We start from the raw sequence: 229669 nt of genomic DNA on the forward strand, positions 1-229669 counted from the left end.
GGCAGCCCCGACTACGTGATGAGCCGAGAAACGGGAATGCGCGACATCTTTGTGAAGACGATCGCAGAGGATCAAAGCGCGGACCTACCCCGCATCCCTACCGAAACGACGCTGATCTATGGCAGCGCGGACACCGAAACCCCGCCGGAAATCGGGCGCAAGATCGCAGCGCTCGTTCCGAACAGCACATATATCGAGTGCCCGCATTACGATCACATCTCGATCCTCGATCGCGGGCGGCACCAGATCGCCCTGGCGATCAAGGAGGCGGTAGCGGCATGATCCATCTTGGCCCACTGCAGATCGCGATCCTTTTTGCTTCTTTGATGCTGACCGCGGCCGTGGCGCGGCTGGCATGGGTGCGGCTCAACACGTTGCTCTCTTATTTCCAGCAGGAGGAATACGACGGCGGGCGCTTTCTTGGCGCGGTACGGCGCGTCCGGCTTTACGATGTTAAGGCCAGCCTCGTCCTCTTGGCGCTGATGATCGCTACTGCGGTCAGTGTGCTTGCCGGCATGACCCTCTGGTGGATCGCCACCGGCATGGTGCTGGCTGCAGCGGTCATTGTCTGGCTTGCCCAGCGCGAAGCGAGCTATCGATACAAAAAGCCGCTGGTTCTGACCGAACGGGCGCGTCGCATCCGCAAGATTGCGGCATTGATCGCGGCTTTCCCGATCCTTTGCACCATCGTCGGCTCGCTGCCGGCGCTGATCGCCATTCAGATCCTGCCGCTTACGCTCGTGATCGCCAACGCGCTGCTCAAGCCCGGTCAGGAAAGGATCAATCGGGACTATATCGAAGAAGCGGGGGCCAAGCTGGAGCGGATGAATCCGGTTCGCATCGGCATTACCGGCAGTTTCGGGAAGACCACGACGAAGCACATCTTCGCCGAAGTGCTCGCCGTTTCAGGGCCGGTTTTTTATTCGCGCGGATCGATCAACACCGTGCTTGGCCTCACCCGCCACATCCGTGAACGGTTGCAGTGGAGCCACCGCTATTTCATCGCCGAAATGGGCGCGTACGGCATCGGGTCGGTTCGTCGCCTGTGCGATTTCGTACATCCCGATTACGGCATCGTCACCGCCATCGGCGAAGCGCATACCGAACGGTTCGGATCGGTCGACAACATCGCGAAGGCGAAATCCGAACTGGTCGAGGATGTCTGCGAAAATGGCGGCACCGCGATCGTTTCGACGCAAGTGCTCGACTATGCCCCGTTCCGCGATCTGCGCGCGCGTTACGATGGTCAGGTCGTCAGCGTCGGCCCTGAAGAAGACGCCGACATCCGCATCGTGTCCGCCGCCCTGGATCAGGCCGACTGGAAGATCGTGCTGATCGACCGCCGCGATGGCGCGGGCGGCGCGACTCTTGAATACGAACTGCCGCTCCTGGGCGAACACAACGTCACGAATTCCGCCTTGGCCGTGGCTGCGGCGTGGATCATCGACCCCAGCATCGCCAACCGCATTCCACTGGTCACTCCCGATGTCGAACAAGTGCCGCACAGGCTGCAAAAGCGCGAAAGTCCAGGCGAAGCGCTGGTGCTGGACGATGCTTACAACGCGAACGAGGCAGGCTTTCGCAACGCCGTTGCCGTCGCTGCGGACCTTGCGCGGCAACGCGGCGGGCGGGCCATCGTGGTCACGCCGGGCATCGCCGAACTTGGCCTCGAACATGACCGGGTACACGCAGCGCTTGGCGAATATACCGCCGGGCTCGCCGATATGGTCTACGCGGTGAATCCCTCCCGGATCGGCAGCTTCACCAAGGCGCTCGTCACCAATGGCAAGCCCCCGATCGAAGTCGCCAGCTTTGCCGATGCACGCGATGCGCTGCGCGCAGAGGCACGGCCCGAGGATGTGATCCTGTACGAAAACGATCTTCCCGACTTGCTTGAGGAACGACGCCTGCTCTGATCCTGCTGTTTCATATCCGCGCCAGCACCGCCGACATTGCAAGTCATTCGTTGCGGGCCCATCGTGGCATCAGGCTGTCGAGTCTCCCAGGGTTGACGGAGTAGCGGCCTAGGGGCGCGCATTTGGGCAAAAAGCCCGATGCAAGGGGACAGAGGACATGATTTCCAAGACTGTACGGGCGACCTCTATGGCCGCCGCGATTGCCATTGCCTTCGCCATGGGACAACCCGCCATTGCGCAGGATTCGCTGGACGACCTGCCCGTGTTGACCGAATACCATTTCGCGCCGGGGAAATACGCCGCAGCCATGGCCATGATGGCCGATGGCGACCGCATCCGGGCAGAAGCGGGGCTGGAGCCGATCACCTATTATTGGCACGTGCAAGGCGATTCCTGGCAAGTCATAACCGTCAGCCCACCAACGGTCGAAAACGAAGGTGCGCGTTACAAAGCTGCACGTGAAAAGCTGAAGATTGCGCGTCCCGACCCCGGCGCGGGCATGACTTTGATGACAAGCCACATCGACACGTTGGTCAGGAAAAAATCGGCCGCTGAAATGCAGGTCGAGATGCAGGCTGCCGCTTCGGATTGATCGAACGATGCAACCGGCGGGCAGCCCCAGGGGTTGCCGGCCGGTTGTCTAGATTCCGGCCCACCACTGATAGCCGGCGCGATCTTCCCAGAAACCGCCTTTCCCGCCGCCAAACCGCGCCAGGTCGTCCGTCAGGACGATCCCCTTCACGTATTTCGCATGCTTGTAGCCAAGCTGGCGCTCGACCCTCAGCCGCAATGGCGCGCCGTGCCGTTCGGGCAGCGCCGCGCCGTTCATCCGCCACGCCATGATGGTTTGCGGGTGATACGCCTCGATCAGGTCGATGCTTTCGTAATAGGGCGTCTCGCCAAAGTTGTCGGCGCATTCGAACAGGACATACCGCGCCTGTGGCAGAACACCCGCCCGATCCAGAATCAGCTTTAGCGGCGTACCCGTCCATTCGCCAATCGCGCTCCACCCTTCGACGCAATCGTGGCGGGTGATCTGCGTGTGCGCGGGCATCTGGCGCAGGGCTTCGAGCGGCAGGCTCTGCCCCTGCCGGACCAGCCCCGTCACGGTCAGCCGCCAGGTGGCGAACCCTTCGGCAAGGTGCTGGCGATATTCCGCCGTGTCGGCCGTGCGCGATCCGTTGGCGCGAAAATCCGGGCTGCGTTCGGCGCGGGTATATTCCCGCGCCAGTGCGGTGCGCGGGGTCACCAACCGCTGTGCCCCCATCGTGAACCTGTCGAGCGAGGTCGCCAGCAGATCGGCCGGGCCCGTTTCCAGTATCTTTTGGCAGCCGCCCAGCGTCAGGCCCGCACCCAATCCGGTGATCAACCCGCGGCGTGAAATCGTCATGACGCTTTCTCCGGCGGAATGCGGAAACGCCCGGTGATCATCGACCGTATCTCGTTCACCGGTCCTGCCAGTACCACCATCGCGAGATGGACGAGGATGAACAGCACGATGAGCATCGCGGCGATGAAATGCACGGAGCGCGCTGATTGCCGCCCGCCGAAGAGGTCGAGTATCCATCCCCAACTGGCGTTCATCGTTGGGCTCATCCCCAGTCCCGACAGCACCATTGCAGGCAGAAGAACGAACAGCACGGCCAGATAAGCCAGCTTCTGCAATATATTGTAGCGCACAGCCGCCTCACCGCGCGGGAAACGCAGGCGGGCATGGTTCTTTACGTCCTGCCACAAATGCCGAGGCGCAAGTTCCCCGCGCTCTGGCAGGAGATCGCGTCCGACGTGACGGTTCACCAGCGACCAAAGCAGATAAAGCACACCGCAGATTGCCAGCAGCCACGCTCCCAGAAAATGGTACTTGCGCCCTTCGGCAAGATTGTAGTGCGCCGGAAGAGTCATCCAGTGCGGAAACGCGCGCACGACCTGCCGCCCATCCTTTTGCCACGAACCGAGAACGCCGGTCGTGTCGATCCTGATGGTCCCGATGCGCAGATATCCGTCGCCCGACTGAGTGGCACCGATCCGCAGCCACGGATCGTCGGGGTTGGCCCCGTATTGCCCCCAATATAACCTGGGATGCGCGTTGAAGATGGTCAGCCCGCTCATCAACAGGGTGAAAACCGCAACAACATTGAGCCAATGCCAGGCGCGTGTGGACAGGCGATGCCTGCGCACTACTTTCGCATCGGTGACGGTATCACCCGGCAATGATTTCAAGCTTGTAATCCGCCTTCTCCCCGCGCCGCGCGGCGCTGCGCATCATGTAGACGCGAATGCGATAATCGCCCGCCGACGTAGTTAGGCCTTTATACTGGTTGCCCGCAACAGATCCGACGTGGAAGGCGACTTCGTCTTCCCCTGGCGCGAGAATGTTGAAGTACGCCGCTGTGTTTTGCGTGGCCATCGAAACGTTCAACGGCTGGCCTGCCGCGAATTTGGCGACGTAATCGATCATCTCGTATCCCGTGATCGAATCCTCAATAGTGATGGCATTTTCGCCAGCGGCAAATTCTACCCGTTCGATCGGAATGTCGTCGACCTGCGCCGCCGGCACGTACGCTTCGGCAGGCTCGGCAGCAGGCGCCGCGAGGTCAGGTTCGGCGGCGGTCGCCGCAGCCTCCGCAGTCAGCATCGGCTCGTCCGTGCTATCGGGCGAGCAGGCACCAGCCGCCAGCAGCACGGAACACGACAGTAATCTGAAAATTCGCATGACAGACCCCCTTCCATCATGGCCGCTCGGGCAATGTGCCTTTTTCGGCAAGAAATGCAGGATGCCTCAGCAGTCAGCATTCGGCAAGGGAGAAGGTCTTGCAGGAATTTGCGCAACGAATTTGAAAATATCTAGTCTTCACAAGGCCATCACGTGCACAAATCATTAATTTCAGCCATGATATCTGGCGTGGATGGCTCATAGATACCAACATCGTTCCCGGGTCAGGATTCCGGCAGGCTATCGCACCGACAAAGGTGACGAGATTGCAACGTCGGTCATCGACATTTCCGAACGGGGCTGCCGGCTTCGCAGCGGCGTCGATCTTCTGAAGCCGGGAGAGGGTCTGTCCATCGCGATCGGCAACCTGGCCCCAGTTTCGGCGCAGGTGCAATGGCAGTACGGTTCGTTCTGCGGGCTTTCCTTTGTCCGACCGCTCGACACGGCCCTGCTCGATCATCTCAGGCACGCTTACGTACGCGGCGCTCTTCCTTTAGAATCGCTGCCGCGACCCTGACGCTAACCCGCGTCAGAACCTCCACCTTCATCTACGTCATTGAACACCGTCGCACGCGTCTGCGGCGCGGGATCGCCCGGTTGGCGTAGGATTGCGAACGCTTTGGCCGCAATCGGGGAAAGCTCCGCCTCGTCGCCGCTGACTGCCGCCTTCATCCGCGGATCCCAGAACTGCACGATGTGATCGGCGGTCGCGGCGGCGGCGGCATCATGGTCGAGCGCGCAAAAATTCCGCGCGATCTGGTTCGCCATGTAGATCAGGCGGGAGTGGGTATCGCTCATTCCGCAGGCTCGTGATTGATGCGGCGCGATCGCTCGGTAAGGTCTGCGTAATCCTCCTGCCAGTCGGTCGGGCCGTTGGATGGCATGACCTGCACCGCCGTCACCTTGTATTCCGGGCAATTGGTAGCCCAGTCGGAATAGTCGGTGGTGACGACGTTCGCCTGCGTTTCGGGGTGGTGGAACGTGGTGTAGACAACGCCCGGCGCGACCCTGTCGGTGACTTTCACCCGCAGCGTCGTTTCGCCCTTGCGGCTCGACAGCTTGGCCCAGCCACCGTCGGCAAGTCCGCGGTTTTCCGCATCGGTCGGATGCATTTCCAGCAGATCTTCGGGATGCCACGTGGAGTTTTCGGTCCGCCTCGTCTGCGCCCCGACGTTGTAATGCGTAAGAATGCGCCCGGTGGTGAGCAGCAGCGGAAACCGGGGGCCGGTCTTTTCATCGGTTGGCACATATTCGGTGACGACGAAGTGCCCCTTCCCTCTGACGAATCCGTCAACATGCATGACCGGGGCGCCATCCGGAAACTGATCGTTGACCGGCCATTGCAATGACCCTGCGTCGCACAAGCGCTGCCAAGTAACGCCCGCAAACGTCGGCGTAAGGCGCGCGATTTCGGCCAGGATTTCGCTGGCATGGCCATAGTTCCAGTCTAGTCCCATCGCATTGGCCAGAAGCTGGGTCACTTCCCAGTCCTCATACCCGTTGGCCGGGTCCATCACGCGGCGAACGGGTTGGATGCGACGTTCGGCATTCGTAAAAGTGCCGTCCTTTTCCAGAAAAGTGCTGCCCGGCAGGAAGACGTGCGCATAGTTCGCGGTTTCGTTGAGGAACAGGTCGTGGACTATGACGCAGTCCATCGCCGCCAACCCTTCGGCGACGTGTTTCGTATCGGGGTCGGATTGCAGGATATCCTCCCCCTGAATGTATATGGCGCGGAATGTCCCGTCGACCGCAGCGTCGAGCATGTTGTTGATGCGCAGGCCCGGTTCGGCATCCAGCGTCACGCCCCAGTCCGTCTCGAACAGGTTGCGCGTTTCGGTGTCCGAGACATGGCGATAGCCGGAAAATTCGTGCGGGAAACTGCCCATGTCGCAGGCACCCTGCACGTTGTTCTGGCCGCGCAGTGGGTTCACGCCGACGCCGGGGCGACCGATGTTGCCGGTTGCCATGGCGAGATTGGCAATGGCCATGACAGTACTGGAACCTTGGCTGTGTTCGGTAACGCCAAGGCCGTAATAGATTGCGCCGTTACCGCCGGTGGCGAACAGGCGGGCCGCAGCGCGCAGTTCGGTTGCGGGCACGCGGGTGACGGCCTCCAGCACTTCGGGCGAATGTTTCTCGTCCGAAACGAAGCGAGCCCAATCCTCGTACGCGTCGATTTCGCAGCGTTCGTGGATGAAGGCTTCGTCGGTCAGCCCTTCCGTCACGATGACATGCGCCATCGCGGTCAGCACCGCGACGTTGGTGCCGGGTTGCAGCGGCAGGTGGTGTGCCGCCTCGATATGGGGCGAGCGGACGAGATCGATGCGGCGCGGGTCAATTACGATGAGCTTTGCGCCCGGTCGACCGTCCTGTCCACGTAGGCGGCGTTTCATCCGGCTGGCAAAGACGGGGTGCGCGTCCGTCGGGTTCGCCCCGATGACGAGGATGACGTCGCTATGTTCGACGCTGTCGAAATCCTGCGTCCCCGCGCTTGTGCCGAATGTCGTTTTCAGCCCGTAACCGGTCGGCGAATGGCAGACTCGGGCGCAGGTATCGACGTTGTTCGACCCGAACCCGCCACGCACCAGTTTCTGGACGAGGAACGTTTCCTCATTGGTGCAGCGGCTCGACGTGATACCGCCCAGCGCGCGCGAGCCATACTGGTCGCGGATATTCTTCAGCCGGTCTGCGGCATGGGCGATAGCTTCGGCCCAGCCGACTTCGCGCCAAGGCTGGTCGATCGAATTGCGGATCATCGGCGACGTGATCCGGTCCTTGTGATTGGCATAGCCCCACGCAAACCGGCCCTTGACGCAGCTATGTCCCCGGTTCGCCTTGCCATCCTTCCACGGCACCATGCGGACCAGCTGTTCGCCCCGCATTTCGGCGCGGAACGTGCAGCCGACGCCGCAATAGGCGCAGGTGGTGACGACCGAACGTTCGGGCTTGCCGTGCTCCTTCACGCTTTTTTCCATCAGCGCCGATGTCGGGCATGCCTGCACGCAGGCGCCGCACGACACGCATTCGCTCGACAGGAAATCGTCGGCCGTCGTGCCCGCGCTGATCTTGCTGGAGAAACCGCGCCCGTCGACCGTCAGCGCCAGCGTGCCCTGCACTTCGTCGCAGGCGCGAACGCAGCGCGAACAGACGATGCACTTGTCCGGCTCGAACGCGAAATAGGGGTTCGACAGGTCCGGCTTCTGGCCCAGATGGTGGGCCCCGTCGTAACCGTAGCGAACGTCGCGCAGACCCACGTCGGCCGCTGCGTCCTGCAATTCGCAATCGTTGTTCGCGCTGCAGGTCAGGCAGTCGAGCGGGTGGTGGGAGATGTAGAGCTCCATCACCCCGCGCCGCAGCTTTTCCAGCCGGGGCGTCTGGGTCCGCACCACCATGCCGTCGGTCACCGGGGTCGTGCACGATGCGGGCGTGCCGCGCATTCCGTCCACTTCGACAAGGCAAAGGCGGCATGAACCGAAGCTTTTGATCATGTCGGTCGCGCACAATTTCGGGATATCGCCACCGATCGTGGCTGCCGCGCGCATGACGCTCGTGCCTTCGGGGACGGAAAGCTCGCGCCCGTCAATGGTCAGCGTGACACTGACGGTCGCGCCGCTGGCGGGCGTGCCGAAATCAGGCTGCTTTTCATAGCCCATCAAGCTTCTTCCTCGATTTGCAGGATACCATGCGGATCGCCAAAGATCAGCGCGCAATCGTCACGGGCCAGCGCCACCAGCGCAAGCCCGGCCGCCTGCGCGCGTTCGACGGCAAGGCTGGTCGGCGCGGAAATGGTGACGAGCAGCGGGCACCCGGCGCGCACGGTCTTTTCGACCAGTTCAAAACTGCATCGCGCTGAAAGGAGGATGAAGCCGGTGCCCGCGTCCAGCCCCGCGCGCGCCATCGCGCCGATCAGCTTGTCGAGTGCGTTGTGCCGCCCGACATCCTCTGCCGCGCAAAGGATCGCGCCGTCGGGGGCGCAAAACGCGGCGGCATGCATCGCGCCGGTTTCGCGGCCCAGCGGTTGATGCGCGGAAAGGCTGGCCAGTGCGCGGGCGATGCCATCGCGCGTCACGGCGATCCGGGCATTGACCGGCGGCATCGGACGCAGCACTTCGGCGATGTTGTCCATGCCGCACAGGCCGCAGCTCGATTCCGAAACGCGGGTTCGCGCGCGGGCGATCACCCGCTCCATCGCCTCGGGCGGCAGCGCGATGCGCACGATCCACCCGCCAGAAGCATCGTCGCCCGCTTCGTGGACGTCGATCCCCTCGATAATATCGGCGCCCGCGACCAGCCCTTCGGAGAGGGTGAAGCCGCGCGCGAAATCTTCGAGATGTTCGGGCGTCGCCATCATCACGGCGTAGCCCAGCCCGTTGTATTCGATGGCGACAGGAGCCTCCACCGGAACGCAGCGGTCGATCGCATCGTCCCCCGCCACCGAAAGGCCAAGGCGGCGGGCGCGGGCAACGATCGTGCCGGTCATGCCGGCACCGGCATCTTTGCGGGAAGCCCAAAATCCTCGGGCCAGTGGCGCAACGCGGACAGGACTGGATATGGCGTGAACCCGCCCAGCGCGCAAAGCGATCCGAACTTCATGGTCTCGCACAGATCCTCCAGCAGCGCGACCTGTTCGGAAAGGCTGCGATCGGGCGCGCGGACATTGTGCATCTGGGGCAGGACCTCAACTGCGTCGGCCTTGCGCCCGCCCGCAAGAATCCGCTCGATGATTTCCATCCCGCGAACCGATCCGATCCGGCACGGCGTGCATTTACCGCAGCTTTCCGCCGCGCAGAACTTCATCGCGAACCGGGCAAGCGCGGCCATGTCGGCGCTGTCGTCGAACACCACGATGCCACCATGCCCGATCAGCGCATCGGCGGCGGCATATGTCTCGTAATCGAAGGCGATGTCGAACTGATCCGGATGGATATAGGCGCCCAGCGGACCGCCCACCTGCACCGCCTTGACCGGTCGGCCCGATGCAGTGCCGCCGCCGATGTCGTAAACCAGTTCACGCAAGGTGACGCCGAACGCCGTTTCGTAAAGCCCGCCATGCTTGACGTTGCCCGCGATCTGGATCGGCATCGTACCCTTCGACCGTCCCATGCCCAAGGTTTCGTAGGCGACGGCACCGCCTTCGGTCATAATATGCGGCACGGCGGCCAGCGTCAGGACATTGTTGACCACCGTCGGGCATCCGAACAGGCCGGACAACGCGGGCAGCGGCGGTTTCGCGCGCACTTCGCCCCGCTTGCCTTCAAGGCTGTTGAGCAGCGAGGTTTCCTCGCCACAGACATAGGCCCCGGCGCCGACGCGCACTTCGATGCGGAACGGTGCGATACGGTCCGCGGCAAGCGCAATGGCAGCGTTGATCTTGGCGATGGCGTCGGGATATTCGCTGCGCAGATAGACATAGCCCTGTCCTGCACCAACCGCATGTCCGGCAATCGCCATACCTTCGATCAACGCGAAGGGATCGCCTTCCATAACCATGCGGTCGGCAAACGTGCCGCTGTCGCCTTCGTCCGCATTGCAAACGATATATTTACGCGGCTCTTCCGCCTTGGCGACGGTCTGCCACTTGATCCCTGCCGGAAATCCCGCGCCGCCGCGCCCGCGAAGGCCCGATTGAACGACTTCGGCCAGGACCTGTTCCGCGCCGATCTCTCGTGCGCGGTTCAGCCCCTGCCAGCCGCCGGTCTCGGCATAATCATCGAGGCTGAGCGGCCGCGTGCGCCCGGCCCGCGCGAAAGTCATCCTTTGCTGACCGGCGATGAAGGGATGCGCCGCGATGGGCCCGATACACAGATCGTCCGCCCCGCCATCAACGATTTCAGCGACGCGATCCGTCGTGACCGGTCCCCATCCGACGCCGTTTACCTCAACCAGCGGTTCGAGCCAGTGCATGCCCCAACTCGACACGCGCTCCACCGTCCAGCCCGCAAGCGCAAAGGCGTTGGCCACCGCGTCCGCCCCGCAGGCGCGGGCGACGGCATCGTCGGAAATGCGAACGGTTTGGGTCATGCTCGCTCCACCAATGCGGTCAGCGCCGCTTCGTCCAGCCGCGCGTGGAGGTCGTCGCCAATCCGCGCATTGGGCCCGACGCTACACAGGCCAAGGCAATAGACGGTATCGATCCGCACGCGGCCGCCAGCCGCCGCCTCCGCCGCGGGAATCAGTGCTTCGACCCCTCGCGCCTGGCATGCCTCTGCCCGGCAGACCTGCACCACGGGGCGCGGATCGCGTTCGGGCCGGAAATCGTGGTAGAAGCTGACGACACCGTGGACTTCGGCCCGGGTGAGGTTCAGCAGGTGCGCGATGCGCGTCTCTGCAGCCGTGTCGACCGCGCCCAGTTCCGCTTGCACGTCGTGCAGGATCGGCAGCAGCGGCCCTTCGCGTCCGGCATGGCGTGCAACGATGTCGTCGATGGTTTTCATGCTGCGCTCTCTCCCGCCCTCACGCTACACCGCTTTGGCCCATTCCGCCCGGTCTAAGCCTTCAGCCGTTGTGCGTGCCAGCCGACATGCTCTACCAGAAAGGTCGAGATGAAGTAGTACGAGTGGTCGTACCCGTCCTGCATCCGGATGGTTGCGGATATCCCGGCATCGGCGACCGCCTGTTCCAGAAGATGCGTTTTCAACTGTTCGCCAAGGAAATTGTCCGCCGTCCCTTGATCGACCAACAAATCGGGCAAGCGTGCACCATCCGCGATCAGGGCGCAGGCATCGTATTGGCGCCAATCGTCCCGGTCCGTCCCGATGTAACCGCCAAGTGCCTTTTCACCCCAGGAGCAGTTCAGCGGGCTGACGATAGGCGAAAACGCGCTGGTCGAACGGAACCGGCCCGGATTGCGCAGTGAAATCGTCAGTGCGCCGTGGCCGCCCATGGAATGGCCGGTGATGCCCTGCCGTGCCATGTCGACAGGAAAGCTAGCCGCAACCAATTCGGGCAGTTCGCTTTCCAGATAAGACCGCATCCGAAAGTTTTTCGCCCACGGCTCCTTCGTCGCATCGACGTAAAAGCCTGCGCCCTTGCCAAAATCATAGCCATCGTCATCGGGTACATCGTCACCGCGCGGGCTGGTGTCCGGCGCGACGAAGATTATGCCATGTTCGGCGCAGGCGGCGCGATATTCGCCCTTTTCAGTGACATTCGCATGGGTGCAGGTCAGCCCCGAAAGATACCACAGCACCGGCAGCTTCGCGCCCGGCGCGTGATCGGGGACGAAGACCGAAAACGCCATTTCTGTCCCCGTTTCGGCGGAGGCATGGGAATAGACCCCCTGCACCCCGCCGTGGGACTTGTTCGTCGACAGCGTTTGCAATTTCATCAGCCCAGTCGATGCAGTGCGCAAAGCTTGTTGCCCGAAGGATCACGCAGGTAGGCGAGATACATTCCCGATCCGGCGCGTTCGCCCGGTGCATCCTCGATGCTGGTGCCCCCTGCAGCGACACCGGCATCGTGCCATGCATTGGCCTGTTCCGGATTGCTCATAGCGATACCGATCGTGCAGCCGTTACCGACCGTGGCCGGTTCGCCGTCGATCGGCTTGGTGACCACGAACACGGAGCCATCATGCTGATAGATGACCCGCCCCTTGGGATCGATAAAGCCTTCCTCGCCCCCGATCGCCTTGAACGTGGCGTCATAGAACTTCTTCGACGCGTCGATGTCGTTGGCCCCGACAGTCATATGGCTGAACATCAATATCTCTCCCGATTGTCGTCAGAATACGACGACCGAACGAATGCTCTCGCCCGAATGCATGAGGTCGAAGCCCTTGTTGATTTCGTCAAGCGAAAGCACGTGGGTTATCATCGGATCGATCTCGATCTTGCCGTTCATGTACCAGTCGACGATCTTAGGCACGTCGGTCCGCCCCTTGGCCCCGCCGAATGCAGTGCCGCGCCAATTACGGCCCGTAACGAGCTGGAACGGACGCGTGCTGATTTCCTTGCCCGCTTCTGCCACGCCGATGATGATGCTCGTGCCCCAACCGCGATGGCACGCCTCCAGCGCGGTGCGCATGACTTCGGTGTTGCCGGTCGCATCAAACGTATAGTCCGCCCCGCCGTCGGTCATTGCGACGACCTTCTGGACGACTTCGTCCCTGCTCATGCCCTTTGAATTGAGGAATTCGGTCATGCCGAACCTGCGCCCCCATTCTTCACGATCGGGGTTGATGTCGACGCCGATGATCTTGCCAGCGCCAGCTAGCCGCGCGCCCTGGATCACGTTGAGGCCGATGCCGCCAAGGCCGAATACCACGACGTTTTCGCCGACCTGCACCTTGGCCGTATTTGTGACCGCGCCCACGCCGGTGGTCACGCCACAGCCGATATAGCAGCTGGTCTTGAACGGTGCGTCGGTGCGGATTTTGGCGACGGCGATTTCGGGCAGGACGGTGAAGTTCGAGAACGTCGAACAGCCCATATAATGAAAGATCGTCTCGCCCTTGTAGCTGAAGCGGCTGGTGCCGTCGGGCATCAGGCCCTGCCCCTGCGTCGCGCGGATCGCCGTGCACAGGTTGGTCTTGCCCGACAGGCACGATTTACACTGGCGGCATTCGGGGGTGTAGAGCGGGATGACATGATCGTCGGGCTTCACGCTGGTGACGCCGGGGCCGACTTCGCGCACGATCCCTGCGCCTTCGTGGCCGAGGATCGAGGGGAAGATGCCCTCTGAATCGAAACCGTCGAGGGTATAGGCGTCGGTATGGCAGATGCCGGTCGCCATGATTTCGACGAGCACTTCGCCTTCTTTCGGCCCGTCCAGGTCGACTTCGATGATTTCGAGGGGCTTTTTCGCTTCGAAGGCGACGGCAGCGCGGGTTTTCATGGGATCGGCTCCATTGAGGAAGGTTTTATCCCGCGCATCCTAGCCATCGCACCATCCGGTGATAAAGAGCGATTTGAGCAAAGCATTATCACCATAGGGTTATAATCGATGGACAGTTCGGAATGATCGGCGGATGGGACGGGATCGAGGAGTTCGTCGCCGTGGCCCGCGCAGGCAGCTTTACCGCCGGGGCCAGCGCGTTCGGCGCGTCGGTCACGCACATGAGCCGAGCGGTTGCCCGACTTGAAGCGCGGCTCGAAACCCAATTGTTCAACCGCACGACTCGTTCGCTCCACTTGACCGACACGGGGCGGATATTCCTCGAACAGTGCCAGCGCCTTGTCGACGAACGGGAAGACGCGTTTGCGGGGATCGCAGCGCAAGGGCAACCGCGCGGCGCCTTGCGGCTCACCTGTTCCTATGCGCTGGGCGAACGGTTCGTCGCGCCGCTGGTGCGGGAATTCGCGCAGGACCATCCCGCGATTTCGGTCACGATCGACCTCGACAACGATGTCGTCGACATCGTGGGCCGGGGATACGACCTTGCCGTCAGGACCGGGCATCTTGAAGATTCGCGCCTCATCGCGACCCGCGTGGCGCAGCGCGAAATGGTTACGGTTGCGTCGCGCCATTATCTGTCGTCCCATGGCGAGCCGCGGGAAATAGCGGATCTGGCTTCACACTCCTGCCTTGTCGGATCGGCGCAGCAATGGCATTTCCGACGGGGACACTCGTTCCGCCCGCGCGGTCGCTGGCAATGCAACAGCGGGACAACCGTCGTCGAGGCGTGCCTTGCCGGGATGGGCGTGTGCCAGTTGCCCGCATTCTACGTGCGCGAACACATCGCCGCGGGACGGTTGCAACAAGTGCTGGAGCATGTGCGACCGGAGGACGAGCCGATCTGGGCGGTCTATCCCACGCGGCGCCACCTGTCGCCCAAGGTCAGCGGACTGGTGGCGCTGTTGCGCGCAAAATTGCAGGCGCGGTTCGATGCGGCGAAGGGGCAATACGCGTAGGGTTATTACCACTCAATCCGCGTCAGGCTGCCTGTCGGGGTGCGCGGCGGCCACGGCGGGGTGACGGATCGCGGCGGTGTAGGCTTTCATTAGTTTGTCATAAGCCGACAGGTCAGCGCCGAACCGCTCCGCCGAATAGACTTGAGGCACGAGGTAACAATCAACCAGCGTCGGCGTGGTGCCAAAGGCGTAAGTCAATCCGTGATCGCCGATCATCCGGTTCAGCGCGCCGAACCCTTCGGCGATCCAGTGCCGCGCCCAATCGTCGATCGCTTCCTGACCGTGACCCATACTCTTAAGACGCTTCACCACGCGAAGGTTGTTCAGCGGATGCACGTCGCTCCCGATGACCGCGCACATCGCCCGAACGAGCGCCCGTTCGTCGACATCCTTCGGCAGCAGCGCCGGATCGGGATAAGTTTCCTCCAACCATTCGAGGATCGCCACGCTTTGCGGAAGGACGAAACCCTCGCGCACTTCCAGCGCCGGGACCAGTCCCTGCGGCTGCAGCGCGGTATAGGCCGGGTCCTTCTGATCGCCTTTGCGCAAATCGTGCGTGACCTGCCCGTAATCCAGCCCTTTCAGGTTCAGCGCGATGCGGGTGCGATAGCTGGTGCCAGACCGCCAATATCCATGGAGCGTCAGCGTCATCGACTGGCGATCCGTCCCCGGCATTCGCCAAACCCGATCGTGCGCGCGCCAGGCGCTTCGGCATGGGCGCGCATGACGATTTCGTCGCCGTCTTCAAGGAACGTGCGGGTCTCGCCCGATGGCAGGGTGAGCGGGCTCTTGCCCCCATTCGACAGTTCGAGCAGCGACCCGAAGCTCGATGCGTCCGGCCCGGACAAGGTGCCTGTACCCAACAGATCGCCCGGACGCAGGTTGCAACCGTTGACCGTATGGTGCGCGATCAGCTGCGCCGCGGTCCAGTACATCGCGGTCATCGGCCCTTTGCTGAGCCGGTGGGGTGCCATGCCTTTGTCGCGCATCTTCGCGGTCTGAAGCAGCACTTCCATCGAAACGCTGTACGCGCCGTGCTGCTGATCGGCATCGTCCCAAAGGTAGTCGAGCGGCTTGGGATCGCCTTCGGGTCGCACCGGTTGCGCTGTGCGGAACGGGTCGAGTGCGGCGCTCGTCACCAGCCATGGCGATACGGTGGACAGGAAATTCTTGGCCAGAAAAGGACCGAGCGGCTGATATTCCCATGCCTGCAAATCGCGCGCGGACCAATCGTTCAGGATAGAGAGGCCGGCGATATGACCGGTCGCCTCGCCGATCGGGATCGGCCGGCCCAGCTGGTTCGCCCCGCTGGTCCAGATCGCCATCTCCATCTCGTAATCCAGCCGCTCGCTCGGCTTGAAATGCGGTGGGCTACCCTCTGACGAACGGGTCTGGCCGGTCGGCCGGATCACCTCAGCCCCGCTGGCACGGATCGACGACGCGCGGCCGTGGTAACCGATGGGCACATACTTGTAATTGGGCAAAAGCGGATTGTCGGGCCGAAACAGCGCGCCGACATTCTTTGCGTGTTCGATGCCGGTATAGAAATCGGTGTAGTCACCCACGACGAAGGGGACCGAAAGGTCGCATTCGGTCGCATCGAACAGCACTTTTTCCGCGTCTGACGCGCGTTTTTCGTCGGTCAGCAACGCGAACAGACCCTGCCGCAGCGCATCTGCCGCCGCGTTGCCGTCAGCGAACAGGGCGTTGAGCGATGCCGCGTCGGCCAGCCGGGCCGCGTCCGCCGCCGCGCCATGCAGAAACGCCGCCGCGCCGCGAAGGCACAGCACCCGATCGCCGATGGCGACGCCGCCTCGCCGATCCTCGCTGCCCGATGGCGCGAAAATGCCCAAAGGCAGGTTCTGCACCGGGAATTCGGCGTGATCGTTGGCGTCGTTCACCCAGCTCTTGGCGTCGGGATCGTGGGTCTGGTTCAGCATTTCGGTCCTGTTCAATCCTGTCATTCGGGCAACCGGGCCTTGGGAAACCCGGACCAGCAATCGTCATAGTCGTCCTGCCGCGCAGCCGTGGTCATGGCAAAGGACGTGGGCCGAATGACCCAGCGGCTCTCGAACATGAAGGCAAGCGTGTCGGTGATCTTCATCGGCGCAAGATCGGCCTCCATTGCGCGACGCGTCGTTTCGGCGTCGGGTCCGTGGCCGTTCATCTGGTTGTGCAGGCTCGCGCCGCCGGGAACGAACCCGCCGCCTTCCTGCTTGGCCTTGGCATCGTATTCGCCATGCACCAGCCCCATGAATTCGCTCATCACATTGCGATGAAACCACGGGGGGCGGAATGTATCCTCGGCCACCATCCAGCGCGGCGGGAAGATCACGAAATCGCAATTCGCGGTCCCGGGAATTTCGCTTGGCGATGTCAGCACCGTAAAAATGGATGGATCGGGATGGTCAAAGCTTATCGATCCAATGGTGTTGAACCGCGCAAGGTCATAACGGCAAGGCGCGACGTTGCCGTGCCAGGCCACGACGTCGAAGGGAGAGTGATCCAACGTGGTGGACCACAAACGCCCCTGGAATTTCTGCACCCATTCGTAAGGCTCGTCCACATCCTCGAACCATGCCACCGGCGCTTCGAAATCGCGCGGATTGGCCAGCCCATTGGCACCGATCGGGCCGAGGTCGGGAAGCCGAAAAGGCGTGCCGTAATTTTCGCAGACATAGCCGCGCGCCGGACCGCCGATCCTTACGGCAAAGCGCATGCCACGCGGGATGAGCGCGATGTATCCGGGCGGAACCTCCATACGCCCCATCTCGGTATCCAGGTGCAGCGTGCCTTCCTGCGGCACGATCAGCAGTTCGCCGTCACTCGACTGAAAAACGCGGCGATCCATCGACGTGTTCGCCGCGTAAAGGTGTATCGCGATCCCCGCCCCCGTGCCGACATCGCCGTTGCCGCCAAAGGTGACCATGCCATCGACGAAATCGGTCGGCTCTTCCGGCACGGCAAGCGGGTTCCAGCGCAGGCGGTTCGGGGTCACCGGCTCGTGCGTGATCGGCGCGCTTTCAAAGCGGGAGAGAGCGGTGAACAATTCGAACGCCCGGTGCGATGTCGTCGGCCGCATGCGATAAAGCCAACTGCGCATGTTTTCCGCGCGCGGCATCGTAAACGCGCTGATCGAAAACTGCTCGGCATAAAGGCCGAAAGCGGGTCGTTGCGGGCTGTTGCGGCCAACAGGCAGAGCGCCTTCTACCGCTTCGCTTTGGAAATGGTTGCCGAACCCCGTCTGATATCTGTGCATTCCGTCGCCCCTGTTCCGATGCATGAGGGCGCCGGAATCTTCGCGTGACACTCTAGCAAGTTCGGTAAAAAGATTTTCACCTCAAATTGGCTATGCCATGGCGAATAGACCCAATTTTATGATTCTTGTTAGTGAACTTCACCACAATCTCGGATTTCCGCGCGTCAGAACCGTCGCGACCAATATTGCATCGGCTTTTGGGTTTCGCCATCGTCCCCGTGGTCCTTCCAGCTGAGGTGGGTGACAAGGCCTGAAATCGGCAAGTACCCACGCTTTCGCCAGAATGCATCCAATGGGCGATAATCGTCCGGCCTGTCGACGTGATCCGGCGGCCTAATCACTGCTGCGAAACAGGTATGGCTCGCGCCGCACCGCACCGCCTGTTCTTCGCGGTAATCGAAAAACGCATTGCCGATGCCTTGCCCTCTATATTCGGGCAGCAGGACGCTCTCGCCGAAATAGAACAGCTTCGCCGTGTCGAAGCCGCACGATTCGAACGGCGCGCGCAACTCGGATTTTTGCGCCGACATCGGCGATGCGGTTGCCGCACCCACGATTCGCTCACCATCGCGCGCGGTCACCATGATGGCATCGGGCGCGGCGGCAAATTCGCGCAAGTATGCAGCTTCGTACGCCGGATCGCCGTCATAAAGGTAAGGCCACTCGGCAAAGACGGCGATGCGCAGGCGAGCAAGATCCTCGATGAGCGGGACGATCTGTTCGCCCGACGTGGCTTCGATGGTGACGCTCACGCAATAACTCCGGCTGGCTTTGGCTAATCTGGCATCGCGACACCGGCCAAGCCAATATTTTATTTTCCTACAATAGCGTCCGACTGCTCGATGCAAGGCCCCTGCCCAATGGAGAGCCGCATGCCCTTGCTCGATTCGCTCATCGTTCCGATTTCCCGCATCATCGACCGCGTCATCCCCGATCGCGATGCGCGCGAAAAAGCCAAGCTCGAACTGCTGAAACTCGAAGGCACGCAAGAGATGCAGCTTGTCGAAGCGCGCCTTTCAGCCATCGTCGCCGAGGCGAACTCCGCCGATCCGTGGACCAGCCGTGCCCGTCCGGGATTTCTTTACGTCATGTATGTCATCATTCTTTTCGCGATTCCGATGGGGCTGGTAGCCGCTTTCGATCCACCAGCCTCGCTGGCTATCGCGGATGGGATGACCCGCTATCTCAATGGTTTGCCGGAACCGCTCTACGCGCTCTTCGGTACCGGCTATCTTGGTTATACGGTGGCGCGCCAGTGGGGCAAGTCGCGGGGGATCGACCGCTAGCCCGTGGGGGAAGAATGGTCTCGCCCCTTGCCCTCCGTGCTGTCTCGGCGTAGCGCGCTACGCCAACAGACAACCTCCGAAAGAGGAATTGATGGGCGAAGCCAAGACCCCCACCAGCCGTCCCGCGGCCGGTATGAACGTTGACAGCGCACTTGTGCGCGAACTGGCCGAAATGCTGGCCGAAACCGGCCTGACCGAAATCGAGGTCGAGGACGGCGATCGCAAGATCAGGGTGTCGCGCGCCGTCACGGCGGCCGCGGCAACCGTCGCCGCCGTCGCTGCGCCGGCTCCGGCAGCAGATCCTGCCCCAGCCATTGGTGCAGTTGGCGTCGATGCCGGCAAAACGGCATTGGCGAACGCGGTAAAGTCGCCGATGGTCGGCACCGCATATCTTTCGGCGGAACCGGGCGCGGCCAATTTCGTCGAAGTGGGTCAGGCGGTAAAGGCCGGGGACACCTTGCTCATCGTCGAGGCGATGAAGGTCATGAACGCCATTCCCGCCACCCGCGCCGGCACCGTGTCGAAGATCCTCGTCGGCAATGCCGAACCGGTGGAATTCGACCAGCCGCTCGTCGTCATCGACTGAGCGGAGCCCTGTCATGACGATTTCGCGCATTCTGATCGCCAATCGCGGCGAAATCGCGCTGCGCGTGCATCGCGCCGCGCATGAAATGGGCATCGAAACGGTCGCGGTACATTCAACCGCCGATTCCGACGCGATGCACGTTCGTCTTGCCGATCAGGCCGTTTGCATCGGGCCGCCTGCGGCTGCGGACAGCTATCTCAACATGGCGGCGATTATTTCGGCGGCCGAAATCACCAATGCCGACGCAATCCATCCCGGCTATGGCTTCCTGTCTGAAAACGCCAAGTTCGCCGAGATCGTCGAAGCGCACGGGCTAAAATGGATCGGCCCCAAGCCGGAACACATCAGAACGATGGGCGACAAGGTCGCGGCCAAGCAGACGGCAGGGGCATTGGGCCTGCCGCTGGTTCCGGGATCGGACGGCGCGGTTTCGGATTTTGACGAAGCCCGGCAAATCGCGGCCGAAATCGGCTATCCCGTCATCATCAAGGCAGCGTCAGGCGGCGGCGGTCGCGGGATGAAGGTCTGCGAAGCCGAAGATCAGCTCGAAACCCTGATGAAGCAGGCGGGTAACGAAGCGAAGTCCGCATTTGGCGACGCCACCGTCTATATCGAAAAGTATCTCGGCAATCCGCGCCACATCGAATTCCAGGTGTTCGGCGACGGCGAAGGCACGGCCATCCATCTCGGCGAACGAGACTGCTCGCTACAACGGCGTCATCAGAAAGTGCTCGAAGAAGCGCCGTCGCCGGTCATCAGCGCCGAAGACCGCAAACGGATGGGCGAAACCTGTGCCAAGGCGATGGCCGACATGGGCTATCGCGGTGCGGGCACGATCGAATTCCTTTGGGAAAACGGCGAATTCTACTTCATCGAGATGAACACCCGGCTTCAGGTCGAGCATCCCGTGACCGAAGCGATCACCGGCGTCGACCTAGTCCGCGAACAGATTCGCATCGCCGACGGCAAGCCGCTTTCGGTGACGCAGGACGATTTGCATTTCGCCGGCCATGCGATCGAATGCCGCATCAATGCGGAACATCCGTTCAACTTCACCCCCTCGCCCGGATTGGTAACCAGCTATCACGCGGCAGGCGGCATGCACGTGCGTGTCGATTCGGGCCTTTACGCTGGATACCGCATCCCGCCTTATTACGATTCAATGATCGCCAAGCTGATCGTTTATGGCCGCACACGCGAAGGCTGCATCATGCGGCTGAAACGTGCTTTGGAAGAAATGGTCGTCGGGGGCGTACAGACGTCGATCCCGTTGCATCAGGAACTGATCCGGCAAGACGATTTCATCAACGGCGACTATACCATCAAGTGGCTGGAGGAATGGCTGGCCGAGCGCGAAATCTGAGCGCAGGCCGAGGCAAGCTCGGCTTGGCGCTTAACTGGGCAAACTTCGCCCGACTCAAAGCTCCAGCGGGACGCCTGGCTCGTTCTTCGACGTTCGAATGACGAGGGATGTCTTTACGCTCGCCACATTGGGCGCGGGCGTCAGATGGCTGGTCAGGAATTCCTGAAAGCTTTGCAGGTCCTTGCTGACGATTTTCAGGACGAAGTCGATTTCGCCATTAAGCATGTGGCACTCGCGAACCGCAGGCAACGTGGCGACATGGTCCTCGAACGCGCGCAAGGCGTCCTCTGCCTGGCTTTTTAGGCTGACCATCGCATAGACGGTTATCGTGAAGCCAAGCGCCGCAGGATCGAGCTCTGCATGATATCCGCGAATTGCGCCGCTTTCTTCTAGCGAGCGGACCCGCCGCAGGCACGGCGGAGCGGTAAGACCGACACGGCTGGCCAATTCGACATTCGTGATGCGCCCTTCAGCTTGCAGCTCGGCCAAGAGGCGCTGATCGATCTCGTCAAAATTCGTCATCGAAAACCCGTCGTTTCATCATTCATGCGGTGCCCTCCGGCTTGTGCAACAATTCCCCACGGGCGCGCAAGTTCCGAATACTATTGGCTGTGGCGTAAGCAATTATCGTGCGAGATTATTGACTGTGCCACTTTGCAACGCAGCGATCGGCCCCCTTCCCCCGTCTTAACCTGACGTTTACCTCGATGACTGGGGCGGAATCATGGATCGGTCGAGATTTTCGAAGCCGGTCTCTGCCTCATACAGGGGAAGAAATGACACTGGACGATCGCTTGCGCACCGTGCTCGACGTCGCTGCCGACAGCGACGATGCAGCGCGTGCACAGTATCGTCAACTCGTCGACCTGTTGGGAAGCGGCAAGGCCGCCGCCGATGGATCGCTCGTCGCCGCGGCTTTTCTCCGGTTGGCCTCCCTTGCCCGGCGTATCCCAGCGCGCGAACGTGCAGCGATCATATCCGACCCCGCCCTGCGATTGCGGTCGCCGCCGCTGGTTGCTCAATTGTGCGAAGGCGAGGCTGAAGTGGCCAACGCGGCGATCGATTCCGCCGAACTCGACGAAGAGGGCTGGACGGTCCTGATCGGCGTGCTCGACGAAGAACAGCAGGGACGGATTCGCAGCGCCCGCATGGCAGGGCGCGCCCGCAGATCGGAAGACTTGCCCGAACTTTTGCTCGAACATACCGTCAGGCGCGGATCGCCTGTCGACGAGCTAACGCCAAGCATCGCCATTCCCGAACGCACGCCAGCGCCATTGGCGGGCGAAGGCGCCGTTCGCAATCGTGCATCCGACGTAGCGGAAATAGTCGCGCGGATCGAACGGTTCCGCCTCCAAAGGCGGGAAGATGCGACGCGTGCGGTGACTGGCGGCGCACCGCGCCAGTCGGCCGATGCCGAAGCGGCACAGCCCGAACCTGCACCTCTCCCCATCGCCGCCGCAAGCGAAGTGGACTGTCTCATTTCGCCCGAAGGCAGGATCGGCTCGACCAGCCAGCTTGGCCCCATGCTCTGCGGCCTCATCCTGTCCGCCAATGCCGATGCCACCGCACGTCTTGACGAAGCAACGGCGACCGCATTGCGACGGCAGCAATCCGTGCGCGGGGGCAAGGTTACGATAGCCGCGTCACCCATCATCACCGGCGAATGGCGTCTGGACGCTGCGCCTAACTTCGATCCGGTGGGCAGGTTTTTGGGCCATCATGCCCGGCTCACCCGGCAGATTGGCAAACGCACCGACCAACGAGGCGATCTCGTCCGGCAGGCGCTGCATGAATTGCGGACGCCTATCAACGCGCTGCAGGGCTTTTCCGAAATTATCCAGCAACAGCTTTTCGGCCCCGTCCCGCACCAGTACCGCGCGCTGGCGGCGAACATCGCGGGCGAAACCGCAGCGCTGCTAGCGGGGCTGGAGGAGGTTGACCGCCTGATCCGCCTCCGGCTGGGCACGCGGAGGCTTTCCGACGGGCAGACCGCCATCGGTCCGCTGCTGTCCTCGGTCGTCGAACAAGTCATGCCGATCGTATCTGCACGTGGAGCCACCCTTCACGCCGATCTTGCCGATCCGATGGTGACCGTCCCGGTTGCAGAGGGGGACGTCGAACGGATCGTGTGGCGTTTGCTGGGGGTTGTCGCCGTCTCTGCGGGGGTCAACGATCGCATCGTCCTGTCGAAACACGTCGAAGCCGATCGCATCGTCATTTCCATTGATTTGCCGCGCAGTCTTTCGACGCTTGACGACGAAGCTCTTTACGGAGCTGCGGCGAATGACGACGCGACCGAGGAACTGGCCGTCGGGCTGCTTGGGCGCGGCTTTGCCCTCCGCTTGTTGAAGGCCGAGGCCCGCGCCGCAGGGGGCGGATTGACGCGTGACGACGGCAGGCTCGTCCTGTCGCTCCCTTGCGAGCATTGCGACGCAATCGGCGAAAGCGAAGCTGTCGCTTGAACTGCCGGCATCACCACGCTTGCCAAGCGCCCCTGCCCCCGCTAGTCGCGCAGCCCAAGGGCCTGTAGCTCAGCGGTTAGAGCTGGCCGCTCATAACGGCTAGGTCGCGGGTTCGAATCCTGCCGGGCCCACCGTTCTTCCTGCCCCCCTACCGGGAGGGGCTGGACGCCAAGGGTCGGGGAGTAGCGCAGCCCGGTAGCGCGCCTGCTTTGGGAGCAGGATGTCGCAGGTTCGAATCCTGTCTCCCCGACCACTTTGGAAAAACAACTCAAAATCAGATACTTACCATCCAAACCACTCCTCCTGTTGGGCAGGTTTGTGGGGCAGCCGTCGAATGCTCGTAGGCGGCTGGGTGCCAGACAGGCGCACATGCCATTCCGCCTTGAGCAGGACTTCCCACGCATCAGCCTCGATCTGGGCAGTGCGCTTGTCGGTGGCCTCCATCGTCTTGTGGAGAATCTCCCGGCCCTCATAAGCTTCCCGCAAGGTCTTCGGGATCCTCACGCGAGCCTCGAACTTGTTAAATCGTGCGCGTATCGACGCCATCATTCACCCCATTACCGCCCCGTGTTGGGCAGGTTTGTGGGGCAGGTCTGTAGGGCGCAAGCCTATGTAATGCAAGGTTTCCTAGGAGTTTTGCGGGGTTAAGGCACCCTCGTCTCCGTCTCCTGTCTCCCCGACCAACTTGGCCTCTTTCGCACGCTTCGCTCTCACGCCTGCCACGACACCGCTTCAGGCGATCGCGGGCAGGCGATCGAGGTATTTGTCCAGGGTCAGCGGGTAATCCCGCACGCGGATGCCGGTGGCGTTATAGATCGCGTTGGCAATGGCCGCACCGGGTCCGCAGATGCCAAGCTCGCCCACGCCCTTGGCCTTCATCGGCGAAACTATTTCATCCAACGTATCGAGAAAGATGACCTCCTGATGCGGGATGTCGGCATGAACCGGGACTTCATAACCGGCAAGGTCGTGATTGACGAAGCAGCCGAAGCGAGTGTCGACCGTCAGTTCTTCGGTCAAGGCGGCTCCGGCTGCCATCACCATGGCGCCGATCACCTGACTGCGGGCCGAAAGCGGGTTCAGGATGCGTCCTGCGTCGCATACGGCTAACATCCGACGGATGTGGGTTTCGCCGGTATATGCATCGACTGCGACTTCGCAGAAATGACCGGCATACGTGGCGACATCGTAGTCCTTCTTGAACTTGCCAAACCGTATCGTATCCTCTGCGCTGAGCGTGCCGGCGTCGGCCAGGCGGAAGGCCTTGTTGGCGGCCACGATCGATCCGTCTTCGAACCGGGCATCGTCCGCATCGAAGCCCAACACTTCGCCAATTTGCCTGCGGAGTGCGACGCACGCGGCATAGACGCCCGCAGTGGAACTGGTCGCCCCCCACTGCCCGCCCGAACCCGCAGAGGCGGGGAAACTGGAATCGCCCAGCGTTACGGTGACATGGTCAAGCGGGACGCCCATCATTTCCGCCGCCGTTTGCGCGATGATCGTGTAAGTGCCGGTGCCGATGTCGGTCATGTCGGTTTCGACCACGATGCGACCGTCGGCCAAATGCACCCGTGCGCCCGATTTGCAGGTCGGCGCGCCGCGATAGCCAGCCGCCACGCCCACGCCGAAAAGCCAGCGCCCTTCGCGCCGCGCGGCAGGCGTCGCACTGCGTTCCGACCACCCGAACCGGTCAGCCCCTTCGCGCAGACAGCGCACAAGGTTGCGGTCGGAAAACCTCTTGCCCGGATTGCCCGGCACCGCATCGGGCTCATTGACGACGCGAAGCTCGATCGGGTCCATTCCCAAAGCTTCGGCCAGTTCGTCCATCGCGACTTCCAGCGCCAGGTGTCCGACCGCCTCACCCGGGGCGCGCATGGCGTTGCCTTCGGGCAGGTCGAGCGTGGCACAATATTCCGCCGTCAGTCGATTGGCGCCGGCATAGACCTTTGCGGTCTGCGCAGTCGCGGTTTCCCCGCTGGCTCCTTCGACGTTGTAAGACCAGTTCTGATGCGAAAGCGCGGTGATGTGACCATCCATCCGCGCACCCAGCCGGATACGTTGGTGCGTGGCCTGACGGTGGGTGGCATTGTTGGCCACCAGCGGGCGCTGCATCATGATCTTTACCGGGCGCTTCGCCGCTTTGGAGGCCAGCGCGGCAAGCACCGCATCGGCGCGAATGAACAGCTTCCCGCCAAAACCGCCCCCGACATACGGGGAATCGACCCGGACATTCGCGCTATCGATGCCCAGAATGTCGCCAAGGCTTTCCTTTGCCCACGTGATCATCTGGTTAGAAGTCCACAACGTCAGCTTGTCACCATCCCACGCCGCGATCGTTGCGAGCGGCTCCATCATCGCGTGGGTCTGGCCGGGCGTAGTGTAGGTCTCGTCGATCTGCACCGCAGCTTCGGCAAATGCTGTCTCAAAGTCGCCAAGCGTCTCGGCCTCGCCGCTGCGTGGTGCGCTGGCCCGGACCGCGTCGAAGTCGAAGGATCCGGTCGACCGGTCATAGTTCGTATCGATCAATGCCGCCGCCGCGCGGGCCTGTTCGAAGGTTTCCGCCACGACGCAGGCAATCGCCTGATGGTAGTGAGTGATCTCGCTGCCGCCGAACAGCGGTGCATGGTTGTCCATGCCCTTGCCGACCGGTTGCGTGTCGGGCGCGGTGACGATCGCGATGACGCCGGGCGCAGCTTTTGCCGCCGTCAGTTCCATCGACGTGATTCGTCCCTTGGCGATGCCGGCCCCCACAATCCAGCCATAGGCCTGATCCGCGACGACATCGTGCCGTTCGTAGGCATAGGGCGCGGTGCCCGTCACCTTGTTGGGACCGTCGATACGCGGAGTGGATTTGCCAACTATCCGGGCGTCGTCGAAAATATTGCTGCCTGCCGGTGCGTCGAATTGCATGGCCTTAGCTCCTCGCTTCGGCGATCACGCTGGCGAGCGTCCGGTCAGCCAGGGTGATCTTGAACTTGTTGTCATCGGTCGGCGCTGCTCCTGCGAACGCCCTCTCGACGACTGCGCCCGCGCCTTGGGGCAACAGCGCCTCGGCCTCTTCGCTCCGCCACGGTTTGTGGGCGACCCCGCCAAAAGCGACCCGCCCGGTGCCATCGTCGTGCAACACCGCCGCCACGGACACGAGCGCGAAGGCATAGGACCGGCGATCCCGCACCTTCCGATAGATATGACGACCGCCAATCGGCTTGGGCAGGGTTACGGAGATTATCAGCTCGCCCTCGGCCAATGTGTTGTCTAACCACGGCTGGTCGCCGGGCAGCCGGTGGAAATCGGCCAGGGCAATGGACCGGCCGGTCCCGTCGGGCATGACAGTTTCGACCGTCGCATCGAGCAGTCGCAGCGCAATCGCCATGTCGCCGGGATAAGTCGCTATGCATTGATCCGACGTGCCGATCACCGCAAGCTGACGCGAAAAACCTTCTGCCGCGGCGCACCCCGAACCCGGCGCACGTTTGTTGCATGGCAGGTTGGTGTCATAGAAATACGGGCACCGCGTCCGTTGCAAAAGGTTGCCCGCCGTCGTCGCCTTATTGCGCAACTGACCCGAAGCACCGGCCACGATCGCCCGCGTCAGCACGCCATATTGGGCCCGCACCCGATCGTCCGATGCCAGCGCTGTATTCGTAACCAGCGCACCGATGCGCAGGCCACCGTCGCGTGTTGCGTCGATCTTATCGAGCCCAAGATCTTGGAGGTCGACGAGGTGCGTCGGCGCCTCGATCTGCAACTTCATGAGATCGAGCAGGTTCGTGCCGCCGGCTATGAATTTTGCGCCATCGCGCCCCGCGACCGCGGCGGCCGCCTGTTCGGGCGAAGTCGCTCGCTCGTAGGTAAAAGCCTTCATGCCTCGGCTCCCGCGACTTCGACCATTGCCTCGGCAATGTTGGAATAGGCTCCGCAACGGCAGAGGTTGCCGCTCATCCGCTCGGATATTTCATCGCGCGTCACGGTTGGGGTCGCAGTAAGATCGGCGGTCGCATGGCTCGGCACGCCGGCCGCGATTTCCTTCAAAACCGAAACGGCGGAACAGATCTGGCCCGGCGTGCAATAACCGCATTGATAGCCGTCGTGCTTCACGAAGGCGGCTTGCATGGGGTGGAGGTCGTCCACGGTGCCCAATCCTTCGATCGTGGTAACCGCGTCGCCGTCATGCATCACGGCAAGCGTAAGACAGGAATTGATGCGCTGCCCATTCACGATGACGGTGCAAGCACCGCACTGACCGTGATCGCAGCCTTTTTTCGTGCCGTTGAGCCTGAGATGCTCGCGCATCGCGTCGAGCAAGGTGGTGCGCGGATCGAGCGAAAGCGCGACTGTCATGCCATTCACTTCCATGCCAACGGGCATAAGCGTCGCCGCCAGCCCTGCCGCGGATGAGCCGGAACCCGTAACGTTGTCGGCCGTGGCGTTGTCGTTGCCCGTTGGTGTCATGTCTTGCTGCATCCTTTCGGGAGCCCGCATGGTGATGTGATTTGACGAATACCCGCATCCGATGGACGTTTGGGCGGTGTCAATCAGGCTAACGCGCCTGCACCGCTATCGTTGCATGGTAGTTGCGGCTTTTCATGCCGTCGACCCGGTTGAATCGACATGAGCAGCCGCATCTCGCCGCCACTTGGCAATACGACGAGACATGCAAGACATTGGGGGCGCAAACAAGTCTTGCCAGCGGACCACATAATCTGAACGATTGCGGCTGTCGTCCACCGGGTCGCAACGGGCCGGGCGTTTATAATTCCGGCGTTCAAAGCATTGAAGGAACCCATTCGTGAAACTCATTTCCGCCAAAGCATCGGTCTTCGCCATGATGGCCCCTTTCGCGCTGAGCGCCTGCGGCGAAGTCGCAGATCATGCTGTCGAAGCCACACCCGCGCCGGAAATGTTCGAAAACCCGGCCGCCCAAAGCGCCATTGCAGAGCTGAAGGATGTTGCCGGAAATGTCGTGGGCATGGTGACTGTGACCGGTAATGATGGCGCGCTTGCGGTCAAGGTCATCGCCAACAACCTGCCCAAAGGTCTGCACGGGGCGCATATTCACGCCACTGGCGATTGTTCTGCTGCCGACTTTACCAGCGCCGGTGGACACTGGAACCCCAACGCCACGAACCACGGGTTGGACAGCGCGCCGCCGCACCCGCATGCGGGCGATACCGGCAATATCGAAATTGGCGAGGACGGCACCGGAACGCTGACCGGTACGTCTGACGGAACCTGGGCGGCCCTGTTCGACGCCGACGGTTCGGCTTTCGTCGTCCATGCCGCCCCTGACGACATGAAGAGCCAGCCTGCGGGCAACGCCGGCGCCCGGATCGCATGCGGTGTATTTGTCGCGGGCTGAGCGCTGAGGGGATCGAAATCAAAGGGGCCCGATATTGCGGCTATCGCGCCCCTCTTCACGCCCCATTTTCATGGTCGTCGACCGATTGGGGCAGTGTCCCGCGACCAAATGGAAACGCGCCGGTTCCCCTTGCTGAAAGCGTGCATAATCCCTATCTGCGCGGCAAATCCTGAAACTCTAGAATACACCCAGAGGACGACGCATGGCCGCCCAATACGCATATGTCATGAAGAACATGACGAAGACTTTCCCCGGCGCCCCCAAGCCGGTGCTGAAAGACATCAACCTGCAGTTCTATCAGGGTTCGAAGATCGGTATCGTCGGCCCCAACGGCGCGGGCAAGTCCACGCTCATCAAGATCATGGGCGGCATCGACACTGATTTTACCGGCGAAGCGTGGCCGGGCGAAAACATCACGGTCGGCTACCTGCCGCAGGAGCCCGAGCTCGACCCCACCAAGTCGGTGCTGGAAAACGTCAAGGACGGCGCCCGCGAAACTGCGGATCTCGTAGATCGCTTCAATGAAGTGTCCGCTCTGATGGCCGAACCCGACGCCGATTTCGATGCGCTGGGCACCGAGATGGCCGAACTCCAGGAAAAGATCGACGCGGTGGACGGCTGGACGCTCGACAACCAGCTCGAAATCGCGATGGAAGCTTTGCGCTGCCCGCCGAGCGACGCCGACGTCGCGAACCTTTCGGGCGGGGAAAAGCGTCGTGTCGCGCTGACGCGTCTGCTGATCCAGAAGCCGTCGATCCTGCTGCTCGACGAACCGACCAACCACCTCGACGCCGAATCGGTGCAGTGGCTGGAAAACCATCTCAAGGAATATGCGGGTGCGGTGTTGATGATCACCCACGATCGCTACTTCCTCGATCACGTCGTGGGCTGGATCCTCGAACTCGACCGCGGCTCGTACTATCCGTACGAAGGCAACTACTCGACCTACCTCGAAAAGAAGGCCAAGCGGCTCGAGCAGGAATCGCGCGAGGAAAGCGGCCGTTCCAAGGCTCTCAAGGAAGAGCTGGAATGGATCAGGCAGACGCCTGCCGCCCGCCAGACCAAGTCGAAAGCACGTATCCGCAAGTTCGAGCAGCTGCAGGACGCGCAGAACGATCGCAAGCCCGGCAAGGCCCAGATCGTCATCCAGGTGCCCGAACGGCTTGGCGGCAAGGTGATCGAGGCGAAGAACCTAACGAAGTCGTACGGCGACAAACTGTTGTTCGAAAACCTTTCGTTCATGCTGCCCCCGGGCGGCATCGTCGGCGTGATCGGGCCGAACGGCGCGGGCAAATCGACCTTGTTCAAGCTCATCACCGGCAAGGAAACGCCCGACAGCGGTGAAATCGAGATCGGCCAAACGGTACATCTCGGCTTCGTCGACCAGAGCCGCGATCATCTCGATCCTAAGAAGAACGTGTGGGAAGAAATTTCCGACGGTCTCGATTACATGACCGTCAACAAGCATGAAACTTCGACGCGTGCCTATGTCGGTGCGTTCAACTTCAAGGGCGCCGATCAGCAGAAGAACGTCGGCAAGCTGTCCGGCGGTGAGCGCAACCGCGTCCACATGGCCAAGATGCTGAAGGAGGGTGGCAACGTCCTCCTGCTCGACGAACCGACCAACGATCTCGATGTGGAAACGCTGGGCGCGCTGGAAGAAGCAATCGAGAACTTCGCCGGTTGCGCCGTGGTCATCTCGCACGATCGCTTCTTCCTCGATCGCCTTGCTACCCACATCCTCGCTTTCGAAGGCAACAGCCACGTCGAATGGTTCGAAGGAAACTTCGAAGCTTACGAGGAAGATAAGCGCCGGCGCCTTGGCGATGCGGCTGATCGACCGACCGCCCTCGCCTACAAGAAACTCACTCGCTAAGTGGCCGTAAATCCGTTCATCTAAAAATATGTTTAGATGAACGGATGTCCACGGTCCGGTTCATGACCGCGACAGACGGATACCTGTAAATACAACTCCAGCGACCAAGTGAGCGCTAGCCAGCGTTCCCAGTTTGGAGAGTATCAATGTTCAGGGTCCAGACCTTCAAGACGGTGACAGCAGCAATCCTTGCCACCACCATGCTGGCCGGCGCACCTGTCGCGCAGGCCGTCCCGATGTCCAGTGAAACACGGATTGCAAACGCATCGGCAAACCTTGCCGGCCGTGAAGATCGCGGGGAAAACCGCGGTTCAAGGGCCGAGCGCAAGGAAAGTCGTTCAGATAGCAGCAGCCGCATTCGCCCCCAACGCGAGGCGCGTAGCGAACCGCGCGAGCAACCGCAGTCGCGTTCCGCAGAGCGTTCCGGCCGCGACTGGAATCAGTCCAGCCGCCGCAGCGAGACGGCCCAAGCGAGATCGGGTCGCGATTGGAACCAGTCCGATCGTCGCAGCGAAACTGCGCAAACGCGTTCGGGTCGCGATTGGAATCGTTCCGATCGTTCGGACGGCAATTCGCGCACGGTCATCACGCCACAGTCAGATCGCAGCACCCGTCAAGCGACGTCCACGCGCACCGATGACAGCCGTATCCGTAACCGGTCGGATACGCGGTACAATACCGGGACGCGATCTGATGGCGACCGTTCCTACAGCGACCGGGATCGCAACCGCACCTATACCGACCGCAACCATAGCGATGGCACGCGTGACAACTGGCGTGACCGCGACGGCAGCCGCACGGCGCACTATCGCGACAACAATTACCGTGACGGCGATCGCCGCAGCCATAATCATAGATGGGACCATAGCTGGCGCGACAATAGCCGCTACGATTGGCACCGTTATCGCAATGCGCACCGGAACCATTATCGCATCGGCGCTTATTACTCGCCCTATCGCGACTACAGCTACCGTCGACTGAGCATCGGCTTCACGTTGGGTTCGATGTTCTACAGCTCACGTTATTGGATCAACGATCCGTGGCAATACCGCCTGCCCGAAGTCTACGGCCCCTATCGCTGGGTCCGTTACTACGACGACGTGATGCTGGTCGACATGTACTCTGGCGAAGTTGTCGACGTGATCCACGACTTCTTCTGGTAAGGTCAGGGTCGCAGACTTAACCGGAAGAGACGGCCCCTCGCCCACACGGCGAGGGGCCGTTTTCCGTTCAGCGGCGACCCAGTCCAGGGATCATCCGTCCCAGCTCGCCATTCTTGTCGAAGAACTGGTGCTTCAACGCGCCCAGTATGTGCAGACCGATCAGGATCATCATGGGCGTCCACAACGTCTTGTGAAGGCCGATCACCCACTTACCGGCATCAGGATCGTTGGCAACGGGCAACGCCGGAACCTGAAACAGGCCGAAGAAATCGACGCCGAATCCATAGGACGAAGTGGCGAGCCAACCAAGCACCGGTATTGCAATCATCAAGATGTAGAATACGGCGTGGACAAACTTGGCCAGCATGCGCTCCCACGTCGCGTAATTCGGGTCCATCGGCGGCGGCGGGTTGACCAGTCGCCAGACGATGCGCAGGACCGTGAGCACCAACACTGTGATGCCCAGTGCCTTGTGCGGATTCATGTAAACGGCAGCCGCAGGTCCCTCGAGATGTTCCGCAGCTTCGGCCAGTCGCCAGTTTACGATGAGAGCGATCGCGATCAGCCAGTGCAGCACTATGGCGACCGCCGAATAGCGGTCACGATGGGTGTTGATTGTTTCCATATTGATGTGCTTACCCTTGAACTAAGTTACGACCACCAATCCTAACCGGGTTGACCGGTTCCTCAACCTTAACTTTTGATAGTCACGCAACCGATACGAACGATGGCCAAAACCGGACGCACAGACGAAACCAACCGCAAGGAAATCGCGACGATGAACGCGGCCGTTCTTGAACGGCTGCGCGGGGACGACGATGTGCAGGTGCTCAGCGACGATAAGCTGAAGCTGTTCGGGGTCGCGGAATTCTTCTCGGTCGAAGAGTGCGAGCGGCTGATGGCGATGATCGACAGGAGCGCCCGTCCCTCGCCCGTATTCGATGTCGATTACGGGAAAAGCGCGCGAACCAGTTATTCAGGCGATCTCGATGCGGCCGATCCCTTCGTCAGGATGCTGCATCGGCGGATGGACGACCTGATCGGGGTAGAGGAAAACTGGGGCGAGACCATGCAGGGCCAGCGCTATTCCGTAGGACAGGAATTCAAGGCCCATCATGACTGGTTCGACACCACGCAGCCTTATTGGAAAGGCGACGTCGCCTTGGGCGGACAGCGCGCATGGACGTTGATGGTCTATCTAAACGACGTGGATGCCGGTGGCGCAACTGAATTTCCCAAGGCCCATGTCGCCGTCCCTCCGCAACAGGGCACGCTCATCGCATGGAGCAATGCCGATGACGACGGTAAGGTGAACATGGACACGCTCCACGCCGGAACGCCCGTCGTGGAAGGACTGAAGTACATTGTGACGCGTTGGTATCGCGCCCGGCCCTGGTTCAAGCACGAGGCCTGATCGCGGACGGGTCAACCGGCTTGGCTATCCTCTCGCCCGCGAGATGACCTGATCGGCCTGCGACATGCCATTGCTGACCGCGATCCGCATGCAGCTATCGTCCGTTACAAGCGGATAGTCCTTGGAAATCTGGTCGCATCCGCTTTTCGCGGCGTCGCGGATGCGGTCCTTCAAGGTCTGTACACCGCTATCCGACCGTAGGTCGAGATCGGCGAAGCTCACCGTGCGCTGGACGGAATAGACCAGGACCTTGCCCATCATGGCACCACGCGCCCGCTCTTTCTCGACGGTAACCTGCGGTGCGATCACCATGATTTCCTGCGTGTCGGCGGGTTGGGCAAACGCGCTTGGGGAACACAGCAATGGGAACGCCGCAACAATGACAACTCCATATTTGAAGAATTTCGCCATTTCCTGATCCTTCCGCAAAAGCGAGGCGGAAATAGCAAGCGCCTCGATGCCAAGGCCTTGCCGCTCGCATGGCCATCATCGGTCGGGATCGGCGGCGTGATAATCGGGAATACTACTGAGCGACGTTGGCCGGCAGTAAATGTCCGCCTGAACGCGGCAATCGGTTACCGGGCCTGATCTTCCAGCGCGTGCATGTCGTCGTCGCTCAAGCCGAAATGATGTCCGATTTCGTGCACGACTACATGGGTGATGAGCGCCTCTAGCGTCACATCGCTTTCGCACCATTCGGCAAGCAGCGGCTGGCGGTACAACGTCACCTGAGGTGGCATGTCGCCCGAGTTCCAGACCGATTGTTCGGTCAGCGGATAGCCGTGGTATAGCCCGGTCAGATCCCACTCGCTCTCGATGCCCATAGCGGCCAACGTTTCGGCGTCGGCGAATTCTTCGACCCGAATGACGATATCACCAAGATGCGCTGCAAATGGTTGAGGCAGCCGCTCCAACGCAGCGGCTGCCATTGTTTCGAACGCGGCGGCATCGGGCGCGCGTCCGGCCATGGTCAGGCCTGCTCCACGCCGCTTTGCATCAGGGCATCAGCGATGAGACGGCGGCTGTTCGCGACCCCGTAAAGCGCGATGAAGCTGCCCATGCGTGGCCCCTGCGACGATCCCAGCAGCGTTTCGTACAACGCCTTGAACCAGTCGCGCAGGTTCTCGAACCCGAATTCTTCACGCTTGCCAATCTCGTAGACCGCCGTCTGCAAATCTTCAGCCGAAGTATCTTCCGAGAACCCGGCAAGCGCATGGTCGAGTGCTTCCAACGCCTTCGCCTCATTCGCTTCGGGTGGGCGCCTCACCAAGGTCGGCGCGACGAAATCGCAGTTGTAGGCCAGCGCGCGATCGACCAGCACGTCGAGTGCCGGATGTGCTGCAGGGTCGGCATCGTGGATGTAATTGCCAAGATAAGACCAGACCTGCGCCCGGTCTGCCCCTGCACCCAGCACGGCGACAAGGTTCAGCAACAAGCCGAACGTTACCGGCAAACTGTCCCCTGCGCCTGCCACGTGGCCAAGATCGTGCCCGCCGTTTGCGCCCAGTAAGTGCCAGACGGCATTGCCAAGTTGTTGTTCGAGCGGCTGGCTGGGCAGCTTTTCACGGAACTGCCAGTATTCGTCGACAGCCTTGGGGATGATCCCGACGTGTAGCTGCTTCGCGCTCTTCGGCTCGCGGAAGAGATAGAAACCGAGCGATTCCTCGCTACCATAAGTCAGCCATTCCTCGATCGTCAGGCCGTTGCCCTTCGACTTCGAAATCTTTTCGCCGTTCGCATCCAGGAACAGCTCGTAGATCATGCCCTCGGGCTTTCGCCCGCCGAGTATCCTGGCAATCTTGCCCGATTGGGTGACGCTGTCAGTCAGGTCCTTGCCGCACATTTCGTAATCGACACCCAGCGCGACCCAGCGCATCGCCCAGTCGACCTTCCATTGCAGCTTGGCATGTCCGCCAAAGATCGTCTGTTCGACCGTTGTGCCATCCTCGTCGGCAAACCGGATCATGCCGGTATCCGCGTCGATCACCTCGATGGGCACCTGCAACACGGTGCCAGTGGTCGGGCTGACGGGCAGGACGGGGGAATACGTCGCCTGCCGCTCGGCCCGCAGGGTCGGAAGCATGACTTCCATTATCGCACCATAGTTGCGCAGCACGCCGCGCAGCGCATCGTCGAATTCGCCCAAATTATAACGGTCGCTCGCCGACACGAATTCGTAGTCGAAACCGAACTGATCGAGGAAATCGCGCAGCCGGGCATTGTTGTGCGCGGCAAAGCTTTCGTGAGTGCCGAAAGGATCGGGAATACGGCTCAACGGCTTACCAAGATTGGCGGTCAGCAATTCAGCGTTCGGCACGTTGTCGGGCACTTTACGCAAGCCGTCCATGTCGTCGCTGAACGCGATCAGCCGTGTCGGATGCCCGCCGGTCAGCACTTCGTATGCACGGCGGACCAGCGTGGTGCGCAGCACTTCCTGAAACGTGCCGATGTGCGGCAGGCCCGACGGGCCGTAGCCGGTTTCGAACACCACCGGCACCAGATTGCCGTCGTCATCGCGCTTGCCGCCTGGAAAGCGTTTGGCGAGCCGCTGGGCTTCCTGAAACGGCCATGCCTTTGACGATGCGGCGGCGGCCTGCAGCTGTTCTTGCGTGATGGTGTCCATAGCTGCGGGCTTTGGCCTTCGCGGGCGCAATATTCAAGTGGATTGGCAGCCGGGATCGTCGCACTTGTCCGGTTTTGCGCGGACATGATCCCGATTGCGGCTTGGATAACTCGACGATGTTGTTGGTTTTCACCCGGTTCGCTGTATCCTCTTGGGCGAAGATGACTTCATGGCGGGAGCAGCAGGTTATGCGTAGGGGTTGGAGGGCAGTGTTGGCTTCGGGACTGGGATCGCTGATCGTATCGGGATGCGTTACCGCACCGGACGCAGAAGCGGTGGCGATGCCGGTTTGCCCCATCGAAACGCGCAGCTGGCAGGCTTGGATCAACGCCATGCCCGGCCCCGACATGCGGCCGACGCTGATCGTGAAGGGCGAAGCGTTGCTGCCCGAAAAGGCTTCGGCCACGCTTACCGCGGGGCCGACGGACCGGATGATGCCGCCTGGTCAGCGCGTGACGCTTTCGGTGGAACCATCGGACCGCGCTGCCGGGTGGCAGGAAATACGGCTGGATATCGCCCCCGCCCTGCCCGATTATGCCAGCGTCATCGTCGGCTGCGGCGGGAACGAGATCGTGCGCATCACGCCCATCGAAGCCATCCAGTAGGCTGCGGCGGTGAAGAACGGCGATTACAACGATGCGCTGGAGCATATCGCCCACGAACTGGTCGGCATGGCGCGCTGGGCCCGGGCCAAGGGGGAGCGCATCGTCGTCGTGTTCGAAGGGCGCGACACCGCCGGCAAGGGCGGCGCGATCAAGGCGATCCACGGCCACCTCGATCCGCGCCAGTGCCGCATCGCCGCGCTGCCAAAACCCAGCGAGGACCAGCGCACGCAATGGTATTTTCAGCGCTATGTCGCCCATCTGCCAAGCGCCGGGGAAATCGTGCTGTTCGACCGCAGCTGGTACAACCGCGCCGGGGTAGAAAGGGTGATGGGCTGGGCGAACGAAGATCAGGTCGCCGATTTTCTGCAGGCCGCGCCGATCTTCGAAAAGATGCTGGCCGACGACGGCATCCGCCTGTTCAAATATTGGCTATCCTGCGATCAGGAACATCAGGAAGAACGCTTTCGCGAGCGGCTGGACGATCCGTTGAAACGCTGGAAACTGTCGCCGACCGATGTCGCGGCGCGGGCGAAATACGCGGACTATACCGCGGCGAGAGAGGCGATCTTTGCCGCGACGCACAGCGCCTGGGCGCCGTGGACGCTCGTCGATTTCAACGACCAGAAACTGGGGCGGCTAACGCTGATCCGCCACTTGCTGGACCGCCTGCCCGACACGAACGTCCCGCCCGAAACGATCGACTGGCCGGAATTGGGCCACGAACCGCTGACCGAGGAATTCGGCGTGCTGCACCCGATCGCGGACTTTTCGGGCAAGGATTGACCGACCCCCGAACGCCAGGCGGGTGACAAAGGCGACACCGTGTCACCCTGTCCAGTCTCGCGCTGACCCGGACAAATCCGCGCTTTTTGCCGCGCGGCGACAGGGTGACACCTGTGCCGCGCTTCGCAACTATGATCCACGATTACGAAAGAGCCGCGCGGATCTTTGCGGGTTTTGTGGGTGTAGGAAAATAACTGCGGCTGTCGCGCCCGAACTCTTGAGACGGGATGAAGCGATCACGACCGAACGGGGCGCAATCCCCGGCCGGTCGCGGATCGTCAGCTAGTCGACGTCAGTCGAAAATCTCTTCCAGCCAGCTCTTGCGCTTCTTGTAGCCCTTTTGGCCGTAATGGGGCTGGCCATAACCCTTGCCGTGGCCTTGGCCATACCCGGCGCCTTGATCGTAACCGGGATTGCCCCACGGACCGGGCTGAGCGGGCGAATATGCCGGCGCGGAGGGGGCGGGCGGCGGGGATGGTGGCGTTGGCGGAGTTGGCGCTGCCGACTGAGGCGCGCTGCGTTCAATGATCTTGTCCAGTTCCCCGCGATCGAGCCAGACGCCGCGACATTGCGGGCAATAGTCGATCTCGATGCCTTGCCGGTCGCTCATCGCCAAGGGCACGCGGCAGACGGGGCAGGACATGGCGGCGACTTGATCTTCGGTGCGCATCGTCGGCTGAACTCCTTGGGTTTTTTCCAGAGTCAGAGATGGGTGCGCCGCTGACGCGATCAAGCATGTCGGCCGGGAAATGACGAACAGGGAGGGCGCTGGTAGCCCCACCCGCTTGCGGGAGGGGGGCGAGCAAGGTGGGAGGCCGAATGGTCAATGCGAGCCATTGAGAAAATCATCTATTTCTATTGCCCAAAAAGCCTCGGCGTTTTGGACGATACCATCGGCCTCAATTAACAAACGAGACGTTCGCTGGAATATTTTCGCCAATATCGGATCGCTTTTGAATTTATGCATGGCGAGCCAAAATACCTCGCCATCCGGAGACAGCCGGTCCGCGTAACTTAGAATATCTTCCATGTCGCAATCACACAAAAGCTCGAACTCTAGCCAAAACTTCGTGATTGCTTGCTCTATGCAGAGCCGTTCGAAAGGATGATAATTTTTATCACACCTTGCCAGAAAGACGAGAGCATTCAGCAAAGCTATGAGGCTTGCGCGCCTATTGATTGAAAGGCCCCAAGATAGCCCGGATGTTGGGACAACGTCGGCTGCAAATTGCGCAAAATACGCATCAACTGGATTAAGGGATTCGCCAGTTATCGGATCAAATATCTCAATGACCCGGTCTTTACGGAAACTCCTGATCGATCTGCGATGGTGGCAATATGCTTTGATATAATGCTTGTCTGCGCGAACTTGCAGGTGCTTGCAGGTTATGATGCGCTGCGACAGTTCGCCTTTTGCATTTTGATATTCGATTACAAGGTTCAGGCCTGCAATCTGCTCCGCTTCCTCTGGAGATAAATCTTCGTCTACTGCGAGATCGTCATGATCATCTTCAACCGAAAGATCAGAATCTAAAAGGTGTTCAAATTTTCCATGCAGCCGAGGTTTTACGATAGTTGCGATCAGATCTCGTAAAGCCATAGCTTCGCCCCCAGTAAAATAGCCGTCAGTCTTAGGACTAACGGCTACCCTATTGCAAAATATTGCGGATACTAATCTTTAATTGGCAGCTTGTTACTCCGCTGCCTGAGTATCCCCAAACAGCCCCGGACCGTCATCCTCGGCATCGTTGGCTTGCACGACCTTGCTCGCCTGGCGGCGGTTGTCGAAGTTGGACCACACGGTGTTCCAGTCGCCCGTCGTCGCGCCCTTTGAATATTCGGTCGCGCGGGTTTCGAAGAAGTTGGCGTGTTCCACCCCGTTCAACAGCGGGGTCAGCCACGGCAGCGGGTGTTCCTCGATCATGTAGACCGCCGGAAGGCCCAGTTGCGACAGGCGCCAGTCGGCGATGTAGCGGATGTAGCGCTTGATCTCGTTCGCGCTCATCCCCGGAACCGGGCCCTGTTCGAACGCGAGGTCGATGAACGCGTCCTCAAGCCGCACGGTTTTCTGGCACGTGTCGATGATGTCTTCCTTCACCGCCTTCGTCAGGCAGCCGCGTTCGGCGCAGAACGCGTGGAACAGGCGCGTGATCCCTTCGCAATGCAGCGATTCGTCGCGGACCGACCACGACACGATCTGGCCCATGCCCTTCATCTTGTTGAAGCGCGGGAAGTTCATCAGCATGGCAAAGCTGGCGAACAGCTGCAGCCCTTCGGTAAAGCCGCCGAACATCGCCAGCGTGCGGGCGATATCTTCGTCATTGTCGACGCCGAACTGCTGAAGGTAGTCGTGCTTGTCCTTCATTTCCGAATATTCGAGGAACATGCCGTATTCACTTTCGGGCATGCCGATCGTGTCGAGCAGGTGCGAATAGGCGGCGATGTGGATCGTTTCCATGTTGGAAAACGCGGCCAGCATCATCTTCACCTCGGTCGGCTTAAACACCCGGCCGTACTTTTCGTGGTAGCAATCCTGCACCTCCACGTCCGCTTGCGTGAAAAAGCGGAAGATTTGCGTCAGCAGGTTGCGTTCGTGGTCCGAAAGCTTCTGCGCCCAATCGCGGCAATCTTCGCCCAGCGGCACTTCTTCGGGCATCCAGTGCACCTGCTGCTGCCGCTTCCAGAACTCGTAAGCCCAGGGGTATTCGAAGGGCTTGTAGGTCTTGCGGGCTTCGAGAAGCGACATGGGCGAGAATCTCCGGATCTTGTACGAGCCACAACATATAGCATGGCGAACGCGCCTGATGGGGTAGGACTTGCGTCTTTTCCCCAGCGCGCATTGCGTTATCCCCCGCGGCACGCATTTGTGCGGGATACGAAGGCAGGGCGTGTGGACAATATGGTGATGGTGGCGGGCCGGTGCCAGACCGGCCATCGGCGTGCGTTGGCGGCGGCGGAAAAAGCACGGCGCGAAAGGCCTTTTTTCAACGCCCTGCCGCATGCGCCCTGCGGATCGTCGCGGCAAAGGCGGATTAAGGCCGAATGCGGCTGAAATCGGGCGTTTTGGACGGAACGACTGGGCAAATCAGACCGTTTACCATACAAGCCGTCCGGGGCTGTTCTTCCCCTTCACCCCCGGACGGTCACCCAATCGAAGGAACCTCGAAATGAGCAGTGACATCAGGAACGACATCCGCGAGCACATGGAAGTCATCGGCGCCGATGGCGTGCATGTCGGCACCGTCGACGCGGTCGATGGCGACCGGATCAAGCTGACCAAGAAGGACAGCAGTGCAGGATACGATCAGGAAACCCACGCCGGGCACCACCACTACCTTTCGGTCGGCCTCGTCGCCGACATCGAAGGCGATCAGGTGCGCCTCTCCGCCAACGGCGCGAACGCGGCGGAGCTTTTCATCGAAGAAGAATGATCTGCGTCCAATCCAGAGCATAACGGCACGACCCCTGCCCCGCAAATCCGCGCGGCAGGGGTTTTGTTTTATTGCCAGAACCAACGCGGGGCTAGCTTTCGGGATTTGCGGTTGTTCCACATCCGGACGTAGAGCCATACGCCCGAAAAGCTGAAGAAGATCATCGCCAGCCCCGAAAGGACCGAGATGGCGGTGCCGATGGGTCCGAAGGTCTCGCCTGAATGGAGGTGATGGAACAAGCCGACCATTGAACGGATGCCGGTGGCGTCCTCGGGTGGCGGCTTGCAGCGCCATCCTTCGGGACAAACGAACCCGGCCGGTGCCTGCGCGACCGGCGGAGCGCTGGCGCTGGGCGGCCAGAGCACGGCTAGCTGGCTCAACACGCCGGTCGTCGCGATCCATAGCAGGAATACCCCGAACACGACCGAGAGCCAGCGATGCCATTTGCGCATTTTGTATTGCCTTTTGCGAAGATATTGAGAACGTCTCGCAACTAGCGCTCGTTGTGCGACGCAACAACCCGTCCAATTGTCGCCGATTGTAACGCCTTGCGTGGTTAACCGACGGGCAGGCATAATTGGCGGGAAAGACGTGAACCACGCCTGTTTCCCGATCGTTTGCATTTCGGCTGGCATCTCCACCTGGCGCGACAACAATCGCGAGACCAAAGGAGTTGAGCTATGCTTGAAGAACTCGGAGTGAAAAGCGGCATGGCCGTCTATGACGTTGCCGGGCAGTCGGTCGGTACCGTCGAGAGCGTATCGGGGAACGATTTCACCGCGGGCGGCCGGGGTTTTACCGTCGCCGATATCAGCATGGTCGAACCGAGCGGCGTTTACCTTTCCACATCCTGATGGCTTGGCGCAGACTCGACCAAGACAAGCTTCAAGATTCGCCGACCTTCGCGGTGTCTAACCCGCGCAGGACGAGGCTGCGGCGAAATTCAGTCGGGCTTTCGCTGCCGTCCAATTCCGCGTCGAGTTGGCGTACGGATGCCTCTACCAGACGCGTGCCAAAGCCCTTGCCGGGCACCACTTCGTGCTTTTCACCCGTGGTTTCGTGCCAGTCGATAATCGCCGCGTCGTCTTCGACCGCGACCTTGATCGACAATTCGCCCGCATCATCGGCCAGCGCGCCGTACTTCGTAGCGTTGGTTGCCCACTCGTGGAAAATGAGCGCCAGAGGGGTCAATTTACTGACCGGGACGAGCAGGTCGCCGCCTTCGATCGTAATTGATTGCGAGCCGTGCGTAGGTTCCAGTACGACGTCGAGCAATTCTCCAATCATCACCGGTTCGTCGACCTTGCGCCTTTGGGTCAGCGCATGGGCGCGGCCCATCGCCGCGATCCGGCGTTTCAGTTCAGTAGCGAATTCAGCCACGCCGTTGGCGTCACGCTCGCAGATGCCGACCATCGCCCCGATCACCGCGAACAAGTTCTTGATGCGGTGGTTCATTTCGCGCAGCAGAAGGTCGCGCTCAGCCAGCGCCTCGCGCTCGCTGGAAATGTCGTAGGTAACGCCGATGAAGCGGTAATGGTCGCCTACAGGCACCCGGCGGGCAAGTCCGTGAAGCCAGCGATCGCGGCCGTCCTTAGTCACGACGCGGAAGGTCTGGTCGTAATCGTGCGTGCCGTCCATCGCCCGGCGCAGGGATCCATTGACCGCGGCGCGGTCTTCGGGATGCACGTGCAGCAGGACCGCTTCCATGTCGTGCGCTTCGTCGTCGTCGATTTCCAGCAAGCGCCGTTCGACTTCGTCGAGTTCGGTGTTGCCCGTTGCCGGATCGTATTCCCAAACGCCGATCCGCGCGACGCGGATGGCGAGTTCCAATCGCTCACGCTGTTCAGCCAGTTCGTGCTGCAGGGCCAGCGATCCCGTGATGTCCGTGAACACCAGCGTCGCGCCGTCCACGCCCCCGTCCGGTTTGCGATAGGGCAGTACGCGCAGGGCGTAGTCGCGCTGTGTCGATGCCACTTTGGCCCGGCTTTCCGCGCCCTCTCCGTTGCGTGCGACGGAAGCTGCCAGATCGAGATATTCGTTGCTGTCGAGCAGCGTGGCGACATCTGCCAGACGCCGCCCGCAGTCGGTCGACTGGAACGGGAATAGCTTGCACGCCGCATCGGTATAGCTTCGGATCTTGAGATCCGCATCGACGACAACGACAGCCAGCTGGGTCGAATCGAAAAAGTTTTCGAGGTCGGACTTGGCGACCAGCACCTGATCGATCTTGCTTTTCAATTCGTCGTTGACCGTGGTCAGCTCTTCGTTCGTGGACTGGAGCTCCTCGTTCATCGACATCATTTCTTCGTTCGAACTTTTCAGCTCCTCGTTCGCCGTCTCCAGCTCCTCCACCGTCGACCGCAGACGGTGGCGCGTCAGGCGCAGTTCGTCTTCGAGCAGGTGAACCTGGTCATCGACCTCGCCAAGCTCGATCATTTCGTCACCGTCGCGCGGTACGAACGGGCCGGTTTCGCGGATAACGAGCAGGAAGGTGCCGTCGCGCACCGGGTCGCAGACGACCTGCACCGGTTGATCGCCGAAATCGGTCTGCACGGTGACGTTGCGCGCGACATGGCGCTGGTTGCCTTCTGCCGCCTGACGCACCAGCACGCCAATGATTTCGCGCAAGCCTCCCTTCGCAAGCGAGGTCGCGTGAATGCGACGCTCACGCTCTGCCGAAAAATCGAAGTAACGGCCGACCGAACCCCAGGTATTCAGGATCATCGCCTCGCGGTCGACCAACAGGCTCGGCGGGGAATACGTGCTGGTCAGCTTGCGCAGAGCCTCGCTTTCGGTCCAGCTCGGTTCGCGGGGCGGCCGGATCGGCGGCGTTCCGATCTGCGAACGCCGGGTGCTCGCCCCCGGAAGTTCCAGCGGATAACTCGTAAAGCTGGAATCGCGACGGAAAATGCGGCTCTTGGCGTCGATCGGATCGAACAGGTTGCCGTGCTTGCCGATGGTTTCCGACGGACCGAGGAGCAGCCAAGCCTCTGGCTTCAGCGAATAGTGGAACAGCGGCAGGACCGCCTGTTGCAGCCGGTCGTCGAAATAGATCAGCAGGTTGCGGCATGAAATCAGATCGACCCGCGAAAACGGCGGATCCTTGACCACGCTGTGCAGGGTGAACCGCACCATTTCGCGAATATAGGCTGCGATGGCAAAGGTTTCGCCATGACCAACCGTATAACGGCCGCGCATCGGTTCGGGAATGTCGGCAAGGCTGGCAATGGGATAATTGCCTTCGCGCGCAATGCGCAGCATCTGTTCGTCGATGTCGCTGGCGATGATCTGGATCGGCAGCATGCGGCCTTGTTCGCGCATTTCGTCGGCAAGGATGATGGCGATGGTATAAGCCTCTTCCCCGCTCGAACATCCGGGTATCCATACCCGCAGTCCGGTCTGATCGTCGGCGGCGCGCACCATCGGCACGATGACCTTTTCCCGCAGCGCGTCGAACGCTTCGATATCGCGGAAAAAGCGCGTCACGTTGATCAACAGGTCGCGGAACAGCGCCTGGCTTTCGACAGCATCGTTGCGAACGCGCGACAGGTAGACGTTGAGGTCTTCCATGCCGAGCACCTGCATCCGCCGTTCGATCCGGCGACCCAGCGTGTTGCGCTTGTAGCCCGAAAAATCGTGGCCGACCTGATCGCGCAATGCGATGCACAGATCATCGATGCTGTCGGCGACGCGCGAAGCGGCGGCGTTTTCGACGACGGAATCGTAACCGCGATCGAAATATTCGCGCAGGCACAGGATGATGCTGCCGGCACCGCGCACGAAATCGACCAATCCCGTGCCCACTGCCGACAGCGGCATGCCGTCGTAACGTGCGCCCTGCGGTTCCTGAGCGACGGTGATGCCACCACTTTCCTTAACAGCCCGCAGACCCCTGCTGCCGTCGGCGCCCGTTCCCGACAGGATGACGCATCCCGCACGGGCGCCAAGATCGTCGGCCAGTGCTTCGAAGAAGTCGTCGATGGGCCTGCGCATGCCACGCGGATCGGTGAATTCGGTCAGGCGCAGCACCCCGTCTTCAACCGTCAGGCCGTGGCCCGGCGGGATGACATAGACGCTGTCGGTCTCGATCTCTTCGCCACCCGCGATCTGGCGGACGGGCATGGTGGTGTATCGTTCGATCAACTGCGCCATCAGCGATTCGTGCGTGGGATCGAGATGCTGGACGATGACGAATGCCATGCCCGGCGATCCGCGATATCCTTCGAGCATTTCGCGCAAGGCTTCGAGCCCGCCGGCCGACGCGCCGACGCCGATCACCGGAAAATTCCGGCTTACCGCCGTGGACGGTGCGGACTGTTTTCCGGTTGATGACTGCTCAAGCATGCGAGACATTGATTCCATATGAAAACCGAAGCGATTTGACCCACAACGCGGTGGTTAACGTTGCGGTTCCAAAACGGTCACATCTTGTCCAGCGCCTTGCCGATGAACAGTTCGCCGTTGCCGTAAAGATAAGAGGTGTCGAACTGGCCAAGCGCCTTGAGCTTTGCCATGTCGGGAATGGTCACCCGGCCGCGCGCGAAATCGAGCAGGCCCGCTTCGCGCATTGCGCGCACGGTGCGGTTCATGTGGATCGCGGTTGTGCCACAGGCGTCGGCAAGCTCGACCTGGGTCAGCGGCATTGCGCAACTTTGCGGTTCGGCCAGCCCCACGAAGTCGAGCCTGTGCCACAATTCGGCGACCAGATGCGCAAGCCGGCCATCGGCGTGGAGCATTTCCAGTTTCAGGATCCATTCGCGATGGTTTGCGGCATCGAGCAACGTCGCAAACCACAGCAGCCGCGCCAGATGCGGTTCGTTCTTCATCACGTCGACAAGCCGGGGATGCGGAACGTATCCCACCAACGTGTGGCCTATGGTCACGATATCATGATCGAGCTTTTTCAGTGCGAAACCGTGCAGATCGACGAAATCGCCGGGGACATGAATGCCGACGATATGCCGCTTGCCGCCGCGCATGATAATGCGCGCGATGTATCCGTCGATCAGCATCGTGCTGCGTTCGACAATTTGTCCGCGCTTGATGATGGCCTGTGACGAGGTGAAAAGCTCCACCTCTTCGACCATGTCCTCCAGCAACTGCATTTCGCGGGCCTGCATCGCATGGCGCAGGCGGCCTTGCATGAAGCGGCCCGTCCGGGGGTATTCAGCGATGCTCATCGGATGGAGCTTTTGTCAGGAACGCTCATCGTGACAGGTTTTCCGTCCTTACAGGTCATGGTTAGAGGATCAATTTTGCTTCGGCGATGATCGCCGCGCTGGTCGCCAGCGACCGATAAGTGCCCAATGTCACGATGCCCATTTCGCCGGTAAGCCGGCCAAGTTCGCGAATATCCTGTCGCAACGTTTCATCGTAACCGTCGGGACCGCGACCGTCGTGGCGGGTGAAATCGAATTGCGAGCCAACGATGTAGAGGTCAGTGCCGGCTTCACGGATCTTGGTCATATAAAGCAGGTTCAGAAACTCTGAGCCGTCCTTGCGCCGGTTGGCGATGAGGAAACGCTCCTCCCGCTGGGCGTGGTCGTGCAGGAAATCGCGAATTCTTTGCCTCACCGGGCCTCCGCCGCCATCTGGCTGAAGGAAACGGCAATTTCGCCCAATCACTTCGGCTTCGTCATATCCGGTCAATCGGCAAAACGCAGGATTGGCGGTGATCAGCGGAAAGTCTTCCGCACGCGCGTCGGCGATCGACAGTGCTACACCGCTGTTATCGAGGAAATCCTTGAAGGCTTCGAACGGCATTTGCGAGATTCCCGACCATTGCCCGATTGATGGATCTCACAGACCGCCATGAACCAGCCACGATGCGTAAACCGGCGTAGCCATCCGAATGCGTCGGCATACACATTTGTTAAACTCAGGTTCTTAAACCTTTCCCGCGTTTATGGTTCCGCAGGATGCGACGAGCCGATGCTATCGGTGCCGGATACGAAAATGCCGGGCGCGCTCAATCGCGTGCCCGGCATTTTCGAGACTAGGACGAAGTGTCGCGCTTACTGGCAGGCGAGACACTCTTCGTAATCCGTCTCGCTTCCGGCGACCAAGTTGAACTGCGCCGGATCCTTCGTGTTGTCCGCTTCGACGCCGCCGGCAAACCCTGCGCGCTGCACCGATTTCGACCGCAGGTAATAAAGCGACTTGATGCCCATTTCCCATGCGCGGAAGTGCAGCATCATCAGGTCCCACTTGTCGACGTCGGCGGGGATATAAAGATTCAGACTCTGCGCCTGATCGATGAAGGGCGTGCGATCGGCCGCGAATTCAAGCAGCCAGCGCTGATCGATTTCGAAGCTGGTCTTGTAAGTCGCCTTTTCCTCTGCCGTCAGGAAATCGAGGTGCTGGACCGAGCCGCCATGTTCAAGGATCGAATTCCAGACATTGTTGGAATCCTTGGACTTTTCGGCAAATATCTTTTGCAGGTACGGGTTCTTCACGACGAAGTTACCCGACAGCGTCTTGTGCGTGTAGATATTGGCCGGGATCGGTTCGATGCAAGCGCTGGTGCCGCCGCAGATAATGCTGATCGACGCGGTCGGCGCGATCGCCATCTTGCAGCTGAAACGCTCCATCACGCCGACATCTTCGGCATCAGGGCACGGTCCGCGTTCGTGGGCCAACATCATCGACGCTTCGTTGGCCTTGGCGTGGATGTGCTTGAACATCTGCATGTTCATTGCCTTGGCCATCGCGCTTTCGAAGGGGATGTTCTTCATCTGCAGGAACGAATGGAAGCCCATCACACCCATGCCGACCGAACGTTCGCGCGATGCGGAATACTTGGCACGCGCCATTTCGTCGGGCGCGCGGTCGATGTAATCCTGCAGCACGTTGTCGAGCATGCGCATTACGTCTTCGATGAAGACCTTGTCGCCCTTCCACTCGTCCCACGTTTCAAGATTGAGCGACGACAGGCAGCACACGGCGGTGCGATCGTTGCCGAGATGGTCGCGACCCGTGGGCAGCGTGATTTCGCTGCACAGGTTCGACGTCGAAACCTTCAGCCCCAGATCGCGGTGATGCTTGGGCATCATGCGGTTCACCGTGTCGTTGAACACGATATAGGGTTCGCCCGTGGCAAGCCGCGTTTCGACCAACTTCTGGAACAGCGCGCGCGCGTCCACGGTCTTGCGAACCGAACCGTCGCGCGGCGACAGCAGGTCGAACTCGGCCCCGTCGCGCACTGCTTCCATGAACTTGTCGGTCAGCAGCACGCCGTGGTGCAGGTTCAGCGCCTTGCGGTTGAAATCGCCGCTGGGTTTGCGGATTTCGAGGAATTCCTCGATCTCGGGGTGGGTGACGTCGATGTAGCACGCCGCCGAACCGCGCCGCAGCGAGCCTTGGGAAATTGCCAGCGTCAGCGAATCCATGACGCGCACGAACGGGATGATGCCGCTGGTCTTGCCGTTCAGTCCGACCGGCTCGCCGATGCCGCGCACCTGACCCCAGTAAGTGCCGATGCCGCCGCCGCGCGAGGCGAGCCACACGTTCTCGTTCCAGGTGTTGACGATGCCTTCAAGGCTGTCTTCGACTGAATTGAGATAGCACGAAATCGGCAAGCCGCGCCCGGTGCCGCCATTCGACAGCACAGGCGTCGCGGGCATGAACCACAGCTTCGAGATGTAATCGTACAGCCGCTGGGCATGATCCTGATCGTCGGCATAGGCGTCGGCTACGCGGGCGAACAGGTCCTGATAAGTCTCGTTCGGGAGCAGGTAGCGGTCCTGCAGCGTGTCCTTGCCGAACTCGGTCAGCTTGGCATCGCGGCTGGCATCGGTGACGATGGTGAAGCGTCGCGCCTGAATGTCCTTGGACGACATCTTGGGTGCCGCCGCGGCCTTCAGCCCTTCGCTTACGGCGCGAGTCATCGCTTCGGCGGCCATCGTTTCGGCCCCCATCGCTTCGACGACACCCTCGGTCATCGGCGCGTCGTCCGCCGCCCCGATCTTGCCGCTTGCCTTGTCCTGCACCTTCATCTTCTCCTCAACCGGCCCGTTCGATCTGGCCGGAGTACCCGTGACCGGGACGGCATTCCCGTCGGTAGCTGAAAACATGTCGACCGTCGCCCCGTCATCGCCAACATCCGTCGTCCCGATCCGACCGTCGTCCGTGTTTCTGAAATCCATCTTTCGCCCGTCCCGTATTCCGCCCGGGACCGTCTGGCCCCGAAAATTCTAATCGCCGATCGCCCCCGCCCCGGTCCTGCCGGGATCGAAATTAACCGGACCCGACGACCGGCGGTACAATGCCCGCCGATCGTCCATGGCCCTCATTACAAGGCCTTGGCCGACGCGTCCGCCCGGTAACCTCCGCTTTCGCGTCAATCGCCCCGACATCGCGCCAATCGCAAGGTCTTGCGGTTCTCCCGTCGAACCGACCGCTAGGGATTGTGCCCCAATGGGCATGCGGTGCAAGCGTAACTTATCCACCGCGACCGCGACCGTGCCATGCCGGACAGCAGCGACGCGTGGACCAAGCTTGACCCGCGCGCAGCGCAAGAGGGCAGAGGCGAGGAAAAAAACTTTTCCCCAAGTTCTTTGGCGCCCCCGAGTTTTTCGGACCCATGATCAGGCCCCTTTATCAGACCCGAGTGTTTGTGACCCGGCAAAAACGACCGAACCCGCCCTATATGGTGCGTTCAATGGGCGATGAAAGGTTGATCCCGCAACAACTTGGTCCGAAATCGGAGCGCCCGGCGCTGGCGCAAGGCGATCGCGGTGCTATGAAGCGAGACATCGTTCAGCCAGCAGGGAATCGGAAAGCAATCCATGCTCAACATTATCGGCGCCATCATCTCGGGTCTTTTCGTCGGGATCCTTGCCCGATTCTTCTATCCTGGCGACGTCGATATCGGCTTTTTCGCCACGATCGCGCTGGGCATCGGCGGATCGCTTTTCGCAGGGCTGGTGATCAGCCGCGGGCGCAGCGAATTTTCGAAGCCCGGCTGCCTTGCCTCCGTACTGGGCGGAATGGTTCTGATCCTGGCCGGAAACCTACTGCTCGGCTAAAGCTCTAATTCGCGCAAAACCACGCCACGCGAAGCGGGCGATCCGGAAATTCAGGCGGCGCGGCGGGTTTCCTTGCGCGCGTAAAGCCGTTCGTCGGCAATGGCCATCGCACTGTCGAGCGTGTCGCCGGCTTGCCGCTCAATCGCCGCAACGCCCCAGGAAAATCCCACCGGCTGTCCTCCCACGGTGGCATCGGGATAGTCGCGGACAGCTTCGTAAATGCGGCGTACGATTGCGTCGGCGGCCGCTTCACCAAGACCGGGAAAGAATATCACGAATTCGTCGCCGCCCCAGCGGCCGGCGACATCGCCGATCCGCATATTGCCGACCATGCGCTGCGCCAGACCGCACAGGACCTTGTCGCCAGTGGCATGCCCGAGTTCGTCGTTGACCTGTTTGAACCTGTCGCCATCCAAAATGGCCAGCGTTCCGCCGCCGCCACCGCGCAGCACGGCGGCAACCGTTTCCTCGAACCCCCGACGGTTGAGCAGGCCGGTCAACATGTCGGTGCCCGCTTCGGAGCGCAGTTCATCCATGCGCGACACGGTTTCGCGCGCCGCCCGGGCAACGGCCATGAGCAGTTGTCCTGCCATGTCAGGGCCACCCACCGGGACGTCGTCGACCATCTGACCGTTTTCCAGCCGCTGAAGATCGCGCGTCGCGACCCTGAGCGGCGACATCAGGCCCCAAAGCCCGAAGATGCCCACCGAGGTGCCGAGTAAGGTCGCAGCGAGCAGGGGGAAGAACATCGTCCATTCCCACTCTCCGCGCGCGGCTTCGACGAGACCGAACCCGATGATGGGGACATGCACCGAAGCGAAGCAGATGGTGAAGACCCGCAAGGCAAAGCTGTGAGGGAATATGAAACGCGTCGCCTGATAAAACCGCATGTATCTAAGACCTTGCCCCGAATGCATTGGCGTGAACTGGCATTCTAGGCAGGGTGTCTGAAGGCTTTGCCGTTACAAAACGGTAAATGCGCTCTGAAACAAGTACTATGCACCAATCCTGGCGTAAGGTGATGCAGACATCCGGCTGCGCCCCACCGCCGCGCGCGACGGTTGCTGGCACCGCCACCGGCTACACGTCAGGGCGCGAGCACGGTATCGCGGGCGACCGGATCGATTTGCGGATAGTCGGCATTGTAATGCAGACCCCGGCTTTCCTTGCGCCGCCGCGCCGACCGCACGATCAGGTCTGCGGTCTTCAAAAGATTGCGCAGTTCGATCAGGTCCTTCGTGACGCGAAAATTGCCGTAATATTCGTCCACTTCCTCAAGCAGGAGGCGGATGCGGTTGGCAGCGCGTTCCATGCGCTTATCAGTTCGTACGATGCCGACGTAATTCCACATGAACCGGCGGATTTCGGTCCAGTTCTGCTTGATGACGACTTCTTCGTCGGGCGCGGTCACGCGGCTTTCGTCCCATGGCCGGATCGGCGGCGGCGCGCGCAGGGTATCGAACCGGGTCAGAATGTCGTGGGCCGAACTGTCGCCGAACACGAAGCATTCGAGCAGCGAGTTCGACGCCAGCCGGTTCGCGCCGTGCAGCCCGCTTTCCGAACATTCGCCTATCGCATAAAGCCCCGGCAGGTCGGTCTGCCCCTTCAGGTCCACACGCACCCCGCCGCATGTATAGTGCTGCGCCGGCACGACGGGGATCGGCTCCTTCGTCATGTCGATGCCAAGGCCGAGCAGGCGTTCGTAGATCGTGGGGAAATGCTCGCGCACGAATTCGGGCGGCTTGTGACTGATATCGAGATGCACGTAATCGAGGCCGAGGCGCTTGATTTCATGGTCGATCGCGCGGGCCACGATGTCGCGCGGCGCAAGTTCCATGCGTTCGTCGAAATCGGGCATGAAGCGCTTGCCCGCTTCCGCTCCCGCATCGGGCGGCAGTTTCAGGATGCCGCCTTCGCCGCGCACGGCTTCGGTGATCAGGAAGTTCTTTACGTCGAGATTGTAGAGGCAGGTCGGGTGGAACTGCATGAATTCCATGTTCGATATGCGGCACCCCGCGCGCCACGCCATCGCAATGCCGTCGCCGGTCGCGCCGCTGGGCGCGGTGCTGAACAGGTACGTGCGGCCAGCCCCGCCGGTGGCGAGGATCGTCGCCTTGGCGGTCAGCGCCTCGACATGGCCGATCCCGGTGTCGAGCGCATATACGCCCCAGATCGACTGCCCGCCTTCGGGATCGACCGCGTTGCGATCACGGATCAGGTCGATGGCCACCATGTTCGACCGCATCGTGATGTTGGGATTATCGCCCGCCGCCTTCAGCAGCGCGGTCTGCACCGCCCAGCCGGTCGCATCGTCGACATGGACGATCCGGCGATGAGAATGCCCGCCTTCGCGCGTGAGATGCAGCGCGCCCTGTTCGGTGTTGAACGGCACGCCGAGGTCGATCAACCGCTTGATCGCGCGCGGCGCCTGTTCGATGACGAATTCGACCGTCTCGCGCCGATTCAGCCCCGCGCCGGCCACCATCGTGTCGCGGATATGATCCTCGAATGTGTCGCCTGAATCCAGCACCGCGGCGATCCCGCCCTGAGCCCACGCAGTCGACCCGGAATCGAGTTGCCCCTTCGACAACACCAGCACCTTCGCCCGTTCGGCCAGCACCAGCGCGGCCGTCAGCCCGGCCGCGCCCGAACCGATGATGATCACGTCATATTGTTGGGTATCAGGTTGTTGCAGGTCAGGCATGGGCCGCACGTATCTCCGAGACCGTTGTCATTCCGGCCGGGTACCGCCCGCCCCTCTCTATAATGCCATTGCCATCACGGCGCGCGCGCCACAAGTAGGAGTTGGCCGGTGCGCCCGACCCAAGAGCCAGCCTGACGTAGCGGAAGGGTGCATTCCATGCGCCATGCGACTTTGGCGGGGGTGGACGGACCGTGCAAAGCCGCCTATTTCGCACGCGCACCCTGGATCGGACGCATGTGCAAAACAAATGTGGCCGCTCTTAAAAGAGGACTGAAAGGACCAAGCATGAACGCAGTCTATCTCGTTTCGGCCGCACGTACCGCCATCGGCACCTTTGGCGGCGCGCTCAAGGATTACACCCCCGGCTCGCTCGGCGCGCTTGCGATCAAGGGTGCGCTTTCGCGCGGCAACGTCGATCCCGAACTGGTCCAGCACACGATCGTCGGCAACGTCGTTCCCTGCGAACCGCGCGACGCCTATGTCAGCCGCATCGCCGCGGTCGAAGCCGGCATCCCGCATGCCGCTCCCGCGCTGACCGTCAACCGCCTGTGCGGTTCGGGCATGCAGGCGATCGTGTCGGCGGCGCAGCACCTGATGCTCGGCGATCACGAAGTCGCGGTCGGTGCGGGCGCCGAGGTGATGACCCGCGCGCCCTATTTCGCGATGGGCGTGCGCTGGGGCCTGAAGATGGGCGACAGCCCGTTGATGGACGGCATGCTTGGTGCGCTGCACGATCCCTTCCACCGCTATCACATGGGCATCACCGCTGAAAACGTGGCGGAAAAGTACCAGATCACGCGCGAACAACAGGACGAATTCGCCGCCGAATCTCAGCGCCGCGCGACCGCCGCGATCCAGGCCGGCTACTTCAAGGACCAGATCGAACCGGTCGAAACGAAGGTGAAGCGCGAAATCGTGATGTTCGACACCGACGAACACGTGAAGGCCGGGACCACCGCCGAAAAGCTGTCGGGCCTGCGTCCTGCATTCAAGAAGGAAGGCGGCACGGTCACCGCCGGTAACGCTTCGGGCATCAACGACGGCGCGGGCGCCGTCATCCTCGCCACCGAAGAGGCGGTGAAGAAGAACGGATGGACCCCGATGGCCCGCCTCGTCTCGTACGGCCATGCGGGCGTCGATCCGGCCTACATGGGCATCGGCCCGGTTCCGGCCAGCGAAATCGCGATCCAGAAGTCGGGCCTGTCGAAGAACGCGCTGGACGTGATCGAATCGAACGAAGCGTTCGCCGCGCAGGCTTGCGCCGTGACGAAGCAGCTCGGTCTCGATCCGGCCAAGGTTAACCCGAACGGTTCGGGCATCTCGCTCGGCCATCCCATCGGCGGGACCGGCGCAATCCTCGTCACCAAGCTGGTTTATGAGTTGCAGCGCACGGGCGGCAAGTACGGTCTTGCCACCATGTGCATCGGCGGTGGTCAGGGCATCGCCACGGTCTGGGAAAACATCGGCTGAGCACGGTTTAAAACCTGACCTCGGACTTGCACCTAAAATAGAAAGGGCGGCCTTGCTTGGCCGCCCTTTTTCGTATGATGCTAAGGCATTGGCGTCGGGATGGTGGCATCAGGCGAAAAGATCGTGGTCCATATCCTTTTGCAGCGCATTGGGCACCGGAAGCTGGTTGTGGTCGCACTTGCGATCGATTTCGGGTTCATCCTCCACGACAGGCGAAGCAAAGCCGGTGAAACGCGCCATCATCGTAATCGGCATCATCCAGAATTCAACCAGCCCCGCCATGAGCGGTAGCGCGATGTCGGTCGGCGGCGTGGTCGCGGTATCGGTATCCTTGGGCATGCTCGGTTCTCCCCAAATACGCGTGGTCCATTTCGCTTAGCCGTTCGCCCGACCTGATCGGGGCATGGCATCGACGATCCGGCGTCATCATCCATCATTTGGACCAGGAAATCCACCTCCACCCGGCAAACCGCTATAAGCATGGAGAAACCCTGTCTGGCGACCCGTTCACGGGCCGAATCGAGGGACAGGATTCACCATATCGGTCAACTCCGCCTTTACCGTTACCGGGAAGGCGACGGCAGTGATTGGTGTCTAGTCTAAGCTGCGAACCGCAAGGCTAACCGCACTGAAAAACGCTTGGGCGCCCATCTGTCGTTGCGACAACGAACACATGCCAGCGGCGGTGCCGACATTGCGATCCCGATTTCGGGAGTGTGCGCCTGACGCGCCGGGGCCCCTGCCCCGCTGTGTCGCATGGCGCGCGCGACCGGCCGGGCGGGGCCATCTGTGCGGAGGGCCCCTCCCGGCAGCCATCTTTTGCATGGCCCCGGAATGCGGGTCCGCCCGCTGCAGGCGGCTTCTTTCAGGCTGGCTGCATGAGGCTGGCGCATGACGCGGATTCGCCGGTCGCAGCCTTGGCCTTGCCTTGCCCTGCGCAGACTTTGGCCAGTTGCGACTTGAGCTCGCCCAGCACTTCGCCGCCGTCGTTCTTGGCGCTCCATGCCATCAGCGCCTCGCTCCAGCGTTCGACCGAACGGCGCGTGCGCTGGTAATAGCTGTCGGGGCTCTTGCCGAGTTCAGCCAGCACCGCATCGGCACTGATGCGCACCGCGTCCTTGTCCGCAGGCGTCAGTTCCATCACCGTGCGCGAATAATCGGCGGCCCACTGCACGCGCGTCGCCGGGCCTTTTGCGGCTTCATAAGCCTTGCGCGCCCAATCCACGGCCGCCATCTTGTCGCCGTCCTCTTGGGCAAAACCCGACAGGACCGACATGTAGTAATAGGACGATTGCGACTTGCCGACTTCGGCCAGCAACAACTTGCGCGCCGCGTCACGGTCGCCGATTTCGTCAAGCGCGACGGCGGCATAGGATATGACCGATTTGCGGACGAGTTCGTCGCCGGCATCCTTGTCCACCTTTGCAACCCACTTTCGGACTTCGGTCTTGAGATCGTCGCCGATCCCGCCTGTCTTTTCCGCCAGCGCCACTTGCCCGCGCAATGCGGTCGTGCGGTCGAGCAGCGATTGTTTCGGATCGGCATGCATCGCCGCCAGCGTCTTGCCCAAATCGGCAACCAGCGCATCGCGGCCCGCACCTTTGGGCAGTGCTGCGACGAGATCGGACCCGATATAGGAAATCAGCGCCTGGTTCGATGCGGCCTCGGCCGGGCTTTTCAGGATAGTGGGCAGGATGTCCTGCACCGTCTTTGCCTGTCCCGCCGTCAGGGTCATGTTGCCATCGTCATCGGTCTTCGCTTCGCGCGCCACCGCCATCAGCGCGAACCGCCGCTTCATCGCCGGATCAGGCGCCGCCTCGGCCAGCTTGGCGATCAGCGCGCCTTCGTCCTTCGCTTCGGCGAAACGCTTGGGATCGTTGCCCCAGTCGAACCCGCTCAGGATCTTCCAGTCTTCGGCCGATAGCGACGAAGGATCGGCTTTGGCATCGGCCATCACAGCATTGATCGTGCGCGAACGGCCCGCGGCAAGCGTCAGCAATTCGGGCAGTTCGGACGCCATGGTTGAGCTCGACAGGCGGGTAATTTCCTCGCCATCGGGGCTGAGCGCGATGACGGTAGGATAACCGCTCGTCCCGAAATGCTCGCCCCATTTCTGCGCGCCTTCGGTATCGCCATCGAGATAGACGGTGATGAAATCCTGCGTCTTGGCGATGAAGTCCGGGTCCTTGAACAGCGTCACTTTCATCTGCGCACATGGCGGGCACCATTCCGCGCCCCAGTACAGCAGGACGGGCTTGCCGGTCTCCTTCGCTTCGGCCAGCGCGTCTTCGACGTCGCCGTGGCGCCATGCGATTTCCTGCGCTTGCGTAGCGGCCGGCGGCTCGGCGGATTGGTTGCACGATGCCGTGGCAAAGGCGATCGAGGCGGCAAGGGCAAATCCGGCAATTCTGCGCATCATGGTTTCCTCAGAAACGAACGTGCCTTGCATCCCCCAGCCGCGCGCCGCTGGCAAGAGAGAAATGTTTGAAGCGAGCACCAAGCAAAAGACCGCCGCCTTTCGGCGACGGTCTTTCGTTTGGCGGAGGGTGGGAACCACGGTTCCCGACCTCCACGTCAAAGCGTCAGGATCAATCGACCAACTGGCCGCGGATCGCGCCATTCGGGTACGCCGCGGTGTGGACGTTGACATAGAAATCCTGCGGGTTGCCCTGCAGGCGATTCTCGGTCCACTCCTTGCCGTCGCGGCAGCCCTGCCACTTGCCTTCGTTCGAAGGGGTCAGCGTCAGGACCGGCGGACCGTCCACGCCAGCCTTGCCGAAATGGATGTGTGCGGCGGTCACGGGACCGATGTTGCGCACGTCCTTGATCTCGTAGCAGACTTGGTTGAAGGCGTCGGAAATCGACACTTCCGCCATGCCGTAACCGTCGGGATCGCCGCCGCCGACTTCGGCTGCGCCGGTCAGGGTTGCGTTATAGGTGTCCGAGGTTGCGTCGATCGCTTCTTCTTCAAGCGTCGCACAAGCGCCAAGGGCCATGGTTCCGGCAACGGCCGCGATGGCCAAAAATCCGCTCTTCATCGTCAATTCTCCAGATGTCCCGCCACGAAAATTCGCGGCCAATCCAGAGCGTAACGGTTGAAACGTCAGGGTCGTTCCATGATGTATCGCGAAACAGGGCCGTTCAGCGACAATCGCAGCCCCGTTTCATTCCCATTCGATCGTGCCTGGCGGCTTCGATGTGTAGTCATAGACCACGCGGTTGATGCCCTTCACCTCGTTCACGATGCGCGTTGCGCAACTGCTGAGGAAATGACTGTCATAGGGGTAGACGTCCGCCGTCATGCCGTCGGTGCTGGTAACGGCGCGCAGGGCGCAGACGTTGTCGTAAGTACGGCTGTCGCCCATCACGCCCACGGTGCGGACCGGCAACAGGACGGCGAACGCCTGCCAGATCGCGTCATATAGCCCGGCGTTTCGGATTTCCTCGAGATAGATTGCGTCCGCCTTGCGCAGGATGTCGCAGCGTTCCTTGGTCACTTCGCCGGGAATGCGAATGGCGAGGCCCGGCCCCGGGAACGGATGGCGACCGACGAAGACATCGGGCAGACCCAGTTCGCGGCCAAGGTCGCGCACTTCGTCCTTGAACAGTTCGCGCAAGGGTTCGACCAGCTTCATGTTCATGCGTTCGGGCAGACCGCCGACGTTGTGGTGGCTCTTGATCGTGACCGAAGGCCCGCCGGTGAACGACACGCTTTCGATGACGTCGGGATAGAGCGTGCCTTGCGCGAGGAAATCGGCGCCGCCGATCTTCTTCGCCTCCGCTTCGAACAGGTCGATGAAGGCGCCACCGATGAACTTGCGCTTCTTTTCAGGGTCGGTCAGCCCGGCAAGGCCGGACAGGAACATGTCCTCTGCATCCACGTGGACGAGCGGGATGTTGTAATGATCGCGGAACAGGGTGACGACCTGCTCCGCCTCGTTCATGCGCATCAGGCCGTGGTCGACGAAGACGCAGGTGAGTTGGTCACCGATGGCTTCGTGGATCAGCACGGCGGCGACCGCGCTGTCGACCCCGCCCGATAGGCCGCAGATCACCTTGCCATCGCCCACCTGTTCGCGGATGTCCGCGATCTTGGCATCGCGGAACTGCGCCATCGTCCAATCGCCCGCGCAGCCGCACACGTGGCGCACGAAATTGGCGATCAGTTTGGCGCCATCGGGCGTGTGGACGACTTCAGGGTGGAACTGCGTGCCGTAATACTTGCGGCTTTCGTCGGCGATGACGGCAAAGGGCGCGCCGTCGCTGGTGGCGACGATTTCGAAGCCGGGGGCGAATTTCGTGACCTTGTCGCCGTGACTCATCCAGACCTGGTGGCGTTCGCCCTCGGCCCAAAGCCCGTCGAACAGGGCGCAGGATTTCGTCACGGTCAGGTACGCGCGCCCGAATTCGCCGCCTTCGCCCGTTTCGTGGCCGGGGCGAACTTCGCCGCCAAGCTGGTGCGACATGACCTGTTGGCCGTAACAGATGCCAAGTATCGGCAAGCCGCTGTCGAACAGCATTTGTGGTGCGCGCGGACTGCCGTCTTCCGGCACGCTGGCGGGCGAGCCCGACAGGATGATGCCGCGCGGGCGCAACCGTTCAAACGCTTCTTGCGCCATAGTGAACGGGGCGATCTCGGAATAGACGCCCGCTTCGCGCACGCGGCGCGCGATCAGCTGGGTCACCTGGCTGCCGAAATCGACGATGAGGATGGTGTCGCCCCTGGAATCGGAATTCAGGGCTTCGTTCTGATGCTGGGCCATGCCGGGGCGATAGAAATACCCTGCGATTCTGTCCAGCGGCGCGAACGATAGGTTCAGCCAGTCACCTCGAACGCAAAGCCAGTTGCAAAATCTGCAAGCAATAAAATTACTTTCGCAATTGCAGCATAGACCGGATCAGCCTAGCGGCGGCGATGCGATCCGGCCGGAAGAGGAGCCGTTCCGGGGCGCAGTCCGAAAAAACAAGATAACAGAGACCGGATGACCTGTTCGTGCACCCACGTAACAGGAGGAATACGATGACCAATACGCTAACCAGCCACATCATCGGCGCAGTTGTTGCGCTGACGTTCAGCGGCCTTGCCTTTACCGCGACGCTGATCGCCTGATCCCACGACCGACGATCCGTACCCGCCCCGACATGGGGCGGGACAGATCGCGCGTCGTTATCCCGTAGCGGCTGCTAACCCCCTCCGACTTCCGACAGGATCAGCGCCAGCAGAACGCCAAGCGCGGTCGCGATGCCGACGGTGTGCGCGTCTTTCTTGTAGGCTTTGGGAAACACCTCGGTGCCAAGACTGGCCACGACCGCCCCTGCCGCGACACAGCGCACGAAGCCAAGCAGGTGTTCGTTGACGTTGGCAAACAGCAAATATCCGGCCAACGCCGCCAGCGACAGGATCGCCGCCGTCGCGGTCCACAACCCGATGACTCGCACTTTCGACCAACCCTGCTCATCGCGCATGGATCGCGCGCCGCTCGCTGCCTCGGGCAGGTTGGACAGCAGGATCGAGGCGCCCAGTGCGGCGACTTCTTTCGGCCCCGCGCCGATCAGCGCGACACCCAATGCGAGGTTTTCGGGGATGCCGTCGGTAGTCACCGCTGCCAGTAGCCCCGCCCCGCCATTGCTTCCCCATTTTTCGTCGATCAGGTAATCGATCACGGTAAAGATGATCGCGCCGGTCGCCACGCCCAGCACCGTGGTCAGCATGTTGCTTTTTTCGAGCGTTGGCTCGATCAATTCGGTGACGAGGCTGAGCAGGAGCGCCCCGCCCGCCAGCGCGACGATAAACCCTTCGGTCCTTGCGCGAAGCTTGCCGTAAACGCCGATGAGCGCGCCGACGATCAGCGCGCCCGAAACGATTGCCACGACGGCGAAGGTCAAGCCCACGTGCCACGCCTCACGATATGCTCGGAGCAAGAACCGCCAGCGCCCGGCCCATGTTCCCGCGCGTCATGCGTGCGCATGATCGGCCCCATCAGTCGACATAAGCGCGGACCAGATCGTAAAGGAACGCGCGGCCGTCCATCAGCGACTTGACGCGGATGCGTTCGTCCAGCCCGTGGATGCCGTTCGGCTCTGGCCCCCACCACAGGCCCGGTGTGCCATAGGCCGGGATGCCCGCCGCCGTCAGGAATGTGCTATCGGTATACCCGTTCGACATCCGGATCCCCACCGCCGCGCCGGGATAGTGCCGCGCGACGAGGGTTTCGATCGGGGCCATGAGCGCCTTTGTAATGGGCGGAGCCTCTGGCGCGGGACGAACAGGCGGCAGGGTCGTGACGACAATGGCATCGTTACCGATCGCGCGTTCAAGCTGGCCACGGACATCCTCGATCGCATGGCCGGGAAATATGCGGCAATTGACGTTCGCCGTCGCCCGTTGCGGCAGGGCGTTGCGCGCATGGCCCGCCTCCACCATCGTCGCCACGCAAGTCGTGCGGGTATTGCCGCGAAGGTGCGGGTTGGTCGAAACGATGGCATCGGCAGTCGCGTCGGTCGGATCGGCCAGCAGCGCATCGATCGCCGCACCCATTTCGGCCCCGCCGGTTTTGGCCTCCTGCGCCAGCGACTGGCGCGTCACATCGGTCAACTCCACCGGAAAGCGCAAGGCTTCGACCGCGAGCAGCGCGCGCGACAAGTCGTAGATCGCGTTGTCAGGCCGCGGCAAGGAACTGTGACCACCGGGGTTGATCGTTTCGAGCGCGTAATTGGCAAAGGTCTTTTCGCCCACCTGCACGGTTTGCGTCAGCACCTTGCCGTCGATGTCCGCCGTGCCGCCGCCGCCTTCGTTCAGTGCGAATTCGGCGTCGATCAATTCGCGCCTGTTCGCCGCCAGCCATTCGGCCCCGTTGAACGCGCCGTTCGTCTCCTCGCCGCAGGTCAGCATGACCTTTACCGTCCGGCGCGGGCGGTGGCCGTCGCGCGCAAACCGGGCCAGCGCGTCGGTCCAGATCGCAGCCAGCGATTTCGCGTCCGATGCACCGCGCGCAAAGAACCAGCCGTCCTCTTCGATCAACTTGAACGGATCGCGCTGCCAATCCTCGCGACGGGCCTCAACCACATCGAGATGCGCCATCAGCAGGATCGCGCCCGCCTTGGGATCGGTGCCCGGATATATCGCGACAAGGCTGCCTTCTTCGGGATGGTCGGTCGCGACGATGACGTGCAAGTTTTCGCGCGCCATGCCCGCCGTCGCCAGATGGTCCGCCGCGATGCGCGCCGCCTTGGTGCAACTGCCGCCCGACAGGGTCGTGTCGGTTTCGACCAGCGCTTGATACAGCCCCTGGAATGAAGCCCAACCGGCGTCGGGGCCGTCGCCGCCCTGTGCCATCGCGGGTTGGCCGATGGCCATCGCGGCGATGCACGAAACGGCGGTTATCAGGCGGCGTGGGATCATGCTGGTCGCTCTCCTTTTGACTATTGATGTTGAAGCAGCATCAGGCTGTGGATGGAAGGGGGTGTAAAGGCTTCCGAAATGGCCCCCTCGTGCCTATATGATCGTCATGGACGAGAACACCGCAAACACCCCCAACACCAATGAGTATGACGCAGAGAGCATCAAGGTCCTGAAGGGCCTCGACGCGGTACGCAAACGGCCGGGCATGTACATCGGCGATACCGATGACGGTTCGGGCCTGCATCACATGGTGTTCGAAGTATCGGACAACGCGATCGACGAGGCGCTGGCAGGCCATTGCGACCGCGTCCTGATCGAACTGCACCCCGACAATTCGGTATCGGTCGACGATAACGGCCGCGGCATTCCCGTGGACATGCACAAGGGCGAAGGCGTTTCGGCGGCAGAGGTCATCATGACCCAGCTCCACGCCGGCGGAAAGTTCGAGAATACGAGCGAGGACAACGCCTACAAGGTGTCGGGCGGCCTGCACGGCGTCGGCGTTTCGGTCGTCAACGCGCTGTCCGAATGGCTGGAACTGACCGTCTGGCGCGACGGCAAGGAATACTGGATCAAGTTCGAGCACGGCAATGCCGTCGCTCCGCTCATCACCCGGGGCGATGCGCCGCTGAACGACGACGGCAAGCCACGCAAGGGCACGCGCGTGCGATTCCTTGCCAGCAACGACACGTTCAAGAACGTCACCGAATACGATTTCGAAAAGCTTGAGCATCGCTATCGCGAGCTCGCGTTCCTGAATTCCGGCGTGCGCATCATCCTGCGCGATCTTCGCCACGAAGAGCCAAAGGAACACGATCTCTATTACGAAGGCGGGATCGGCGCATTCGTCAAATATCTCGACCGGAACAAGGCGCCTCTGGTGCCCGAACCGGTGGCGATCAGCGCCAATCGCGACGGCATCGGCATCGAAGTCGCGCTGGAATGGAACGACAGCTACTACGAAAACGTGCTGTGCTTCACCAACAACATCCCGCAACGTGACGGCGGCACGCACCTTGCCGCGTTCCGCGCAGCTCTGACACGCACGCTCAACAACTATGCCGACCGGTCGGGCATGTTGAAGAAGGAAAAGGTCACGCTTTCGGGCGAAGACATGCGCGAAGGGCTGACCGCGATCGTTTCGGTCAAACTGCCCGATCCCAAGTTCGGATCGCAGACGAAGGACAAGCTCGTCTCGTCCGAAGTGCGCCAGCCGCTCGAAAGCCTGATGGGCGACAAGATGAGCGAATGGCTGGAGGAAAATCCCCAGAACGCCAAGCAGATCATCCACAAGATCATCGACGCCGCCGCCGCGCGCGAAGCGGCGCGCAAGGCGCGCGAACTGACCCGGCGCAAGGGCGCGATGGACATTGCCAGCTTGCCCGGCAAGCTCGCCGATTGCCAGGAACGCGATCCCGCCAAGTGCGAAATCTTCCTCGTCGAAGGTGATTCGGCCGGCGGTTCCGCCAAGCAGGGCCGCGATCGCAAAACCCAGGCGATCCTGCCGCTGAAGGGCAAGATTCTGAACGTGGAACGCGCCCGGTTCGACCGGATCATCAGTTCCAAGGAGGTCGGCACGCTGATTCAGGCGATGGGCACGGGCCTGCGCGACGAATTCAACCTCGAAAAGCTGCGCTACCACAAGATCGTCATCATGACCGACGCCGACGTCGACGGCGCACATATCCGCACTCTGCTGTTGACGTTCTTCCACCGCCAGATGCCCGACATCATCAAGGCCGGGCACCTCTATATCGCGCAACCGCCGTTGTATAAGGTCGCGAAGGGCCGGTCCGAGGTTTACCTGAAGGACAACGACGCGCTCGACCGCTACCTGATCGAAGGCGGGCTTTCGGGGAAGGTGCTGGAAACGACCGGCGGCGCGCGCAGCGGTGACGATCTGGCCGCGCTGGTCGAACAGGCACGCCGGTTCAAGAGCACGCTGGCCTTTGCGCCGGGACGCTACGATCCTTCGATCGTCGAGGCGCTGGCGCTGGCCGGAGCGCTTTCGCCCGATCTCGATGCCACGGCGCGCGACATGGCGCTGGAACGCGCTGCCGCGACGATGCAGGTCGAAGATCCCGAGGGCAAGTGGACTGCGTTTCCGACCGAAGAAGGCTATGCCATCGAACGGATCTGGCGTGGCGTGACCGACCACTTCACGATCGAGGCCAAGTTCCTCGACAGTGCCGAAGCGCGCAAGTTGCACCGCGTCGCGGCCGAACAGGCCGACGCCTATGTCGGCGGCGCGCGGCTCGTGCGCGTGACGGCGGCCGGCGATGACGGCGAAGATGTCGCCCCGGTCGGCAAGGACGGCCAGATCACGCGGCCGACGCAGTTGCTGGACAAAGTGCTGACCGCCGGGCGCAAGGGCCTGTCGATCCAGCGCTACAAGGGCTTGGGCGAGATGAACGCCGACCAGCTTTGGGAAACCACGCTCGATCCGGAAAACCGCGCGTTGCTGCAGGTCAAGGTCGAGGACGCCGACGTGACCGACGAAATCTTCACGCGCCTGATGGGTGACATCGTCGAACCGCGTCGCGAATTCATCCAGGAAAACGCGCTAAACGTCGCCAACCTCGACGTCTGAGTTCGGCGCTCCGGCCCGGCGTCGATGACGCCGGCGTTTATGGCAATGTGAAGTCTGCGCGCCACACCTGCCGCCAAAACGGCGGTCGGGGGTGTGCATCTTGTTTCGGTTCGCAACTACTTTTGCTAACGGCCACGCAGCCAGCCCGCACAGAACGGGCGGCTGACCAGAGAGGGCACCGGAGCATGAGGGAACCCGAATTGATGAAAACGTCCGCACGCCTGGCCGGTATGGCCGTATCTGTCCTCGCCATCGCCACCGCCAACCCGGTTTTCGCACAGGATGCTGGCGAACAAATCGCAAGCGCTAGCGACCTGACCGAGATTTTCGTCACTGCGTCACGCCGCGAGGAACGCGCCATCGACGTGCCCGTGGCCGTCACCGCGATTTCGGGCGAAGCGCTCGACGTCATCAATTCCAGCGGGCTCGATATCCGCTTCCTGTCCGCCCGCACGCCCAGCCTGAACGTCGAAAGCTCGTTCGGCCGCACGTTCCCGCGCTTCTATATCCGCGGTCTTGGCAACACCGACTTCGATCCCAACGCGGCGCAGCCGGTTTCGGTTGTCTATGACGATGTCGCGCTTGAAAACCCGATGCTCAAATCCTTCCCGGTCTTCGACGTCGAAAGCGTACAGGTCCTGCGCGGGCCGCAGGGCACGCTGTTCGGCCGCAACACCCCGGCGGGCGTGGTGAAGATCGATTCGGCCAAGCCAACCGACTATTTCACCGGCAAGTTCTCCGCCTCGTACGGCAATCTCGACACCATCAACCTCGAAGGCGCGATCGGCGGACCGATCACCGATGTCGTGTCGTTCCGCGTGTCGGGCCTGATGCAGCGCCGCGACGACTGGGTAAAGAACCTCAACACCACCGGCCTCGCCGAAGAGGAGTTCGAAGGGTACGAGGATATCGCCACCCGCGCGCAATTGCTTATCGAAGATGACGGCAACAGCCTGCTGCTCAATGCCCACTACCGCCATCTCGACGCTTCGCCGCGCATCTTCCGCGCCGGGGCGATCCTGCCCGGATCGAACGACGCGAACGTGGGCTTCGATCCCAAGGAAGCCAGCCTCGACGGCTATACCGGCCAGACCATGGAGCAGTGGGGCGGCAGCTTCCGCGCCTCGCTCGGCCTAGGCGGAGATAGCACGCTGTCGCTGATCGCGGGTTACGAAGAAGCGAACGTGACGTCGACCGGCGATATCGATGGCGGCGACTGCTATGCCTTCATCCCCGGCTGCAATTTCTATGACATCCACGTCGCGGCGTTCCCGGTGAACACCGGCGGCAATACCAAGCCTTCGGAAATGAGCACGGAAGTGCGTTTCGATACCGGCGATCTTGGCGGTTACCGCATGCAGGTCGGCGCGTATTACTTCGATCAGGAACTGTCCTATCGCGAATTCGCGTTCGACGGCACGACCATCGTGTCCGACGTCTATCACCGCAACGACAACCGCAACTTCGGCGTGTTTGCCGGCGGCGAAGTGTCGGCGACCGATCGCCTGACCCTGCGCGCGGGCGTGCGTTATTCGGACGACAAGAAGACCGACCGCATCACCGGCACGGCGCAGCTTCCCGCCGTCACCCTGCCCGTCACGAACACGGCAAAGGGCGACAACATTTCGTGGGACGTCAGCGCGACATATGAAGTGTCGCCCGACACCAACGTCTATGCCCGCGTGGCGACAGGTTACCAGGGCCCGGCAATTCAGGATCGCGTGAACTTCTTCTCGATCCCCAACGTCGCGAAGGAACAGACTACGATTTCAGGCGAGGCGGGCATCAAGTCGGCGCTGATGGGTCGCACGCTGCGGCTCGATCTTGCCGGTTACTGGTGGCGGACCGATGACCTGCAGCTGACGGCGGTGGGCGGCGAATTCAACAGCGCGCGGCTGATCAATGCCGATCATGCCATCGGTTACGGGCTCGAAGGCGAACTGATCGCCAAGCCGACGCCCTATCTCGACCTGACGCTGGGCGGCAGCTGGAACTTCACCGAAATCCGCGACAACGACCTGTTCATCGCGCCCTGCGGTGGTGGTTGCACCGTCATCGACCCGCTGAACGATGACGGCCTTGCCATCATCGACGGCAACGACCTGCCGCAGGCGCCGCGTTATGTCGCCAATGCCACGCTGCGTTACGGCGTGCCGGTAGGCGCGGGCGAAGTCTATTTCTTCACCGACTGGGCCTATCGTTCGGCCACCAACTTCTTCCTGTACGAAGCGGTGGAATTCCGCGGCAAGGAACTGCTCGAAGGCGGTGTCCGCGCCGGGTACGCCGCCGATGCGGGTTGGGAAGTGGCCGGGTTCGTCCGCAATGTGACGGATGAAATCGTGTTCGTTTCGGGCATCGATTTCAACAACCTTACCGGCATGATCAACGAGCCGCGCACTTACGGCGTGGAGCTTCGCTACTCGTTCTGATGAAGCAATCCCCGCGGGTCCTGTTCGTCTGCCTTGGCAATATATGCCGGTCGCCGCTTGCCGAAGCGGCGTTCCGGGCTGAGGCGGAGGCGGCAGGGCTCGCGGTTCATACCGATTCGGCGGGCACGGCAGCCTATCACGTCGGAAATCCGCCCGATCCGCGCGCCATTCGCGAAGCGGCTCGTAACGGTATCGACATCGCGCATTATCGCGGGCGGCAAGTGACGGCGCGCGACTTCCATGAATTCACGCACGTCTTTGCGCTGGATGCCGACAACCTCGCCAACCTGCGTCGCGTTCGTCCGGTGGACGGCAGCGCCGAACTGGCGCTGCTGATGGACATGGTACCCGGACGGCGGGGCGAAGCCGTGGCCGATCCCTATTACGGGGACGAGGCCGGTTTTGCCGTGACATGGGACGATGTCAGCATGGCCGCCCGCGCCATGGTGGCCAGCCTTAAAGACTGATCGCTCAGCTTTCCGCGACCCAATCCTTGCGCAGAAACTTTCCGGCCAGCCCCATTAAAAGTGCCGCAAGCCCGTAAAGCGCCAATGCGTAGAGCATCGAAAAACGCAGCGCTTCATCGCCATAGGTAGGCTTCAGCGCATCGGACAGCGCGCCCAGCGCAAAAATGCCGCCACCCAGCCCGATGAGGTTGTTGATCAGGAGGAACAGCGATGACGCCGTCGCCCGCGCGCGCGGTTCGACAAGATGCTGGATCGCCGAAAGCACCGGGCCGATCCAGATATAGGCGAACGCCTGCGGGATCAGGAACAGGACAAAGGCGACCGAGACGCTGCCCGACACGATGCCAAAGCCATAGAACGGCAGCGCCGCACAGAAAGCGATCGCCGGGAGCCACGCATACCATGCCCGGTCCCGGCCACCCAGCCGATCACCCAACCAGCCGCCCGTCAGCACGCCGACCGTACCGCCCAACAACAGGATCGCGCCATAGAACTGCGATGCCGCGACAAGGTCGAGCCCGAAACTGCGCTGCAACAGGCTGGGCAGCCAGAACGCGACGCCGTAACCCAGCATGGAACTGGACGCCGCGCCGAACGACAGCAGCCAGAACGAAGGTTTGCGCGCCAGCACGCGGGCGATATCGGCAAATCCGGGCGCTTCGTTGCCGGCCACCGGTGCGGGACGGGGCACGTCCTTCACGATCAGCTTGAACGGAATGGCGACCAGAATGCCGCAGATGCCGACAAAGAAGAACGCCGCCCGCCAATCGACCGTCGCGGCGATATAGCCGCCCGCCATGACCCCCGCCGCCGATCCCAGCGGGATGCCCAGCGAATAGATCGACAGCGCGAACGAGCGTTTGGACGAGGGGAAATAATCGCCGATGATGGCATAGGACGGCGCGACCCCGCCCGCTTCCCCCACCCCGACGCCAAGCCGGGCAAGGAAGATCGACCAGAAATTGTGCGCAAGGCCGCAAAGCGCGGTGAACCCGCTCCACGCGACAAGGCTGATGGTGATCACCCAACTGCGGCTGGTCCGGTCCGCCGTCCATGCCAGCGGAACCGCCAGCGTGGAATACAACAGCGCAAAGGCGATGCCGCCCAGCAAACCCATCTGCGTATCCGACAGGCCGAGATCGGCCTGAATCGGCGCAGCAAGGATCGACAGGATCTGCCGGTCAAGGAAATTGAAGATGTAAACGACGAGCAACATGCCCAGCACCGGTCCGGGCCGGGCGGGCAAGCTGCGCATGGGCGTTTCCGTTGCCGGATCGCTCGCGCTCATCGTGCGTGGGCGCAAAGGAAGGGCGGCAGCGCCGCGAGCACTTCGGGTTCGTCCAGCAAGGGCGCATGCCCCCGGTTCGGCACGACGACAGGCTCGAACGCGGCATCGTGGCGGCGGGCCATTTCATCCATCGTTTCCGCCGACATCAGATCGCTCAACCCGCCGCGAACGACCAAGACCGGGACCTTCGTCACCATGTCCCACACCGGCCACAAGTCAGTCGGCACGACCGCGTCTGTTTCAGGTGTCAGCCCCTTCGCGATTGCCGGATCGTAGGCGGTAACGATGCCGTCCGCGGTTTCGCGGCTGGTGCGGCGGGCAAAGGCGAGCCATTCCGCGTCGCCGAATTCGGGAAACGCTGCGCCATTGACCCGCGCGAAACGCCCCGCCATTTCGGCCCAGTCGGCCGCCGGGCTCGGCGATCCGCCGACATAGGCGCGGATTCGGTCCAGACCCGCCTCGTCGATGACCGGGCCGATGTCGTTCAGCGCCAGCGCCGCGACGCGCTGCGGCGCAATCGCCGCCATGACCATGCCGATCAGCCCGCCCATCGACGTGCCGACGATGCCGAACCGGTCGATGCCAAGGTCCGCCAAAAGGGCGAACATGTCCGCGACATAGACGTCGATGCGATAGTTGGCGGCATCGTCGTCATAGTCCGACAGACCTCGTCCTCGCTGATCGGGCACGATCAAGCGATAGTCCGCAAGATGGGGCGCCAGTGGTTCGAAGTCCGCGGCATTGCGGGTCAGCCCGTGCATCAGCAGGAGAGGGAGCCCCCCCCTCTCCTGCCGCTCGCCCGCATCACCGTCCGTCCCCCTGACGGATGGATAATCGCGAGCGAAAAGCCCAAGCCGCCCGTCTGCCGAGCGATAGCGGTGTTCTTCGTAACTTTTCATGACAGCCGTTCCTTATCAGTCCCCGCGGGGATCAGAAACGGACTTCGGCAGTCACGAACACGCGGCGCGGATCGCCATAGAAACCGGTTAGCGTACCTTCGCGGCCGAGCGTCGGCGTGAACGGAGCGCCACCGACGCCGCCCGCCACGAAGTTGTAACCCGACACGATGTACCGCTTGTTCGTCAGATTCTTGCCGTGGACGCCGATCGAGAAGCGGTCGGAATCGTCGGTGTAGACGAGGCTGGCATCGTAAAGGACATAGCCGTCCTGATCGAGGAACGGGTTGGTCACTTCGAACTGGCTGGTATCGCTGCGCAGTGATGCCGATGCGAGCAGGTCGACCATGCCACTGGCAACCGGCACGCCAAGGTCGAACCCTGCGTTGACCGTCCATTCGGGCGTGTTCTGGATCACCCGCACGTCCGACACGTCGTTCCCGCCAACGATATATTCGTTGAACTTGGCGTCGAGATAGCCAACCGCGAAGTTCGCGCTGAGTCGGCTGCCCGCGCCGGCAAAGTCCTGACCGACCAGTGCATCCGCTTCGACTTCGAAGCCGTTGAGGTCGGCGCTTGCCGCATTGGTCGTGACGCCGACGAACGTGTCGAACACTCCGTCGCCATTAGTGTCGGCACCCTGTGACCCGGGAATCTGAATGTCCTTGTAGTCACCCTTGAACGCCGCGACGCTGAGGTTGAGGCGACGGTTTAGCAGCGCAGCCTTCCATCCCAGTTCATAGCTGTTCACCGTTTCGGGGTCGAAGCTCATGAATTCGAACACTTCGTCGCTGCTGACCGAACCGTCGCCGTTGATATCGGGCGCCTGGGTGGACTGGCCGCGCGGGTCGAAGCCGCCGCCTTTAAAGCCCTTGGAATAGGAGAAGTAGATGTTGTGGTTGCTGTTGGGCTTGAAGCTGATCGACGCGCGGGGCGTGAATTCCTTGAATGTGTCCGATCCGTTGAAATTCGACGTGATTGCGGTCGCGGTCGAGCCGCTGGCGAACAGGTCGGAATAGCCGCCGACGAAGGTCGTGCGCAGGACCTTCGAAGTGCGCTTGTCGCTGGTGTAGCGGCCACCGAGCGAAAGGCTCAACTGATCGCTCAGCTCGTATGTGAAGTCACCGAAGATCGACCATGTCTTGGTGTTCACGTCGCCCAGCGTCTGGGCGGTCAGGCCGGTATAGGCAGTGGTGCCGTAGATCGCGTTCAACAGGTCGCCGGTCGTGAACAGCGCGACGTCGAAGGCGGTAAAGGCGTCCGCGTCGAGGTAATAAGCGCCCAGCACGCCCGACAGGCGGTCGCTTTCGTACAGGAATTGCAGTTCCTGACTGAACTGGTCGTTCTTGTAGATTGCCGGAACGTCGACGTCGGCGGACGGCAGGCTGTCGAAATCGATCGGGCTGGTCGACTTGTCCTTGCGATAACCGGTGATCGACTTCAGCGTCACCGTGTCCGACATTTCGAACGCGGCGGTAAGCGCGCCGCCATAGGCTTCGACTTCCTGGTCGACGACATTCAGGCCGGCAAGCGTGTCGTACACGCTGTCGAGAACCGGTGCGCCGCTGAGCAGGCCGGGGATCAAGCGGTGCCCCTGACGGGCGAAGCTGTCGTCCTTTATGTAATCGCCCGACAGGCGGATGAAGACCGGCCCGTTGTCGAATTCGACCGTGCCGCGTCCTGCCCAAACGTCCTTGTTATAGTTTTCGACGCCCTCCTGGACGAGATTGTCGCCAAATCCGCCACGGCTGAGCCGCGCGCCGCTTGCGCCGATGCGCAGGCTTTCGGTCAAGGGGGTCGAGGCAGTCACGACAACGTCGGCCTGGTCATAGGAACCGTACGTGCCGCGAATTTTTACCGACGGGTCGGCGGGAAGTCGTGCGGTGACGTACTTGATGGCACCGCCGATCGTGTTGCGTCCGTAGAGCGTCCCCTGCGGGCCGCGCAGCACTTCGATCCGCTCCACGTCATAAACGTCGAGCACGGATGCCTGCGGGCGGTTGAGGTAAACGTCATCGACGTAAAGTCCGACGCCCGCTTCGAAGCCTGCGACCGGGTCCTGTTGACCGACGCCACGGATGAAGGCCGACAGCGTCGTGTTCGTACCTCGCGACACTTCGAGCGTGAGGTTCGGGACCTGCTTGCCGATCTCCTCGATCGTCTGCGTGCCCTGCTTGGCAAGGTCTTCTGACCCGATGGCGGTGACGGAAATCGGAACGTCGATCAGGCGTTCTTCACGGCGGCGGGCGGTGACGACGATCTGGTTGCCGTCTTCGCTGGCCGAAACTTCAGTCGTGCCCTGCGCCATCGCGGGTGCGGAAATCGTAAGGGCGGCAATGGCAATCGGGCTCGCGGCGCAAGCGAAAAGCGCAAACTTCATCAGGTCATCCTCCACAGTATGGTCCCTTGGCAGGACCTCTGGAAAGCGACCTATTGAAAGTTGAACCGACTTTCAAGTTTGATTTCGTTGCCTTGCCCGCGATCCGGGTATAGCTGTGGCCTTATGGACACAATCGAGCCTGCCAGCGAAGCGAGACCGGACAAGGAGCCACGCACCGACCGCGGAAGGCGCACGCTGCGCAAGCTGCTCGACGCGGCGGCGGCGGAGTTCGGAGAAAAGGGATTTCACGAAGCTTCGATCAGCGGCATCACCCGTCGGGCTGGCACGGCGCTCGGCAGTTTTTATACCTATTTCGATTCGAAGGACGAAATCTTCCGCGCGCTGGTGTCGGACATGAGCGGCATGGTGCGGACCCATTCGGCGAGGGAAGTCCTGCCCGAGATGACCCCGATTGAAATCGAGGCGGCCGCGCTGAAGGGATTTTTGAAGTTCGCACGCGACCACAAGGAAATCTATCGCATCATCGACGAAGCTGAATTCGTCGACCCAGCCAGCTATCGCGCCCATTACGAAACGACAGCGAAGCGCATTGTCGAACGATTGGAAAAAGGGGCCGCCAGCGGCGATTTCCGCCCCGGCCTGAACGAAGCACACGCATGGGCGATCATGGGGATGAACGTTTTCCTCGGCATGCGTTATGCGATCCTGGCCGAGGACCGGGAGATCGAGGAGGTCGTGGCCGTAGCCAGCGACCTCCTGCGAAATGGTATAGCAAAGGGTGAATGATCGGGCGTTTTAGCCGGATCGAGCCGCCCCGTTCAATTCAGGCAGGACGCCGCGCGAAGACGCCGAACCCTGCGATGATCGCATAACAAACAGCCGGAAGGATCAGCGCGGTCGGCAGGCTGCCGGTTGCGTCGGCCAGCATCCCGAAAAGCACCGGCACCACCGCCCCGCCGACGATGGCGACGTTGATGATGCCCGAACCGTCGGCCGCGCTCGCGCCCAGCTTTTCGCAAGCCAGCGTAAAGATCGTCGGGAACATGATCGAATTGACGAGGCCCACTGCCAGCAGGCTGTAACCTGCGATCGGGCCGCTGCTGGTGGCCGAAAACGCGATCAGCGCAATCGCCAGTGCCGCGTTGAAGGCGAGCACCTTGCCGGGGCTGATGATCCGCAGGACCGCCGATCCGATAAACCGACCGACCATCGCGCCGCCCCAATAAAGCGTGATCATCCAGCCGATGACCGATTCAGGTTCTCCGAACACGCGCGCTTCGGCCAGATAGTTGATGAGGATCGAACCGATCGCCACTTCGGCGCCGACGTAAAGGAAGATCGCCAGCGCCCCGTAACCGAAGCGGGGCCGTTTCAGCAGCGCGAAACCGCCGAACAACGAACTGTCCTGATGCGTTTCGCCCTGCAGCTTGTTGCGGAACATCCACACCACTGCCGCCACGACGCCGATCGCGACCGCAAGACCCATGTAGGTGTTTACGATCATGTTCGATTCGGCCGTGCGATAGGCATCGAGCGCCGGGCCGGTAAGGTCGGCTGCGCTGACTTCGGCCAGTTTACCCAGGATCAACCCTGCGCCCACCGCCGGAAACACCGTGGTGCCCAGCGAATTGAACGCCTGTCCGAACGTCAGTCGGCTATGTGCCGTACGCTGCGGACCCAGCAGGCTGAGCAGCGGATTGGCGACGACCTGAACTGTCACGACCCCTGCCGCAAGGATGAACAGCGCGAACAGGAACAGGCCATAAGTGGCCGTCTGGCTCGCTGGGATGAACAGCAGGCAGCCCGCCATCATGGTGACAAGGCCCACGACCGCACCGCGCATGTAGCCGATCTTCTTCACCAGCCGCGCCGCCGGCAGCCCGACGATGAAATAGGCCGCGAAAAAGCAGAACTGCACCAGCATCGCCTGCGTGTAATTCAGCGTGAACAGTTCCTTCAGCTTCGGGATGATCACGTCGTTGAGCGAAGTGATCCCACCAAAGATGAAGAACAGCGCGAACACGAAAGGCTGAAGCCCCGGCGCGTCGATGTGGTTGCCATCGTCCGTTACCGTGGCGGGATCGGACGAACTAGCGATATCTGGGGCCAGTGCCATCAGGTGTTCTCCTCCGCGCCGGGTCGAAACGCCCGGCCATGTTTATGATTATCAGTTCGCCACGGGCGGGCAGCTACGCGTCCCGTCCATCTCACTAACCTTTGCCGACAACAACGCCAGCGCCAACTTGTCGTTTGCCGCCAGCAACATCGGCGTCGCCAGCTGCGACACGTCCGCCCCGGCATCGGCAAAGCACGACAGCGGAATCGCCAGCGTGCTGACCTCGCCCATCGGCGATGCGGCGAGCAGCGCGCTGATATCCAGTTTGCGATCGCCCAAAGCCAGCGTCACCGGACCCGTACCCGGGTTGTCGATGCGCCATTCGATGGTCAGCGCCTGATCCGCCGCCAGTTGCGCGGCAAGGTTCGCGGCCGGACCTTCGATCACGGCATGGCCTACACCGGTCCATACCAGCGCCTTGGCATCTTCCTGTGCGCGCACGTCGACCGAACGGACCGAAACCGAACCGCCCGCGCTTTGCGTCGGCGTGGAGCCGACTGTGCGTTTGCCGCCAGCATCCTCGACCGAAAGGGTCCACGGCGAAAGCGCGCGGCCCGCACCGAAGAACGTATCGACGTTCAGTGTCGCGGCGATATCCATGCCCGGATCTTCGGACAGCGTCGGCACACGGCCCGGTTTGGCATATGTCAGACCATGGCCCAGCGGGAACAGCGGGTCGGCGACCGGCGCGCGGGCATCCTTGGGCCACGGGAACGACAGCTTGCCAGTGAAATTGCGCGCCGGCTTGCCATTGGCGCGCGCGACCAGCACGTCGGCCACGCCCGCCCCCTGCGAACCTGGCAACCACGCCGCGACAAAGGCGTCGGAGGCGTTGATTTCAGGGTTGGTGAACATCGGGCGGCCCGACAGAAACACCGAAACCACCGGCACGCCGCGCGCCTTCAGAGATTTCAGCAAGGCAAGATCGGTGGCATTCGAAGGCTGATAGTCGAGCGTGGCGACATCGCCCTGATATTCGGCATAAGGCGTTTCGCCGAACACGACGATCGCGACATCGGGTCGTGCATCGAACGATCCATCGGCGGACAGCGTGGCGTTGCCGCCCGCTTCGCCAACGGCCTGAGCAATGCCGTCCCAGATGGTCTGGCCATTGGGGAAGTCGGCCTTGGTAACATCGGTCCCCTGCCAGCTGATGGTCCAGCCCCCAGACTGGATCGACATCGAATCGGCGGCCGCCCCCGCGACGAGAACTTTTGCGCCCGGCTTGATCGGCAGGACCGATCCTTCGTTCTTGAGCAGGACGAGCGATTTGGCCACCGCTTCGCGAGCGACGGCAAGGTGTTCGGGCGCACCGACGGCTGCGGCATTGCCGCGCTGCGGCGGATTTGCGTTCATCAGGCCCAGCTTGAACTTCACGCGCAGGATGCGGCGCACCGCTTCGTTGATGTTGGCCTGCGGGATCTGCCCTGCCCGCGCCTGCGCGAGCGTGGTTTCATACAGCCCCTTCCAGCTGTCGGGTGCCATGTACATGTCTAGCCCGGCCATCAACGCGGCGGGGCAATCGGTGTTGGTGCAGCCGGCGACTTGTCCTTGCGCGTTCCAGTCACCCACGGTGAAACCCTGAAAGCCCAGCGCGCCTTTCAATACGTCGGTCAAAAGCGTGGGGTTGCCGTGGTTCTTGACCCCGTTCCAGCTCGAGAAGCTGGCCATCACGGTCAGCGCCCCGGCGTTGATGGCGGTGAGGTAGCCCGCGCCGTGGATGTCGATCAGTTCGCGTTCGGAAATCCGGGCATCGCCCTGATCGTCGCCGCCGAAGGTACCGCCATCGGCGATGAAGTGCTTGGCGGTCGCGGCGACACGGTCGGCCGGGACGGTCACGCCGGACTCGAGCTTGCCCTGCAAGCCCAGCACCATCTCGCGGCCATAGCTGGCAACGAGTGCGGGATCTGACGAGTATCCCTCGTACGCGCGGCCCCAGCGGCCATCCTGCGGCACGGCAAGCGTGGGCGCGAACGTCCATTCGATGCCGCTGCCCGCGATTTCGGATGCGGTGACTTCGGCGATGCGGCGGATCAACGCGGGATCGTTAGCCGCGCCAAGGCCGACGTTGTGCGGAAATACCGTCGCGCCCGGAATGTTGTTGTGGCCGTGGACGGCATCGACGCCGAATATGATCGGGATCGCCACGCCCTTGGCGACAGGTTCGGACGACACAGCGCGATATTCGTCGACCAGACGCTTCCAGTCGCCAGCAGGCGCGCGTTCGTTGCCATAAGGACCGCTGTTGCCACCCGCCAGGATCGAACCGAGCGGATAAGTCCGCAAGTCTTCGGGCGTCATCGCGGAAATGTCGCCCTGAATAAGCTGACCGACCTTCTGTTCGATGGTCATGCGGGCGAGCAGGACCGAAATGCGGTTTTCGGTCGCGGTATCGGTGATCGCCGCCGGGCTATGCGCGGACGGCCAGTTGGCGGCATCGGCGCGCGCGGCTTCGGGCACGTCTGGCCGGGCCATCGGCTGCGCCGCCAGCGGGGCCGCAATTGCGGTCGCCAGCGCGGCCACGGCCACCGTCAACATGTGCGGAGCGAACTTCCCCCCGATCCCCATCCCATATTCCATTCTTGATTGTGAACGTTATCATTTAATGAAATACACGTTCGTCAGGGGCAGTCAACCCCGGTCCTGCGCCAGCTTCGTCGCCGGCTTCGTCGTCAGTTGCGGCGGATCAGTGCGCGGCCAGTCGATGCCAGCAATCCGCACGCGACCAGCGCCAATGCGGCCAGCAGGGCCATCAGTCCGGAATAACCGAAGACCGGCACGATCGCGATCGTCAGCCACGGCATGACCAGCGACGGGACGGTATTCGTCAGGTTGAAAAAGCCCAGATCCCTGCCCCGGTGCCGCGCGCGTGGCAGGACGCGCAGGGTCTGGCTGGAATGAAGCGACAGGAATACCGTCGCCGCCAAACCGAACACGACATATCCCGCCAGCGCCAACGCAAGCCCTGATGCCACCCCCGACGCCAGCGCCATCGCGCTCAGCCCGATCGCCGCGATGAAGGCACAAATGGCGAGCGGCAGGATGGGTCTTCCCGCTCGATCGGCCCAGCGACCCGACAGCAGCGCCAGCGGCACTGCGGCGGCCAGCACAAAGCCGAAGATGCGGGCAACTTCGGCGTCGGTCACGCCTTCGTCGATGGATCGGAACCAGTAGAGCAGATATGCGAACAGGGCCGCTTCGGCCACCTGCACCGCAAGACGGGCGGCCCACATGCGCTTCACCGGCTTGGCCGCGTCCACCGCCTCTGCCGGGCCGCCCAGATCGTCACGCAGCAATTCCGGAAACTGCGTGGGCGCGCCGAAGATCAGCACTGGCGCAACGCAGGTCAGCACGATGGCCGCGACGATCCACAATCGCTCGTCCGGCCCCGCAAGTCCCGGTATCGTGACGAACGCAGTGGTAATCGCGCCAGCCGCCGGAGCAAACGCCATCAGGCCGCCCAGCAGCCCCTTTTGCCCGTCAGGGACATAATCCCCCGCCCATGCGGCCAGCGGCGCCATCATCATGTTGAGTGCCAGTTGCCAGCCAAGGATGATGGCGAGAAGCTCGACCAGCCCCTGTGCCGCCGGCACCATCAGCAGCAACGCGACATTGCCGACCAGACCGATCGCGATCCATACGCGCCGGTGGCCGGTCCAATCGCTCAACCAACCAAAACCGATATTGGCGATACTGGCCGCTATGGCGCCGCCGAACGTGAGGAAACCGAGCATGCGGACGTCGCCGGTTCCGGCCAGTTCGGTCACGCGAACCGGCAGCAGGACTGTCAGGAACGGCACATAGGCAATCGCGCTCCCGGCCCAGGCAAGCGCATAGAGCAGCAGGAAGCGCCACGATTGCCGTGCATCCCCTTGCGCTGTCGCATCGCTCACGGCGGTGGCGCGGTCGATTCACGCTCGACCAGTCCGGCGGGGACGACCACCGGGCCATCGGGCCATTCGTTGTCGCGCTGTGCGGCGATCAGAAGTTCGACGGCCTTTGCCGTGACGTCGGCAATCGGTTGGTCCACCGCCGTCAGCTGGGGGTGGGTCAGCCGCACGATCGGCGTGTTGTCGAAGCTGATGACAGAGAGGTCGGCCGGAACGGCAAGACCCTTGTCACGCGCGATTTCAAGCGTCGCGAGCGCCATCTGGTCATTGCTGGCGATGATCGCGGTGGCGCGGGGCGTGCGCGACAGCAAGGCTTCGGCGGCGATTTTGCCCGATTCGAAGCTGAAGTCGCCCTCTTCGAACAATCCTTCGGTGGCAAGGCCATGGCGGGCCATCGCCTCGCGCCATCCTTCGGTGCGCCAGCCGCTGACCGAATATTCGTCCGGCCCCGATATGAACCCGATGCGCTTATGGCCCTTCGCCACGAGATGGTCGGTCGCCATGGCCGCCGCGCCCGCGTCGTTCATGTTGAGCGCGATGCCGTCGCCCGGAACACCAGGGCTGATCCGCGCGAACGGGATGTCCTGCCGCGCCAGATACCCGGTGATAAGCGCATTGTCGCTGTGCGGCGGGGTCAGGATAACGCCGTCGGGTTGCAAGGCAGCAACCGCAGCGGTCAGTTCGCGTTCGATATGATCCGAATGCGTGTCGACCAGTTCGAAGATCAGACGATAGCCATGCTCTGCGCATTTCAGCATTCCGCCCAGCAACATCTGGTCGACCCAGTCCGCGCCCTGACGGTTGCGCCAGTCGGATATCGTACGATCACGATCGTTGAGCGCGAGGATCAGGTACGATCGCGAACCGCTCATCCGCTGGGCGGCGATGGACGGGACATAGCCCAGCTTGTCGATCGAAGCCTGGACCTTGGCCTGCATTTCGGGCCGCACGTTCGGCTCGTTGTTTATGACGCGGCTCACCGTCTGGAGCGATACGCCCGCATCGGCTGCCACATGCTTGATCGTTACGGCCTGCCGCCGGCGTGCCATGCGCCAATACCCCCCGGTTAACGTTCGCAGGCCGCCGCGGTAGCGGGGTCGGCCTCACATTGCCAGACGCGAACCCAATCGATCCGCATCCGCTTGGGAAATTCGGTGTCGTCCACGCCGCCCGTACCGCGTCCTTCGGGAAGCCCGCCGCCGATGGCGAGGTTGAGGATCAAGTGGAACGGATGGTCGAACGGGGCGAACGGATCGTCGGGCCGTGCGCCGGTGAACCATTCGTCGGCGGTGCGGGTGGCAAAGACTTTGCCGTCGACGGTCCAGACCATACGGTCCTGCCGCCAGTCGACAGCATATGTGTGAAAGCCCGACAGGACAGGCGGATAGGGCATTTCCTCACCCTTGTGCCTGTTGTCCGGCCGGGCGTTCCCGAAATGAAGCGTGCCCAGGATCGTGCTTTCGATGCCATCGGGGCACGCCGTGCACGCAACGCCCAGATTGACCGCCTCGAGCACGTCGATTTCGCCCGAAAGCGGCCAGGCGCCATAGGTGTTGCGTTCGGGGAGCATCCAGATCGCGGGCCAGGTACCCTGCCCCTGCGGCAATTCGGCGCGCACTTCGATCCGCGCGTATTTCCACGCCGCCTTGCCCCGGCTGACCAGCCGGGCCGAAGTGAACGGCTTCGTTGCAGTGTCGCCTGCGTTGGCGGCTGTGCGCTGATCTTCGGGCAAAGCCGGACCGGTCAGCGTTTCGCGGTGCGCTTCGATGACGAGCTTGCTGTCTTCGACCCGAGCGTTCTTCTGACGGTCTGTATAGCACTGGCGTTCGTTGTTGCCGCCGCCCCAGCAGTCGACATCGAAGCCCCATTTCGCCCCATCGATCCCTTCACCGTCGAATTCGTCGGACCAGACGAGCGACCATGCTGGGTCAGGTTCGGGCACGGTGGCGCAGGCGGAGAGGGCCAGAACGAGGCCCGACAATAGAAATCGCATCAAGCCGCTTCCACCGCCTGCGCGCCGCAATAACGGGTCACGTAATCGCCATGCGATGGCAGCGTCGCCACCGTCTTGGCGATGTTGTCGCGCAACGAACGCAGCAAGTGGTCGAGTTCCGCGTCGGAAAGCTTGCCCGCAATGGGATGATGGCTTTGCGGCATGATGCCCTGACCCATCATCACCTGTATCCACGAATTTTCCGCGAACAGTTCCTCGCTGCTACGGAACACGCGCCCGGTTTCGCGGAACAGCTCGATCTTGTGATCCAGACTGTCGGGAATTTCCATCGCCGCGCAATGGCGCCAAAACGGAGAATCGCGCCGATCGGTGGCCTTGTAATGCAGGATCAGGAAGTCGCGGATCTGGTCCATGTCCAGCAACTGCTGATGGTTGAATTCGTCGACGTCGCGCTGCGACACGCGCCCTGCGGGCAACATCCGCGCAATGCGCAGCACGGCCCGCTGGATAAGATGGATCGAGGTCGATTCCAGCGGCTCCATGAACCCCGACGACAGGCCGACCGCGACGCAGTTGCGATGCCATTGCTTGCGCCGCGCGCCGGTGGTGAACCGCAGGCGGTTGGGCTTTGTCGTCGCCTCGCCCTCGATATTGCCGAGCAGGCGTTCTTCGGCCGCGTCATGATCGAGATAGCGGCTGCAATAAACGATGCCGTTGCCGACCCGGTGCTGCAGCGGAATGCGCCATTGCCAGCCTGCGTCGTGCGCCATCGCGCGGGTATAGGGCACGGGCGGGCGCACGCTGCTGGTCTGCACCGCGATGGCGCTGTCGCATGGCAGGTAATGGGTCCAGTCGTCGTACCCGATGTGCAGCGCCTGCCCCATCAACAGCGCGCGAAATCCGGTGCAATCGACGAACAGGTCCCCTTCGATCCGCGTGCCGTTTTCCAGCGTGATGGCCGCGATGTCGCCGCTTTCGCCGTCAAGGTTCACGTCCGCGATCTTCCCCTCGATCCGCGTCGTGCCTTCCCCTTCGGCAATGCCGCGAAGGAAGCGAGCGAATGCCGTCGCGTCGAGCTGGAATGCATAGTTCATGCGGTTGTCGGGCAGGTGCGCGAACTTCCCTTCGCGCGCGGCGATCAGTTCGATGCAGTAATCGTCATAGGGGGCGTCGTGGCCGCGTTCCTTCCCCTCCATCCAGAAATGCTGGAATCCCGCGGCCCAGTGATCCTGACCCGCAGCGCCGAAGGAATGGAAATAGCTTTCGCCCGGCACGCGCCAGTTGTCGAACTGGATACCCAGCTTGAACGTCGCGTGGGTGGCGCGCATGAAATCGGCCTCTGCGATTTTCAGCAGGCGCAGGTAATTCACCAGCGGCGGGATCGTGCTTTCGCCCACGCCCACGGTGCCGATCATGTCGCTTTCCACCAGCGTTACCGATGCCGTGCGGCCCAATGTGCGCGACAGGGCTGCGGCAGTCATCCATCCGGCGGTGCCGCCCCCTGCGACAACGATGCGCAGCGGCTTGGCGGGGTCGTTCTTCATCGGCTGAGGGTCCTCAACAGGAAGGCGCGCAGGCGTCCGGCGGTTTCCGCGGTCAGCGGAGCGAGCACGGAGCGGGCCTTTTCGGGGATATGGGCGGTGACGCTTTCGTCAGCGTCGAAAACGTAATGGTCGAACAGGTCGCGCCAGATCTTCCGGTCCTTTGCCGGAAGATCGCGGATCGTCATCATCGCGTGGTTCAGCGCATCCTGCGGCTGGCCAAGAAAGCGCGGCGTGTCGCGCCACCAGTAATTCACCAGAACGTTGAACGGAGCCAGCCCCTGCACATGGTGCCACCACATCGACGGGATGAACAGCGCGTCACCCGGTTCCAGTTCGGCCACTTGCGCATGGTCCATCGCGTCGCGAAAACGCGGGTGGGCGGCGAAATCCGGGTTTTCGAAATCGACCATCGAAATGGCGCGGCCCGCCGGCGTATTGTCGACCGGGCCTAAGTAGAGATTGCGAAACTGTTCCGGCGGCAACAGCGTGAACCGGCGGCGGCCCGCGGCGCAACATGCCAGGTTGTCGGGAAAATCGTTGTGCGCGGCGATCCGCGTCTTCGTGCCGATCCAGATTGAGGCGAGCGCGTCGCGGCTGCCAAGATCGATGTGGTTGGCATCGTGAAGCCCGCGAAAGTGTTCGTGCACGTCGATGGAGGCGAGGTAGATCGCCGGGCTCTGCTCCTGTCGTTCGCCTTCGTCGATCTTGGCGAAAATGGTCGGCAATGTGCCCTTCGACGTGCGGAAATTCATCTGCATCGCATCGTCATAGAACATCCGCCCTTCGGTTTCGGGCGCAGCGACGGAGACGACGAAGAGGCGTTCTACGGCATGTTGCAACAGGTACTGCCGCGCCTCTGCCGCAGAGCGCAGCCCGGCCTGCACCAGCGGCCAGTCGCGCGCCAGTCCGCGCAAGACAAAAGGCCGATCCGCCCCGCGCAGCATCGCGTCGAGCGCGGCGGCATCGGCCACCTCGCGCTCTTCGACATACGGCAGGGCGGACAGCACGTCAGCCATGGGCTTCGCGGCGGTTCTTGCGAGCCACCAATTCGGTGATGTGCGACAATGACGCGAGCGCCATGAAGATCGGCATCAGGTATCCGGCCTCGTGCAATTCGCCCAGCGTCGCCGCGTCCAGCGCGCGCAGGCGTTCTTCGTCGATGATGTGAAAGCCGACAAGGCTGCGTTTCGCGCCATCGTCCAGTTCGATCTCGAGCGTCAGCGGTTCGAGCAGCTCATGCTGGCGCAGCGCGGCAAAGAAAGCTTCGGACGCGCGATAGCCCGCATCGAGGAGGCCGAGCCTGCTGGCGATATCCTCAAGATAAGGCGTCGCCTGGCCGCCTTCGTCGAACAGGCGCACGCCGTTCGCATCGCCGGTGCGGGCGTGGTCCATGTCGATATGCACTTGCCCCGGCCCGTCGCCGTCGGCGCTGCGGCCGATCAGGAACGGTTGGATCGACAGCGCCAGCGGACGATAGAGCGCGTCCCACTTGCCGCCTTCAAGAAAAAGGTTCTCCCCATTCTCGAACCCGAACAGCGCGATCGCGTTGAATGCGCCGTTGGCCTGGTTCTTGTGGAACAGGATGGGGAAATGCGCCTGGACCTGCCGGAATTCGGCAGGCACGGTGACGCAGGACATGATCGCATCGCCCAGATCGGCATTGGGCTCGATCCGCACGCGCAGATCGCGGTGGGTGTTGTTGTCGAGAACGGCGTGCTGGCTCATGCAAGGGATCCCGTGACTTGGGCGACACGCGCGCGATCGCCGCGCAAGGTATCGAGATAGGAACGATTGGTCGGCAGCGCGGCCGCAAGCTGGCGGGCGCGGCGGTGAACGTCATCGGCGAAGTCGTTGTGGGCGGGGTCGTTGTGGGCGGGGTCGTTGTTGGCCGGACCCTGACCGGCAAAATCCGGCACCGCCTGACCCATGCCGTACAGCACGTATTGCCAACTCGCGGCGGGGAATATCTCTTCGACCATCGGAAAATCGGCGGGCCCGGGCACGTTCCGCTGCCACAACGCCAACATGTCGGCAAGGTCGGCGGGAACGCTGTCGCGGTGCGCTTGCCAATAGGCGCCGGTGCGGTCCGACAGGACGTAATGCAGCTTGAGGAATTCGACGATCCGGTCCCAGCGATACCGGAACAGGCTGTCGAAGCGGCGTGCGTGGATGGCCATTTCCGCCCGGTCGTGCGGAAACCCGTCCATCAGCGCGCGCAGCGACAATTCGATCAAGACGATGGCCGAAGCCTCCAGAGGTTCGACGAAGCCCGCAGATAAACCGATTGCGAGGCAATTGCCGACCCAGAACCGGTCGCGGTGCCCGCTTTCGAACCGCAGCAGGCGCGGTTCAGGCGGCGGCGCGCCCGGCACGGCGCGCGCGACATAATCGCACAACGTGGCGAGCGCCGCATCGTCGGTGCAAAAGCGCGAGGAATAGACGCAGCCGATTCCCCGCCGTGTCGGCAAGGCGATGTCCCAGATCCATCCCGCGTCGTGAGCGGTGCCGACAGTGACCGACGCGATGGCGCTTTCAGGTGCGGTGGCGACTTGCGATGCCAGCGCACGGTCGTTGAACAGGACATCGGACCGGTCGATCCAGCTCGCGCCCATTTCGCCGGCGATCAGCAGCCCACGCATCCCAGTGCAGTCGATGAACAGGTCGCCGGTCAACCGTTTGCCATTGTCGAGCATCAACGCCGCGATGTCGTCATTGTCCGCCCTTTCGACGCCGTCGATCCGCGCGCTCAGATGCGTGACGCCAAGCTTTCCGACCGCGTGACGGCGCAAGAGGTCGACCAGCTTTCCGGCGTCGAGGTGATAGGCATAGTTCAGCGCTCCGGCATAAGCCGGCATACCCGTTTGGCGCGGGGCGAGATCGCGGGCGCACACAGCGGTCTGAGCCGTGACCGTGTCGGCAAAGCCATGCCCGGTGTTCGCGCCCTTTGCCTGCCATGCGGCAACGGCGGCGCGATGAACGGCGCCGGCAGGGGCGGTAAAGGGGTGAAGGTAGCTGTCCCCGGCGCCGCCGTTGCGCCAGCCGTCAAAACGCGAACCCTGTTTGAAGGATGCGTCGCAAGCCAGGATGAATTCGTCTTCGGCGATGCCGATGGCCGCAAGGGTCGACCGTATTGTGGGCCACGTCCCCTCTCCCACGCCGATGGTGGGGATGTCGGGCGCTTCGACCAGCGTCACGGCGATCGGTCGGGCAACCTCCTTGGCCGAGCGTGCGGCGATCGTGCACGCGGCCAGCCATCCGGCTGTTCCTCCGCCGGCGATCACGACATGATCGACAGTGCCGCCCATTGTCCCTTGTCCCGTCCTCTACCGTTAAGCGACCCGATCATTCGCGCATCGCCCATGAATACGAAGGCCGTCTGCGCTGGAGGGAGGCTAGCGCGGACGACCTTCGTTCATTGCACGGGTCCGGATCAAGCCCGCCGCGCTAAAAAAGCGTTTTGGGCATGTCGCGGATTTTTCCCCGCGCCTCTCTGGCGTGGGCCGCCGCCGTGGGGTCGCTCTCCCGCGGTGGCGGCCTCGCCCGATCAGAAGTTCATGCGCACGCCCGCTGCGTAACGGGCATAGCCCGGTGCCGCGAAGAAGACGGTCTGATCGCTGCGCATGTGACCCTTGCGGTCGGCATTGGTGATGTTGATGCCTTCTGCAAAAAGCGTGAGCCCTTCCTTGAACTCGTAGCTCGCGCTGGCATCGAACTGGCCATAGCTTTCGACGTAGTAGGGATCCGAACCGAAGCCGGCGAGGAACCCTTCGCGCCAGTTATAGGCAACACGCGCCTGAAGCGGGCCCTTGTCGTAGAACAGCACCGCGTTCGCACTGTCGCTGACGCCGGTGATCGCAAACTGCGTTTCGGTATAGCGCAGGGTGTTATCGTACGACGTGTCGCTGTTGACGATCGTGTAGTTCAGGATCGTGCCGAAGCCGGTTTCCCAGAAGTTGTGCTGGATCGCGAATTCCCAACCGTCCAGCGTCGCCGTGCGGTCACCGTTGAAAGGCTGCGAAAGACGGAAGTTGACAGTGGGATCGCTCGCCTGACCAAGGATGCCGCCCGTTACGGGGTCGATAACCTCGGGATAGTTCGCCGTGACGTAATCGAGCTGTTCGTCGAAGGTCGAACCGGCAGGTAGTGCGGCACGAGCTTCTGCGATGAGATCCGCGCCAAGGCCTGCGCTCGGGTCGGTCAGGTTAAACTGCGAGCCTTCCGTAACGCCGGTGACGGGGAAGTTCGATACCTTCTTGCGGAAATAGCCGGCCGAAACGTAGCTGGCCGGGCCGTAGTACCATTCCGCCGACAGATCGATGTTCTTCGACTTGTACGGCAGCAAGCCGGGGTTACCCGCGGCTGCCGTGCTGCCGCCGCCGGGACGGATGGGCGATGCCAGCGTCAGGCCGCCCTGCAGCTGTGCATAGTTGGGACGCGTGATCGTGTGGCTGTACGAAGCGCGAAGCTTCACGTCCTGAACCGGCGACATGTCAAAGTCGATCGCGGGCAGCCAGTTGTCGTATTTGCCCTTGAGCGTGGTGAATTGGCTGACGCCAGCGGCATAGTTGATCGCGATTTCGTTCGCGCCGGTCCATGCCGTGCTGACCGGTGTGGGGACGAGAGCCGAAGAATTGATCTTCGTTTCTTCATACCGCACGCCAAGCCGCACATGCGCTTCGTCGGCCATCAGGTCGAACGAGTGCAGCGACTGGATATAGGGCGCAATCGTCTTTTCGCGAACGCGACGGTCGATCGTGTAATCGGCAAGACAGGTGCCTGCGCCGCCGCCGGTTCCCGAACAGATCCCCAGTTCCTGGTCGAGCAGGCTGATGAGGCCGGCGGTATCGACCTGGAAATAGTTCGGGATGATCGCCGGATCGTTCGAACCTTCCATGCCCGCAAGATGGCTGGCGAGATCCGTCTTTTCGAACAGGTCGTCGGGCGTCTGGTCCGCAGCCAGCGTGCCGCCCCAGGTGTCGTTCTGGATGAAGCCATAGGCCGAACGCACCGAGTTGTCGGTGTAGGTCACGCCGAAGTCGAGGCTTTCGATGAAGGCCGCGTCGAAATCGTAACCGCCGTGCAGCGCCAGTTCGTTGATGCGATCGCGCATATAGGCGTTGCGGAAGGCATTGCCGGCAGGGCGGATGTTGCGCGCGTCGAGTTCCGAACCCGGATACATGTCGACCGAAATGACCGGCATGTCGCTGGTGAAATCAACCGTCTGCGACTGAACGCCAAAGATGGCCGCGCCGACGGCGATATTGCTGCCGTAAGGCGAAGTCGGCTTGGACGTCGCGGTCGAGTGGTGACCGTCAAGCTCGATCCGAAGGCCGCCCGGGCCTTCCCATTCGAGGTTGCCGCCAAACGAATGGTTGATGCTGCGATTGGCCGCAACCGCGCCGGTGACGGCAAGATCCTTGCCGGGGCCAAATGCTTCCGAATAGAAGTTCGGTCCGGCCGTCGGGCCGTCGGTCCAGCTGCTGCTGGTCTGATCGTGGTTGAACCACACGCCGATGCTGTTGGTGCGCGAATCGATGGTGTTCTGCGAGAACGTGTAATCGGCCGTCGCGGTCAGGTTTTCCATCGGGCGAACCTGCAACACGGCCTGACCGTTCAGGCGCTTGCGGTCGATGTTGGTGAAGTCATAACCGGCGTTCTGCGTGACCTGATAAATGTCGGTCGGACCCGGGCGATTTTCCGTCCGGCCATAGTTGCCGCGCCAGTCGTTTTCGTCGACGGGCAGCGAACCCCAGTTGTTTTCGTTACCGACATAACCTTCGCGCCAGCCGGCATTGAACTGTGCAAGGCTCGCCTTGCGACGCTGGTACGATGCGGAAACGAGGACGCCGATCGTGTCATCGGCAAAAGTCTGGCTGACGATGCCCGACAGTTCCGGGGTAACCTTGCGGTCGCCGAAACTGTTGTCGGTCACGGCCTTGGCGGCGACGCTGCCCTGCAGGCCCGGCTTGTCCAGCGGGCGCGGGGTGCTGATGTTGATGACCGAGCCGATGCCGCCGGTGGGCAGCGAAGCGCGGCCCGACTTGTAGACCTGCACGCCCGAAATGCCTTCGGAAGCGAGGTTGGCGAAATCGAAGCTGCGCGAATTCGGCGCTTCGGTGCCGGTGCCGATACCCGATGCCGGCATCTGGCGTCCGTTCAGCAAGACAAGGTTGAATTCGGGACCGAAACCGCGAACCGTGACGGTGGAACCTTCGCCACTGCTGCGGTCGATCGACACGCCGGTGATGCGCTGCAGCGATTCAGCCAGGTTCGTGTCCGGGAACTTGCCGATATCTTCAGCGCTGATCGCGTCGACGACACCCTGCGCGTCGCGCTTGATGTCGGCCGCGGCCTGCAACGACGCACGGATGCCGGTGACGAGGATGACGTTGTCTTCTTCGCTGCCCGCGACAGGTTCGTCCTGTGCGAATGCAACGTTCGGTGCGGCGGCCATGGCCAGGGCCGATGCCCCGATCAAGTATCGTCCGAAACCGGTCTTGGTACGTGTGCGCTGACTGACTTGCGCCATCGGTCCTCTCCCCTGCAGCGGCGAATCGGTCTTGCCCGAATCCGTCCGAATTTGCGTTGTGAACGTTCATGTGAACGTTCCCAGCAAACTTGTCAACTCACCGCCGTCGTCAGATTTCTGCAAACGAATGCAACGATCCCAGCGTACTAGTAGGGAAAGAAATCGGCAAACGGGAAGACGTTGTCCGCCGACCTGCGTTTCATTCGGAAACGGGCTCGATCCGCACCAAAATCGCTTCGACTTCGACCTGACCGCCGACGACGGCGGCAAGGTCGCGGACCGTTCCGTCAAACGGCGCCAACAGGGCGTGTTCCATCTTCATGGCCTCCAGCACCATCAGCCTGTCGCCCTGCCCCACGGGTTGTCCTTCGACCACGTCGACCGCGATCACTTTGCCCGGCATCGGCGCAAGGATCGCGCCGTCACCCGCCGCTGCAATTCCGGAACCACGCGCGGCGGTGTCGAAACCATAGGCCATGCCTTCTGCGAACACGACGACCTGCCCGCCATCGGCGTATCCGGTGGCCAGCGTATCGGTGGCGGCATCGATCTCGACCTCATCGGTGTCGACAGAGATGCACTGCGCCTCCGCCTCTGCCATGTCGATCGAACGCCCTTCGCCGCGATGCGAAAGCCAGATCGAACGGCGCGCCGGGGCGTTGAGACGAAATCCCGCCAGTTCGGCTGGTCCGACATCGCCCCCGCCACCGGCCTCATCCGCCGCGATCCGCGCCGCGACATGCCAGATTGCCTCGCTCGCCACGCCAGTCGGGACCAATTCGTCCTCATGCCGGGCGATGAAGCCGGTATCGAGATGCCCCGCCCGAAAATCTTCGGCGTCGAGCGCGCGCACCAGAAAGCCCGCATTGGTCCGGACCGGCCAGACTTCGGTATCCGACAGCGCCCCCATCAGCCCGTCGATCGCCTCTTCGCGGTCGTCGGCGTGACAAACGACCTTTGCGATCATCGGGTCATAAAATGGGGAGACCTGCCCACCCTGTTCGACCCCGGTTTCGATCCGGGTCGCGTCTCCGAACGCCAGATGCTCCAGCCGCCCGGTGCTGGGCAGGAAGCCGGTCGACGGATCTTCGGCATAGAGCCGAGCCTCGATGGCATGGCCGTCAATGGCAAGCTGGTCCTGCCGCAGCGGGATCGGCTCGCCGCTGGCAACGCGAAGCTGCCATTCGACCAGATCGACGCCGGTGATCTCTTCGGTCACCGGATGTTCGACCTGAAGGCGGGTGTTCATTTCCATGAACCACGTGCGATCGGCGCGAAGGCCCTCACTCGCGTCGGCGATGAATTCGATGGTGCCCGCGCCTTCGTAATCGACCGCCTGTGCGGCCTTGACCGCGGCGGCGCAGATCGCCTCTCGCGTTGCGGCGTCCATGCCGGGGGCGGGCGCTTCCTCGATCACCTTTTGATGGCGGCGCTGCAACGAACAGTCGCGTTCGAACAAGTGGACGACATTGCCGTGGGCATCGCCGAAAACCTGCACCTCGATATGCCGGGGCGATGTAATCCACTTTTCCAGCAGTACCACGTCGTTGCCGAACGAAGCGCTCGCCTCGCGGCGGCAGGATGCCAGCGCGGCGAGAAATTCGCCCTCGACATCGACCTTGCGCATCCCCTTGCCGCCGCCGCCCGCGACCGCCTTGATCAGCACGGGATAGCCGATCTTGTCGGCTTCGGCCTTCAGCCGATCGTCCGATTGATCCTCGCCCATATAGCCCGGCGTCACCGGAACGCCCGCAGCAACCATCAGCGCCTTCGCCGCGTCCTTCAAGCCCATGGCGTTGATCGACGCCGGCTTCGGCCCGACCCAGACCAGCCCGGCATCAATCACCGCCTGCGCAAAGGCCGCATTTTCGGACAGGAAGCCGTAGCCGGGATGGATCGCTTCCGCCCCGGTCGCCTGGGCAGCGGCGATGATGCGTTCGCCGATCAGGTAGCTTTCGGCGGCGGGCGACGGGCCGATATGCACCGCCTCGTCCGCCGTCTGCACGTGCAGCGATTTCGCATCGGCGTCGGAATAGACCGCGACGGTGCGCACGCCCATGGCGCGGGCGGTGCGGATGATGCGGCAAGCGATTTCGCCGCGATTGGCGATAAGGAGGGAATTAATCATCGCCATTACATCCTGAAAACGCCGAACGGCGCGCGGTCCGGGATCGGAGCCTCCAGCGCCGCGGCAAAGGCAAGGCCGAGCACGTCGCGGGTCTGCGCCGGGTCGATCACGCCGTCATCCCACATCCGCGCGGTGGCATAATAGGGATTGCCCTCGTCCTCGTACTTCTGGCGGATCGGGGCCTTGAACGCCTCCGCCTCTTCTGCGCTCCACTCGTCGGCATCGCGGTGGACGGTGGCAAGGACGCTTGCCGCCTGTTCGCCGCCCATGACGCTGATCCGGCTGTTGGGCCATGAAAACAGGAAGCGCGGCTGATAGGCACGGCCCGACATGCCGTAATTGCCGGCGCCGAAACTGCCGCCGATCAGCACGGTGATCTTGGGCACTTGCGCGGTGGCAACCGCCGTCACGAGCTTTGCGCCATGCTTGGCTATGCCTTCCGCCTCATACTTGCCGCCGACCATGAAGCCGGAAATGTTCTGCAGGAAAAGCAACGGAATGCGCCGCTGGCACGCCAGTTCGATGAAGTGCGCGCCCTTTTGCGCACTTTCCGAAAACAGCACGCCGTTGTTGGCGAGGATCGCGACCGGCATGCCGTGGATATGCGCGAAGCCGGTGACGAGCGTGCTGCCGTAAAGCGGCTTGAACTCGTGGAACTCGCTGCCGTCGACGATGCGGGCGATCACTTCGTGCACGTCATAGGGTGCGCGGACGTCGTCGGGGACGATGGCATAGAGATCGTCGGCGTCGTATTTCGGCGCGCGCGGTTCCTGCATGTCCAGCGTCGCGCCCGCGTTGTGACCCAGATGGCTGACGATATCGCGCACGATGGTCAGCGCGTGTTCGTCATTTTCGGCCAAGTGATCGGCCACGCCCGACTTGCGGGTGTGCAGGTCGCCGCCGCCCAAATCCTCTGCGCTGATCTCCTCGCCCGTCGCGGCCTTTACCAGCGGCGGTCCGGCAAGGAAGATCGTGCCCTGTTCTCGCACGATCACGGTCTCGTCGCTCATCGCCGGGACATAGGCCCCGCCCGCGGTGCAGGAACCCATGACACAGGCGATCTGGGGAATGCCCATCCCGCTCATCCGCGCCTGGTTATAGAATATGCGGCCGAAATGGTCGCGGTCGGGGAAGACTTCGGCCTGAAACGGTAGGTTCGCGCCGCCGCTGTCGACGAGGTAGATGCACGGCAGGCGATTTTCCTCGGCGATTTCCTGCGCGCGAAGGTGCTTCTTCACCGTCATGGGAAAGTACGATCCGCCCTTCACCGTGGGGTCGTTGGCGGCGATCATCACCTGCCGCCCGGACACGCGCCCGATCCCGGCGATGATGCCCGCGCCCGACACGTCACCGCCATACATGCCGTTGGCGGCGAGCTGCCCGATCTCAAGGAACGGGGAGCAGGGATCGAGCAGGCGTTCGACGCGGTCGCGCGCCAGCAGCTTGCCGCGCGCGACATGGCGTTCGCGATGGTTGTCCGCCCCGCCCAGCGCCGCCTCGGCCACCTTGGCGCGCAGTTCGGCGGCCAGCGCTATGTTATGCGCGCGGCGCGCCTGCGCCTCTGGCGAAAACAGGTCGAGCTTCGATGTCAGGACAGGGCCGCTCATCAATTGTGTGCCTTCATCAGTTCGCGCCCGATCAGCATCCGGCGGATTTCGTTGGTCCCCGCCCCGATGTCGAGCAGCTTGGCATCGCGCAGGAACCGTTCGACCGGCCAGTCGGTGGTGTACCCCGCCCCGCCCAGCGCCTGCACCGCCTCCCCCGCCGCACGGAAGGCATTTTCGCTCGCCAGCAGGATCGCGCCCGCCGCGTCGAAGCGCGTGGTTTGCCCCGCGTCGCAAGCCTTGGCCACGGCATAGGAATAGGCCCGCGCCGATTGCAGGCCGACATACATGTCCGCGACCTTCGCTTGCATCAGCTGGAATTCGCCGATGGGCCGCCCGAACTGTTTGCGTTCGCGCAAATAGGGGATGACGACGTCGAGGCACGCCTGAATGATGCCCAATTGCACGCCCGACAGCACCACGCGTTCGTAGTCGAGGCCGCTCATCAGCACCTTCACGCCTTCGCCGACCCCGGCCATGACGTTTTCGTCCGGCACGAAACAATCGTCGAACACAAGCTCCGCCGTCGGCGATCCGCGCATGCCCATCTTTTCGATCTTCTGACCGATGGAAAAACCGTCAAAATCCTTTTCGATCAAGAAGGTCGTGATGCCTTTCGGCCCCGCATCGGTGTCGGTCTTGCCATAGACGACCAGCGTGTCGGCATAGGGCGCGTTGGTGATCCAGAACTTCGTGCCGTTCAAAACCCAGCCGCCGTCAGCCCTGTCCGCGCGCATCTTCATCGAAACGACATCGCTGCCCGCACCCGCCTCGCTCATCGCAAGGGAACCGACGTGCTCGCCGCTGACCAGCTTGGGCAGGAACTTCGCCTTTTGCGCGTCGCTCGCCCAGCGGTTGATCTGATTGACGCAAAGGTTGGAATGCGCGCCGTACGACAGGCCGAGCGAGGCGCTGGCGCGGCTCACTTCCTCCACCGCGATCAGGTGGTCTAGATAACCGAGCCCCAGCCCGCCGAATTCCTCGCTCACGGTAATGCCGTGGAGGCCAAGCTCGCCCATCTGCGTCCACAGTTCGTCGCGCGGGAACCAGTCGTCACGGTCGATCCGCGCGGCCAGCGGCATGATCTGTTCGTCGGCAAAACGAGCGACCGTGTCGCGGATCATCGTGGCGCTTTCGCCAAGGGCAAAGTCGAATTCCGGAGTGGCGCGCATCGTTTCGTTCCCAAACCCAGTTATGATTTCGGGCGGTTGTACAGAACCGGTCGATGCAGATAAAATCGGAACCGCGACGATCCTGTCATAGATATTCTCTATGCTACTTCATAATGCTCAACGGTCCGCCCAAACCAATCGTTCCGCAAGTTCAGCCGCGATCCGGGCCAAATCATCGCGACGCTCTCCCGACAACCAAGCCGGATCGGAACGCAGGCCAAGCGTGCGGGCAAAATCGTAGCCGACCACCCCGATCGGCACGATGCCGTCTCGTCGATGCGACAGCGGTGCGGTGGTGATGCCAAGTCCTGCCGCGACCATCGCCATGCAGCGTTCCTCGCTTTCGCTGCGCAGCGAAAATCGGGGCCGGACCTGGTGGCGGGTAAAGAACGCGCTGGTCCGGTCGAGTATTTCGCACGAACGGCGCGCGATCATGATTTCGGACGCCAGCCGTTCCGGTTCGACGCTTTCTTCCGCTGCCAACGAATGCGCATCGGGCACGAACATGACATAGGGTTCGGTCACCAACGCGATCGCGCCGTCGTCCTTGTCCTCTGGCCGCAATAGGCCAAGCATCATGTCGACACGCCCGCTGGCCAACGCGGCGCGCAGTTCCGAATCCGATCCTTCGACCATCTCGATCGAAAAAGCTTTACCCAGCGCGGCAACCACGGTTTCCAGTACCGGCGCGGCGACCGACCGGATCACGCCCAGTTTCAGCGCGGGCCAGTCGCTCGCCTGTTTCACGCCAAAGCCGTCGACGGCCCGAAAATTGCGATCCAGTTCGCGCGCCAGCGGCAGGAAGCGCCCGCCCGCCTCTGTCAATCGCACATGCCGCCGGTCCCGCACGAACAGCCGCGACCCGACCATGCGTTCCAGGTCGGCGATCCCGGCCGAAAGCGTCGGCTGCGTCACGCGGATCCGCCCGGCAGCCTGCGTGAAGCTGCCGGTTTCGACCACGGCGAGGAATTGGCGGATGTGCGAACGCTTGATCATAGAAAAAACCTATAGGCCGATGCCGACCGGAAATCATCCGCAATTCCGCCGCCCTTCTGTCGGCCTCCGTAGCCTGTCACAAAACCCTTTGCCGCGCGCAAGTTGGCGCAAGTCTTGTTGCATTGCAGCACGAACCGTGCGTTACTGGCCGCGATGATCCGAGCCGCCCTGCACCACGCCACGAGTTACCACTACGACCGACCGGTCCAACTGGGGGCGCAAGTCGTCCGATTGCGACCGGCGCCGCACAGTCGGACCGCGATCCCGAACTATTCGCTGAAGATCGAGCCTGCGGGCCACTTCCTGAACTGGCAACAGGACCCGCACGGAAACTGGCTGGCGCGCATCGTGTTTCCCGAACGGGTGACCCACTTCTCGATCGAAGTGGACCTGATCGCGGACATGACGGTCATCAATCCCTTCGATTTCTTTGTCGAGGAAAGCGCCGAGGCGATCCCGTTCACCTATGAACCGGACCTGCGCGAGGAATTGTCCGCCTATTTCGATGTCGAGGCGGCGGGCCCGATGTTCGACGCGCTGGTCGACCAGTTCCGCAACTGGACCGGCCGGACGATCGATTTCCTCGTCGCCGTGAACCACGCGCTCGAACAGAAGATCGGCTACGTCGTCCGCATGGAACCGGGCGTGCAACTGCCCGAAGAAACGCTGTCGCTCGGCACCGGATCGTGCCGCGACACCGGGTGGTTGCTGGTGAACCTGTTGCGCCGCCTTGGCTATGCCGCGCGGTTCGTGTCGGGCTATCTGATCCAGATGAAGGCCGACGTCGAACCGGTAACCGGGCCAAAGGGGCCGGAGGCGGACTTTACCGACCTGCATGCATGGTGCGAGGTGTTCATCCCCGGCGCGGGCTGGATCGGGCTCGACCCGACATCGGGGCTCTTCGCGGGCGAAGGGCACATACCACTTGCTGCCGCGCCGCATTACCGCTCCGCCGCGCCGATCAGCGGCGTTGCCGAACCGGCTGAGGTCGATTTCCATTTTGCCATGCGGGTCGACCGCGTGCACGAAGCGGTGCGCATCACCAAGCCGTTTACCGACACGCGCTGGGAAGCCCTGCTGGCGCTGGGTGACAAGGTAGACGAAGATCTGATCGCGCAGGATTGCCGCCTGACCATGGGCGGAGAACCGACTTTCGTCGCCGCCGACGATCCCGAAGCTGGCGAATGGAACGGCGATGCCGTCGGCCCGACCAAGGCGAAATATGCCGACAAGCTGATCCGTAAACTGCGCGAACGGTTTGCGCCGGGCGCGCTGCTGCACCACGGACAGGGCAAATGGTATCCGGGCGAAAGCCTGCCGCGCTGGGGCTATACGCTTTATTGGCGCAAGGACGGCAAGCCGCTGTGGTCCAACCCCGCCCTGATCGCCCAAGACCCCGACGAGAACGCCGAACCGACGCTTGATGCAGAAGCGGCGGGCCGGTTCCTGTACCAGGCCGCGGCGCAGCTTGGCGTGGAAAGCGAATTTGTCCAGCCGGTCTACGAAGATTCCGAACGTTGGATCGAGCGCGAAAGCGAACTGCCGATCAACGTCACCCCCGGCGATCCGAAAATCGACGATCCCGAAGAACGCGAACGCATCGTGCGCACCTTCACCCGCGGATTATCGAACCCGGTCGGCTTTGTCCTGCCGATCCAGCGTTCGGAAGTGCTGAAGGACCCATCCGCGAAAAGCCCGACCCAGAACTGGAATGCGCAGCCTGCAAAGGGCCCGCGCTGGAAATCGGAACAATGGTCGGTCCGCAAGGGCAAGCTGACCGCCGTTCCGGGCGATTCCGCGCTTGGTTATCGTTTGCCGCTGGGTTCGCTGCCCCACATTCCAAAATCCGAATACCCCTATATCCACCCCCGCGTGACCACCGATGCCGCCGCTCCGCTGGCCGATTATCGTGAACAAGCGGCGCAAGCGGCAACGTCCGATGCCGAACGCATGACGGCCGGCGGCGGCGATCAGCGGTTCGAACGGATCGAAACCGCTGGCAGCAACCAGCAGGACCGGGTGGAACAGGAGATCATCGCCGGTGCCGTGCGCACCGCGATGACGGTCGAACCGCGCGGGACATACCTGTCGATCTTCATCCCCCCGCTGGAAGAGATGGAAGACTTTCTCGAACTCGTCGCAGAGATCGAGGCGGTAGCCGAGCACCTGCAGATGCCGGTGCGGATCGAAGGTTACCCGCCCCCGCCTGACCCGCGCGTGCAGGTGTTGAAAGTCACGCCCGATCCCGGTGTGATCGAAGTGAACATCCACCCCACCGGGACATGGCGCGAACTGGTCGAACTGACCGAAGGGCTTTACGAAGACGCGCGCGAAGTCGGGCTGACCGCGGACAAGTTCATGGTCGATGGCCGTTCCGTCGGCACGGGCGGCGGCAACCATCTCGTCATGGGCGGGGCGACGTTCCCCGACAGCCCGTTCATTCGCCGCCCCGACCTGCTGAAAAGCTTCGTGTTGTACTGGCAACGCCATCCGGCGCTGTCCTACCTGTTTTCGGGCATGTTCATCGGCCCCACGAGCCAGGCGCCGCGCATCGACGAAGCGCGGCACGACAGCCTTTACGAACTCGAAGTCGCGCTGGCGCAGGTTCCGCCACCGGACCAGCCGCCCAAGTTCCCGTGGATCGTCGACCTGTTGTTCCGCAACATGCTGGTCGACGTGACGGGCAACACGCACCGCACCGAAATCTGCATCGACAAGCTCTATTCGCGTGACGGACCGACCGGACGGCTCGGCCTTGTCGAATTCCGCGCGTTCGAGATGCCGCCAGACGCGAAGATGAGCGTGGCGCAGCAGTTGCTGTTGCGTGCATTGCTCGCATGGTTCTGGCGCGAACCGCAGGATGGCAGCCTCGTTCGCTGGGGCACCTCGCTCCACGACCGGTTCCTGCTGCCGCATTTCGCGTGGACCGACTTCATGGAGGTCCTGTCCGATTTGCGCCGCGCCGGCTACGATTTCGACCCGCAATGGTTCGAAGCGCAGCGCCAGTTCCGCTTCCCGGTCCACGGATCGATCGAAGCGGGCGGCGTGGTTCTCGAAGTGAGCCACGCGCTCGAACCATGGAACGTGCTGGGCGAAACCGGCGCGATCGGCGGCACCGTGCGTTATGTCGATTCCAGCACCGAACGGTTGCAGGTTTCGGTCAGGGGCCTTGTCCCCGGACGTCACGTGATCGGTTGCAACGGCCGTCAGGTCCCGATGCATCCCACCGGACGTCCCGGCGAAGCGGTCGGCGGCGTGCGGTACAAGGCGTGGGCGCCGGTGTCGTGCCTCCACCCCTTGCTCGGCGCGAACGCTCCGCTAACGTTCGACGTGTTCGATACTTGGAACAACCGGTCGCTGGGCGGATGCGTCTATCATGTGGCGCACCCGGGCGGACGCGCGTATGACGATGTTCCGATCAACAGCTACGAGGCCGAGAGCCGCCGCAAGGCGCGCTTCGTCGACCACGGGCACACGCCGGGGCAAGTCGAAATCCCTGCGGCGGAACACGGGGGAGAATTTCCGATGACGCTCGACCTGCGCCGCCCGGCTGGATTGCACTGAAGGCACGGCGTTGGCTTCGGAATCGCAGACTTACGCTGGGCAAAGTCATTCGCAGGGCCAGTCGCAGGACTTGTTCGGCGCGGACCCTTTGCACGATCCGCTGGCCGGATATGCGCCAGCCGACCCGCGGGCAGACCTTTATACCGCGGCCCCCGATGACGTAGCGGGGGCGTGGCGCAGGATCGCGTCCGGCCTTGCACGGCTGCCGGGTGGGCTGGGACGGGCTCAGGCCTGGGTCGATCGGCAGGTCGACGATCTTGGCCTTGCCTTCCGCATGACAGGCGATGTGGAGGAACGGGCCTGGCCGCTTTCGCCGCTGCCGATCCTGTTGGGTTCAGATGAATGGACCAGGATCGAAACGGGACTGATGCAGCGCGCCACGCTGCTCGAATCGATCGTCGCCGACATCTATGGCGAACAGCGCCTGATCGCGGATGGCCACCTGCCTGCCGCCGCCGTTTCCGGCAGCCCGAACTTCGCCCGCCGCATGGTCGGCCTAACGCCTTCGGGCGGCCATTACCTCAAGATTTGCGCCTTCGACCTTGCCCGCGGCCCCAGCGGCGTGTGGCGCGTGCTGGCCGATCGGGTGCGTCTGCCGACTGGCATCGGTTACACGCTGGAAAACCGGATCGCCCTGTCGCGCGCGACCGGATCGTTGCTGGCCGACATCAACACCCGCCGGATGACGGACTTCTTCAACCAACTGCGCGCTGGAATCGCGGCCAGCTGTCATCGGGCCGATCCCCGCATCGGGTTGCTGACGCCGGGACGGTTCAACCAATCCTATCCCGAACAGGCGCACCTTGCCCGTCATCTGGGCTTTTCGCTGGTCGAGGGGCGCGATCTGGTCGAGCGCGATGGGCGCATTTTTGTCCGCACGATCGCTGGGCTGAAGCGCATCGATGCGCTGTGGCGGTGGATCAATACCCGCGACATCGACCCGCTCGCGTTTGATTCGCGTTCGCGGATCGGCGTGCCCAACCTGATGAAGGCCTGCGCCAGCGGCGACGTCGTCATGGCCAACTGGCCCGGGGCCGGGGTGGTGGAAGCGCGAGTGATGTCGGCTTTCCTGCCTGCCCTGTGCCGAAAAGAGATGGGCACGGCCTTGCTGTTGCCCAACGCGGCGACGTGGTGGTGCGGCCAGAAGTTTGAACGGGAACAGGTCTTGAAGCGGCTCGACGAACTTGTCGTCAGTTCCGCTTTCCGCTTACCGGTCGCGGGTCTGCCCGATGGCCGGTCACGTGTCGTCGCGGACATGGACGACGCCGAACGCGCGGCCTTGTTGGCCGGGATAGAACGTCGCCCGATGGATTACGTGGGGCAGGAAATCGTCAAGGTCTCGACCACCCCCGTCCTTAACGGCCAGCGCATCGAACCGCGCGGCTTTACCATGCGGGTGTTCCTTGCCCGCGACGGCGATGGGGAATGGACGCTTTTGCCCGGCGGGTTTGCCCGCGTTTCGGACGATGGATCTTTGCGCACCGCTTTGATGGGCGAAAACGACCGGTCGGCGGATGTCTGCATCATCGACCGTGTCGATACGCCGCAAACCACGACGCCGCCGTCGCTCAGCCCGCCGACAATCCGGCGGCAACAGGGCGTGTTGCCGAGCCAGGCCGCCGACAACCTGTTCTGGCTCGGTCGCTATGCCGAACGCGGCAATCAGGTGACGCGGCTGGTTCGCGTGCTGATCGACACGGGCCACGCCACCGGCAATGCGCTGCAACCGACAGGGACCACGACTTCGGCCCGCCGCATCGCGCAACTGCTGAACAGGCTGGGCGCGGTTGCGCTGCCTTCGAATGGCGTCCTGCCCCCGCCCAACCTGACCGCGATGACGGCTCTGTCCGATGCGTCGATGCCCGGATCGGTCGCATCGCAAATGGCGTCGAGCCGCCAGCTGTCGCTGCTGCTGCGCGACCGGCTGACTCACGACATCTGGCGCATCGTCAATCGCGCACTACCGGCCTGCGGTTCCGACGACGATTCGCTTGGCGCGGCGTGCGATCTTCTGGTCGAACGGTTCGCATCGCTGGCCCGAATGCTGACCGATACTATGAGCCGGGGGCCCGCATGGCATTTTCAGCAGATGGGGATGCGGCTCGAACGCGCCTCGATGATCCTGCAATCGACCCGCGCACTCGTGCCGGGAACCGCCAGCGCCGAGGATCTGGCCGCCCTGCTCGATCTCGTCGATGCGCAGGCCGCCTACCGCAGTCGCTATCTCACCATGCCCTATATCGCCCCGGTGCTCGACATGGTGCTGCTCGATCCCGCACAACCGGGCGGGCTGGCGTTTCAGGTCGACCGCCTGATCGAACATCTCGAGGCGCTGCCCGTGGTACGCGAAGACGGCTTGACCGAAGCGCCGCTGCGGCTCGCCCGCGCGCTGCGCGCATGGCTTGAGGCCGCCGATGCCGAAACGCTGGAACCAGCGACGCTTGATCACTGGAGGCGCGGGCTTGCGCATTTGTCGGACGAGATCGGCAATCGCTATTTCCTGCACGAAACGCCGCCCGACGGCGCAGACGCGCCGTTCCTCGGATAGACTGTTGATCTTTCGCATTCGACACGAAACCCGGCTTTCCTACGGCAACGGCGTTCCCGTCGCGCGGCTGAACGTGCGGCTGGTGCCGGTAATCTGGCCCGGTCAGGAACTACTCGAACACAATCTGCAGGTGACGCCCACCCCCACCGAACGACAGGACCGGTTCGGGCCCTATGTCGTGAACGTCACATCGCTCGCCTTTCGCGGCGGCGTGCAGGAGGTGACGGTCGACAATACGATGCTGATCAAAGTGACGCCGCCGGCGCTTCCCGACAATAGCCCGACCATCGATGAAACCCGAGACGCCGCGATGCTGACGCGCCAGCTGGGTCCGCAATCGCCTGCGCCCTATCTTTACGGCTCGCGCATCGCGACACTCGACGTTGAAATCGCCGATTGGGCAGCGCCGTTGCTGCACGGATCGCGCCCGGTGCTCGAAGCCGCCAGTGCGCTGTGTTCGAAAGTGCACGCGGATTTCAAGTACGACACCGATTCCACCGACAGTAAGACCCCGCCTGCCGAAGCGTTCGCCAGCAAGTCCGGAGTATGCCAGGATTTCGCCCATGTCATGATCGTCGCGCTGCGCGGACACGGCATTCCGGCATCCTACATCAGCGGATACCTGCGCACGCTTCCGCCACCGGGCATGGCGCGGCTGGTCGGGGTCGATGCGATGCATGCATGGGTCGCGGTGTGGTGCGGCCCCGAAATCGGCTGGATCGGGCTGGACCCCACCAACGACTGCCTTGCGCGGGAGAGCCACGTCGTCGTGGCAATGGGGCGCGACTATGCCGACGTATCGCCGATCGACGGGGTGTTCACCGGCTCCGCCATTCAGACGATGAACTATTCGGTCGACGTGGCCGAAGCGTCCTGATCGCTCAGGCGCGGCGCCGCACCGGGTCCTCGACCTTGATGTCGTAGGCCCGGACGTAATCGGCGAGTCGTTCCATCACCTCACCTTCTTCGATCCCGAATTCACCGAGACTGTAACGGTGCGGTTTGCGTTTCAGCGCGCTCGACCGGGATATGAAGCGTCCCATACCGGGCATCGCTGGTTCGGCGTCCATGCCCAGAAACCCATAAATCCGGCGCATGACGCCCTGCCAGTCACCGTCCATATCCTCGAAATGCACGTCGATCATGCGTGACCGGTCGATCCTTTCGCGTGCGCGGCGCATGCGGGCTATCTGCTGTTCGGTCTTGCGCAGCCATTCGCGGCCAAGTGCGTGGGCATCGGCGTGATCGGAATAGAGGATCGTCTGGTTCCAGGCGAGCGAGGCCGCACTGCCGACCACCGCCTTGGGATCGCGGTGGGTAAAGATGAACCGCGCGTCGGGAAACGTGTCCAGCACGGCATCGAGATCGAGCATGTATTGCGGCGTCTTCAAGATCCACGGCTTCAGGCTGGATTTCTGCTGCGACCAGCTGACCAGCTTCAGCAAACGTGCCAACTGGCGATAGGCGGGGCGCGCGTCGGTATTCTCGCACCAACGGCCATAGGACGGGATCGCCCACTGCACCTCGTGCTTCATGCCCCAGAAACTGTTGACCAGCAGGCCCAGCTCTTCTTCCGGCTCGCACGGGCCGGTGGGATGGATGTCGAGCGTGCGTGGGTTGGCCAGCCGCGCCATACGCTGAATCTTGCGTGCCATGGTCACGCGGTCGTCGTTCCGGTCGCCGCGCCGGAAATCCTGTGGCGGGACGGGCGAAATCGTCTCGAAACTGCGCAAGTGCTGAAACCGGTTATCGGCGGCGAGCAGCCGGTGCATCCGTGTCGTGCCCGAACGCATCGGCCCCACCACTATAACCGGGCGCGGCAGGGCGCGTTGCAGGATTTCGGGATGATCGGAAAACCAGCGCTGTGCCAGAGCGCGGTCGGTCAGAACTTTTTCAAACTGCATTTCGGCGACGAACTCGCCTGCGGGATTAAGCCGAGCTTCGGCCTTCACCGCATCGACCAGCGCGTCATAGGACCGGTGGAACCAGGGATCGCCGAAATCGGACAGTCCCGTTTTCGCGGCCACCCGGTCCATCAGCGCTTCCCGCTCCAACACGCGGGGACGCATCACGCCGAACGACTGCGCCAAGCGAAAACCGCGGTTGGCCGCACCGATGAATGGCGTGCGGCTGGGTGGGCGGACGAAGGCTTCTTCCAAGGGCGGTTCCCCGATGCGATGGCGCGCATCCCTGTGGCGGAGGCGGCGATTTAGCTTCTACCCTTGGAAAAGGTGTGGGTTCCCGGCTGCATCTTCGCTGGACAGGACGGCGGGAGAGCCGCCATAGCGCGAACCGCCATGCACGACATTCGACTGATCCGCACCGATCCCGCCGCTTTCGACGTTGCCCTTGCACGCCGCGGGGCCGATCCGGCGGCGTCCGCGATCCTCGCCATCGATGAGCATCGCCGCGCCGTGCAGACGAGAATGCAGGAAAGCCAGACCCGCCGGAACGAGGCGTCGAAGGCCATCGGCATGGCAATGGGTCAGGGCGACACCGCGACCGCCGAGGCACTGAAGGCCGAAGTCGCAACGCTGAAGGAAACACTGCCCGCGCTGGAGGCGGAGGAGAAGCGACTTTCGCAAGTGCAAGAAGATACGCTTGCCGCGCTCCCCAACCTTCCCGCCGAAGACGTGCCGATGGGCGCAGACGAAAACGACAATGTCGAGGTATCGCGCTGGGGCACGCCGCGTGAATTCGATTTCACCCCGCGCGAACACCCCGATTTCGCCCCTGCCCTCGGCCTCGATTTCGAAACGGCGGCGGCGATTTCGGGCGCGCGCTTCGTGTTCATGCGCGGACAGATGGCGCGGCTGAACCGGGCATTGGGCGCGATGATGCTCGACATGCAGACTGCCGCCGGATTCGTGGAATGCGTGCCGCCGCTGTTGGTGCGTGACGAGGCGCTTTTCGGCACCGGACAGCTGCCGAAATTCGCTGAAGACCTGTTCCGGACGACCGATGACAAGTGGCTCATCCCCACCGCCGAAGTCAGCCTGACCAACGCGGTGCGCGAAGGGATCCTTAGCCCCAATGCCCTGCCGATAAAGATGACCGCGCTCACCCCCTGCTTCCGGTCCGAAGCGGGTGCGGCGGGCAAGGATACCCGCGGGCTGATCCGCCAGCATCAATTTGACAAGGTGGAACTGGTCGCCATCACCGAGCCCGACCAGTCGGAGCAGATGCACGAAGACATGTGCACGGCGGCCGAGGCCGTGCTGCAAGCGCTCGATCTGCCCTATCGCAAGGTGCTGCTGTGCACGGGCGACATGGGCTTTTCCGCGCGCAAGACGTACGATCTCGAAGTGTGGTTGCCGGGGCAGGACACGTTTCGCGAGATCAGCTCCATCTCCAACTGCGGCGATTTCCAGGCGCGGCGCATGAATGCGCGGTTCAAGCCCGAAGGGTCGAAAAAGACCGAATTCGTGCACACTCTCAATGGCTCAGGCCTTGCGGTCGGGCGCACGCTTGTCGCAGTGCTGGAAAATGGACAGCAGGCCGACGGGTCTGTCATCCTGCCGTCCGCACTGGTACCCTACATGGGCGGGATCGACAGACTGGAGCCTGCTGCCTGATGCGTATTCTTTTGACCAACGACGACGGGATCAATGCAAGCGGGCTCAAGGTGCTGGAAGCGATTGCCCGGCAGCTGTCGGACGACATCTGGATCGTCGCCCCGTCCGAAGAACAGTCGGGCGCAGGCCATTCGCTTACGCTGACCAGCCCGGTGCGACTGCGGCGGCATGACGAACGGCGCTTTTCGGTCACCGGCACGCCCACCGATTCCGTCACCATGGCGCTGCGCAAGGTTCTGCCCGGAAAGCCCGACCTGATCCTGTCGGGCGTCAACCGCGGCGCGAACCAGGGCGATGACGTAACTTATTCGGGGACCGTATCGGCCGCGCTCGAAGGCGCGCTGGCGGGCGTACGCTCCATCGCGCTCAGCCAGATATATTCGCGCGAAGGCGCCGGCAACGACGTGTCGTTCGACGCGGCGGAAAGCTGGGGCGCCAAGGTGCTGCGCCCGCTGCTCGACATGCAGTTCGCCCCGCGCACGCTGGTGAACGTCAACTTTCCCGCCGTTGCCGCCGACGCAGTAAAGGGCATTCGCGTCGTCCGTCAGGGTTTTCACGATTACGAACGCGGGACGTTGGTCGAAGGGATGGACCCGCGTGGTTTCCCCTATTTCTGGTTCGGGCTGGAGCCGGTGCTCCAGACGCCGGGCCACGAAACCGATCTCGAGATCACGCAGGACGGCTATATCGCGGTCACCCCACTGCAGCTCGACCTGACGCATTACCCATCGCTTGAACTTCTGGCCGACCGTTACGGTCCGGACGCGGGCTGAACCCTTGGCGGACAAGCCCCGGCCCGTCCGGCTGCAACGCCATCAGCCCTTGCGGCGACGGCTCACCTTGCCGGTCTGGGCCGACGCGTTCCTGCGGCTGTCCGCCGCACTCGGCCTCGTCTTTCTGGTCGTGCTCATTCACTGGAGCGACCGTGAAGGGCTGATCGACAATCACGATGGCGTGATAAGTTTTTCCGACGTCGTCTATTTCACGATGATTTCGATCACCACGACAGGGTTTGGCGACATCGCCCCGGTGTCCGACCGCGCCCGCATGATCGAGGCGGTCATCGTCACTCCGATCCGCTTTGCCGTCATCTTCATCTTCGTGGGCACAGCCTACAATTTCATCATCAAGCGCAGCTGGGAGAAGTTCCGCATGGCCCGCATCCAGGAACGCCTTACCGATCATGTCGTCGTGCTGGGCTTCGGCGTGTCGGGGGCAGAGGCGGTGGGCGAGCTTATCGCGCGCGGCACACGTCCCGATTGCATCGTCGTCATGGACACCAACGAAGACCGGCTGACCCTTGCAGCCGACATGGGCTGCAACGTGATCAACGCGGATGCCACCCGCGACGAATCGCTGCAGGACGTCCGCATCGGAGAGGCGGCGACGGTGCTGGTATCCGCTGGCCGCGACGACACCTCCATCCTGATGGTGCTGACGGTTCGCCACCTTGCGCCCAACGTGCCGATCACCGTGGTCGTCCGCGCCCCCGATAACGAGCTGCTGGCGCGGCAAGCGGGCGCGACCAACGTGATAAACCCGGTGCGCTTTACCGGGCTGCTGCTGGCCGGAAGCGCAAGCGGCATGCACACCGCCGACTATCTCGCCGACCTGGCGTCGATTTCGGGCCGGGTGCAGCTGATCGAACGGGAAGCTCGGCCAGACGATGTCGGCCGCCCCTTGCGCGATCTGGGATCGGGCGTGCTGGGCCTGCGGCTTTATCGCGACGGCAATGCCTTTGGGTATTGGGAGCCAGAGGCCGAAAGCGTTAAGGCCGGCGACACGGTTGTCATTGTCCGTCCGACGCCCGATGTCGGGCCGGGCGTGACCTAACCCACTGACCGGGCAATCGGATCGGACAGCCGCGCGAGGTCTTCGGCGCTCAGTTCCAGCTCCGCCGCCCTGCCGAAACTCTCGACTTGCGAAACGCTGGTAGCACTCGCAATCGGCGCGGTGACTCCCGGCTGCGCGATCAGCCATGCCAGCGCGACCTCTGCCGGTTTGGCCCCGAGGTTGGCCGAAACATCGTTCAGCACCTCGATCAGCCGCGTGCCACCTTCGGTCATATAGCCGCGCAGCCACGGCGCGCGCTGGCTTTGCTCGATATCGGCCATGGTCCGGTACTTGCCACTCAGGAAGCCTGACGCGAGGCTGAAATAAGTGATCACCCCGATGCCGCGTTCGATGCACAAGTCACGCAGGGGGCCTTCGAAATCGTCACGGTCGCAAAGGTTGTAGCGGGGTTGGACGACCTGGTATTCCGGAAGACCCGTTGCGGCCGACGCGGCCAATGCCTGTTGCAGCAGATCAGCACCGAAATTCGATGCCCCGATGGCGCGGATCTTGCCGGCGGTCAGCAATTTCTCGAACGCGCCAAGCGTTTCGGCATGATCGGTATCGGGATCGGGGATGTGGGCGAAATAAAGATCGACGTAATCGGTGTTCAACCGCGTCAGCGAACGTTCGATCCCTTCTGTGATCCACCGTTCCGACAGACCTTTTTCGCCCGGCCCGCCCATGTCCAGCCCGACCTTGGTGAACAGCTTCACCTTGTCCCGCATGCCCGGCCGCGCCGCGAACCAGCGGCCAAGGATCGTTTCGGACTCGCCGCCTGCCAGTCCATCGGCAAAGCGGGAATAGACATCGGCCGTGTCGATCGCATCGAAGCCATGGTCAATGAATGCGTCGAGCACGCGAAAGCTCTGCGCCTCATCCATCGACCAGCCGAAGACATTGCCGCCGAACACGACCGGCGCGATGTTCATGCCGGTCCGACCAAGCGGCCTCGACGATTTCATGGCATATCCTTCCCGAAAGCACGGGCTAACCGTGCGTCGGGACGATCATATCGGCGAAGTGGCGGCTTTCATACAGCCCATGCATCCCAATGGACCGCCGGCGGCAACCGGACCGCGCTTAATCGGCCGGTTTGAAGGTTCCGTAGATTTTGGCGACATCTTCGCGGCTATCCCAGCTGCATCGCGCGCCCTGCTCGATGATGAAGGTGTCGCCCTTGCCAAACGTCGCGGTGCGGCCAGCTGCGTCGGTAAACGTCACTTTTCCTGCCAAAAGATGCATGAGTTCCGTGTGACGGAACAGGATCGGCACGCGGGTATAGGGTGTGGAATCCCAGATGCCGCATTTGAACTGCCCATCGTCCAATGACGCGAACTGGTTGTTCGAACGGCATGATGGCTTCTCGCTCAACAGGACTTCGTCGGCAGGCGGATTCGACGGCGCGAGCGTGGCGCCATTGTCGATGGCGACGATGCCTCCATCGCCTTGGGGTGCATCGGTGTAACGCATCCCGATCAGCGTGACCGGCGCATCGGCGCGCCACGAAAAGGCGGTGCCACGCGCGATCACGGCGCTCTGTCCTTTCGCCAATGCGATTTCGCGACCTTCGCAACCCAGCACGAGAGCGCCGTCGAGTGCGAGGATCATCGTGTCGCCGCCGATCTCCGAATAGCGACCTTCACCAGTCGCGATTGCGGTCGCGAAAATCTCGCAAGGGCCGGCACGCACCGGGAGCGACTGCGCATCGGAGCCGAACGGGTCCGATCCCGTGGCCAAGGATTGGCCAGCGGCCATGGCGGCAAGATCGATGAAGGTCGGGCAGTCGGTGATCGTATCCACGCAAAGGCTCCTGTCGCGAAAGGGCGAACGACGGCGCGATCAGATTTGAACCGCACCGGCAATGCGCGATCTTTGCCCCGATCGACCGGAACCTGATGCCGCATTGCGCCTTTTGACGGGGATTTGTCCGATCTGGCCCGCCGGATACAGCAGGGACTACCGCGTGTGGGCTGGCGATCGCTCGGCCCCACACGCGCGTCCCCCCACCACTTCGTTCAGCGGCGCAGCAGAAACACCAGTCCCATGGCAAGATATGCGATGAGCCAGAATCCTGCGTCGATGAAGGCAATTGCGCGCGGATTGCGCTGATGCAGGTAATTGGTCCACAGCGCCGGAATGACGAAGAATATCGCAACGCCCCCGCTCATCATCGGATAGAGCCACCATTTCGAGGGATCGGACAGCCGCGCATACATGTGGCCCAGCATCGCCGCGCTCACGAATACGAGCGCGAATGTGGCGATCATCGTGGTGAAAGGCCTGCGACGAACCTCGAGCCCGCCCGGCCCCGCCAATACGGCGAGCGGCCGCAAAAATATCCTGTACCACGCAGCCGCCACGACCATCGCAGCCACCGCTGCGAGGAATACGCCAATCCAGTCCACCGGACCCATCAAATTTCCCGTCTGCTCAGAATTCCGCCACCCGACGCGGAAAGGTAACCCCTGTAACGAGCTCTAGACGCTATCGAGCGACATTTTAAGCCCCCTCTCCGGCACGCGGCAGCATCGAACGGCTGGCGCGCACGGCTCGTCGCGTGTAGGGCGCAGCCACGATGTCTCAAGAAACGCAACCGGCCCAGATCGCCCCCTCTCCCAAAGTCGGCATGGTCAGCCTCGGCTGTCCCAAGGCGCTTGTCGATTCGGAACGCATCCTCACACGGCTGCGCGCCGACGGCTATTCGATGAGCCCGGATTACGCGGGGGCGGACGTCGTCCTGGTCAACACCTGTGGTTTCCTCGATTCCGCGAAGGAAGAAAGCCTGGAGGCGATCGGCGAGGCCATCGCTGAAAACGGCCGCGTGATCGTTACCGGCTGCATGGGGAACGAGGCGGAGCTGATCCGTGCGCGTTTTCCCGATGTCCTCGCCGTAACGGGCGCGCATCAGTACGAACAGGTTGTCGATGCTGTGCACGAAGCGGCGCCCGCAGCGCGCGGGCCGTTCGTCGATCTGGTGCCGCAACCCGATATCAAGCTGACGCCGCGCCATTACAGCTATCTGAAGATTTCCGAAGGCTGCAACCATTCCTGCGCGTTCTGCATCATCCCCGATTTGCGCGGCAAGCTCGCCAGCCGGCGGATCGACGCCGTGCTGCGCGAGGCGGAAAAGCTGCTGGCCGCAGGGACGAAGGAACTGCTCGTCATCAGCCAGGACACGTCGGCCTATGGCGTCGACGTGCGGCACGAAGAACGCATGTGGAAGGGCAACCCCGTCCGCACCCACATGACTGATCTTGCCCGCGAACTGGGCCATATGCGCACGCCCGGTGGCGAGCAGCCGTGGGTCCGGCTGCACTACGTCTATCCCTATCCGCATGTCGACGCCGTCATCCCCTTGATGGCCGAAGGACTGCTGACGCCCTATCTCGACATCCCGTTCCAGCATGCCAGCCCGTCGGTCCTGCGCGCGATGAAGCGCCCGGCGAACGAGGCGAAGGTTCTCGAACGGCTGAAATCGTGGCGCGAAGTGTGCCCCGACATCGCCGTTCGTTCCAGCTTCGTCGTCGGCTTTCCCGGAGAGACGGAGGACGACTTCAAATACCTGCTCGACTGGCTTGAGGAAGCACAGCTCGACCGGGTGGGGGCATTCCGCTTCGAACCCGTCGAAGGCGCACAGGCCAATGCCCTGCCCAATCCGGTGCCCGAAGCGGTCAAGGAAGAACGCTACGCCCGTCTGATGGAAGTGACCGAGCGGATCAGCGCCGCGAAATTGGCTGCCAAGGTCGGTCGCACCGTCCCCGTCATCATCGACGAAGTGGGCGAACCGGACGAGGACGGGGACATCGGCGCCACCGGCCGGTCGCAGGCCGACGCCCCGGAAATCGACGGCAGCGTGTTCCTGCGCGACGTGCCCGCAACGCTGGCGCAAGGCGACATCGTCATGGCCACCCTCGAAGAAGCCGACGCGCACGACCTGTTCGGCTTTATCGCGTGAACGGAGCGCGCTAAGGCCGATGGCAATGGACGATTCCCGCATCTGGACCGCAGCCCTTGTCGTCATCGGTGACGAGATTCTTTCGGGCCGAACGCAAGACAAGAACATCGCGCAGATCGCGAGCTGGCTGGGTGTGCAGAACATCCGCCTGCGCGAAGTGCGCGTCGTGCCCGACGTAGTGGACGCAATCGTGGAAGCGGTGAACACGCTGCGTGCGCGCAACGATTACCTGTTCACCACCGGCGGCATCGGCCCCACCCACGACGACATCACCGTCGATGCGGTTGCGGAGGCCCTTGGCGTAGACGTCGTCGTCCATCCCGAAGCGCGCGCCATTCTTGAAAACTATTACGCCGACAAGGGCGGAGTGAACGAAGGCCGGTTGCGCATGGCGCGGGTGCCCGACGGTGCGGATCTGATCCCCAATCGCTATTCCGGCGCGCCCGGCATCCGTATCGGCAACCTGCACCTGATGGCTGGCGTGCCAGACATTACCGCCGGCATGCTCGACGCGCTGACCGGTTCGCTGGAGGGCGGCGCGCCCCTTTTGTCCGATACCGTCGGCGCATGGGTGCCCGAAAGCGAGATCGCCGGGCTGCTGATGGAAGTCGAGCGCGCCCACGAAGGATCGCAGATAGGCAGCTATCCGTTCTTTCGCGAAGGCAGGGTGGGCGCGAATTTCGTCGTCCGGTCGACCAGCCCGGAAACGGTAAAAAGCTGCATCGACAGCCTGTGCGAAGGGCTGGGAGAAATGGGCTACGACTTCACGCCGGGCGGCATCTGACAACATCCAACCCGTTAGAAGCTTACCACAAACCGACACCTGTGCGGAGCGGCGTGGTTACCGCTCGTTAAGCAAGTTACTTTACGGACCGATCCTGACTTTAGAACGAGGGATCAAGGCATGGTGAATTCGCGATTGGCCGACCGCGTGCAAGTGGCGGCCAACGGCAGCTTTCGCCGGGGACCTGGCCTTGCTCAAATCGTCAACGTGGTGGACCTCACCCCGCTGGGCTGTCGTTTGCTCGACATCTCGCGCAACCTGTCGCGCGGAGAGACGATTTCAATTCGCATCGGCAATTTCGGTCCCATCGCCGCGCACGTCCGCTGGCTGAAACTGGGGCGCGAAGCAGGTCTGGAATTTGCAATACCGCTGCCCGATGCCGTCTTTGCCATTCTCGCGGGTCAGGATGCGGTCGATCCAGACCATCCCTATCGAGCCGAGATCATGGCCTTGCGCAACGATTTCGCCGACGTCGCGCCGACAGGTGACGCAAGTGTTCCGACGGACGAAGAACCGGCGCGAATCCACGTCGACTATGAACCGGAGCCCGTCGATATCCCGCAACATGCCGCGGCGGCGAACGACGATCCTGTCATCACGGATCAGCGGGCGACGACGCGCGTTGCCGCCGACGATCCGGCCATGTGCATCGACGCGACGCGCGACGCGGTCGCCGTGCGGGTGATCGATTTCTCACGCGAAGGGATGCAGCTCGGCCATACCGGGATCGACGTCGCCCCAGGTTCAAGACTTCGCTGGTGTTTCCCGACAACCAGATCGTCGACGGCGAAGTGCGGTGGAACGACGGCGAAAGCATGGGCCTGCGCGTCATCTACACGCAAGAAGAAGCGCCGATAGAACCGTCGGAACGCCCGATCGAAGTGATCGCCCCGATCATCGAGGACCATGGCGAAGCCGACATCGCGGTTGAACCGGCGAACTCTTTCCCGGAACTTCCGATCGGGCACCTGCAACGGTTCGCCCAGTTGCTCGCGGCCGCGCGCGCTTGCGACTTCGCGGTCGTGCATGTTCGGATCGATGGCGACGGCATTTCGATGGAACTTTCGGCCGGCCCGGCCAACTGATCGGCGCGGCGCTGCCACCGGCACCAAAAGCCACCATCGCGCGGTTCGTTGCAAAAATTGGCGGTTCGAAAGCGGCAAATTCCAAACGCCGTGTGTCCCACGATCGATCCGAACGAAAAAGGCCGAGGGCGTCGCCCCCGGCCTTTAAACTTCGTGTCAGTTCTTACAGCGCGTGAAAATCAGGCGCTGTAGACGTCCGACATGTCGATCTTCAGGCCCGGGCCCATCGACGACGTAATCGTGATCTTGCGCAGGTACTTGCCCTTGGCGCCAGCCGGCTTCGCCTTGACGATCGCATCGACGAAAGCGTTGTAGTTTGCCTTCAGCGCATCGTCCGAGAACGAGAGCTTGCCGATGCCGGAATGGATGATGCCCTGCTTTTCGACGCGGAATTCGACCTGGCCGCCCTTGGCGTCTTTGATCGCCTGTTCGACGTTCGGCGTAACGGTGCCCAGCTTCGGGTTCGGCATCAGGCCCTTGGGGCCCAGGATCTTACCCAGACGGCCGACGACACCCATCATGTCCGGGGTCGCGATCACGCGGTCGTAGTTCAGGTTGCCGTTCTGCATGTCTTCCATGAGATCTTCGGCACCGACCTTGTCGGCCCCTGCGGCAAGCGCCTTTTCGGCGTTGTCACCACGTGCGAACACGGCAACCTTCATGTCCTTGCCGGTGCCCGACGGCAGCGACACCATGCCGCGAACCATCTGGTCCGCATGGCGGGGATCGACGCCGAGGTTGAGAGCGACTTCGACAGTTTCGTCGAACTTCGCGCTCTTCAGGTCGCGCAGCGTCTGCAGCGCTTCGTCGATGCCGTACAGCTTTTCAGCGTCCAGCTTTTCGGTCAGCGACTTCTGCTTCTTGCTCAGCTTTACCATCGTATCAGCCCTCCACCACTTCGAGGCCCATCGAGCGCGCGGAGCCCTCGATGATCTTGGTCGCCTGTTCGATGTCGTTCGCGTTCAGGTCGGCCATCTTCTGTTCGGCAATCGCCTGAACGGCGCTGCGCTTGATGGTTCCGGCCGAAGTCTTGCCCGGCTCCTTCGAACCCGATTTCAGGTTCGCGGCCTTTTTCAGCAGGAACGAAGCCGGCGGCGTCTTGGTGATGAACGTGAAGCTGCGATCGGCAAAGACGGTGATGACCGTCGGGATCGGCATGCTCTTTTCGAGCTCCTGCGTGGCAGCGTTGAACTGCTTGCAGAATTCCATGATGTTGACACCACGCTGACCGAGCGCGGGGCCGATCGGCGGGGACGGATTTGCGGCGCCCGCGGGCACCTGGAGCTTGATGTAGCCCTCGATCTTCTTGGCCATAATGGCCTCCTTTCACACTGTCGGACCGCAGGTGCGGCCCTCATGATAAGCGGTTAGACGGCGGTCTTATGCCCACCTCCCGCACGGGGTCCCACGGATGGGAGAGCGCGCCCTTAGCAGGGTCGAGCCGAAATGCAACTTACTTGACGAGTTCGACCTGTTCGAAGTCCAGTTCGACCGGGGTCGCGCGGCCGAAGATCGAAACGCTGACCTTGACCTTGCTCTTGTCGAAATCGAGCTCTTCGACCACGCCGTTGAAGCTGGCGAACGGGCCGTCGAGCACCTTCACCGAATCGCCGATTTCGTAATCGACGGTGATTTCGCGCTTGGGCTGCGCGGCCATTTCGTCGCGCTGGCCGAAGTAACGGGCGGCCTCACGTTCGGAGATCGCCTGCGGCTTGCCGCCATTGCCAAGGAAGCCGGTGACCTTGGGCGTGTTCTTCACAAGGTGATAAATGTCGTCGTTCATCGCGAGCTTGGCGAGGACATAGCCCGGCATCGTCTTGCGTTCGGACTGGATCTTCTTGCCGCGCTTGACCTCGGTCACCGTTTCGGCCGGAACCTCGATCTGTTCGACCAGGGCTTCGAGCCCGGTGCGCTCCGCTTCGGCGAGGATGGCTTCCTTCACCTTGTTTTCAAAGCCGGAGTAGGCGTGGATGATGTACCAGCGAGCCATGTTTTTTTCCTGCGTTCCTAGTCGATCAGGCGAGCGTGAGCAGCCACTGCATGACTGCGCCGAACAGCGTGTCAATGCCGAGGAAGAAGATCGACAGGATCAACATCAAGATGCCGACGAAGATCGCCGTGCTGATCGTTTCCTGCCGGCTCGGCCAGACGACCTTCGCCCCTTCGGCTTTCACCTGCTTGATGAACTCTCCGGGAGTGGTCTTGGCCATGTGCTTCCTCTTTGCCTTTTCGAAGCGTCGAAGTGGGTTTCGGCATCGGTCCATCGCCGCTCCGAGCGAGGCTGGGAGACGGCGGTCAGATTTCCGATGTCGGAATTACGTTGTTGCCAATAGTGCGCACTTCGCTGCGGTGCAAGGGCAGATGCACCATTCTTGCCGGGCCCCACTGCAACTTCGCCGGGTATGGCGCGCATTTGGCGCTTTCCTTCAACCGGGCCGGTCGGTAGCCGTTGTAACCGTTACGACATCGGCTTCAGCAGGATGATTGCATGAGCGTAGAAGCGCAGCCCGCCCCCGCACAGATCGAACCAGGTCTTATCGATCACGTCACGAACGTTTCGGACTTCATCTGGGGCGGAACATGGAACGGCGATCCCGTACTCGCCATCGGGGGGCAGCCGCTACCGCCGATGACCATCGTCCTGCTGGGCGTCGGGCTGTATTTCATGTTCGGGCTGAGATTTTATCCGATCCGCAATCTTGGCTCCGCCTTTTCCGGCCTGTTCAAAGGTCGCAAGGGCACAGGTGCGGGCGAAATCAGCCCGTTTGCCGCGCTGTCCACCGCCCTGTCGGGACAGGTCGGCACGGGCAACCTTGCCGGTGTCGCGACGGCAATTTCGCTGGGCGGGCCGGGTGCGATATTCTGGATGTGGATCACCGCTATCATCGGCATGGCGCTGGCCTTTGCCGAAGGTTCGCTGGCCATCCGTTATCGCGAGACGACCAGCGACGGCACCTATCGCGGCGGACCGATGAGCTACATCATGATGGGCCTTGGCCCGAAATGGACCTGGTTGGCGGTAGTCTTCTGCATTGGCACGCTGTTCTCGGCGCTCGTCACCGGCAATTCGATTCAGGCCAACGCGGTCGCCGACGGCTTGAACGAACTTTTCGGGATCGAGGAATGGGTCGGCGGCCTGATCACCGCCATCGCCGTGTTCGTGGTCATCATCGGCGGCATCAAGTCGATCGGCAACGTTGCGGAAAAGGTCGTGCCGTTCATGGCCTTTGCTTACGTCTTCATGGCGATCGTCGCGATTATCCTGAACATTCAGGACATTCCCGAAACCTTCAGTCGCATCTTTGGCGGAGCCTTCAACACGCAGGCGGCAAGCGGCGGCTTCATCGGCGCGGCCATCGCGCTTGCGATCCGTGCAGGCGTCGCGCGCGGCTTGTTCTCAAACGAGGCGGGTCAGGGTTCGACCCCGATCGCCCACGCCGTCGCCCAGACCGACGATCCCGAAAAGCAGGGCCGCATGGCGATGCTGGGCACGTTCATCGACACGATCGTCATCTGCACGATGACCGCGCTGGTGATCCTTACCGTCGAGGGCCAGTTCACCGGTGCCGGCAGCGCGGTGAAGCACGCATGGCAATCGGACCTTCAAGGGTTTGCCATGACATCGGGTGCGTTCGCAGCGGCTTTCCCGATGGCGATCGGCACGATTCCCATCGGCACGCTGATCGCGTCCATCGCGCTGATCCTGTTCGTGTTCACGACCCTGCTGACGTGGAGCTATTATGGCGAGCGTGCGATCACGTTCCTTTACGACCGCGTTCCCGGATCGACCCGGGGGGGCGAAAGGATGCTCCATATCTCGTGGCGCGTGCTGTGGTGTGTGGTGATCTTTATCGGATCGTCGCAGGACCTGACGCTGGTCTGGCGGCTCGGCGACATTTCCAACGCGGCGATGGCTTTGCCCAACCTTCTGGCACTAGCCTTGCTGTCGGGCGTGGTTTTCAAGCTGGCAAAGGGACAGCGCAAGGCCGGTCGGGACCATGTACGCGCCACGCCGGAAGAGCCTGAGCAATATTGAGGAACATCGGGCAGTGACAGGACGGCGCGCGCAGCTGAAATAGGCTTCGCGCGCCATGATGTTGGCCGACAAAATGCTTGCGGCCACCGTTCCCTTTTTTCCGGGGCACATGCTCACTCCGGCGGGCTCGACAGGCAGGTTGCCGCCGTGACCGGGCTAGCTTCACGGTGGCGCGAATTGGCGCCGGCCTTGGCTTTTTCTTGCGGCTCGACCCCATTCGATGCACTCAGGAACAAGACCTGCGATTGATCGGATCGGCGCGTGCCAAGTCAAACTCTGCCTTTCGATTCCGACCTTGCGCTCAGCGTCGTGGCGGGCCTCGCGTCAGGGCTGCTGATCGGGATCGAGCGCGGCTGGCGCCAACGCGAACAGCCAAGCGGCATGCGCGTTGCGGGCATCAGGACTTTTGCGCTGATCGGCGGCATGGGTGCCTTGTCGGGCATTGTCGCCGAAGTGTTGTCGCCGATCATCGCTGCCATCCTGCTGGCGGGGTTGGTGGCCATGCTGGTGGCATCCTTCGTCAAGGAGGCCACCGGAAGCAAACGGCGTGATGCGACCACGATGGTGGCCGCGATGGTCGCGCTGTCGCTGGGTTTGCTGGCAGGGGCCGGCTATCCTGCCTTTGCCGTGGCGGGGGCTGCGGTCACGACCTTGGTGCTTGCGCTCAGGCGACAGCTGCATGGCCTGATCGACCGGCTGAGCGACGAGGAAGTACAGGCCATCGCGCGCTACGCCGTGCTGGCGCTCGCGATCCTGCCGTTCCTGCCCGATGCGCAATTCGGGCCGTACAATGCGTGGAACCCGTTCAAGCTGTGGCTCGTGGTCCTGCTCATCACCGGGTTTTCGATTGCGGGATATGTGGCAAACCGCCTTGTCGGCGAACGCAAGGGCACGATTGCGACGGCAGTGATCGGCGGGGCCTATTCGTCCACCGCCGTAACCGCCGCGCTTTCATCACGGCTGGGCAAGGACGAGGCGGGGCCGTTTTCCACCGGCATCGCGCTGGCCAGCGCGGTGATGTACTTGCGCGTGATCCTGCTGACGGTGGTGATCGCCCCGGTCGTCACCTTGCCGCTGCTCAAATTGCTGGGTCCGGCGGCAATTGCGGCCTTTGTTGCTGCCGCATTGGTGTGGCGGTCCGAAACGATCGGCAGCGCGGAGGGGCACCAACTGCAGAAAAAGCCGTTCGAACTGCTGCCCGCGCTGGGTTTCCTCGCGGCGGTGGCCGGGGCGTCGTTGCTGGTCAATTGGGCGCAAACCGAATTCGGAGAAACAGGCGGAGGGCTGTCGTTGTTCATTGCGGGCAGCTTTGATGTCGACGCGGCAATCGTCGCCTTTTCCGCCCTGCCGACGGGCGCGATCAGCCCGCGAATTGCCGCGATCGCGCTTGCCGGAACGGTCGGGGTCAACATGGCTTTCAAAACTGCCGTCGTCTTCGCCAATGCCAAATGGAAAGCGGGCCGCACCGCCGTTATCGCGCTGCTGTCCAGCCTTGCGGTATTGTTAGGCACGCTAGGCTGGGCGTTCGTCGCGACGTTCCTGACCTGACTCGGCGTCGGTAACGCGGTCAGTCGATGCGGTAGTCGATCGGCTTGAACGTCCCGCCGTTGCTGGCATAGGCGGAACAGGCAGTCAGTCCGATGACAAGGTCGACCTCGGCCCAAAACACGATGCGATCGCCCGGCTTGCCCGGCGGCGGCAACACCGCGATCGATCCGTCATTTGCCACCGGCACATTCATGAAACAGTTGAAGGCGACGGGGATATCGTCCTCCGCAATGCCCCATGGCGACAGTGCATCGGCAAGATTGCCGAAACAGCCGCGATGGACCGGCTTGTCGGGATAGAAATGGCGGAACGTGGCCTTGCTGCACGGGGTCAGCAGGAAATCGTGGCAGCCGACGGTGTCGTCTTCGATCGTCAACAGCACGCGCGAACGGTTGGACCATAGCCGATGGCCGGTGGTCAGCCGCAGGGTTTCTTCGTAATCGAAAGTCCGCCCGTTCGAAATGACCTCGCGCACATCACCGCGCGCGAATGCCAGCAGGTCGGCGACCTGGCAGCCCTCCGGGTCGATCACCGTTAGCGATTGGCCGCGTTGCAGTTCAAATCCCACGCCGCTGCGCGGGGGCACGCGCTGGTCATGCCCCACTGCCGCGTTCATGCCATGTCTCGTTTGTCGCGAAACGGACATTGCCAATCCTCACCCACATGGCGGCCTGAATATTGCTGCGCTTCGCTGCTGTCGCCGTGACGCGACAGCATCGGATTGAGCGTGCCGGCTAAAGCCTCGTCCCGCTTCAGGATGGTTTCGCGAATGGTTTCGTAAAGGTTGTCTTCGCGCAGCTGGTTGAACTGATCGTGGAGATTGAACACCAGCACCGGCCGTTCAAACCGGCGCGCCGGGCGACTGGCCGCCGGGTGCATGCCGACAACAAAGAAAGCCTCGCCGCCGAAGCTGAGCGAAAAATGCGGGTCTCCGGGATCGGCGCTGACCCTGCGATCATAAGGTTGTTCAAGCCACGCGTCCTTGTCGGCCAGCGACTGGATACGCTCCCACATCGCGGTCTCGAACCCTTTTTCGTCAAGGTCGAACGGACCCTCGAATACGAAAGCGATGGAAAGAAAGCGCGCCGTCGGGTCGTCGCGATAGGCATAGGCCCAGTCGAGCAATTCGCGATGGATGCGCACATCGTCCCACGCGCTGGTGATCGAACGGCAGGTTTCGACCTTGAGCGTCCCGCGCGACAATGCGCTTTTCGCGCCGACGCAGGGAAAAGCGCGATCGCGCACGAAATCGCGGAACGATTCCGAAATATCGCCGGAGAGAACTCCTGCGTCTGACATGATTAAATTCTCCGGGAGACAACATTCACCCCCGACGAACCGATGCCACGGCGATCCGTTCCATTTTGCACAAATGTTAACCCGGCGATTGTTTGCATGATCCCGGATCATTCGGGTGCAACCACCATCCGCGCGAAATCGACGCGGCCGACGCCAGAATGGCGCAACGCTGCAATATCACGACGATATCGGGAATTTCGGGTGAATGGCAGGAGTGCACGGACTCGAACCGTGGGCCCTCGGTTTTGGAGACCGATGCTCTACCAACTGAGCTACACTCCTGCGGGTGGAGCGCCTCTATCGCCCTTCGCGCGGGCTGACAAGGGTATCTTGGCGCGATCGCGTCAGGCAGGTGACAAATGGCCGGATCGAGCGCATCTTGCGCGCAATGTCGAAGCTCAATCCGCCCCCTGGAACGCAATCCCTCATCGATCCGGAACTGCTCCTGCTGGCCTATCGCAGCGGCATTTTCCCCATGGCGGAAACGCGCGACGATCCCGAGATCATGTGGATCGAGCCGCGCGAACGGGCCATCCTTCCGCTCGAGGGGCTGAACCTTTCGCGCTCGTTGTTGCGCACGTTGCGCCGGGACAGGTTCGAAGTCACCTGCAACCGCGCGTTCGAAGGCGTGATCGCCCGCTGCGCCGCCCCGCGCGATGGCGAAGACGACGACGTATCGGAAAGCTGGATCAGCAAGCGGATCACGGACAGTTACGTGATGCTGCACAAGCTTGGCCACGCGCATTCCATCGAATGCTGGCGCGATGGGCAACTTGTCGGTGGGCTCTATGGCGTGGCGTTCGACCGGGTGTTCTGTGGCGAATCAATGTTCAGCCTCGAATCCGACGCATCGAAAGTCGCGCTATGCTGGCTCGTCGCGGCGATGCAGGCTGCGGGGATGGAACTGCTCGACTGCCAGTTCATGACCACCCACCTCGCCTCGCTTGGTGCGGTCGCCATGCCTCAGGCGCGCTATATGGAACTGGTGGCAAAGTCGTGCAGACCTGCCGACGAAGCGCCTTACGTAGCGCTGCCCGAAGGTTTTTCGTCCTTGGCGGCGGCCTCTTCCTCTCCGGGAAAGACCATCGCGCAGTCCTTGATCCAGACATCGTAGATCGGATGCTCGACGACGTTCAGTGACGGGCTGTTGAGGAACAGCCAACCCGAAAAGACGCCCTTCCAATCGGGCCTTTCCTCATCGTCGTCGTCGGTTGTCGTATAGATCTGGACGAAAGCGCCCTCTTCCGGCTCCGGATCCCAGGGCGGGCGGCGTTCGCACGTTTCCACCCGGATCAGCACGTCCTTGACGCGCTTCTGCTCGCCGGGCTTCAACATTATGTCTTGCGTAAGGTTGTTACGCTTGTTCAACAGGCCAAGCGTGGCGACACGCTCTGCCATCGGGGTGCCTGCGGGCAAGCCGTCTTCGCCGATCACGGGTTCGGCATCAGCGGCCAATTTCTGGTTCGCAGCGGTGCTGGCGACAGGCTGTTCCTTGTCGACGCCCTTGGCGGCGTCGCCCGCCTCCGGCTTGCTGCCGCAAGCGGCCAGCAGCACCGTCGCTGCCAGCGCGAGCGGGGTGCGGCGAATCACTGGTCGGGCGACCAGGCTTCGTAATCGCCGGTGGCGCGAGCGCGGACGCCGCCCTTTTCCAGCGCGCCCGACGGGCGATAGGCGCCTTCCGTGCCGGTGGCGTTGGGGGTATAGTCCACTTCCCAGATGCGCGGCGGCGGCAGGTTCGATTCCGGCACGCCATCGAACGAACCGTGCAGCCATCCATGCCATTCGGCCGGCACGCGGCTGGCATCGTTCGCGCCTTCATAAATGACCCAGCGGCGTTCGTGGCCCAGCGAATTCGGCTTCTTCGCGCGGTAATAGGCATTGCCCTGCGCGTCGGTGCCGACCTTCTGGCCATGGCGACTGGTGTCGAGAAGTGTGCCGAATGTGGCACCGTCCCACCATGTGAAGATCTTGCCGAGGATGCTCATCGTGCCACCTTTTTCATCGTTGGCCGATTAGCGGCACGCGCGCCGATCTGCAACCCGCGCGATGGACGCCTTGCCGATTGAACCTGCAAAGCCGTTATCCGCGCGGCACGGAGAATGTGACGCGATCGCCCGGGGCAATGCCCAGTTCAGCGGCGCGACCGCCCGGGATTTCGAGCACATAACTGGCAGGCCCGACTGACGAATAGCGGGAGGTGTCATAAGGCACCGCATTGGCGGCGATGCTGTCGACGGTGCCGTCGGTGCGGATGAACACCATGTCGAGCGGGATGTACGTGTTGAGCATCCAGAAGTTACGGCGCATCGGCTGAGCTTCGGTGGTGCTGAAATCGAACAGCATGCCTTCGTCAGGGCCGAGTTCGGTGCGGAACATCAAGCCCCTGGTGCGTGCTTCGGGCACGCCCGCATATTCCGCGGTGAACCGATGCGCGCCCGCCCTGCTGGCGACAGTCACCGGGATCAGCGGCAGCCCCGACACGGGGTGCATGGCCGCCGAACCCTTGTCGGTGGCGCTGGGCGCATCGGATGCCAGCCCCTGCGACGAAGGGGCACAGGCGGCAAGCATGAACAGAGCCAGCGCGCTGCCGAACTTAGCAATCGACATCAATCGTCCTCTTCGCTGGCGGCTGCGACCCATTCGCGTGCCTCTTCGGCATTCGCCGCCTCGATCAGGCGTCGCGCAGTATCGAGCGCGTGCCCTGCGCGCAACATGGCCGCCACTTGCTTATCCCGCACTGAACGATCGGCAGGCGGTGCACCGTCGGCGCCGAACGGGCCGAACCGCCGCCTTTCGGCTAACCGCAAGGCCGCTTCGCGCAAGGCCCCCTCTCTCACCGCGACGCGATCTTCGGCATCGACGCCCGCCGCGTCCAGCGCCTGTGCCACGCGCCGGATGCCGTATCCCCGGCGCAGCAGGCTGCCGGTGCGGGTCCGGGCATATTCGCCATCGTCGACATACGCCATGCCGACGAAACGGGCCACGATCGCATCGATGTCGGGTAACGGCGCGCCGTCCTCCTGCCCTTCCCAGCCGCGTTCGCGCAGCTTTCTCTGACAATATCGCTGCAATCCCCGTGCCGTAGTCGCGAACCGGGCAACATAGGCGAGCGCCATTTCTTCGAGAGAGGCCGAATTTAACGGCTTTCTCACTCTTGCGGTTCGGGCTTTTCGTGGATATCCGCCGGTTCGTTCGGTCATCGTGCCATATTCTTGCCACACTATCGTAACATTGGAAACGGCCTTGGTATCTGACGGTCGCGTATACGAAGAATTGGCTCGAGAAGAACCCTTAACGAAAGTCCGGTTTCAGGCGGGATTAATCGGGCGGGCGACTAAAGCGGTCCACTTTTGCAAATTGACGGGATAGCAGCAGCTTCATGACGCAGATCGCCCCCACGGCTGGCGCCACGCTTGAGCCCACCCCCAATGCGGATACATTGCCGCGCCGGCTTGCCGATTTCGCGACTTTTGCAGACGCGATCGATTATGCCGCCACAGGTTCGCGCGGGCTTAATTTCCACGACCCGCGCGGCAAGCTGACGCGAGTCTATCCCTATTCGGAACTGCGCGACGATGCGCTGGCCATGGCCCGCCGACTGGTTGCGGCCGGGGTGAAGCCGGGCGACCGCATTGCGCTGGTGGCTGAAACCGGCACCGATTTTGCCGCACTGTTCTGTGGCGCGGTCTATGCCGGGGCATGGCCGGTTCCCCTGCCCTTGCCGACCAGTTTTGGCGGCAAGGAATCTTATATCGACCAGCTTGCCGTGCAGTTGCAGTCGAGCGACCCGCTTATGTTGCTTTATCCGGCCGAAATCGACGCGATGGCATCCGCCGCCGCCGAACGGCAGGGGTGTAAGGGCATCGACTGGACCACGTTTGCCGCGCAGGCAGCGCCCGATGTCGCCCTGCCCGAACTTAGCCCCGACGATATCTGCTATCTTCAGTATTCTTCCGGCTCTACCCGGTTTCCCCACGGCGTCACGGTCACCCACCGCGCGCTGATGTCGAACCTTGCCGCGCATTCGCACGGGATGCGCGTGGGCGACAACGATCGCTGCATTTCGTGGCTGCCGTGGTATCACGACATGGGCCTTGTCGGTTGCTTCCTGTCGCTGATCGCCAATCAGGTTTCGGGCGATTACCTGAAGACCGAGGATTTCGCCCGCCGCCCGCTGGCGTGGCTGGACCTGATCAGCCGGAACGAAGGGCTGTCGATTTCCTACTCGCCGACGTTCGGATACGACATCTGCGCGCGCCGCATTTCCAGCCAGTCGAACGTCGCCGAACGCTTCGACCTGTCGCGCTGGCGGCTGGCGGGCAACGGGGCCGACATGATCCGCCCCGACGTGATGCAGAATTTCGTCGACGCTTTTGCCGATGCCGGGTTCAAGGCCAATGCCTTCACGCCCAGTTACGGTCTCGCCGAAGCGACTCTGGCCGTGACCATCATGCCGCCGGGCGAAGGGATCCGTGTCGAACTGGTCGAGGAAGAGCGCCTGTCGGGCACCCCGCGCGACCTGTCCCGCCCTGCGCGTTACCGCGCCATCGTCAATTGCGGCAAGGCGGTGAAGGACATGGAAGTCGTGATCCGCGGCGAAGAAGGCCACGAACTGGCCGACCACATGATTGGCAAGGTGTGGTGCAGCGGGCCAAGCGTCATGCATTCCTATTTCCGCGACCCCGAAGCGACCGACGCCTGTATCGTCGACGGATGGCTGGATACCGGCGACATGGGTTACATGGTGAACGGCTATCTGTTCATCGTCGGCCGCGCCAAGGACATGATCATCATCAACGGCAAGAACCACTGGCCGCAGGATATCGAATGGGCGGTGGAACAGCTTCCCGGCTTCCATCAGGGCGACATCGCCGCCTTTGCGGTCCAGGCCGACAACGGCGAGGAAGTACCCGCCGTACTGGTTCACTGCCGCATTTCCGATCCGTTCGAACGGATAAAGCTGCACGACCAGATCCGCGACAAGGTGCGCTCGATCACCGGCATGAATTGCGTCGTCGAACTGGTCCCGCCGCGCACCCTGCCGCGCACGTCATCGGGCAAGCTCAGCCGGGCAAAAGCGAAGAAGCTGTACCTGTCGGGCGAGATCGAGCCCTATAGCCTGGCCGCCTGACGCGCGAATTACCGAATTGCTGAATTGTGGGGGAGATCGCGATACCGCGAACTCCCCCTTCGTTTGTGCTCGTCTGGGTCAGGCACCGGCCATCAGCAGCGGCCACAGCACAAAGCCCAGCCCGACTAGGCTGATCATGTACACGATCGTCCGCACCACCGGCACGCCAGCCCAGTACAGCGGCAAATAGACGATCCGCGAGCCCAGCCAGATCCAGCCGCCCAGCGCTGTCATGTCGCTGTTTTTGCCCGCGACGACGACGCCCAACAGGCCGATGATCGCGATCGGCAGCGTTTCGAGGTAGTTACCCCGTGCCCGGCCCAACCGCCCGGCCACGGCATTCAGCGGGGGCAAGTCTTCGTCCCGCGCGCCGACGTTCCATTGCTTGCCGTATTGCTTGGTCTTGTAGTGCCCTTCGGCGAAGATGTGGACGAGCAGCAAGATGGCGGCATAGACCAGTATGCGGATTTCGATCGGCATCGTTATTCTCCCCTTCGTTTCGGCTTACTGTCTCGGCTGGCGGTTTCGGCTCTGTCGCTGGACCTTGCTGGACCTATGGCGTCCCGCTTTCCGCCGCGATCGTGTCCGGTGTCGCCCAGCTTGCGGCAACGGTGCCGGTGTCGCGGCGTTTTTCTTCGACGATCAGCGGAACCTGCTTCGCCGCAAGTGCCTGACGAACGACGGCCACGTCCGCCGGGCCGCCCGAAATTCGGACCGGCGCCTTTATCCTTATGGCCGACCAGGCGATCAGGTCGACCGACCGCTGGCCCACAGTGGTTATGGCGCGCCCGGGCGGGCCCTCTTTGCCTTCAGGCAGATTGGCGTCGGCGACCGTGACATCGGGCAGCGGCCCGCCGGGCGGTAGCAGCGTGATCTGCCAACGCGGAACGCTGATGGCGATGCGCTTTTCAAGCGCGGCATATGTCGCAAGATCGGCACCGGGCAGCGGCTTGGCCGATACCTGCGCCCGGCGTGATTCCCGGTCGATCAGCACTTCGCTTTCCAAGACCCCGGCAATGACAGACAGTCGACCGACAAGATCGCGCACTTCGCGGTCGCTCGCTTCCTGTTCGCGCGCCCTTGCTGCGGAAAGCTGGGCCTGTTCGGCGGCGGAATCGCTGGTCCCCACTTCGAACTGATCCAGCGTCAGGGCAACCGGGGCCTGCATGATCCGCGCCAGGCTGCGCCGCGCCACATCCTCCGCACCGGCCGTGATTTCGGGGGTCAGCACGGTCGCGGCCACCGCGATGGGTTCGGCGTCGAAATCGATATCGATCTGCGAAATGCGCGCCTTGTTCGGAAAACTGTCGAGGATCGCGCTGTTGGCCAGCCGCTGCGCATTGGATTCGCGAGCAATATTGACGAGCGACAGCCCCAGCGGCACGACGAGCGCGGCAAATGCGAGACCGACGACGGTGTCCTGCAGGCGGGTCTGGTTCTCACTCAGGTTATTCCGGAAACCGTAGAGCCGCGCCATGACCATGGCGGTGATGGCAATGGTGATGAGGTTGGTGACATACAGCAGCAAAGCACCGGAAAAGACCGGCCAGTTCAGCGTCGCAAGCCCGAAACCGACAACGGCCAGCGGCGGCATCAACGCCGTGGCGATGGCGACGCCAACGACCGTGCCCTCACGCCCCCTGATCATCGCATAGGCGCCCGCCATCGCGGAAAACAGTGCGATGAACAGGTCGAACAGGTTGGGCCGGGTGCGCGCAGCGATTTCCGACGTCACCGTCTGCAGCGGCGAAATCGCGACGATCAGCGCGGTAAAGAACACCGCGAGCAAAGTTCCGACCGCAAGTGCACGCAGCGATTTGCGCAGCCATGCAAAGTCGCCCGTCGCCAGCGCGAAACCCAGTCCGATGATGGGGCCCATCAATGGCGACAAGAGCATTGCGCCAATCACGACGGCGGGGGACGACAGCAACAGTCCCAGCACCGCGATGCCCGCCGACATGGCCAGCATGAACATGTAGCGGGCTGAAATCACCGCCTCTTCACGCCGGTTTTCGATCACCGCCGCCTGATCGACCGTCTTGATGACGGAATGCCGCCACCACAGCCGGAACGACAGGAGGACGGCGGTAAAGCTGGTCCGCGCGCGGAGTACGGTATCGTTCTGATCGACCATTTCGTGTCCCTGCACGCCACAAGGGCGCAATCCCGCCCGCGGTTGTAGCGCGCAAGCCACGGCTGTCGAGCGCAACGGGTCATAGTGCAGTGCAAAAGAAATGCCGCCGCAGGGCTTCACAGCACCTGCCCACCTCCTAAGTTCACCGGCACATGAACGATCCGAATCATCGCAACGCCCCCGCCCCCGAGCCAGCCGAAGCCCCCGGCCCTGCTGCTCCGGAGGATTTGGCCAACCTCGAGCTTTGGCCGATCGGCAACTGCCAGGCTTCGGCATTGGTGGACCGGCACGGCACATTTTCGTGGGCATGCATTCCGCGGGTGGATGGCGATCCAGTCTTCTGTTCGCTGCTCGATCATGGCAAGGGCGACGACGCCCGCGGCTTCTGGTCCATTGCGATGGAGGGCGGACGGGTCGTCGAACAGTCCTATATCCGCAATACCCCGATTCTGAAGACACGCTATGCCGACGATGAAGGCAACGCGCTGGAAGTGCTCGATTTCAGCCCGCGCTATCGCGACAAGGGCCGGATCTATCGCCCAGTCGCCTTCGCCCGCGTGGTGCGCCCGATCAGCGGTTCGCCGCGTATTCGCGTGGCGCTGCGCCCGGCGGCGGATTATGGCGCGAGCGATCCTGAACGCAGTTTCGGGTCGAGCCACATCACCTATCGCATTCCGGCAATGACCATGCGGTTGACCACCGATGCGCCGATCGGGTTGATCCAGCAGGAAAGCGCCTTTCGCGTCGAACGCCAGCTGCATTTCTTTTTCGGGCCTGACGAAAGCTTTTCGACCAGCCTTGAAAGCGGGGTCGGCGACATGCTGTCGCGCACGGCGAACGAATGGCGCCACTGGGTCCGCGGTCTGGCCATCCCGTTCGAATGGCAGGACGCGGTGATCCGCGCCGCTATCGGACTGAAACTGTGTCAGCACGAAGATACCGGCGCGATCGTCGCCGCGCTCACCACCTCTATCCCCGAACACGCGGATTCCGGGCGGAACTGGGACTATCGTTACTGCTGGGTCCGCGACGCCTATTACACGGTTCAGGCGCTGAACCGCATCGGCGCGCTCGACGTGCTGGAAAGCTATCTCGGATTTTTGCGCAATATCGTCGATCAGGCCAAGGGCGGCCACATCCACCCGATGTTCGACGTGCGCGGCAATCCCGAACTGCCCGAAGGGGAGGCCGAGCATCTGGCCGGCTATCGCGGCATGGGCCCGGTCCGCATCGGCAACGCCGCGTGGTATCAAATCCAGCATGACGCCTATGGCCAGATCGTGCTGTCGAACGCGCAGGCCTTTGCCGACCGGCGGCTATTGCGCATATCGGGGGTGGAGGATTTCCAGCGGCTTGAAAAAGTCGGCGAACGCGCGCTGTCAGTCTGGGACAAGCCCGATGCCGGATTGTGGGAACTGCGCAATTCGACCCACGTCCATACTTATTCCGCCGCCATGTGCTGGGCCGCATGCGACCGGCTCGCCCACGCGGCGCAAGTTCTGGCGCTGGACGAGCGTGAGAAGTACTGGCGCGAGAACGCAGCGCGATTGCAGGCCGAAATCATGGAGCGGAGCTGGAACGAGGAAGAGGGCCTGATCTCCTCTACCTTTGGCGGCAACATGCGCGATGCCAGCATCATCCAGCTGCTCGACCTGCGCTTCATTTCCAAGGACGATCCGAAGATCCATTCCACGCTGAAAGCGGTCGAACATTCCTTGCGGCGCGGCGATCACATGCTGCGTTACGACACGGCGGACGATTTCGGCATGCCGCACACCGCGTTCAATGTCGCCACGTTCTGGCTGATCGAGGCGCTGTCGCTGACCGGTCAGAACGAAGAGGCCCGCCGCCTGTTCGAAGTCATGCTCGACCGCCGAACGGGAGCGGGCATGATGAGCGAGGATATCGACCCCAAATCGCTGGAACTTTGGGGGAATTATCCGCAGACCTATTCGCTGGTCGGCATCATCAATTGTGCGGTGATGCTGAGCAAAAGCTGGAACGAATACCGCTAACGAAAGACAGTGAAACGGCGGAGCCGGTTCAGTCCATTTTCGGAACCGGTTCAGCCGCCATCCGCCGGTCGCCGACGCGCAGGACGAACATGCCGATCGCCGCAAGCATGGCAAGCCCAGCCGCCACCCAGAGCTGCGTAACGATCGCCGCCATGCCTCCCAACCAGACGAAGATGTAAGTGCCCAGCGTCACAGGCAGGTTGCTCAACGAATTATAGATTGTGAACTGCGTAGCGGCGACGCGCTTGTCGGAAAGCTGCATGCGCAGAGGGTTGGTGCAGATGGACTGCAGGGTGCTAAGCTGCGCCTTGAGCAGCGTAAGCGCGACGAAGACGAACACGCTCGACCACAGCGATTGCGCGCCTAGAAGGAAAAAGCACAGCACGGCATGAAGCGAGGCGACGAGGACGGATGAGCGCCGAGCGCCCATCTTCGACGACAGCACCGCCCCGATGCCGATCGCGACGACCGAAGAGATGAGGCCGGTGGTGGAAACCATGCTCGAATATTCGGACGTTTCGAAGGCGAGATAGGCCACCGCAAACAGCGGCCAGATCGAACTCAACATACCTTGCACCGCGCGGATGCAACCCGACGCGAGGACTAGCACGATGCTGTCCCGTGTCATCATCGCCACCGCCGTAGTCTTGATGATCGTCCACCACCTGCGGGGGGCCAGTGCCAGCAATTCGGGCGAAGCCTCGCCTTTGGTCCATGGCAAATGCCGTTCGCCGCGGCGTTCCAGCAACAGCATCGACCAGAGCAGGATGCCGGCAACAACAGGGATGAAAAGCAGAAACGCGATCGAGACGCCCCAATATTGCAGCGCATAGCCCCCGATGGCGCCGGACACCGCGGCACCCACAGCCTGTCCGCCGAACATGAAGGAACTCGCCGTGCCCTGTTCGTCGTCGGGCAAGATGTCGACGGCCAGTCCGTCGACCGCCACATCCTGAATCGCCGCGCCGCCCATGACGGCCAGCACGACCCAGTACAACAGGCCGATGTCGGTGGGCTCGGGCGCTGCGAACGCGGCGATCAGAAAGCCGCCCATCATCAGGAATTGCGCACCGATCAACCACGCCCGCCGTCGCCCCATGGCAAGGAACGAGTAGCGATCCATCAGCGCGGCTGGAATGAACTTGAAGCTCCACGGCAGGAACGCCGCGCCGACCAGCAAGGCGACATCGGTGTCGCTGCCGCCGTTTGCGGCGACCCAGATTGGTATGGCAACGTCAGTTACGCCGACCGGGATGCCCTGTCCGAAATAGAACAGGAAGAACGCCACGAGCCGCAGCTTGCGGCTTTCAGCCAGAACCCAGAGCGAACCTGCCATCTGCCACTCCCTGTTGCCCTGAGATCTGGGCCTAGGGCTTGGGGAAGGTATTGCAGACAGTCAGCGCCGCAGCAACAGGCGGCCGTCAACGATCAGTCGATAGCTTCTTCGCCGGCACGGCCGACCGAGCCGATGTCTTCGCCAAGACCTTTGACCGTGTTGCAGGCGGCAAGCCCGGCGACCATCGCGGCAAGCGACAGGGTGACAATCGTTTTACGCAGCATATTCGTTCTCTTATTCCTTGGAACGGGATCGTTCGGTTGTTTCGATAGCGCCGCAACAGCCCGCGCAAAAGCGTCGATTTGCACTTAAGCGGCCCTGCCGTTGCTGACCCTTGCCGCTCGCGGCACGCACTTTGCATCAACGCTGGATGTTCGGACACAGTTTGCATGGCGTACCCTTTGCTGCATGATTGCGCGATGAACCGCAAGGATGCCCTGCAGCGCACAAGCCCCAATCGCACGAGCCTGGCAATCGCATCAACAGGATGAGGCAAGCACGCAGAGCGTCTTGAAAGACGTGTCTTACATCGCTAATACAGTCGAAAGACGATATTTGGAAACGTGAGGGCAAATAGTCCTTATTTCGAACGGGATGACCATGGCCGAACAGCCGACTGCGACCGCAACCGCCCAGGAACTTACACTCGAAGCGCCGAGCCCCGTGCCCGAGGTAAAGCCGGAAAAAGCGTCCGGACTGGTGCCGGTAGACGATGACACGAAGTCGAAGCTGGCCGCCAAGGTCGACCTGTTCGTGTCCGACCTGATCGCGCAAGACACCAATTCGCCGGAATTCGGCAAAAAGGTCGACCAGCTGACCAACATGGGCCGCAAGGAAATCGCCGCTGCGTCGGGAATGTCGAACCGCTTTCTCGACCGGCCCGTGCGCGCGATGGATGTCGACACCGGCATCGGCGCGGACCTGACCGATCTTCGCCGCACGGTCGAAGAACTGGATCCCGGCCGCAAGGGCAAGATGACCGGGCGCAAGCTGTTCGGCATCATCCCGTTCGGCAACAAACTGAAGAATTACTTCGACAGCTACACCAGCGCGCAAGGGCACATCCAGTCGATCCTCGCCCGGCTTGCCAGCGGCAAGGACGAATTGCTGATGGACAATGCGGCGATCGACGTTGAGCGGCAGAAGCTGTGGGACGCGATGGGCAAGCTGGAACAGATGATCCACATTTCCCGCACGCTGGACGAAAAGCTGGAGGATGCGGCCAACGATCTGGACGCGACCGAACCGGCCAAGGCCAAGGCGCTGCGCGAAACCGCGCTGTTCTATACCCGCCAGCGGACGCAGGACCTGCTCACGCAAATGGCGGTCAGCGTTCAGGGCTATCTCGCGCTCGATCTGGTGAAGAAGAACAATGTCGAACTGGTCAAAGGCGTCGACCGCGCCAGTACGACAACCGTGTCGGCGCTTCGCACCGCCGTCACCGTGGCGCAGGCAATGACCAATCAGCGGCTGGTGCTGGGGCAGATCACCGCTCTCAACACCACAACTGCCGGGATTATCGACAGCACGAGCACGCTGCTGCGCGACCAGACGGGCAAAATCCACGAACAGGCGGCATCGAGCACGATCCCGCTCGAAACCCTGCAACGCGCGTTCCAGAATATCTATGACACGATGGATACGATCGACACGTTCAAGCTGAAGGCGCTCGATTCCATGAAACAGACGGTCGACACCCTGTCGAACGAAGTCGAACGGTCGCGCGGGTACATCGCGCGGGCCGAAGGCGCGAACAAGGCGCAGATCGAAACGACGAACAATCCGCTGCTGAGCATCGAGGGCTGAACCGGGCGGGATGGCCGACATGACCCACGAAGCGGATCGCATCATGGCGGCGGCGCGCGACAGCCTCGCGGTCAATCGCGCCGGTGGCTATCACCGCGGCTCGATCGGCGCGGGATCGGCGCGGCTGAAGCGCGAGCATTCGGTGTCGAAACTGAAACGCATCATGGTCGCGGTCGCCGCGATCGTGGTCGCGGCGATGGGCTTTGGCCTGTTCGTAGGCGCGCTGGGGTTCGAAGGGTTGTTCGTGACCGTGCTCCTGATGGCCATCACCATCGGCGTGCTCGCCAAGTTTCCGCGCATCAAGGTGCCGACCCGCGCCAATCTTGCCACCGGATCGCTACAGCAGAACGTCGCCCGGACAGAACTATGGCTGGAAAGCCAGCGTCCCGCCCTGCCAGCGCCCGCCGTGACGCTGGTCGATCAGATCGGCGTCCAGCTCGACGGGCTGGGCGTGCAATTGCGCGGGTTGGACGAAAATACGCCCGCCGCCGTCAGCGTGCGTAACCTCGTGACACGCGACCTGCCCGAAATCGTATCCAGCTATACCCAGATCCCGAAGCACCTCCGCGCGCAGGACAGCGCTGGCTCGACGCCCGACGGGCAATTGGCCGAAAGCCTGAAGAGCATCAGCCGCGAAATCGACACCGTAACCCGGCAACTGGCCGAAGGGGCGCTTGACGAACTGGCCGTGCGGACGCGATATCTCGATTACAAATACGGCGGCGCGATGGATGAAACCGCCGCACTGCCTCCGCCCAGCGCGCCCGATCCGGCGCTTCCACCCGTTAGCCCCACGCCACTCGCCCCTCCGCCCGCCGAACCGAGCGGGCCGCTGGGTGCGATTGAAACACCGACCAAGGAACTCTGACATGCGCGTAGCCGTGCCGCACACTCTCCCCAAGGCGGAGGTGCGCCGTCGCCTCGACGAAAAACAGGGCGATATCGCAGGGTTCGTTCCCGGCGGGATGGCCGATGTCGAAACCAGCTGGGCCAGCGAAGACCGGATGACCATGACCATTCGCGCAATGGGTCAGGAACTGACCGGCAACGTCGACATCGAGGACGATGCGGTCGTCTTCAACATCGCGCTGCCGCTTGCGCTATCGTTCGTCGAACCGATGATTTCGGGCGCAATCGAGGAAAAGGGGCGCAAGCTGCTGACTTAGCGGCCCCACTTCAAAGATCGCGGTCAAGCTCCAGATAGCTGAGCGGCACTCGCAATTGCGCCGACGCCACCCGCGTTTCCATGAGAAACAGCACGAGCCCCGCCAGCAACAGCACGATGGCCATGGCAAAGGTCAGCGCGACGAACGGTTCGGTCGACGCGTGGATGAACTGGCTGGAGAAAATCAGCACGACAGTGAAGCCGATGGTAATCGCGCTTAACACCATCATCAGTTGCGCCCGCCCGATCAGCGTGGTGCGACGCGCCAGCATCCGCAGTTCCCGGACGCTGGCGTCGTGTTCCTCGCCTTGGGTACGCTGAAACGCGACCTGCATTTCGCGCGTGCGATCGACGACACGTGACAGCCGCGACGCCATCATATTGAGGATGTTGCCGATGGCCACGAGCACGAAGACCGGAGCAAGCGCGAGCTGAATGGATTGAACGATCATGTGATCTGTTTAATCCGCGAAAGTCCTTGCGCAAAGCGGCATTGGCGCAAATGCGTCAGGAAAGATCGCTCAACAAGGCCGGGTCAGCAGGCACGTCGCGCCATCCGCGATGGCAAGTCGCCCGATCGCTTCGACCAGCGCGCATTCCCCCACCGCAACGGGGCTGCCGTCAATGAAAACGCCGTCGGAGCGCGGGATCGCCAGTAAGTTTGCGTCATATTGTCTGGCCATATCCAGCGACACCGGCCCCTGCACGCGGTCGAGCACGAAGAACGGGCCGGAAACGAGCCGCATGGTACCGTCGGCCGGAACGTGGCTGGTCTGCGCCATGTCATATGGTTCGCCCCGTGCCACCGCGAGCCCGGCGTCGAGGTGAAGTTCACGCGGTCTGCCATAGTCATAGAGGCGATAGGTGATGTCGCTGTTCTGTTGTACCTCGATCAGGCTGACGCCCGCGCCGATGGCGTGCACCGTGTTGGCCGGAATATAGAAGAAATCGCCCGCCCTCACTTCATGCCAGACCAGCATGTCTTCGATCGACCCATCGAGCGCGGCGGCGCGCAGGGTTTGCACGTCGGTTGCTTCGGCGAACCCCACGCCTAGTGTAGCGCCAGGATCGGCGTCGATCACGTACCAGCATTCGGACTTGCCCTGACGGCCCAAACCCGCCGCTTCCGATTGGTCATCGTCGGGATGGACCTGAATCGACAGCTTTTCGCTGGTAAAGATATATTTGACGAGCAACTGATCCAGCTGCGCCGGAGGCTCGAACCAGATTTCGCCGATCCGCTGGCCGTCGGCGACCACGAACGGCGCCGGAAGCCTGTCCTTGCCCCACGGTTTTTCCACGCTGATCGTGGGCAGGATCGCGCTCATTGGTTCGACGCGCCGAAAAGCTTGCCGACTTTCTGCGCACCCTCTCTCGTCGTGACGAGCACTTCGTCGCCGTCGACGATGACGACAACACCCTCCAGCCCGATGACCGATACGCGCGGCCCGTCGGTATCGACCATCACATCGCGGCAATCGACAAGTTCGGCTCGCCCGCGAACGGTGTTGCCATCGTCATCGGACGGCACTGTCGCATGGAGAGCGTGCCAATTGCCGATGTCGGACCAGCCCATGGCCACTGGCACCATCGCCGCCCGTCGCGTGTTTTCCATCACCGCATAATCGACGCTCTCGCTTTCGATCGCCGCAAAGGCGGCTGCGTCGGGAAAGAACCTGCGGCCTTCCTCATGCCCTGCAGCCACGGCTTCGCGCGCGGATTTCGCAATGGCGGGCCGGTGGGCCTCCAATTCGTCCATGAAGGTCCCGGCGCGGAACGCAAAAAGCCCGCCGTTCCAGCTATAGCCGCCCTCGGACAGGAACTGTTCGGCAAGGGCGCGGTCGGGCTTTTCCACGAAGCGTTCGATGCGCCAAGCGCCTTCCCCGATCTCGTCACCCTGTTTCAGGTAACCGAACCCGGTTTCGGGCGCGTCGGGCGTGATGCCGAATGCGACTAACCAACCTTCGCGCGCAAGTTCCCCTGCACGGGCGGCCGCGACGTTGAAGGCTTCGCAATCGGCGATGTGATGGTCGCTCGGGCACACCAGCATGACGTCGTCGGCAGACAATCGGCAAGCGGCGAGCGCAATGGCGGCGGCGGTGTTGCGGGCCATCGGCTCGACGATGACCTCACCGTTCGCATCATCCATCTGTTCTTCGACATGACCCAAGTGCGCTGCGCCGGTAACGACGATGGGACTGCCGAACAGATCGCGATCACCGCAGCGATTGAGGGTCGCGATGAACAGCGGTTCTTCGCCGACAAGAGGGATGAACGGTTTGGGTCGCGTCGCGCGCGATTTGGGCCAAAGGCGCGTCCCGTTGCCGCCACACAACACGACCGGAACGATTTGCGCCATTATAATTCCTATTCCATGATCCGAAGCAGTTCGTCGACGGTGGTCGTGGCAAAGCCGACTGCACTATCTGATATGCCGTAAGGGATGAGAAGTTCCTCACCCACGATCATTGCACCGCAAGTATAGACCACATTGGGCACATAACCCGATCGGTCGTTGTCCACGGCGGTCAGAACAGGCGTTTTCGCTCGGGCAAGAACCTTGGACGGATCGTCCTTGTCCAGCAGCGCGCAGCCCAGCGAATACTTGCGCATCGCGCCGACGCCATGGGTAAACAGCAGCCATCCATGTTCTGTCAGCAACGGGCTTCCGCAATTTCCGATCTGGATGAATTCCCAAGGGTACTTGGGCGTCATCAGTAATGCGCCTTCGTCGTCCCAACATTCGAGATCGTCCGATTTCAGCAGGAACAGGTTCTTGCCGTCCTGCCGCCCGACCATGGCATATCGCCCGTCGATCTTTTGCGGAAACAGCGCCATGCCCTTGTTCCGCCCTGCCTCCCCGCGGATCGGCTGCATCACGAAGCTTTTGAAATCCCGCGTGCGCATCAGTTCGGACCGGATCGAACGACCGCTGTAGGCGGTGTAGGTGCCGATCCATTCGTAATCGCCATCGCCGTGTTCGAAGCGTACGAGGCGCAGGTCTTCCAATCCGCCGGCCTGTTGTTCGGTGACCGGAAAGATCACCGTGTTCGACAGGCTGGAATCGGAATGGCGGTAGACGGTGACCGCCTCGTCGCCCGCAACTTCGGCAATCGCGCTGTCGGCCGCGGTCGCAAAACTGGACTGCGGCCACAGGCTGAAATCGCCGCCACGTTCAAAAATGCCTTCGCGAAAGGCGATCGAGCTGATGTGCCCTTCCCCGACCGCGCGCAGCGACATGACAAACCGACACGCGCCGCCTGCCATGCCGGACTGGTCGGGATGCGGGACGACAGACGGGTTCATCAGCGCCGCTGCCGCATAAGTGTATTCGTGGCAGAAATAGCTGCCGATCAGCTTGCGCCGCGTTTCCGAATACTGCGCACCGTCGAGGCCGAGGACTTCCTCCACCTCCGCATAGCGTTCAAGGAACATGCGTTCGGTCTGCCAGTGCCGTTCAGCAAAATCGGACTGCACGCGCCGATATTCCACCGCCGCCTGATCTTCGGACAGCGAATTGATATCCTGCACCAGCTTGAAGGCGCGATTGCCGTCCGCTGTCCGGGCCTGCCATCCCAGGTGGAACGGCCTGAGCACTACGCGGGAGGGATCTGCCTTTAACCGCTCATCGGATATATGCAGCGGGCTCTCGGGATATTCGCTCGTTCTCAAAGAAATCTCCGCCCGAATCGGCACGTTTGGGATTGGCCAGCGCTATCATGCCATGATGGGCCAATTGAAACGCCAAAATCGATTCTGCCCCGCAATTGCGGTTAGCACCGCGTGCGGTGATGCCATCGCGGCAACGCCCGGTCGCGATATCGGCCAGCGCCGCACCGCGATCGTTGTCGCCAAGAAACCAGCGATAGGCGGCATGAGCGTGGCGATACCATTCATCGTCGGGCTGCGCCGCATGCGCGCTTGCCGCCGCTTCGATAGCGGCCTGAGCCTCCAACGGTTGTTGATCGAACGGCATGACCTCGTTGGGTTGGCCGAAGCTGTCCGAACCGACCGGCCGGAAGTGGCCTGCCGCCGAAGTCTGCTGCTGGTTAATCCAGCGCAGGCTCGACAAACCGGCCTCAAGCCAATCTTGACGGCCCAGAATGCGCCCAGCCTCGATCAATGCTTGTGACAGGCGCGGATTGTCATAACCAAGCACGCATTCGAACCATGCCCAGTCGGGCCGTCGCACGTCGTCCAGCAGGTTATGCAGCAACTCTCCGCCCCGTCGCAGCAAGGCTATGGCGGAACCATGGTCGGGTTCGCCCTGCAGTCGCCCCGCCGCGCCAAGCATGGCAAATGCCACTGCGCGCGGCGAATCGACCGTTCCGAAACCCGCAAGGGCGGCATCGAACAACCCGCGCGCCCACCAGCGCAAATCTTCGGTCCGCCCGTTGATCGCCGTATCGCCCAATGCCCAGATCGCCCGGCCGTTGGAATCTTCCGATCCCGCATCTTCGCACCAGACGCGATCATATCCCATGAAATTACGGAAGCATTTGCGGTCCGGGTTCCATGCGTACTGAATGAATGCCGCGAAAGTGTCCGACAGCCGCTCCACCTCACTACGATCCTGGCTCTCGGTGCGATTGATCAGCATGAGCGCGCGGGCATTGTCATCCACACAGTAGCCGTGGCTACGATCGGGAATGGTGCCGATGGCATGCTGCATCATGCCGACCGCATCGCACATCGCCGTAAAGCCGGTCAGCCCGGGCGTCGCAAACAATCGGGCCGCGTTGATGACGGGGTGGGCAACTGCCTTCTCCACCAACCCGGCGGCGGCATCGGCAAAGCGGGGCCAGATCGTTTCGCGACCCTTGGCATATGCCTTGCGCTGCATCGCGTCGAGCTTGGCCGGATGGTCAAGCAGGTCGATGACCGCCGCGGCGATGGCGTCTTCGGAACCAGGTTCGATGAGCGCGCCGACGCCGTCCGAAAGCAATTCGCTGGCGTGGAGGTAGGGGGTCGAAACGACCGCCTTGCCAAGCGCGACCGCATAGCTGAGCGTGCCGGAGGTCGACTGTTGCAAACCCGGATAGGGTGTCAGGTAAATGTCGCAGGCTTCAAGCTGGTCAAGCAAGTCGGGCGTGTCGACAAAGCGGTTCACCCAATCGATCTGCGCCGCAACACCAAGCTTTTCGGCGAGCGTCTGAAGGCTTTCGCGATAAGCCTCGCCGTCGCGGGCCACGAGATCTGGATGCGTGGCGCCGACGATGCGATAGATGACATCCGGATGCCGCGCTGCGATCGCCGGCAAAGCCTTGATCACAGTTTCGATCCCCTTGCCGGGGCCAAGCAGACCGAAGGTCATCATGACCGGGCGTTCGCCCATGCCGAGCGCCTGCTTGAACTGGTGCTGACGACCAAAAGGCCGGTCGGGAGCGCCATGGGCGATGACGGTCAACCTTTCACGACCCACGCCGTACATGGCGGCCAGCAGATCGGCGGCATGCTGGGACATCACCATAACTTGCGAAGCGCGGCCAAGCAGGCGGTTCAGGATTTCGCGCTGCTTCGCGCTAGGATCGGCAAGCACCGTGTGGAGCGTCACCACCAACGGCGCGGCAAGACGATCGACGAATTCGCACACCAATTCTCCACATTCGCCGCCGAAAATGCCGTATTCGTGTTGAAGCCAGACGGCATCCGCCCCGCTCTCGTTGATCGTGCGCGCGGCCCGGCGATAAGCGTCGACATCCTGCTGCTCGATCCGGCCCGCGATACCTTCGTACGAGACGTCGGATGTTGGATCGACGAGCGCGTGAACATCGATCGCGATTTCGGGATGATACTTGCGAAGCTGTTCGACCAGATCGCCGGTGAAGGTCGCGATGCCGCATTTGCGGGGGATGTAAGTGCCGACAACCGCAAGCTTGTGGCGGGCTTGGGCTAACCTTTCAGCGGGAAAGAGCGTGACGACGCCGGCATGGCCGATGGTATTCGCGTCGCTGCTGACTTCCGCCATGAGGATCACCTTTTACGAATTGGGAAACTGACCATTTTCAAATCCCCAAAGGCGTCGTCGGTTCCTTCGCAAGTGCAAGAAATCCGAGTCGCAACGGGCTGCCTGTCGCGAAACTAACACGGTACGGCTTTATAACATAAATGTTTATCGCAATTGCGAGATGGGCTCGCAAAAGCCGCAATGTTCGGCGTCGATGGGAATCAGGTTACTGCCACCACCACTGCTTCCAACCGACTTTTTCCGAAGTCGGATTGCCGTCGCCATCGATGGCCGGGCGATAGCGAAAGCGTTCGACCGCCAGCTTGCAAGTGATCCTGTCGACCTCGGGGTTACCGCTCGACCGCGCGACCCGGCAGTCCGTGGCGCGCCCCTCGGGCGTGACCGTGAAATGCACGATCACGTAAGCGCCGTTGCGATCCTGCGCACTGGTGCGCGGATAATCTTTCGCCCGGATTTCGCCGGAAACCTTTTCCGCATGGCGAGCAAAGGGGACACCGCCGCTACCGGTCCCCGATCCGCCGCTGCCGGTGCCGATCCCCGGTCCGCCACCCCCGGTGCCTGCGCCGTTTTCAGCGGCACCCGAACGGGTTTCGTCGCCCGTCGATGAAACAGGCGGAACAGGCGGCGATTCTTTTTTCGGAATGCGTGCCGGCGGCGCGGTGATTTCCTTGGGCTTGGCTTTTGCCGCCTCCTCGCCCGACGCTCCTTCAGGCTCGACTTCCTCGACTTTCTTCGGCGGAGGCTCTGGCTGGACGTCAAGCGGAACTGAAAATGTAGTGATCGAACGCACGACACTGGGCACCACGTCGATATCGAACGCGCGCAGCAGGCCGAAGATCGCACCGATATGGATCAGCGCCACAACGACGATAGTCGCCAGCTTGCGACCGGACATGCGCTGCCTCGCCTTGGTGACGATCCGTTTGCTGCGGGAATGTTCCACGATCGGTGCTTGCTCCATTCACGGACAATGATTGCCCCCGCTTGCGCGTTCCCTAACTGTTTTCCCGCGCGTTACCTAAGGGCCTGATTGCGACCGATCGGCCGCTTCCGGGTTCGCTATCCTATAAGGCGAAAAGCTTGCGGAGGATCTGATGGCCTATATTCTCGTCGCTGACGATGACGATGTTCTTGCCGAAATCGTGCGGCAGAGACTGACGGCCGTCGGTCACGAAGTGACTGCGGTAGAAGATGGCGAGCAGTTGCTCGAACAAGTGCGTTATCGCATGCCCGACGCGATCCTGCTGGATGCCATGATGCCGGTGAGATCTGGCATCGAGACTCTGATCGCGTTGAAGTCGGATCCGGTGCACAGCGAAATTCCCATTATCATGATGACCGCCCGCCGGAATCAGGCCGACGTCCTCGCCGCCTTGAAAGCCGGAGCTTCGGATTATGTCACCAAGCCGTTCTCGCCCGAAGATCTCGCCCTCCGGATCGAAGGATTACTGGCGCGGCGGCATTATGCGGCCGAAGGATGCGGAATGGGCAAGGTGTTCCACTGACGTGCGGAGTACGGCACGTTTCAACCATGCCGGCCGGTTGGCGGTACGAATTCACAACCTCAATAGGGAAGCAGGCCGAGTACCGGGTTCGAAAGCTGCATCAGGATGCCGCCTACCGCGATGGCGACGCCATAGGGCATGACCTTGTCGCCGCGCTTCACCTTTTGGCCCGACAGCTTGTAGATCAGCAGCCAGACGAGCGCCACGATCAGACCCGCCATCGCAATGCTGACGAAGAGGCCCAGCGCCTCGGCAATGGGGAACCACGCCGCGCTGGCGGCATAGAACTTGGCATCGCCGCCACCCCATAACTTCAGCGCAAAGATCAACATGGCCGCGACCAGCGCGCCGGCAAAATGACCAAGTCCCGACAATCCCGCCTCCCAACCGTTCAGCGCCGTAACCATGACCAGGCCGGTGACGAGGAACGCGGCATTGAGCCAGTTGGGAATGCGACGGGTGCGAATGTCATAAATCGCGCCGGTGAGCGCAAACAGAACGAAAACCGCGGCAAGCGCGAATGCGGGGGTTATCACGCTATATCAGTCCTTGGATTGTAACGAGTCAGGGACGCGCCGACGCCTTGTCGGAGCGCAGGACGAACCGGATCGGATAACCCTTACGCGCTTGTGCACTGCGCCGGACGCGCTCTGCCACGCGCTGCGACGTCTGGCGGCTCGCGACGGTAATATGCGCCGCCGCATTGCCGCGATCTGCCAGATGAACCGCGCCGGTCGGCGCCGCGCCGACGGCGACCTGTCCTTGCGACACGCGGGCGACTTGCACCGGGGCTGCACGGTCCAGCTTGACTGCTCCGCTCAATTCGCGAGGGCGCGGCTGTATCGTCACGGCGCCGCGTACGTCGGGAAGCTGAATTTCGGCTACAGCCAATTCGACCGGTGCCGCATCCGGCAAGGTCGGCATCGCCATCACGGCATACTCCTCGAACCGCGCGAGGTTGCGGGCAAATCGTTCGTCGCGCGGGTCAGCTTCGACTGCCTTGGCGAAATAGCGCGCGGCAAGATCGGGCCGACCGATCCGGTCGTAGGCGATCGCCATGCCGTTGAAAGCCTCGGCCGCGTACTTGGGATCGTAAGAACCTTGCCTGAACGCGGTAATCGCCCGGGTCGGGCGATTGGCGTTGAGGTGCAGGCGCCCTTCGAGCAGGCGCTGTTCGAAATAGGAGGACATGTCGACGTCGTTCAGATCGGCGCTGGCCGTGTTCGATCCGAACAGCGACTGACAGCCCCCCAGCGAAGTGGCAGCGAGAACGAGCCCGGCGATCGTTGCTATCTTGCGCATTGAATTCCCCCCTGTTGACCCGATTACCTGTTCATCAGCGGGAAGATATCCCGGACGACACGGATACTGGCGGGCAACATCAGCACGCCGATCATGGTCGGCAACATGCATACCACAAGCGGTATGGATATGAGAACCGGCAAGCGGTGTGCCTTTTCCTCGGCCCGCATCCGCCGCTTTTCCCGCATTTCGTCGGCATAGACGCGCAAGGTCGATGACATGCTCGTCCCCAACTTGTCCGACTGGATCAGCAGGGTCGTGAACGAACGGATCTCATCGACGCGCGCCATGTCGGCCAGTCTGCGAAACGCTTCCTCGCGGCTTGCCCCCGCGCGCAGGCGAAGCACTGCGATCGACAGCAATTGGGCGACCAACGGGTGCGATTTCACCATTTCGCGGCCCACGCGGTCCATGGCCGCTTCGATCCCAAGACCAGCTTCGACACAGACGAGCAGCAGGTCGAGGCAGTCCGGAAAGCCGTTGACGATCTCTTCCTTGCGGCGGTCGGCCTTTGCTTGAACGAACAGGTTCGGGAGATAGAGCCCCAGCACGCCCATCAGCGAACAACCGGCATAAAGCGTCAGAAAGCCCGGCGGTTCTTCGGAATAGCCGTAGGAAAACAGCACGAACCCGATTGGCAGAATCGCCATGATCGCGATGCGCGCCATCGTGTAGATGCGCGGCGCGGCCGGATGGGTGTAACCGGCGGAAATCAGCTTGTCCCGTAGCCGCTCGTTCTTGGTATCGGTAAGATCGAGGCCGGTCCGCTCGATCATGTCGGCAAGCTTTGCCCAGGCATTCTGCAGTTCGCGATGACGCAAGCTGGCCGCGGTTTGCTGATCGTCGTTCTGCCGCCCGCTGGTCGCAATCTGCTGCAGCCCCGCACGGATCTGCGATCGGCGATTGGCGATGTTGATGGCAATGAGCGCGATGCCGACGACGACAATGAAAATGCCGAACAGTGTCGCAAGTCGCGCCGCCTGGTTGGTGAGGATCAGATCAAGCATCGTCAGACCTTCAGGTTGACCAGCTTCCGGATCCAGAAGAACCCGATAGCGTAAAGACCCAGCAGACAGATGAAGCCGACGATGAACATCGTTTCCTGCGCGACGCTGAGATAGAATTCGGGATTGACCGTGAACAGGCCAAGGAACGCCACGATCGGCAAGATCGTCAGCATCCAGCCCGTCATGCGCCCTTCGGAACTGAGCGCACGGACTTTCATGAACAGGCTTGCGCGAGCACGGATGACTTCGGACAGGTTCTGAAGGATTTCGGCCAGGTTGCCGCCCGTTTCATTCTGCACGGCCAGCGAAACGACGAACATGCGAATGTCTTCAAGATCCCAGCGTTCGGCCATCGCACCAAGCGCATCGGTAAGTTCCGCGCCATAAGCGACCTCGTCGGCGACGATGCCGAATTCGCTGCCGATCGGGTCTTCCATCTCCGTCGTCAGCAATTCGATGGCCGACGCGATCGGATGGCCGGCACGCAACGCCCGTACGAATACGTCGAGCGCAACGGGGAACTGTTCCTCCACCCGCTTGCGGCGGCGTTGCGCAATCGAACTGATGACCATCAACGGCAGCAGGACTGCGCCGCAAAGTGCGATCACCGCCGACAGGACAAAAGTGCCTGCCGAAAAGGCAATCCCGGCCCCGCCAATGCCCAGCAGAAGCAGCGCCATGATCATGACGAAGGCGCCTATCATAACGAACAGCATCTGGCTTGCCGTGACCGGCAATGCCGCGCCCATGATCGTCTTTTCGAGCCGGAGCATCGGGCCGACCATGAACTTCGGCAGGTTCGCAATCTGCTTCGGCACCGATTTGCGCAGGCGCGAAAGGATCTCTTCGCGGCTGCTGCCTTCGCGGATCATTTTCAGCCGCTTGTTGATCGCACGAGTGTGCGCCGTCTTGGTGAACGAATAGTCCAGCACGACCTGCGAAATCAGGAACACGGTGCCGAATACGGCAACGAGCGTGACGATCTTGAGGAGGAAATCGATCATGTCAGTTCATGTCAAAGTCGGGACGGAACAGTTCCGCCGGAAGTTCGATGCCCGCCGAAACGGCGTCACCGTGAAATTTCGGCCTGATGCCGGTCGCTTCGAATCGGCCCATGACGTTGTTGCGGTCATCGCGACCTGAAACCCTGAACCGGTAGATTTCCTGCATCGTGATCGTGTCGCCCTCCATCCCGGTCAATTCCGACAGGCTGAGCACACGGCGGCGACCATCGGCAAGTCGCCCTACCTGGATTACGACGTTGACTGCTGACGCGATCTGCGCGCGCGCCGACCGTGCGCCGATCTCGATCCCGCTCATCCCGATCATCTGTTCAATACGCGACAGCGCGTCGCGCGGGGTATTGGCGTGGACGGTCGTCATCGACCCGTCGTGGCCGGTGTTCATCGCCTGCAACATGTCGAAGGCCTCGCCCGAACGGACTTCGCCCACAATGATGCGATCGGGCCGCATGCGCAGCGCGTTCTTGACGAGGTCGCGCTGCGTAACTTCGCCCTTGCCTTCGATGTTCGGGGGCCGCGTTTCGAGCCGCGCGACGTGTTCCTGCTGCAGCTGTAGTTCGGCGCTGTCCTCGATCGTGACGATACGTTCACGCTCGTCGATATACGACGACATGGCATTCAGCAGCGTCGTCTTGCCCGAACCCGTACCGCCGGAAATCAGCACATTGCGACGCGAGGCAACGACGGCCCGCATGACATGGGCCATCGGTTCCGGAACGGAGCCTAGGTCGATCAGGCGATCCATACCGATCCGCTTCTTGGCGAATTTACGGATGGAGAGCAGCGAACCGTCAACCGCCAGCGGGTGGACAATGGCGTTCACGCGCGAACCGTCGGCAAGTCGTGCGTCAACGAAAGGCGAGGATTCGTCGATACGGCGGCCCACCGCGCTGACGATCTTCTGGATGATGCGCATCAGGTGGCGATCGTCCTGAAATTCGGTGCGGACGCGTTCGAGCAGACCGTTCCGCTCAACGAACACGACCTTGGGTCCGTTGACGAGAATATCGGTGATCGAATCGTCCTGTAGCAACGGTTCGAGCGGGCCGAGGCCGAGCAATTCATCGAGCACGTCATCGACGAGCGCGGTCCGCTCCGTCCGGTTGAGCGCTTCGTGCCGCTGAACGAGGATTTCGGAGATAATTTCCGACAGTTCGGCGCGGATCTGCTCGCGTGGCATTTTTTCGAGGGCCGACAGGTTGATCCGGTCGAGCAGGGCCCGGTGGATCGAAACCTTCAGGTCCAGGCCGTGGCGCTTCGCCTCGTCCTGTTCGCCGTCAAGCGTTTGCAACGGGGTCGGAATTTCCGCCTCCGGTGCTTCTTTCTTGTCTTCAGTCCGCTTGACCGACCACTTCATTCTCAGTTCCCCACGACCCGGTCGCATATCTGGTCCGCCAGGCGATCGATGTCTTTCACGAAAGACGCCTTGCGGTTGGTATCCGAAAGGAGAACGCCACGATCCTGCGCAATCTGCAGGTCGCCCTTGTCACGGGCAATAGTGGCGGAAACCTCACGGCTCAGCGTGTCTGCGACCTCGTTCACGCCGATTGTCTGGAAAAGCTTTTTCTCGACCCGGTTCACCACGACCCTCACGTTTTCGCGCGAGACATTCATCATGTCGAACAGTTCTATTACCCGCTTTGTCTGGCGCAGGCCGGTGATCGACTGATCGGTGACCACCAGGATCTCGTTGCAGGCAAGCGCCGCCGAAAGTGTCCAGTTGGTCCAGTTCGATGGCAGGTCGACCAGGACGAAATCGAACGATTGGCGTGCGATTTTCAACAGGTTGAGCAGACGGTCGACGTCCACTTCCTCCAACGGAGCGATGACCGTTGGCGCAGCGATGACCGATATGCCTTGCGGCGTTGCCATCGCGGCATCGCGCACCATGTCGGGGTCCAGTCGCTCCGAAGCCTCGAGCAGGTCGAGCACGGTCCTTGCCGGATGGATACCCAGGTAGTTGGCGACTTGTCCGAACTGAAGATCGAGATCGATGACGCACACGTCCTGCGACCGCCCATGGCAATCGGCTAATGCTTCGGCGAGATGCGTGATGATCGTCGTGGCCCCAACGCCGCCCGCGGCGCGCACAAGCGAAACCATCGGCGCCAGCGCGAGGTCGTTGGCCGGCGCATGCTTGGCCGAGATTTCAAGCAGTTGCCCGACGAGCTCAGTCATGTCGAAAGGCAGGGTCGCGACATCGCTGATGCCCTGGCGGATAAGAGTGCGCGTAATGCTCAGGCTTGCGGCTTCGAGCGCGACAATCACCGGCATCGACGGCCGCGCCGCCCGGATTTGGGACACGCGCGCAAGCGATGCCGCCTGCGCGGGATCAACCTCCAACACGAGGACCGAAGCCTTGCGGATCACCTCGAAAGGTATCTCATCCCCGGGCGCGGCTTCAATCAACACCACGGCATCGCCCAGCGCCGCACGCAGGGCTGCGGCATGCTGCGGTTGGACGACGAAGTAGATGCCCGACGGCAGATTTCGGTTCATCCGGCTTCCAGTTTCCAAATCTTTTTCGTAAGTGCCCATCATACTCAGCTCGCAACAGCCCCGTCTCCGTCTTCCATGGTCAGGGAATAGGAGAAACGCGGGTATGGAACATCAACGCCCAACAAGCTGAGCGTTATGGGTTGATAGCGCATATTGGTTAATCTGACGGAAACGATGGGCGCGGCATCGGGCAACTGGCAAGGAGCGGTACTATCGCCCGGGCTACAACTGCTCTTTATGGCGGGGTCGCCGTAGTAACCGAGTCCGCTGCCGGCGTAGGTGATTTCCACGTCGCCCGGCCCTATCCGCTTGGAAGCGACCCGCATTCGGCTGACGATCCGGTTGAAAGCCGCCGAGTTGAATGTCGCACCCGCAGCCGCGCCACATTGACCCGGCTCGCTGGTATTCGGGCACGTGCACGCCGTACTGTTGCAAACGACCGTTTTCATCGCCTCCGCGCAAATGGGGTCGCCATATTGCAAGGCGCCCATGCTGCCGGGGCAGACGATAGACGAAAAATCCATCGTATTGATAGGCGAGGCCACAATTTCGGATGCCACGGCATAACGCACGCCCAGTTGCACGGCCTTTTCGTATTGGTTGAGCTGCCAGGCATAGCGACCCACATCGATCACGCCGAAAAGTATCAGCAAGGCTGCCGGAAGGATGAGCGCGAATTCGGCAGCGCTTGCCGCGGCAGTGTTGCGAAACAGCCGCTTCATATGCCGATCACCGCAGCGTTTTCCTTGGCGGCGAGCGAATATGTGTCGTTGATGAAGCCGAGGCCACCCAAGATGGACCTGTACGGCATGCCGACGGCCGATACCGTAACGATCGCCCCCTTGCTCCCAAGACCGCCATAGATGCCGGTATCGACGAAGCTGTCGCAATTCGGTGTGATAACGACTTTCGTCTCGTCCCAGATCGGCAGCCGGATCGTGCCGTTGCCCGAAGGGTTGCCGGTACGGACCACGTTGCGAACCTTGGTATCGTCGAACGACGGGCCACAGATCGTGCCGTAATCGATCCGCGAAGCATAACGCGCCCCGTCTCGTACGGCCTGAATGAGCTTTTGCTCGTTCCAGAAATAATTGCCGGCTTCCATCGCGCCAAAGATCAGGATCAGCATGATCGGCAAGGCCAGCACGAACTCGGACGCCGCAGCCGCCTTGTCGCATTTGATAGGGGCGACCCATCCCGTCATCGGATAAGAACCGCCTTGCGCTTAGTATAGAACTGGAAATTGTTGGCGCCTGCGCCGACGCCAACCTCTTCGCCAATGACCTCGGCATAGAATTCCTTGTTCCCGCCTTGTGCCGACGGCTTGACGAGAAACATGTCGATGTAACGAATAATGTCGGCGGTATCCCTGCCGTTAAGTCCGGTGCAGTCGACTGCCGCCACCGACAGAACCCGCCGGTCTTTCAGCGTCTGTGGCGGTGCGATACCCGTGCCGGAGACCGGTCGGGGATAGGCGCAATAGTACTTCGCGGTAAATCGGCCGTTATTTGCCGTCTGAATTGTGTAGCCAGCCTTCACCGGGCTGGAAACATTGTCGGGCACTCCATCAGCGTTTCCGTCGACACTTTCCCAGTTGTATACCTCATGGCGAGTGGAGTTGGCGCTAAGGCCCGCTGGATAGGTGATCGCGCCTCCTGCGCCCACCACGGACGGATGTGTTGTCCGCAAATAGGCCGCGATGTCCCACACCCCGTCGCCAAATGTCTGAGTCGAGCAGCTGCCCCCGATATGGCAGGTATCACGCGGGTAGCCGGGGTTGGAAAGCGCCGACACGTCGAGATTCGGATTCGTTCTGCTGATACTGTCGTATTCGACCCAGCTCGGATTGTTCCCCGCAGCGCCACACGTCGCGGCGGCGGCCGCAGAAACCGCTGCAGCTTTGGTTAGGAAATTGCCGGGGATGCTATTCTCGATGAACACGTCTTTTGTGACGTTCTTCGAAGGACAGAAATTGCCAGTCGTGGAGTTGCACGCGGGCGCGCTCGCACGGTAGAGATCGAAACGAGTGTTCAGCGCCTCCCCCTCAGTATCGCGCGCGCCGGGCTCCGTCTCCACGCTTTCGCCAGTGCAGCCGGGATTTGTGACGTTCCAGCCCAGCGTCGTGTTCGGGTTGCCACTCGGTCCGGGATAGGGAAAGTCCAGGAACCCGAACACGCCGGGAGATAGCGGGTCGGTGCTTCCCGCCGACGGCAAGAGATGCAGTCGCACTCCTTCGCCCTTGTTCGAAACCGTGCCGGTCGCGGGATCGTAGGCACCAAAACCGCTGTTCGGCACACACACCATCATCGGGGGCACCTTGCAATAGGCCGAATCCACCGTAGCCATCGCGGTCGCTCCGGCCCGTCCGACGATGGCCCCCACGATCGGGGTCAACGCATAGCTTAGAGCACGCTGCTCGATCGTCACCTGCACAACTTCGGCTTTCGAAGAGTCCGTGACATCGAGCGCTACCGGCTTGTCGGGGGCGTCATTCGCATAATCTTCCCAGAATGCGAACTGGATTTGCGCGATTGGCCGCGAATTGCCGTCGGCATCGTCGTCGATGTTCGAAAGCCGGGTTTCGTTGACGTAGGCACCGTCCGACTTGGCTAGGAAATTGCGAACCGCGCCTTGCGCGCGGGTGATCGAATCCGTGCCGCCGTCCAACTGGCTTGCCGCCGCCAGTGCCGCCTGATCGGCCGCGTTCTGAAGTTCCGTATCGAGCGCCATGACACGGGCATAGTCGAAGCCTACGCCCGCCATGCCGATCAGGCCAAACAGTGCGAGCGCGTAAAGCGGCGCGATCGCGCCACCTTCATCTCCGCAGAATTCAAGCGCTTTTCGAACGGACATAGATCTTCGGGCGCTCCGCACCCCTCCTCTACTGCGTTTGGGTCGACTTGACCTGCTCGGGCTCTTCGACGCTTCCTTCGCGATAGGCTTCGATGGCATCGGCTGCATGCTCGGCGCTGCCTTCCATCGGTTCAGCATACTCCGGATCGGGATCGACTACCATCGCCGCATAAGTCATGCGGTTGGCTTCGCCGAAATCCTCTGGGTCGAATTGGCCCTGAGGCCCACCGTAAGTCGCACAACCCGCAAGGCAGGCAACCAATGCTATCGGCGCGAGACGCTTAGTATTCATAGCCCGGATCCTCCTGGCTCTGGTTCGGGGCGAGATCGACGGGCTGGTAATCGTCACCGGCAAGCAGCGTGTCGAGTACATCTTGGTCTTTCACGCGGTCGGTCGGCAAACGGACCTGATCGGGCCTGATGGGCTTTACCAGACGCGGCGTGACGACGATCAACAGTTCGGTCTCACCCTTCTGGAAGCTGGTCGAACGGAACAGCGACCCGATGATCGGCAGTGAGCCCAGCAATGGCAGCTGACGGACCGAAGTCTGCGTGTCCTGACGCAAAAGGCCAGCGATCGCAAAGCTTTGCCCGTCGCGCAGTTCCAGCGTCGTGCTCGCCCGCCGGGTTTGCAGCCCGGGCACCGAAATGCCGCCGACAGTGACCGAGGCGGACGGATCGATCGAGCTCACTTCGGGTTCGACGATCAGGTTGATCACGCCGCCGGACAGCACGGTTGGCGTGAAGCCAAGACCGACGCCGAACGATTTGAATTCGACCGTGATGGCGTCGCCGTTGCCCTGCGACACAGGGATCGGGAATTCGCCGCCGGCAAGGAACGAGGCCGATTCGCCCGAAAGAGCGATCAGCGTCGGTTCGGCAAGGGTTTTCGACAGGCCCTTGCGCTCCAGCGTATCGAGATAAGCGTCGATGTTGAGATCGCCGAGCGAAAACAGCGTGTGCAGGATGCCATAGGCGCTGCTGATGCCATCGACAGCAAGCCCGCCGACACCGCCGGTATCCGAGCCGGCAGAAGCGCCGTCGCCGACCGCAAATTCGATGTCGTTGCCGACACCGAAACCGCGTACGCCAAGCTGTTCGCCGATGTTGCGGCTCACTTCAGCAAAGCGGACTTCCAGCATGACCTGCTGGCTGCCGCGCACGGTCATCAGGTTGACCACTTCCTTGTCGGCAAAAATTTCAGCAATCTGCGCGGCGCGGCCAGCAGCTCCGGCGTCCGAAACGCTGCCGGACAGGATGATCTTGCCACCGGAAATACGCGCGTCGACGTTTTCGTTCGGCATAAGCGAAAGCAGTTCCCGACGTACGCCTTCGACATCGGGGCCGACGCTGACGTCCATCACCGCGATGACGCGATTGGCGCGATCGTAAAGCGTCAGGCTGGTCGTGCCGGTCGATTTGCCGAGGACATAGATCGAACGGTCCGAAATCGGCAGGACGTCCGCGATTGCGGGATTGCCGACCATGGCCTGGCCGATTGCCCGGTCGGCGGTCACGACCTCGCTCTTGTTCAAGGGAACCTCCAGCGAACCGGCGTGAAGTCCGGATTCCTGAGCATAGGCGGGTTGCGTCATCACGGTCGTCGCCGCGAGGGCGAGTGCGATCATCGATCGTTTCAGCATTTGCTCAATTCCCCCCAAGGCGACCGACCGGATAGTCGGTCGAAGCAGTCCCGCGAACGACGGTCATGCTTGGACCGCGCGGGCGTACCGGAGCCGACTGGCCAGACGGCGCAGACGGAGCCGGCGGCGCGGAAACCATGACAGGTGCCGATTCCGCGACTGCGACGCGGTTACCACCACCGCCGCCACCATAATTTCCCCTGATCGGGCTGACATCGCGGGTCATCACGGCGACGCCGGTGCCCGCTTCTTCGCTTTCACCTTCGACGTTGCGCAGGACAAGGCTCATCTGGCCCATCTTCTGGGCAAGCGTCAGTTTCTGCGCGCCATAAAGATCGACGAGCATCGTTGCCGTTCCGGCAAGACCGGGCTCAGTCGCATTTTCGCTTTGCACCGTGCCGATGGCGAGAACCTGGACCGCTTCCATGATGACTTCGGTCACCTTTTCGCCTTCGAGATCGCGGGTCAGCAAGATATCGACGATGTCAGCCGGCCTGATGAAGCCCGACACCGCGTTGGTCGCGTTGATCGGGATCGACATGGCGCGCATGCCTTCGGGCAGCTTGGCCGACAGCACCGCGCGACCGCTCAACTTGTCGGCAAGGATCGGTTCACCCGGAACGATCGGGCGCAGCGCGACGTGGCCTCCTTGCAGCAGTTCTTCCAACGAGAAGAACGCGCCGACGGGCACCGCATTGGCGGGAAAGTTCTGCAGCCGCATGTTTTCGGTTGTCAGCGCGCTGCCGAAATCGAGCGGCTGCGTCGCAACGACGATGCGCGCCAGTTCCTGTTGCTGCGCCGCCCGTTCCTGCTTTTCCTCCATCCCGGAAAAATAGGAATTGGCCAATACGACCGCGACGAGACCCAACCCGATGGCAATCAGGATGTAGACCAGGTTACGACTACCCATGCTTCAGCCCCCCCTATGGCCACAGGAACCTAACAGGAACCTGCCCCTTGGCCAAGATGTCCGACTGTAACGATTTTCAACACGACCGCAATCGGGACAGTCGGGTTATTAACCTAAGATGCAAATCCAACCGGTTGGCAAAAAAGAAAAAGGCCCCGCCGACTAGCGACGAGGCCCTTTCTCAGCTTGCGAAACTTAATCGCAATTTGCGCCGCCAGCAGGCTGGCCACCGGGTTGAAGGTCAGCAGGATCAACTACGCTATTATTGCAATCGTAAACATCGGCCGAAGCGCCATCGATTGCGTTCTTGACGTTCGCGCCCAGAACCAGCGCAGCAGCGCCGATGCCGACGCCGACGACGGCGATGATCAGAGCATATTCGGCAGCCGAGGCGCCAGCTTCGTCAGCGACGAAATTCTTAAGGAAAGTGTTCATCTTTAGTACCCCCGATACGCATGAGGCAGCCATGCGTGTCCAATGAATAACGGTCCCGGCTTCTATTTCCGGTTCACTTTATTACGACCGAAGCTTCGATCCGAAATCGGTCCATCAAACGACCGTGTTTCCGATGCTGCTCGGCACCCATGGAATCTGCGTAAATGGGGCGCAAAGGTCAAACGATTACCATTCGGTTAAAAAATCTTAATTTCGCCAATAGCTTAACGTAATTCAATTCTAACGACCGCAGTTAAGTTCTCCGTTCCGGATCGAATCAAGTCGTGCGTCCCGCAATATTTCCTAATAGATCAGGCACTTCGGTCCGTAAGACCAATAAAAGACGGACGATTGCGTTTCGCTTTGGAACAGTCCCGCCCGGATTAACCATCCGGTGCGTCCCGATAAGCCGCCATGAAGGACGATTGCCGGATGGCTACCTCACTGATAGGACCCAATAGATGGACTCCTGCCAGACCTGCGTTATTCGAAACCGTGCAATCTGCTCCGAACTCGAATTCTCCGAGCTCGAGGTGCTGAACGCCATCGGACACCGCCGCCAGCTTGTCGCGGGCGAGCAGCTGATCTGGGAAGGCGAAGACGCGGTGCTGGTCGCCAATGTCATCGAAGGCGTGCTGAAACTGTCGAACAGCATGGAAGACGGGCGCGAACAGATCGTCGGCCTCGTCTATCCTACAGACTTCATCGGCCGACCGTTCGGCGCGACAACACCCTATGGCGTGGAAGCGCTCACCGATGCGCGCGTCTGCGTCTTTGCGCGGCGCGATTTCGACAGCTTTGCTCGGCAACATCCCCGGCTTGAGCACAAATTGCTGGAACGCACGCTGGCCGAACTGGACCGGACCCGTGCGTGGATGCTGCTGCTGGGTCGCAAATCGGCCGAAGAGCGGCTGGCAACCTTCCTGCTCGAAGTGTCGCAACGGCTTGAGCCGGAAACCTGTTCGGCGCCCGATAACGCGCGACAGGCCGCGTTCGAACTGCCTTTCTCGCGCCAGCAAGTGGGCGACGTGCTTGGTCTGACCATCGAAACGGTGAGCCGCCAGTTCACCAAGCTGAAGCGCGACGGGGTCATCGACCTGCCGTCGCGCCGTTCGGTCGAGATCGTCGACCGCCGCGAACTGGAGGCCAGGGCAGGCTGACCCCGCCCCGGCCTCGCGTTCATCACATGCGATAGGAAAGTCCGACGCTGACCACCCACGGGTCGAGCTTGTGCTCGGTCGTCAGCACTTCGGCGCCGTCGGCATCGAAATAATGCGCGGTGGCGTCGATGAAGTACTTCTTGCCATCGACGCTGAGACCAAGGCCATTGTCGCTCAGCGCAAAATCAATGCCTGCCTGCAGGACGAAGCCGAGTTCGTCGTCGATATCGATGTCCGTCACGCCCAGCGCCTGAGACGTCGATCCGGCCTTGTCCTTGAGATACAGGAAATAGGCTGGGCCGGCCCCGACGTAAGGCTTGAACGGACCGCCCTCGTTGAAGTGGTATTTCGCCGTGATCGTGGCAGGGACGAGATAGATGTCGTCGACCAGTTCGGCCCCAGCGAGGCCTTCGGTTCCGGTCACGTTATGCTTGGTGACGCAGCAATAGGTTTCCACGCTGATGTTGGGTGTCGCGAAGTATTCGATCGAGATCGTCGGCACGACGTTGTTGTCGGCCTTTGTATTGGCATCGGCAGGCAGTGCCGCGGCGATGGCGGGGCTGGCAAAGGGCACGTCGGTCAGTTCGCCGTCAGGCAACACGGCGGTGCCATGCAACTTGACAAGGAACTTGCCATCCGGACTACAGGCATGTGCGGCATTTGAAATCAAGGCCATCACCATGGCGGCGCCGGCAGTAGTAGCGAACTTCTTCATCACGTAGTTACTCCCTGTGGCAGGTTTTGCCTGCCCTGACGATTTACATCAGGGAATTGCACCGACCGCTTTCCAACGACGGTTAACCCCAGTTACCCGGCAAACAATTGTCCTTGCCCATCAATAACTTCCGATAAATGCATTTGGCAGGTGCAAGACCGCATGCCGAATCTCGGCGTGTTTCCCTCATCGCCTCCGAAGAAGAACAGGCGCAGCTTATTTCTTCCCGCAGTGACCAACGGCTCTTATTCAGCCGCCCGCCCAAGCTGCATTGATCGAACGCAATTCCGGCTCCGGCTCATACAAAAGTATTAAACCTCAATCGCTTTGACCTGTGTCAATGCGGGCGGGTCTGTGCGGGACCAAGGGGCATGGGGGATTTCTCTCTTGAACCTTCAGCAAAAGGGGGCGGCCGTGGAAACGGTGCTTACTCGCGCGGGCATATGGCTCGTCATCTTGATACTCGCCATCGCCGGCATGGCGCTTGCCGCCGATGGCCCATTTGCCGTGCACATGGGCATCGTCGGCATCGCCGCGCTGATCGCGTTGTGGGCAACCGTAACGCGGGCCGATTACTCGGCACAGGCCAACGCCATCCTGCGCGCGCCTGCCGACCAGTCGCGGTATGACGACGATCCGATCCGCTGGGGTGTCATCGCCACGGTGTTCTGGGGCATGGCAGGATTTGCGGCGGGCCTTTTGATTGCGCTGCAACTCGCCTGGCCAATCCTGAATCTTGAGCCGTGGGCTAATTTCGGACGCCTTCGTCCTTTGCATACCAGCGCGGTCATCTTCGCATTTGGCGGCAATGCGTTGATCGCGTCCAGCTTCTACATTGTGCAGCGCACCTGCCGCGCGCGGCTGGCCTTCCCCGCCCTCGCCCGCTTTGTCTTCTGGGGCTACCAGCTGTTCATCGTGCTGGCCGCCACCGGCTATCTGATGGGCGTGACGCAGGGCAAGGAATATGCCGAACCCGAATGGTACACCGACTGGTGGCTGACCGTGGTCTGGGTCTCGTACCTGATCGTGTTCGTCGGCACGATCGTCAAACGCAGCGAACCGCACATCTACGTGGCTAACTGGTTCTTCCTCGCCTTCATCCTGACGGTGGCGATGCTGCATGTCGTCAACAACCTCGACATGCCGGTGTCGATCACCGGCAGCCGGTCCTATCCGCTGTTCGCCGGCGTTCAGGGCGCTCTGGTGCAGTGGTGGTACGGGCACAACGCGGTTGGCTTCTTTCTCACCGCCGGGTTCCTGGCGATGATGTATTACTTCGTGCCGAAACAGGCGGAGCGGCCGATCTATTCGTATCGGCTTTCGATCATCCACTTCTGGTCGCTGATCTTCCTGTATATCTGGGCCGGACCGCACCACCTTCATTATACCGCCCTGCCCGACTGGGCGCAGACACTAGGCATGGTGTTTTCGGTCATGCTGTGGATGCCCAGTTGGGGCGGCATGATCAACGGCCTGATGACGCTGAACGGCGCGTGGGACAAGGTTCGCACCGACCCCATCATCCGGATGATGGTGATGAGCCTCGCCTTCTACGGCATGAGCACGTTCGAAGGCCCGATGATGAGCATCAAGAGCGTGAACTCGCTCTCGCACTATACCGACTGGACCATCGGGCATGTCCATTCGGGCGCGCTGGGCTGGAACGGGATGATCACCTTTGCGGCGATCTATTTCCTGACGCCCCGACTGTGGAACCGCGAGCGGCTTTACAGCCTGCGCATGGTGAACTGGCACTTCTGGCTCGCGACGGCGGGGATCGTTTTCTACGCCGCGTCGATGTGGGTTTCGGGCGTGACGCAGGGTCTGATGTGGCGCCAGTACGGGGCCGACGGCTATCTCGTGAACTCGTTTGCCGAAACGGTCGCCGCGTTGCACCCGATGTTCATCCTGCGCGCCTTTGGCGGCCTGCTGTACCTTGCCGGCGCGGTCATCATGGTCGTCAACGTCTGGGCCACGATCGCGGGCAGGTTGCGCACCGAAAAGCCGATGCACGACGCCGCCTATGACGCGCAGGCGGACCGCCCGGCGATCGCACCCCGCCCCGTCCTTGCGCCTGCGAACTGAGGGGCATGACCATGAGCATGACCGAAAAGCACAAGAAGCTTGAAAAGAACGTCACCTTGCTGGCTGTCGCGGCCTTTGCGGCCGTCACCGTCGGTGGGCTGGTCGAAATCGCGCCGCTGTTCTGGATCGACAACACGATCGAGAAAGTGGACGGGATGCGGCCCTATACACCGCTGGAACAGGCGGGGCGCGACATCTATGTCCGCGAAGGGTGCTATGTCTGCCACAGCCAGATGATCCGTCCGTTCCGGGACGAGGTCGAACGCTATGGCCACTACAGCCTTGCCGCCGAATCCATGTACGATCACCCGTTCCAGTGGGGTTCGAAACGGACAGGGCCAGACCTTGCCCGCGTCGGCGGACGCTATTCCGACGAATGGCATGTCCAGCATCTGGAAAATCCGCAATCGGTCGTGCCCGAAAGCGTGATGCCGCAATACGGCTTCCTCGCCGAAAGCCCGCTGAAGGTGCAGGACATGGCGGCGAACCTGACGGCGCTGTCGCGGGTGGGTGTGCCCTATACCGACGCACAGATCGCCCATGCCGACGCCGACATGAAGGTGCAGGCCAATCCCGATGCCGACACCGGTGGGCTGACCGAACGTTACGGTGAACAGGTGAACCTGCGCGATTTCGACGGCAAGCCGGCCAAACTGACCGAGATGGATGCGCTGGTCGCCTACCTTCAGGTGCTGGGCACGATGGTCGACGTCAACGCAGCCGCGGCGCAGGAAGACCTTGCGACGGAGAAAGGGCGATGAGCGATCATTCCTTTTACGACGCGCTGCGCCACTTGGCCGACAGCTGGGGCCTGCTCATCATGATGTTCGTGTTCAGCGTGCTTGCCGCGTGGCCCTTCCGGCCCGGCGCGCGCGAACGCAACGAGGATGCGGCGACCATGATCTTCAAGGACGAGAACGATGGTTGATACCGACAACACCCCGGCATCGGCCGGACGGCGTCTTGACGAAGCCACCAACACCGAAACCGTCGGCCACGAATGGGACGGGATCGAGGAACTGGACACGCCGCTGCCCCGCTGGTGGCTGTGGATCTTCTACGCCACGATCGTTTTTTCGATCGGTTATGTCATCGCCTATCCCGCGCTGCCCATGATCTCAAAGGGGACAGAGGGCGTGCTCGGCTGGTCCAGCCGCAGCGATCTGACCGATGACTTGAAGGCCGCCGATGCCAAGCGTTCGCAAGTCGTTGCAGCGCTCGCCGGAATGCCCATCGAACGGCTGGAAACCGACAGCAAGCTGATGCGCGCCGCGGTGTCTGGCGGTGAAGCGGCGTTCAAGGTCAATTGCGTGCAGTGTCATGGCGCGCGCGCGGCGGGTCTGCCCGGCTATCCCAACCTCAATGACGACGACTGGCTTTGGGGCGGCGACCTCAAGGCGATCCACCAGACCCTGCAACACGGCATCCGCCAACCGGGCGACGATCAAACGCGGTTCAGCCAGATGCCCGCATTCGGCCGCGACGGGATCCTGACCGGAGCAGAGATCGCAGACGTCACCAGCTTCGTGCGCACGCTATCGGGGCTTGAGCCGAAAAGCGCGGCTTCGCAGCGCGGCGGCGCGCTGTTCGAGGCGAATTGCGCGGTGTGTCACGGCGCGACCGGCACCGGGATGCGCGAATTCGGCGCGCCCAACCTTGCCGATGCGATATGGCTTTATGGCGGCAGCCGCGATGACATCACCGCGACGATCACCACTGCCCGTTATGGCCAGATGCCCGCATGGGGGCAGCGCCTCGATCCGGTGACGATCAAGATGCTGACGGCCTATGTCCACTCGTTGGGCGGCGGGGAGAATTTCGTCGCCGTCGCGAAGGCCGCGGATAAGGACGCGAGCCAAGACGCAAATGGGCTGGACGATGCGACCGACTGACCTCCAACCCGCGCCAGCTTCGGCCTCGCTTTACGAAAAGCACACGACCGTTCACCCCAAACGGATCGACGGACCGTTCCGCCGTTTCAAATGGCTGGTCATGCTCGTCACGCTGGGCATCTATTACGGCACGCCCTGGCTGCGCTGGGACCGCGGCCCCTATGCCCCGGATCAGGCGGTGCTGATCGATCTGGAACATCGCCGGTTCTACATGTTCGATATCGAGATCTGGCCCCACGAATTCTATTTCGTCGCGGGCCTGCTGATCATGGCGGGCATAGGCCTGTTCCTGATCACCAGCGCGGTCGGGCGGGCATGGTGCGGCTATGCCTGTCCGCAGACGGTGTGGACCGACCTGTTCCAGCATGTCGACCGGTTCGTCGATGGCGACCGCAATGCGCGCATGCGGCTGGACAAGGCACCGTGGACTGCGGGCAAGGCAGCGCGTCGGCTGGCCAAGTGGACGATCTATCTCGTCATCGCTTTCTGGACCGGCGGCGCGTGGATCATGTATTTTGCCGATGCCCCGACACTGACGCGCGAATTCTGGGCCGGCGATGCCGCGCCCGTCGCCTATGCAACCGTCGCTGTGCTGACCGGCACGACGTTTTTGTTGGGCGGTTTCATGCGCGAACAGGTGTGCATCTACATGTGCCCGTGGCCGCGCATCCAGACCGCGATGCTGGACGAAAAGTCGCTGATCGTCACGTACAAGGACTGGCGCGGCGAACCGCGCGGCAGCCTGAAAAAGGCGCAGAAGGCTCCCGACGCGTTCGGCGATTGCGTCGATTGCAACCAGTGCGTTGCGGTGTGCCCCACCGGCATCGATATCCGCGAAGGGCCGCAGATCGGGTGCATCACTTGCGCCCTGTGCATTGATGCGTGCGACCGGGTGATGAAGGAAATCGGTCGCCCTCGCGGACTGATCGATTATGCGACGCTCGAAGATTGCGAGCGCGAAGCCGCCGGCGCCGCGCCGCGCCCGGTTTGGAAGACGCTGACCCACCCGCGGACGCTGATCTACCTCGGGGTGTGGAGCGCCATCGGCGCAGCGCTGCTCTTCGCGCTGGGCACGCGGGCGCATACCGGACTGACGGTGCAGTCGGATCGCAATCCGCCCTTCATGCTGATGAGCGACGGTTCGGTGCGCAATAGCTATACCGTCAAACTGCGCAACATGCAGAGCCGCCCGCGCACGATGGCGCTGTCGCTCGTCGGACTGCCCGGCGCGACTATGTGGACCGACGACATGTCGAAGGACGCGGCCACTCGTCAATTCGCCCGCGAGGTTTCTGCCGACGTGACCCTGCCGTTGCGGGTCTATGTCATCGCCCCGCGCGGGACAGGGGGCGGGACATTCGCGTTTCAGGTGACATCCCCCGACGGCGAAAGCGACAGCAGCGAAACCGCGTTCAACGCACCGGAGCCGCCACGATGATCCAACCCGATCCGCGCGCCAGCAAGCTCAATCGACGATTTACCGGAAAGCACATGACCGGGATCCTCGTCGCCGGGTTCGGAGTTGTCATCGCAGTCAATTTCACGATGGCCGCGCTGGCCAGCAGCAGCTTTGGCGGGGTGGTCGTCGAAAATTCCTATGTCGCGAGCCAGAAATTCAACGGCTGGCTCGACAAGGCGCAGGCGTCGGACACGCTGGGATACACGGTAACCGCATTGCTGCGCGCAGACGGCAAGGTCGTACTCACCACAAGCGGCGTGGCGACAGGCGCGCAGGTCATCGCGACCGCGCGGCACCCGTTGGGCCATCAGCCGGACCGGACGCTGAACTTCGTGGCCGGACCCGACGGCGCGTGGACCAGTACCGCCGCCCTGCCCGACGACCGCTGGACATTGCGCCTGTCCATCACGGATCGCGGCCGGGAATGGCGTGGGGAACGCGCATTGCCATGAACGCGCCCATCGCCAGGCAACCCATCGACGCCGCACGCTGCGTCGACAGCCGGTTCACCGTGCCCGGCATCCGGTGTGCCGGGTGTATCGGCAAGATCGAACGTGGGATTTCCGCCATCCCCGGCGTCGCGACGGCGCGCGTGAACTTTTCCGCCAAGCGCGTCGCGGTCAGCCATGATCCCGAACTGACCGATGCCGACATTGTCGAAGCCCTGCGAGAATTGGGCTTCGAAGCGCAGCCGATGGCGGAAAACCCGCTGGCCCGCGATGACGCGGAAACGAGGCTGCTTTTGCGCGCGCTGGCGGTTGCGGGCTTTGCGATGATGAACATCATGCTGCTGTCGGTCGCCGTATGGTCGGGCGCGGATGGCATCACCAGGGACCTGTTCCACTGGCTGTCGGCGGCCATCGCACTGCCTGCGGTCGCCTATGCGGGGCGTCCATTCTTTTCCTCCGCATGGATGGCGCTGCGTTATCGCCGCACGAATATGGACGTTCCGATTTCCATCGGCGTACTGCTCGCCACGGGGATGAGCGCGTTTGAAGTGCTGACCGGCGGGCAGCATGCCTATTTCGACGGCGCGGTCATGCTGCTGTTCTTCCTTCTGGTGGGCCGGGTGCTGGATGCCGTGATGCGCGACCGGGCACGTTCGGGCATTGCGTCGTTGCTGGGCCGGATGGGTCGCGGCGCGCAAGTCGCCTATCCCGATGGCGATGTCCGCTGGGTCGCGGCCGAAGATATCGAGCCCGGCATGGAAATGCAGGTTGCAGCCGGAGAATCGCTGGCCGCCGACGGATTGATCGTGACGGGAAAAAGCCGGTTCGACCGTTCGATGCTGACCGGCGAAAGCGCGCCAGTAGCGTCCGGCCCCGGCGACATGGCGCATGCGGGCACGACCAACCTGCTGTCGCCCGTCACCGTGCGCGTCACCGCCGCTGCCGAAGATACCGCCATCGCCGATATCGCCCGCCTGATGGACGAAGCAGGCCAGTCGCGCAGCCGCTATGTCCGCATCGCGGATCGCGCCGCACGCCTTTATGCCCCCGCCGTCCATTCACTTGCCGCGCTGAGCTTTGCGGGCTGGATGATCGCGGGCGCGGGGGTTCACCAATCGCTGCTGATCGCGATCGCGGTGCTGATCATCACCTGCCCCTGCGCGCTGGGCCTTGCCGTTCCGGCAGCGCAGGTCGTGGCGGCGGGCGCGTTGATGAAACATGGGCTGTTGATCAAGGACGGCAGCGCGCTGGAAAGGCTGGCCGAGGCCGATCACGCCCTGTTCGACAAGACCGGGACGCTGACGCTGGGCCGCCCCCGCCCCGTTTCGCTGGCCGCGCTTTCGCCGCAGGATTGCGGCATCGCGCTGACCCTGTCGCAAAGCAGCCGCCACCCGTTGAGCAAGGGCCTTGCCGCCGCATTGCAGGATTCAGGCACGATCGCGCATCCCGTCAGCGATATCGACGAAAGACCGGGCGAAGGCATGCGCGGAATTTACGAGGGCGAAGCGGTCAGCCTCCTGCGCCCCGACTTGGCAGAGGAAGGGCTGTCGGTCGCCTACACCCGAGGGATGGCGACGACCGTCATTCGCTTTGCCGATTCGTGGCGCGCCGATGGCGAAGCGACGATTGCCGCGCTCGCCTCGCTCGGCATTCCGGGCGCCATCGTATCGGGCGATGCCAGCGATGCGGTCATGACCGCGGCCGTGCATTTCGGCATCCCGGCACAGGGCGGGATGAGCCCCGCTGACAAGCTGGCCGAACTGGAACGCCGCCGCGCCACGGGGGAAAAAGTGCTGATGATCGGCGACGGGCTGAACGATGGTCCGGCGCTGGCCGCAGCGCACGTTTCCATCGCGCCGGGCGGCGCCAGCGACGTCAGCCAGCAGGCGGCAGACGCAGTGTTTGTCGGCGATGCGCTGATGCCGGTTGCGCTGGCCGTTCGTGTCGCGCGCAGGACGATGCGGACGGTGCGCCAGAATTTCGCGATGGCCGTGGGCTATAACCTGCTGGCTGTGCCCATCGCCATGGCCGGATACGTCACGCCCATGATTGCGGCCATCGCGATGTCGATGTCGTCGCTGATCGTCGTGGCCAACTCGCTGTTGCTGTTCCGGGCGGCGGGGGACCGGCGGTGAACGGGCTGATCTTCCTCATCCCCGTTGCTCTGGGCATGGGCGGGCTGGGTCTTTCCGCTTTCTTCTGGGCCATGCGCAGCGGGCAGTTCGATGATATGGACGGCGCAGCCCAGCGCATCCTGATTGAAGAGGATGACGAGGGCGTTTCGTGAACGGGATGCTGGCCAGTTTCGCCGCGGTCGCGCTTTTGCCCGCGATGACGGGGGTGCCGCCCGCCGATGCGCAGCGGACCATCGTCGTCGCGTTGTGCAGCGGCGGTTCGATCGTGATTCCGCTGGGCCAAACCGGCACTGCACGCAGCACGACGCCGTGTTGTGCCAAGGGTTGCCGCACCCGGCGCAAGCGTCCGTTTGATCGAACGCAATGATCGCGGGCCCATGCGAATCTAAAGGTTCGTGCATCATGTGGCCCTACCTCCCCGAACTGCTGGCCGTGCCGGTTCCGCGCTATACCAGCTACCCCACGGCGGCCGAATTCGGGCCGGTCGACGAACGCGCATACCATGACGCGTTGGAGGATGTGCAGAGCGACCTCTCGCTTTACGTCCACATCCCCTATTGCCACGAAATTTGCTGGTACTGCGGCTGCAACACCGGCGCCGCGCACCGCCAGAAGCGGCTGGCCGCCTATCTCGAGGCATTGCAGCACGAGATCGCGACCGTCGGCGCGCTGGTCCCGCCCGATGCGCGCGTGCGGCACATCGCGTTCGGCGGCGGCAGTCCCAACGCCATCGCGCCGACCGACTTCGTCCGGCTGGTCGATGCGCTCACGCTCGCCTTTCCGCTGACCGATCCGGTCATCTCGGTCGAGCTCGACCCGCGCAGCCTTTCCGAACCGTGGGGCGAAGTGCTGGATCATGTCGGCGTCCAACGGGCGAGCATGGGGGTGCAGACGTTCGACCCCGCAATCCAGCAGGCGATCGGGCGGGTCCAGCCGGTCGAACTGATCGAACGCGCGACGCAGCTTTTGCGCCGGTCGGGCGTCACTTCGTTGAATTTCGACCTGATGTACGGCCTTCCGGGACAGGATCTGGACGGCCTGCTCGCCTCGCTCGACACGACGGCGCGGCTGGGCGCGGACAGGATCGCGCTGTTCGGCCTCGCCTATCTGCCCGACATGTTCCCGCGCCAGCGCCGCATCGAGGCAACCGACTTGCCCGATGCGGTCGCGCGTTTCGCGATGATGGAGGCCGGATACGAGCGACTCTTGGCCCACGGTTACGAACCGGTCGGCTTCGATCATTTCGCGCTACCCGATGATCCGTTGTCGCGCGCAGCGATTTCGGGGCGCCTTCACCGCAATTTCCAGGGTTTCACCGACGACAGCGCCCCTGTCACCATTGGTCTTGGCGCCAGTGCGATCAGCGTCTTTCCCCAAGGGATCTTCCAGAACGAAAAAAACGCTGGACGCTATCGGGAACTGGTCGGCGCGGGGCACCACGCCACGGCGAAGGGGATCGCCCGGGATGCCGACGATCGCCGGCGGGCTCGGATCATCACGGGAATCCTGTGCCATGGCCGGGCAAGGGTCGATGGCGACCTTCTGGCCGAAGCGTCACCGCGCATGGTGCGTTTCGTCGAGGCGGGGCTGTGTTCCGTGAACAACGGCACGCTCACGCTGACTGGCGATGCCCTGCCCTATGCGCGCGGCATCGCCGCCTGTTTCGACCGGTACCGCGTTTACAGCACGCGAATGTTCAGCAACGCGGTCTGATCCCACGATTTCAGCCGGCCAGCGCCTTCGCGATGTAATTGCGCGCCCACGCTGGCGTTGTCGGTGGCAGGTCATCGGGGCCGAAGAATGCCAGTTCGGCGATTTCCCGGCCATCGGCCCGCGGGCTTTCGCAAATCGTCGCCGCAAAAACCGTCACTTCGTTGCGCGCGCCGTGCAGGTCGATCTCCTCCACATGGACGATCGCCATCGTAATGGGCGACACGGCGACTTCTTCCGCCAATTCGCGCCGCGCGGCCAGTTCGGCATCCTCCCCCCTGCGGATGCCGCCGGTGGGCACATGCCATTCCAGCCGCTTGCGATAGGAATGGCGCACCATCAGCACTTCGCCCTCCGGGTTTATGGCCACGATCGCACAACCGCGCAGCCGTGGCTTGCGCCATGCCCACCAACGCCGGCGCACTATTTCGGCAACGCGCAACAGCCTGCGATGGACCGCGGGCGGCAAAAGGCCCGCGAACGGAATGTCAGGCAAAGCAAGTCACTTCGCCGCGCGCCGCACCCAGCAGACGCGCGATGGGCAGCTCATTCTCGCCCTTGGCCGCCGCCTCGAACACGGCCAGCTTGTCGGCCCCGCGAATGACGAACATCAGCGCTTCTGCGCTCAACAGCTTGGGCAGGGTCATCGTGACACGGTCGAACGGCGCTTCGGGCGGCAACGGATCGGGGGTCAAGCGGCGAACCTGCGCCGGATCGTCAAGGCGAGGATCGGTGTTGGGAAACAACGACGCGATGTGCCCGTCCCCACCCATGCCCAGCCAAGCCAGCGCGAAATGCGGCGGCTGCGCGTCTTCCTCCAACGGCACGACTTTTGCGCCGGTGCCCTCAAGCGTGCGCGCGAGCCTGCCGTAATTGCTCGCATCATGATCGGCGGGCACGCATCGATCGTCCCCGGGCCATATTTCCAGCCGCGTCCAATCGATATCCCGCGTCGCCAAGTCCGCCAGGATCGGGAACGGCGTCGATCCGCCCGGCACAGTGATCGCCACGGTCCCCTCGCGCCGGTCAAGCTCGTGCGTCAACCGCTGTTCCAGCCAGTCCGCGATCCGGGCGTCGGAACAGTCGTGTTGAAAGGCGATTTCGGTCAGCATGGTATCTCCTGCGCGCGGCGTCCCATGGGAAGTAGGGAGCGCTGGCCCCTTGCCAAGCCCCTGCCGTGCGGCCCGTCTGTCGCGCTATGCCCAACAACGACGTTATTGCGACGACCGGACTTGTCCCCATCAGCATCGTGATGATGCTCGCCTTCGCCGCCATCCACCGTTCGATCCGTCGCTTGCGTTTCATCGACCGCAAACGGCGCAACGCATAGCTTTCGTTTTCGGGCGGCGTGGCGATCGCCTGTATCTTCCTCCACGTGCTCTCCGACCTCGGCTTTCACCAGCGGGTATTCGCAGTCGAACTGGCGCTGTCGGCGGCGCTGTCCGAAATGCTGGTCTACAGCCTCCCTCTGGCCGGGTTGGCGTTCTTCTATGGCCTGAAACGAGAAGTCAAACGATCGCGCCCCTGATCGCGCAGCAAGGGGGACGGCGACCGGATCGAGGATCATCTCTAATGGGTTCATGCCGGGTCATATGCCCTCTTGAACCTGCTGGTCGGGTACCTGCTGCTTCACCGCGAAAAAGCGGGCCAAACCTCACTCGTTCTATATTTCGTGGCGATGTCGCTGCACTTCATGGCCAGCGATTACGGCATGCGCGGACTATCCGAAGCATACGACCGACGCGGGCGTCGGGTCATCAGCGGCGCGGTCGCGCTGGGCTGGGTGCTGGGGCTGTTCATCGACCTGCCACCCGCGGGGATCGGTTTTCTGTTCGCCTTCCTTGCGGGCGGGATCAAGCTCAACACGCTGAAAACGGAATTGCCCGAAAACCGGTCGAGCCGGTTCGGGGCGTTCCCTGGGCGGCGCCGTCCTCTACTCTGCCATCATGCTGGCAGAGCGAGGATTTAGCTGACCGTCACCATAGAGCCGCGTTGGAGCGGCCGCCAGATTACGCCGCGTCGGAGCGGCGGCGGGCTTTCTTGCGTTCGTTGGGGTCGAGGATCGCCTTGCGCAGACGGATCGACTGCGGCGTGACTTCGACCATTTCGTCGTCATCGATATAGGCGATCGCCTGTTCCAGCGTCATCCGCTTGGGCGGAGTCAGGCGGATGGCGTCGTCCTTGCCGGTCGAACGGAAGTTGGTGAGCTGCTTCGACTTCAGCGGGTTGACTTCGAGGTCGTCGGGCTTGGCGTTCTCTCCGATCACCATGCCTTCGTAGACCTTTTCCTGCGGGCTGACGAAAAGGATGCCGCGCTCTTCAAGCGAGTTTAGAGCGTAGCCGACCGCTTCGCCGGTGCCGTTGGAAATGAGTACGCCGTTCTGGCGACCCTCGATCGGGCCCTTGTAGGAGTCGTACTTCTCGAACAACCGGTTCATGATGCCGGTCCCACGGGTGTCGGACAAGAATTCGCCATGATAACCGATGAGGCCGCGCGACGGGGCGCTGAACGCCAGACGGGTCTTGCCGATGCCGCTGGGACGCATTTCGGTCAACTCGGCCTTGCGACGCTGCATCTTCTCGACGACCGTGCCCGAAAATTCGTCGTCAACATCGATTACGACGACCTCGTAAGGCTCGGTACGCTTGCCGCCTTCTTCGCCGAAGATGACGCGCGGACGCGAAATGCCCAGTTCGAACCCTTCGCGGCGCATCGTTTCAATGACGACGCCCAGTTGCAATTCGCCACGGCCGGCGACTTCAAAGCTGTCCTTGTCGGCGCTTTCGGTCACGCGGATGGCGACGTTGGTCTCTGCTTCGCGCATCAGGCGGTCGCGGATCATGCGGCTCGTGACCTTGGTGCCTTCGCGGCCCGCGAACGGGCTGTCGTTGACGGCGAAACGCATTGCCAGCGTCGGCGGATCGATCGGCTGCGCGGCGATGGGCTCGGTCACCGACGGATCGGCGATGGTATTGGCCACGGTCGCTTTTTCAAGACCGGCCAGCGCGATGATGTCACCTGCGCGCGCGACGTCCACCGTGACGCGTTCCAGGCCCTGAAACGACAGCAGCTTGGATGCGCGGCCGACCTCGATCACCTTGCCGGTGGAATCGATGGCGCGGATCGGGTCGTTGGTGCGGATCGTGCCGGACTGGACGCGTCCCGTGAGGACGCGGCCCATGAAATTGTCGCGGTCGAGCAACGTGGCGAGGAAGCTGAACGGGCCATCAGGGTCGAGACCCGGAGCCGGGACGTGATCGCGGATCAGTTCGAACATCGCGGTCAGGTCGCCCTCGCGCGCGTCGGGATCGGTGCTGGCATAGCCGTTGCGGCCCGAAGCATAGAGCGTCGGAAAGTCGAGCTGTTCGTCGGTTGCGTCGAGGCTGACGAACAAGTCGAAGATTTCGTCGAGCACTTCGCTATGTCGGCCGTCGGGACGGTCGATCTTGTTGACGACGACGATCGGCTTGAGGCCCAGCGCCAGCGCCTTGCCGGTCACGAACTTGGTCTGCGGCATCGCACCTTCGGCGCTGTCGACCAGCAGGACCACGCCGTCGACCATCGACAGGATGCGTTCGACCTCTGCGCCGAAGTCGGCGTGGCCGGGCGTATCGACGATGTTGATGCGCAGGCCGCCCCATTCGATCGAAGTCGGCTTCGCGAGGATGGTGATCCCGCGTTCCTTTTCGAGATCGTTGGAATCCATGGCCCGCTCTTCAACCCGCTGGTTGTCGCGGAAGGTGCCGGACTGTCGGAACAGCTGATCGACCAGAGTGGTCTTGCCGTGGTCGACGTGGGCTATGATGGCGATGTTACGCAGGTCGGCGGACATTGTCGGAAAGGCCTTAAAATCGTGTCTGGAATCGGATGAAGCACGCGCGGGCCATTGTCACCTGCGAGGCGCGCCGCGCGGTACCTCAATTGGTGCGACGCAGCAAGAGGTTAAGCGTTGCAGCGGCGCAACATTGTTGCCTGTCTTCAACAGGCCGTTGATTTCATTGATTGCCGCCGGTTCCGCTAAACCTTAGGATTATGGCCATAAACATGGCGCAATGACCTGAAAAACACAACAAATTGCGCCGTTTAAAACGAAGAGGAAAGATTACCGATGAAACCGATTCGTAGCGGCCGTGTTGCCTTCAGACTCGCTTTGTGTGCCGGAACCGCTGCCATCGTCACTGTCGCGACCCCCGCGATGGCACAAAATGACGACGAGAGCGAAAGCTCTTCGACCACCGAATATGCCGCACCCGCGAGCGAAGATTCACGCAACGAAGTCAATGATTCCAATGCGATCATCGTCACGGCGACCAAACGCGCCAGAACGTTGCAGGATACGCCCGTTGCCGTAACGGTAGCGACCGAAGAACAGCTTGAGCGTGCCGAGATTCGCGATCTCAAGGACCTGGCCAGCATCGCCCCGTCGCTGAAGGTCACGCAGCTGCAGTCGAGCGCGAATACCAACTTCAGCATTCGCGGTTTCGGCAACGGCGCCAACAACGCCGGGATCGAACCATCGGTCGGCGTCTTTGTCGACGGGGTCTATCGTTCGCGTTCGGCCGCCCGCATAAACGACCTGCCCGACCTTCAGCGCATCGAAGTGCTGAAGGGGCCGCAATCCACGCTGTTCGGCAAGAACGCCAGCGCGGGCGTCATTTCGGTCGTCACGGCAGAACCGCGCTTCACTTTTGGCGGAGAGGCGGAAGTCAGCTATGGCAATTTCGACGCCATGGTCGCCAAGGCCAGCGTCTATGGCCCGCTCACCGACAAGATCGCCGCATCTATCGGCGGCGGCATCAACAAGCGTGACGGCTATTTCACCGACCTCGGCACCGGGGGCAAGACCAACGAGCGCGACCGCTGGTTCACGCGTGGCCAATTGCTGTTCGAACCCAACGGCCTGTTCAAGGTTCGCCTGATCGGCGATTACGAAAAGACGGACGAAAATTGCTGCGCCAACGTCCTGTTGCAGGAAGGCCCGCTTGGCGCCGCGATTACCGCGCCTGCCCCGTTCGGGCTGGGCGCCGGCAATTCGGACCCCAACGATCCTTATGCCGACGTCATCTATTCGAACTTCGCCAGCACCAACGATATCAAGAACTGGGGTCTTTCGGGTCAGGTCGATTTCGGCTTCGGTCCGTTTCAGCTGACGTCGATCACTGCCTATCGCGGGGTCGATTCCATTACCGACCAGGATTCCGATTTCACCAGCGCGGACTTGATCAGCCGGAATTTCCAGGACCTGTCGATCCGCACCTTCACACAGGAATTCCGGGCCAGCGCCACGTTCGGCGCGCTCGACATGCTGTTGGGCGCTTTCTACTTCGACGAGAACATCGATCAGGCGAACGAGCTTTATTATGGCGACGACCTGCGTTCGTTCGCCAACTTCGGTATCTTCGGTCTCAGCAACGGGACCCTGACGGTGCCGGGGCTGGAAAACCTGTTCGGGCGCCTGGCGGGAGCACCGGGTGCGTTCGATAATCAGTTCTTCATCGGCGATCGCGGCCTGACCGAAGCCTACACCCTAGACAACAAGTCGATCAGCCTGTTCGGACAGCTCGATTTCGAGGTTACCGACCGCCTGACGCTGACGGCCGGCATCAACTACACGAAGGACAAGAAAACCTTTACCACCGACGTCACCTCCACCGACGTCTTTTCCTCACTCGATCTCAACGCGTTTGTCGACGGCGCGACGCGGGCCGGAATTTCGCAGACGATCGGCGGCATCCTGGACGTTCCGGGCGGTTTCGCCAGCGCCGAGCAGATTGCCGCCTTTGCCGCGATGGATTTCGCAACGTATCAGGCGATCGCCGCAGGTGCCGCCGCGGCCGCAGCGCCCATCGGCAATCTGGCGCAGTTGCAGTACCTGCCGCCTTTCCTGAACGTGCCGAATTCGGTGGAAAGCGGGAAGACCAACGACGATGATATCTCGTTCACGCTGCGCGCGGCCTATGACCTCACCGACAGCCTCAATACTTATGTGACGTATGCCACCGGGTACAAGGCGCCGTCGGTCAACCTGTCGCGCGACAGCCTTCCCTTTCCGGCCGACCGGACCGCGATCGAAACGGCCGGCATCGGGGTCGTGAACCAGCAATACGGCAGCCGTTATGCCGGGGCCGAAGATTCGAAGCTGATGGAATTCGGCCTGAAGGGCGATTTCGACGTGGCAAGCTTCGCCTTTGCCCTGTTCCGCCAGACCATCACCGGCTTCCAGTCGAACATCTTCACCGGCACGGGCTTCTACCTCGCCAACGCGGGCAAGCAGCAGGCAACCGGCTTCGAATTCGAAGGGATGGTTCGCCCGGTCGAACCATTGCAGTTGCGGCTGGCAGTCACTTACCTCGACAGCAAGTACAAGGATTTCCCGCTGTCGGGCGTGGGTGACATTTCGGGATACGATGTCGCGGGCGTCCCGCCGATTTCCGCAACGTGGTCGGCGCAGTACACGCATGAATTCGCCAACGGCAACGCATTGATCGCGCGGGGCGATTATCACTACGAAAGCGATGTCGCGCCGGTTGAAGGCTTGCCGGGCTTTATCGAATTCGGACAGGACGCCGCCATCGCGGCCGCGCAACAGTTCACGCGCGAAGTCAACGACGTGAACGCCTCGCTTGCCTATATCATGAACAACGGTTTCCAGGTTTCGGTCTGGGGCCGCAACCTGCTGAACGACCGCTATCTGCTGTCGATCTTCGACACGCCGATCCAGCCGCTCAGCATTTCGGGCTATCCCAGCCAGCCGCGTACTTATGGCGTGACGGCCCGCTACAAGTTCTGAGCCTACGCATCAGGAACTATTGAAAGTTGGGGGTCGCGTCACCGACGCGGCCCCCTTTTTCATGTCACAGGTCGCGCAATGCCCGCGCAGGCCGTGCCGACAGAACAGGTAGCGAGGCTGCCGTCGCAGCCAGCACGATCAGCGCCGCTCCCCCGCCCAGCACGGCCAGCACGACCGGCCAGTCGGGGCGGAACGGAAATTCGAACATGCGGTCGATGACATACCAGCCCGTCCCCAGGCCGATGGCAAGCCCGACAATGCCCAGAACGATCGCCAGCAGCACGTAACGAAGCACCAGCGCGCCGAGCAGTTGCCCACGGCTTGCGCCCAGCACCCGCAGGATAACCGTGTCGTAGGTTTCCCGCGCCCGCGCCGCAGCCACCGCGCCCAACAACACGGCTAGTCCCGCCAGTACGGCGACGCTGGCGGCGGCAAGGATCGCGACCGACAGGCTGGACAGGATTTCGCGCGCCTGCGTCAGCACGCCGCCGATCTCGATCACCGAACTTGTCGGAAAACCCCTTACCAACGCGCGCAACATCGGTCCGCCGTCCGTGTCGTCGGGCAAGGCGATGGAGGCGGAAAGCCCGTGAGGCGCATCGTCGATGGCTCCCGGCGAAAAGACGAGGACATAGTTGAAACCCATGTCGTCCCATTCGATGCGGCGGAACGAGGCGATCGTCGCCTCCCGCTCCACGCCGAGCAGGCTGATCGCCAACTTGTCGCCGATGGCGAGGTCGAGCGCCTTTGCCAGATCCTCGTCCACCGAAACGAGCGGCGGGCCGGTATAATCGGCAGGCCACCACTTGCCCTGCGCCACCACGTTGCCCGGCGGCAATTCGCTGGCGTAGGTCAGCCCGCGCTCTCCGTTCAGGGCCCAGGCGCCTTCGGGAATATCGTCAAGATCGCTGACCCATGTCATCGCTTCGGCCGGGCCATAGGCGAGGATCGCGCCGCGCATGGCCGGAACCGTGCGCACTTGCGCCCCCGGCGCACGCGTTGCGATTTCGGCACGGAAGGGCGCTTCGCGGTCGCGCGGCAGGTCGAGCACGAAATAGTCGGGCGCTTTTTCCGGGACCGTGCCGTCGATGTAAGCGTCAAGGCTGGTCTGGATCGCCGCGATGGCGGCAAAGGCGGCCAGCCCGAACCCCAGTGCGGTGACGAGCGCCACGGTCGGCGCGCCGGGCCGGTCGAGCGCGGCGACACCCATGCGCAGCGCCAGCCCACCCCGCCCGCGCGGAAGCCTGCCCGCAACCTTGCGCACGGCGATGCCGATCAGCGCCAAGAGCCCCAGCACGACCGCCGCCGAACCCAGAAAGCCTGCTGTCAGCAAGACTTGGTTCGCAGTCAGCAATGCCAGCGCGACGATGGCCGCCAGCCCCGCCCCCACAGGCAGCGCAGCCTTGCGCCAAAGACCGGCGGGCGGTGCGACCCGCGCGCGGAGCAGGGCCATGGCCGTCACCGACCGCGAAGCCAGCAAGGGCGGCGCGGCGAATACCAGCGCGACCAACAGGCCGAAAACACCCGCCCGTAATAGCGCCAATGGATCGATCACGAACCCCGCCTCGATCGGCAGAAACCCCTTGAGCAACAGCGCCAGCCCCGGCACCGCCAGCACGCCCGCCAACAGCCCCGCGCCGATCCCGACCAGCGCGGCGGCGATTACCTGAAGCAAGTGGATGCGCAAAACGTCTTCGCTGGTTGCGCCCAGCACCTTGAACGTCGCGATAGTGCCCCGCCGGCTTTCCAGCCAAGAAGATACGGCGCCCGCGATGCCGATGCCGGCAATGACCAGCGCGGCCAACCCGACGAGGCCGAGGAACTGGCCCATGTTGGCCATCAACCGATCCGCGCCCGGCGATGCACGGTCACGCGTCAGGATCGACCAGCCGCCTGCCGGGAAGCTGGCTTCGAAATTTTCGATCGAGTAATCGGGATCGCTACCGGGGTTCAACGCAACACGATATTTCGCGCGGGTCATCGAACCGACCTGCACCAACCCCGATGCATCCAGCGTTTGCTGCGATACCAGCACCGGCGCGCCCAGCGCGACACCTTCGGAAAGCCGGTCCGGCTCCGCCCCGATGACGCCAGCGATCCGCACCGGCGCCTCGCCCAGCCTGATCGTATCCCCGACGGTCACGTCGAGCCGGTCGAGCACGCCCTTGTCGACCCATGCCTGCCCTTTTGGCGGCGCGCCGACCTGACGCCCGTCGGCCAGCGTCATCGCGCCATACAAAGGCCATTGCGCGTCCACCGATTTCAACTGGACCGGGGAAACAGAGCCGTTCGCCGCAGAGGCCATCGCCTGCAATCGCATCCCGCTCGACATTCGGCCCAACGCACGCATCGCCGCCAGTTCGTCATCGTTCGCGGTGCGGGCATAAACGGCGAATTCGACATCGCCACCCAGAATTTCCTGACCCCTGTCGGCCAGTTGGTCGCGGATCGCGCTTTCCAGCGTGCCGATCGCGGCCATCGCGCCCGCGCCCAGAAACAGGCAGATGACCAGCAGGCGCAGGCCCCTGAATCGCCAGGAAAAATCGCGTTGGGCCAGCCGCAGCGTAACGGCCCAACGCTGCCACCGGTCCGTCATCGCGACAGGCGATCCGACACGATCCGCCCGTCCGCCATTTCCAGCACCCGTTCGCACCTGTCGGCCAGTGCCGGGTCGTGGGTGATAAGGAACAGCGTCGCGCCGATCGTGGCACGGCGGTCGAACAGCAGTTCGACCACTTGCGCGCCGGTTTCGCTGTCGAGATTGCCGGTCGGTTCGTCGGCGAACAGGATCGCCGGATCGGGTGCGAGCGCGCGGGCAATGGCCACGCGCTGTTGCTCTCCGCCCGAAAGCTGCGACGGATAATGATCAAGCCGGTGGTCCAGCCCCACTGCGCGCAGTTCGCTGCTCGCGCGGTCGAACGGGCTATCCATTCCGGCCAGTTCCAGCGGCGTTGCGACGTTTTCCAGCGCGGTCATCGTGGGCAATAGATGGAACGCCTGCAACACGATCCCGATCCGACCGCGCCGTGCGCGTGCCAGGCCATCTTCTGACAGCTCGGAAAAATCTTCCCCCGCCACGTGAAGTCTGCCGCCGCTCGCCCTTTCGAGCCCCGACAACAGCGCCATGAGCGAGCTTTTGCCAGAACCCGATGGCCCAAGCAGCGCAACGGTCTGCCCCTTGGGCACGACAAGGTCGATGCCCTTCAGGATCGAGACAGGCGCGCTGGTGTTACCAAGCTGAAGCGCGAGACTTTCGGCGACGATCGCGTGATCGGCCGTTGGGTTATGACTTTGCATGCGCAGCGTAAGATTGGCATGGAAGCGGCAAGCTGCAAGGAAATTGATTTTGCACAAGACTGTTTTGCAACGAACTCTGATTTTCACAGCCGCACTGTTGCTGGCGGCATGTGGACAGGCCGATGGCGAGACGACGGGCACGGATCGCGACGCTGCCGCCGGGCCTGTCGGCAAGCCGGTGCTGGTACTGGCCTTCGGCGACAGCCTGATGGCAGGTTATAACCTGCAACGCGCGCAGGCTTTCCCGGCTCAGTTGGAAACCGCACTGCGCGATCGGGGCATAAACGCGCGCGTCCAGAACGCCGCCGTATCGGGCGACACGACGCGCGCGGGACGACAGCGGCTGAACTTCGTGCTCGATTCCATGACCGTGAAACCCGATGTCGCGCTGGTGGAATTCGGCGGCAACGACATGCTGCGCGGGCTGCCCCCGGCTCAGGCAAAGGCGAACCTCGATGCCATTCTGGCGGAATTCGACAGACGCGACATCGCCGTGATCGTCATGGGAATGCGCGCCGCGCCCAACCTTGGCCGCGAATATGTCAGCGAATTCGACGCGATCTTCCCCGACCTTGCCGAAAAGTACGATGCCGAGATCGTGCCGTTCTTCATCGAACCGCTGATCTTCAACCGGTCGCTGGTGCAAAACGATCAGATCCACCCGACCGCAGAGGGCGTGACAGCCATGGTCGAACATTCGGTCGACGACATTGCGGAAGCCATCGACTAGACTTGCGGTAACGGCCCTATTCGATCCGTTCCGCCGCGCCGTCCACGACCCGCCACGCAGCGGGCCTTTCGGGCAGGGTCGCAAAGGGTTCGGCCTCGGTCCCCGTCATCCACACTTGCGCCCCTGTCGCCGCCAGCCGTTCGTAAAGCGCGGCGCGGCGAACCGAATCGAGATGGGCGGCCACTTCGTCCAGCAACAGCACCAGCGGACGCGATCCGGCTGACATCCCGGCGTGGGCCAGAGTGATCGCGATCAACATCGCCTTCTGTTCGCCGGTCGAACATTCGGCCGCCGCCCTGCCCGTACCCGCCATTACTACGGCAAGATCGTCGCGATGCGGCCCGGCAAGCGTGCGCCCCGCGCCGCGATCCGCGCCCCGCCCCCTAAGCCACAGGTCGGCCAACTCTCCTGGATCGGCGGGCGCGGCAGGGACGATGGCAAGCTGCGGCCGGGCAAAGGGCGCGTCCGGCACACCGGCGAGTTCAGCGCCCAGTCGCTCGACCGTCCGCGCTCTCGCCGCGGCGACAGCGGCGCCAGCATCGGCCATTTCGCGTTCCAGCGCGTCCAGCCATTGCGGATCGGGCCGCGCATCGGCACCCATCAACTTGTTCCGTTCCCGCAATGCCTTTTCATAGCGGGACGATTGCGTCGCATGTCCGGGATCGAGCGCGAGCACCATCCGGTCGAGAAAACGCCGCCGGGCGCCCGCGCTGTCGGCGAACAACCGATCCATCGCGGGCGTCAGCCAACCAACGCTCAACCATTCGGCCAACCGCGCCGCCGGAAGCGGTGCGCCGCTGGCCTGCACGATGCGCCGACCCGGACTCTCTGCGCGAAGGGCGGTGCCAATGCGCACTGGCGTCACGCCGCTGACAAGGTCGGCCCCGACCGCGAAACCGCCGTGCGCCCCTTCGCGTGCGATATCCGTGAGTTGGGCGCGCCGCAGACCACGGCCCGGCGCCAGCAGCGACAATGCTTCGAGCACATTGGTCTTGCCCGCGCCATTGGCCCCGATCAACAGGTTGAACCGCCCCGCCCCTTCGAGGCGCGTAGCGGCGTGATTGCGAAAATCGGCAAGTCGGATGCGGTCGAGCACTCCTCCCGCTTAGGATCGCACGACTGCCACGCAAAGGAAAAAGACCTTTGCTGGAAAATGGCGTATTTTCCCAAATCTTGGGATCAACCATCTCGACGCAGGCAACCTGAATAATCTACATCATTGAAATTCATCAGAAGTTCAGTTTGGCATGGTCCCTGCAATTCATCTGGCATGGGCGGCACTGGCCGCCTCACAGTTCAGACAATGGGGAAAATATCATGGAAAAGATTTCGCAGTTCGTATCGCAGGCCACAGCCGGTCTCGCCGCCCTCGCCTTCTCGCTCGCCGCCATTGCCGTGACGGTAGAGCCGGTCGAATTCGCCGCACCGCCGGTCGCTCAGCAGGAGATGTTCGCGTGAACCAGGTCGCCAGGTTCCACCTCGACAAGCAGCGCGGCAAGCTCATGGGCGTTTGCGCCGGGATTGCCGAACATTTCAACATGGACGTGACGCTGGTCCGCATCCTGTGGGTCGTCGCCACGCTGGCCGGGTTCGGCTCGCTTCTGCTCGTTTATATCCTGATCGGCATCATCGCCGATTGATCATGCCTGACGGGGGCGCTCAGGCAGACTTTGCGAAGGGGGAGAAATCGGTGTCGGTATCGTAGACATCGACCCCCTCGCGCCGTTTCAGCCAGCCGACGACGACATAGGTCGCTGGCGTCAGCAGCGCTTCCCAGCTTACTTTCAGCAACCATTGAGTCAGCGCGACCCACATGACCTGCTCTCCCGTCCAGCCGACGGCGCCGTAAAAGGCGAGCGGGTAAAATATCGCGCTGTCGACACCTTGACCCACCACGGTCGATCCGATGGTCCGGCTCCACAACGCCTTACCCTTCGTCCAGATCTTCATCCGGGCAAGGACATAGGAATTGACGAATTCACCCGCCCAGAACGCAATAATCGACGCCCCCGCTATGCGCCAGGCCTGACCGAACACGTTTTCGTAATCCGACTGGAACGGCCAGCCGTCCGCCGGCGGCAGTGCGACCACCACTTCGGCCATGACGACCATGAAGATCAGCGCGCCGAATCCCGCCCAGATGCAGCGGCGAGCATGGGCGTAACCGTAAACTTCGGTCAGCACGTCGCCGATGACATAGGATATCGGAAAAAACAGCACACCTGCGCCGAAATACCACTCGCCCAGCAGCGGCAGTTCGACCACCGAACGTTTCGATGCACCAATGATATTCGATAGCAACAGCACAGTGACGAATGCCGCCATGACGAAATCGAAATAGCGAAACAGGCGATGTCCTGCGGCACGGCCTTCGACGCGGGCTGGTTCGACCATGGCTGCGTTGGGTTCGGTGCTGTCCACCAACAGGTGCCTATCGTGATTTGCGCCATTGGAAAAGATCGCTATTGCCGGGCACGACGCGCCCTTAGCTCAGCTGGATAGAGCACGGGACTTCTAATCCTGAGGCCAGAGGTTCGAATCCTCTAGGGCGCGCCAAATTCACCGCACCTCGGCGCGTATCGCCACGCTGTTTGATGGGCTTTTCCATGACCTCGACCGCGACTCGGGGGCCTTCCGATAAATTTTTTTCAATTACCGATTAACTACTTTTCGCCCCGGTCAACCCCGGGTTTGCGTCGATTCGTCGACGTTGCAAAACGGTTTACCTTGGTTAATCGGTTCGACACCGGAAACCTTTTCTGCGTTTAGGAATTTTAACGAACAAGTAACGAATTCATGAGGTGCTACTATGTTCACTCCCAGCTATCGCAGCAGTTCGCCTGACCGTTGGACTCTGCCCCGCCCGTTTTCGGACGCGTCGCAGCGCTATGCCAAGTTCGGCGCGCTTCAGCCGATGGATGCGCCCACGTTCTGGGAACGCCTGATCCGCGGCTAATGCCGCCAAGCGCGATATAACGCGAAACAGATAATGAGGAGAGGCCGTCCGGTTCGTCCGGGCGGCCTCTTTCACGTTAGGGTTTCGCGAACCTCGCCATTCAGGCCGTTTCCTGCGCCATCGCGTTCAGCGTGACGTAGTCGATCTTGCCCGTGCCCAGAACCGGCAGCGCTTCGACGATACGGATTTCGCGCGGGATCATCAGTTCGGCGACTCCGTTCGCCTTCGCCCATTTCTGAAGCGCGCGTACTTCGGCATCGGGCGCCGTGGTGAACAGCACCAACTGTTCGCCCTTTTTCGCATCGGGCCGCGTCACGACTGCGCTGGCCGCATCCGGCCAGACTTGCGCTGCATAGCCTTCTACGGCCGGGAGCGAGACCATTTCCCCGCCGATCTTGGCAAAGCGCTTGACCCGGCCGCGAATGGTGACGAACCCTTCGTCGTCGATGGTGACTATGTCGCCGGTGTCGTGCCAGCCGCCCTCGGGCGGATGCAACACGCCCGGATCGTCGGCGAGGTAATAGCCCGCCATGACATTGGGCCCGCGGATAAAGAGCCTGCCGCCCTTTTCCGCGCCAAGATCGATGCCTGGCACGGTATCAAGCCGCTGCTCGATCCCCGGCAGCAAACGGCCGACGGTCCCCGCCTTGTAATGCATTGGCGTATTGACCGCGATGACCGGCGCCGCCTCCGTCGCGCCGTAGCCTTCCAGAATCCGCAGCCCGAACTTGTCGCCATAAGTCCTGCGCGTTTCGTCGCGCACCTTTTCGGCCCCGGCAAAAATGTAGCGCAGCGAATAGAAATCGTACCCGTGCGCCATGCGCGCATAGCCCGAAAGGAACGTGTCGGTCCCGAACATGATCGTCGCGTTGGCATCATAGGCCAGCGCCGGCACGATGCGATAATGCAGCGGGCTGGGATAGAGCACGGTCTTGATCCCGTTCAATACGGGCAGCAACGTGCCGCCGGTCAGCCCGAAACTGTGGAACACGGGCAGCGCGTTCAGCACGACATCGCTCGAATTGAAGTCGATCCGGGACGCCAGCTGAGCGCAGTTGGCAAGCAAGTTGCGATGCGACAGGACGACGCCTTTGGGCACCCCTTCGGATCCGCTGGTAAACAAGATGACGGCGGGCGCATCGGGCGAAATGCGCATTTTGCGATGCCGTCTCTCGATCCGGCCGATGCTGAACATGGACCACAGTTTTTCGAACGTGCCGATCCCGGCAGCGACATCCTCGAGATAGCGGACACCGATCCCGTCGCCTTCCAAGGCGGCGATGGCGCCGCTGAGCTTGGCCTGCTCGACAAAGGCGCGGGCGGTGACGATGGTGCGGATGCGCGCGGTGTGGCACGCCGATTTCAGGTTCGCCTCTCCCACCGTGAAGTTCAGCATGGCGGGCACGCGACCCATGTTCTGCAACCCAAAGAACGCGACCGCGACGCCGTTGACGTTTGGCATCAGCACACCGACCGCCTCGCCAACCTCGGTCCCTTGTGCCAGCCGCTTGCCCAAGAGGGCGGAGCCGATGACCAGCTTGTCATAAGACAGTGCGTTGCGGGTCACGTCCTCCACCACGGGCGCCTTGGCCCCGTGCAAATCGCGCGCTTCGTACAAGGAGGTGAACAGGGTTTTCGACACGTCCGTGGTGTCGAAGATCATCCCGCTCATTTCATCGTATAACCGCCGCCCGGCGATGGCCCGGCGTTCGCGCGCGCTCATCCCACCCTCTATCGCAAAGCGGCGCTGGGGAAGGATGTCGATGGTGATCTTGGGAAACCAGCGCTGGCGAACCTTGCCCTTCAGGCGGCTGAACACGCTGTATTGCGGGCCGTCCAGCCGGATGGGCACGATGGGCGCATCGGCTTTGTCCGCCACCATGCCGGGGCCGTCGAACACCTTCATCAAGGCGCCGGTGACGGTGATGCGCCCTTCGGGGAATATCACCAGCGTGCGCCCTTCGCGAACGGCCTTGACCATCGCCTTCGCCGACATGGGATTGGTCGGATCGACGGGGAAAATCTCGAACAGCTTGAAGAACGGTTTGAGCCACAGGTTGCGCGCAATGGCGGTGTGGACCGCGAACGTCGGCTTGCCCGGCAGAAACGCGCCCAACAGCACGCCGTCCAGAAACGAGAGATGGTTCACCACGACGACTGCCCGTTCGCCGGGAGCGGGCATGTTCTCGATCCCCGTAACCTCTACCCGGTAAAGCGCGCGCAGGACAAAGGCGATCACCTGCTTGAACAGGTATTCGGGCAATAGCCAGATCGACACCGTCGCAACGATCAGCGTCATGACGCCCAGCACGCCGAGGAGCGCGGGCACGTCCATCCCCGCCGCCAATAGCCCGGTCATGATCGCCACCAGCAGCACCGTGACGCCGGCGTTGACGATATTGTTCGCGGCAATCACCCGCGATCTCTCTTCCGGATCGGAATGGATTTGCAGGATCGCATAAAGCGGCACGATGAACATCCCGCCCGACAACGCGATGACCGCCAGATCGGCCAGGATCCGCCATGATCCGGGGGCAGCTAGGAACTGAGCGACATTCGCGCCGGGCGTGGCCGGGCCATAAGCACGGGTGGAAAAAAACAGGTCGATAAGCCCCAGGCCAAGGCCCAGCGCCGAAATCGGCACGAACTTGGCTGAAACCTTTCCGCCCAAAAGACGATTTACCAGTAGCGATCCGATTGCGACGAATAGCGAAAAGATGATGAGGAACAGCGTCACCACTTCCTGTCGGGCGTTCAGCGTGCCGCTGACCAGTGGAGCGAATTCCGAAACGATCACCGCCCCGCAAGCGAAGAACCAGCTGATGCCCAAAATCGCGAGCCAGATCCCGCGGCCGCCCCGCGCGATCGACAGGATCTCCATGGTTCCGCGCCACAAATTGCGTTCGATGCGGTGCCCTGCACGCAGCGGCGGCGCCGATGGGACCGCAAAGGCAGCCAACAGCCCGATAACCGCGAGACCAGTGGCTATCAGCCCGCTTTCCCACGGCGAGATCAGGCCGGCCAGCAGCTGCCCGCCCAATATGGCGATGAAAGTCCCCGCCTCGATCAGGCCGGTACCGCCCATGACTTCTTCGCGCCTCAGGTGCTGCGGCAAGATCGAATATTTGACCGGGCCGAAGAATGCGGAATGCACCCCCATGCCGAACAGGGCAGCCAACAGAATCGGAATCGATTGAAGCCAGAACCCGGCCAGTCCAACCGCCATGATCACGATTTCGGCGCTCTTGACCCAGCGAACCAGCTTCGCCTTGTCGATCGTGTCCGCCACTTGTCCCGCCAGCGCGGAAAACAGGAAATAGGGCAGGATGAACAGGCCGGTCGAGATCGTCGCCAGCATCTCCGCCTTGCCCGGTTCGGCCGAGAAGACAGTGAAGCTGGCCAGGAACAGCAGCGCGAATTTCAGCAGGTTGTCGTTGAAAGCGCCCAGGAACTGGACCGCGAAAATCGGTCCGAAACGACGCTTGGTCAGCAGTGACAGGTCAGGTGCGGCCATCGATCCCCCCAAGGCTCGCGAAAAGTGCGCTTGTAGATCACGGGCCGAGCGCCGCGCTAGCGCATTCGGGGTTAACAATCTTTTCCCGCAATAGCATTTGGCCATGACGGACCACCCGATGGCGACAGCTCCGGCGGGACGGTATCAAGCGCAAGCCGCCCACACCGTAGGATGCGGGCGGGCTTGCGCCTTCGTTCAGCGCATCAACACCAGTTCCTCGGCCATCGACGGATGCAGCGCGACGGTGGCGTCGAAGTCGGCTTTGGTCAGCCCTGCCTTGACCGCGATGGCGGCGGCTTGCAGGATTTCCGGCGCGTCCGGCCCGATCATGTGGAGGCCGAGTACCTTGCCGGTCGGTTCTTCGCAGATGAGTTTGTACAGCCCGCGCTCCTGCCGCTTGGCAAAGACATTCTTCATCGGGCGGAAGTCCGAGGAATAGACCCGGATGTTGCCGTAAGTATTGCGCGCCTCGCCTTCGGTCAGTCCGACCCCGGCCAGTGGCGGCTGCGAGAATACGGCGCTGGGCACGCAGTTGTAGTCGACCGTCGTCGGCTTGCCGCCGAACACGGTGTCGGCAAACGCCTGCCCTTCGCGGATGGCGACGGGTGTCAGCTGGATGCGATCAGTCACGTCGCCCACGGCATAGATGCTGTCGCAGCTTGTCATGCCGTGCTCGTCGACGGCGATCTCGCCCTTTTCGCCCAGTTCGATGCCCGCGCTTGCCAACCCCAGCCCGTCGGTGTTGGGCTTGCGCCCGGTGGCGACCAGCACCTGATCGGCGATCAGCGGGTCCTGTCCTTCGAGATGCACGTCCAGCGCGCCGTCTTCGCGCTTCTCGATCTTGTTGAACGGGCAGTTGAACTTGTACTCGATCCCCCGGCTCATCGTGATCTGCAGCAGGCGGTCGCGTAGCGATTCGTCGTAGCCGCGCAGGATCACGGCGGAACGGTTCACGACCGTCACATGGCAGCCGAGCGCGTTGAAGATGCCGGCAAATTCCAGCGCGATATAACCCGCCCCCGCGATCACCAGCCGCTTGGGCAGTTTGTCGAGATGAAAAACCTCGTTCGAGGTGATGCAGTGCTCCGATCCCTCGAACTGCGGAACGAAGGGCCAGCCGCCCACCGCGACGAGTATATACTTGGCAGTGATCTCGCGCCCGGATGCGAGCTTGACCCTGTGCGGCCCTTCGACAACGGCCCGCTCCATGATCCGTTCGACGCCATGGCTTTCCAGCGTTTTTTCATAAAGCCCGTTCAGCCGGTCGACGTCGTGCAGGACATGATCGCGCAGGCGGTTCCAGTCGAACGTGGCATTTTCGAACGACCAGCCGTAATTTTCGGCATCTTCAAGATCTTCGGCAAAATGGCTGCCATATACGAGCAGCTTCTTGGGCACGCAGCCACGGATGACGCAGGTGCCACCGATCCGATGCTCTTCGGCGACGGCCACTTTCGCGCCGTGTGCGGCAGCCACCCGGGCGGCGCGAACACCCCCCGATCCTGCGCCAATCACGAAAAGATCGTAGTCAAAATCTGCCATGCGAAGCTCCCGTCGTTGGCGCCCCACATAGGGACCTGTGCGAAAAGTGCCAATCGCCGGTGGGTAAGATGCGCCCGCTTGAGAAACCTTATCGTCGGTTCAGCGCTTCAGGCCGGCCGCCGCCAGCAGTGCCTCGGTGCTGGGATCGAAGCCTTCCCCCTCGCCCGCCGCGATTTCGTTGGCGATTTTCTTCCCCAGTTCGACCCCAAACTGATCGAAGGGGTTGATGCCCAACAGAACGGCGTTGGCAAAAGTGCGGTGTTCGTGAAACGCGATCAAAGCGCCCAAGGTCGCCGGGGTCAGCGCATCGCACAGGATCGTCGCCGAAGGGCGATTGCCGGGATAGGCGCGCGCGCCATCGACGCTTTCCGCCCCCGCCATCAGTGCCGCACCTTGTGCGAAACAGTTGGTGAGCAGGATGGCATGATGCGCGGGATCGAGGTCGTGGCCGGGTTGTTTCACCGCGATGAAATCGACCGGCACCTCAATCGTGCCCTGATGCAGCAACTGGAACACCGCGTGCTGCGCATCGGTGCCGACACCCCCCCAGGTGATCGGTGCGGAATTGCGGCCCAGCGGCTTGCCGTCGGCGGTCACCGACTTGCCGTTCGATTCCATCTCCAGCTGTTGCAGGTAATCGGGAAACAGCGCCAGCCGCTCGTCATAGGCAAAACCCGCGCGGGTCTGGCAGCCGCGCAACTGCACGTACATCAGATCGGCAAAAGCCGCGCGCAGCGGGAGGTTCGCAAACCCTTCGGTGTCGGCAAAATGGCGGTCGACCGCGGCTGCTCCCTCAAGGAATTGAGCAAACCCGTCCCAGCCCAGCGCCATCGCGACCGGAAACCCGATCGAGGACCAGAGCGAATAGCGCCCGCCGACGCTTTCGCTGAACGGCAGCACGCGCGTTTCGTCGACGCCCCATTCGACCGCCTTGTCCGGGCTGGCGGTCAGCGCGACGACGCGACCATAGGCATCCGATACGCCCGCTTCCTCCAGCCATTGGATCGCGCTGGCGGCGTTGGTCATCGTCTCGATCGTGGTGAACGTCTTGGAAGCAACGGCGATCATCGTGGTGGCCGGATCGCACACCTCGAAAGCGGCCTCCAGCGCGTTGCCGTCGATGTTAGACACGACATGCACGTCGACCGGCGCGCGAAATTCCGCCGTGGGCCGCGCCAGTGCGTCAACGGCCAGCGCGGGGCCAAGTGCCGATCCGCCGATGCCGATATGGATCAGGTGCTTGACCGGGCCCAGCAGCCCTTCGTGGATCGCTTCGACCAATCCGCGCATGCGCATGTGAAAGGCGTCAGCCAACGCCACGCTTTCGTCCGCGCCCATGCCGCGTTGCGCGGTATGTTCGGCGGCACGCCCTTCGGTGGGATTGGCGATCCCGCCGGTCAGCATGACTTCGCGTGCGCCAGCGAACCCTGCGGCTTGCGCCAATGCCTCGAACGCCGTGATCAGATCGGACGACAAATGCGTCTTCGACCAGTCGAACAGGACGTTGCCGCCCGGTAGTGCCAGACTATCGGTGAACCGGTCGACCCGGTTCGCGTCGGCCGCGAAAAGTGCCTTCAGCGTCTTCATCGGCAACTCTTCCAACCGGTTCCAGCATGCGGCGGCATCCGTCATGAGCGCAGTCGTTCCTTCGTTTTGCTTTGCAACATCGGCTTACTGCCCTATGCCGCCCGGCGATACCAGTAGGCACGGATGAAAGCCTTCGAATGACGTTCAAATTCGGCAGGAATAACGCGGAATCGACCGCCGTGACGGACGGTGCCGCAAATGGCGCCGGAACCGTGAGCAAGGCGAAAAAGGAAGACAGTTTTCCCGTCTTCCTCGTCAAGCTGGCGGTGGTGGTGTTCATCTTCCGCAGCTTCGTCTTTTCACCCTTTTCGATACCTTCGGAATCGATGCTGCCGCGGCTGTTGATCGGGGATTACCTGCTCGCGGCAAAGTGGTCCTATGGCTACAACCGCTATTCGCTGCCGTTTTCGCTGCCGCTGATCCCGGGGCGGATTTTGGCGAGCACGCCCGATCGCGGCGACATCGCGGTGTTCAAGGCGCCACCGACGGCGGAACTGGATTATATCAAGCGCGTGATCGGCCTGCCGGGCGACCAGATCCAGATGCGCGACGGCATACTCTACATCAACGGCGACGCGGTGCCGAAACGCCGGATCGACGACTTCGTCTTGCCGGTGACGCAGAATATGTTGGACGCGGCGGTTTCCGACGGTCGCATTTCGCCCTGTGCCGGCGCTCAGTTCGAAGAACGCGACGGCGAAGCCCGCCTTGCCTGCCGCTATCCTCGCTTCGTCGAAACCTTGCCCGAAGGTACGAGCTATGAAGTGCTCGACCTGACCACCGTGCCGCAGGATACAACCCGCGTCTTCACCGTGCCCGAAGGCCATCTGTTCATGATGGGCGACAATCGCGACAATTCCGAAGACAGCCGCTTTCCTGCCGAAATCGGCGGCGGGGTTGGGATGGTCCCGATGGAAAACCTTGTTGGCAAGGCACAGATCATGATGTGGTCGACCGACGGATCCTCCAAATGGCTGCTGCCGTGGACATGGTTCACCGCCGCGCGCTGGAACCGCATCGGCGGGACTTTCTAAGGCCGGTCATGAAGTTGAACGACGAAACCTTCGACTGGCTGGCCGAACAGGCCGGTACGGCGCCGCGCAATGCCACGCTGTGGCAAGAAGCTCTGACTCACGGCAGCATGGGCGAAACGATCGATTACCAACGGCTCGAATTCCTGGGCGACCGGGTTCTCGGGCTGGTGATCGCGGAATGGCTTTACGAACGCAACGACGGCGCGGAAGGCAAGCTTTCGCAGCGGCTCAACGCGCTTGTCAGCCGGGAAAGCTGCGCGCGGGTCGCCCGGGACATCGAACTGCAGCGGCACATGCGGCTGGGTAAGCAGGCGCGCGCCGACGGCGGCCTGGACAGCGACAACATACTTGGCGACATTATCGAATCGCTGATCGGCGCCTGCCTGCTCGATCACGATTTTTCGACGGCGCGCGGCATGGTGCGCAAATGGTTCGCCGACGAAGTCGAAGGCCGCGCCGGACAGCGCAAGCATCCCAAGTCGGCCTTGCAGGAATGGGCGGCGGGCAATCGGCGCAAGCCTCCCGAATATGAACTGGTCGAACGCTCCGGCCCCGATCATGCTTCGCGCTTTACGGTGCGGGTCAGCGTGAACGGAGTCGGCGAAGCCTTTGGCGAAGGCGATTCCAAGCAGCAGGCCGAAACCGCCGCTGCTGAAAGGTTTCTTGATGAACACGGATAATACCGAAACCCGTTGCGGCGTCGTCGCTGTCATCGGTGCGCCCAACGCCGGCAAATCGACGCTGGTCAATGCGCTGGTCGGCCAGAAGGTCGCGATCACCAGTCCCAAGGCGCAGACGACCCGCGCGCGGCTGCTGGGCATTGCGCTGCTCGAACGCACGCAGATGGTGCTGGCCGACACGCCCGGCATTTTCGCGCCCAAACGGCGCCTCGACCGCGCGATGGTCTCCGCCGCATGGGAAGGCGCAGAGGCGGCCGACGCGATCATGTTGGTGGTCGACAGCGTGAAATTGCGCCGGCACGAACTTGAACCCCTGCTCGAACGGCTTGCGCACCGGTCCGAACGCAAGCTGCTGGTGCTGAACAAGGTCGACGCCGCGAAAAAGGAAGCGCTGCTGGTGCTGGCACAAGACCTTGCCGCCAAGGGAAACTTCGACGAGATCTTTTTTATCTCTGCCCTGACTGGCGACGGCGTACCCGAATTGAAGGCGCAATTGGCCGGCATGATGCCAGAAGGGCCGTGGCTCTATCCTGAAGACCAAGTTTCCGACGCATCCGAACGCCTGCTCGCCGCCGAAGTCACCCGCGAACAGCTCTATCGCCAGCTTCGCGACGAGCTTCCCTATGACAGCGCGGTCCGGCCCGAATCCTATGTCGAACGTCCCGACGGCAGCGTCGAGGTTCGGCAGCAGATCGTCGTCGGCCGCGACACCCAGAAAGCCATCGTGCTGGGCAAGGGCGGTTCGCGGATCAAGGCCATCGGCGAGGCGGCCCGTAACGAATTGTCAGAACTTCTGGGTCAGAAAGTCCACCTGTTCCTTCATGTGAAGGTGGAGGAAAACTGGGCCGAAGATCGGGAGTTCTACGAAGTGCTGGGACTGGACTGGGTGAAGTGAACGAAGGCGCCACGGCGGTTCATGAGGTTACCGCCGAACTGACGCCTTACGATGCGCTGGAAGCGGCGCCTCACGCGATCGCGCCGGTTGTCGGACGAACGTGGTTCATGGTCGCGTTTCCCGTGCTTTGCGCGATCCTGGGCATCGCGCTGGTGATTGTGCTCACCCCGACGGTCACCGCTGCCTTGTTCATGCTCAACCCCGCGATCGCCATCATGGCGGTCCCGCTCATGTCCACGATCACCGCAGTCGCCGCGGTGATCGGTTACGTCCAAGGTCAGGGCTTCGCCTATAACGAACATCGCCGCCGCTTCCTTGCCGGGATGCATCGGCGCGGAATGCCGGTGACATTGAAAACCCGATACGCCATCACGCCCGAAGCGTTGGAGATTGAGCACGATCGAATGAAATACCGCGTGGGTTGGAACTCCATCTCGCAGGTTGTCGAAACGAAAGCGGCATGGGTGTTGCAGGTCGATCTGAGCAGCTTCTGCCTGCCTCGCATCGCGTTTGACGATAAACCGTCTGAACGGGCGTTCGTGGCCGCGCTGCTCGACAATGTCAGCGTGGCGACCCGCGAACGCAGCGCCGATGCAGTGGCTTTCGCCAAAGCCGATTAAATCAACAGCTCAGTCTCAGCCTGTCTCTGCTGTTTCCGCACGGTGTTGAACCGCACCATCGAAGCCATCGCCGCCAGAACCAGCATTCCCGCCGCCACGATGCCCGGAACCGCGCCTTCGCCCAGCCCCAGCGCCAGCAAAAGTCCGACGGCCGTGGCCGCACACGCCTGACCGAACAGGCGCACGGTCTGCATCGTTCCGCCAATCGACGCCGTCCGGTCATGCGGTACGCTGCCGACGATTAGCCGCGAATTGGGCGCGATGAAAAATCCGAAGCCCATGGCAAAGATGACCAGCCGCCAAGTCACGTCCATTGCGCTGGAATCATCAGGCATTAACGCCAGCAGGATCAGCCCGACGACCGCGACCGACAGGCCAGACACGCCCAGCTTCGAAGGCGCGATCCGGTCGGATAGCCAGCCCGATACCGGGTTCACGAACATCAGCGTCAGCGGGATCGGGACCAGCAACAGGCCGACCTCGTCCGGCGCGAAGCCCATGACCTGTTCGAGCCGGAACGGTAGCGACACGATGATCAGCCCAGTGCCGATGAACGCCACAAAGGCGGCTAACAGAGACAGGCCGATGACGGGCTTGGAGAGGAGATCGACTGGCACAACAGGCTCTTCGCGCCGCCGTTCGCGCCTGACGAGAAGGACCAGAGAGACGACCCCGGCCACCACGACGGCGATGCCCAAGGCTGCGGACGAATGACTGGCCAATTGCACACCGCCGATCAGCATGGCCATCGTCGCCGCGACCCATAACGCCCCCTTCAGGTCGCCCGCCGCCGGTTTCCTTTCGCCAGATGGCAGGGCGCTCCCCAACACGAGCGACACGAGCGCAAGCGGCGCGGCGATCACGAAAATCCACTGCCAGTCGAAATGCGCAAGGATATATCCGCCCAGCGTCGGCGCAACGGCTAGACTGCTGGTGATGACCACGCTGTTGAAGCCCAGCCCGGACCCGAGACTTTTGGAGGGATAGATCGCGCGTAAAAGGGCAACCGAGACGGCCAGCCCCATCGTCGCACCGGCCCCCTGCACTGCCCTCAGGATCAGCAGTTGCGCCAGGCTGTCGACAAAGAAACAGGCCGCCGACGAAACGCAGAAAACGACTTGCCCCGCCTGATAAAGCCGCCGGAGCCCGAGCCGCTGGCCAAGGCTGGACATCGGCAACAACCCCATGACGAGGACAAGCTGATAAACGACGATGACATTGGTCGCCACGCCCGGCGTGACGGCAAGCTCGCGAGAAAGCGTCGGCAGCGCGACATTGGCGATCGCGCCGTCGATGACAAGAAGTGCATTGCCGAACGAAATCGCGGCGATGGCAAGCAGGCGACGGGGCATGGGCAGCCCCGCGAAACCATCATCGCCCAGGCGTTTGCGCTTTGACGAACGCGGTCGCGCGACGTTCTGGACTTCGGGTTCAGGTGCGTCGGTCACATCGCTCATGTCATTACGCAATTGCAGCATGGTCGGGTAACCAGCGCAAAGGTTGGCGGTTCCTTCGCGCCGGATCTATCGTTTAATCGGCGTCTATTTCCTCGCCTTTTGCCGCCGTTGCCGCCTTCTTGGGCGCGGCCTTTTTCTTGGGTGCAGCCTTTTTGGCCGCCGCCGCTGGCTTCTTCGCGGCGGTCTTTTTCGGAGCGGCCTTCTTCTTGGCCTTTTTCTTTGCCGGGGCCTTGGCCGCCCGTTCGGTGATCAGGCGTACAGCATCTTCCTCCGTCACATCCTCAGGTTTCATGTCGCGCGGGATTGTGGCGTTGGTCGTGCCGTCGGTGACATAGGGCCCATAGCGTCCGGCAAGCAGCTTGATTTCACCGCCGCTTTCGGGATGCGCGCCGAACGTCTTGAGCGGTTCGGCCGCGGCGCGAGTCCCGCGACCGCCGCGGTTCTGCGCTTCGGCCAGCATCGTGACGGCCGCGTTCATGCCGGTGTCGAACACGTCGATCGTGCTGGTCAGCTTCGCATACTTCCCGTCATGTCGCAGGTATGGCCCGTACCGCCCTATATTTGCTTCGATTTCCTTGCCAGATTCAGGATGCTCTCCAACGATCCGGGGCAGCGAAAGCAGCTTGACCGCCCATTCGAGATCAAGTTCCGGGATATCCTTCGGGATCGATGCGCGCGCCGCTTCCTTGCCTTCGCCCATCTGGATGTAGGGGCCGTAACGCCCGGTCTTGCGCAGGATGTCCTCGCCCGTTTCGGGGTGTTGGCCGACAAGGCCGTCGCCGCCTTCTTCGCCGTCGGCCCCCGGCTGGCCGAAGCCGCGCGTATATTTGCATTCGGGATAGTTCGAACAACCGATAAACGGCCCGTTGCGGCTGCCGCGCAGCGAGAGGCGACCGCCATCGCGCCCCGCTTCAGCACACAGCGGACACTGGCGCGGTTCGCTACCGTCGTCCTTGGGCGGGAACAGGTAATCCTGCAGGAAAACGTCCAGCTCCGCCGTGATCTGCGACGGCTGCTGCTCCATCACCTCGTCGGATTTGGGCTTGAAATCACGCCAGAAAGCTTCGAGCACGGCATGCCAGTCGGCGCGGCCGCCAGACACGTCGTCAAGCTCTTCCTCCATGCCAGCCGTGAAGTCATAAGCGACGTAGCGTTCGAAATAACGCTCCAGAAATGAGGTTAGGAGCCGTCCGGAATCCTCTGCGAAGAAACGGTTTTTTTCGGTTCGGACGTAATCGCGATCCTTCAGCACCTGAATGACCGAGGCATATGTCGACGGACGCCCGATGCCGAGCTCTTCCATCCGCTTGACGAGGCTCGCTTCGGAAAAGCGCGGCGGCGGCTGGGTGAAATGCTGGGTCGCGTCGACGCCCTTTTTCGCCGGCCGGTCGCCCGACTTCATGAAAGGCAACAGGCCTTCGTCGTCATCCTCGCCCTTCTGGTCCATTCCTTCTTCGTAGACCGCAAGGAAGCCGGGGAATTTCACGACCTGCCCGGTTGCGCGCAATTCGTTCTGTCCGGTTCCATCGCGGAGCGTAACAGTCGTGCGTTCCAGCGCGGCGGACGCCATCTGGCTCGCCATCGCACGCTTGTAGATCAGGCTGTACAGCTTTGCCGCGTCGCCCGATCCTGCGTGATCCTTGGTGAAATCGGTCGGCCGGATCGCCTCGTGCGCCTCTTGTGCGTTCTTGGCCTTGGTCTGGTAGATCCGCGGCTTTTCCGGGAGGTAATGGCCCGAAAAGCGGTCCGAAATCGCCTTGCGCGCATCGCTGATCGCGCCCGGGTCCATCTGCACCCCGTCGGTCCGCATATAAGTGATCGCGCCCTGCTCATACAGGCCCTGCGCCAACCGCATCGTGTGGCTCGCCGAATATCCCAGCTTGCGCGCGGCTTCCTGTTGCAGCGTCGATGTCGTGAACGGCGGGGCTGGGTTGCGGCGCTGCGGCTTGGTCTCGACATTCTCGACAGTGAAGAGACCGTCCTCGACCGCCTTCTTCGCCCGCATGGCAATGCCTTCTTCGCCAAGGCTCAGGCGTTCGATCTTCTCGCCTTCGAACTTAACAAGCCGGGCGTCGAACGCCGTGCCGTCATGTTCCAGGTGAGCGAGGACGTTCCAATATTCCTGTGGGCGGAACGCTTCGATCTCGCGCTCCCGCTCCACGATCAGGCGCAATGCGACCGATTGCACGCGGCCGGCTGACTTTGCACCAGGAAGCTTGCGCCACAGGATGGGCGACAGGGTAAATCCGAACAGGTAGTCCAGCGCGCGGCGGGCGAGATAGGCGTCGATCAGGTCGCGATCCAGCTCGCGCGGGGCGGCCATCGCCTCGGTCACCGCTTTCTTGGTGATCGCGTTGAACGTGACGCGCGCGACTTCCTTGGGCAGCGCCTTGCGCTTGGCCAAAAGCTCTTGCACGTGCCACGAAATCGCCTCGCCCTCGCGGTCAGGGTCGGTCGCGAGGATCAGTCGGTCGGCCTGTTTGGCCAGATCGGTGATGGCGCGGACCTGCTTCTGCTTGTCGCCGTAAAGCTCCCAGTCCATCGCAAAGTTTTCGTCCGGGCGGACCGAACCATCCTTGGGCGGCAGATCGCGGACGTGGCCATAGCTGGCGAGGACCTTGTAGTCGGCCCCGAGGTACTTTTCGATTGTCTTCGCCTTGGCCGGCGACTCGACGATAACCAGTTGCATTCGATGAATTCCCGAGCGCGGGGCGGGAAGCCCTACGCGTATACGCGTGAATCTGGGAACCGGCCCCTTCACCCGTCAAGGCGATAAAGCAAGTCCGGGTTAAGAGGTTCAGCCGGTGAGTGAGACCTTTCCCCCGGCGTGACGGGTCAACCGCCCCGCCAGTTCGAGTTCGAGCAGCGCCAGTTGCACCGCCGCGGGGCTGTCGCCGCTGGCCCTGACGATCTCGTCCACCGGGACCGGCGCAGTGGACAAAAGGTCTTCGATATCGGCGGGTTCGTCCGACCCTATTTGATCTGGTTCGACCCCCTCAAACTCGTCCCGCTCTTCGCGGAAGGTGCTGCGCGGTTCGCCCGTGAACCCGTCGAGCAGTTCGATCACGTCCTCCGGCGTCTGGACGAGGATCGCGCCTTCGCGGATCAGCTGGTTGCACCCACGCGCCCGTCCGTCGAGCGGGTTGCCTGGAATGGCCATGACCTCGCGCCCCGCCTCTCCCGCGAGGCGGGCGGTGATGAGGCTGCCCGAACGCGGCGCGGCTTCGACTACCAGCGTGCCAGAGCACAACCCCGCGATGATGCGGTTGCGGCCCGGGAAATGGCGTGCCTGCGGCTCCACACCCGGCGGTTGTTCGGCGATCAGCACGCCTTCGCTGGCGATCCGTTCCTGCAATTCTGCATGCTGGGGCGGATAGGCGACGTCGATGCCGCCTGCGATCACCGCTGCCGTCGCCCCGCTGGCCAGCGCCCCTTCGTGCGCCGCGCCGTCGATCCCGCGAGCGAGCCCCGAAACGACCAGCCTGCCGCTTGCGGCCAGCGCGTCTGCAAAATGCCGCGCCAGTTTCAGCGCCGCCGCACTGGCATTGCGCGCGCCGACGATGGCGACCGCCGGGCGTTCGAACAGTGCGACATCCCCGCGATAAGTCAGGATCGGCGGCGCATAAGGCGCAATGCGCAGCAGTTCGGGATAGGCCGGATCGTCATGGAACAAGTATCGAGTCCCTGCCGCGCGCACCGCAGCGATCTCGGCGCGGATCGTATCGGCATTGGCCGCCACCTGCCGCCTGCCGCCGCGCGCCGCCAGATCGGGCAACGCGTCGAGCGCGGCCATCGCCGTGCCAAAACGGGTGAGCAGCTGGCGAAAGCTGACCGGCCCGACATTCGCCGTGCGCAGCAGTCTAATTCGGGCGAAGGCCTCTTCCTGCGTGATGGGCATTTCAGGCGCGGCTCAGCCCTTCTTGCCGATGCGCGGTTCCCGGCCGGTCAGCAACCGACGGATATTGTCGCGGTGTCGCCACAGTACGATCAACCCCATCGCCATCAGCGCCGGGCCATAAACCTGATAGCCCAGAACCTGCGCCGCGATCGGGGCCGCAATCGCCGCGCTCATCCCGCCGGCCGAAGAAATCCGCGTCGCCGCCAGCACGACCACCCAGACTACCGCGAACACCAGCCCGATGGTCCAGCTAAGCCCAAGGCACACGCCCATCATGGTCGCCACGCCCTTGCCGCCACGAAACCGCAGCCAAATCGGATAACAATGCCCGACGATCGCCGCGACGCCAGCCACTGCTTCCATCCCAGGCCAGAAACCGCGGGCGAGAAAGACGACGACAAAGCCCTTGGCCAGGTCGAGCAGCAGCGTCGCCGCCGCAAGCCCCTTGCGCCCGGTACGCAGCACGTTGGTCGCCCCGGTCCCGCCGGAGCCGATGGCATGCAGGTCGCCCGCCCCGGCCAGCCGGGTCAGGACCACGCCGAACGGGATCGAGCCAAGCACATAGCCGAGTATCATGGCCGAAATCAGCGCGGTGACGGACACTATGGTGCATTCCTCTGTTCCGGCCGTCGAGCCGGGTTGTCGTCACGTGCTAGCGCCATGATGTTACGGGCACAAGCAACCGCCGCTCGCGTTAGCAAACCCTGCTTGCCATCTGTGAACCCGCCCGCCATGCAACTCATTATGCCCGAACCGGTTTCCGCGCCTGCGCCCGACGCTCCGATCCTGATCTTCGATTCCGGAGTAGGCGGACTGTCGGTGCTCGACGCCGTGCGCGCGGCATTGCCCGATGCGCCGCTGATCTATGCCGCCGATACCGCCGGTTTGCCCTATGGCGGCAAAAGCGAGGCGGAGATCGCCGCGCGTGTCGCCGGGCTGCTGGGCCGGATGTCGGAACGGTTTCACCCGCGCCTTGCCTGCATTGCGTGCAACACGGCCAGCACCATCGCGCTGGGCATGGTGCGCGACGTGCTCAACATCCCGATCGTCGGCACCGTCCCCGCCATCAAACCCGCCGCGGCGATGACGCAAACCGGCACGATCGGCCTCATCGGGACCGAAGCGACGATCAGGCAAGCCTATGTCGACAATCTCGAGGCTGAGTTTGCGTCCGACAAGACACTGCTACGCCTTGCCGCACCCGATCTTGTCGCCGCGGCAGAAGCGAAGTTGCGCGCAGAGCCTGTAGACATGGCCGCCATCCACAAGGCGGCGCAGGACCTGACCGCCATGGCCAAAGGCAAGCGGATCGACGTGCTGGTGCTGGCCTGCACCCATTTCCCGCTGCTGGCCGACGAATTGCACGAAGCGTTCGGCCCGGATGTGAGAATGATCGACGGCGCACAGGGCATTGCGCGGCGCATCGCGCATCTCACGAAGGGTCAGGAATTTGCTCGGTCCAGTCCCGACCGGGCCGTGTTCACAAGCGACGGCGGCCGCATAAATCCGCTTCGCCCCGCGCTGGCCGCTAGGGGAATCGACGAAATCATCGTCCTTTAGGCCAATTTGACCTCGCGCAAGGAAGCGATAGCCATGGGCGGGCAAGAGACGTCAGGGTAGCCCGTGCCGAATGGGCGAACGGCGGCTGGACCGATCGTTTTCGGCGCGGCGGGCAAGAAATTCATAGAGCCGGCCGATCCCGGCGACGCAAAGTTTTTGCAAGGAGAGGTTCGATGGACTATGGGCGCCAAGGACAGGACGGGCTTCGGCTGGTTGACCCGGATGCCGTCCATTGCGCCGCTGGCCATTCGAATAATTACGGAAGCGCTTCTGTGAACTACGATCAGGTTTTCGATCAGGCAATCGAACGGCTCCATACAGAGGGCCGGTACCGCGTTTTCATCGACATCCTGCGCAACAAGGGTTCCTACCCCAATGCGCGCTGCTTTGCCGGACACAACGGGCCAAAGCCGATCACCGTGTGGTGTTCGAATGACTACCTCGCCATGGGCCAGCATCCCAAGGTCGTGGAAGCGATGGAAAAGGCGTTGCACGACGTCGGCGCAGGGTCTGGCGGCACGCGCAACATCGGCGGCAACACGCATTACCATATCGAGCTTGAGCACGAGCTGGCCGATCTTCACGACAAGGAAGGCGCGCTGTTGTTTACCAGCGGCTACGTCTCCAACGACACGACGCTGTCGACGCTGGGCAAGCTGCTGCCGGGCTGCGTGATCTTTTCCGACGAGCTGAACCACGCCAGCATGATCGCGGGCATCCGCAATTCGGGCTGCGCAAAGCGCGTGTTCCGTCACAACGACCTCGAACACCTTGAAGAACTGCTCGCCGCCGAAGATGAAGCGGTGCCCAAGCTGATCGCGTTCGAAAGCGTCTATTCGATGGACGGCGATGTCGCCCCCATCCACGCGATATGCGACCTTGCGGACAAGTACAACGCCCTGACCTACATCGACGAAGTCCACGCGGTCGGCATGTACGGCGCACGCGGCGGCGGCATTTCCGAACGGGACAAGGCCGCACACCGCATCGACATCATCGAAGGCACGCTGGGCAAGGCGTTCGGCGTGATGGGCGGCTATATCGCAGCGGATCGGAAGATCATCGACTGTGTGCGCAGCTATGCGCCGGGGTTCATTTTCACGACTTCGCTTTCGCCGGTGCTGGTCGCGGGCGTTCTGGCCAGCGTGAAGCATCTGAAGAGCAGCAGCGTTGAACGCGAGGGGCAGCAGGCTTCGGCCGCATTCCTGAAGCAGGCGATGCGCGACGCAGGGCTGCCGGTCATGGATTCGACCACGCATATCGTTCCATTGATGGTGGGCGATCCGGTGCGGGCGAAGAAGATCAGCGACATCCTGCTCGCCGAATATGGCGTCTACGTCCAGCCGATCAATTTCCCGACCGTGCCCCGCGGGACCGAGCGCTTGCGCTTCACCCCCGGGCCGGCGCACACGCGGCAAATGATGACCGACCTGGTCGCCGCGCTGCGCGAAATCTGGGAACGCATGGAACTCAGGCTGGCGGCCTGACGTTTTGGGCGATCCCGACGATCTGGTCGGCATCGGACTTGATGCGACGTCCGGCACTCATCGTCGCGAAAAAAAGTCGCATGTCGGCATAGCGACCCGCATCCGCTTGCGTTCTCTTTGCGCAAGCGCGGTCGATCAGGCTTTCTTCGACGAAATCGTCCAACTGGCGAACCTCGAAGAACTCACGATGGAATGGCCTATCACGGCGACCGATATTTCGGGCATCGTCGCGCTAAAGAAGCTCCGCAAGCTGAGGCTCGATTCCCCACGCAACGTGACCGACTTCGCGCCTCTGACGCGCCTCCCCAAGCTTGTCGAGCTCGATATCGAGAATGCGAAACACCTGTTCGACCTGACGTGGTTGCGGCCTCTGCGTGACCGGCTGGACGTGCTCGGCATCGATGGATCGATCAATACCGCGCAAAAAGTGAAGAGCCTCGAACCGCTCGACGGTTTCGCTTTCCGCAAGCTGACGCTGACCAACGTAAGGCTTGAGGACAAGGATCTTGGCCCGCTGATAACCTGCCGGAACCTGGTCGATTTTCACTGCGCCCGTTTCCTGGCGCAAAAGGAAGACTTCCTGCGATTGGCCGATGCGCGGCCCGACCTGAAGTGCCAGTGGTTCAACCTGGACCTGTGGGAGCGGCGTATTTGACGCCTGAGGGGCACGAGTGACCCCTGTCAGAAATTAGCCGAGATAAATCAGCGTGATGCCGACCGCGTTTGTAGCCATGTGCGCGGCGATGCAGGGCAACAGGCGGCAACCACACGCGACATAGAGCAGGCCGAAGATCAGTCCGATCGCCCCGGTCGAAAGGACGCCCGACCATCCCTGATACATGTGCGCGATCCCGAACACGCAGGCCGACACGATCGCCAGCGGCAGTGCCACCTGCTCTCCGAACACCTTGCGCCCCCAGCCGATCACATGACCGCGGAACACGATTTCTTCGACCACGCCGCCGAACCCCAGCCCGACGGCCATCAGGATCAGATAGTTCCGCATATTGCCCCGGACCGCGTCGAAATCGGAAAGATCGACGGGATCGCCGGTCCACGCCGCCAGCAGCGGTTCGATGACAAGGCTGAAGGTAAGGCCCGTCATGACACCCACGATCGTGCCGAACAGCACCGACAGGGCCGGCGAACGCCAAGCCATCGCGAATGTCGGCCCGCGAGAGGCCGGGAACAGCACCAGCGACAGGACGACGCAGGCCAGTGCGAACAAGACTCCGATCCCCGGCACGATGGCTGCGGAGACCAGCACTGCGCCAAGCATGCCAACCTGAAGGCTGCGGTTTTCGCGTATCGGCATGGTCGTGCCCTTTCCCTCGCCCGGTATCGTCGCGACCCACCGTGCGCGGCGGCCATTATAGCCCGAACTGGCCCGGCGCCTAATCCGCCGCGCAAATCCTTTGTCTCGCAGCCTCGTATTCGCGCGCGAGCTTGGCCACACGCTCTCGCGCCGGGACCACGGCATCGACCGCGCCGATGCCATGTCCGCTGCCCCAGATGTCCTTCCACGCCTTGGCAGAGGCTTTTTCGTCCGTTGCCGCGGCGAAATCCATGGCGGCGGGATCGGGCGCGCCCAGCTTGTCCGGGTCCATCCCTGCCCGGACGATCGACGGGCGCAGGTAATTGCCGGGAATGCCGGTGAAATAGTCCGAATAGACGATGTCGGCAGAGTTGGAATCGACGAGCATCTGCTTGTATTCCGGGACCGCCACCGCTTCCTCGGTCGCGATGAAGGCCGAACCGATATAGGCAAGGTCCGCTCCCATCGCCTGCGCCGCCAGCACGGCGTCACCGGTGGCGATGGAGCCGGATAGCGCGACCGCCCCATCGAACCACTGGCGGATTTCGCCGATCAGGGCGAAGGGCGAGATTGTGCCGGCGTGCCCACCTGCTCCGGCAGCGACTGCGATCAGGCCGTCGGCGCCCTTCTCGATGGCCTTGCGCGCAAAGCGGTCGTTGATGATGTCATGCAGGACGAGGCCGCCATAGGAATGGACCGCTTCGTTGACGTAAGTCTGCGCACCGAGCGAGCTGATGACGATGGGGACTTTGTGCTTCACGCAAAGCGCCAGGTCCGCTTCGACGTGCGGATTGCTGCGATGGACGATCAGATTGACCGCATAGGGCGCGTCTTCTTCGGTCAGTTCGCTGTTCAGCCGTTCCAGCCAATGCTCGAACTCGCCCTCCTTGCGCGCGTTGAGCGAGGGGAAGGCTCCAACCACCCCGGCGCGGCATTGCGCCAGCACGAGATCGATCTGGGAAACGATGAACATCGGCGAGGCGATGACCGGCAGCTTCAGCCGGCGGGCAAGAATTTCGGGCAGCGACATGGGCGGACGCGATCTCCACTGGCGGTACGTTTGAAGTTAGCACCGATGTGGTGCCCGCCTGAGAACGCCGGCGCAAGTGTCAGGACATGAACAGGGCCGTGGCGCCGATCGCGTTGAAAGTCATGTGAGCGACAATCGGCGGCAAGACCCGTCGATCGCACAAGAGATAAAGCGTGCCCAACACGAACCCGGCAATCCCGGTCACGACCGCGCCGGCCATGCCGTAACCCATATGCGCCCAGCCGAACACCACGCTCGACAACAACATCAGCAGCGGCGCGAAACCTTTGCCGAAAACGTGCGAGCCCCAGCCCACGACATAACCGCGAAAGATCACTTCCTCGACTATGGCACTGCCCAGCGCGATCGCGAGCGTTATGGCGAAAACGAGCGGATTGCCCGCCACCTGCTCCCGCCCGCTGATATCGATACCGCGACCGAACCAGCCTTCGACCAGCGGGCGCACGAAATTGGCGATACACCATGCCAGCGCGGCCCCTACCGCCATGCCGACGGCGATGGACGGCAAACGTCCTCTCCACACCATCGCCAGCGTCGGTTTGCGCGAGCTTGCGAAGAATGCCAGCCCGATCACCGCAAGCGCGATGGATGCAAGAATACCCATCCCCGGCCAGAGCAGGACGGGCAAGAGCGGCATCAGGCACGCAATCGCGGCCAGCAGAGAGGCAAGAGCCTTGGCGGGGGTCGAAGACATGGCGGACGTCCTAAAGCGGCAAGGCTAACAGGGCCTTACCGCTTCAGGAAATCACATGCAGCAAAAAGCGTCAGCGAAGCGAGACGACATTGTCCGAAACGCGCGGATCTTCACGGTCCCCGCGATAGAGGCTGCTCATTGGTTCGTCCGACACGACCGCCACGGGGCCGGTTCCGAAACCGTTGAACCCGGTGCGCATGGCCGCGCCATAGGCGCCGAGCATCCCGACTTCGATATAGTCGCCCGCCTTGATGTCGCCGGGCAGCTGGAAGGGGCCTTCCATGTAATCGGCGTCGTCGCAGGTCGGGCCATAAAAAGCGAAATCCTCCGCCTCAACGTCGTTGCCTGCCGCGCCGTCGGCCGCGATGCGGCGAACCGGAAAACGCCAGCCGATATGGGCGGCATCGAACAGTGCGCCATAGGCACCGTCGTTGACGAACAGTTCGTTGCCGCGGCGCTTTTCCACGCGCACGATCATCGAATTGTATTCCGCGCAGAGCGCACGGCCGGGCTCGCACCACAGTTCTGCGTTATAGGCGATGGGCAGCGCATAGAAGTGCTGGTGGATGATCTTGAAGTAGTCTTCGAGCGGCGGCGGCTCCATGCCCGGATAGACCGACGGAAAGCCTCCGCCGACATCGATCATGTCGATGACGACGCTGGCTTCGGCGATAGCCGCGCGCACGCGCTCCAGCGCCTGAACATAGGCGAACGGGGTCATCGCCTGAGACCCGACGTGGAAACACACGCCCAGCCAGTCGGCGACCTGCCGGGTTGCCTGCAGCAAACTGGCCGCATCGGTCAGTTCGACGCCGAACTTGGCCGCGAGCGAGAGCTCCGAATATTCGGAAGACACGCGAAGCCGCACACAAAGGCGCAGGTCCGTGGCGTCCTTCGTCGCACGCGCGATCTTCTCGAGCTCTTCAACCGAATCGAGGCTGAAGGTCTTGCACCCGTGCTGGAAATAAGCCTCTTCGATCGCACGCTCGGTCTTTACCGGGTGCATGAAGCAAAGTGTCGCCTCAGGGAGCGTTTCGCGCACCAGCCGCACTTCGGCGATGGAGGCAACGTCGTAGTGCGTGACGCCCGATTCCCACTGGATCCGCAGCAGCTCTGCCGAAGGGTTGGCCTTCACCGCATAGAGCACCTTGCCCGGAAACTTCTCCACAAAGAAGCGGGCCGCCCGCGCAGCGGCGTGCGGGCGATTGAGGATGACCGGTTCGTCCGGAGCGAGGTCGCGGACTACAGCAGTGGCGTCGGGATGAATGTGCAATTCAAGGGACCCCCAAAACGGTTCGTTCAAAAAAGCTGCCTTGCGGTTTGGAAGTCCCCTTGGGGCAGCGAGGGGCGCATATAAGCCAGCGGTGATGAACTGCAAGTTTAAATCGCGGTTCGAGCCCGGGTTTTTGGTGACAGATCGGTGACAAATATCCCCTACGGATGCGCAATCGCGCAAACGTCGCCTGTCCGGAAACTGATCAATCTGGACACATGCCAATCGAACGGATTGCTGCACCAAGCCGTTCCGCCGCAAGCCGCAGGATGTGTGTCAGATGCGGTGGACTGCTCTGTCCGGCGCTTTGCCAGATCAGCCGTGCAAACCGTTCGAAGTCGTGCCTTGCGACAGCGCCCGGGACACCATCATGTACAAGTCGCCGCCCTCGTTCGCCGCGATCGGGCCAACATCGCGGTAACAGCATTTGCGCAAGGTTGCTTCGCCCAACGGGAAAAGAGGTTCTGGCTGGGTGTCGATTATTTCGCGCAGACGCCGATCGTCGGCATCGCGATCGCCGCTCAGATCGCCTAGTCGTTCGAGCACCACCGGCACTGCGGCGGGTGTTCGTTGGGTGTCGAGCGCCGACAACAGCAGCAATCCTTCGATCGAGGTCGCGCGCGGCAGCGTGACACCCTTCATCAATACGATCAGCGGTGTGCGACCGACCGGATCGAACAGGAAGACGTAAAGGTTGCCAGCCATCGGGAACATCCAGCCGGTGAAAGTGAGCCCTGCCCCTTCCATAACGACATCGATCATGCCCTTGTCGTTTGCCCGGAACATCCCGTAATCGTGAAACAGTTCGCCCGGCATCACCACCGATGGCCGTGTCGTCCGCCAGAAACCTTCGTAGGTCTGGGTCTTGTACGCGATTTCAGGTGCGGAGGTGGCCACGATCTTGGCGAAGGGCCCGTCGGCGCTCATCACAACGTCGGTTATCTGATCGTTGCGCTCGGCTATGCCGATGCGATGCGCCAGCGCCTCTCGCTCCCGATACCAGTCGGCAAGCGTCAGCGCGGGGAAGTGCTTGCGAAATATGGTCGTCAGCTTGGCGAGATTATGTTCACCAGGGTGGATCGCTCCGTTTGCCCATCGCCCGACCAGCGATTTGTCGACACCCACTTCCTGGGCGAGCCCAACGCGGCTGAGCGAGCTGGCTTTCAACAACATGACGAGTTTTGCGGCGAGATCGGGAACACGTTCCATGGGGCGAAAGTAACTCGTTTGCGCAACAATGCAACCTGGTTGCAGACTGGTTGCAACTAAATGCGCACTTCGATGCAACTCGTTATCGAGATATTTCAATGCGAAGATTACGCGCGTTGCGATACCGATTGGGGGATTGGTATCGTCGGGTCGCAGCCCGGTCGTGCTCTTAGGACATGATGACGAATGCATGCGGTGCCGGATTTTTGGTTCGGCACTGCTGCTTGAATTGCCGGCGCCTGTTCCAACGCTGACAATTCTGTGGCGAGGAGGATGCGATTGCAGCCTGCGCGATGGCGACAAGGGCCTATGGCCTGATCGATTCGCACCTGGCCGACACGGATTGGCGTGAGCGGTTCGTGGTCGAGGGTTGAATTGAAGGCGCTTACCCCGTTTGTCCGGACGGTGGTTCAGCGTTTCAGTGGCTGAATGGTGAAAACCGAACGGCAACCCGACTGCGCATCGCTCCGCCAATTTCGACGGTTCCGACCCGCATTATTTCCCGAAATCGCGGTCTAGCTAAGGCGATCGCGGAACGCGTCGTAGCCGAAGCTTGCGACTTTATCGAGCATGCCGGTTTCGCTGTCCCACAGCCAGATCGAGGGCAGGGGCACGCCGTTGAACGTGTTGGTTTTCACCATCGAATAATGCGCCTGGTCGAGGAACGCGAAGCGCGCGCCCGGCTCTGGCTTCACCGGCAGGCGGTAATCGCCGATGATATCGCCGGCAAGGCACGACGGCCCGCCCAGCCGGATCGGATCGACTCCTGCTTCTTCGGGCAGTTCACCCAGCATCGCGGGCCGATAGGGCGCTTCGATCACGTCCGGCATGTGGCAGGTCGCCGATATATCGGTGATGCCCAGCGGCATTCCGTTCCAGTGCGTATCGAGCAGCGTGCCGACGAGGATTCCCGCATCCAACGCCACAGCTTCGCCCGGCTCCATGTAGATTTCACACCCCGTCGTGTCGCGGACGTCGATCAGGAAGCGGACCAGTTCGTCACGCTCGTAGTCCGATCGGGTAATATGATGCCCGCCGCCGAAATTCAGCCACTTCAGGTCGGGGATCACGTCCTCGATCCATGGCAGCAAGGCTTCCCACGTGCGCTTCAGTGGTTTGAAGCCCTGCTCGCACAAGGTGTGGAAATGGATGCCGTCGATACCTTCCAGATGCTCTTCGCTCAGCTGGTCGATCGGAAAGCCCAGACGCGAATGCGGAGCGCACGGGTCGTAACGTGGAACCTCCCCCTCTGCATGAAGGGGATTGATGCGCAGGCCCACGTCGAAGTGATTGCCGCGATTGCGCGACAGCAGAATGTGTTCCTTGAACCGTTCGTGCTGCATCGGCGTGTTGAAGATCACATGATCGGAGAGGCGAAGCACCTCTTCCATGTCCTCTTCCTTGAACGCGGCGCAATATGTCGCGATCTCGCCATCGTAGTGTTCGGCCGCCAGCAACGCTTCCCACAGGCCAGACGTGCACACCCCGTCGAGGTATTCGCCAATCGTCGGCGCAAGCGACCACATCGAAAAGGCCTTGAGCGCCGAAAGCACCTTGATCCCTGCCCGGTCGCGAATGTCGGCCAATATGCGCAGGTTTTCACGCAGTTTGGCCGCGTCGACCACGAAGGCTGGCGAATCGACTAAGTTCAAGTCAAAGCGCACAAATGCGCCGGGATCGCCCGCGCGGGTTTCCATCTGGTCTTTCCCCTTAGGATCAGTCGATGCAGATCGCGCGAACGCGCTTGCCGTCGACTACTTCGGCAAAACATCCGAACAGCGCATCGTCTGCCTGGCACTGGCCCACGATCTCGCCATCAGTGGCGGTCTCGTCGCTCGCAGCGGTTACGCATTTCCCGTCGCACTGCTGATTGTCAGTGCAGGCCGTGCCTGCATCGGCATAGGGGTGAACGCACATTTCAAACTGCCCCCTGCCCCGCCGGTCAACGACGCCGCCAGCCGCCTTGCAAGCGGCAGCGTCCACGGGGACTGTCGACATGGGGCCGGAAGTCGGCGATGCCTCGTCCGTGGCGGAACCGGGCTCTTGCGCCGACGACTGGACGCAGCCGCCCAGCGAGAAGGCGAGCAGCGAAGCGAGGAGAATAGCGCGCATGCCGGTTAAAACGGCAACGGCGCAGGAAGTTCCTCGACCGTCCACGGAAGACCATGTTCGTTGAGCATGTCCATGAAGGGATCTGGATCGAACTGTTCGATGTTGAACACGCCCTCACCCTTCCACTTGCCCGTCAGCACCATCGCCGCGCCGATCATCGCCGGCACGCCGGTGGTATAGCTGACAGCCTGATTGCCGGTTTCGGCATAGGCGTCTTCGTGGTCGCAGATGTTCTTGATGTAGAACGTCTTTTCACCGGATCCGTCCAGCGCCTCTCCGGTCGCGATATCGCCGATGTTGGTCTTGCCCTTGGTCGTGGGGCCAAGCGACGCAGGTTCTGGCAGGACGGCTTTCAGGAATTGCAGAGGCACGATTTCCACGCCGTTGTACATGACCGGATCGATGCGGGTCATGCCCACGTTCTGCAGCACGGTAAGGTGCTTGATGTATTCGTCGCCGAACGTCATCCAGAACCGTGCGCGTTCCATTTCGGGCACGAACTTCGCAAGGCTTTCCAGTTCCTCGTGGTACATCATGTACATGTTCTTGGCGCCGACCGCCTCGAAATCGAATTCCTTCTTCACCCCCATCGCAGGGGTCTCGACGAAGGTGCCGTTTTCCCAGTGCCGGGCGGGCGCGGTCACTTCGCGAATGTTGATTTCGGGATTGAAGTTGGTGGCGAACGCCTGTCCGTGATCACCGCCATTGCAATCTAGGATGTCAAGTGTCCGGATGGTCGCAAGCTTGTGCTTCTTCAGCCACATCGCGAACACGCTGGTCACGCCGGGATCGAAACCCGAACCCAGCAACGCCATCAGACCGGCTTCCTTGAACCGGTCGTGGTATTCCCACTGCCACTTGTACTCGAACCGCGCCTCGTCGATCGGTTCGTAGTTGGCGGTATCCATATAATCGACGCCTGCGTTCAGGCACGCGTCCATGATGTTCAGATCCTGATACGGCAGCGCGAGGTTCACAACGAGATCGGGGCGCACCTTTTCCAGAAGGTCGGTCGTGGCCGCCACGTCGTCGGCGTCGATCTGATAAGTATCAACCGTAACGCCGGTGCGTTCGAGCACCGACGCGGCAATCGCCTCGCACTTGGAAACCGTCCGGCTGGCCAGCGCGATGCTGGAAAAGATCTGCGTGTTCATCGCCATCTTGTGGACCGCGACCGAACCGACACCGCCTGCACCGATTACCAGAACCTTGCTCAAAATTCGTCTCCCGTATCTTTAGGGACCATAATGCATTGGCGGTGGATATAGTCCCGGTTCATGACAGGACAAGCGATGAGAGCGACATGCCGAGCCTGCCACTGGACAAGCGGCCGGAGGCAACGCATCACGGCGCGTCCGGACATGTGATTATCTCGGACTGGGGAAGGAAAAAATATGCCCGACAAAGCGATCCTGATACCTGCGGCTCTGCTCGTCTGCTGGACGATGGTGATGGCGCTATGGATGCTGATCCACCGCGCGGGCACGTTTTCCGCCATGAAGACCGGTCTGGACAAGCTGCCGGTGGGCGCGCGCGGACCCGATCTGTGGTCGCAACTGCCGCCGGGCCGCAACGACTGGCCGGCACACAATTACATGCACCTGATGGAACAGCCGACCGTCTATTATGCGGCCTGCGTGATACTCGCGATTGGCGGGCCGACCGGATACGATTTTACGCTCGCATGGGCATACCTGCTGATCCGCATCGTGCATTCGGTCTATCAGGCCCGCATCAACGTCGTGAAAATCCGCGCATTCCTGTTCATCGCATCCACCCTGGTGATGACGATCCTTGCGTTCCGGTCGCTGTTGTCGGTGCTTAACTGACGACCGGGTCCTCGCGCACGAAAAGGCTGGCCAGTTCGACATGGGTGGACCAGCGGAACTGGCCGACCGGGCGCAGCCGTTCGAGCCTGTATCCCGCGGCGACCAGCATCGCGGCATCCTTGGCCCAACTGGCCGGGTTGCAGCTGATATAACAGATGCGCGGGACGCAGCTTTCGGCAAGGCGGGCGACCTGCTCCCTTGCCCCGGCGCGCGGGGGATCGAGCACGACGGCGTCGAACTTGTCCAGTTCTTCGCCCATCAGCGGGTTGCGGAACAGGTCGCGGTGCTGGGCGAAAACCTGTCGCTGCGCCGTACCCGCCGCCGACTTGCAGGCGAAATGCGCATCGCGCGCACCTTCTGCGGCGAACACCTTGGCACGGTCGGAAAGCGCGAAGGCAAAGGTGCCGAGACCTGAAAACAGGTCTGCGACCCGTTTCGCCCCGGCCAGCCATTCACGCACCGCATCAGTCAATGCGGCCTCCCCCTCCACCGTGGGCTGAAGGAAGTTTCCGGGCGGCAATGGGACCGGCACGCCGCCTAGTGTCACGGTCACCGGCTCCGGCTCCCAATGCGTTTCGGGGCCATAGCCGTCGTCCATGGTCAGGCGGGCAAGGCCGCTGCCTTGCGCAAATTCAAGCAAGGCTTCCGTTTCGGCAAGGCCATCGGGCACGAAACCCTTGACATTGCAGTCCACGCCCTTGTCCGTCAGCGTCATATGCACGTCTGCAGACAGCTTCTTGCGGCCAAGGCTGGCGAAATAGCGGCGTAACGGCGCGACCATGGCGAACAGTGCGGGCGACATGATCGTGCATTCCTGCATGTCGACGATGGCATGGCTGCGCCCTTCGCGAAAACCGATGCGCACCGATTTGCCACGCCCTTCGGCATGCAGTGTCGCACGCCGGCGGCTGTGTGGGGGCGACAGATGCGGCTGTTCGAAATACACAGGTTTCAGCCCCTGCCCCTCGGCGGCATTGGCGACCCTGTCGCGCACGAAATCCGTCCAGCTTTCCTCGTCCAGCTGTTGCAACTGGCATCCGCCGCACTTGGGGAAATGGCGGCAGGGCGGCGTTGCATGGTGCGGCCCCGGCGTGATCGCCCCGTCGGGCGCGACGATGTCGCCCGGCGCGCTCCGTGCCACATGGCGACCCGATGCGGTGATGCCGTCGCCCTTGGCCGCGATGCGCAAGATGGTTTCGTTTTCGGTTACAAGGGATTCGGTCACAAGCAGGATTCCAGCGCAGGGCGTATAGCGTCGGCAAGATCGCCGGCATGAAAAGCGGGGCCGGCTCGGCGTGCAGCCTCGGCATGAAGCCAAACGGCTTCGTTCGCTGCGGTCCAGGCGTCGACGGTGACGGCCAGCCGCGCGGCGCAAAGGCCAGCGAGCACGTCGCCGGTTCCGGCCACCGAAAGCCAACTTGGCGCACTGCTCGCGAACGACAGTTGGCCACCGGGTCCGGCGATGACGGTGTCCGGCCCCTTGGCCACGACGACGGCGCCCGTTGCCTCGGCCAGCGCAAGCGCGCGCGCGGGCTTGGCCGCATCGGTCGCCAAGCCGAAATGCCGTTCAAGCCATAGCATTTCGCCGTAGTGCGGTGTCAGGATCGCGCCAGAAAGGCTTGTGTGCGCAGGCGCTTCCAGCAGCATCAGCCCGTCGGCGTCGATCACCAGATGCCGCCCGCTTTCCAACCCGGCATTCAACCGCGCGCGAGCATTATCATCACGCCCCAGCCCCGGACCAACCAGAAGCGCGGCGATCCTGTCGTCGGCCAAGGCGGCGGCAAGGTCGCCGTCGCCTGTTTCATGAGCCACCAGCCAGTCTGGCGCGCCGGCCACGTCGCGGGCCACCAATTTCACGTAGCCTGCGCCACAATGCGCCGCCGCGCGAGAAGCGAGCAGCGCCGCGCCCGGCATCGCGCCGCCGATTACGACGACCAGCCCGCGGCGGTATTTGTGCGCGTCGCGCGCCGGCGCGGACAGAACCGGTTTGCCGACCGCAATTGCCGATGCAACGTCCCGGGCGGCGCCGATATCGACCAGCCGCGCAAGATCCCAGCAAGCCATCGCGGGCATCAGGAAATGCGCCCGCTTCCAAGCGCCCAGCGCAATGCACAGCGCATAGTGCGGCAGCTTCCCCGCCAGCAGCGCACCCGTATCGCTGTCGATCCCGCTAGGCACGTCGATGGCGATGGCGCGGTCGTGACGCGCGGCCAAGCCGGACAGCAGCGCTTCGAATTCATCGGACAGCGGGCGGTTCAATCCGCTTCCGAACAGGCAGTCGACCAATATCCCGCCGCGCGCGTGAACTGCGCCGACGATAGGGCCGCGATATAGGGAGGCTGCTCGCTTTGCCGCGTCGGTCCCCGGATCGCGGGCGGCAACGACCTGAACCGTGCCGCCCCGTTCGCGGATCGCCTCGGCAATGACATAACCGTCGCCGCCATTGTTGCCGGGGCCGCACAGCACCGTCACGCCGTAACCTTGTCGCGCGCCCGCGCTCGTCCGCCAGACATATTTCGCCGCGCCGCGCCCGGCCCGCTGCATCAGTTCGTGAACGTCGGTTCCGGCCGTCATCAGCCGCTCTTCCGCCGCGACCATTTGCGAAACGGTCAGCACCTGGTCCGCAGCGGCGAAAATCATCGGACGCGCACAAGCCCCGAAAGATCGCGCACTGCCCCGCGTGCGGCGCTGGTCGCCATCAGGGCATAGGCCTTGAGCGCGGTCGACACCTTGCGCGGGCGCGGGTGCGACGGGGCCCATGCCGCATCGCCCTTCGCTACCATCGCAGCGCGGCGTTCGGCCAGCACTTCGTCCGACACGGCGACGTTGATCGTGCGGTTGGGGATGTCGATCTCGATCATGTCCCCTTCTTCGATTAACCCGATGGCGCCGCCTTCGGCTGCTTCGGGCGAAGCATGGCCGATGGACAGGCCGCTGGTGCCGCCCGAAAAACGCCCGTCGGTGATCAGCGCGCAGTCCGCGCCCAGCCCCTTCGATTTCAGGTAGCTGGTGGGATAGAGCATTTCCTGCATCCCCGGCCCGCCGCGCGGCCCTTCGTAGCGGATGACGACGACGTCGCCCGCCACGACCTGCCCGCCAAGGATGGCGACGACCGACGCTTCCTGACTTTCGAAAACCTTGGCCGGGCCCTTGAACGTCAGGATCTTTTCATCGACGCCCGCCGTTTTCACGATGCACCCGTCGCGGGCGATATTGCCGTAAAGAACGGCCAGACCGCCATCCTTGCTGAACGCGTTTTCGGCATTGCGGATAACGCCGCCGACGCGGTCGGTGTCGATCTCTTTCCAGCGGCGGTTCTGGCTGAACGCGACTTGCGTCGGCACCCCGCCCGGCGCCGCGGCATAGAATTCGCGCACGCTGTCGCTGTTCGTCCGGCCGACGTCCCAGCGTTCCAACGCTTCGCCAAGCGTGCGGCTGTGCACGGTGGGGCAATCGGCGTTGATCAGCCCTGCCCGCTCCAGCTCGCCAAGGATCGCCATGATACCGCCGGCGCGGTGGACGTCTTCCATGTGCACGTCGGACTTCGCCGGCGCGACCTTGGACAGGCACGGGACCCGGCGGCTAAGCCGGTCGATGTCCGCCATGGTGAAATCGATCTCGCCTTCGTGCGCTGCGGCCAGCAGATGGAGCACGGTGTTGGTCGACCCGCCCATCGCGATATCGAGGCTCATCGCGTTTTCGAACGCTTCGAAACTGGCGATATTGCGCGGCAGGACCGATGCGTCGTCCTGTTCGTAATAACGCTTGCACAGATCCACCGCGACGCGCCCGGCTTCGAGGAACAGCTTTTCGCGGTCCGCATGCGTTGCCAGCACCGAACCGTTGCCCGGCAGCGACAGGCCCAGCGCTTCGGTCAGGCAGTTCATCGAATTGGCCGTGAACATCCCCGAACACGAACCGCACGTCGGACAGGCCGACCGTTCGATCGCCGCGACGTCTTCGTCCGAAACGCTGTCGTCGGCGGCGGCGACCATGGCATCGACCAGATCGAGCGCGCGCTCCTTGCCGTTCAGCACCACCTTGCCCGCTTCCATCGGGCCCCCCGACACGAACACGACCGGGATGTTGATCCGCAGCGCCGCCATCAGCATGCCGGGCGTGATCTTGTCGCAGTTGGAAATGCACACGATCGCATCGGCGCAGTGAGCGTTGACCATGAATTCGACCGAGTCCGCGATCAGGTCGCGGCTGGGCAGCGAATAGAGCATGCCGTCATGGCCCATCGCGATGCCGTCATCGACCGCGATGGTGTTGAATTCCTTGGCGACGCCGCCTGCCGCCTCGATCTCGCGGGCGACCAGCTGGCCCAGATCCTTCAAGTGGACATGACCGGGCACGAATTGCGTAAAGGAATTGGAGATGGCGATGATCGGCTTGCCGAAGTCGTCGTCCTTCATCCCCGTCGCGCGCCACAGGCCGCGTGCGCCGGCCATGTTGCGGCCGTGGGTCGATGTGCGTGAACGATAGGCGGGCATGTGGCAGGCTCCGGTATGTGTCTTGCGCTGCCGTCCGTAGCGGCCGCGGGCAACAAGTCTAGGCCCGAAATGGGCCGGTTGCCATGACTAACCGGGCGATTTCGCGCTTCTGCTGCCCCGTGCTATGCTGGTTGGCGATGGACGAATTACCCCGCTACCGGCTCGAAGACCCGGAGCGAGAGTGGCTCGAAGAGTCGCGATCGTGGATCAAGGGTCACTTCAGCGCAGAGGCTGACGAGAACTACAACGACATCGACGCCAGGCTTGCTGTCGTTCGCGCCAATATCGCGCAAGGTTGGGTCGGCGCCGACGACACGTGGAAATTGCAGGCACTCGGGATCGCGCTGGGCGATGCGCTGGCGGACGAACTGCTGCTCGAATGGATCACGGTGGAGGATGAATACGGGCGGGTTCCGGCGCTGAACTGGCCGGGCACCTCCATCGTGCTGTACCCGGTGACGATGATTTCCGACCGGATCGAGGCGGGCGAGGATGTCGATGTCGACGTGATCTTCAAACAGACCCGCGAAAAACTGCAGGAAATCGCGTTCGGCGGCGATGTGGAATGAAGCGGGCGCGCCTCGCCGGGTGACAAAGGCGACACCGTGTCACTCTGTCGCCGGATCGCGCAATGCGCGCAATCGCGGGACCTGTGCATGCCCGGCGACGGGTGACAGGTTAGGTGACAGGTTACTGGCATGGGCTGACGATGCGAAAGAGCGGCGTGCATGATGACGCGGCGCGGCCGTGTAGGAAAATGGTTTTCGCCGGTGGCGGGTGTAACGCGGTTTGCAGGTTTGCACGCGCCCGATTCGACGGGAATGGGCTGTACGCGCAAGCCGGGCGTTGCCCTTCGGTTTGTCGCAAGAGACACTCGGATTAACCATATTCTGAACGTCTTCCCCGTGTGTATTCATCTGCCAGCAAGGCTGACGTGACACCCAGCAATTGCGTTCAAAATACGGCAGATCAGATTACTCGCAAAACGGGGGCAACGGACATGCACACCGCCCGACGCGCTGTAACAGGGGAGCGTCCGGCATCGGTTGCAATCAATTTAGGAATGTAAGTTGACCAAGGTTTCCAAAACTCCCCGACTGCTGCTCATGCTGGCAACGATCTCCACACCCATGCTGGGTAGCATCGCTGCCCACGCGCAAGACACTTACGAAGAAGGCGCGCCGATGACCGTTTACGGTTCGGTGCCGTCCGATCTTTCCGGCCTGCCCGCCGGCCCCGATGTCGAAGGCATCATTTCGGCGCGCACCGGCGGCAAGGTACAGGTGCGAAGCGACAATGGCGCCGAAACGGTCGTCGTCATCAGCGACGGCACAGAGGTCAAGGGCAAGGGCGGCTTCCTTGGTCTGAACACCAAGGAACGCACCTCTGCCGCCCTGCTCAATGGCCTGCCGGTCTCCATCAAGACGGTCCAATGGGAAGGCGGATTGCTGGCCAGCCAGGTCAAGTTCAAGAACGGCGATCTTGAAGTGGCGCAGATGGTCCGCAACGGAACGTCGCAGAAATTTGCCGAACACGATGTCGCGATCGACAAGAACACGCAGCTGGCAGAATCGCTGCGCGGCCGCATGGGCGATATCGACAAGTACAACATCAAGGGGACGACCAACGTCTTCTTCGACAGCGGCAAGTGGAACCTGTCCGCCCGTGACGAAGCCGAATTGTGCGCCGCCGCTGGCGAAGCCGAAGCGATGGACAACGCCCTGTTGCTGATCGTCGGATACACCGATTCCGTCGGCGATCAGGATTACAATCAGGTCCTCAGCGAAAAGCGGGCCGGTCGTGTTGTGAACTACTTGCAGCAGGCCTGTGGCTGGAAGCCGTGGCGCATGTTGACGCCCACCGGCATGGCCGAAGCCGACCCGGCGGCAGATAACGCCACCGCCAGCGGCAAGGCCCAGAACCGCCGCGTCTCGGTGAACGTGCTGGTCAGCAAGAGCGTCGACGGCATCTGAACGTAACGATGTGAAATTCAGGGGGCGGGCACAGCGCCCGCCCCCTGAATTTTCTGTAACTCCGGTTTTGGCCAGGCAAGGTCAAAAGTCGATTGTTGGCTTGTTTGCGCCGGCGTTGTCATGCGGCAACTTGCGTTATGCGCTGCGAAACGGTCGTTCGAGCAGCTCGCTCTTTCCGCACTGCCCTGCCTCAATGCTTCATTGCTTCATTGCCGCAATGAACTCTGCATTGAGCGGCATTGACTCTCCGAGTTCGTATCTCAGTGCCTTGGTCAATTTTTGGCAAAAGGCTTGAGGTTCGATGTTTCGTTCGAGCAATTCGTCGTAGAGAGGATTGCCATAGACGATACCATGCGCAAACAGCGCGATATCGCTGAGCGTTTGCCTGTGAGGCACTGCTTCGACTGAAATTTCGCAGAAGCCTGCGCCCTTCAGAGTATTTTCGATCGCGTCAGTATCGCTGTAGCTGAACGGGATTTTATAGAATTCTGGCGGGTCATTCCGAAAGAACTCGGCCCCCACCTTATAAGCGATTTCAGCAAAGGGATTCTTGGCCCACTCGTCCCAAACGCTGAACAGGTAGGTTCCACCGCGCTTCAGAACGCGCAGGGCCTCTTTATATCCGGCCTGACGATCCGGAAAAAACATGACGCCGAATTGGCATACCACTGCATCAAATCGACCATCGCCAAAAGGCAATTGGCATGCATCGGCAGTCTCGAATTGTACCGACACGTCGTTCCCGAATTTGCCCGCGGCATAATCCAGCATCGGTGGATTGAGATCTGTCGCAATAAGCGAACAATGGGACGAGAGGCAGTCACGAAGATATTTAGTGACGATCCCTGTTCCCGCCGCGGTTTCGAGAACCTCCTCCGGAGCGAGAGAAGCGCAGCGAGACGCCATTTGTTTCGCGTAATAATCGAAGATGAAGGGCCCCAGCCCACGATCGTAATTCTCGGGAACATTGCCCGAGAAGCGAGTCTCCAACCCCGACACTGGTCTTCCCCTTCAAGCAGGGGCGCACTCTACCACGGATTCAGAAACCCGGCTAACAGGCCTAACCGGCCGTTTCCCGAACATCCGATTGTCAGTCTCAAACGAATCAACCCGACGCTGCGCATCGGTGATCAGCGTCCCTACCCCAGCGCCAGCAAGGTCCGTTGCGCAACATCGGCGATCAAAGCGGCCCAGCGGGCCTGTCCGGCCTCGTTGGCGATTTGGTCGTTACGGACTTCGATGGCGAGATAGTCGCGACCCTTGGCTTCGGCATGGCGGTTCATCGTCGCGTTGAGATCGCGGCCCGAATAGGGTTCGTTGTCGCCGACCTTCAGCCCCTGTGCCGCGAACAGGCGGATGGCGTGGCGGGCGGGTTCTGCATTCCGGTTATACAGCAGCGCGACTTCCCACGGGCGCGCCTCCGCCGGCTTGGTTGCGAGCGCGGAGGTAAAACTGTGGAGCGAGACGATCAGGCGCGGCTGCACCTTGTCCAGCCATTGTTCCATCGCGTCGTGGTAAGGGCGATAGTAGTTTTCCACCCGGTGATCGCGATCCGCGCCGATATTGCCGACGATCAGCTTGCCGTCGCTGGTTTCCGGGATCAGCCCGGGGTGATCTTCTTCGCGGTGGAGGTCGATGACCAGACGGCTGAGCGTCGCAAGCTGCGCCGGGATGCCGTGGCGGCGGGCGAGCCGTTCGGCCACGCCCTCCACTCCGATATCGAGCGCGACGTGGCTGGACATGACTTCGCGCGGCACGCCAAGATCGACGTCGTCCGGCACCACGTTCGACGCATGATCGGCCACCAGCACGATGCCGCCCGTTCGCGAGCCATCGGACCGGGGAAACCCGATCCGGCGGAATGTCTTGAAACTCAACGCAAGCGTCCCTTCAACTGCCACCAGCCGGGTCGCCGTTCGGCCATTGCTTGTGCCGCCCGGTCCCGCTGTTCCGCATCATCGTACAACGCGAAACATGTAGCACCCGATCCCGACATGCGCACCAGCCATGCACCGGTTTCGTTCAGCGCTTCCAGAACGTCCGCGATTGCGGGGCAGATTGACACCGCGGGCGCTTCCAGATCGTTGCGCCCGTCCCACGCGATCGTCCGCGCAGAACCTGTGGGAAGCCCGCCGCGATCGACGCCATCCAGTTCGCTCCACGCCTTGAAAACGGGGCCGGTCGGCAGGGGCAGACGCGGGTTGATCAGCAGGACCGGCGTGCCCTTGAGGTCGTTCTCCACTTTCGAAAGATCGGTCCCGGTGCCGCGCCCGATGGCCGTTTCGGACCACACGCAAGCCGGAACGTCCGCGCCCAGTGCGGCGGCGCGGTCCATGACGTCGCTGGGCACCGATTGTTCGCCCGCGATCATGCGGATCAGCGCGCCCGCATCGGCAGACCCTCCGCCCAGCCCAGCCGCGACCGGCAGGTTCTTTTCAAGGCGGACGTGCCAGCCTTCGTGGCGCGGAAACTTCGTCAGGGTGTGAGCAAGAATGTTGTCGAACGGATTGGTCAACGCGCCCGCGAATTCGCCCGACGTGGTGATCCGGTCCACGTCGCCGAACTTCGCCGTCAGTCTGTCGCCGCCATCGACGAAGGCGAAGAGCGTTTCGAGCTCATGATACCCATCCTCGCGCCGCCTGCGGACATGCAGCGCGAGGTTGATCTTGGCGAAGGCGGTTTCGGAGAGGGTCAACTGTCGATCCCGATTAAACAAAAGACTTGCGACCCCAGTCGACCCACCCCGCTGCGACTATCCGCGCCTGCGGCACGGCAAGTTTCGCTCCCCTCCCGCATGCGGGAGGGGTTGGGGCTGGGTTAAACGCTCACATGTTCGGATAATTCGGCCCGCCGCCGCCTTCGGGCGTAGTCCAGGTGATGTTCTGGTTCGGGTCCTTGATATCGCAGGTTTTGCAGTGGACGCAGTTCTGCGCGTTGATCTGGTACTTGGGCTCGCCGTCGGCGCCTTCCAGCCATTCGTACACGCCGGCCGGGCAATACCGCGCCGACGGGCCGCCATAGACGCCCAGTTCGCTCACCTTTTGCAATTCCATGTCGGCAACCTTGAGGTGGCACGGCTGGTCCTCCTCGTGGTTGGTGTTCGATAGGAACACCGAAGACAGCCGGTCGAAGCTGATCTTGCCGTCGGGCTTGGGGTAATCGATCTTTTTATACAGATCGGCGCGGACCGTGGTTTCGTAATCGGGGTGATGCTTCATGCTGATCGGCAGACCGATCTTCAGCGTGCGCATCCACATGTCGACACCGGCCAGAATGGTGCCGATCGCGCCGCCGAACTTCGCGATTGCGGGTTCGGCGTTCTGTACCTTCTTCAGTTCGTCCGCGATCCACGAATTGCGCAGGTTCGCTTCGTATTCGGCAACCTCGTCGCTTGTCCGGCCCGCGGCCAGCGCGTCGGCGATGGCTTCGGCGGCGAGCATGCCGCTCTTCATCGCGGTGTGGCTGCCCTTGATCCGGGGCACGTTGACGAAGCCCGCCGCGCAACCGATCAGCGCGCCGCCGGGGAAGCCCAGCTTGGGCACCGACTGCCAGCCGCCTTCGTTGATGACGCGCGCGCCATATGCCACGCGCTTCCCGCCTTCGAGGATTTCGCGGATTTCGGGGTGCTGTTTCCAGCGCTGGAATTCCTCGAACGGATAGACCCACGGGTTCTTGTAATCGAGCGCGACGACGAAGCCCAAGGCGACCTGTCCGCCGGCCTGATGGTACAGGAACCCGCCGCCCCAGCTTTCGCTTTCCGAAAGCGGCCAGCCCTGCGTGTGGATGACGCGGCCGGGAACATGCTTGTCGGGATCGATGTCCCACAGTTCCTTCATGCCAAGGCCATAGACCTGCGGCTGGCAATTGGCCTCAAGGTCAAATTTCGCCTTCAGTATCTTTGTCAGCGAACCGCGCGCGCCTTCGGCGAACAGCGTGTACTTGCCGTGCAGTTCCATGCCGGGCGCATAATCGCCCTTGTGCGTGCCGTTGTGGGCGATGCCCATGTCGCCGGTCGCCACGCCCTTGACCGAACCGTCTTCGTTATAAAGCACTTCGGCGGCGGGGAAGCCGGGGAAGATCTCGACGCCCAGCGCCTCGGCCTTTTCGGCGAGCCAGCGGCACAGGTTGCCAAGGCTGCCGGTATAATTGCCGTCGTTCGACAGGAACGGCGGCATGGTGATGTGGGGAAGCGCGTATTTCTTGCCGTGCGTCAGCACCCAGTGGAGGTTATCCGTCACCGGTGTTTCAGCCATCGGGCAACCGTCGTCGCGCCAGTCGGGAAACAGTTCGTCGAGCGCGCGTGGATCGATCACCGCGCCCGAAAGGATGTGCGCGCCGATCTCCGACCCTTTTTCCAGCAGGCAGACTTCGATCTCGGGGTTGACCTGCTTCAACCGGATGGCCGCCGAAAGACCCGCCACGCCGCCGCCGACGACGACGACGTCATAAGGCATCGATTCCCGTTCGCTCATGGATTACGTACCCCTAGTATTGCATTGCCTTCTTTGCTTACGGCCTTGATTGCTGCCGCGACGAAGGTCAAGCCTGCACGATATCTTGCGCGGTCCCGATCTGGCCGCTTTTACCATGAGCGGAAACTGAAACTTTGGCGGGTAACGACACAGATTGGCGCGCGATGGACGCACATGCGGCGTTCCGGGCACATGCCGCATTCTGGCAGGACGCCGGGGTCGATCACGCCTTTACCGACGATGCGCGCGACTGGCTGGCCGATAACGCGGCAAAGCAACAGGCGTCCGATCCGGCAAAATTCCCGCCGCCCGTTGCCCCGCCGCCGCCCCGCGCGCTGGGCCCCGCGCCGGTCGACGCGCCGGACATGGAACGGTCGCGCGGCAACTGGCCCGCGACGCTGGACGAATTCGCCGCGTGGTGGCTGTCCGAACCGACGCTCGACAGCGGGGCCGCGGCGCAACGCGTGCCGCCACGCGGGCCTTTCGGGGCGAAAGTGATGCTCATCGTGGCCGAACCCGAAGCTCAGGATCGCGAACGCCTGTTGTCGGGGCCCGACGGCGCGCTGTTCGATGCGATCGAACGGGCCATGGGACTCGACCCGGGCGCGGCCTATCGCGCATCGGCCCTGCCCCGCGCAACGCCCGCCGCCGATTGGGAGGCGATCGCCGCCGCCGGCATGGGCGCGGTGCTGCGCCACCACGTTTCGCTGGTCATGCCCGAACGCCTGCTGGTGTTGTCGCAAGAGGCTGGCGCGCAGCTTGCCCCCGACCGGTTCGACAGCGATGGCACGGGCATCGTAAAAGTGGGCGGCCGAGAAATCCCGCTGATGGCGGCTTATCCACTTCAACAGATGATCCCAAGGCCCGGTCACAAAAGGATTTTCTGGAAACGCTGGCTCGCCTTCGCTAGTGGGCATTGACGGCGCGGGCTTGGGGATTCACCCTTGGCCTGCATGGCTGCCGTTCAGGTGGCCTTTACCCATTTGTCGCATAAGGGCCTGATGATGGCATCGTCGCGCTTCAAAACGCTGTTCCGTCCCGACCCGCTGGCTTGCGCCAACGCGCCCGGTTCTTGCCCGACCCGCCTTCGCCCGCCCGGACTTGGCGGTATGGCTATAGCGCTCGCACTGGCCGCCATGACCGGCGCGACCACGCTGGCCACTCCGGCTGTCGCGAACACGGCCGCCTTTCCGGTCAACACCCCGGGCGTGCGCGTGCCCGATCAGTTGTCCGACGAACAGCGCAGCTTCTACACCAACGTCTTTTCGCTGATCGATGCGGAAAACTGGGGCGCGGTGGAAACCCTGCTTGCCCAGCGCCCCGACGAATCGCTGAAACAGTTGGCTTTGGCCGAATACTATCTCCACCCCAACAGCCCGAAGGTCGAACTCGACGCGCTGAACAACTGGCTGGCGATGGGCCGGGACCTGCCGCAAGCGGGCCAGATCGGCCGCCTTGCGATCAAGCGCGGGCTTGAAGAAGGTCCCGCGCTACCCGGCGCGCAACGTCTGGTATCCTTGCGCCGTCCGGCCAAGCGCACCCTGCCCGGCAATGCCGGCGACGCGACAATGCCCGCCGAAATCGCCAGCGCAATCACCGATCGGATCAAGAACGACGATCCCGGCGGCGCGCGCATCCTGCTCGATGGCGTGGATGCGCTGTTGTCGCCCGCGACCCGCGCCGAATGGCGCCAGCGCGTGGCGTGGTCCTATTACATCGAAAACGACGACCGCACCGCGCTGGCGCTTGCCCGCAATGTCGCCAATGGCGGCACCGGCGACTGGGTCGGCGAAGGCTGGTGGGTGGCAGGTCTGGCCGCATGGCGGCTGGGCGATTGCGCTATGGCTGCCGACGGTTTCGCCAATGCGTCGAAAACCGCCACGAACGAGGAACTGCGTGCCGCCTCGCTCTATTGGGCCGCCCGCAGCTATACCCGCTGTCGCCAGCCCGAACTGGCCGGACCGTCGCTCCGCTCCGCGGCGGGCTATACCGAAACGCTGTACGGCATGATTGCCGGCGAACAGTTGGGCATCGAGGTCGCCAAGGCCAATGTCGGGCAACCGTTTTCCAACCGCGACTGGCAGGTGCTGAACAATCAACCGAATGTGAAGACTGCGGTCGCGCTGGTGGAAATCGGGCGCGAGGGGCTGGCCGACGAAGTGCTGCGCCATCAGGCCACGATCGGCAATCCGGCCGAATACGATTCGCTGTCGCGGCTGGCGCGCGCGCTGGGACTGCCGGGAACGCAGTTGTACATGGCGTACAACGCGCCGCGCGGTGCGGCCCCTGATCCGTCGACCCGCTATCCGCTGACGAAATGGGCTCCGCGCGAAGGGTGGCGGGTCGATCCCGCGCTCGCTTTTGCGCATACCCTGCAGGAATCGAACTTTCGCGCCGAAGCGGTCAGCCCGGCTGGCGCGGTCGGGCTGATGCAGATCATGCCCGGCACGGCAAAACACCACGCGCCGACGCTGGGGCTGGCCGATTACGATCTGAAAGATCCGGCCACGAACATGAGCTTTGGCCAGCGCAACCTTGAGATGCTGCGTGATTCGAGCGGGACGCAAGGGCTGCTGCCCAAGATCATGGCCGCCTATAATGCAGGCCTGTCGCCGATCACGCGCTGGAACACCGAAATCCGCGATTCGGGCGACCCGCTGCTGTGGATGGAATCGATCCCCTATTGGGAAACGCGTAGCTACGTCGCCATCGTGACGCGCAACTACCTGATGTACCGGCATCAGGCGGGCGACACGTCCGACGTCCGCGAAGCGCTGGCCCAGAACCTGTGGCCCCGGTTCCCCCGCCCCGACGGCGCGGGCGCGGTATCGCAATTGGGCAAGCCGGTGCTTTCGGGCGCCACCCGCTAAGGATCGTTTCATGGCCATCGACCCGACCCGCACCTTCAAACCCGTCCGCATCGCGCTGCTGACCGTATCGGACACGCGCGGCGCGGATCAGGACAGCAGCGGTGACATCCTTGCAGGCCGCATCCACGATGCCGGGCACACGCTGATCGACCGCACGATCCTCAAAGACGATGTCGACGTCATCACCGCGCAGCTTCACGCATGGATCGAAGATGACAACGTCGATGCCGTGGTCATCACCGGCGGCACGGGGCTGACCGGACGCGATGTCACGCCAGAGGCGCTGGCCCGCGTGCAGACACGCGAGATACCGGGCTTTGGCGAGCTTTTCCGCTGGCTGAGTTTCCAGACCATCGGCACCAGCACGATCCAGTCGCGCGCCTGCGCGGTGGTGGCGCGCGGAACTTATATCTTTGCGCTGCCGGGATCGAACGGCGCGGTAAAGGACGGATGGGATGGCATCCTTGCCGAACAACTCGACAGCCGGAACCGGCCCTGCAACTTCGTCGAACTGATGCCCCGGCTTCGGGAAAAATAAGGCGGCAAGACCTGCACGCGGGTCAGATACGCCGCACGCCCGCCGCGATCAGCCGCGCGATCAGCATGTCGGCCGCATCGCCCAGCGCGCGGCGGGGAAAGATGCTGTAGAACATCTCGGTCTGGTAGAGCAGGATCAGGTCGTCGCTGACCGCCAGTTCGCGAAAATCGTCGAACGGGATGCGCATGGTCCCGCGTTGTCCGGCCACCGTCATCGCGGCATCGTCGAACGTCAGCGTATATTCGTCGCGCAGCGCCGCGCTTTGCCGATATTGCCGCCGCCCCTGTCGCGGGATCAGCCACAACAGCACGAAATAGACGAACGGCAAGGCAAAGAGGAGCGCGGCGGTCGACGCAAGGTTGAGCATACCGTCGTCGAAAATGTCGAACAGCAATAGCGCAATTTCTACCAAGACGATCAGGGCTAGCAGCCAGCGCGTCAGCGGGCGGCGCATCTGCTTGCGAAACGCAATGCGCGCGGCGGCAACCGTTTCGTCCTCGACAATGCGATAGGTGAAAGGGCCAAGTTCGGTCATGGCACCGGGCTAGCCAAACCATCGGCGCTCGTCCACGAGTTCTTGTTATGTTCCGTATCATGCGTCATGATGGCGCCATGCCGAATCGCGCAATCCACGGTCGCGGGGCGCCGTCGAACGCGGTGCCGCAGCGCTTCGGCCTCGCTTCTCGCGAGGAAGACGGCGACTGGCTGGACGAGGCTGCGGACATCGACGGCCCCGCCCCGCCGCGTCGAACCACCGTGACAGAGGAACACCCCCGCGCCATCGTGTCGTTCAACAAGTCGCCCGACATCCCGTTCGACCGTTCGATCAATGCGTATCGGGGCTGCGAACACGGCTGCGTCTATTGCTTTGCCCGCCCGTCCCACGCCTATCACGATCTTTCGCCCGGCCTCGATTTCGAGACGAAGCTGTTCGCCAAGCCCGGTGCCGCGCGCCTTTTGCGCCAGACGCTGGCCAAGCCCGCCTATGCGCCGCAGGTCATCGCGATGGGGACGAACACCGATCCCTATCAACCGATAGAGGGCCGCTATCGCATCACGCGCGAGATACTCGAACTGTGCCTGGACGTGCGGCACCCGGTGGCAATCACCACGAAATCAGCCCGCGTGCTGCGCGATCTCGAAATCCTGCGGGAAATGGCAAGGGAGCGCCTCTTCGCGGTCAGCCTGTCGGTCACCACGCTCGATCCGCGCCTGTCGGGCCTGCTCGAACCGCGCGCGTCCTCACCTGCCAAGCGGCTCGACGCTCTCGCCCGATTGGTGGACGCGGGGGTGCCTGCGCATTGCATGATTTCGCCCGTAATCCCCGCGATCACCGACCAATTCATGGAAGGCATCGTCGCGCGCTTGGGCAAAATCGGGGTGGGTTCGGCAAACTGGATCATGCTTCGCCTGCCGCACGAAGTCGCGCCGCTGTTCCGCGAATGGCTGGACGCGCATTATCCCGACCGCGCGGCAAAGGTTATGAACATGGTGCGCGAAATGCGCGGAGGCCGCGACAACGAACCGAACTTCCACGCCCGGTTTCGCCCCGTCGGCGCATGGGCCGACCTTTTCCGCCAACGCTTCCGCCTTGCCGTCAAACGCGCAGGACTGCCGCAGGCGGAATTCGAACCCGATTGCAGCCGCTTTCGCCGCCCCTCGCTCGACGGGCAGCTCGCGCTATTCGACTGAAACTTGCGCCCAGCCTCGGGCGGCTCAGGCCACCAGCCGCAGGGCGCTGGCCGAACGCGCGGTTAGCGCCGCCGTGCTGACGCCATCGATCAGCGCGATCCTGTCGGCCAGTTCGCCGTCGAGCGCGAAATCCCGGCCAAGCAGCATCGTCGCCTCCCGCCCCTCGCCCAGCATCAGCCGCGCGATCACCTCGCCGGTCGCATCGGCGCTGCGCGGCAGGGCCAGCGCCAGTTCGGCCATCGCATCGACTCGATTGATCGTCAGCCGCAATTCCATGCGCGCCGAACCCTTGACCGCCGTCATCGGCCGCGCGCCGCGCACGGTGACACGCGGCGGTTCGTCGGCGCTGGGCCGGTCGAGTTCGACATTGAGCAGGACGCATTCGCCCGACTTGGCCCATTCCTGAAAGCTACCGACCAGCGATTCTTCGAAGCATGACGCGCTGAACTGGCCCGACTGGTCCGAAAAGTCGGCCATGACGAAATCCTTGCCCTTGCGCGTCTGGCGCTTGTTCGCCCCTTCGACCAGCACGGCCATGACCGCGGTGGATCGGCCGCCGCCCGAACCGCCTTCGGACCCGCTGGCCATCAGGCTGGAGAACGAACGCGCGCCCTGCGCGCTGGCGACCGCGCGCCATTGGCTGACGGGGTGCGCGGCGAAATAGAAGCCGAAGTTCTCGCGCTCCTTCTCCATCTGTTCCTGGCGCGGCCATGCCGGTGCTTCGACCAGCCTCAGGTCCTGTTCGGCGTGTTCCTCTGCCCCGAACAGCCCAACCTGCCCGCTCGCCTTTTCGCGCGACGCGGCATCGGCCACGGCCAAAAGCATGTCGGCATTGGCGATGATCTTCGCGCGATTGGGTTCCAGCGAATCGAGTGCGCCGGCGCAGGCCAGCCCTTCCAATTGGCGGCGGTTCATCGACCCTGCGGGCAACCGCTCGAAAAGTTCCTTCAGGCTCGCAAACGGCCCGCGCGCCTCCCGCTCGGCGACGATGGCGTCCATCGCCTTTTCGCCGACGTTGCGGATGCCCGCCAATGCATATCGGACGCGGTGCCCTTCGTCGGTCGGCTCAACCGTGAACTCCGCCTCGGACCAGTTGATGTCCGGCCCCGCGCATTCGACCTCCCCGCCCGGATAGCGGCGCATGTCGTCGACGAATACCGACAGCTTTTCCGACTGGTGCATGTCGAAGCACATCGACGCGGCAAAGAATTCGTGCGGGTAATGCGCCTTCAGCCACGCGGTCTGATAGGCGAGAAGCGCGTATGCAGCCGCGTGCGACTTGTTGAAGCCGTAGCCTGCGAACTTGTCGATCAAGTCGAACAGTTCGTTGGCCTTGCGCGCATCGATCCCCGATTCGGTTTTGCAACCGTCGACGAAACGCTGGCGCTGCGCGTCCATTTCGGCCTGCACCTTCTTGCCCATCGCGCGGCGCAGCAGGTCGGCGTCGCCCAGCGAATATCCGGCCAGGATCTGCGCAGCCTGCATGACCTGTTCCTGATAGACGAAGATGCCGTAGGTTTCGGCGAGGATGCCTTCCAACTTGGGGTGCGGATATTCGATTTCCGCAAGGCCGTTCTTGCGCTGACCAAACAGCGGGATGTTGTCCATCGGGCCGGGACGGTAGAGCGAGACGAGCGCGATGATATCCTCGAACCGCGTCGGTTTCACTGCGGCCAGCGTGCGGCGCATCCCTTCGGATTCCAGCTGGAACACGCCGACGGTATTGCCCTGCTTCAACAGCTGGAACACGCCCGCGTCGTCCCACGGCAGCAGGTCTAGATCGATGGTGATCCCCCGCTTTACCATCAAGTCGATAGCCTTGCGCAGCACCGAAAGCGTCTTCAGCCCGAGAAAGTCGAACTTCACTAGGCCCGAACTTTCGACATGCTTCATGTCGAACTGCGTCACCGGCATGTCGGAACGCGGATCGCGGTAGAGCGGCACGAGCTGCGACAGCGGCCTGTCGCCGATCACCACGCCCGCCGCGTGGGTGGACGAATTGCGCGGCAATCCTTCCAATTGCACGGCCAGATCGACCAGCCGCCGCACGTCGGGATCGCGCTTGTATTCGCCGGCGAAGTCCGCAGCCCCGTTCAACGTGCGATCCAGCGTCCACGGATCGGTCGGATGGTTGGGGATCATCTTGGTCAGCCGGTCGACCTGCCCATAGCTCATCTGCAGGATGCGCCCGCAATCGCGCAGCACGGCGCGGGCCTTCATCTTGCCGAAAGTGATGATCTGCGCGACGTGGTCGTGCCCGTATTTCTGCTGAACGTAGCGGATCACTTCGCCGCGCCGGGTTTCGCAGAAATCGATGTCGAAGTCGGGCATCGACACGCGTTCGGGGTTGAGGAAACGTTCGAACAGCAGGCCCAGCCGCAGCGGATCGAGATCGGTGATGGTCAGCGCCCACGCGACAAGACTGCCCGCGCCCGAACCACGGCCCGGACCGACCGGGATGCCGTTGTCCTTGGCCCATTTGATGAAGTCGGCAACGATCAGGAAGTAGCCGGGGAAACCCATGCCGACGATGATGTCGACTTCGAACTGCAACCGGTCGAAATACTTCTGGCGTTCGCCCGCCGCCATTTCGCCATAAGGTTCGAGCCGTTTTTCAAGCCCGGCCGTCGCATCCTCGCGGATCATCCGCGCCTCGCCCTCAAGATCGCCCGCAAGGCTGGGCAGGATCGGCTTCCGATAGGGCGGCTTGAACGCGCAGCGCTGCGCTACGACCATGGTGTTGGCCGTCGCTTCGGGCAGGTCTGCGAAGATCTGCGCCATCGTGTCGGCGGGCTTTACCCATGCATCGGCGGGCGCGCGCGGGCGTTCGGCGGTGTCGATGTAGGTCGAATTGGCGATGCACAGCATGGCATCGTGCGCGGCGTGAAAGCCCGGTTCGTCGAACAGCGCCGGGTTCGTGCCGACCAGCGGCAGGTCGCGCGCATAGGCGAGCGCGATCAGCGCGTCTTCGCTGTCCGCCTCGTTCTCCGCGCCGGTGCGAGCGATTTCGACATAGAGCCGGTCGGCGAACAACGCCTGCAACCGATCGGCATATTGCGACGCCTCATCAGCCTGCCCCGCCGCGTAAAGCCGGGCCAGCGCGCCATCACCCGCGCCGGTCAGGCAGATCAACCCGTCAGTGCGACCTTCGAGCGCGTCCAATTCGACATGCGGATCGAGATGCAGCGGGCGATCGAGATGCGCCATGGACGCAAGGTGGCACAAGTTGTTCCAGCCATCTTCGTCCTGAGCATAAAGCGCCAGCCAGTCGATCGCTTCGTGCTTCTGACCGTCCTTTGCCGGGCGTCGGACCGCCAGCAGTGTGCCGACGATGGGCTGCACCCCCAGTTTCACCGCCGCGTCGGCAAAGGGAATCGCGCCATAAAGCCCGTTGCGGTCGCAAATCGCAATGGCCGGAAAACCGCGCGCCTGCGCCAGCGCGGCCAGCTTCTTCGGATCGATCGCGCCTTCCAGCATGGTGAAGCTGGAAAACACGCGTAGCGGTACGAAGGGAGCGAAAGCCATGATGCCATGCTTACTGAAACAGCCCGCCCCGCGCGAGGGCGAAACGGGCCGTTTCAACAGGGCTATCCACGATTTGGGCCCGTTTGATCGCAGACGGGTATGGCCGGTACGGGCCTGACTTCAGCAGGCCGGGCCTCAAATCACGCCTTGGGGAAGTCGTCCCGCCGCGCCAGCGCCTCGATCTCGCCCAGCGAAAACAACCGGTCGCCGGATTTCTGGATCGCAAGGCCGGTGCGGTCTTCCTTGGGCAGCATCATCACGAAGCGGATCATTTCGGCGAACGTGCCGTCACGCATGACGTTGAATCCGCGCATCATATCGCTTTCCGCGCCATCGGCCCTGCGGTGCAGCGTGGCGTGATCGTTCCAGTCGTTCGCATTCGGATCGAGCGGTTCTGCGTGAAATGTGGTGGGATGTTCGCTCATGTCGGCCCCTTCTCGTCTTGTCCGGTGTGTCATATGCACAACGCACGGACAGTCCGTTTTTTCCCCGAGCAGGCCGATTTTATTACGCCATCCCGGCGCGCGCGATCAGTGCAGCTTGCCTTCGTGCAACCGCACGACCCGGTCCATCCGCGCCGCCAGCCGTTCGTTGTGCGTCGCGATCAGCGCCGAACTGCCCTGCCCGCGCACCAGGCGCAGGAATTCGGCCAGCACCCGTTCGCTCGTCGCTTCGTCGAGATTGCCCGTCGGTTCGTCCGCCAGCACCAGTTGCGGCTTGTTCGCCAGCGCGCGCGCCACGGCCACGCGCTGCTGTTCCCCGCCCGAAAGCTGGCTGGGTCGATGGGTCAGCCGCTGGCCAAGGCCAAGCGCGGTGAGCAGTTCTTCCGCTCGCCGTTCGGCGTCGGCCCGCGGAATGCCCGCAACAAGCTGCGGCAGGACCACGTTTTCCTTCGCATCGAAATCGGGCAGCAAGTGATGGAACTGATAGACGAAGCCCAAGTGATCGCGTCGCAACGCCGTGCGCGCATCGCCGTTCGACTTTTCCGCCTTCTGCCCGCAGATCGTGATCTCGCCGCCAAAGCCGCCTTCGAGCAAGCCGACGGCCTGCAACATCGTCGACTTGCCCGACCCCGACGGGCCGAGCAGTCCGACGATTTCGCCGGGCATGATCGACAGATCGACGCCGCGCAGCACGTCGATGGTCACGCCGCCTTGGGTAAAGCTACGGGTCAGGTCCTTCAGTTCGACGACAGGAGCCTGATTTGCGGGAGCATCTGCGGCGGGGTTCATCGCGATCTCATTCATAACGCAGCACCTGCACCGGATCGGTGCTCGCCGCCTTTAAAGCAGGGTAAAGCGTGGCGAGGAACGACAGGACCAGCGCCATGCCGGTGATGATCATGACCTCGGCCGGGTCGGTTCGCGCGGGCAATTCGGAAAGGAAACGAATCGACGGGTCCCACAATTCCTGCCCCGTCAGCAATTCGACCAGCCGCACGGCCGACTGCCGGAATTCCAGCGCGACAAAGCCGAGCAGCAGTCCTGCACCAGTGCCCAGCGCACCGATCAGGAAACCTGCCGTCACGAATATCTTGAGGATCGAACGCCGCGTCGCGCCCATCGTGCGCATGATCGCGATGTCGCGTGTCTTGGCGCGAACCAGCATGATGAGGCTCGACAGGATGTTGAACACCGCGACCAGCACGATGATCGACAGCACGACGAACATCGCCACGCGTTCCACCGCCAGCGCTTCGAACAACGATGCATTGATCGTCTTCCAGTCGTTGACCACCGCGCGCCCCGCCAGCTTCTGCCCCAGCGGGGCCAGCGTTTCGCCGACGGTATCGGGATCTTCGGTCATCACCTCGATCATGCCGATGGTATTGCCCATCAGCATCAGCGTCTGCGCATCCTCAATCGGCATGACGACATAGGCATTGTCGTAGTCGTAGATGCCGATTTCGAAGATCGCGGCGACTTCATACCCGATTTCGCGCGGCACCGTGCCGAACGGCGTCGTTCGGCCTTGCGGATTGATGATCGTGATCACGTCGCCGATGCGGATGCCCATGTTTTGCGCCAGCCGCGAACCGATGGCGACGCGATTGGCGCCCGGCTGCAACAGGCCGAGATTGCCGAGCAGCTTCTTTTCTTTCAGCTCATTGATCGAATCGCGGGTTGATCCGCGCACCAGCACCGCTTCGACCCGGCCTTCGTAACTGCCCAGCAGCGGCTGTTCGATCAGCGGCGATGCGGACGTGACGCCCGGCGTCTTGCGCACGTCCTCGAGCACGTTTTGCCAGTCGTCCATCCGTCCGCCATAGGCCTGGATCACGGCATGGCCGTTCAGCCCCACGATCTTGTCGAGCAATTCGGCGCGAAAGCCGTTCATGACGCTCATCACGATGACGAGCGCGGCGACGCCCAGCATCACGGCGACAAGGCTGATGCCAGCCACCATGGCGATGAACGCTTCGCCCCGCCCCGGCAGCATGTAGCGCTTGGCGATGGTCCATTCGAAGGGAGAGAGGATCAAGTCGGGGTAACTGCCTGCTGTGCGGCGAAGCGGATCGGGTCGAAACTGCCGTGGGCCGGCCCCGTTGCGCATCGCGGTTTGACGGTGAACTCGCGTGACTAGGCCGCGGTTCCCGCGCTGGCAAGCGGCGCACGGCACAGAGGCGATTGCCGCATGTGCGAGCGCCGGTCCAGCGACGGCTGCAATCGGCGGTTGTAATCGCATTGAAACACCGGCTAAGGCGCGCGTGACGTGATCGGGGCTTTCTGTTAAGTCCCCCGGCGCATCCCCCGGCAGGCTACATATCGGAACCATCAAGGCATGACGCCCACCGATTTCGTCCAGCATCCGTACCTCGACACGGATGGCGACAAGCTGCGAGAAGAATGCGGCGTATTCGGCGTCATCGGCGCCCGCGACGCTGCTGCCGTCACGGCCCTCGGCCTTCACGCCCTGCAGCACCGCGGACAGGAAGCGGCGGGCATCACCAGCTTCGACGGCACCGAATTCTATTCCCGGCGCGGCACCGGCCACGTCGCCGAAAACTTCTCCACCGGCGAAGCGCTCGCGCAGTTGCCCGGCGAAATGGCGGCGGGTCACGTGCGCTATTCCACCACGGGCGGCGCGGGGCTGCGTAACGTTCAGCCGCTATACGCCGATCTTGCCAGCGGCGGCTTTGCCATTGCCCACAACGGCAATATCTCCAACGCGATGCACTTGCGCGCCGAACTGGTTCGCAAGGGCGCGATCTTCCAGTCGACAAGCGATACCGAGGTCATCATCCACCTCGTCGCGACCAGCCGCTATCCCACGATGCTGGACCGCTTCGTCGATGCCCTGCGCCTTGTCGAAGGGGCCTATTCGCTGGTCGTGATGACGAACAAGGGCATGGTCGCTTGCCGCGATCCGCTCGGCATTCGTCCGCTGGTCATGGGCCGGGTCGGCGACGCCGTGGTGTTCGCGAGCGAAACGGTCGCACTCGATATTATCGGGGCGGAATTCGAACGCGAAATCGAACCGGGCGAATTGGTCGAAGTCGATTTCGACGGCACGATCCGCTCCACCCGCCCGTTCGGCAGGCCATCGGCGCGCCCATGCATTTTCGAACACGTCTATTTCAGCCGCCCCGATTCGATCAGCGACGGCCGCTCGGTCTATTCGGTGCGCAAGGCGATCGGCGAACAGCTCGCCATCGAAAGCCCCGCCGATGCCGATATCGTCATCCCGGTGCCCGATTCAGGCGTGCCCGCCGCCATCGGCTATGCCCAGCAATCGGGCGTGCCGTTCGAGCTAGGCATCATCCGGTCGCACTATGTCGGCCGCACATTCATCCAGCCCAGCGACGGCCAGCGCAATTCGTCGGTGGCTCGCAAGCACAATGCCAACCGCGCGCTTGTCGCGGGCAAGCGGATTATCCTGATCGACGATTCGATCGTGCGCGGCACCACCAGCCTGAAAATCGTGCAAATGATGCGCGATGCCGGCGCCCGCGAAGTGCACATGCGCATCGCCAGCCCGCCGACGATGCATTCGTGCTTTTACGGCGTCGACACGCCTGAACGGTCGAAGTTGCTGGCCGCGCGCATGGACGTTCAGGCGATGCAGGAATTCATCCAGGCGGACAGCCTCGCCTTCGTTTCGATCGACGGCCTGTACCGCGCAGTGGGGATCGAGCAGCGCAAGGCGACGTGCCCGCAATATTGCGACGCCTGCTTTACCGGTGAATATCCCACGACCCTTACCGACGTGTCCGAACGCGTGAATCCGCAGCTCAGCTTTGCCGACAACACGCTGAACGGCAGCGAAAAGACAACGCGCGGCAAGTCCGTCGGTGAAAAGGCAGCCTGATGACCGACGATGCGGCGAACAAGCCCCTTGCGGGCAAGCTGGCGCTTGTCACCGGGGCAAGCCAGGGCATCGGCGCGGCGACCGCCATCGAACTGGCCAACCGGGGCGCGCACGTCATCCTGACCGCGCGCGACGACCGCAAGCTGGAACAGGTCGAAGATCAGATCCACAAAACCGGCGGCAGCGCGACGATCGCGCCGATGGACTTGGCGGAACCCGACTCGATCGCCCGCCTCGCCACAGCCATATCGGGGCGCTGGGATGCGCTCGACGTGCTCGTCATCAACGCAGCGGTCTTCGTGCCGCATACGCCGGTGCAGGATCTCGATCCCAAGGCGTTCAGCCACGCGCTCACGGTTAACGTGCTGGCGACGCAGAACCTGATCGCGGCGTTCCATCCGATGCTCAAACGTGCGGAACGCGGCACCGTCATCGGCCTGACCAGCAGCGTCGGATCCTCCCCGCGCGCCTATTGGGCGGGATATGGCGCGACCAAGGCCGCATTCGACAGCCTGCTGGGTAGTTACGCCCTTGAAAACGCCAATACCAGCAGTGTCCGGACGGCCATCGTCAACCCCGGCGGCACCCGCACCGACATGCGTGCCCGCGCCTTTCCCGGCGAAGATCCGGCAACGGTTCAGCCGCCCGAAGTGGTGGCGCAATTCATCGCCAACATGCTTGGTAAAGACTTCCCGAACGGCGGAATATTTTCCGTTAAGGATGCGAAGTAACCCGCCCTTAACCGCAATTATCGCAGACTGAGGACACTCAAGAACGGCCGATTCGCTTTCGAGCGGGATTGTCGGCCACGGTTGTCCTCTTTCACGGGATTGCATGCCATGACCGAATTTTTCCTTACCGACCGTTATTTCGCGGCATCGCAGGAAGATCGCAGCGCGCCCCGCCTGCAACTGACGATCCCGGTCACGCTGCGTCCGGCCGGCGGTCATGGTTTTTCCAGCGAAGTGCAGGATCTTTCGCTCGGCGGCTTTTCGGCCAGTTGCGTCAATCGCCTTGCCGTCGGCACGCTGTGCTGGCTCAAACTGCCCGGCCTCGCCGCGTTGCAGTGCGAAGTGATCTGGTGGCAGAACAATCTTGTCGGTTGCGCCTTTCAGAACCTGCTCAGCCCGATCGTCTACGACGACATCGTAAACCGCTATCGCGGCAGCGCCCAAGTGCCGCGCCGGGTTTGATCCGGGCAAATTTCAAGCGGGCAAACTTTGGGCGGGCTTGACCAGCGTCACCTGGTGAACGTCGATCCCGCCTCCGCGAAATCCTCCTTCGCAGTACATCAGATAGAAGCGCCATAGCCCGATGAACCGGGCATCGAAGCCGCGCGGCAGCTTTCCCTCGGCTGCCGCGCGGTCGAACCTTTCGCGCCATAGTTTCAGCGTTTCGGCATAATCGATCCCGAAATCGCGCTGGTCGCGCCATTCCAGGCCGCGCTCTTCGGCCAGCCGCCTGAACTCGCTGGTGCGGATCAGCAAGCCACCGGGAAAGATGAAGGTCTGGATGAAATCGGCGCTCTTCGCATAAGCGTCGAACAGGTCGTCGCGCATCGAAATATACTGGATCGCCGCGCGCCCGCCCGGTTTCAGGCAGCGGGCCATGCAATCCATATATGTCGGCCAATATTCGCGGCCCAGCGCTTCTGCCATCTCCACGCTGACGATGGCGTCGTACCGGCCATCGGTGTCGCGATAGTCCTGCTTGCGGAAATCGACGGGTCGCGCATCCCGCGCATTCGCCGCGCGCGCGTGGTCAAGCTGTTCGTCCGAAAGGCTGATCGCCGTGACATCGGCCGCATGATCGTTGGCAAGCGTCCGCGCGAGAAAGCCCCAGCCGCAGCCGATTTCCAGCACTTCGTCGCCCTTTGACAGGTTCAGCCGGTCGGCCAACGCCCGCACCTTTTCCCGCTGCGCCTGTTCGAGCGACAAGCCGGCACGCGTGAAAAGCCCGCTCGAATAAGACAGCGTCGGGTCCAGCCAAGCGGCGTAGAAATCGTTGCCGAGGTCGTAATGTGCCGCGATGTTCGCCCTTGCTCCGCGCAAGGTGTTGCGGTTCGCCGCATGGGCTAGCCGCGATACCCAGCGCCACGGTCCCTTGGCGCGACCCAGTTCGCCCAGGGCATCGGCATTGGCCATGAACAGCGCAAAGATCGGCACCGGGTCGGGACTGTCCCATTCCCCCGCCTCCCACGCACGATACCAGCCCACTGACCCGCCGGTTGCCAGCCGGATCAGCGCGCGCCAGTCCTTTATGTGGATGCGGGCATGGAAACCGGGCGCACGCCCGCCCAGCGCCATCGTCGATCCGTCAGGCAAGCGCGCCACGACTGTGCCGGTGCGCAGCCCTGCGTCGATGGCGGCGACGATCCGGTCGACCCCGCCGGACACAGTCCGGGCCAGCCAGCCCGAACCATGCTGGAAACGAAGCCCGGCATCGATCAGGTGCCGGCCGCG

The 229669-nt window shown here is 62.6% G+C and carries 208 protein-coding genes and 4 tRNA genes (2 of these 212 running past the window's edge); 81 read left to right on the forward strand and 131 right to left on the reverse strand.

Going from position 1 to position 229669, the window contains the following annotated elements:
- The 3 genes from EKN06_RS03565 to EKN06_RS03575 all read left to right on the forward strand — a co-directional run.
- On the forward strand, positions 1 to 282 hold the final stretch of the coding sequence (locus EKN06_RS03565; RefSeq protein WP_127611472.1) for an alpha/beta fold hydrolase. Its footprint begins 468 nt before the window's first position; the window shows 282 of its 750 coding nt (coding positions 469-750); its start codon lies beyond the left edge, outside the window; its stop codon occupies positions 280 to 282.
- A complete protein-coding gene (locus EKN06_RS03570) occupies positions 279 to 1916 on the forward strand; it encodes a Mur ligase family protein (protein ID WP_127611473.1) in 1638 nt (545 codons plus the stop codon). Before EKN06_RS03565 ends, EKN06_RS03570 begins: the two co-directional genes overlap by 4 nt.
- A 157-nt stretch (positions 1917 to 2073) precedes the next feature.
- On the forward strand, positions 2074 to 2508 hold the full coding sequence (locus EKN06_RS03575; RefSeq protein ID WP_127611474.1) for a hypothetical protein: 435 nt from the start codon (positions 2074 to 2076) through the stop codon (positions 2506 to 2508).
- Positions 2509 to 2556: 48 nt separating this feature from the next.
- On the opposite strand, the gene EKN06_RS03580 is transcribed toward EKN06_RS03575, so the two are convergent.
- Genes EKN06_RS03580 through EKN06_RS03590 form a run of 3 tightly spaced genes read right to left on the reverse strand, consistent with a single transcriptional unit; the run spans position 2557 to position 4629 of the window.
- Positions 2557 to 3306 carry a molybdopterin-dependent oxidoreductase gene (locus EKN06_RS03580; protein WP_127611475.1) on the reverse strand — a complete coding sequence of 250 codons (750 nt, stop codon included), beginning with the start codon at positions 3304 to 3306 and terminating at the stop codon, positions 2557 to 2559.
- The gene (locus tag EKN06_RS03585; RefSeq protein ID WP_420810747.1) at positions 3303 to 4136 is read right to left on the reverse strand and encodes a cytochrome b/b6 domain-containing protein; all 834 of its coding nucleotides are present in this window, start codon (positions 4134 to 4136) and stop codon (positions 3303 to 3305) included. The genes EKN06_RS03580 and EKN06_RS03585 overlap by 4 nt, the downstream gene beginning before the upstream one ends.
- Positions 4117 to 4629, reverse strand: a complete 513-nt coding sequence (locus EKN06_RS03590; RefSeq protein ID WP_127611476.1) for a hypothetical protein — start codon at positions 4627 to 4629, stop codon at positions 4117 to 4119. Before EKN06_RS03590 ends, EKN06_RS03585 begins: the two co-directional genes overlap by 20 nt.
- Before the next feature lie 193 nt (positions 4630 to 4822).
- Here EKN06_RS03590 and EKN06_RS03595 point away from each other — a divergent pair, with 193 nt between their 5' ends.
- Complete coding sequence (locus EKN06_RS03595) at positions 4823 to 5146, forward strand: PilZ domain-containing protein (protein WP_127611477.1); 324 nt, start codon at positions 4823 to 4825, stop codon at positions 5144 to 5146.
- A gap of 2 nt (positions 5147 to 5148) precedes the next feature.
- Here EKN06_RS03595 and EKN06_RS03600 read toward each other — a convergent pair whose 3' ends face one another.
- The 8 genes from EKN06_RS03600 to EKN06_RS03635 are packed head-to-tail and all read right to left on the reverse strand — an operon-like array spanning position 5149 to position 13464.
- Complete coding sequence (locus EKN06_RS03600) at positions 5149 to 5427, reverse strand: formate dehydrogenase subunit delta (RefSeq protein WP_240654580.1); 279 nt, start codon at positions 5425 to 5427, stop codon at positions 5149 to 5151.
- Positions 5424 to 8282, reverse strand: a complete 2859-nt coding sequence (gene fdhF, locus EKN06_RS03605; protein WP_127611478.1) for a formate dehydrogenase subunit alpha — start codon at positions 8280 to 8282, stop codon at positions 5424 to 5426. The genes EKN06_RS03600 and fdhF overlap by 4 nt, the downstream gene beginning before the upstream one ends.
- Positions 8282 to 9109: a formate dehydrogenase accessory sulfurtransferase FdhD gene (gene fdhD, locus EKN06_RS03610; RefSeq protein WP_127611479.1), complete on the reverse strand. Its 828-nt coding sequence runs from the start codon at positions 9107 to 9109 to the stop codon at positions 8282 to 8284. The genes fdhF and fdhD overlap by 1 nt, the downstream gene beginning before the upstream one ends.
- Positions 9106 to 10650, reverse strand: coding sequence for an NADH-ubiquinone oxidoreductase-F iron-sulfur binding region domain-containing protein (locus EKN06_RS03615; protein WP_127611480.1), 1545 nt, complete (start codon positions 10648 to 10650; stop codon positions 9106 to 9108). Before EKN06_RS03615 ends, fdhD begins: the two co-directional genes overlap by 4 nt.
- Positions 10647 to 11063 (reverse strand): NAD(P)H-dependent oxidoreductase subunit E, encoded by a 417-nt coding sequence (locus EKN06_RS03620; RefSeq protein WP_127611481.1) that lies wholly within the window; start codon positions 11061 to 11063, stop codon positions 10647 to 10649. Before EKN06_RS03620 ends, EKN06_RS03615 begins: the two co-directional genes overlap by 4 nt.
- A gap of 53 nt (positions 11064 to 11116) precedes the next feature.
- Complete coding sequence (fghA, locus tag EKN06_RS03625; RefSeq protein WP_127611482.1) at positions 11117 to 11956, reverse strand: S-formylglutathione hydrolase; 840 nt, start codon at positions 11954 to 11956, stop codon at positions 11117 to 11119.
- On the reverse strand, positions 11956 to 12330 hold the full coding sequence (locus tag EKN06_RS03630; RefSeq protein WP_127611483.1) for a VOC family protein: 375 nt from the start codon (positions 12328 to 12330) through the stop codon (positions 11956 to 11958). Before EKN06_RS03630 ends, fghA begins: the two co-directional genes overlap by 1 nt.
- 21 nt (positions 12331 to 12351) lie before the next feature.
- Positions 12352 to 13464, reverse strand: coding sequence for an S-(hydroxymethyl)glutathione dehydrogenase/class III alcohol dehydrogenase (locus EKN06_RS03635; RefSeq protein ID WP_127611484.1), 1113 nt, complete (start codon positions 13462 to 13464; stop codon positions 12352 to 12354).
- Between the two features lie 122 nt (positions 13465 to 13586).
- On the opposite strand from EKN06_RS03635, the gene EKN06_RS03640 reads away from it, so the two are divergent.
- A complete protein-coding gene (locus tag EKN06_RS03640) occupies positions 13587 to 14480 on the forward strand; it encodes a LysR family transcriptional regulator (protein WP_205693798.1) in 894 nt (297 codons plus the stop codon).
- A 12-nt stretch (positions 14481 to 14492) separates the two neighbouring features.
- On the opposite strand, the gene maiA is transcribed toward EKN06_RS03640, so the two are convergent.
- The 4 genes from maiA to EKN06_RS03660 all read right to left on the reverse strand — a co-directional run bounded on the left by maiA (position 14493) and on the right by EKN06_RS03660 (position 18491).
- Positions 14493 to 15131, reverse strand: coding sequence for a maleylacetoacetate isomerase (maiA, locus tag EKN06_RS03645; RefSeq protein ID WP_205693799.1), 639 nt, complete (start codon positions 15129 to 15131; stop codon positions 14493 to 14495).
- Complete coding sequence (gene fahA / locus EKN06_RS03650) at positions 15128 to 16444, reverse strand: fumarylacetoacetase (RefSeq protein ID WP_240654581.1); 1317 nt, start codon at positions 16442 to 16444, stop codon at positions 15128 to 15130. The genes maiA and fahA overlap by 4 nt, the downstream gene beginning before the upstream one ends.
- Positions 16441 to 17739: a homogentisate 1,2-dioxygenase gene (gene hmgA / locus EKN06_RS03655; RefSeq protein WP_127611485.1), complete on the reverse strand. Its 1299-nt coding sequence runs from the start codon at positions 17737 to 17739 to the stop codon at positions 16441 to 16443. Before hmgA ends, fahA begins: the two co-directional genes overlap by 4 nt.
- Positions 17740 to 17903: 164 nt before the next feature.
- The gene (locus EKN06_RS03660) at positions 17904 to 18491 is read right to left on the reverse strand and encodes a GNAT family N-acetyltransferase (protein ID WP_127611486.1); all 588 of its coding nucleotides are present in this window, start codon (positions 18489 to 18491) and stop codon (positions 17904 to 17906) included.
- Between the two features lie 120 nt (positions 18492 to 18611).
- Between EKN06_RS03660 and EKN06_RS03665 the strand changes: the two genes are divergently transcribed.
- The 3 genes from EKN06_RS03665 (at position 18612) to accC (ending at position 20974) form a co-directional block, all read left to right on the forward strand.
- On the forward strand, positions 18612 to 19025 hold the full coding sequence (locus EKN06_RS03665; protein ID WP_127611973.1) for a holin family protein: 414 nt from the start codon (positions 18612 to 18614) through the stop codon (positions 19023 to 19025).
- Positions 19026 to 19158: 133 nt separating this feature from the next.
- Complete coding sequence (gene accB, locus EKN06_RS03670; protein WP_127611974.1) at positions 19159 to 19611, forward strand: acetyl-CoA carboxylase biotin carboxyl carrier protein; 453 nt, start codon at positions 19159 to 19161, stop codon at positions 19609 to 19611.
- 13 nt (positions 19612 to 19624) lie between these two features.
- Positions 19625 to 20974, forward strand: a complete 1350-nt coding sequence (accC, locus tag EKN06_RS03675; protein WP_127611487.1) for an acetyl-CoA carboxylase biotin carboxylase subunit — start codon at positions 19625 to 19627, stop codon at positions 20972 to 20974.
- A gap of 54 nt (positions 20975 to 21028) precedes the next feature.
- Here accC and EKN06_RS03680 read toward each other — a convergent pair whose 3' ends face one another.
- Positions 21029 to 21496 (reverse strand): Lrp/AsnC family transcriptional regulator, encoded by a 468-nt coding sequence (locus tag EKN06_RS03680; RefSeq protein ID WP_127611488.1) that lies wholly within the window; start codon positions 21494 to 21496, stop codon positions 21029 to 21031.
- Between the two features lie 254 nt (positions 21497 to 21750).
- On the opposite strand from EKN06_RS03680, the gene EKN06_RS03685 reads away from it, so the two are divergent.
- From EKN06_RS03685 to EKN06_RS03695, 3 genes are all read left to right on the forward strand, one after another.
- The gene (locus tag EKN06_RS03685) at positions 21751 to 23436 is read left to right on the forward strand and encodes a histidine kinase dimerization/phospho-acceptor domain-containing protein (protein ID WP_164843916.1); all 1686 of its coding nucleotides are present in this window, start codon (positions 21751 to 21753) and stop codon (positions 23434 to 23436) included.
- 58 nt (positions 23437 to 23494) lie between these two features.
- Positions 23495 to 23567: transfer RNA gene (locus EKN06_RS03690), tRNA-Ile, on the forward strand.
- 45 nt (positions 23568 to 23612) lie between these two features.
- Positions 23613 to 23689, forward strand: a tRNA-Pro gene (locus EKN06_RS03695).
- A 29-nt stretch (positions 23690 to 23718) separates the two neighbouring features.
- Here the strand turns inward: EKN06_RS03695 and EKN06_RS03700 are convergent.
- The 4 genes from EKN06_RS03700 to paoA form a co-directional block, all read right to left on the reverse strand.
- On the reverse strand, positions 23719 to 23940 hold the full coding sequence (locus EKN06_RS03700) for a hypothetical protein (protein ID WP_164843917.1): 222 nt from the start codon (positions 23938 to 23940) through the stop codon (positions 23719 to 23721).
- A 228-nt stretch (positions 23941 to 24168) separates the two neighbouring features.
- Positions 24169 to 26346, reverse strand: coding sequence for an aldehyde oxidoreductase molybdenum-binding subunit PaoC (paoC, locus tag EKN06_RS03705; RefSeq protein WP_127611491.1), 2178 nt, complete (start codon positions 26344 to 26346; stop codon positions 24169 to 24171).
- A gap of 4 nt (positions 26347 to 26350) precedes the next feature.
- Complete coding sequence (locus tag EKN06_RS03710) at positions 26351 to 27301, reverse strand: FAD binding domain-containing protein (RefSeq protein WP_127611492.1); 951 nt, start codon at positions 27299 to 27301, stop codon at positions 26351 to 26353.
- Positions 27298 to 27888 carry an aldehyde dehydrogenase iron-sulfur subunit PaoA gene (gene paoA, locus EKN06_RS03715; RefSeq protein WP_240654582.1) on the reverse strand — a complete coding sequence of 197 codons (591 nt, stop codon included), beginning with the start codon at positions 27886 to 27888 and terminating at the stop codon, positions 27298 to 27300. The genes EKN06_RS03710 and paoA overlap by 4 nt, the downstream gene beginning before the upstream one ends.
- A gap of 337 nt (positions 27889 to 28225) precedes the next feature.
- On the opposite strand from paoA, the gene EKN06_RS03720 reads away from it, so the two are divergent.
- The 3 genes from EKN06_RS03720 (at position 28226) to EKN06_RS03730 (ending at position 31834) form a co-directional block, all read left to right on the forward strand.
- The gene (locus EKN06_RS03720; RefSeq protein ID WP_127611494.1) at positions 28226 to 28795 is read left to right on the forward strand and encodes a superoxide dismutase family protein; all 570 of its coding nucleotides are present in this window, start codon (positions 28226 to 28228) and stop codon (positions 28793 to 28795) included.
- Between the two features lie 202 nt (positions 28796 to 28997).
- The gene (gene ettA / locus EKN06_RS03725) at positions 28998 to 30671 is read left to right on the forward strand and encodes an energy-dependent translational throttle protein EttA (protein WP_127611495.1); all 1674 of its coding nucleotides are present in this window, start codon (positions 28998 to 29000) and stop codon (positions 30669 to 30671) included.
- Positions 30672 to 30817: 146 nt separating this feature from the next.
- Entirely contained in the window at positions 30818 to 31834 is a 1017-nt protein-coding gene (locus EKN06_RS03730; RefSeq protein ID WP_127611496.1) for an RcnB family protein, read from the forward strand.
- A gap of 67 nt (positions 31835 to 31901) precedes the next feature.
- Here the strand turns inward: EKN06_RS03730 and EKN06_RS03735 are convergent, their stop codons facing one another.
- A complete protein-coding gene (locus EKN06_RS03735) occupies positions 31902 to 32459 on the reverse strand; it encodes a cytochrome b (RefSeq protein WP_127611497.1) in 558 nt (185 codons plus the stop codon).
- Between the two features lie 102 nt (positions 32460 to 32561).
- Here EKN06_RS03735 and EKN06_RS03740 point away from each other — a divergent pair, with 102 nt between their 5' ends.
- Positions 32562 to 33248, forward strand: a complete 687-nt coding sequence (locus EKN06_RS03740; RefSeq protein ID WP_127611498.1) for a 2OG-Fe(II) oxygenase — start codon at positions 32562 to 32564, stop codon at positions 33246 to 33248.
- Positions 33249 to 33272: 24 nt separating this feature from the next.
- Here EKN06_RS03740 and EKN06_RS03745 read toward each other — a convergent pair whose 3' ends face one another.
- From EKN06_RS03745 to EKN06_RS03755, 3 genes are all read right to left on the reverse strand, one after another.
- A complete protein-coding gene (locus EKN06_RS03745) occupies positions 33273 to 33659 on the reverse strand; it encodes a UrcA family protein (RefSeq protein ID WP_127611499.1) in 387 nt (128 codons plus the stop codon).
- Positions 33660 to 33823: 164 nt separating this feature from the next.
- Positions 33824 to 34216, reverse strand: a complete 393-nt coding sequence (locus EKN06_RS03750) for a metallopeptidase family protein (RefSeq protein ID WP_127611500.1) — start codon at positions 34214 to 34216, stop codon at positions 33824 to 33826.
- Positions 34217 to 34218: 2 nt separating this feature from the next.
- Positions 34219 to 35871 (reverse strand): lysine--tRNA ligase, encoded by a 1653-nt coding sequence (locus EKN06_RS03755; protein ID WP_127611501.1) that lies wholly within the window; start codon positions 35869 to 35871, stop codon positions 34219 to 34221.
- Positions 35872 to 36083: 212 nt separating this feature from the next.
- Between EKN06_RS03755 and EKN06_RS03760 the strand changes: the two genes are divergently transcribed.
- Positions 36084 to 36476 (forward strand): hypothetical protein, encoded by a 393-nt coding sequence (locus EKN06_RS03760; RefSeq protein WP_164843918.1) that lies wholly within the window; start codon positions 36084 to 36086, stop codon positions 36474 to 36476.
- A 9-nt stretch (positions 36477 to 36485) separates the two neighbouring features.
- The gene (gene ppk2 / locus EKN06_RS03765) at positions 36486 to 37259 is read left to right on the forward strand and encodes a polyphosphate kinase 2 (protein WP_127611503.1); all 774 of its coding nucleotides are present in this window, start codon (positions 36486 to 36488) and stop codon (positions 37257 to 37259) included.
- A gap of 292 nt (positions 37260 to 37551) precedes the next feature.
- On the opposite strand, the gene EKN06_RS16160 is transcribed toward ppk2, so the two are convergent.
- The 3 genes from EKN06_RS16160 to EKN06_RS03780 form a co-directional block, all read right to left on the reverse strand.
- A complete protein-coding gene (locus EKN06_RS16160; protein WP_127611504.1) occupies positions 37552 to 37929 on the reverse strand; it encodes a TFIIB-type zinc ribbon-containing protein in 378 nt (125 codons plus the stop codon).
- Between the two features lie 153 nt (positions 37930 to 38082).
- Positions 38083 to 38859, reverse strand: a complete 777-nt coding sequence (locus tag EKN06_RS03775) for a WYL domain-containing protein (protein ID WP_127611505.1) — start codon at positions 38857 to 38859, stop codon at positions 38083 to 38085.
- Between the two features lie 93 nt (positions 38860 to 38952).
- Complete coding sequence (locus EKN06_RS03780) at positions 38953 to 40005, reverse strand: ribonucleotide-diphosphate reductase subunit beta (protein ID WP_127611506.1); 1053 nt, start codon at positions 40003 to 40005, stop codon at positions 38953 to 38955.
- Positions 40006 to 40426: 421 nt separating this feature from the next.
- Between EKN06_RS03780 and EKN06_RS03785 the strand changes: the two genes are divergently transcribed.
- Positions 40427 to 40690 (forward strand): DUF2171 domain-containing protein, encoded by a 264-nt coding sequence (locus EKN06_RS03785; RefSeq protein WP_127611507.1) that lies wholly within the window; start codon positions 40427 to 40429, stop codon positions 40688 to 40690.
- 68 nt (positions 40691 to 40758) lie between these two features.
- Here EKN06_RS03785 and EKN06_RS03790 read toward each other — a convergent pair whose 3' ends face one another.
- A complete protein-coding gene (locus tag EKN06_RS03790; protein ID WP_338068061.1) occupies positions 40759 to 41325 on the reverse strand; it encodes a PepSY domain-containing protein in 567 nt (188 codons plus the stop codon).
- 45 nt (positions 41326 to 41370) lie between these two features.
- On the opposite strand from EKN06_RS03790, the gene EKN06_RS15575 reads away from it, so the two are divergent.
- Positions 41371 to 41544 carry a hypothetical protein gene (locus tag EKN06_RS15575; protein WP_164843920.1) on the forward strand — a complete coding sequence of 58 codons (174 nt, stop codon included), beginning with the start codon at positions 41371 to 41373 and terminating at the stop codon, positions 41542 to 41544.
- Between the two features lie 31 nt (positions 41545 to 41575).
- On the opposite strand, the gene EKN06_RS03795 is transcribed toward EKN06_RS15575, so the two are convergent.
- From EKN06_RS03795 to EKN06_RS03810, 4 genes are all read right to left on the reverse strand, one after another.
- On the reverse strand, positions 41576 to 44968 hold the full coding sequence (locus EKN06_RS03795) for a CheR family methyltransferase (protein WP_164843921.1): 3393 nt from the start codon (positions 44966 to 44968) through the stop codon (positions 41576 to 41578).
- A 143-nt stretch (positions 44969 to 45111) separates the two neighbouring features.
- Positions 45112 to 45870, reverse strand: a complete 759-nt coding sequence (locus EKN06_RS03800) for a Crp/Fnr family transcriptional regulator (RefSeq protein WP_127611509.1) — start codon at positions 45868 to 45870, stop codon at positions 45112 to 45114.
- Positions 45871 to 45931: 61 nt separating this feature from the next.
- Positions 45932 to 46453: a PAS domain-containing protein gene (locus EKN06_RS03805; RefSeq protein ID WP_127611510.1), complete on the reverse strand. Its 522-nt coding sequence runs from the start codon at positions 46451 to 46453 to the stop codon at positions 45932 to 45934.
- Between the two features lie 251 nt (positions 46454 to 46704).
- On the reverse strand, positions 46705 to 48606 hold the full coding sequence (locus EKN06_RS03810) for a ribonucleoside-diphosphate reductase subunit alpha (protein ID WP_240654628.1): 1902 nt from the start codon (positions 48604 to 48606) through the stop codon (positions 46705 to 46707).
- An 870-nt stretch (positions 48607 to 49476) separates the two neighbouring features.
- Here EKN06_RS03810 and EKN06_RS03815 point away from each other — a divergent pair.
- Positions 49477 to 49716: a GlsB/YeaQ/YmgE family stress response membrane protein gene (locus EKN06_RS03815; protein ID WP_127611511.1), complete on the forward strand. Its 240-nt coding sequence runs from the start codon at positions 49477 to 49479 to the stop codon at positions 49714 to 49716.
- A gap of 50 nt (positions 49717 to 49766) precedes the next feature.
- Here the strand turns inward: EKN06_RS03815 and EKN06_RS03820 are convergent, their stop codons facing one another.
- Positions 49767 to 50528: a GGDEF domain-containing protein gene (locus tag EKN06_RS03820; RefSeq protein WP_205693800.1), complete on the reverse strand. Its 762-nt coding sequence runs from the start codon at positions 50526 to 50528 to the stop codon at positions 49767 to 49769.
- Between the two features lie 275 nt (positions 50529 to 50803).
- Positions 50804 to 52420: an L-aspartate oxidase gene (nadB, locus tag EKN06_RS03825; protein WP_127611513.1), complete on the reverse strand. Its 1617-nt coding sequence runs from the start codon at positions 52418 to 52420 to the stop codon at positions 50804 to 50806.
- 285 nt (positions 52421 to 52705) lie between these two features.
- Between nadB and EKN06_RS03830 the strand changes: the two genes are divergently transcribed.
- The gene (locus tag EKN06_RS03830; protein WP_127611514.1) at positions 52706 to 53890 is read left to right on the forward strand and encodes an acetyl-CoA C-acyltransferase family protein; all 1185 of its coding nucleotides are present in this window, start codon (positions 52706 to 52708) and stop codon (positions 53888 to 53890) included.
- 108 nt (positions 53891 to 53998) lie between these two features.
- Here the strand turns inward: EKN06_RS03830 and EKN06_RS03835 are convergent, their stop codons facing one another.
- From EKN06_RS03835 to EKN06_RS03860, 6 genes are all read right to left on the reverse strand, one after another.
- The gene (locus EKN06_RS03835; RefSeq protein WP_127611515.1) at positions 53999 to 54229 is read right to left on the reverse strand and encodes a hypothetical protein; all 231 of its coding nucleotides are present in this window, start codon (positions 54227 to 54229) and stop codon (positions 53999 to 54001) included.
- A gap of 526 nt (positions 54230 to 54755) precedes the next feature.
- A complete protein-coding gene (locus EKN06_RS03840) occupies positions 54756 to 56306 on the reverse strand; it encodes a thioredoxin family protein (protein WP_164843923.1) in 1551 nt (516 codons plus the stop codon).
- Between the two features lie 172 nt (positions 56307 to 56478).
- Positions 56479 to 56928, reverse strand: a complete 450-nt coding sequence (locus tag EKN06_RS03845) for a CHRD domain-containing protein (RefSeq protein ID WP_240654583.1) — start codon at positions 56926 to 56928, stop codon at positions 56479 to 56481.
- Positions 56929 to 57054: 126 nt separating this feature from the next.
- Positions 57055 to 58653, reverse strand: a complete 1599-nt coding sequence (gene guaA / locus EKN06_RS03850; protein ID WP_127611517.1) for a glutamine-hydrolyzing GMP synthase — start codon at positions 58651 to 58653, stop codon at positions 57055 to 57057.
- A gap of 421 nt (positions 58654 to 59074) precedes the next feature.
- Positions 59075 to 59782, reverse strand: a complete 708-nt coding sequence (locus EKN06_RS03855) for a ZIP family metal transporter (protein WP_127611518.1) — start codon at positions 59780 to 59782, stop codon at positions 59075 to 59077.
- A gap of 88 nt (positions 59783 to 59870) precedes the next feature.
- Positions 59871 to 61292, reverse strand: coding sequence for a M20/M25/M40 family metallo-hydrolase (locus EKN06_RS03860; RefSeq protein ID WP_127611519.1), 1422 nt, complete (start codon positions 61290 to 61292; stop codon positions 59871 to 59873).
- A gap of 106 nt (positions 61293 to 61398) precedes the next feature.
- Here EKN06_RS03860 and gyrB point away from each other — a divergent pair, with 106 nt between their 5' ends.
- The 3 genes from gyrB to EKN06_RS03875 all read left to right on the forward strand — a co-directional run bounded on the left by gyrB (position 61399) and on the right by EKN06_RS03875 (position 66778).
- On the forward strand, positions 61399 to 63882 hold the full coding sequence (gene gyrB / locus EKN06_RS03865) for a DNA topoisomerase (ATP-hydrolyzing) subunit B (RefSeq protein WP_127611520.1): 2484 nt from the start codon (positions 61399 to 61401) through the stop codon (positions 63880 to 63882).
- A gap of 185 nt (positions 63883 to 64067) precedes the next feature.
- Positions 64068 to 66311: a TonB-dependent receptor gene (locus EKN06_RS03870; protein ID WP_240654584.1), complete on the forward strand. Its 2244-nt coding sequence runs from the start codon at positions 64068 to 64070 to the stop codon at positions 66309 to 66311.
- Positions 66311 to 66778: a low molecular weight protein-tyrosine-phosphatase gene (locus tag EKN06_RS03875; RefSeq protein ID WP_127611522.1), complete on the forward strand. Its 468-nt coding sequence runs from the start codon at positions 66311 to 66313 to the stop codon at positions 66776 to 66778. The genes EKN06_RS03870 and EKN06_RS03875 overlap by 1 nt, the downstream gene beginning before the upstream one ends.
- Positions 66779 to 66782: 4 nt before the next feature.
- Here the strand turns inward: EKN06_RS03875 and EKN06_RS03880 are convergent, their stop codons facing one another.
- Genes EKN06_RS03880 through EKN06_RS03890 form a run of 3 tightly spaced genes read right to left on the reverse strand, consistent with a single transcriptional unit; the run spans position 66783 to position 71342 of the window.
- Positions 66783 to 68066, reverse strand: coding sequence for a spinster family MFS transporter (locus EKN06_RS03880; protein WP_420810757.1), 1284 nt, complete (start codon positions 68064 to 68066; stop codon positions 66783 to 66785).
- Positions 68063 to 68965 (reverse strand): alpha/beta fold hydrolase, encoded by a 903-nt coding sequence (locus tag EKN06_RS03885; RefSeq protein ID WP_127611523.1) that lies wholly within the window; start codon positions 68963 to 68965, stop codon positions 68063 to 68065. Before EKN06_RS03885 ends, EKN06_RS03880 begins: the two co-directional genes overlap by 4 nt.
- A 31-nt stretch (positions 68966 to 68996) precedes the next feature.
- Complete coding sequence (locus EKN06_RS03890) at positions 68997 to 71342, reverse strand: TonB-dependent receptor (protein WP_127611524.1); 2346 nt, start codon at positions 71340 to 71342, stop codon at positions 68997 to 68999.
- Positions 71343 to 71465: 123 nt separating this feature from the next.
- On the opposite strand from EKN06_RS03890, the gene EKN06_RS03895 reads away from it, so the two are divergent.
- The gene (locus tag EKN06_RS03895; protein WP_127611525.1) at positions 71466 to 72089 is read left to right on the forward strand and encodes a TetR/AcrR family transcriptional regulator; all 624 of its coding nucleotides are present in this window, start codon (positions 71466 to 71468) and stop codon (positions 72087 to 72089) included.
- Between the two features lie 37 nt (positions 72090 to 72126).
- On the opposite strand, the gene EKN06_RS03900 is transcribed toward EKN06_RS03895, so the two are convergent.
- From EKN06_RS03900 to EKN06_RS03965, 14 genes are all read right to left on the reverse strand, one after another.
- Complete coding sequence (locus EKN06_RS03900) at positions 72127 to 73419, reverse strand: sugar MFS transporter (RefSeq protein WP_127611526.1); 1293 nt, start codon at positions 73417 to 73419, stop codon at positions 72127 to 72129.
- Between the two features lie 51 nt (positions 73420 to 73470).
- Positions 73471 to 75987, reverse strand: a complete 2517-nt coding sequence (locus EKN06_RS03905) for a glycoside hydrolase family 3 protein (protein WP_240654585.1) — start codon at positions 75985 to 75987, stop codon at positions 73471 to 73473.
- Between the two features lie 104 nt (positions 75988 to 76091).
- The gene (locus EKN06_RS03910) at positions 76092 to 77312 is read right to left on the reverse strand and encodes an MFS transporter (RefSeq protein WP_127611527.1); all 1221 of its coding nucleotides are present in this window, start codon (positions 77310 to 77312) and stop codon (positions 76092 to 76094) included.
- A complete protein-coding gene (locus tag EKN06_RS03915) occupies positions 77309 to 78358 on the reverse strand; it encodes a LacI family DNA-binding transcriptional regulator (protein ID WP_127611528.1) in 1050 nt (349 codons plus the stop codon). Before EKN06_RS03915 ends, EKN06_RS03910 begins: the two co-directional genes overlap by 4 nt.
- Before the next feature lie 17 nt (positions 78359 to 78375).
- The gene (locus EKN06_RS03920) at positions 78376 to 79302 is read right to left on the reverse strand and encodes a glycoside hydrolase family 16 protein (protein ID WP_127611529.1); all 927 of its coding nucleotides are present in this window, start codon (positions 79300 to 79302) and stop codon (positions 78376 to 78378) included.
- Positions 79302 to 80807, reverse strand: a complete 1506-nt coding sequence (locus EKN06_RS03925; RefSeq protein ID WP_127611530.1) for a tryptophan halogenase family protein — start codon at positions 80805 to 80807, stop codon at positions 79302 to 79304. The genes EKN06_RS03920 and EKN06_RS03925 overlap by 1 nt, the downstream gene beginning before the upstream one ends.
- Positions 80804 to 81823: a cupin-like domain-containing protein gene (locus tag EKN06_RS03930; RefSeq protein ID WP_127611531.1), complete on the reverse strand. Its 1020-nt coding sequence runs from the start codon at positions 81821 to 81823 to the stop codon at positions 80804 to 80806. The genes EKN06_RS03925 and EKN06_RS03930 overlap by 4 nt, the downstream gene beginning before the upstream one ends.
- The gene (locus tag EKN06_RS03935; protein ID WP_127611532.1) at positions 81816 to 82532 is read right to left on the reverse strand and encodes a SapC family protein; all 717 of its coding nucleotides are present in this window, start codon (positions 82530 to 82532) and stop codon (positions 81816 to 81818) included. Before EKN06_RS03935 ends, EKN06_RS03930 begins: the two co-directional genes overlap by 8 nt.
- Positions 82529 to 84112, reverse strand: coding sequence for a tryptophan halogenase family protein (locus tag EKN06_RS03940; RefSeq protein WP_127611533.1), 1584 nt, complete (start codon positions 84110 to 84112; stop codon positions 82529 to 82531). The genes EKN06_RS03935 and EKN06_RS03940 overlap by 4 nt, the downstream gene beginning before the upstream one ends.
- Positions 84113 to 84351: 239 nt before the next feature.
- Positions 84352 to 87336, reverse strand: coding sequence for a TonB-dependent receptor (locus EKN06_RS03945; RefSeq protein WP_127611534.1), 2985 nt, complete (start codon positions 87334 to 87336; stop codon positions 84352 to 84354).
- A gap of 199 nt (positions 87337 to 87535) precedes the next feature.
- Positions 87536 to 89464 (reverse strand): acetyl/propionyl/methylcrotonyl-CoA carboxylase subunit alpha, encoded by a 1929-nt coding sequence (locus EKN06_RS03950; protein ID WP_127611535.1) that lies wholly within the window; start codon positions 89462 to 89464, stop codon positions 87536 to 87538.
- Positions 89465 to 89469: 5 nt separating this feature from the next.
- Complete coding sequence (locus EKN06_RS03955; RefSeq protein ID WP_127611536.1) at positions 89470 to 91071, reverse strand: carboxyl transferase domain-containing protein; 1602 nt, start codon at positions 91069 to 91071, stop codon at positions 89470 to 89472.
- Positions 91071 to 92240, reverse strand: a complete 1170-nt coding sequence (locus tag EKN06_RS03960; RefSeq protein WP_127611537.1) for an isovaleryl-CoA dehydrogenase — start codon at positions 92238 to 92240, stop codon at positions 91071 to 91073. The genes EKN06_RS03955 and EKN06_RS03960 overlap by 1 nt, the downstream gene beginning before the upstream one ends.
- Before the next feature lie 117 nt (positions 92241 to 92357).
- Positions 92358 to 93236: a LysR family transcriptional regulator gene (locus EKN06_RS03965; protein WP_127611538.1), complete on the reverse strand. Its 879-nt coding sequence runs from the start codon at positions 93234 to 93236 to the stop codon at positions 92358 to 92360.
- 153 nt (positions 93237 to 93389) lie between these two features.
- Here EKN06_RS03965 and EKN06_RS03970 point away from each other — a divergent pair, with 153 nt between their 5' ends.
- The 3 genes from EKN06_RS03970 to EKN06_RS03980 are packed head-to-tail and all read left to right on the forward strand — an operon-like array spanning position 93390 to position 100225.
- The gene (locus tag EKN06_RS03970) at positions 93390 to 96800 is read left to right on the forward strand and encodes a transglutaminase family protein (RefSeq protein ID WP_127611539.1); all 3411 of its coding nucleotides are present in this window, start codon (positions 93390 to 93392) and stop codon (positions 96798 to 96800) included.
- Between the two features lie 10 nt (positions 96801 to 96810).
- Complete coding sequence (locus EKN06_RS03975; protein WP_127611540.1) at positions 96811 to 99348, forward strand: circularly permuted type 2 ATP-grasp protein; 2538 nt, start codon at positions 96811 to 96813, stop codon at positions 99346 to 99348.
- A gap of 4 nt (positions 99349 to 99352) precedes the next feature.
- Entirely contained in the window at positions 99353 to 100225 is an 873-nt protein-coding gene (locus EKN06_RS03980; protein WP_127611541.1) for a transglutaminase family protein, read from the forward strand.
- 4 nt (positions 100226 to 100229) lie between these two features.
- Here the strand turns inward: EKN06_RS03980 and EKN06_RS03985 are convergent, their stop codons facing one another.
- Complete coding sequence (locus EKN06_RS03985) at positions 100230 to 101507, reverse strand: sulfotransferase family protein (protein WP_240654586.1); 1278 nt, start codon at positions 101505 to 101507, stop codon at positions 100230 to 100232.
- A gap of 138 nt (positions 101508 to 101645) precedes the next feature.
- Here EKN06_RS03985 and serS point away from each other — a divergent pair, with 138 nt between their 5' ends.
- Genes serS through EKN06_RS04000 form a run of 3 tightly spaced genes read left to right on the forward strand, consistent with a single transcriptional unit; the run spans position 101646 to position 104756 of the window.
- Positions 101646 to 102923 carry a serine--tRNA ligase gene (serS, locus tag EKN06_RS03990; RefSeq protein ID WP_127611542.1) on the forward strand — a complete coding sequence of 426 codons (1278 nt, stop codon included), beginning with the start codon at positions 101646 to 101648 and terminating at the stop codon, positions 102921 to 102923.
- A complete protein-coding gene (gene surE / locus EKN06_RS03995) occupies positions 102923 to 103696 on the forward strand; it encodes a 5'/3'-nucleotidase SurE (RefSeq protein ID WP_127611543.1) in 774 nt (257 codons plus the stop codon). The genes serS and surE overlap by 1 nt, the downstream gene beginning before the upstream one ends.
- Positions 103697 to 103700: 4 nt before the next feature.
- Positions 103701 to 104756, forward strand: a complete 1056-nt coding sequence (locus EKN06_RS04000) for a potassium channel family protein (RefSeq protein WP_127611544.1) — start codon at positions 103701 to 103703, stop codon at positions 104754 to 104756.
- Here EKN06_RS04000 and EKN06_RS04005 read toward each other — a convergent pair.
- The 3 genes from EKN06_RS04005 to EKN06_RS04015 form a co-directional block, all read right to left on the reverse strand.
- Positions 104753 to 105721 (reverse strand): aldo/keto reductase, encoded by a 969-nt coding sequence (locus EKN06_RS04005; RefSeq protein WP_127611545.1) that lies wholly within the window; start codon positions 105719 to 105721, stop codon positions 104753 to 104755. The two genes, EKN06_RS04000 and EKN06_RS04005, sit on opposite strands and share 4 nt — an antisense overlap.
- A gap of 118 nt (positions 105722 to 105839) precedes the next feature.
- Entirely contained in the window at positions 105840 to 106559 is a 720-nt protein-coding gene (locus EKN06_RS04010; RefSeq protein WP_240654587.1) for a cupin domain-containing protein, read from the reverse strand.
- 215 nt (positions 106560 to 106774) lie between these two features.
- On the reverse strand, positions 106775 to 107173 hold the full coding sequence (locus EKN06_RS04015; protein WP_127611546.1) for a DUF1761 domain-containing protein: 399 nt from the start codon (positions 107171 to 107173) through the stop codon (positions 106775 to 106777).
- Positions 107174 to 107334: 161 nt separating this feature from the next.
- On the opposite strand from EKN06_RS04015, the gene rimO reads away from it, so the two are divergent.
- From rimO to EKN06_RS04035, 4 genes are all read left to right on the forward strand, one after another.
- Positions 107335 to 108714, forward strand: a complete 1380-nt coding sequence (rimO, locus tag EKN06_RS04020; protein WP_127611547.1) for a 30S ribosomal protein S12 methylthiotransferase RimO — start codon at positions 107335 to 107337, stop codon at positions 108712 to 108714.
- A 19-nt stretch (positions 108715 to 108733) separates the two neighbouring features.
- The gene (locus EKN06_RS04025) at positions 108734 to 109498 is read left to right on the forward strand and encodes a competence/damage-inducible protein A (RefSeq protein ID WP_420810762.1); all 765 of its coding nucleotides are present in this window, start codon (positions 108734 to 108736) and stop codon (positions 109496 to 109498) included.
- Positions 109499 to 109618: 120 nt separating this feature from the next.
- Positions 109619 to 110356, forward strand: coding sequence for a hypothetical protein (locus tag EKN06_RS04030; protein WP_127611549.1), 738 nt, complete (start codon positions 109619 to 109621; stop codon positions 110354 to 110356).
- Positions 110314 to 110583 (forward strand): hypothetical protein, encoded by a 270-nt coding sequence (locus EKN06_RS04035; RefSeq protein ID WP_127611550.1) that lies wholly within the window; start codon positions 110314 to 110316, stop codon positions 110581 to 110583. The genes EKN06_RS04030 and EKN06_RS04035 overlap by 43 nt, the downstream gene beginning before the upstream one ends.
- 179 nt (positions 110584 to 110762) lie before the next feature.
- Here the strand turns inward: EKN06_RS04035 and rplA are convergent, their stop codons facing one another.
- From rplA to secE, 4 genes are all read right to left on the reverse strand, one after another.
- The gene (gene rplA / locus EKN06_RS04040; protein WP_127611551.1) at positions 110763 to 111461 is read right to left on the reverse strand and encodes a 50S ribosomal protein L1; all 699 of its coding nucleotides are present in this window, start codon (positions 111459 to 111461) and stop codon (positions 110763 to 110765) included.
- A 4-nt stretch (positions 111462 to 111465) separates the two neighbouring features.
- Positions 111466 to 111897 carry a 50S ribosomal protein L11 gene (rplK, locus tag EKN06_RS04045; RefSeq protein WP_127611552.1) on the reverse strand — a complete coding sequence of 144 codons (432 nt, stop codon included), beginning with the start codon at positions 111895 to 111897 and terminating at the stop codon, positions 111466 to 111468.
- 139 nt (positions 111898 to 112036) lie between these two features.
- Complete coding sequence (nusG, locus tag EKN06_RS04050) at positions 112037 to 112573, reverse strand: transcription termination/antitermination protein NusG (RefSeq protein ID WP_127611553.1); 537 nt, start codon at positions 112571 to 112573, stop codon at positions 112037 to 112039.
- A 25-nt stretch (positions 112574 to 112598) separates the two neighbouring features.
- The gene (gene secE, locus EKN06_RS04055; RefSeq protein WP_127611554.1) at positions 112599 to 112793 is read right to left on the reverse strand and encodes a preprotein translocase subunit SecE; all 195 of its coding nucleotides are present in this window, start codon (positions 112791 to 112793) and stop codon (positions 112599 to 112601) included.
- A 278-nt stretch (positions 112794 to 113071) separates the two neighbouring features.
- Between secE and EKN06_RS04060 the strand changes: the two genes are divergently transcribed.
- Complete coding sequence (locus EKN06_RS04060) at positions 113072 to 114619, forward strand: alanine/glycine:cation symporter family protein (RefSeq protein ID WP_127611555.1); 1548 nt, start codon at positions 113072 to 113074, stop codon at positions 114617 to 114619.
- Positions 114620 to 114880: 261 nt separating this feature from the next.
- A complete protein-coding gene (locus EKN06_RS04065; protein ID WP_127611556.1) occupies positions 114881 to 116167 on the forward strand; it encodes an MgtC/SapB family protein in 1287 nt (428 codons plus the stop codon).
- A gap of 19 nt (positions 116168 to 116186) precedes the next feature.
- Here the strand turns inward: EKN06_RS04065 and EKN06_RS04070 are convergent, their stop codons facing one another.
- The 3 genes from EKN06_RS04070 to EKN06_RS04080 all read right to left on the reverse strand — a co-directional run bounded on the left by EKN06_RS04070 (position 116187) and on the right by EKN06_RS04080 (position 117748).
- Positions 116187 to 116783, reverse strand: a complete 597-nt coding sequence (locus EKN06_RS04070; RefSeq protein ID WP_127611557.1) for a DUF1989 domain-containing protein — start codon at positions 116781 to 116783, stop codon at positions 116187 to 116189.
- On the reverse strand, positions 116780 to 117466 hold the full coding sequence (gene gntA, locus EKN06_RS04075) for a guanitoxin biosynthesis heme-dependent pre-guanitoxin N-hydroxylase GntA (protein ID WP_127611558.1): 687 nt from the start codon (positions 117464 to 117466) through the stop codon (positions 116780 to 116782). Before gntA ends, EKN06_RS04070 begins: the two co-directional genes overlap by 4 nt.
- A gap of 206 nt (positions 117467 to 117672) precedes the next feature.
- Positions 117673 to 117748, reverse strand: a tRNA-Trp gene (locus EKN06_RS04080).
- Between the two features lie 106 nt (positions 117749 to 117854).
- Between EKN06_RS04080 and aat the strand changes: the two genes are divergently transcribed.
- Complete coding sequence (gene aat / locus EKN06_RS04085; protein ID WP_127611559.1) at positions 117855 to 118580, forward strand: leucyl/phenylalanyl-tRNA--protein transferase; 726 nt, start codon at positions 117855 to 117857, stop codon at positions 118578 to 118580.
- Here aat and EKN06_RS04090 read toward each other — a convergent pair.
- From EKN06_RS04090 to EKN06_RS04105, 4 genes are all read right to left on the reverse strand, one after another.
- Complete coding sequence (locus EKN06_RS04090; protein ID WP_127611560.1) at positions 118487 to 119056, reverse strand: DUF2155 domain-containing protein; 570 nt, start codon at positions 119054 to 119056, stop codon at positions 118487 to 118489. The genes aat and EKN06_RS04090 overlap by 94 nt on opposite strands.
- Complete coding sequence (locus EKN06_RS04095) at positions 119053 to 119451, reverse strand: NADH:ubiquinone oxidoreductase subunit NDUFA12 (RefSeq protein ID WP_127611561.1); 399 nt, start codon at positions 119449 to 119451, stop codon at positions 119053 to 119055. Before EKN06_RS04095 ends, EKN06_RS04090 begins: the two co-directional genes overlap by 4 nt.
- A 94-nt stretch (positions 119452 to 119545) precedes the next feature.
- The gene (locus EKN06_RS04100) at positions 119546 to 120073 is read right to left on the reverse strand and encodes a DUF192 domain-containing protein (protein ID WP_127611562.1); all 528 of its coding nucleotides are present in this window, start codon (positions 120071 to 120073) and stop codon (positions 119546 to 119548) included.
- Positions 120073 to 120618, reverse strand: a complete 546-nt coding sequence (locus tag EKN06_RS04105; RefSeq protein ID WP_338068062.1) for a regulatory protein RecX — start codon at positions 120616 to 120618, stop codon at positions 120073 to 120075. The genes EKN06_RS04100 and EKN06_RS04105 overlap by 1 nt, the downstream gene beginning before the upstream one ends.
- Positions 120619 to 120845: 227 nt before the next feature.
- Between EKN06_RS04105 and EKN06_RS04110 the strand changes: the two genes are divergently transcribed.
- Positions 120846 to 122597 (forward strand): fatty acyl-AMP ligase, encoded by a 1752-nt coding sequence (locus EKN06_RS04110; protein ID WP_127611564.1) that lies wholly within the window; start codon positions 120846 to 120848, stop codon positions 122595 to 122597.
- A 78-nt stretch (positions 122598 to 122675) separates the two neighbouring features.
- On the opposite strand, the gene EKN06_RS04115 is transcribed toward EKN06_RS04110, so the two are convergent.
- Together EKN06_RS04115 and EKN06_RS04120 are read right to left on the reverse strand one after the other, a co-directional pair.
- Entirely contained in the window at positions 122676 to 123077 is a 402-nt protein-coding gene (locus EKN06_RS04115) for an MAPEG family protein (RefSeq protein WP_127611565.1), read from the reverse strand.
- 73 nt (positions 123078 to 123150) lie between these two features.
- A complete protein-coding gene (locus EKN06_RS04120; protein WP_240654588.1) occupies positions 123151 to 124746 on the reverse strand; it encodes a DUF389 domain-containing protein in 1596 nt (531 codons plus the stop codon).
- 137 nt (positions 124747 to 124883) lie between these two features.
- Between EKN06_RS04120 and EKN06_RS04125 the strand changes: the two genes are divergently transcribed.
- Positions 124884 to 126746 (forward strand): glycoside hydrolase family 15 protein, encoded by a 1863-nt coding sequence (locus tag EKN06_RS04125; RefSeq protein ID WP_127611567.1) that lies wholly within the window; start codon positions 124884 to 124886, stop codon positions 126744 to 126746.
- Between the two features lie 28 nt (positions 126747 to 126774).
- On the opposite strand, the gene EKN06_RS04130 is transcribed toward EKN06_RS04125, so the two are convergent.
- Together EKN06_RS04130 and EKN06_RS04135 are read right to left on the reverse strand one after the other, a co-directional pair.
- Positions 126775 to 128082, reverse strand: coding sequence for an MFS transporter (locus EKN06_RS04130; RefSeq protein WP_127611568.1), 1308 nt, complete (start codon positions 128080 to 128082; stop codon positions 126775 to 126777).
- A 92-nt stretch (positions 128083 to 128174) separates the two neighbouring features.
- Entirely contained in the window at positions 128175 to 128306 is a 132-nt protein-coding gene (locus EKN06_RS04135) for an entericidin A/B family lipoprotein (protein ID WP_127611569.1), read from the reverse strand.
- Positions 128307 to 128676: 370 nt separating this feature from the next.
- Here EKN06_RS04135 and EKN06_RS04140 point away from each other — a divergent pair, with 370 nt between their 5' ends.
- From EKN06_RS04140 to EKN06_RS04150, 3 genes are read left to right on the forward strand one after another with little or no spacing between them, the layout of a single operon-like run.
- Positions 128677 to 129888, forward strand: a complete 1212-nt coding sequence (locus EKN06_RS04140; protein ID WP_240654589.1) for a toxic anion resistance protein — start codon at positions 128677 to 128679, stop codon at positions 129886 to 129888.
- A 19-nt stretch (positions 129889 to 129907) separates the two neighbouring features.
- The gene (locus EKN06_RS04145) at positions 129908 to 130756 is read left to right on the forward strand and encodes a hypothetical protein (protein WP_205693801.1); all 849 of its coding nucleotides are present in this window, start codon (positions 129908 to 129910) and stop codon (positions 130754 to 130756) included.
- 1 nt (position 130757) lies between these two features.
- On the forward strand, positions 130758 to 131054 hold the full coding sequence (locus EKN06_RS04150; protein ID WP_127611571.1) for a polyhydroxyalkanoic acid system family protein: 297 nt from the start codon (positions 130758 to 130760) through the stop codon (positions 131052 to 131054).
- A 10-nt stretch (positions 131055 to 131064) separates the two neighbouring features.
- On the opposite strand, the gene EKN06_RS04155 is transcribed toward EKN06_RS04150, so the two are convergent.
- The 6 genes from EKN06_RS04155 to EKN06_RS04180 all read right to left on the reverse strand — a co-directional run bounded on the left by EKN06_RS04155 (position 131065) and on the right by EKN06_RS04180 (position 137964).
- On the reverse strand, positions 131065 to 131505 hold the full coding sequence (locus tag EKN06_RS04155) for a DUF2721 domain-containing protein (RefSeq protein ID WP_127611572.1): 441 nt from the start codon (positions 131503 to 131505) through the stop codon (positions 131065 to 131067).
- 69 nt (positions 131506 to 131574) lie between these two features.
- The gene (locus EKN06_RS04160) at positions 131575 to 132381 is read right to left on the reverse strand and encodes a class I mannose-6-phosphate isomerase (RefSeq protein ID WP_127611573.1); all 807 of its coding nucleotides are present in this window, start codon (positions 132379 to 132381) and stop codon (positions 131575 to 131577) included.
- Positions 132378 to 133412, reverse strand: a complete 1035-nt coding sequence (locus EKN06_RS04165) for a mannose-1-phosphate guanylyltransferase (protein ID WP_127611574.1) — start codon at positions 133410 to 133412, stop codon at positions 132378 to 132380. The genes EKN06_RS04160 and EKN06_RS04165 overlap by 4 nt, the downstream gene beginning before the upstream one ends.
- 8 nt (positions 133413 to 133420) lie before the next feature.
- Positions 133421 to 134725, reverse strand: a complete 1305-nt coding sequence (locus EKN06_RS04170) for a glycoside hydrolase family 130 protein (protein ID WP_240654590.1) — start codon at positions 134723 to 134725, stop codon at positions 133421 to 133423.
- Complete coding sequence (locus tag EKN06_RS04175; RefSeq protein WP_127611575.1) at positions 134679 to 137021, reverse strand: glycosyltransferase family 4 protein; 2343 nt, start codon at positions 137019 to 137021, stop codon at positions 134679 to 134681. The genes EKN06_RS04170 and EKN06_RS04175 overlap by 47 nt, the downstream gene beginning before the upstream one ends.
- 205 nt (positions 137022 to 137226) lie before the next feature.
- Positions 137227 to 137964, reverse strand: coding sequence for a TonB family protein (locus EKN06_RS04180; protein WP_205693802.1), 738 nt, complete (start codon positions 137962 to 137964; stop codon positions 137227 to 137229).
- A gap of 151 nt (positions 137965 to 138115) precedes the next feature.
- Here EKN06_RS04180 and EKN06_RS04185 point away from each other — a divergent pair, with 151 nt between their 5' ends.
- Positions 138116 to 138526, forward strand: a complete 411-nt coding sequence (locus EKN06_RS04185; protein WP_127611577.1) for a response regulator transcription factor — start codon at positions 138116 to 138118, stop codon at positions 138524 to 138526.
- A gap of 59 nt (positions 138527 to 138585) precedes the next feature.
- On the opposite strand, the gene EKN06_RS04190 is transcribed toward EKN06_RS04185, so the two are convergent.
- The 13 genes from EKN06_RS04190 to EKN06_RS15895 form a co-directional block, all read right to left on the reverse strand.
- Positions 138586 to 139062, reverse strand: a complete 477-nt coding sequence (locus tag EKN06_RS04190) for an A24 family peptidase (RefSeq protein ID WP_127611578.1) — start codon at positions 139060 to 139062, stop codon at positions 138586 to 138588.
- A 28-nt stretch (positions 139063 to 139090) separates the two neighbouring features.
- Positions 139091 to 139828, reverse strand: coding sequence for a tetratricopeptide repeat protein (locus EKN06_RS04195; RefSeq protein ID WP_127611579.1), 738 nt, complete (start codon positions 139826 to 139828; stop codon positions 139091 to 139093).
- A gap of 23 nt (positions 139829 to 139851) precedes the next feature.
- Positions 139852 to 140835: a type II secretion system F family protein gene (locus EKN06_RS04200; RefSeq protein ID WP_127611580.1), complete on the reverse strand. Its 984-nt coding sequence runs from the start codon at positions 140833 to 140835 to the stop codon at positions 139852 to 139854.
- A 2-nt stretch (positions 140836 to 140837) separates the two neighbouring features.
- Positions 140838 to 141839 carry a type II secretion system F family protein gene (locus EKN06_RS04205; RefSeq protein ID WP_127611581.1) on the reverse strand — a complete coding sequence of 334 codons (1002 nt, stop codon included), beginning with the start codon at positions 141837 to 141839 and terminating at the stop codon, positions 140838 to 140840.
- 1 nt (position 141840) lies between these two features.
- The gene (locus EKN06_RS04210; protein ID WP_127611582.1) at positions 141841 to 143214 is read right to left on the reverse strand and encodes a TadA family conjugal transfer-associated ATPase; all 1374 of its coding nucleotides are present in this window, start codon (positions 143212 to 143214) and stop codon (positions 141841 to 141843) included.
- A 2-nt stretch (positions 143215 to 143216) separates the two neighbouring features.
- Entirely contained in the window at positions 143217 to 144356 is a 1140-nt protein-coding gene (locus EKN06_RS04215) for a CpaE/TadZ family protein (RefSeq protein ID WP_164843924.1), read from the reverse strand.
- 44 nt (positions 144357 to 144400) lie between these two features.
- A complete protein-coding gene (locus EKN06_RS04220; protein WP_127611584.1) occupies positions 144401 to 145078 on the reverse strand; it encodes a TadE/TadG family type IV pilus assembly protein in 678 nt (225 codons plus the stop codon).
- Complete coding sequence (locus EKN06_RS04225; protein WP_127611585.1) at positions 145075 to 145560, reverse strand: TadE/TadG family type IV pilus assembly protein; 486 nt, start codon at positions 145558 to 145560, stop codon at positions 145075 to 145077. The genes EKN06_RS04220 and EKN06_RS04225 overlap by 4 nt, the downstream gene beginning before the upstream one ends.
- A complete protein-coding gene (locus EKN06_RS04230; RefSeq protein ID WP_164843925.1) occupies positions 145557 to 147209 on the reverse strand; it encodes a pilus assembly protein TadG-related protein in 1653 nt (550 codons plus the stop codon). The genes EKN06_RS04225 and EKN06_RS04230 overlap by 4 nt, the downstream gene beginning before the upstream one ends.
- A 28-nt stretch (positions 147210 to 147237) precedes the next feature.
- Positions 147238 to 147501 (reverse strand): hypothetical protein, encoded by a 264-nt coding sequence (locus EKN06_RS15580; protein WP_164843926.1) that lies wholly within the window; start codon positions 147499 to 147501, stop codon positions 147238 to 147240.
- Positions 147491 to 148837 carry a type II and III secretion system protein family protein gene (locus tag EKN06_RS04235; protein WP_240654591.1) on the reverse strand — a complete coding sequence of 449 codons (1347 nt, stop codon included), beginning with the start codon at positions 148835 to 148837 and terminating at the stop codon, positions 147491 to 147493. Before EKN06_RS04235 ends, EKN06_RS15580 begins: the two co-directional genes overlap by 11 nt.
- A 19-nt stretch (positions 148838 to 148856) precedes the next feature.
- On the reverse strand, positions 148857 to 149762 hold the full coding sequence (gene cpaB / locus EKN06_RS04240; protein ID WP_127611588.1) for a Flp pilus assembly protein CpaB: 906 nt from the start codon (positions 149760 to 149762) through the stop codon (positions 148857 to 148859).
- A gap of 195 nt (positions 149763 to 149957) precedes the next feature.
- Positions 149958 to 150197: a Flp family type IVb pilin gene (locus EKN06_RS15895; protein WP_240654592.1), complete on the reverse strand. Its 240-nt coding sequence runs from the start codon at positions 150195 to 150197 to the stop codon at positions 149958 to 149960.
- Between the two features lie 461 nt (positions 150198 to 150658).
- Here EKN06_RS15895 and EKN06_RS04250 point away from each other — a divergent pair, with 461 nt between their 5' ends.
- Positions 150659 to 151357 carry a Crp/Fnr family transcriptional regulator gene (locus tag EKN06_RS04250; protein ID WP_127611589.1) on the forward strand — a complete coding sequence of 233 codons (699 nt, stop codon included), beginning with the start codon at positions 150659 to 150661 and terminating at the stop codon, positions 151355 to 151357.
- 22 nt (positions 151358 to 151379) lie between these two features.
- Here EKN06_RS04250 and EKN06_RS04255 read toward each other — a convergent pair whose 3' ends face one another.
- The gene (locus tag EKN06_RS04255) at positions 151380 to 152072 is read right to left on the reverse strand and encodes an OmpW/AlkL family protein (protein WP_127611983.1); all 693 of its coding nucleotides are present in this window, start codon (positions 152070 to 152072) and stop codon (positions 151380 to 151382) included.
- Between the two features lie 414 nt (positions 152073 to 152486).
- Here EKN06_RS04255 and ccoN point away from each other — a divergent pair, with 414 nt between their 5' ends.
- Genes ccoN through EKN06_RS04305 form a run of 10 tightly spaced genes read left to right on the forward strand, consistent with a single transcriptional unit; the run spans position 152487 to position 161805 of the window.
- Positions 152487 to 154157, forward strand: coding sequence for a cytochrome-c oxidase, cbb3-type subunit I (gene ccoN, locus EKN06_RS04260; RefSeq protein WP_127611984.1), 1671 nt, complete (start codon positions 152487 to 152489; stop codon positions 154155 to 154157).
- Positions 154158 to 154162: 5 nt separating this feature from the next.
- Positions 154163 to 154918 (forward strand): cytochrome-c oxidase, cbb3-type subunit II, encoded by a 756-nt coding sequence (gene ccoO, locus EKN06_RS04265; RefSeq protein ID WP_127611590.1) that lies wholly within the window; start codon positions 154163 to 154165, stop codon positions 154916 to 154918.
- Entirely contained in the window at positions 154915 to 155085 is a 171-nt protein-coding gene (locus tag EKN06_RS04270) for a cbb3-type cytochrome c oxidase subunit 3 (RefSeq protein WP_127611591.1), read from the forward strand. The genes ccoO and EKN06_RS04270 overlap by 4 nt, the downstream gene beginning before the upstream one ends.
- Positions 155078 to 156049 (forward strand): cytochrome-c oxidase, cbb3-type subunit III, encoded by a 972-nt coding sequence (gene ccoP / locus EKN06_RS04275; RefSeq protein WP_127611592.1) that lies wholly within the window; start codon positions 155078 to 155080, stop codon positions 156047 to 156049. The genes EKN06_RS04270 and ccoP overlap by 8 nt, the downstream gene beginning before the upstream one ends.
- On the forward strand, positions 156036 to 157487 hold the full coding sequence (gene ccoG, locus EKN06_RS04280; protein WP_127611593.1) for a cytochrome c oxidase accessory protein CcoG: 1452 nt from the start codon (positions 156036 to 156038) through the stop codon (positions 157485 to 157487). The genes ccoP and ccoG overlap by 14 nt, the downstream gene beginning before the upstream one ends.
- The gene (locus EKN06_RS04285; RefSeq protein ID WP_127611594.1) at positions 157484 to 157960 is read left to right on the forward strand and encodes a FixH family protein; all 477 of its coding nucleotides are present in this window, start codon (positions 157484 to 157486) and stop codon (positions 157958 to 157960) included. The genes ccoG and EKN06_RS04285 overlap by 4 nt, the downstream gene beginning before the upstream one ends.
- Positions 157957 to 160092: a heavy metal translocating P-type ATPase gene (locus tag EKN06_RS04290; RefSeq protein ID WP_127611595.1), complete on the forward strand. Its 2136-nt coding sequence runs from the start codon at positions 157957 to 157959 to the stop codon at positions 160090 to 160092. The genes EKN06_RS04285 and EKN06_RS04290 overlap by 4 nt, the downstream gene beginning before the upstream one ends.
- Complete coding sequence (ccoS, locus tag EKN06_RS04295; RefSeq protein ID WP_127611596.1) at positions 160089 to 160244, forward strand: cbb3-type cytochrome oxidase assembly protein CcoS; 156 nt, start codon at positions 160089 to 160091, stop codon at positions 160242 to 160244. The genes EKN06_RS04290 and ccoS overlap by 4 nt, the downstream gene beginning before the upstream one ends.
- A complete protein-coding gene (locus EKN06_RS04300; RefSeq protein ID WP_127611597.1) occupies positions 160241 to 160459 on the forward strand; it encodes a hypothetical protein in 219 nt (72 codons plus the stop codon). Before ccoS ends, EKN06_RS04300 begins: the two co-directional genes overlap by 4 nt.
- A 35-nt stretch (positions 160460 to 160494) precedes the next feature.
- Positions 160495 to 161805 (forward strand): radical SAM protein, encoded by a 1311-nt coding sequence (locus EKN06_RS04305; RefSeq protein ID WP_127611598.1) that lies wholly within the window; start codon positions 160495 to 160497, stop codon positions 161803 to 161805.
- A 10-nt stretch (positions 161806 to 161815) separates the two neighbouring features.
- Here the strand turns inward: EKN06_RS04305 and EKN06_RS04310 are convergent, their stop codons facing one another.
- Positions 161816 to 162298, reverse strand: coding sequence for an NUDIX domain-containing protein (locus EKN06_RS04310; RefSeq protein ID WP_127611599.1), 483 nt, complete (start codon positions 162296 to 162298; stop codon positions 161816 to 161818).
- Positions 162291 to 162914: a 6-phosphogluconolactonase gene (locus EKN06_RS04315; RefSeq protein WP_127611600.1), complete on the reverse strand. Its 624-nt coding sequence runs from the start codon at positions 162912 to 162914 to the stop codon at positions 162291 to 162293. Before EKN06_RS04315 ends, EKN06_RS04310 begins: the two co-directional genes overlap by 8 nt.
- Positions 162915 to 163000: 86 nt before the next feature.
- Between EKN06_RS04315 and EKN06_RS16070 the strand changes: the two genes are divergently transcribed.
- From EKN06_RS16070 to EKN06_RS04325, 3 genes are all read left to right on the forward strand, one after another.
- Positions 163001 to 163132: a hypothetical protein gene (locus EKN06_RS16070; protein ID WP_276317267.1), complete on the forward strand. Its 132-nt coding sequence runs from the start codon at positions 163001 to 163003 to the stop codon at positions 163130 to 163132.
- Positions 163133 to 163150: 18 nt separating this feature from the next.
- Positions 163151 to 163330: a hypothetical protein gene (locus tag EKN06_RS04320; RefSeq protein ID WP_127611601.1), complete on the forward strand. Its 180-nt coding sequence runs from the start codon at positions 163151 to 163153 to the stop codon at positions 163328 to 163330.
- Positions 163331 to 163402: 72 nt separating this feature from the next.
- Positions 163403 to 163771, forward strand: coding sequence for a hypothetical protein (locus EKN06_RS04325; protein ID WP_205693803.1), 369 nt, complete (start codon positions 163403 to 163405; stop codon positions 163769 to 163771).
- Between the two features lie 40 nt (positions 163772 to 163811).
- Here the strand turns inward: EKN06_RS04325 and typA are convergent, their stop codons facing one another.
- On the reverse strand, positions 163812 to 165635 hold the full coding sequence (typA, locus tag EKN06_RS04330; protein ID WP_127611602.1) for a translational GTPase TypA: 1824 nt from the start codon (positions 165633 to 165635) through the stop codon (positions 163812 to 163814).
- Positions 165636 to 165911: 276 nt separating this feature from the next.
- On the opposite strand from typA, the gene EKN06_RS04335 reads away from it, so the two are divergent.
- Positions 165912 to 168593 carry a TonB-dependent receptor gene (locus tag EKN06_RS04335; RefSeq protein WP_127611603.1) on the forward strand — a complete coding sequence of 894 codons (2682 nt, stop codon included), beginning with the start codon at positions 165912 to 165914 and terminating at the stop codon, positions 168591 to 168593.
- A gap of 64 nt (positions 168594 to 168657) precedes the next feature.
- Here the strand turns inward: EKN06_RS04335 and EKN06_RS04340 are convergent, their stop codons facing one another.
- Together EKN06_RS04340 and EKN06_RS04345 are read right to left on the reverse strand one after the other, a co-directional pair.
- Positions 168658 to 171189 carry an ABC transporter permease gene (locus EKN06_RS04340; RefSeq protein ID WP_127611604.1) on the reverse strand — a complete coding sequence of 844 codons (2532 nt, stop codon included), beginning with the start codon at positions 171187 to 171189 and terminating at the stop codon, positions 168658 to 168660.
- Positions 171186 to 171890 (reverse strand): ABC transporter ATP-binding protein, encoded by a 705-nt coding sequence (locus EKN06_RS04345; protein ID WP_127611605.1) that lies wholly within the window; start codon positions 171888 to 171890, stop codon positions 171186 to 171188. Before EKN06_RS04345 ends, EKN06_RS04340 begins: the two co-directional genes overlap by 4 nt.
- Before the next feature lie 49 nt (positions 171891 to 171939).
- Here EKN06_RS04345 and EKN06_RS04350 point away from each other — a divergent pair, with 49 nt between their 5' ends.
- Complete coding sequence (locus EKN06_RS04350) at positions 171940 to 172620, forward strand: arylesterase (RefSeq protein WP_240654593.1); 681 nt, start codon at positions 171940 to 171942, stop codon at positions 172618 to 172620.
- A 16-nt stretch (positions 172621 to 172636) separates the two neighbouring features.
- On the opposite strand, the gene recF is transcribed toward EKN06_RS04350, so the two are convergent.
- Positions 172637 to 173716, reverse strand: a complete 1080-nt coding sequence (gene recF / locus EKN06_RS04355) for a DNA replication/repair protein RecF (RefSeq protein WP_127611607.1) — start codon at positions 173714 to 173716, stop codon at positions 172637 to 172639.
- Positions 173717 to 173937: 221 nt separating this feature from the next.
- Here recF and EKN06_RS15900 point away from each other — a divergent pair, with 221 nt between their 5' ends.
- Entirely contained in the window at positions 173938 to 174078 is a 141-nt protein-coding gene (locus tag EKN06_RS15900; protein WP_240654594.1) for a hypothetical protein, read from the forward strand.
- A complete protein-coding gene (locus EKN06_RS15905; RefSeq protein ID WP_240654595.1) occupies positions 174075 to 174260 on the forward strand; it encodes a PspC domain-containing protein in 186 nt (61 codons plus the stop codon). Before EKN06_RS15900 ends, EKN06_RS15905 begins: the two co-directional genes overlap by 4 nt.
- Before the next feature lie 19 nt (positions 174261 to 174279).
- Here the strand turns inward: EKN06_RS15905 and EKN06_RS04365 are convergent, their stop codons facing one another.
- The gene (locus EKN06_RS04365) at positions 174280 to 175014 is read right to left on the reverse strand and encodes a queuosine precursor transporter (RefSeq protein WP_127611985.1); all 735 of its coding nucleotides are present in this window, start codon (positions 175012 to 175014) and stop codon (positions 174280 to 174282) included.
- 85 nt (positions 175015 to 175099) lie between these two features.
- Between EKN06_RS04365 and EKN06_RS04370 the strand changes: the two genes are divergently transcribed.
- Both EKN06_RS04370 and EKN06_RS15585 read left to right on the forward strand, forming a co-directional pair.
- Positions 175100 to 175176, forward strand: a tRNA-Arg gene (locus EKN06_RS04370).
- A 253-nt stretch (positions 175177 to 175429) separates the two neighbouring features.
- A complete protein-coding gene (locus EKN06_RS15585; protein WP_164843927.1) occupies positions 175430 to 175576 on the forward strand; it encodes a hypothetical protein in 147 nt (48 codons plus the stop codon).
- Between the two features lie 100 nt (positions 175577 to 175676).
- Here the strand turns inward: EKN06_RS15585 and EKN06_RS04375 are convergent, their stop codons facing one another.
- From EKN06_RS04375 to pgi, 3 genes are all read right to left on the reverse strand, one after another.
- A complete protein-coding gene (locus EKN06_RS04375; protein ID WP_240654596.1) occupies positions 175677 to 179090 on the reverse strand; it encodes an acyl-[ACP]--phospholipid O-acyltransferase in 3414 nt (1137 codons plus the stop codon).
- A gap of 195 nt (positions 179091 to 179285) precedes the next feature.
- Entirely contained in the window at positions 179286 to 180632 is a 1347-nt protein-coding gene (gorA, locus tag EKN06_RS04380; RefSeq protein ID WP_127611609.1) for a glutathione-disulfide reductase, read from the reverse strand.
- Positions 180633 to 180731: 99 nt separating this feature from the next.
- Positions 180732 to 182264, reverse strand: a complete 1533-nt coding sequence (gene pgi / locus EKN06_RS04385) for a glucose-6-phosphate isomerase (RefSeq protein WP_127611610.1) — start codon at positions 182262 to 182264, stop codon at positions 180732 to 180734.
- A 167-nt stretch (positions 182265 to 182431) separates the two neighbouring features.
- Between pgi and lepB the strand changes: the two genes are divergently transcribed.
- Genes lepB through EKN06_RS04405 form a run of 4 tightly spaced genes read left to right on the forward strand, consistent with a single transcriptional unit; the run spans position 182432 to position 185448 of the window.
- On the forward strand, positions 182432 to 183253 hold the full coding sequence (gene lepB, locus EKN06_RS04390; protein ID WP_420810779.1) for a signal peptidase I: 822 nt from the start codon (positions 182432 to 182434) through the stop codon (positions 183251 to 183253).
- 8 nt (positions 183254 to 183261) lie between these two features.
- A complete protein-coding gene (gene rnc / locus EKN06_RS04395) occupies positions 183262 to 183933 on the forward strand; it encodes a ribonuclease III (protein WP_240654597.1) in 672 nt (223 codons plus the stop codon).
- Positions 183920 to 184828 (forward strand): GTPase Era, encoded by a 909-nt coding sequence (gene era / locus EKN06_RS04400; RefSeq protein WP_127611612.1) that lies wholly within the window; start codon positions 183920 to 183922, stop codon positions 184826 to 184828. Before rnc ends, era begins: the two co-directional genes overlap by 14 nt.
- The gene (locus EKN06_RS04405; RefSeq protein ID WP_127611613.1) at positions 184825 to 185448 is read left to right on the forward strand and encodes a YcxB family protein; all 624 of its coding nucleotides are present in this window, start codon (positions 184825 to 184827) and stop codon (positions 185446 to 185448) included. The genes era and EKN06_RS04405 overlap by 4 nt, the downstream gene beginning before the upstream one ends.
- On the opposite strand, the gene EKN06_RS04410 is transcribed toward EKN06_RS04405, so the two are convergent.
- The 4 genes from EKN06_RS04410 to plsY all read right to left on the reverse strand — a co-directional run bounded on the left by EKN06_RS04410 (position 185445) and on the right by plsY (position 191379).
- On the reverse strand, positions 185445 to 186926 hold the full coding sequence (locus tag EKN06_RS04410; RefSeq protein WP_240654598.1) for an MFS transporter: 1482 nt from the start codon (positions 186924 to 186926) through the stop codon (positions 185445 to 185447). The two genes, EKN06_RS04405 and EKN06_RS04410, sit on opposite strands and share 4 nt — an antisense overlap.
- A gap of 52 nt (positions 186927 to 186978) precedes the next feature.
- On the reverse strand, positions 186979 to 189594 hold the full coding sequence (topA, locus tag EKN06_RS04415) for a type I DNA topoisomerase (protein ID WP_127611615.1): 2616 nt from the start codon (positions 189592 to 189594) through the stop codon (positions 186979 to 186981).
- Between the two features lie 108 nt (positions 189595 to 189702).
- Positions 189703 to 190803, reverse strand: coding sequence for a DNA-processing protein DprA (gene dprA / locus EKN06_RS04420; RefSeq protein WP_127611616.1), 1101 nt, complete (start codon positions 190801 to 190803; stop codon positions 189703 to 189705).
- A 12-nt stretch (positions 190804 to 190815) separates the two neighbouring features.
- The gene (gene plsY, locus EKN06_RS04425) at positions 190816 to 191379 is read right to left on the reverse strand and encodes a glycerol-3-phosphate 1-O-acyltransferase PlsY (RefSeq protein WP_127611988.1); all 564 of its coding nucleotides are present in this window, start codon (positions 191377 to 191379) and stop codon (positions 190816 to 190818) included.
- A 156-nt stretch (positions 191380 to 191535) separates the two neighbouring features.
- Here plsY and murI point away from each other — a divergent pair, with 156 nt between their 5' ends.
- The 3 genes from murI (at position 191536) to EKN06_RS04440 (ending at position 194505) form a co-directional block, all read left to right on the forward strand.
- Complete coding sequence (gene murI / locus EKN06_RS04430; protein ID WP_127611617.1) at positions 191536 to 192363, forward strand: glutamate racemase; 828 nt, start codon at positions 191536 to 191538, stop codon at positions 192361 to 192363.
- Between the two features lie 272 nt (positions 192364 to 192635).
- The gene (gene hemA / locus EKN06_RS04435; RefSeq protein WP_127611989.1) at positions 192636 to 193850 is read left to right on the forward strand and encodes a 5-aminolevulinate synthase; all 1215 of its coding nucleotides are present in this window, start codon (positions 192636 to 192638) and stop codon (positions 193848 to 193850) included.
- Positions 193851 to 193854: 4 nt separating this feature from the next.
- On the forward strand, positions 193855 to 194505 hold the full coding sequence (locus EKN06_RS04440; RefSeq protein ID WP_127611618.1) for a hypothetical protein: 651 nt from the start codon (positions 193855 to 193857) through the stop codon (positions 194503 to 194505).
- Between the two features lie 33 nt (positions 194506 to 194538).
- On the opposite strand, the gene EKN06_RS04445 is transcribed toward EKN06_RS04440, so the two are convergent.
- The 8 genes from EKN06_RS04445 to EKN06_RS04480 form a co-directional block, all read right to left on the reverse strand.
- Entirely contained in the window at positions 194539 to 195165 is a 627-nt protein-coding gene (locus EKN06_RS04445) for a CPBP family intramembrane glutamic endopeptidase (protein ID WP_164843928.1), read from the reverse strand.
- A gap of 79 nt (positions 195166 to 195244) precedes the next feature.
- Positions 195245 to 196195: an NAD(P)H-dependent flavin oxidoreductase gene (locus tag EKN06_RS04450; protein ID WP_127611620.1), complete on the reverse strand. Its 951-nt coding sequence runs from the start codon at positions 196193 to 196195 to the stop codon at positions 195245 to 195247.
- A 79-nt stretch (positions 196196 to 196274) separates the two neighbouring features.
- Positions 196275 to 196910 carry a CPBP family intramembrane glutamic endopeptidase gene (locus EKN06_RS04455; RefSeq protein ID WP_127611621.1) on the reverse strand — a complete coding sequence of 212 codons (636 nt, stop codon included), beginning with the start codon at positions 196908 to 196910 and terminating at the stop codon, positions 196275 to 196277.
- Between the two features lie 70 nt (positions 196911 to 196980).
- On the reverse strand, positions 196981 to 198183 hold the full coding sequence (locus EKN06_RS04460; protein ID WP_127611990.1) for an alanine racemase: 1203 nt from the start codon (positions 198181 to 198183) through the stop codon (positions 196981 to 196983).
- A 315-nt stretch (positions 198184 to 198498) separates the two neighbouring features.
- Positions 198499 to 199392: a helix-turn-helix domain-containing protein gene (locus EKN06_RS04465; RefSeq protein WP_127611622.1), complete on the reverse strand. Its 894-nt coding sequence runs from the start codon at positions 199390 to 199392 to the stop codon at positions 198499 to 198501.
- Between the two features lie 515 nt (positions 199393 to 199907).
- Positions 199908 to 201089: a carboxynorspermidine decarboxylase gene (locus EKN06_RS04470; RefSeq protein WP_127611623.1), complete on the reverse strand. Its 1182-nt coding sequence runs from the start codon at positions 201087 to 201089 to the stop codon at positions 199908 to 199910.
- 19 nt (positions 201090 to 201108) lie between these two features.
- On the reverse strand, positions 201109 to 201504 hold the full coding sequence (locus EKN06_RS04475) for a hypothetical protein (RefSeq protein WP_127611624.1): 396 nt from the start codon (positions 201502 to 201504) through the stop codon (positions 201109 to 201111).
- Between the two features lie 5 nt (positions 201505 to 201509).
- The gene (locus EKN06_RS04480; RefSeq protein WP_127611625.1) at positions 201510 to 202721 is read right to left on the reverse strand and encodes a saccharopine dehydrogenase family protein; all 1212 of its coding nucleotides are present in this window, start codon (positions 202719 to 202721) and stop codon (positions 201510 to 201512) included.
- 177 nt (positions 202722 to 202898) lie between these two features.
- Between EKN06_RS04480 and EKN06_RS04485 the strand changes: the two genes are divergently transcribed.
- Positions 202899 to 203333 (forward strand): MAPEG family protein, encoded by a 435-nt coding sequence (locus tag EKN06_RS04485; RefSeq protein WP_127611626.1) that lies wholly within the window; start codon positions 202899 to 202901, stop codon positions 203331 to 203333.
- Here EKN06_RS04485 and EKN06_RS04490 read toward each other — a convergent pair.
- Genes EKN06_RS04490 through ilvD form a run of 3 tightly spaced genes read right to left on the reverse strand, consistent with a single transcriptional unit; the run spans position 203326 to position 207829 of the window.
- A complete protein-coding gene (locus EKN06_RS04490) occupies positions 203326 to 204558 on the reverse strand; it encodes a class I SAM-dependent RNA methyltransferase (RefSeq protein ID WP_127611627.1) in 1233 nt (410 codons plus the stop codon). The two genes, EKN06_RS04485 and EKN06_RS04490, sit on opposite strands and share 8 nt — an antisense overlap.
- Positions 204555 to 205973, reverse strand: a complete 1419-nt coding sequence (locus EKN06_RS04495; protein WP_127611628.1) for an NAD(P)H-hydrate dehydratase — start codon at positions 205971 to 205973, stop codon at positions 204555 to 204557. The genes EKN06_RS04490 and EKN06_RS04495 overlap by 4 nt, the downstream gene beginning before the upstream one ends.
- A complete protein-coding gene (gene ilvD / locus EKN06_RS04500) occupies positions 205970 to 207829 on the reverse strand; it encodes a dihydroxy-acid dehydratase (protein WP_127611629.1) in 1860 nt (619 codons plus the stop codon). Before ilvD ends, EKN06_RS04495 begins: the two co-directional genes overlap by 4 nt.
- 137 nt (positions 207830 to 207966) lie before the next feature.
- Here ilvD and EKN06_RS04505 point away from each other — a divergent pair, with 137 nt between their 5' ends.
- Both EKN06_RS04505 and EKN06_RS04510 read left to right on the forward strand, forming a co-directional pair.
- Positions 207967 to 208398 carry a DUF3806 domain-containing protein gene (locus EKN06_RS04505; RefSeq protein ID WP_127611630.1) on the forward strand — a complete coding sequence of 144 codons (432 nt, stop codon included), beginning with the start codon at positions 207967 to 207969 and terminating at the stop codon, positions 208396 to 208398.
- 501 nt (positions 208399 to 208899) lie between these two features.
- Positions 208900 to 209802: an OmpA family protein gene (locus tag EKN06_RS04510; protein ID WP_127611631.1), complete on the forward strand. Its 903-nt coding sequence runs from the start codon at positions 208900 to 208902 to the stop codon at positions 209800 to 209802.
- A gap of 198 nt (positions 209803 to 210000) precedes the next feature.
- On the opposite strand, the gene EKN06_RS04515 is transcribed toward EKN06_RS04510, so the two are convergent.
- The 4 genes from EKN06_RS04515 to EKN06_RS04530 form a co-directional block, all read right to left on the reverse strand.
- Complete coding sequence (locus tag EKN06_RS04515; RefSeq protein ID WP_127611632.1) at positions 210001 to 210801, reverse strand: class I SAM-dependent methyltransferase; 801 nt, start codon at positions 210799 to 210801, stop codon at positions 210001 to 210003.
- A gap of 140 nt (positions 210802 to 210941) precedes the next feature.
- Positions 210942 to 211703 carry an N-formylglutamate amidohydrolase gene (locus tag EKN06_RS04520; RefSeq protein ID WP_338068066.1) on the reverse strand — a complete coding sequence of 254 codons (762 nt, stop codon included), beginning with the start codon at positions 211701 to 211703 and terminating at the stop codon, positions 210942 to 210944.
- A complete protein-coding gene (locus EKN06_RS04525; RefSeq protein ID WP_127611633.1) occupies positions 211676 to 212497 on the reverse strand; it encodes a 4-(cytidine 5'-diphospho)-2-C-methyl-D-erythritol kinase in 822 nt (273 codons plus the stop codon). Before EKN06_RS04525 ends, EKN06_RS04520 begins: the two co-directional genes overlap by 28 nt.
- A 130-nt stretch (positions 212498 to 212627) precedes the next feature.
- Positions 212628 to 214274: an electron transfer flavoprotein-ubiquinone oxidoreductase gene (locus EKN06_RS04530; protein WP_127611634.1), complete on the reverse strand. Its 1647-nt coding sequence runs from the start codon at positions 214272 to 214274 to the stop codon at positions 212628 to 212630.
- Between the two features lie 164 nt (positions 214275 to 214438).
- On the opposite strand from EKN06_RS04530, the gene EKN06_RS04535 reads away from it, so the two are divergent.
- The 3 genes from EKN06_RS04535 (at position 214439) to moaB (ending at position 217682) form a co-directional block, all read left to right on the forward strand.
- Positions 214439 to 215194 carry a uracil-DNA glycosylase family protein gene (locus EKN06_RS04535; RefSeq protein WP_127611635.1) on the forward strand — a complete coding sequence of 252 codons (756 nt, stop codon included), beginning with the start codon at positions 214439 to 214441 and terminating at the stop codon, positions 215192 to 215194.
- A 189-nt stretch (positions 215195 to 215383) separates the two neighbouring features.
- Positions 215384 to 217144 (forward strand): lytic transglycosylase domain-containing protein, encoded by a 1761-nt coding sequence (locus EKN06_RS04540; protein WP_205693828.1) that lies wholly within the window; start codon positions 215384 to 215386, stop codon positions 217142 to 217144.
- A gap of 10 nt (positions 217145 to 217154) precedes the next feature.
- Positions 217155 to 217682, forward strand: a complete 528-nt coding sequence (gene moaB, locus EKN06_RS04545; RefSeq protein WP_127611636.1) for a molybdenum cofactor biosynthesis protein B — start codon at positions 217155 to 217157, stop codon at positions 217680 to 217682.
- A 22-nt stretch (positions 217683 to 217704) separates the two neighbouring features.
- Here moaB and EKN06_RS04550 read toward each other — a convergent pair whose 3' ends face one another.
- On the reverse strand, positions 217705 to 218217 hold the full coding sequence (locus tag EKN06_RS04550) for a YcxB family protein (RefSeq protein WP_127611637.1): 513 nt from the start codon (positions 218215 to 218217) through the stop codon (positions 217705 to 217707).
- 77 nt (positions 218218 to 218294) lie between these two features.
- On the opposite strand from EKN06_RS04550, the gene EKN06_RS04555 reads away from it, so the two are divergent.
- The gene (locus EKN06_RS04555) at positions 218295 to 219374 is read left to right on the forward strand and encodes a PA0069 family radical SAM protein (protein ID WP_127611638.1); all 1080 of its coding nucleotides are present in this window, start codon (positions 218295 to 218297) and stop codon (positions 219372 to 219374) included.
- Positions 219375 to 219398: 24 nt separating this feature from the next.
- Here the strand turns inward: EKN06_RS04555 and dnaE are convergent, their stop codons facing one another.
- From dnaE to EKN06_RS04575, 4 genes are all read right to left on the reverse strand, one after another.
- Positions 219399 to 222899 (reverse strand): DNA polymerase III subunit alpha, encoded by a 3501-nt coding sequence (gene dnaE / locus EKN06_RS04560; RefSeq protein WP_127611639.1) that lies wholly within the window; start codon positions 222897 to 222899, stop codon positions 219399 to 219401.
- A 140-nt stretch (positions 222900 to 223039) separates the two neighbouring features.
- Positions 223040 to 223324 carry a hypothetical protein gene (locus tag EKN06_RS04565; RefSeq protein ID WP_127611640.1) on the reverse strand — a complete coding sequence of 95 codons (285 nt, stop codon included), beginning with the start codon at positions 223322 to 223324 and terminating at the stop codon, positions 223040 to 223042.
- 105 nt (positions 223325 to 223429) lie between these two features.
- A complete protein-coding gene (locus EKN06_RS04570; RefSeq protein WP_127611993.1) occupies positions 223430 to 224131 on the reverse strand; it encodes an ABC transporter ATP-binding protein in 702 nt (233 codons plus the stop codon).
- A gap of 7 nt (positions 224132 to 224138) precedes the next feature.
- Positions 224139 to 225380 carry a lipoprotein-releasing ABC transporter permease subunit gene (locus EKN06_RS04575; RefSeq protein ID WP_127611641.1) on the reverse strand — a complete coding sequence of 414 codons (1242 nt, stop codon included), beginning with the start codon at positions 225378 to 225380 and terminating at the stop codon, positions 224139 to 224141.
- A gap of 300 nt (positions 225381 to 225680) precedes the next feature.
- Here EKN06_RS04575 and purF point away from each other — a divergent pair, with 300 nt between their 5' ends.
- The 3 genes from purF to EKN06_RS04590 all read left to right on the forward strand — a co-directional run bounded on the left by purF (position 225681) and on the right by EKN06_RS04590 (position 228400).
- On the forward strand, positions 225681 to 227207 hold the full coding sequence (gene purF, locus EKN06_RS04580) for an amidophosphoribosyltransferase (protein WP_127611642.1): 1527 nt from the start codon (positions 225681 to 225683) through the stop codon (positions 227205 to 227207).
- Positions 227207 to 227938, forward strand: a complete 732-nt coding sequence (locus EKN06_RS04585; protein ID WP_127611643.1) for an SDR family NAD(P)-dependent oxidoreductase — start codon at positions 227207 to 227209, stop codon at positions 227936 to 227938. The genes purF and EKN06_RS04585 overlap by 1 nt, the downstream gene beginning before the upstream one ends.
- Before the next feature lie 108 nt (positions 227939 to 228046).
- Entirely contained in the window at positions 228047 to 228400 is a 354-nt protein-coding gene (locus tag EKN06_RS04590; RefSeq protein ID WP_127611644.1) for a PilZ domain-containing protein, read from the forward strand.
- Between the two features lie 12 nt (positions 228401 to 228412).
- On the opposite strand, the gene EKN06_RS04595 is transcribed toward EKN06_RS04590, so the two are convergent.
- A protein-coding gene (locus EKN06_RS04595) for an SAM-dependent methyltransferase (RefSeq protein ID WP_127611645.1) crosses the window boundary here: on the reverse strand, positions 228413 to 229669 show its 3' portion. Its footprint extends 18 nt past the window's final position; the window shows 1257 of its 1275 coding nt (coding positions 19-1275); its start codon lies beyond the right edge, outside the window; its stop codon occupies positions 228413 to 228415.

The sequence above is a fragment of the Croceicoccus ponticola genome (genome assembly GCF_004004515.1).
In the GTDB taxonomy this organism is placed as follows: Bacteria; Pseudomonadota; Alphaproteobacteria; order Sphingomonadales; family Sphingomonadaceae; genus Croceicoccus; species Croceicoccus ponticola.

What these genes read in the sequence shown, in the direction of transcription:
- EKN06_RS03570 (WP_127611473.1), top strand. Translation starts at nt 279, where the DNA reads ATGATCCATCTTGGCCCACTGCAGATCGCGATCCTTTTTGCTTCTTTG.
- EKN06_RS03575 (WP_127611474.1), top strand. Translation starts at nt 2,074, where the DNA reads ATGATTTCCAAGACTGTACGGGCGACCTCTATGGCCGCCGCGATTGCC.
- EKN06_RS03580 (WP_127611475.1), bottom strand. Translation starts at nt 3,306, where the DNA reads ATGACGATTTCACGCCGCGGGTTGATCACCGGATTGGGTGCGGGCCTG.
- EKN06_RS03590 (WP_127611476.1), bottom strand. Translation starts at nt 4,629, where the DNA reads ATGCGAATTTTCAGATTACTGTCGTGTTCCGTGCTGCTGGCGGCTGGT.
- EKN06_RS03595 (WP_127611477.1), top strand. Translation starts at nt 4,823, where the DNA reads ATGGCTCATAGATACCAACATCGTTCCCGGGTCAGGATTCCGGCAGGC.
- EKN06_RS03600 (WP_240654580.1), bottom strand. Translation starts at nt 5,427, where the DNA reads ATGAGCGATACCCACTCCCGCCTGATCTACATGGCGAACCAGATCGCG.
- fdhF (WP_127611478.1), bottom strand. Translation starts at nt 8,282, where the DNA reads ATGGGCTATGAAAAGCAGCCTGATTTCGGCACGCCCGCCAGCGGCGCG.
- fdhD (WP_127611479.1), bottom strand. Translation starts at nt 9,109, where the DNA reads ATGACCGGCACGATCGTTGCCCGCGCCCGCCGCCTTGGCCTTTCGGTG.
- EKN06_RS03615 (WP_127611480.1), bottom strand. Translation starts at nt 10,650, where the DNA reads ATGACCCAAACCGTTCGCATTTCCGACGATGCCGTCGCCCGCGCCTGC.
- EKN06_RS03620 (WP_127611481.1), bottom strand. Translation starts at nt 11,063, where the DNA reads ATGAAAACCATCGACGACATCGTTGCACGCCATGCCGGACGCGAAGGG.
- fghA (WP_127611482.1), bottom strand. Translation starts at nt 11,956, where the DNA reads ATGAAATTGCAAACGCTGTCGACGAACAAGTCCCACGGCGGGGTGCAG.
- EKN06_RS03630 (WP_127611483.1), bottom strand. Translation starts at nt 12,330, where the DNA reads ATGTTCAGCCATATGACTGTCGGGGCCAACGACATCGACGCGTCGAAG.
- EKN06_RS03635 (WP_127611484.1), bottom strand. Translation starts at nt 13,464, where the DNA reads ATGAAAACCCGCGCTGCCGTCGCCTTCGAAGCGAAAAAGCCCCTCGAA.
- EKN06_RS03640 (WP_205693798.1), top strand. Translation starts at nt 13,587, where the DNA reads ATGATCGGCGGATGGGACGGGATCGAGGAGTTCGTCGCCGTGGCCCGC.
- maiA (WP_205693799.1), bottom strand. Translation starts at nt 15,131, where the DNA reads ATGACGCTGACGCTCCATGGATATTGGCGGTCTGGCACCAGCTATCGC.
- fahA (WP_240654581.1), bottom strand. Translation starts at nt 16,444, where the DNA reads ATGACAGGATTGAACAGGACCGAAATGCTGAACCAGACCCACGATCCC.
- hmgA (WP_127611485.1), bottom strand. Translation starts at nt 17,739, where the DNA reads ATGCACAGATATCAGACGGGGTTCGGCAACCATTTCCAAAGCGAAGCG.
- EKN06_RS03665 (WP_127611973.1), top strand. Translation starts at nt 18,612, where the DNA reads ATGCCCTTGCTCGATTCGCTCATCGTTCCGATTTCCCGCATCATCGAC.
- accB (WP_127611974.1), top strand. Translation starts at nt 19,159, where the DNA reads ATGAACGTTGACAGCGCACTTGTGCGCGAACTGGCCGAAATGCTGGCC.
- accC (WP_127611487.1), top strand. Translation starts at nt 19,625, where the DNA reads ATGACGATTTCGCGCATTCTGATCGCCAATCGCGGCGAAATCGCGCTG.
- EKN06_RS03680 (WP_127611488.1), bottom strand. Translation starts at nt 21,496, where the DNA reads ATGACGAATTTTGACGAGATCGATCAGCGCCTCTTGGCCGAGCTGCAA.
- EKN06_RS03685 (WP_164843916.1), top strand. Translation starts at nt 21,751, where the DNA reads ATGACACTGGACGATCGCTTGCGCACCGTGCTCGACGTCGCTGCCGAC.
- paoC (WP_127611491.1), bottom strand. Translation starts at nt 26,346, where the DNA reads ATGCAATTCGACGCACCGGCAGGCAGCAATATTTTCGACGACGCCCGG.
- EKN06_RS03710 (WP_127611492.1), bottom strand. Translation starts at nt 27,301, where the DNA reads ATGAAGGCTTTTACCTACGAGCGAGCGACTTCGCCCGAACAGGCGGCC.
- paoA (WP_240654582.1), bottom strand. Translation starts at nt 27,888, where the DNA reads ATGACACCAACGGGCAACGACAACGCCACGGCCGACAACGTTACGGGT.
- ettA (WP_127611495.1), top strand. Translation starts at nt 28,998, where the DNA reads ATGGCCGCCCAATACGCATATGTCATGAAGAACATGACGAAGACTTTC.
- EKN06_RS03730 (WP_127611496.1), top strand. Translation starts at nt 30,818, where the DNA reads ATGTTCAGGGTCCAGACCTTCAAGACGGTGACAGCAGCAATCCTTGCC.
- EKN06_RS03735 (WP_127611497.1), bottom strand. Translation starts at nt 32,459, where the DNA reads ATGGAAACAATCAACACCCATCGTGACCGCTATTCGGCGGTCGCCATA.
- EKN06_RS03740 (WP_127611498.1), top strand. Translation starts at nt 32,562, where the DNA reads ATGGCCAAAACCGGACGCACAGACGAAACCAACCGCAAGGAAATCGCG.
- EKN06_RS03745 (WP_127611499.1), bottom strand. Translation starts at nt 33,659, where the DNA reads ATGGCGAAATTCTTCAAATATGGAGTTGTCATTGTTGCGGCGTTCCCA.
- EKN06_RS03750 (WP_127611500.1), bottom strand. Translation starts at nt 34,216, where the DNA reads ATGGCCGGACGCGCGCCCGATGCCGCCGCGTTCGAAACAATGGCAGCC.
- EKN06_RS03755 (WP_127611501.1), bottom strand. Translation starts at nt 35,871, where the DNA reads ATGGACACCATCACGCAAGAACAGCTGCAGGCCGCCGCCGCATCGTCA.
- EKN06_RS16160 (WP_127611504.1), bottom strand. Translation starts at nt 37,929, where the DNA reads ATGCGCACCGAAGATCAAGTCGCCGCCATGTCCTGCCCCGTCTGCCGC.
- EKN06_RS03775 (WP_127611505.1), bottom strand. Translation starts at nt 38,859, where the DNA reads ATGGCTTTACGAGATCTGATCGCAACTATCGTAAAACCTCGGCTGCAT.
- EKN06_RS03780 (WP_127611506.1), bottom strand. Translation starts at nt 40,005, where the DNA reads ATGTCGCTTCTCGAAGCCCGCAAGACCTACAAGCCCTTCGAATACCCC.
- EKN06_RS03785 (WP_127611507.1), top strand. Translation starts at nt 40,427, where the DNA reads ATGAGCAGTGACATCAGGAACGACATCCGCGAGCACATGGAAGTCATC.
- EKN06_RS03790 (WP_338068061.1), bottom strand. Translation starts at nt 41,325, where the DNA reads ATGCCAGCCGAAATGCAAACGATCGGGAAACAGGCGTGGTTCACGTCT.
- EKN06_RS15575 (WP_164843920.1), top strand. Translation starts at nt 41,371, where the DNA reads ATGCTTGAAGAACTCGGAGTGAAAAGCGGCATGGCCGTCTATGACGTT.
- EKN06_RS03800 (WP_127611509.1), bottom strand. Translation starts at nt 45,870, where the DNA reads ATGAGCATCGCTGAATACCCCCGGACGGGCCGCTTCATGCAAGGCCGC.
- EKN06_RS03805 (WP_127611510.1), bottom strand. Translation starts at nt 46,453, where the DNA reads ATGCCGTTCGAAGCCTTCAAGGATTTCCTCGATAACAGCGGTGTAGCA.
- EKN06_RS03810 (WP_240654628.1), bottom strand. Translation starts at nt 48,606, where the DNA reads ATGGGGGCCGAAACGATGGCCGCCGAAGCGATGACTCGCGCCGTAAGC.
- EKN06_RS03815 (WP_127611511.1), top strand. Translation starts at nt 49,477, where the DNA reads ATGCTCAACATTATCGGCGCCATCATCTCGGGTCTTTTCGTCGGGATC.
- nadB (WP_127611513.1), bottom strand. Translation starts at nt 52,420, where the DNA reads ATGCCTGACCTGCAACAACCTGATACCCAACAATATGACGTGATCATC.
- EKN06_RS03830 (WP_127611514.1), top strand. Translation starts at nt 52,706, where the DNA reads ATGAACGCAGTCTATCTCGTTTCGGCCGCACGTACCGCCATCGGCACC.
- EKN06_RS03835 (WP_127611515.1), bottom strand. Translation starts at nt 54,229, where the DNA reads ATGCCCAAGGATACCGATACCGCGACCACGCCGCCGACCGACATCGCG.
- EKN06_RS03840 (WP_164843923.1), bottom strand. Translation starts at nt 56,306, where the DNA reads ATGCGCAGAATTGCCGGATTTGCCCTTGCCGCCTCGATCGCCTTTGCC.
- EKN06_RS03845 (WP_240654583.1), bottom strand. Translation starts at nt 56,928, where the DNA reads ATGAAGAGCGGATTTTTGGCCATCGCGGCCGTTGCCGGAACCATGGCC.
- guaA (WP_127611517.1), bottom strand. Translation starts at nt 58,653, where the DNA reads ATGGCCCAGCATCAGAACGAAGCCCTGAATTCCGATTCCAGGGGCGAC.
- EKN06_RS03860 (WP_127611519.1), bottom strand. Translation starts at nt 61,292, where the DNA reads ATGATCCCACGCCGCCTGATAACCGCCGTTTCGTGCATCGCCGCGATG.
- gyrB (WP_127611520.1), top strand. Translation starts at nt 61,399, where the DNA reads ATGGACGAGAACACCGCAAACACCCCCAACACCAATGAGTATGACGCA.
- EKN06_RS03870 (WP_240654584.1), top strand. Translation starts at nt 64,068, where the DNA reads ATGAGGGAACCCGAATTGATGAAAACGTCCGCACGCCTGGCCGGTATG.
- EKN06_RS03875 (WP_127611522.1), top strand. Translation starts at nt 66,311, where the DNA reads ATGAAGCAATCCCCGCGGGTCCTGTTCGTCTGCCTTGGCAATATATGC.
- EKN06_RS03880 (WP_420810757.1), bottom strand. Translation starts at nt 68,066, where the DNA reads ATGAGCGCGAGCGATCCGGCAACGGAAACGCCCATGCGCAGCTTGCCC.
- EKN06_RS03885 (WP_127611523.1), bottom strand. Translation starts at nt 68,965, where the DNA reads ATGAAAAGTTACGAAGAACACCGCTATCGCTCGGCAGACGGGCGGCTT.
- EKN06_RS03890 (WP_127611524.1), bottom strand. Translation starts at nt 71,342, where the DNA reads ATGAAGTTTGCGCTTTTCGCTTGCGCCGCGAGCCCGATTGCCATTGCC.
- EKN06_RS03895 (WP_127611525.1), top strand. Translation starts at nt 71,466, where the DNA reads ATGGACACAATCGAGCCTGCCAGCGAAGCGAGACCGGACAAGGAGCCA.
- EKN06_RS03900 (WP_127611526.1), bottom strand. Translation starts at nt 73,419, where the DNA reads ATGGCACTGGCCCCAGATATCGCTAGTTCGTCCGATCCCGCCACGGTA.
- EKN06_RS03905 (WP_240654585.1), bottom strand. Translation starts at nt 75,987, where the DNA reads ATGGGGATCGGGGGGAAGTTCGCTCCGCACATGTTGACGGTGGCCGTG.
- EKN06_RS03915 (WP_127611528.1), bottom strand. Translation starts at nt 78,358, where the DNA reads ATGGCACGCCGGCGGCAGGCCGTAACGATCAAGCATGTGGCAGCCGAT.
- EKN06_RS03920 (WP_127611529.1), bottom strand. Translation starts at nt 79,302, where the DNA reads ATGCGATTTCTATTGTCGGGCCTCGTTCTGGCCCTCTCCGCCTGCGCC.
- EKN06_RS03925 (WP_127611530.1), bottom strand. Translation starts at nt 80,807, where the DNA reads ATGAAGAACGACCCCGCCAAGCCGCTGCGCATCGTTGTCGCAGGGGGC.
- EKN06_RS03930 (WP_127611531.1), bottom strand. Translation starts at nt 81,823, where the DNA reads ATGGCTGACGTGCTGTCCGCCCTGCCGTATGTCGAAGAGCGCGAGGTG.
- EKN06_RS03935 (WP_127611532.1), bottom strand. Translation starts at nt 82,532, where the DNA reads ATGAGCCAGCACGCCGTTCTCGACAACAACACCCACCGCGATCTGCGC.
- EKN06_RS03940 (WP_127611533.1), bottom strand. Translation starts at nt 84,112, where the DNA reads ATGGGCGGCACTGTCGATCATGTCGTGATCGCCGGCGGAGGAACAGCC.
- EKN06_RS03945 (WP_127611534.1), bottom strand. Translation starts at nt 87,336, where the DNA reads ATGGCGCAAGTCAGTCAGCGCACACGTACCAAGACCGGTTTCGGACGA.
- EKN06_RS03950 (WP_127611535.1), bottom strand. Translation starts at nt 89,464, where the DNA reads ATGATTAATTCCCTCCTTATCGCCAATCGCGGCGAAATCGCTTGCCGC.
- EKN06_RS03955 (WP_127611536.1), bottom strand. Translation starts at nt 91,071, where the DNA reads ATGAGCGGCCCTGTCCTGACATCGAAGCTCGACCTGTTTTCGCCAGAG.
- EKN06_RS03960 (WP_127611537.1), bottom strand. Translation starts at nt 92,240, where the DNA reads ATGCGCGCCACTCCGGAATTCGACTTTGCCCTTGGCGAAAGCGCCACG.
- EKN06_RS03965 (WP_127611538.1), bottom strand. Translation starts at nt 93,236, where the DNA reads ATGATCAAGCGTTCGCACATCCGCCAATTCCTCGCCGTGGTCGAAACC.
- EKN06_RS03970 (WP_127611539.1), top strand. Translation starts at nt 93,390, where the DNA reads ATGATCCGAGCCGCCCTGCACCACGCCACGAGTTACCACTACGACCGA.
- serS (WP_127611542.1), top strand. Translation starts at nt 101,646, where the DNA reads ATGCACGACATTCGACTGATCCGCACCGATCCCGCCGCTTTCGACGTT.
- surE (WP_127611543.1), top strand. Translation starts at nt 102,923, where the DNA reads ATGCGTATTCTTTTGACCAACGACGACGGGATCAATGCAAGCGGGCTC.
- EKN06_RS04005 (WP_127611545.1), bottom strand. Translation starts at nt 105,721, where the DNA reads ATGAAATCGTCGAGGCCGCTTGGTCGGACCGGCATGAACATCGCGCCG.
- EKN06_RS04015 (WP_127611546.1), bottom strand. Translation starts at nt 107,173, where the DNA reads ATGGGTCCGGTGGACTGGATTGGCGTATTCCTCGCAGCGGTGGCTGCG.
- rimO (WP_127611547.1), top strand. Translation starts at nt 107,335, where the DNA reads ATGTCTCAAGAAACGCAACCGGCCCAGATCGCCCCCTCTCCCAAAGTC.
- EKN06_RS04025 (WP_420810762.1), top strand. Translation starts at nt 108,734, where the DNA reads ATGGCAATGGACGATTCCCGCATCTGGACCGCAGCCCTTGTCGTCATC.
- EKN06_RS04030 (WP_127611549.1), top strand. Translation starts at nt 109,619, where the DNA reads ATGGTGAATTCGCGATTGGCCGACCGCGTGCAAGTGGCGGCCAACGGC.
- EKN06_RS04035 (WP_127611550.1), top strand. Translation starts at nt 110,314, where the DNA reads ATGGGCCTGCGCGTCATCTACACGCAAGAAGAAGCGCCGATAGAACCG.
- rplA (WP_127611551.1), bottom strand. Translation starts at nt 111,461, where the DNA reads ATGGTAAAGCTGAGCAAGAAGCAGAAGTCGCTGACCGAAAAGCTGGAC.
- rplK (WP_127611552.1), bottom strand. Translation starts at nt 111,897, where the DNA reads ATGGCCAAGAAGATCGAGGGCTACATCAAGCTCCAGGTGCCCGCGGGC.
- nusG (WP_127611553.1), bottom strand. Translation starts at nt 112,573, where the DNA reads ATGGCTCGCTGGTACATCATCCACGCCTACTCCGGCTTTGAAAACAAG.
- secE (WP_127611554.1), bottom strand. Translation starts at nt 112,793, where the DNA reads ATGGCCAAGACCACTCCCGGAGAGTTCATCAAGCAGGTGAAAGCCGAA.
- EKN06_RS04060 (WP_127611555.1), top strand. Translation starts at nt 113,072, where the DNA reads ATGAGCGTAGAAGCGCAGCCCGCCCCCGCACAGATCGAACCAGGTCTT.
- EKN06_RS04070 (WP_127611557.1), bottom strand. Translation starts at nt 116,783, where the DNA reads ATGAACGCGGCAGTGGGGCATGACCAGCGCGTGCCCCCGCGCAGCGGC.
- gntA (WP_127611558.1), bottom strand. Translation starts at nt 117,466, where the DNA reads ATGTCAGACGCAGGAGTTCTCTCCGGCGATATTTCGGAATCGTTCCGC.
- aat (WP_127611559.1), top strand. Translation starts at nt 117,855, where the DNA reads ATGTCGAAGCTCAATCCGCCCCCTGGAACGCAATCCCTCATCGATCCG.
- EKN06_RS04095 (WP_127611561.1), bottom strand. Translation starts at nt 119,451, where the DNA reads ATGAGCATCCTCGGCAAGATCTTCACATGGTGGGACGGTGCCACATTC.
- EKN06_RS04100 (WP_127611562.1), bottom strand. Translation starts at nt 120,073, where the DNA reads ATGTCGATTGCTAAGTTCGGCAGCGCGCTGGCTCTGTTCATGCTTGCC.
- EKN06_RS04110 (WP_127611564.1), top strand. Translation starts at nt 120,846, where the DNA reads ATGACGCAGATCGCCCCCACGGCTGGCGCCACGCTTGAGCCCACCCCC.
- EKN06_RS04115 (WP_127611565.1), bottom strand. Translation starts at nt 123,077, where the DNA reads ATGCCGATCGAAATCCGCATACTGGTCTATGCCGCCATCTTGCTGCTC.
- EKN06_RS04125 (WP_127611567.1), top strand. Translation starts at nt 124,884, where the DNA reads ATGAACGATCCGAATCATCGCAACGCCCCCGCCCCCGAGCCAGCCGAA.
- EKN06_RS04130 (WP_127611568.1), bottom strand. Translation starts at nt 128,082, where the DNA reads ATGGCAGGTTCGCTCTGGGTTCTGGCTGAAAGCCGCAAGCTGCGGCTC.
- EKN06_RS04135 (WP_127611569.1), bottom strand. Translation starts at nt 128,306, where the DNA reads ATGCTGCGTAAAACGATTGTCACCCTGTCGCTTGCCGCGATGGTCGCC.
- EKN06_RS04140 (WP_240654589.1), top strand. Translation starts at nt 128,677, where the DNA reads ATGACCATGGCCGAACAGCCGACTGCGACCGCAACCGCCCAGGAACTT.
- EKN06_RS04145 (WP_205693801.1), top strand. Translation starts at nt 129,908, where the DNA reads ATGACCCACGAAGCGGATCGCATCATGGCGGCGGCGCGCGACAGCCTC.
- EKN06_RS04150 (WP_127611571.1), top strand. Translation starts at nt 130,758, where the DNA reads ATGCGCGTAGCCGTGCCGCACACTCTCCCCAAGGCGGAGGTGCGCCGT.
- EKN06_RS04155 (WP_127611572.1), bottom strand. Translation starts at nt 131,505, where the DNA reads ATGATCGTTCAATCCATTCAGCTCGCGCTTGCTCCGGTCTTCGTGCTC.
- EKN06_RS04160 (WP_127611573.1), bottom strand. Translation starts at nt 132,381, where the DNA reads ATGAGCGCGATCCTGCCCACGATCAGCGTGGAAAAACCGTGGGGCAAG.
- EKN06_RS04165 (WP_127611574.1), bottom strand. Translation starts at nt 133,412, where the DNA reads ATGGCGCAAATCGTTCCGGTCGTGTTGTGTGGCGGCAACGGGACGCGC.
- EKN06_RS04175 (WP_127611575.1), bottom strand. Translation starts at nt 137,021, where the DNA reads ATGGCGGAAGTCAGCAGCGACGCGAATACCATCGGCCATGCCGGCGTC.
- EKN06_RS04185 (WP_127611577.1), top strand. Translation starts at nt 138,116, where the DNA reads ATGGCCTATATTCTCGTCGCTGACGATGACGATGTTCTTGCCGAAATC.
- EKN06_RS04195 (WP_127611579.1), bottom strand. Translation starts at nt 139,828, where the DNA reads ATGCGCAAGATAGCAACGATCGCCGGGCTCGTTCTCGCTGCCACTTCG.
- EKN06_RS04200 (WP_127611580.1), bottom strand. Translation starts at nt 140,835, where the DNA reads ATGCTTGATCTGATCCTCACCAACCAGGCGGCGCGACTTGCGACACTG.
- EKN06_RS04205 (WP_127611581.1), bottom strand. Translation starts at nt 141,839, where the DNA reads ATGATCGATTTCCTCCTCAAGATCGTCACGCTCGTTGCCGTATTCGGC.
- EKN06_RS04210 (WP_127611582.1), bottom strand. Translation starts at nt 143,214, where the DNA reads ATGAAGTGGTCGGTCAAGCGGACTGAAGACAAGAAAGAAGCACCGGAG.
- EKN06_RS04215 (WP_164843924.1), bottom strand. Translation starts at nt 144,356, where the DNA reads ATGAACCGAAATCTGCCGTCGGGCATCTACTTCGTCGTCCAACCGCAG.
- EKN06_RS04220 (WP_127611584.1), bottom strand. Translation starts at nt 145,078, where the DNA reads ATGAAGCGGCTGTTTCGCAACACTGCCGCGGCAAGCGCTGCCGAATTC.
- EKN06_RS04225 (WP_127611585.1), bottom strand. Translation starts at nt 145,560, where the DNA reads ATGACGGGATGGGTCGCCCCTATCAAATGCGACAAGGCGGCTGCGGCG.
- EKN06_RS04230 (WP_164843925.1), bottom strand. Translation starts at nt 147,209, where the DNA reads ATGTCCGTTCGAAAAGCGCTTGAATTCTGCGGAGATGAAGGTGGCGCG.
- EKN06_RS15580 (WP_164843926.1), bottom strand. Translation starts at nt 147,501, where the DNA reads ATGAATACTAAGCGTCTCGCGCCGATAGCATTGGTTGCCTGCCTTGCG.
- EKN06_RS04235 (WP_240654591.1), bottom strand. Translation starts at nt 148,837, where the DNA reads ATGATCGCACTCGCCCTCGCGGCGACGACCGTGATGACGCAACCCGCC.
- cpaB (WP_127611588.1), bottom strand. Translation starts at nt 149,762, where the DNA reads ATGGGTAGTCGTAACCTGGTCTACATCCTGATTGCCATCGGGTTGGGT.
- EKN06_RS15895 (WP_240654592.1), bottom strand. Translation starts at nt 150,197, where the DNA reads ATGAACACTTTCCTTAAGAATTTCGTCGCTGACGAAGCTGGCGCCTCG.
- EKN06_RS04250 (WP_127611589.1), top strand. Translation starts at nt 150,659, where the DNA reads ATGGACTCCTGCCAGACCTGCGTTATTCGAAACCGTGCAATCTGCTCC.
- EKN06_RS04255 (WP_127611983.1), bottom strand. Translation starts at nt 152,072, where the DNA reads ATGAAGAAGTTCGCTACTACTGCCGGCGCCGCCATGGTGATGGCCTTG.
- ccoO (WP_127611590.1), top strand. Translation starts at nt 154,163, where the DNA reads ATGACCATGAGCATGACCGAAAAGCACAAGAAGCTTGAAAAGAACGTC.
- EKN06_RS04270 (WP_127611591.1), top strand. Translation starts at nt 154,915, where the DNA reads ATGAGCGATCATTCCTTTTACGACGCGCTGCGCCACTTGGCCGACAGC.
- ccoP (WP_127611592.1), top strand. Translation starts at nt 155,078, where the DNA reads ATGGTTGATACCGACAACACCCCGGCATCGGCCGGACGGCGTCTTGAC.
- ccoG (WP_127611593.1), top strand. Translation starts at nt 156,036, where the DNA reads ATGCGACCGACTGACCTCCAACCCGCGCCAGCTTCGGCCTCGCTTTAC.
- EKN06_RS04285 (WP_127611594.1), top strand. Translation starts at nt 157,484, where the DNA reads ATGATCCAACCCGATCCGCGCGCCAGCAAGCTCAATCGACGATTTACC.
- EKN06_RS04290 (WP_127611595.1), top strand. Translation starts at nt 157,957, where the DNA reads ATGAACGCGCCCATCGCCAGGCAACCCATCGACGCCGCACGCTGCGTC.
- EKN06_RS04305 (WP_127611598.1), top strand. Translation starts at nt 160,495, where the DNA reads ATGTGGCCCTACCTCCCCGAACTGCTGGCCGTGCCGGTTCCGCGCTAT.
- EKN06_RS04315 (WP_127611600.1), bottom strand. Translation starts at nt 162,914, where the DNA reads ATGCTGACCGAAATCGCCTTTCAACACGACTGTTCCGACGCCCGGATC.
- EKN06_RS16070 (WP_276317267.1), top strand. Translation starts at nt 163,001, where the DNA reads ATGCCCAACAACGACGTTATTGCGACGACCGGACTTGTCCCCATCAGC.
- typA (WP_127611602.1), bottom strand. Translation starts at nt 165,635, where the DNA reads ATGTCCGCCGACCTGCGTAACATCGCCATCATAGCCCACGTCGACCAC.
- EKN06_RS04335 (WP_127611603.1), top strand. Translation starts at nt 165,912, where the DNA reads ATGAAACCGATTCGTAGCGGCCGTGTTGCCTTCAGACTCGCTTTGTGT.
- EKN06_RS04340 (WP_127611604.1), bottom strand. Translation starts at nt 171,189, where the DNA reads ATGACGGACCGGTGGCAGCGTTGGGCCGTTACGCTGCGGCTGGCCCAA.
- EKN06_RS04345 (WP_127611605.1), bottom strand. Translation starts at nt 171,890, where the DNA reads ATGCAAAGTCATAACCCAACGGCCGATCACGCGATCGTCGCCGAAAGT.
- EKN06_RS15900 (WP_240654594.1), top strand. Translation starts at nt 173,938, where the DNA reads ATGGAAAAGATTTCGCAGTTCGTATCGCAGGCCACAGCCGGTCTCGCC.
- EKN06_RS04365 (WP_127611985.1), bottom strand. Translation starts at nt 175,014, where the DNA reads ATGGTCGAACCAGCCCGCGTCGAAGGCCGTGCCGCAGGACATCGCCTG.
- EKN06_RS15585 (WP_164843927.1), top strand. Translation starts at nt 175,430, where the DNA reads ATGTTCACTCCCAGCTATCGCAGCAGTTCGCCTGACCGTTGGACTCTG.
- EKN06_RS04375 (WP_240654596.1), bottom strand. Translation starts at nt 179,090, where the DNA reads ATGGCCGCACCTGACCTGTCACTGCTGACCAAGCGTCGTTTCGGACCG.
- gorA (WP_127611609.1), bottom strand. Translation starts at nt 180,632, where the DNA reads ATGGCAGATTTTGACTACGATCTTTTCGTGATTGGCGCAGGATCGGGG.
- pgi (WP_127611610.1), bottom strand. Translation starts at nt 182,264, where the DNA reads ATGACGGATGCCGCCGCATGCTGGAACCGGTTGGAAGAGTTGCCGATG.
- rnc (WP_240654597.1), top strand. Translation starts at nt 183,262, where the DNA reads ATGAAGTTGAACGACGAAACCTTCGACTGGCTGGCCGAACAGGCCGGT.
- era (WP_127611612.1), top strand. Translation starts at nt 183,920, where the DNA reads ATGAACACGGATAATACCGAAACCCGTTGCGGCGTCGTCGCTGTCATC.
- EKN06_RS04410 (WP_240654598.1), bottom strand. Translation starts at nt 186,926, where the DNA reads ATGCTGCAATTGCGTAATGACATGAGCGATGTGACCGACGCACCTGAA.
- topA (WP_127611615.1), bottom strand. Translation starts at nt 189,594, where the DNA reads ATGCAACTGGTTATCGTCGAGTCGCCGGCCAAGGCGAAGACAATCGAA.
- dprA (WP_127611616.1), bottom strand. Translation starts at nt 190,803, where the DNA reads ATGCCCATCACGCAGGAAGAGGCCTTCGCCCGAATTAGACTGCTGCGC.
- plsY (WP_127611988.1), bottom strand. Translation starts at nt 191,379, where the DNA reads ATGATACTCGGCTATGTGCTTGGCTCGATCCCGTTCGGCGTGGTCCTG.
- murI (WP_127611617.1), top strand. Translation starts at nt 191,536, where the DNA reads ATGCAACTCATTATGCCCGAACCGGTTTCCGCGCCTGCGCCCGACGCT.
- EKN06_RS04445 (WP_164843928.1), bottom strand. Translation starts at nt 195,165, where the DNA reads ATGCCGATACGCGAAAACCGCAGCCTTCAGGTTGGCATGCTTGGCGCA.
- EKN06_RS04450 (WP_127611620.1), bottom strand. Translation starts at nt 196,195, where the DNA reads ATGTCGCTGCCCGAAATTCTTGCCCGCCGGCTGAAGCTGCCGGTCATC.
- EKN06_RS04455 (WP_127611621.1), bottom strand. Translation starts at nt 196,910, where the DNA reads ATGTCTTCGACCCCCGCCAAGGCTCTTGCCTCTCTGCTGGCCGCGATT.
- EKN06_RS04465 (WP_127611622.1), bottom strand. Translation starts at nt 199,392, where the DNA reads ATGGAACGTGTTCCCGATCTCGCCGCAAAACTCGTCATGTTGTTGAAA.
- EKN06_RS04470 (WP_127611623.1), bottom strand. Translation starts at nt 201,089, where the DNA reads ATGGAAACCCGCGCGGGCGATCCCGGCGCATTTGTGCGCTTTGACTTG.
- EKN06_RS04475 (WP_127611624.1), bottom strand. Translation starts at nt 201,504, where the DNA reads ATGCGCGCTATTCTCCTCGCTTCGCTGCTCGCCTTCTCGCTGGGCGGC.
- EKN06_RS04485 (WP_127611626.1), top strand. Translation starts at nt 202,899, where the DNA reads ATGCCCGACAAAGCGATCCTGATACCTGCGGCTCTGCTCGTCTGCTGG.
- EKN06_RS04495 (WP_127611628.1), bottom strand. Translation starts at nt 205,973, where the DNA reads ATGATTTTCGCCGCTGCGGACCAGGTGCTGACCGTTTCGCAAATGGTC.
- ilvD (WP_127611629.1), bottom strand. Translation starts at nt 207,829, where the DNA reads ATGCCCGCCTATCGTTCACGCACATCGACCCACGGCCGCAACATGGCC.
- EKN06_RS04505 (WP_127611630.1), top strand. Translation starts at nt 207,967, where the DNA reads ATGGACGAATTACCCCGCTACCGGCTCGAAGACCCGGAGCGAGAGTGG.
- EKN06_RS04530 (WP_127611634.1), bottom strand. Translation starts at nt 214,274, where the DNA reads ATGAGCGAACGGGAATCGATGCCTTATGACGTCGTCGTCGTCGGCGGC.
- EKN06_RS04535 (WP_127611635.1), top strand. Translation starts at nt 214,439, where the DNA reads ATGGACGCACATGCGGCGTTCCGGGCACATGCCGCATTCTGGCAGGAC.
- EKN06_RS04540 (WP_205693828.1), top strand. Translation starts at nt 215,384, where the DNA reads ATGGCTATAGCGCTCGCACTGGCCGCCATGACCGGCGCGACCACGCTG.
- moaB (WP_127611636.1), top strand. Translation starts at nt 217,155, where the DNA reads ATGGCCATCGACCCGACCCGCACCTTCAAACCCGTCCGCATCGCGCTG.
- EKN06_RS04550 (WP_127611637.1), bottom strand. Translation starts at nt 218,217, where the DNA reads ATGACCGAACTTGGCCCTTTCACCTATCGCATTGTCGAGGACGAAACG.
- EKN06_RS04555 (WP_127611638.1), top strand. Translation starts at nt 218,295, where the DNA reads ATGCCGAATCGCGCAATCCACGGTCGCGGGGCGCCGTCGAACGCGGTG.
- dnaE (WP_127611639.1), bottom strand. Translation starts at nt 222,899, where the DNA reads ATGGCTTTCGCTCCCTTCGTACCGCTACGCGTGTTTTCCAGCTTCACC.
- EKN06_RS04565 (WP_127611640.1), bottom strand. Translation starts at nt 223,324, where the DNA reads ATGAGCGAACATCCCACCACATTTCACGCAGAACCGCTCGATCCGAAT.
- EKN06_RS04570 (WP_127611993.1), bottom strand. Translation starts at nt 224,131, where the DNA reads ATGAACCCCGCCGCAGATGCTCCCGCAAATCAGGCTCCTGTCGTCGAA.
- purF (WP_127611642.1), top strand. Translation starts at nt 225,681, where the DNA reads ATGACGCCCACCGATTTCGTCCAGCATCCGTACCTCGACACGGATGGC.
- EKN06_RS04585 (WP_127611643.1), top strand. Translation starts at nt 227,207, where the DNA reads ATGACCGACGATGCGGCGAACAAGCCCCTTGCGGGCAAGCTGGCGCTT.
- EKN06_RS04590 (WP_127611644.1), top strand. Translation starts at nt 228,047, where the DNA reads ATGACCGAATTTTTCCTTACCGACCGTTATTTCGCGGCATCGCAGGAA.